Below are 204,126 nucleotides of genomic sequence, written 5' to 3' on the forward strand. Positions count from 1 at the left end.
AACGGCTTTCGTTTTGTCGATGGCAAGAAATACAGCGGTTGACTATAATATGGGAGTTGCATTTTTCTCATTAGAGATGTCAAGTGTTCAGCTCGTTAAACGTTTGATTTCTTCAGAAGCTCAAATTGATGCCGAAAAACTGAGAAAGGGAAATATTGAGGACCACGAATTTCAAATGATTCACACAAAAATTGCACGTTTATCTAAAGCACCAATTTATATTGATGATACGCCAGGAATTTCGATTTTCGAATTGCGTGCAAAGTGTCGTCGAATGAAACAAAAGCACAATATTGAATTGGTGATTATTGACTACCTTCAGTTAATGACTGCCGGAACAAATAAAGGTGGAGGAAACCGTGAACAAGAGATTTCACAAATTTCTCGATCAATTAAAGAGATTGCAAAAGAATTAAATATTCCAGTGATTGCCTTGTCTCAGCTGAGTCGTTCGGTTGAACAACGTGGTGGAGATAAAAGACCAATTCTTTCAGATTTACGTGAATCTGGAGCAATTGAGCAAGATGCCGATATCGTTTCCTTTATATACCGTGCAGAATATTACGGTTTATTAGAAGACGAAAAAGGGCCAACACAAGGAATGGGAGATATCATTATTGCGAAACACAGAAATGGTTCCACAGATACGGTACGACTGAGATTTATTGGTAAGTTCGCTAAATTCGACAACGTTGAATCATTTGGAATGGATGATGAAGTTCAACAACCAGGTGCATTGCCAGTCGGACGTGATTTTGACACTTCGGAAGTTGAAAATCGCATGGTTATTTCCAGTAGAATGGATGATATCGATGATGATGATTTTGATATGTCACATGATGAATCAGATGAAGCACCGTTTTAAATTGTTGAGTCAATAATTTTTTATTACTTTGTTCAAAACGAAATAATTATGCGGTATATATTTACAACATTAATAGCACTTTTATTAGGTTCGCAATTGTTTGCAGCTTCTATTTTAGTGCCTATGGATAAGGCACAAGCCAATCACTTAAAGGCTTACGGAATTGCCTATTTTGTATTGGAAAATGGTGTGACATTGGAATGGTTGTTAAATTATAGAGGAGGTTCATTTTTGATTCCACACCTCACAGCTATTGAAAACGAGTTGGTAATTCGTGGTGTAAGCTATGAAATTGTTGCCGATGGTCAAGTCAATACAATTAAAAGAAATATTTCTTCTCCTGAAGTAAATCAAGAAGTGGTGCAATTAGAAGTAGCGCCTAAGATTGCTGTTTATACGCCCGGTGGAAAACAACCTTGGGATGATGCGGTAACTTTAGTTATGGAATATGCCGAAATTCCTTACGATAAAATTTATGACAGTACCATAATTGCTGGAGGATTAAAAGAATACGATTGGCTGCATTTGCACCATGAAGATTTCACTGGTCAATACGGTAAATTTTATTCTGCTTATAGAAATGCACCTTGGTACCGCGAACAAGTTGCCACATTAGAAGCAAGCGCTCAAAGTTTAGGCTTCTCAAAAGTTTCCGACATGAAATTAGCTGTTGCCGAAACGATTAAAAGTTATGTTTTCTCGGGTGGATTTTTATTCACCATGTGCAGCGGAACAGATAGTTTTGATATTGCATTGGCAGCCCACGAAACCGATATTGTTGAACACATGTTTGACGGCGACGGAATGGATCCGAATTACAAATCAAAGTTAGATTTCAAGAAATCTTTGGCTTTTGAAAATTATGAAATCGTTGAGAATCCATTGGAATATGAATATTCAACTATCGATGGAACGAATAGACACAGAAGAATACCTGAAAAAGACGATATTTTCACTTTGTTTGAATTTTCTGCAAAATGGGATGTTGTGCCTACAATGTTAACCCAAAATCACACAACAATTCTTAAGAATTTCTACGGTCAGACAACAGATTTTGTTAAAGAATTTATTAAACCTTCTGTTACAATTATGGGAGAATCCAAAGCCATTGAAACAGTGAAATACCTGCATGGAGAATTAGGTCTCGGAACTTGGACTTTCTACGGTGGACATGATCCAGAAGATTATCAGCACAGGGTAGGAGATCCGCATACAGATTTAACTTTGCATCCTAACTCACCAGGTTACCGTTTGATTTTAAACAATGTTCTTTTTCCAGCAGCGAAGAAGAAAAAACGTAAAACATAGAAATTTTGGGCTTCCTCTTTAAAAAAGAATACCGTTTAGGGCTTTTACTCGTGCTTGTTTTTGGATTATTCCTCTACTACGCTGATCAAACTTCTGAGCAAATTATAACGTATTTCACTAATACGATGTTTCAATATGAAAAACCAGCCTATTTGAAATTGGTGTATTTGGTCTTACTAATCGTTACGATCGCCATGTTAGCGACATTAAATAGAAGTGAAATCTCAACCATTGAAGAAAAGAAAGATGCATTTAATTCTTTTGTAATTTCAAGTGTTTCATCCTTTTTTCCCGGTTGGATTGTGCATTTATATTTCGTTGTTCAAACAGTAGAAAACAGAGCGAGTTTTATGGAGTTAGAAGACCAATTCTGGATTTACCATTGTGCAGACTTGACATTTGTAGCAGGTTTTGCTTTTGCAGGATTTATGAAATTGAGACCAGCTATTCATAAATAATTACGAATTTTTTAATTACGAATTACGAATTGTTGGATTTGTGCTTTAATGAGTAAGTGTTTCTATATATAAAAAAATCCGCGTCATCAGCGTTCCGTCATCCACCTAGCCATAGCAAATCACGTTACATTGGGTCAAACAATTATCAATTATCAATTGTGAATTATCAATTAGATTAACTTTTTCTTCGAAGGCGTAACCACAAAATCTTTCAAATACTTCGGTTCAAAATACGCAACATCTTCGAACTGTTCATTTTTGAATTTCTCGAAAGCAATTTCCACTTGTCCAGCGGCACTTGAAACAATAGATTCATCAATAATTACATCACGGTTATTCCAAATTTCTTTGGTTTTACTTGCTCCATCTCCACAAACAACAATTGGCAAATATTTCTCATAAGATTCCTCTTCTAAAATGTCAGCAGAAAGACTTTTGATCACTTTAAAATCTGCATCAAATATCGTAGAAAAAACCTCCATTCTTCTGGCGTCGATCATTGCACAAATCGATGAATTTGGATGTTTTTTTCGTGCTAAATAGGCAATGCTTTCAAGTGTATTTACAGCAATCATCGGAATACTTAATGCATAACATAATCCTTTCGCTGTTGAGACTCCTATGCGCAATCCAGTGTAGGAGCCTGGTCCACTAGTGACAACAATTGCATCGAGTTCATTCAATTTCCAGTTGTTTTTCTTACAAATTTGGTCAATGAAAACTGTAAGTCGTTCGGAATGAATGTAAGCATCAGAACTTTCTTCCAATAAGTCAATTAATTGCCCATTTTCAGAAAGTGCAACGGAGCATACTTTTGTTGAAGTTTCAATGTGAAGAAATTTTGCCATATCTTATAATTCGTTTTGCAAGAATAAGGTTTTTTGCACTAATCACATTTAATTCTATTAAAATTAGGGCAGATTTGGTGAAGTATTGCTATTTTTGGAAGTTCTAATTTAGAAATATTCAAACATGTCATATTTATTCACATCCGAGTCAGTTTCGGAAGGACACCCAGATAAAGTAGCGGATCAAATATCCGACGACTTAATAGACCACTTTTTAGCTTTTGATAAAGATTCTAAAGTTGCTTGTGAAACTCTTGTAACAACAGGATTAGTAGTTTTAGCAGGAGAGGTAAATTCTAGCATTTATTTAGATGTTCAGAAAATAGCAAGAGACACAATCGAACGCATTGGTTATACCAAAAGTGAGTATCAATTTGATGCTAAATCTTGTGGTGTAATTTCAGCAATTCATGAGCAATCAGAAGATATTAACCGTGGTGTTGACCGTGGTAATCCTGAAGATCAAGGAGCTGGTGACCAAGGAATGATGTTTGGTTATGCAACTAACGAAACGGAAGATTATATGCCATTGGCACTTGATTTATCGCACCGTTTGTTGATGGAATTAGCAGAACTAAGAAGAGAAGAAAAAGAAATCACTTATTTACGTCCAGATGCGAAAGCTCAGGTGACAATCGAATACAGTGACGACAATAAGCCACAAAGAATTGATACAATTGTTCTTTCAACGCAGCATGATGATTTTGATGCAGACGAGAAAGTAATGTTGGATAAAATCAATAAGGACATCAAAGAGATTTTGATTCCAAGAATGATTAAAAAAATCAACACTCCTGCAATTGAAAAATTATTTGATGGTAATATTAAATACCACATTAATCCAACAGGGAAATTTGTTATTGGAGGTCCTCACGGAGATTCAGGATTGACAGGTAGAAAAATTATCGTTGATACTTACGGAGGGAAAGGCGCACATGGTGGTGGAGCGTTCTCAGGAAAAGATCCATCAAAAGTGGACCGTTCTGGAGCTTATGCAACACGTCACATCGCGAAAAACCTTGTAGCTGCAGGATTGTGTGAAGAAGTACTTGTACAAGTTTCTTACGCAATTGGTGTTGCAGAACCAATGGGATTATACGTAAACACATACGGAACGGCGAAAGTTGATATGACTGATGGTGATATCGCTCGTGAGATTTCAAAAATGTTTGACATGCGCCCAGCCGCTATCGAAAAACGTTTGAAATTAAGAAACCCAATCTATGGTCCAGCTGCGGCCTACGGACACATGGGAAGAAAACCAGAAATCAAAACTGTAACATTTGAAAACGCAGGTAGAAAAGAAACTCTAGAAGTTGAATTCTTTACTTGGGAGAAGTTGGATTTTGTAGATCAGATTAAGACTACTTTCAAATTGTAATAGTTAATTTGATGATATATTGAAAAGGTCGGCGATTGTGTCGGCCTTTTTTTTGTTGATTATGTTTTGATAACACGCGGTACCGGATTATGATTTTTAGATGTATTTCCGTTTTGATATGTTGAACGTTTAAATGTGGTAGTACGTTAATAAAAATTTGGATACGTTTAGATATGTTGATGTTTTGGAATATGATGTTACGTTAATAATGATTCTGGAACGTTTAGTTATGTTGATGTGTTTAAAATTATTGATGCGATTAAATGCGATGAACGTTTGATTACATTGATGTGTTTAAATGTGATGAACGTTTGAATGTATTGATGCGTTATTAATATTGTCGATACGTATTAATAATGTTGATACGTATTAATAATGTAGAGACACACGGCCGTGTGTCTCTACATTATTAAAATGGGTTTCAACATTATTAAAAAACGCGTCCCAATATTATTTATAAACGTATTTCTACATATTGAAAAAACCATCAATACGTTGAAAAACCATCCAATCGTTAATACGTCCAAAAACCGTATTCAATCGTTGAAAAATTAATTCTTCAACGTCTCATCCAACCATTTATAAAACTCTTTCTGCCAAATCATAGCATTTTGTGGGGCCAAAATCCAGTGGTTTTCAAGTGGGAAATAAATCATTTTTGACTTTATTCCTTTCAATTGTGCCACTTGAAAAGCTTCAAAACTTTGTCCTTCTGGTACACGGAAATCAATTCCTCCTTGGATAATAAGAATAGGCGTATCCCATTTATCTACCAGTTTGTGTGGACTAAACTCTTCATAAGATTTTTTGTTTTCTTTTTCCCAATATGGTCCACCTAAATCCCAATTCGCAAAGAACAATTCTTCTGTTGTTCCATACCAAGAAGTCATGTTAAATAATCCAGCGTGGGCAATCAATGATTTGAATCGTCCTTCATGAACTCCAGCTAAATAATAAACTGAATATCCGCCATAAGAAGCTCCAACTGCTCCAATCCTATCTTTATCAACATATTTTTCTTTACTTACATCATCGATTGCAGATAAATAATCACGAATCGATTGACCTCCCCAATCTTTTGAAATAGCATCGTTCCATTTTTGACCAAATCCAGGTAAACCTCTTCTGTTTGGTGCTACCACAACATATCCTTGAGAAGCCATTAATCTGAAATTCCAACGGAAAGAGAAAAATTGACTCACCGCAGACTGTGGTCCACCTTGACAATATAATAAAGTAGGATATTCTTTGTTCTCATCAAAGTTGGGTGGTAAAATAACCCATGTCAGCATTTTCTTATTGTCAGTTGTCGTTACCCATCTTTTTTCAATTTTTGGCGCATCAAATTGTTTTAAAGCTTCATCATTTGCATGTGTTAATTGTTTTGATTTCCCCGTTTTGATGTCCACTTCGAACATTTCATTTGGATGTAACATAGATTGACGCATGGTTATCAATTTACCATTTACCAAAGCTAAACTTCCATAATTGTGATCACCTGTCGTTATTTGTCTGTGTTTTTTCGTTTTTACATCCAATTCAAACAATTGATAGGTGGCTTCAATAACAGCTAAGAAATAGATTTTGTCTCCTTTTTCATTCCATATAAAATCACTCACTGTTAAATCAATACTTACTGTTAAATTTTGATCTTCTTGTGTCTTAATGTCTCTAACAATAATGTCATTTTTATCAGATTCAAAACCGTCGTTTGCCATGCTTAACCAAGCCAGTTTTTGGGTGATTTCATGAACATTCGGACTAGCATCATATCCATTGTAAGCTTCTGTCCAATTACTTGTTTCTTTTTTTTCAATATCATAAACGTACAATTCAGAATCTGTACTTGTAGCATACTCTTTTCCTACTTTCTTTTTTGAAGCGTAAATCACATGCTTTTCATTTAAAAAAGTCACGTTTTCTAATCCACTAAATGGCTTCATCACTCCATCATAAGGTGTGTCCGCCAATAAATTGATTCCTTTTGGATTCGCTTTACCGTCTTCCATCGTATATAAAAACAATTGTTCGCTGAATTCATCTTGCCAAGTATCCCAATGTTTATATAACAAATCATCATAAATCTGAACATTTGCTTCAGGATACTCCGGATACATGTCCAAAGTAGTTTTTCTTGTTTTCACACGTTCTAATGTAATAAGGTACTTTCCTTTTGGACTGATTTTAAAATCAATTAAATCCTTTGAAGGCTTACTTAAAACAGTTTGCAATTCAGCTTTATTAATTGAAGAAGTAACAATTTTCTTATTGTCTTTATCGCTAATCACACCAGCAACACCATCATTGGTCCAATGCATCCCTTGGATTTTCGCGTTTTCTCCAACAATTTTATCATGAGTTCCTTTCTTTAAGTCATAGATATAATAATCTCCTTTTCCAGCATTTTTATCCATTTCATAAACAGAAGACCTGTATAGAATGTTGGATTTGTCAGGAGAAACAGTTCCTCCACTTATTCGTTTCAATTCCCAAAGTTTTTCAGGAGTAAATGTCTGTTGTTGCCCAAAAACAAAAGGAGCAATCAGCAATAATAAACCGCTTGTAATTTTCTGTAAATTCATTTGTTGTTTCTTTATTAAAAAGTGAAAATATGAATAATTTGTCATGTATAGAAGGTAATTAGGGACAAAAGATGGAAAGGGAGTGTTTTTAATAAGGATCTAAGTAAAAAGAGATTTCTCAGGAATAAAAACGATGATGAATTTCTTTTTATTTCCTACTGTTTTTAGGGAAATTAAAATATCATCAAATCTCAATAGCTAAGGCACAAACAAAATTCGTATTTCGTAATTGACAATTCGTAATTCTTAATTTGTAATTGATTATAATTAGTATCTTTGCTAACCTAAAAAACATTAAATTATGTCACACTCAATAAAGCCCGGTGTTGCAACGGGAGACGAAGTTCAGAATATATTTAAGCATGCGAAGGAAAATAACTACGCATTGCCAGCTGTTAACGTTGTAAGTTCAAGTACAATTAATGCTTGTTTAGAAACTGCCGCAAAAGTTAATGGACCTATTATCATTCAATTTTCGAATGGTGGAGGAATATTTAATGCTGGAAAATCTCTTTCTAACGAGAATGAACAAGCTTCAATTGCAGGAAGTATTGCAGGAGCGCGTCACATTCATTTGATGGCAGAATTATATGGTGCTACCGTAATTTTACATACAGATCACGCTGCTAGAAAGGTGTTGCCTTGGATTGATGGTTTGTTGGATGCTAGTGAAGAAGAGTTCAAAAGAACTGGAAAACCTTTGTTTAGCTCACACATGATTGATTTATCTGATGAACCATTAGAGGAAAATATCGCAACATGTAAAAAGTACCTTGAGCGCATGAGCAAAATTGGTATGACGTTGGAGATTGAGTTGGGAATTACTGGAGGTGAGGAAGATGGTGTTGATAATAGCGACGTAGATGTTTCAAAATTATATACACAGCCTGAAGAAGTAGCTTATGCTTATGAAGAATTATTGAAAATCAGCGATAAATTTACAATTGCTGCTGCTTTTGGTAATGTTCATGGTGTTTACCGTCCAGGAAATGTAGTTTTGACGCCAAAAATTTTGAAAAATTCTCAAGAACATATTCAAGAGAAATTTAAAACAGGCCCTAACCCAGTAGATTTCGTTTTTCATGGTGGATCAGGTTCCTCAGTTGAAGAAATTCGTGAAGGGATTAACTACGGTGTAATTAAAATGAACTTGGATACAGATATGCAGTATGCATTCAACGAAGGTGTTCGTGATTACATGGTGAAATACAATGATTATTTGAATTCACAAATTGGCAATCCAGAAGGAGATAATTTACCAAATAAAAAGTATTACGACCCACGTAAATGGTTAAGAGAAGGAGAGACCGCTTTTGTTAAAAGATTGACGAAATCATTCGAAGATTTAAACAATATCGATACCTTATAAAGACTTATTTAAAAATATCACTAGCTTAGTGATGAAAAAATAGAAATTAATGGTTTGGTTTAAGAGAAAATTAGAAGGAATTCAGACATCAACAAAGGACAAGAAGGAAACCCCAGAAGGTTTGTGGTATAAATGTCCAAAGTGTCAAACTGTAGTTACAACAGAAGATCATATTGTGAACTTCTTTATTTGTGAGCGCTGTAGTTTCCATGAACGTATTGGTTCGGAGGAGTACTTTCAACTCTTTTTTGACGATGCGAAATACAAAGAAATCGATAAGAAATTAAAGTCTGGTGATCCACTAGAGTTTGAGGACACAAAAAAATATGTGGAACGCATAAAGCAAACACAGAAAAAGACAGGTCTATCTGATGCGATTCGTACAGCTTACGGAAAAATCGACGGGCAAGATTTCGTTATTGCAGCAATGGACTTTAGTTTTATTGGAGGTTCATTAGGATCTGTAATGGGAGAGAAAATCGCTAGAGCAATTGATCAAGCAATTAAAATGGAAGCACCATTTATGATTATTTCAAAGTCTGGTGGAGCAAGAATGATGGAAGCTGGACTTTCATTAATGCAAATGGCAAAAGTGAGTGCTAAACTGAACCAGTTGTCAGACGCTAAATTGCCTTATATTTCATTATTGACAGACCCAACAACAGGTGGTGTTACAGCATCTTTTGCAATGTTAGGAGATATCAATATCGCTGAACCTAATGCTTTAATTGCATTTGCTGGACCGCGTGTGGTAAAAGAAACAATTGGTAGAGAATTACCTTTAGGATTCCAACGTTCAGAATTCGTTTTAGAACATGGTTTCTTGGATTACATTGTAGACAGACATAACTTAAGAGAAGAAGTTTCTAAGTCTGTGAGGATGTTTATGAACTAGAAATAGAATATTTATATTTTTAAAAGCTCTCAGAAATGGGGGCTTTTTTTGGTTGATTAAAATTCATTAAATCAGAGTATAGATTTGATGTCAATGAAAATTATGTCTTTTAATTTCAATAAGATTATGTTTCGTTTAAATATTTAAGCCGATTATTTAATAACTTATTAACTAGAGTTTTACGTTGTGTTTTCCCAATATGTTGTAATTTGAAATAGTTTTTTTTAATCAAAAACACTTTTGTATATGCTTTTTTTTAAGTAAATTGTTAATCAATAAATTCTAAAATGGGTTTTTATTGAATGAATATATTTACAAATCTACAAAGTTATGAAACACACTATAGCTCATTTTTCAAATAATAAAAAGGGTTTTGACTCAGAATCCAAGAGATTATTTCCTGCAAATAAAAACACAATTCTATTCTTTTTAAGTGTTGTTTTTACTTTGTCAATTTCTTTTGATAATTCTTTTCATGCCCAAGCTTGTCAAAATAATATTAATTCAAACACTTACGGTAACAGTCAATGGTTAGGACACGTTTATAGGCATGATGGTAGTGGTAACCCTGTAAATAACCCTTTTGCAGATTATCGCGGTTCTTATTATGAAAACTCCATTGTATTTGATAGAATTTGGGGTAATTCAAGCCCTGATTGTGTAAATAATGACAGGTTTGCGGTTCGTTATAAAATGAGAGTAAATGTTAATTGCGGTTTATACAAATTTACAATTGGGGGTGATGACGGTATGCGCTTAAGTATTGATGGAGGAGCCACTTGGTTGTTTGGGATTTGGAGTAATCATGGATATTCTACAGTGACTTCACAATTGGTTCATCTTAATGGAACTGTAGATTTAGTTTTGGAATATTATGAAAACGCAGGAAGTGCACGTGTATCTTTTGATTATGCTGGTCAAACAGGATTCATAACAGCTGGAACAACACAGTTGTCATCTAATTCTGGAGCAATTAATTCTACAATAAACGGCTTAGTTACGAATGGAAGTGTTGGAACAGGTTTTAATTATCAATGGCGGTATTCCGATGATAATGGTTCGAGTTGGTCTGATATAGCTGGCCAAACATCTGAAAATTTAACTACTACAGCGCAAGGTAGTGTAGGTACTCGTTTATATCGAAGAGAAACTAAGTGCTCTGGTTCGGTATCCTATTCTGTAGGAGCTAGTTATACTACTGTAAGTCCATGTGCGTCCGCAGTGAATATGTCTTGTGGTACAAACTATTCAGCAACTTTAGGAACATCAGGGGTTTGGAATTCATATAACGGTTGTTCATGGACCGAACCTGGCGGTGAAAAGGTTTACACTTACACTCCTTCAAACTCTGGAAGTTATACTTTCTCAGCGAATACAACAGGTGGTGATCCGGATTTTTTCTTGATGAGTTCTTGTGGACCAAGCGGTACTAATCTCAATCCAGGTTGTTGGAATGATGGAAATCGAACTGTTAACTTGGTTGGTGGCACAACATATTATCTTATCGTAGATAATTACTCTGGTGCTAACCCAGCCTCTTTTACCGTTTCAGTTTCTTGCTATGTAAATCCAGCTTGGAAAAGTGCATGGATATCTATGGATACTGGTTCATCCAATTGGTGTCCAGGTGAAACAAGATCAATAAGTGTGAGGGTGAGAAATATTGGAAGTGCAACTTGGACAAATTCTTCACCGGATATTAACATTGGTGTGAAGTGGGATAATCAATCAAATGCAGCGGCAATTAAAACCAATGCAAATGGTTTAGCGTCTGGAGCAGTTCAAACCTATACTTTCAATGTTACAGCTCCTTTGACACAAGGAACAAATAGATTAACTTTTGATGTGGTTAATGAAGGTAATTTCTGGTTTGCAGATAATAACAATGGAGGAGGTCCAGGAAATGTGATTTATCAAAGTGCTCCAATTAATATCGAACAATTTGGTAATCCTGCGTTATTTGGAGATAATTTCTGGTATGTATATGGGTATGATGGCGATAATACAGATTTATCTTTAAATGATTACAAAGGCTTTTATAAACAACCCGATTTAGGGAGTGGAGATTACGGAGTATCCACAGAAAACTTTTGGTCAAATGGAAACTCTCCTTCCTTTGCGGGTGATGTTATAAATGATGGAAGCCTGTGGAATGGGTGTGGTGATGTTATTGATGATTATTTTAGTTTTACTCATAAAAGAAAGGGCTTTCCTTGTGGGAACTATACTTTTTCGATGGAGAATTGGGATGATGAGACAAGGGTGATAATTGACGGGGTAAATATTTGGTCTTGCGGTGTATGGGAGGGAGCTGTTAATTCAGGTAGTAATTACAATACGAATGCTTCGACCTACCAATGCGGGGCAACTACAACTTTTACTTATCCATTAGATGCAGATTCTAAAGTAGAGTTTCAAACCTTTGAGGGCAATGTGCTTGCGAATCTTGGTGTGAAAATCACTAAAAACAATCCTTCTTCTTTAACTATGGCCTCTAGTGCATCAAGAACATGTAGGGTAAAAGGAAATTCTTTCATTTATTTTTATGATACTGACAGTAGATTAATTGCCGCTATCAATCCTAATGGAGATGATTTAGGAGATGTTACAATAAAAAGTTTTATAGGGTCACCAGATGTTATGGAAGACTGTAGCATACCCGCAAATACTTCTTACCATACAGCATATATGGGGCGAAGATGGATTATGACATCAGATGTATATACCAATGGTAGTGATTTTAATAATAATGTGACAGTACAATTACCATATACTTTGACTGACTTATCAGCATTGAATTCAAGTGCTCAGAATATAACATTGGGAAATTCAATGGATGGTGGTAATATAGATCCGGCTCGAAGGGACAATCTAATGCTTACAAAAATAACTGGTTCAACAGAAAATGGTATTGCCAATCAGGCAGATTGTGCGAGTAACATACGTGCAATAACTAGCTCAACAAATGGTACTCAAATTGAGTCGATTCCCAGTACAGAATACGTGGTTTTCAATATCGGACAATTTTCAGAGTTCTTCTTGCATAAAAATAATGAAGGTTCTGCACTCCCAGTTAAATTGACCAATTTCTCAGCCTCTTGTGATGACATAGTTTCCATTAATTGGACAACAGCTACTGAGCAAAATTCAGATTACTTTGTTCTAGAAAAAAGTCGAGATGGACAAACTTGGACTTTCTTTGCAGAACAAAATGCAGCCGGAAATTCCAATTCTAGAATCAATTACAGTTCCTTAGATGAGAATAGTTCGAACGGAATTGTTTATTATCGTTTAAAACAAGTTGATTTTGATGGTGAAGAAGAAATCTACGGGCCCATTAGTGTTTTGTGTGACGGTGATAAAAGTAATATGAAAATTTATCCAAATCCAAATAATGGAACTTTCACAATTGAGGTTTCGAGTGGTGAAAGTTACTCAGATGTACAATTATTATTGACGGATATCACTGGGAAAATCGTTACTTCAAAAAAAGTAGATATTTCAAATGGAACAACTCAGGTTCTGATGAATGATTTAGATTTGCGAAAAGGATCATATTTAGTTTGGCTAAAAGGAACAGATGTAGCACTAAAACCTATAAAGGTGATTGTAAGTCAATAGTATTGATATTCGTTATTGTAAAATGATTTATAGAAAAGAAGATCCTTCAAAAATAAAGGCTTTTTCATCTTCTCTAATTAATAGGGGAATTTAATTCTGTTGTTTATGATTTCAAGTGGTTATGAGTAAGTGTCTTAAGTCTGTATCTTTAATGGAAAGAGCGGTAAAAAAAAGAAGTGATTCTCTTTTTCTTATACTGACATGATTACTAGTTGTTTAGAGGCGTATTTAGTCAGTGTGTTAACCCTCTCAACTTGTCAAGAAATTAATTATTCTCCTGGAAGTACCGATCCTAAAGAGATAATATGATTTTAATTTTAATTTTTTTTTAAACAATCTACTAACTATCAGAAACTTCTGTTTATTTTTGTATTAAGAATCTAATCCACTAAGTCATAATTAGAAAAACTAATTTGAAATTATGGGATATAAAGATTTTGCTACTAAACAACTGTTAAACAATCAAGAATTGATTTTTTCTAATTTTTCAAAAGTTAGAAGTGGTTTATCATTTAAGAAGTTTACCTTTTTATCTCATCTGATTTTAATCTTTTGTTTATCAAGTCTTAACTTTACTTTTGCTCAAACTCAAACATGTGATACAGGAGGTGATGAAACCACTTATGGAATTGATAAATGGATAGGATATGTTTATCAACATGTACCTGCGGATTTCCCGCTTTCAACTCCGGTTTCAAATGATTATCGAGGTTACGTTACCGAAAATGAATTGTTTGATAGAGATTGGGAATCAGCAAGTCCAAGTTGTTCAAATAATGACAATTTTGCGATTCGTTATAAGATGAATAAAACCTTTGCATGTGGTACTTATAGATTTATTTTAGGAGGAGATGATGGCGTGCGATTGAGTTTAGATGGCGGTGCAACCTGGTTGATTTCAAAATGGACAAATACAGCTTATACAACTGTTTCCTCTGCTCCAATAAGCATGAGCGGAAATACAAATTTGGTTTTGGAATATTATGAAAGAACAGGATTGGGAAGGGTTTCATTTGGGTATGCGACTTTACCTTTTGCAGCTGGTGTTAGCGCTGGTCCTGACAAGGAAGATTGTAATGGAGGAAATATTGTTTTAAATGGTAGTTTTAATACTAATGATCCAAGCCCAACTTATTTATGGTCAGGCGGTCCAATTGTGAGTGGTGAAAATACACTTACACCAACAGTTAACCCAACAAGTACCACAACTTACACTTTAACTGTAACATCCAAAAGTTGTACAGCAAGTGATGATGTTTTGGTCACTGTAGGCGCAGGTTTAACTGGTAATCCTGCAGATTTTGGAGACAATGTTTGGAACGTTTATGGCTATAACGGGAGCAGTACTACTTTGTCAAATAATACATACAGAGGTTTTTATGTTCAGCCTAGTTTAAGTACAACGAATTTCGGAGTAAATACACAAAATTTTTGGTCAAATATTAAATCCCCTTCTGATGCTGGCACAATAAAAGACAATAAGGATCTATGGCAAGGATGTGGCAGTGTAAACGTTAATAATCATACTTTTACAAGTAAAAGACAAGGATTTCCATGTGGTAACTATACATTTAAGTTTAATAATTGGGACGATGAAACCCGCTTGTATATTGATGGAGTGAGTATCTGGTCATGCGGTGCTTGGAGCGGAAGCAATTCAACAAATAACTCAAATAGCTCGCAATATGCCTGTGCGGGAGGTGGTACATTTACAGTAAAATTGGATGCCAACTCTAGAGTAGAGTTTCAAACTTTTGAAGTAGGCGGAGGGTCTAATTTAAGTGTTGATATTGTAGGAGTTACGCCAACTGCCTTGGCTGGTTCTGCAACAAGAACATGTGCTGTAAAAGGAAGTTCTTGGAATCATTTTTATAATGATCAAAATCAATTAATAGCATCTATCAATCCAAATGGAAGTGATTTAGGCAATGTTACAATGAGAAGTTTTTTAGGTTCACCTTTGGTTATGGAAGCTTGCACTACTTCTGATCCTTTATATCATACCGCATATATGGGAAGAAGATGGATAATGTCATCAAGTTTATATCCAAATGGAACAAACATAGGAAATAGTGTTGTCGTTCGGTTGCCTTATACCTTAAGTGAACTCACAGAATTGAATAACCATGCAGAAAATGTCACCTTATCAAATCCAGAAGATGGAGGAAACTCATTGCCGGCAACAAGGTCTAATATGATGTTGACGAAAATTAGTGGTGGAACTGAGGATGGAGTTGCAAATCAATCGGATTGTGTAAGCCAAATTCGAGGAGTAACAAATGGTGGAAGCCTTGTTAATGTATTCACTATACCCAACACTGAGGCTATCGATTTTAGTATAGCTCAATTCTCTGAATTTTTCCTGCATAAAAACAACGATGACTCCCCTTTGCCAGTTACTTTAACTAAGTTTTCAGCTTCTTGCAGTGATTTTATTTCAATTAATTGGACAACAGCATCAGAACAAAATTCAGACTACTTTGAAGTAGAGAAAAGCCGTGATGGTCAAAACTGGACTTTAGTTGATGAACAAAATGCCGCAGGGAATTCTAGTAACAATATCAATTATAGTTTGGTAGATAAAAATGGCTGGAAAGGATTAACTTATTATCGCTTAAAACAAGTTGATATTGATGGAAAAGAGGAAGTTTTTGGACCAATAAGTGCTTCTTGTGATGGTAATGAGAACAACATGATTGTTTATCCTAATCCAAATAATGGGAATTTCACTATTGAAATTTTTAGTGACAATAGTTATTCAGATGTCCAAATGTTAATGACTGATATGACTGGAAAAGTTATTAATTCAAAAAAAGTAGATATTGCTGAAGGAACAACTCAGATTTTAATAAATAACTTGGATTTGAAAAATGGCTCTTATTTGGTTTCTATTATTGGAGCACAAGTTTTGATTAATCCAATTAGGATTGTTGTGAATTAAAAGGAAAGAAGTATAATTTAAAATACGTCTTACCGTCAGGTCACGAAATCCTCCGTCTTTTTTATCAAGCACGTCTATAATGAAAAAAGCATCTGCCATGAGATCTGATATCGGATCTATTTCGTGGTCTGATTTTATCTTGTTTTGCTAAACTGGCTTTCTAAGTCAAAGTCGAATAAATTCTGTTATTTATAAGATTTACACTGACCAAATTTCTTCTTCAAAATAATTGTTGAAATGTTTAACACGAATAGAATAAAACTGCAAAAATTTAAAACTGCTTTTAGATTTAAATTAACCTAAAATTCTTTATGTTTTCAAATGAAATCTAACACAAGACGCCTGAACCTCGCTTTCCAAAAAGGATTCGTCTATAAATTCATTCGCTTGTAGTGGTTCTTGTAAGTTTAGAAGTCTCATTAACAATGATTAACAAATCCCGTTAAATTATTCGTCTAAAACCTAACTAGATTAAAGGAGTTCTTTGTCCGAAACCTTAAATTTATATAGTCAAACAGCTAATTTTCACCTATGTCGAGAATGTTTATTCATGAAATATTTTGGGTATGAAATATTATACACTGTTACGAAAATTTGACTACACAAGTTTAATAATCAAAAAAGTAAATAAGTGTTTATTTTTAAGTGTTGTTTTTTGTTTTATAGTCAATATCAGTATTTCACAGCAAGGATTTGGAGATGGCTATTGGAATGTCAATGTTTATGATATTAGAGGAGCATCAGGAAATATTAATACTTTGCCAATTAATTACAAAGGGTATTATACGCAGAAATTAGATGTAACTGGAAATTACGGAGTAAATACAACACTTTCATGGTTCGCAGCTGGTGGAACATCGAATTCAGCTTCAAATGCTGCTGCGTTTAATAACAGTAATGGAGAAGGTACTAAATACACGAATGTGAATGGAACAACTTCTGGAGAAGATTTTACATTTATTCATAAACGAAAAGGTTTTCCGAGTGGTAAATACAAAATTGTAGTTGACTTTTGGGATGATGAAACTTATATATTCATAGATGGTGTTCTTAAAACATTTGTAGGTAGTAATCTTGGAAGCTGAGGTACTTCAGCTGTTACTTTACTACATTGCGTGGATTTAGATGAAAACACTACAATTGAAATAAGAACCTCAAGCCAACAAAATCCATCAAATTTAGGAATGACCATTACCTCAACGGACTTAACTGTAGATGCGGGTGAACAAAAGCAAATTTGTGATGGAGATAATGTTGTGTTAGACGGAAGTCCAAACACGAATAATGCTACATACTCATGGACTGGAGGTTCTTTTGTGAGTGGTTCAACAACTTTAACTCCTACAGTAAGTCCTACTACAAACTCAACTTATACTATAACTGCCACTTTGGGTGAATGTACTGCATCTAGTGATGTCTTGGTTAACGTTGATATTCACTTAGGTCAAAGTGAATTTGGCAATCAAGTTTGGAACGTATATGGATACAATGGAAATAACAGGAATTTGAATAATGCTTACAGAGGGTTTTATGTACAGCCTAACCTTGCATCACCAAATTTGGGAATTAACACAGAACAATTCTGGACAAAGACTCTATCTCCATCCTCTTCTGGAACTACAAAAGATAATAGTGACTTATGGAATGGCTGTCCAGTCAATGTTAATAATCATACCTTTATTCATAAGCGAAAAGGTTTTCCTTGTGGGAATTATACTTTTACTATGAATAGATGGAATGATGAGGTTAGAGTTCTTATTGATGGAACAATCGTATGGAGTTGCACGACTAATAGCGGAGCTGCCAATTGCACAGATAGAACTTTTACTGTCCAGTTAGATGTTGATTCAGAAGTTGAAATTCAAGTCTTTGAAAATACAGGAACATCAAATTTGAATATAGAGCTTATACCTGTGCCGATATCTTCCCTTACCCCATTAGGAGTGTATACAAGAAAGTGTAAAGTAAGCGGAATTGAATGGGTTAGGTTTTTTGATGAAAATGACAAATTAATAGCTTCAATTAATCCAAATGGAAGTGATTTAGGTAATGTTACAATGACCAGTTATGTTAGTTCGCCAATGATTATGGAGGCTTGTAATACTCCACATCCACTTTATTATATTGCTTATATGGGACGAAGATGGGTGATGAGTTCCGATCTTTATCCTAACGGAGCAAACTTTAATAACAATGTGACGGTTCGCTTACCTTATGATGAAAATGATTTGTTTGGCTTGAATGCTCATGCTCAATTAGTAACAATTCAAAATATGTTTGATGGAGGCGATGTTGAACCTGTCGTGAAAGAGAACATAATGTTAACGAAAATTACTGGTGGAGTAGCAGATGGAACTGCCAATAGCCTGGATTGTGGAGCTACTTTTCTTGGAATTGATAACACAGGAAGAGGTCTGGAGATGGAGTCGATTTTGAATACCGAATATGTTGATTTTGAAATCCAACAATTCTCAGAGTTCTTTCTTCATAAAAACAATGGTGGTTCTGCTCTACCAGTAGAATTAACCAACTTTTCAGCATCATGTGAAAACAATGCTTCAATAAAATGGACAACGGCTTCAGAACTAAACTCAGATTATTTCTTAGTTGAAAAAAGCCGTGATGGTCATAACTGGACTTTGGTTGAAAAGCAAAATGCTGCTGGGAATTCAAATGCTGAAATCAACTACAGCTTTGTTGATGAAGATAGGTGGAATGGACTGTCTTATTACCGTTTAAGACAAGTTGATTTTGATGGAAAAGAAGAAGTTTTTGGTCCAATAAGTGTGTCTTGTACTGGAAATGAGAACAGCATGACAGTTTATCCTAATCCAAATAATGGAACTTTTATAATTGAAATTTCGAGTGACAATGGTTATTCAGATGTACAATTGTTTATGACAGATGCAACTGGTAAAATTGTTGTTTCAGAGGAAATAGATATTTCCAATGGAACAACACAATTTACAGTGAATAAGTTAGATTTATCAAAAGGAGTGTATTTGGTTTCTATTATTGGAGTTGATAATCAGCTGAAACCAGTAAAAGTTGTTTTGAATTAAAAGGAAATAAATAGAGTTATTGAAAAGTATTTAACAGTCAGCTGCCACAGATTGTATCCCAGCCAGTCCCGTATTTATCGGGAGGGTCGACTTTAACTTAGCAATCTAATTCCCAAAAACTATTTCTTTGGCTCATCAATATCTTCGTCGCTATCTGAATCGTTTTCTAAATCATTATCAGTTTCATTCAGTGGGGAATCTTCTTTTTCAATATTTTGAGATTCAACACTTTCTTCCTCCGTTTCGTTGACTACTGAGCCAATTTCTGAAGCAATTTTGTCTTTAACTATCTCCTCTGCTTGATGGGCGTTTTCTAATAGTTCATCTTGCTTTTTATCAGTTGCTACTTTGTCTGTTTTTTCTCCAGTAACTTCTCCATCAGAATCCAATGATATACTTGCGTCAGAAGACCCCATAGACATTTTTTCTTTTATTCTGGTGAAGAATGTTTCATCCTTTTCTTTGTTGAACATCAATCCAATCATCATTACGACTACTGAGAGTAATATCACTTGCGTTATTAAAGTCTCACTAACGATGTCAATATTGTCTTCTGGTGCAATGTATAAGAACAGTAAGATGGTAATTAATCCTCGAGGAGCAACGAACATCAATGGCATTACCGGAACTTTAGATATTTTCAATTGAACAAAACGAATTAAAAAGATTAGTCCAACAATTCCTAATGTCCAATAGAATGTATCTAGGTCTAATAATTCCTCTGTATTAATAAGGAATCCGAACAATAAAAAGAACATTACCCGAACTAAAAAAGTACCTTCTCTTAAGATTTCATGAAATTTTGTGACTTCATGTTCCAGTTTATTAAGCTTAAACTTCTGTATGAATTTGATGCGTTTTATTTCCTCTAAATTCCCTAAGAACAATCCAAACAACATAATAAATATCAAGGCAGGTAAATGATAGATTTTAGAGATTGTATAAATAAGAATGACTAAAATGATAATAGGAATAAACTTAATCTGGTGATTTATTCTTGCTAATAAGTAGGATAATCCGATAGTTGCAATGAATGAAACAACTGCGATAATTAACAATTGAAGAAGGAAAACCCATAAAGAATCAAAATCAATAACAGTATTTCTAAATACGAAATCAAAGAATAGAACACCTAAAATGTCAGATAAACTACTTTCATAAGTAACGAATTCTTTATTTTTCTTACCTAAATTAACGGCACTTGGAATAGCAATAGCGGAACTAATAACGGTTAAAGGGATTGCTCCGATTAATGCTTTTCTAAAGTCAGGATCTACATAACCAGAGCCATAATGTATTTGGTAGTAATAAAATGCTCCAGCGAGTATAAACCCAAGTACCATCATTGGAATAAGTGCAACAATAATGGACTTTTTAATCATGGGGAGCTTGGACTTGTTGAACTCCAATTCCAAAGAGCCTTCCAAAACAATCACAATAAGTCCAATGGTTCCTAAGAATGGCAATAAACCATCTAGATTAGGAACATTGATTTTAAAAACATCAGTAATCTGATGTAATCCCCAACCTAAAATAAGTAAAAGAATAACAGAAGGAATTTTAGTTTTTGAAGTCGTAAGATCAAATATATATGCCACTATGATCAACACACAAAAGGCAATGATGAAAGTATTTGTCATGAATTTGGTTTAAATGTTTTTCGACTAAACTCCCAATAAAAGAAGATGAAAAACATAAATTTTGTTTTCTAAATATAACAAGAAATAAAAAACCTGAAAGTAAAAAGCTATCAAATTTATTGGTTTGGCTATAACCAGTTTTACAAGTTAAATTATATCGTGTTCTTAATGGTTGTTAGTAAGGTGATTGAACAGATTCTTGAATGTTATTTTATTGAATTAAAACTTTGATTTGAAAACTTAAATTATAAGATCCTTAAAAGGGCAAATGATAGCGGATTCAATGTTTTGTTAGGTCAATCAGCAAAGATAATTCCCTATTTTAATTGACATTTAATAACAATCGAAATCTCTTCTCCTATTGTTATCGTACTTGTGTCTTCGCCGATTTTATAATCAAGTCGGTTCACTTTTATACGGCCTTCTAGCAATTTGTTTTCAAAATTCATTGGTATTTTTACCGATTTAGTTACCCCGTGCATGCTTAAATTCCCTTCTACTGAATATGTATTTGAACTTTTTGAAATCCGCGAAGATTTGAAACAAATTTCAGGATATTTTTCTACATGAAAGAAATCTGCCGTTCTTAAATGGTCATCTCTTTTTTGATTGTCAGTATTTACTGAAGAGGCATCAATACAAACATCAATTCTTGATTGATCCAAGTTTTTGATATCAAATTTCACTTCACCCGAAAAGCCAGAAAAAGTTCCTTCTACTGTATTGACATACATGTTGTCGACTTCGAATTCAACGATGGATTTTTTGCTATCTATTGTTTGTGCCTCAATTGACTGATTAAAAAAAGCTAAGAATAAAAATAAGCTGAGTATTTTAGACATTTTGACTGAAATAATGATTTTCATTAAAAATAAGGTAAAATTTGAAGCTTTTCCTTTTAATATTTCTTAAATTATCAATTTGTAATTAAATCATCAATGAGTAAGTTTGAATTAACACCAAGATATAAAGATGCTGCACATTTCAAATCCTACTGGGAAAAAGGAAATGGAAAAAACATAATTGAATGGAGTCATGCAGAAGTGAATTTTGAGAATTTTGCAAAGAAATCAGATTTGTATTATCAAGTAGATGACTTGGGAGATCAAGTAATTCAAGATTTTTATGTGAATCAACCTTTTCATGAAGTAAATCAAAAAATTGAAAACTATATACGAAATGGAATTCCCAAAGATGAAGATGTTCCTGAAAGTGTAAAATCTTTATTTGAATTCTCTGAACAAGTTCCAGAATGGCTAGATCATAATTTGTTGAAATTAGGTGCTGAAGCTTGCATGAAAACTGGAAGAGATGCTTTAATGTCTTTGCGAGATTATTCTTTAATGGGTGGATATGATTATGCATACCTCAATAAACCACTTGTTTTTACCGGAGCATTAAAGAAAGGAGCGCTCAAAAGACTATCTGAAACTTTAGATTTTTGGGTAAATGTGACCAGATCAAATGCTATGGAAGTTCATGCAAAAGGATATGAATTTGCCATAAAAACACGTTTAATTCACTCTTATGCTCGTTTTCATCTCAAAAAGTATGTTAAAGATTGGGATTATGAAAAGATGGGTGAGCCTATTAATTTGTGGGACATGACAGCGACTTCTAACGGATTCAGTTTGGTGTTACTCCATGGATTAAAAAAGTTAGGAAACACGTTTACAGAAGAAGAGGAGCTGGGAATGTTCCATTTGTGGAAATACATTTCATATTTAATGGGGGTTCCTTTAGAACACTTGCCCGACAATAAAAAAGAAGCGACAGAAAGCTTTTATTTGTGGACATCCATTCAACCGCCTTCAGATGAGGATTCTGTTTATTTGGCACAATCGCTAGTGAAAGAGTCTTTAGAAAATCCAATTCTGCGTTACCAATACCAAAGAAATTTCCTGAATTATATTCACATTAGTAGTTCTAAGTTTCTACTAGACTCAGCAGTATTTGAAAGACTAAAACTTCCCCAAGTTTGGAATGCGAACTTTATTCCCAAGACACTGAAATTAGGAAACCGAGTGATGCAGAAATACCTTTCAAGGGAAACTCAAATCAAACGAGGAAATAAATTACAGATGCATATTTTAAAACAATACATAGGAATTACGAATTAAATCAATTACGAATTTTTAAATTATGCTTTTTGTATAATTTTAAAGCGCTAACTAAACAGATTTTAGATTTATATTATCTCATTTTTGAAAGACGAAAAATCAATGAACTTTTTAAAATCGTAATTCGTAATTGACAATTCGTCATTCTAATGTTCCGAATTTCCCTTCGTTAAAATCTTGAAAAGCCTCCACCAATTCTTCTCTCGTATTCATTACAAATGGTCCATGCGCTGCAATCGGTTCATTGATTGGTTCTCCACTCAAGACCAAAACTATTGTATCTTCTGTAGCTTCGATTTCAAAATGTTCACCATCTCTGTCCATTAATGCTAAATGTTCTGTTGGGATTTCTTCTTTTCCATTTACTCGAATACTACCTTCAATTAAAAGTAAAGTTGTCGTATAATTCGCTGGGAAATTAAATTCAGCTTTTCCGCCTTTCTTCAGTTTTGCATTCATCATGTGAATAGGAGTGAAGGTAGAAGCGGTTCCTTTTACACCTTGATGTTCGCCAGCAATAACTTCTATTGTTCCTGCATTATTTGGTAATTCAACACGACTTATTTCATCGTATTGAACAGCTTGGTATTTTGGAGCTGTACTTTTGTCTTTTTTGGGAAGATTTACCCACAATTGAACCATTTGGAATATTCCACCAGTTTTACTCCATTCTTTTTCGTGAAATTCTTTATGTAAAACACCTTTTCCGGCCGTCATCCACTGAATTTCTCCTTCACCAATGATTCCACCTCCGCCACTGCTATCGTGGTGTTCAACTTTACCTTTATAGGCAATAGTCACCGTTTCGAAACCTTTGTGCGGATGAACACCAACTCCTTTTGGTTTGTCTGCTGGTGGAAAAACATGCTTTGAATTATAATCCATCATGATAAACGGATCCATACTTTGCATATCCATTCCTTGAACTCCAGGAATGAAATTATGAACCCTAAATCCATCCCCAACAAAGTGAGGTGGATTGGGAGTTACTATAAAATCTACGTTTTTCGTTTTCATACTTAAAATATAATTACTGTTTAACAGTGTTTAATTAATTGATAATTACGAATTATGAATTAGAGAAAATTCAATGATTTTTAGCTTTTCAGAAAATATAATTAGTAAGTCTCAAACTGAATAACCGAAGGTCTAAACTTTTCCATTCAGCAATCTAAAAATTCGTAATTCTTCAAAGCCCTATCGCGTTAAGCATTAATAATTAAACATTAAAAATTAAATGTAAAAATTAACAATCATCTTCCCGAGTATCTTCTTTAATTTTCTTTTTACCAGCTTTCAAAAGCTTAGTTTCTACCTCTTTTTTGCTTTTTTCATTCTCTAATAAGGCTTCATCTTCTATTTGTCTGGCTTTTGTCAAAGCACTCGCTACCAAACCAGCTGGAATTGTTACAATACCAACTCCTACCATCAACATGAAAAATGTAAATATTTTTCCACCAACAGTTATGGGGTAAACATCTCCATATCCTACAGTTGTTAGGGTAACTATCGCCCACCAACCACCATGGAAGATTGAAGTGAATTTGTCTGGTTGTGCTGCATTTTCGAAGTAATATATTCCTGCAGAGGCAAGGAAAATAAAAATACCCGTCACGATAAGGAAAAGAATTACTTCCTCTCGAATTAGCTTCCAAACAATTTCAAAACGGTTGAGTGCCTTGTTGTATCGAATTAATTTAAAAGCTCTAAATATTCTGAATATTCTGAAAGCACGTAAAGCCATCAAATCGTAAGTAGCAGTTAAGAAGAACGGAAATATAGCAAGGAAATCTATAATGCCATAAAAGCTAAAAATATATTTGAAAGGATTTTTCGCAATGTATATCCTTATAATGTATTCAATCGTAAATAAAATAATGCAAACAGTTTCAATCCAAAAAAGGATGGATTGAGTTAAAGGAGAAATATTTGGTAAAGTCTCAATAGCATAAGCCGTCAAAGAAATGAAAATCAAAATTTGAACTACATTGTCAAAAATCTTCCCCTTCTTAGTGGTATTGTCATCTACAATTTTGCGTAATACATCTTTATAAGCCATTGAGATTTCCCTTTAGTCACTTTGAAAAGTAAAATTATATTTTATTTGTTAATAAGCGGGTTTTTGAAGAGATAAATAGGAAAGCGAAAATAATCATCCATTCTCACCTCTGAAAATTCATAATTCATAATTCAACATTCATAATTAATTTCACCGCGTTAACAATTAATTAATAATTAACCATTGACAATTATAAGTTATCCTACTTTTATCTGATATTTATTCAACAACCCAACCACATTTTGTTGTGAAAACTGAGCGCCTTTCATTCTGTTTTTTTCTGGATCTATTGAAAGATTGATTGCTGTTCTAAAATCTGCTTTAGCCAAAGTACAGTTGGTAAAAGTGGCGCCAGTGATGTCACAATCATCAAAATCAGCAGAAGTTAAATTGCAGTCTGTGAAATCAACTTCTTGAAGTTTACATTGCAGGAAAGAAGTTTTAACTAGCTTATTTGAGAAGAACGAAGAATGATTTAATAGACAATTATCAAATGATACTTGAAATAGGAAGTCACTGCATTCATCAAATTGAATTCCCAACATTTTACAGTTGATGAAACGAACATCTTGAAGTCCTGTTCCTCCAAGTTTTGTAGCACTTAAATTACAATCTTGAAACTCACAGTCAACAAATCGGATGTTGGTTAAGTCAGAATTAGCGAAATTACAATTCACAAAAGTACAGACTTCGTAATCTCCTCTTTCTAAACTTTCTAATGTGAAATCTTCCTTTTCGAAAGTTGTTTCCTCTACAAAACTTGCCATTTCCTTTGTTCTTTTAAGTATTCAGCAAAGATAAACCGAGAATGTGATGGAACAAATTATAATGGCTAATTAAAAAGATTGAAGTAGAAGGAAAGACATTTGATGTGATTTGAGGATTTTTAAATCGAGATTGCTTTTAATATCCAAAAAAAAATACCCTCCACCCAAATTATGAGCGAAGGGCAACTAAAACCAAACAACTTAATAGTGTTGATTAAACTGTCTGGATTGATTCACATCTTTAATATTTTTATCTTATTTAGTGTCCGAAAGAAAACTAAAGATTTTTAAGTCTTTGATAAGAAAATTTCAAAGACAAGGCGTTTGAAGTTTTTAATTGTCAGAAGATTAATTTTATAAATACGATGCCCTGAGCTGTGCATAGCCTGTCGAATTAAGCCTGTCGATGGGATTGCAATTAAAAATAAGCATAACACAGTATTTGGAGTTTTCTTGCAAAGACTATTTATATCATTTTTAGTAGACGTAAAATAACATGCTTTAAGTAGACGTAAAAATCACGTTATTAAATCGGTTTTTCAGTTTTCACATTCACCACAGGAATATTCACAATTTCAAATGTAGCAGATGCGAATTCCACTTTTCCTTCCAAATTGTGAAAGCGATGTTTTATTTCTTCGTTGAGTATGCTTTTCGTTGCTCTTCTTTTTTTATAATCAACAATGTAGCGCAGGTCAAGTTCTATCCAATTATCTGTTAGTGTAACCGCTAAAGTTGGATTAATTTGCGCATCTTCGATATAATATTTATGGACTACAGATTTCCATTCTTCTTGGGCTTGCCTAGCGTATTCTGAAAGATGCTTTGTGGCAATTTCAATAATTATTGACTTAGCTAATTCTACATCAGAACTATAGCGAATTGGAATTCTCACTTCATCCCAAACAAATGGAAAGTTTTGAGAATAGTTGTAAACGGGGCCTTTAAAGACAAAAGCATTACTGATTTTCACAATTCTTCCGCTGTAATTATCACTATTTACCCATTCGCCAATTTCCATCATTGTAGTGTAAATACTGTCCACATCAATGACATCTCCTTTAATTCCGTTCAATTCTATTCTATCACCAGGTTTGTAAACTTTAGAAAGTACAATGAAAAAAGAGCCGGCAATACTCAATATAAGTTCTTGTAAAGTAATGGTAATTCCCGCAGTTAATAATCCAATGGCCAGTCCAAAGTCTTTAATACTTCCTGAAAAGAAAAAGACAGTGACAATAAGCATTAAAATATATCCCAGAACTTCAATTCCCTTTTGGGACCTGTATCGCATGCCAACATTAGGAAGCCTTTTTTTGAGAAAACGTCTTAAAACAGTTATTAATATAAAAATAGAACCCATCCAAAGAACGTACTTACCTATTTTGACAAGAACAGGGAATTCCGTTGAAAAGTGTTTTAGTGCTTCTATAAGATCCATTCGTTTACTATTTATCATTAAAGTAAATGATTTTTTTTAAATTTTAAGCAGATATTTTGATTAATCCATCATTTTTCGTCCATCCGTTCAAATTTTCAAAGATGTATGGAACTTTTGCATACGTCCGACTAATATGAAAACCATCTTTAAAAATTAACTATTTTCGTAAACGTTAATTCAAAGTAGAATATGGAAGTAGGCACAGTGATTCAGGAAATGAGAGAACTTTTGCGTTTGGAAGAAGAAGCGCAAGAAAAAAAGTGGTTTGAACAAGATGTTTCACTGAAAGATTTACGAAGAGAAGGGATCATTTTACATCCTGTAAATATTCAAAATAAAAGCTTTGGATACACTGACCAACCTGTGATTACCGTAACTTTTCATACACCGGGCGGAGTAAATAATTCATATTATAGTCAAGGAACTCCAGTGGCATTATTTCTTCCTTCTTCAAATGAAATTTGTAACGGACAATTGCTCTCTATTTCGGATAGAAAAGCAGAAGTTTTATTGTACACCGACGATTTTCCAGATTGGATAGATGAAAAGAATTTAGGAATTAAAAGATTGCCTGATAACCGAACTTTTCAAATGATGCACAGTGTTTTAAAGCGCATCGATAAAGGAGAGGATAAATCGATAAAAGATCTTTTTGAATATGTTCATGGAATAAAAAAGCAAGCTGAAATCCAACCTTCTGAAAAGAAAATTAATATTGGAGATCATCTGAATGAATTTCAATTAAAAGCTGTTGAAAATGGATTATGTGATTTGCCACTTCAGATCATTCACGGACCTCCAGGAACTGGAAAAACAACAACAATTGTTGCGTTAATTCAGTCTTTGCGCAAACAAGGATTAAGTATTATTGCTTCGGCTCCAAGTAATGCAGCTGTGGATCATTTGGCACAACAATTATTAAACAGCGGACTCAAAGTTTTGCGTTTGGGAAATACTGCTAAAGTGAATAAAACAGTTTGGGAACATACGCCTGAAGGAATTTTAAGTCAGGATAAATACAGCAAGCAAATAAAGAAACTAAAGATTCAAGCTGCTGAATACCGTAAAATGGCGCATCAATACAAACGAAGTTTTGGAAAGTCAGAACGTGAACAGCGCAAATTATTATTCAATGAAGTCTATGCGATTCGTGATCAAATAAAATCAATGTCAAAGCATTATTTGTCCCAATTTTTTGACGCTGCCGATGTTATTTTAGGAACACCCATTGGATTAATGGATTCGATGTTGAAAGAAAAGAAATTTGATGTGGCTTTTCTTGATGAAGCCGGACAATGCATAGAACCTTTGGCGTGGTTAGTTCTAGAAAAAGCAAATCGCGCCATTTTAAGTGGTGACCATTTACAACTTCCTCCAACAATCATAAGTGATGAAGCAGCAAGAAAAGGATTAGCTACTTCTGTTTTGGAAAGAGCAATTGATGCAGGAGTTCAAAGAGATTTGTTAGAAATTCAATACCGAATGACGCCAGAAATAGCAGGATTTTCATCAAGATATTTCTACGAAGGAAAATTACAATCGCACGCAGCCTCGATTCCAGAATCAATGATTTTTTACGATACTGCTGGAGCAGGTTTTGATGAAAAAAGATTAGAAAATAGCAGGAGTACAGCCAATCCTGAAGAACTGAGAATTGTTGTAGAAAATGCAGATAAATGGATTGAAGAAGGCCAGACTGCTGTATTTATTTCGCCGTATTCGAGTCAAGTGGAATTAGCAAAAGCAGAACTTAAAAACATTGAAGTAAGTACAATCGATGCCTTCCAAGGTCAAGAAGCTGATGTGATAATTTTAAGCCTAGTAAGAAGCAACACCGAAGGAAAAATCGGTTTCTTATCAGATTACCGAAGAATGAACGTTGCCTTAACAAGAGCAAAAAAGAAACTCATAGTCATTGGAGACTCCGCAACTTTAGCCAATGATAAATTCTACCGAGAATTTGTTGAATACGCCGAAGAAGTTGGAGGATATCGGAGTGTATTTGAAATAATTACGAATTAAATAATTACGAATTTTAACCGCGGAGACGCAAAGGGAAGGCGCAAAGTTCGCAAAGTTTTTAAGCTAAAAAAGTGGAGAATAAATCCTCCACTTCAATTATAATACTCTAACCTTTTTTTTCTTCTCTGCGACTTTAGCGAAAACCTCCGCGACCTGCGCGGTTAAATTTTAGTATTCTATCAATTCTCGAAGCGCCTCCCCAACCTTATCCGCATTCGGCAATAACGCAAACTCTAAATCACTATGCAAAGGAATAGCTGGCGTATCAATCGCTCCAACAATCGCAACTGGTGCATCTAAATACTCAAAACATTCACGCTGAATTCTTCCTGCTAATCCCAATGTGAAACTCGCTTCAATAGATTCTTCAGTCACCAATAAAACTTTACTGTGTTTTTTCGCAGCTCCATAAATCGCATCCGTATCCAATGGACTTAAAGTACGTAAATCAATGATTTCAACTGCTCCTGGATAGTTTTTCGCAGCTGCTGTAGCCCAATAAACTCCCATTCCGTAAGTAATCACAGTAACACTTTCACCACTGTCAATTTTATCCTGATCAGCTTCCTGAACTATTCTCGCTTTTCCAATAGGTATAACGTAATCACTATCTGGTTCAACAGACATTGCGCCTTCAGTTCCTTTTATTTTTGACCAATACAATCCTTTATGTTCTAAAATTAGCACTGGATTTGGGTCGTAATAAGCTGCTTTCATTAATCCTTTCAAGTCAGCTCCTGTGGAAGGATAAACCACTTTTATTCCACGAATGTTAGTCACAACGGACTCCACACTTGAAGAATGGTAAGGTCCTCCAGAACCATAAGCGCCAATTGGAACACGAATTACTGAACTCACAGGCCATTTACCATTTGAAAGATAGTTACTGCGGCTCAATTCTGTAAACAATTGATTCAATCCAGGCCAAATATAATCGGCAAACTGAACTTCAACGATTGGTTTTAATCCAACAGCTGACATTCCAACAGTACTTCCAATAATGAAAGCTTCCATAATTGGCGTATTGAAAACGCGGTTCTCACCAAACTTTTTACCCAAAGTAGCTGCTTCTCTAAAAACACCACCTAGTCTTGCTCCAACATCTTGTCCGTACAATAAAGCTTCTGGATGTTTTTCCATTAACTCACGCACCGCAAATAAAGCGCAATCTACCATCACAGTTTTTTGCTTTCCTTTTGGCTCACGCTCACCTTTTTCTTCAGTGATTGGTGTAGGAGCAAAATAATGGTCTAATAAACTTGCTGGGTCAGGATCTTCAGCGTTAAATGCATCTTCATAAACTTGATCAACTAATTTCTTAGTTTCCGCTTCAAAGTTGATTAAATCCGCTTCGTCAATTCCAACTGATCTAGCCAGTTCTTTGATTTTTGGATAAGGATCTCTTAAAGCATGTTCATCCAAATCATCACGGTAAAATTCCATTCGAACACCAGAAGTATGGTGACCCAATAAAGGAACTTTCGCATGAATCAAAAATGGACGACGTTCTGTTCTGATCAATTTTAATACCTTTTGAATGGTGTTGTAAGACTCTTCAAAGTCAGAACCATCGATAGAATAAACTTCAACTCCTTTAAAGCCACGGGCATAATAGGCCATGTCTTGTGCTCTGATTTCGTCTGCACTGGCTGAAATATCCCATTCGTTATCTTGTACTAAATACAAAATTGGCAATTGCTTTAAAGCGGCCATTTGAAGTGCTTCAGAAAACTCTCCTTCTGTACAAGCGGCATCACCGATTGAACAAACTGAAACTGGGTTTTCACCGTTTAAGTCTTCCGCTAATCCTTCAATTTCTTTGTATTGCATTCCCATCGCAACTCCCGTCATTGGAATGGCTTGCATTCCTGTTGCAGAAGATTGGTGTGGGATTTTTGGCATATCCGGACGATTCAATGAAGGGTGAGAATAATAGGTTCTTCCTCCAGAAAATGGTTCGTCTTTCTTTGCAAATATGTGGAGCATTAATTCGTATGGCGTAATTCCCATACCTAATAAAATGCTGTCGTCTCTATAATAAGGAGCTACAAAATCCTGTGGCTTCAATTGCATTCCTAATGCCAACTGTATTGCCTCGTGTCCACGCGATGTCGCATGAACGTATTTACTTGTTACTTCTTTATGCGCCTCATACTTTTCGGATAGAGTTTTTGCTGTACACATCAACTCAAATCCTTTACGCACTGTAGATTGATCAATTTTCACTGTCTTCGTTTTGGCTGTATCTGTATTTGGCATATTTCTATTTTGGATGGCTAAGATAGTGATATTTTTTTGTTTTTAAGGCATTAATTTGTGGGCATTATGTGGGGCGATATGTATGGGCGATTTGCAAATCGCCCCTACCTATACGCCCTCAACAAATGCCCAAAAAACATGTCCTTACCTGTAAAAGTCTTTTTCCACAACTCCGAAATCTCTACTTTTTTGAAATGCTTTTTCGCATAGTAATTGATTTCCTTCAATTTTACTTTTGGCGAATATGTATTGAGAATCAATAATCCACCAGGATGTAAAAGTTGTGATGCTACTTCAATTAAACCTTCGAGTTTTTGTTCTATTTTCCATTTTTCTTTGTTGGCACCAATTCCCCAAGCGGGTGGATCCATGACAATTAAATGGTATAAGTTTCCTCTTTTAAGTTCGCGTTCTGCATATTTTAAAGCATCTTCATGCATCCATCGAATGTCTTCTAATCCAGAAGCTTCCATGTTTGATTTTGCCCAAGAAATCAGTTGTTTGACAGAATCTACATGTGTAACTTCTGCTCCTTTTGATCTTGCAACAACAGAAGCTGCTCCCGTGTAGGCAAAAAGATTCAACATTTTCATTCCAGGCTTAGCAAGATGATTTGAAATCAATTTCCAGTTGGTTACTTGCTCTGGGAAAAGACCTACATGCTTAAATTTAGTTGTTTCTAAATTGAATGTCAAGTCCTTAAATTGAATTTTCCACTCTCCTTCAGGCAATGCCTGACGAGTAATCCAATTTCCAGCAGTGTTTCCTTTTGGAACGAATTCTAAATGTGCTCTTTTATTCCATTCTTCCTCTGACATTCCAGGCTTAAAATACGCTTGGCGCTCTGGACGAATAGTTACAATATTTCCCCAGCGTTCTAATTTCTTTTCATTTCCTGCATCGAGAAGTTCATACTCTGACCAACTTTCACTATATGTTTTTTCAACCATTATTGATCTTTCTCGTTTTGCTTTTCTAATTCTTTGTGCACTTGTTTCAATGATTCGTAAAATTCATCGCCATAAGCACGCGTAAGTGGTGCTTTTAGGAATTGGTAAACGGGAATGTTTAATTGCTCACCTAAAACGCATCCAGGTTTACAAATATCAATTTCTTCGTAATTAAGGGCTGTGAAACTTTCGTATTTCTTAGCACGAATAGGGTAAAGCTCACATGAAATTGGTTTTTTCCAATCCACATCACCGTTTCTGTAGGCTTGTTCAATCGTACATTTTGTGGTTCCATCAGGATCATAAGATACAAAAGCACATGCACCGCCTTCAACTAAACTTGTTACAGGTTCATTAAAACGGTCAAGATAGAAAACACCATCTTTTTCGACTTTCGCTATTCCTTCTTTTGTCATGTAAGGTTTCACTTTTGGAAAGATTTCCTCCATGATTTTGATCTCGTCATCTTCCAATGGTGCTCCATCGTCCCCTTCAACGCAGCAAGCGCCTTTACACTTCGATAAGTCACACACAAACTTGCGTGAAAAAATCTCATCGGTTACTATTTTATCGTCAATTTCTATTAACATGGGACAAATTTACCGAAAGGAAATGACCTTGCATAAAATAATGTGTGAATTGTTTGATTGTGGGTCTTTTTTTAGAATAATCAATAAAAACTCTGCCGATTAATAAACGCAAAATCCTTATAAATGTCACTTTTATTCAACCCTTGAAAAATTCCCTACCAATGGATTAGAAATTAGCCTCATTTCTTCCTATATTTATCAAAAATACGAGAGGTTATGATGAAAAATACAAAATTTTTATTTATCGCTTTGGCAGGTTTGATGATTTCAAGTTGTGCTGAAGGAACGGATGATACTGCTAGTGCAGATGTTGATAACAAAGAAACTTGTTTATACAGTTATTCGGCAGAAAATTCTGAGCTAAAATTCACGGCTTATAAATTTTTAGGTAAAACTGGAGTTGGTGGAACATTCAATGAAATCAATGTAAAAGGTGGTGAAGAAAATGAAAGCGCTATTGCAGTTCTTGAAAGCTTAAGTTTTGAAATTCCTGTTTCTAGCATCGCAACAAAAGATGAAGGGCGTGATGAGAAAATTAAAGAACATTTCTTTGGTCAAATTAACACTCCTACTTTAACCGGTAAAGTGGTAAGAATAAATGAAGAGGCAAATAGCGCTACTTTAATTATTACGATGAACGAAGTAAGTAATGAAGTGAGAGGAAAATATACATTAAACGATGGTGCTTTTACTTTTGATACAGAAATTAATGTTAACGATTGGCAAGCAAATGAAGGGATTGTTCGTTTGAATGAAGTGTGTAAAGATTTACATACGGATCATGCAAATGGAGATACTGAGTCAAAATTATGGCCAGATGTAACACTTTCTTTTGTAACACAATTGAAAAAGAATTGTAATTAGAATAAACGATATTATTAAAAAAAGCCAGGGTTTGCTCTGGCTTTTTTGTATTAAAGAAATAAATATCAAAATTTAATAATATTTTTGTCGGTTTTGAGTTAATTATACCAATTGGTAACAATAGGGAGTAGAAGAAATTTATGAAACGTATTAAAAACAAACGTACAACAATTGGGATTTTAGTAGCATTTTTTGCTCTGACTCTAATAATTGGCGCATGTTCGACAGAGAAAAATACCTTTATAACGCGTACTTATCACAGTACAACGGCAAAGTATAATGGGTATTTTAATGCTAAAGAACTTATTAGGATTGGATTAGAAGATTATAGAAAGAATTATAGAGAAGACTATAATAAAATCTTAGCTATCGAATTAATGCCGAATGAGGATGATGTTGTTGATTTTTACCCAGTTGTAGATACAGCAATTGCAAAATGTCAAACTGTGATTTCAAAACACAGTATGCCTACTTCATCAAAGCCTTCTAAAAAGAAAACCGAACATGCCAGATGGATAGATCAAAATTGGTTTATTATTGGTTATGCGAATTATATTAGAAGAGATTATGACCAAGCTTTAAAGAATTTCGAATATATCCGGAAATTTTATGTGGATCGTCCAAGTACCTACACAGGTCAATTATGGGAAGCCAAAACCTATATTAAAATGGGTGATTTGTCTGAGGCGACTAGAGCTATTCAAAAACTAGAGGTCAGAGCCAATAAGGTTGTTATGGCGGATATTGAAAAGCCTAAAAAGAAGAAAAGGTCTAAAGCGAAATATGCGAAAAGCAAAAGTTCAGACGAAGATGATATTCCTGAATTACCTAAGAATTTTGTCTATGAATTTGCGAAAGTTAAAGCAATGTTAGCTTTGGCTAAGGATGATTCGCAAATCGCAATTGAAGAATTAAGAAAAGCATTGGATAAAGCACCTAATAAAGTGGATAAAGCTAGATTAAGTTTCATTTTAGGTCAACTCCTTCAACGAGAAGGTGATCCCGGAGCTAGGGCGTTTTATACACAAAGTATAAAAAAGAATGCCTCTTTTGAAATGAGTTTTAATGCTAAAATCAATAGAGCTGTTGTGAGTGACCTCAATGATCAAGCAATGATTGAAGAGCTTGAAGACTTAGCAAAGGAGGAGCGTTACTTAGAGTTTAGAGATCAAATTTATTTTGCAATGGCAAAAGTAGAATTGGGAAGAAACGATAGGACAGTAGCGAAATATGACTTAACGAAATCTGTATTTTATTCTTTAAATAATCCACGTCAAAAAGGGGTGAGTTATGAAAAGCTTGGTGATTTGTCTTTTGAAGAAAAGAATTATGTTTTCGCTCAAAAGTATTATGACAGTTCAGCAAAAGTAATTCCTGAAACGTATTTTAATTTTGAAGTTATTAAAAACAAAGCCGATAAATTAGCCAATCTTGTAGAAGATATTGATTTAATCACCTTTGAGGATAGTGTTCAAAGAATTGCAAAAATGGGAGAGAAAGACCGTGAGCAATTCTTGAAAGATGTAATTAAACAGATTCAAAAAGAAGAGCAAGAAAAAAAGGAAAGAGAAGCTTTACGTGCTGAACAAATGCGTAAACTTCAACAAACCTACGCTGAACAAAATCAAAAAACAGGAAGTAAATGGTATTTTTCTAATCCAAAAGCATCAAAAGAAGGTTTAGAAGAATTTAGAAGAATTTGGGGGCAAAGAGAAAATGAAGATTATTGGAGATTGTCGAAAAAACCAGCAAGAATTGCATTTGACTTTGTAGAAAATGACACTATTCCGCAAGACTCTCTAAAAGGAGGAGCGGACGTTGCCGAGAAAGTTGCGGCTGATGAGCTGACTGTTGAAGGTTTGCTGACCGATATTCCACTTACCGATTCATTAATGGCATTGAGTAATGAACGACTTTTGGAAGCGCTTTATAGTTCGGGTATGATTTATAAAGAGCAATTGGACGAGAGCCAAATGGGAGCTGTTCAATTTCAGCGTGTTTTAGATCATAATATAGAAAATGAACACAATGTACTTTCCGCGTTCCAGTTGTATACTATAAATGAGAAAAGCAGTAAAGCGGGTCAATATGAAACATATATTTTAAACAACTATCCAAATTCTGATTACGCCAATTACTTGAGAGACCCTGATTATTTCATTAAGAAAAAGGAACGAGATGCTTTAGCGTTGAAAGATTATTTAAGATCAGTTACCCGATTCGAGCAAGGATTGTTTTATCCTGTAATTCTTAAAGCTGAAAAAGTAATTGATGAAGAGCCAGATAATGTCTTTAGAAAAGAATATTTCTTACTAAAAGCAATGGCAATGGGACAAATAAATCAAGATAAAACTTCTTTATTGCCTGTTTTGGAACAAGCTATTTTGGAATATCCTGAAACTGATGTCGCTATAAGATCTCAAGAATTAATTGATTTAATTAATAACGGTGTGCCTCCTTTCGAAGAGTTTACTGTCACTGATGCAGAGTTATTCTCTATGGATTCAAAAGAATACTATGTACTTGTCTTTTTGGAGGAAGGACAGAATGGCAATAGTTCAGCAAACAATGTTTCTAACTTTAACAGAGATTACTTTAGCCGACTTCGTTTGACTACTTCTTCGCAGATTTATGATAAAATCACTAGTTTTGTAATGATAAAGGATTTTATCTCAACATCAGATGCGAAAGATTATATTCGTGATTTTAGAAAGACAAAACGACATATAGGCAATTTAATGGAGAATGAACTGATGTTTATTTCGAGAGAAAACTTTAAAGTTATGCTACAGAAGCTAAAATTAGTTGAGTATAGAGAATTCTTTGAGAATACATACAAATAAAATTTTGATCAATGTTTAAAGGGGAGAAAGGTAAATCCAAACCAGAAAGTCCAGACAGGCTTAATAGATTGGTTGCAGGTACTAAGTTAACAGGAGATTTGACTGCCAATAGTAGTCTTCGAGTGGATGGAGAAATTGTTGGAAATATAGAATGTAAAGGCAAATTTGTTCTTGGACAAGACGGAGTTGTAGCGGGTAATATTAATGCAGCAGAAGTTGAAATAGACGGGAAAGTTGAAGGTCAAATTAATGCAGAAGTACTCTTGATTTTACATCAAACTGCAGTCGTTCATGGTGATATTCAAACGGGTAGAATTGTAATTGAAGACGGTGCTCAAATTGAAGGTAATATCCAAACAGGAGATGCTGGAAAGAACAGCAAAGGTATGTTTGGTAAGAGCATAAACAAACCTAACGGGAAGAAATTAGAGACTTCAGAAGCGGTCTACTAATGGAAGTCGAAGAAGGCGATAAAAAGCGCGTTAACAGCTATGTTAAGTTTTCTGGAATGGCGATTCAAATGGGAATTGTCATTACAGCTGGTGCACTTGGGGGGAATTGGCTAGATGAAAAACAAGAAAATGAGTTTCCTATTTGGACACTTGTGCTAACACTTTTAGCTATTTTCGGTTCACTTTATCAAATCATTAGAGCAGTAATAAAATTGGGTAAAGATGAAGATGATTCTAAAGGATAATTTGGTTTTTGCAACTTTCTTTGCAGGTATAGCATTAATCCATTATGGAATATATGAAATGTATCCTTCAATCTATTTTGGTGATGAGATTATTTTATCCTACGCTCTATTGTTTATCCTCAACAGTGTTGGGGCCACCATATTTTATTTAGGAAACAATGGAACATTCAAAATAGATTTTGCGCAATTGTATCTTGTATTCACCACTATTCAAATGTTGGGTTGCTTTTCCTTTGCTGCTTATGTGAAATTCAAATTTGAGGAAAATGCTAAGGTAGCGTTGATTCAATTTGTAATCCTGTTTTTTGTATCATTGGTTTTTCAAACCATTTATTTGGTAAAAACGAAAGTAAGAAAAACAATTACAGATTAATTAATTTTCAATTCCGAATTTCCGATGTATCTTACTCGAGAGAGAAGCCATAAAGTCTGTTGTAAATCTGTAAGCATTTTCTAATCCTTGAATTTTTCAATCCTTGAATCCTTGAATCAATATCGAAACGACAAAGTCCAATCAACACCCCGTTAATAATTAAACATTAATAATTAACCATTACAAATCAGCGTTCTAGTCGCGCAATTATCCCCGTAGTTGAAAAACCTTCTTCTAACTCAATTGTAGCTACTTTTCCGCCTAATGCTTTTATTTCTTTAGCACCAACAATGTATTTTGGATTACTTTCATCCGTTACTTCTGCGTCATAATCTGCACCTTTAACAAGGATCGATGGAGCTATTTTATTGATGAGTTCTTTAGGTGTGTCATTTTCGAAAATAACTACTAGATCAACCACTTTAAGTGACGCAATAATTAATGCACGTGATTCCTCATCGTTTACTGGTCTGCCAGGTGCTTTGTTTAGTCTTTTTACACTTTCATCAGCATTCACTCCTACAACTAAATAACTTCCTAATGAGGCTGCTTTAGCTAAGTAAGTAATGTGACCACGGTGTAAGATGTCAAAACATCCGTTTGTGAAAACAACTTTTTTATCATCATCCTTCCAAGAAGAAATAATCGCTTTAGCTTCTTCCTGAGAAACTAATTTATGCTTGATTTGCTCCCACTTTGTCATCGCTTTCTTTTTTATAGTTTCTTGGTAATAGTGCCAAAGATATTAATCCTAATAATATCATTAATATGGTTTGTGACAACCAAATAATCATTCCCAATGCTTTCCCGATTCCTTCTGCTTGTTCCTTTACTTCAAATTGATCTCCAATGAAATAGATGACTACAATTCCAACCAAATATGGGTATGCTCCAATTCCTCCACTGGTAAACATTAATCCAAGTGAACCTGCTATAAATCCTATTAAAACTCCGTTGACAGGGAAGTTTTCTGTTTGCTCGAAAGCCTTAAAGCATACTCCGAAAAAGAAGACATACATTGCCCAAATCAATACCGTATGAAAGATAAATTGAAAAGGTTTCTTCGATTTTAAAATACCAAGAACACCATTCATAACGTCTTTGACAAATTCAGTGATTTTTGTTCTAAATTTCTCAATTTTCACCCATAAAATAGCAAAAAGTAGTATTCCTCCAGCAACAACTGAAATGATGAGGTTCAAAATCCATTGTTTACTTTCTGGTTCTACACCATCTTCTGGAGCTCCTGCAACAATAATGTCTTTAACAGCAATTAAATCATCAAAACTAAGGACAACCGTTATTAATACAACGACTCCTAACATTACCAAATCGAACATTCTTTCGGCGATAATAGTTCCAAAACTCTTTGAAAATGGGATTCTATCTGTTTGATACAATAATGCAGGTCGTGTTACTTCGCCCGCTCTTGGAATAAGTAGATTGACTAAATAACCAACCATCATCGCATGATAACGGTGCCAGAATTTTGGGAAATAACCCAGTGGTTCCAATAAGAATTTCCATCGGTAAGCACGAATTAAGTGACTCACGAAACCCATAAACATAGAAAGTATTATCCAAAAGTAATTGGCTTCCTTTATTGCTTTGAAAAAGATGTCCTTGGTAGGCTCATCCATCGCATTGTAAAAATGCCAAGTCAAATAAAGACCAATTGCTAAAGGGAAAACAACCTTAATAATTGATATGATTTTTTTATTGGTGCTCTTCGCCATTATATAGATTCTGTTTTAGCCAACGAAGATAAAATTTTCTACCGATTTAACTTTAAAAAATCTTACGAATAGATATGGTAAAAAGGAACAGAAGCATTATGGACTGAAAGTACCATAGGTTCAAATGAGAATAAAATTCTATAACTATCAAAATATTTAGATATTAGATGTTAGACCATGGACTTTTAGTCTATTGTCTAACATCTAAAATCTATTGTTTGATATAAACTTGTTAGAAGCTAATTCCGATAACTATCGGAAGAGATGCACTAATCCCGATGGCTTATCGGGAGCATAGTTTTAACTCTTTCTGAGATCAATAAAATTGAGGTCTGTTGTTTTATCCACAACTAATCAGTGCTTCTAATAGCAATAAGGGGTTCAATATTGCGTTTAGTTGTGCCTATCTAGCTATCTGTACAAAACCATGTTCATTAATGGTTTTACCACTCAGGTCAGTAAGGTTTATTTTGTAAAAATAAGTTCCATCACTACAATCTGTTCCACTGTTATTTACCTGACCGTTCCATTCAAAATCAACTTTGTTACTTTCGAAAACCACATTTCCCCATCGGTTAAGAATAACCACTTCTAACGACTTAATATTTTCATTAAGGGTCAACTTAAAAAAGTCATTATCTCCATCGCTATTTGGTGTGAAAATATTTGGAATTTCAAGATTTACAATCGGATCTGTAACCGTGATGAAAGCATTTGTTGTGTCTGAACAATTGTTATCATCATAAGCAATTAAGGTTACGATATAAACTTCAGGTTCGCTATTTGGGAAAATATGAATTGGATTTATATCAAATGAATTCGCTGAATTATCTCCAAAATCCCATAAATAATTACTCGCATTTTGTGATGTATTTGTAAACTCAACTTCAGTGTTTTCTGTAGTCGTTGTGGTTGGACTAGCAGTGAAACTTGCAGTTGGGCCATTAATTTCTAAATCAATGGAAGCGCTTTCTTCACAAGGGCTCATGCCAACAGTATAAGTGTAAGTTCCGCTATTCATCGTTGTTGCATCAAAAGTTCCAAGATTCCCGCCAGTTAAGTTTGAAGGTCCAGTCCAAGAACCATTATTGTCTGGATTTCCTCCCAAAATATCAAATAAATCTATTGATGCAGCACCAGGACACAATTCTACTGAGTTGTTTGTTCCAGCATTATTGTCTGTAATTAAAACAGTAACACTAGCACTTTCTTGACAAGGCGCATTTCCTACGGTATAATTATATGTTCCTGGATTCATAGTCGCAGGATTGAAAGTTCCAAGATCTCCACCAGTTAAGTTGGATGGACCAGACCATGTTCCTCCATTTATTGGATTTCCTCCCAATTGATTGAATAAATTAGATATTCCAGAAGAGGCACAAACATCTAAATTTCCGTTTGTTCCTGCATCAGGTGAACCACAATTCACTGTAACGTCGTCAATTCTCCAGTATTCAGAGTTAGACCAACATTGTACAGAAATTCGTAATTGCAAACTATTTCCAACTGCAGGAATACAGCCAGTAGAATAAACAGTAGAATTGACATCATCAGAAGCGATAACATTAAAACCAGCGCAAAGACCTGAGCAGAAATATGAATTGTTTGGATCAACCCATCCAGTTCCATCAATATTATATTGAAAACGTACCCAGTCAACCGAGTTGCAGTCTGTTCCGCAACCTTCCATTGTTCCCAAGCTTTCCACATTGAAACTGATTTCTATATTACCACAATTTGAAATATCAATCGGATTATCCGTTTTCCAAACCGCTTCTCCATTCGTGTCTTGGCCTTCAAAAGCACCTGATTGTATTTCCCAATGATCGCCATTCAAACATGTAGGACAAGAAGATGACCAATTTACACCATTTGCCGTTCCAGAAGTTGTTCCGTCAGCGCCATTAAAGTTTTCTTGAAAAATGATTTGTGCATTGGTGTTGAAGCCAATAAAAAGAAAAATCACAATTACATTTAACGTATTCCAAATTTTAACTTTACTTAATTCAATCATTTTATATTTACGCTTGTAATCGATTAATATTGTAGTACAATTATATAGTGAGACTTCAAATTGGTAATATGTCTCAAAAAAAAACAGAATGCAAAGAAATGGTTTTTATTTCAAGTGTCTGTTACTAGAACATTAAATTTTTGAATTCTTGATGAATATCATTTTAAAGAGTGGGTTTAGAATTTTGGAGATTGAATGGTTGATTTGTTTGCGTTTCAAATTATAATATATCAATTAGAGTAAACCCAATGATAACGCTATGGGTTGAATACAGTATAAATGCCCAACGGTCTGAAGAAGCAGCTCATCAACTTTTTTTATTGGTTAAGTAGGATTCATAATTTTGAGATAAAATAACCTTGTCGTTATAAACGTAATTTATCAACCTTACTAACACCATCAAGCTTACAACTATTCTCAAAATCGGAAAATAGTACACAGATTCTTTATAATTTTACTCAATTAGCCAATTATTATCTTGAGTTATGAAATTACAAGAACCAAAAACATTAAAAGAAATAGCTGAATTCTTAAACTGTGAATTTTCAGGAGATCCAGCTCATTTGATAACAGGATTAAACGAAATTCATCGCGTTGTAGAAGGTGATGCAGTTTTTGTTGATCATCCAAAATACTATGACAAAGCGATAAAAAGTAAAGCAACCACTATTTTAATTGATAAAGAAGTGGATTGTCCAGACGGAAAAGGACTTTTAATTAGTAAACATCCTTTTGATGATTTTAATAAATTGACTAAGCATTTTAAACCAGTGCATTTTATGTCTGGCCCTATTGGAGAGGATTCTCAAATAGCGGATTCTGCAATGATTTATCCTAATGTAACGATTGGAAACAATGTAACAATTGGAGAAAATGTTCTGATTTATCCGGGAGTTGTAATTATGGACCGCACAATAATTGAAGACAATGTAATTATTGGAGCTAACACTGTAATTGGTCACAGTGCATTCTATTATAAAAAGAAAGAAACAGGTTATGACAGATTGCATACCTGTGGAAATGTTCACTTAAAAAAGAATGTTGAAATTGGTGCGTTGTGCACAATCGATGCTGGAGTAACAGATTCTACAATTATTGGAGAAGGTTCAAAACTAGATAATCAAGTTCAAATTGGACATGATACCGTGATTGGTAAAAATTGTTTAATTGCTGCAAATGTTGGTATTGCTGGTTGCACAGAAGTTCAAAATAATGTTACCATTTGGGGACAAGTGGGTTGTGCAAGTAATGTAGTGATTGGAGAAAATGCAGTGATTTTGGCTCAGTCTGGAATTTCTAAAAGTTTAGCACCAAATAAAACATACTTCGGAAGTCCAGCAAAAGATATTCGTTTGATGTACAGAGAAATGGCTGCTCTCCGTAAGTTGCCAGAAATCCTTGAGAATATGTAAAGTAATGAAGCGAAATTCTATCATTCAAGCACTGAAACAAGAGTTAAAGTTTAAAGACTTTGAGTTAAACTCCTTGCTTGAAATTACGAAAGGAATCAATTCAGATCAATCAATAGATTACCTTCTTTCTGTTTATGAGTTTATCCTTAAAGAACAATTAGGACTCCAACAGTTTGTGCTTTATAAAAAGCAAAAAGTTTGGACTCATTTAATAAAAACAGGAGTTAAAGGAAGAATCAAGGACATTAATATCGAGCGGGATTTACTTCGTTTTCAGGAAATCACTTTAATTGAATCTTCCAGCAATAAAGAATTGAATCAGTTTGATGTTGTTATTCCTGTTTATCATCAAGAAAAAGCCTTGGCCTTTCTTTTACTCAAAGAGCAACGTGGGAATCGGAAAAGCTATAATTTTTCGAGTTCTATTAATGAATTGTCTTTTATTGAAACATTGACCAACATCATTGTGGTAGCCATTGAGAATAAGAGAATGAATAAACAAGGCCTGATTCAAGAAAGAATTAAAAAGGAATTAGAAGTCGCCTCTGAAATGCAAAAACTACTTTTTCCAGATGATTTACCTTCTGATAAAAGATTGGATTTGGCAGCAACTTATACCGCTAGGCACGAAGTCGGTGGGGATTATTACGACTTTATTCGCATTAGTGAAGATGAATTTATAGTTTGTATTGCAGATGTTTCAGGAAAAGGTGTTGGAGCTGCAATGTTGATGGCTAATTTCCAAGCAACCATTCGAACTTTATTGAGCTTCGAACAATTTGATTTGGAATACTTGATTCGAGAACTCAATAAAAAGGTGATGAAAGCCGCAAAAGGGGAGAAGTTCATTACTTTTTTTATCGGAAAATATAATTCTAAAACGCGACTTTTTAAATACGTGAACGCAGGACATAATCATCCAATTTTGACCAATGGAAAAAGAGCTCAATTTTTAGATAGTGGATCAATTGGCTTGGGAATGTTAGATGAAATTCCATTTATAGAGCCAGATGAAGTAATCATTCAACCCAATTCTACTTTGATTCTATATACAGATGGAATTGTTGAACTACAGAACAAAGCTGGGGAATATTTCCAAACGGATCGATTGATTAAATTAATTCATAGTTTCTATCCATTAAAAATGGAAGATTTGAATAACCTTATTTTTTCGAAGCTAGATGAATTCAGAGAAACAGAAGAGCTTGTGGATGATACAGCAATATTCAGTTGTAGAATATTCTAAAATCCAATTTTAAAAACTATTGACGTACTATATTATAGCTTTCTACGTAAAAATTTGGAACAATTTTAGTCAAGACCCAATTGTTAATAGTTGAAGTGTTCTGACATGTTGGACATTCTGTAATGGTCACAGTATAATTTACTGTTTGTTGTGATTTGTTCGCTACCACAGCTCTATAATATCCTGAACTACAAGAAGCAGTAGTTTGTAATGACATTACGGAATATTTTGAGAAATCTACGGGTTTGTAATTTATTCCACCATCAAAACTAACCTCAATTAATTTATCAAAATCAGTAGATTCAGTGATGAAATTCTCACCTTCTTCATAACCTATAACACGTACAATTGCATCTTCAATTACAATTCCTCCAATGGCATTTGTAGGATCACACTTTTTACATGATGTGATTGAAAATATAAGTAATGAAATAAAAATAAGTTTCTTCATGGTGTATAAATTAGAATACAAATATACTATGTTTTTTTACGAAGTTCAAAATTTTGACCTAGATATACTTTTCTAACTTGTTCATCGGCAGCTAACTCTTCAGCGGTTCCAGCTTTAAGTATACTTCCTTCAAAAAGTAAGTATGCGCGATCAGTAATAGAGAGTGTTTCTTGTACATTGTGGTCTGTAATAAGAATACCAATATTACGATTTTTTAGATCAGCAACAATAGATTGAATGTCTTCAACTGCAATTGGATCAACTCCGGCAAAAGGTTCATCAAGTAATACGAATTTTGGATCTGTAGCTAAAGCACGAGCAATTTCAGTTCTTCTTTTCTCACCACCAGATAAGGCAGAACCTTTGTTTTTACGAACGTGATTCAAACCAAATTCAGAAATTAATTTTTCTAATTTAGCATGTCTTTCCTCCTTATTTAACTTGGTCATTTCTAAAATTGCCATGATGTTGTCTTCAACACTCAACTTTCTGAAAACGGAAACTTCTTGCGGTAAATAACCAACTCCAAGTTGCGATCTTTTGTACATCGGTAAACGCGTAATGTCTTTTCCGTCAAGATGAACAGTTCCTTTGTCTGGAGTTACCAAACCAACAATCATGTAAAAGGAAGTCGTTTTTCCAGCTCCGTTTGGTCCTAGAAGTCCAACGATTTCTCCTTGATTTACTTCAATAGAAATTCCTTTCACAACCTTTCGGCTTCGGTAAGACTTCGTTATATCTTTAGTATATAATTTCATTTTTCTTTCTCCAACTGACTAAATTAGCATTTATACTAATAGTGGTCATTAAAACAGATGAATATTTATGTTAGCATTTATTAAATGTACGTGCTTTAAATTAGTGAGATCCAATTCTTAGAATCTAATTCTGAATTTAGCACGAATTCCAATAGGAGAAACTCCCGGATCTAAATGCGTTATTCTCCAAATAGCATCTACTCTGAATACCTTAAATATGTTTTCAATTCCTATGGCACTTTCCAAATAAGGAATGTTTCCAAAAAGTTTTGTATTGTCAGGCAATAACATTCCTTCGCTTTGTTTTTCTGAAATATCACCCCAAACAGATTTTGCTGAAGCAACCAACCTCCATTTTAATTTTCTAACCAATGGAACACGATCAAAGAACAATCCATTAAAGTGTTGTTCAGCTGATACTCCAATATAACGGTCTGAAATAAATTCAAAATAATCCATTCTGTTGTGCGCTGAAGACTGGAACCAATAGGTTTGAGAGCCTTCATGAATTTTTAAGAACGGATATGCCGCTTCACCTAAAACTACACCTCCATAAATTTCGTAATACAATTTACCGAAAATCCCTAATTTTGGACTGTGACTCAGCTTTAATTCAAATTTTTGATATTCATAGTCAGAGCCTAAAATTCCTTTTATTCCAAGAATACCTTCTAAACTAATAGCAGGATATTTTGAACCCACAGAAATTCGGTCAAAAGTTCCAGATATGAACTCTTCATTTTTTGCATACCTTACTTTTAAAGAAGTTTCAAAAGTTGAAATATCATTTATATCATTGTAAGAAACGGATGAAGTTGGGATTCTGAATTTAGTAGCTCCCAATGCACCTAATTTCTTCCATTCCGCTCCAGCTGTCACAATAAAGTTTTTACCCATATCTTTCTCGATATTGGTTCCAAAAGCCTCCGTCAGAATTAACATATCTAAAGGTCGAGTTCTGAAAAGTGAACCCAAAGCTCCGTCAATAGCCTCAGCGCTTCCCGCCATTCCAAGTTGCGTTATATCATAATCATAATACAATTTGAGCATTCCTCGTTTTTTAGGAGATACATTGTACCTTATTCCTCCGCCGTATTTGAATTTTTCATCCAAATATCCATAAGCAATTTTCCCCGATAACTCAACTCGCCTGCTGAAATCGTTTGAAGTTCGCAGTTGAATCTGGTTTCTAAAACCTTCAACTGTATTGAAACTAATTAAGCTTTTGAGATTTCCCAATTCAATTTTCCCCATCGGATAAAACCCCGTAGTGACTAAAAATGAGAAGTTCTTAACTGCTTTAAAAAGCGGGACTTCATTCAGCGAGTCTATCATTACATCAATATCCTCCTCTTGTTTATTTAAAGGTGTATGACGGTTTGCCCTCCAATATTCCTTGGACCTATCACTAGCGCCATATTCAATAACTACGTTTTCGGAGGTACGATAAAAGTCAGGCTGCAAGGGAGTGTTGATAATAAAGTTCTTACGAGTGGTTAGTTTTCGACCGTAAAATCCTAACAATTTAGAGTTTTGTAAAGCTTTCAAATCCACAATAAGTTTGTCCGATGTCATCATCCAAACTTCCTTCTCCACTTGCTCAAATTCTTGCTCTAAATAAAAACCGTTTACATAGTTTATGTTTGCATTTTCCGCAACTGTTGCAGACCATTCCTTCACTGCATAAGTTGTATCGTGTATCCACATTTCACCAGTAAAGGTTAAATCTCCTTTTCTTTTGGGTTCAAACGTCAATAAGTAACACCATTGTTTGCCAATGAAGGCACTGTCCTTTAAATATAAGGTGTAATAAGCCCTTCCGAAATTCGCGATTGGACTAATGAAAGATTTATCGAAAATTCCGATGTAGTTTTCATAAACGTTAATGTCCTGATACATTTCACCTAAAAACTGGTTAACTTCAAGATTTTCAATCCCTGTTATACGAGAAGCTTTTACGACTTCTTTCTTCTTTGTTGGATTCGTTCTGTAGTAAAAATCAGATAATGATTCCGTTAAAATTAGCGGTAGATATTTGTCACCATTCATTGTGTCCAAATATTCCATTACCAGATTTAGATTTTGTACAATCTTTCTGTCTTCAAATTGATCACCAATATTATTCAAATCCAATTGGATTTTATTGTATGTTTCGTATTGATAAGCGCCTAGTTTTTCCTTATTGTTAATGGGTTTATTATTGACAACTCTTCGGTGTAAAACAGTAGAAGGTTTTTCATCAGGTGCAGTAATATACACCTCATCCGTGGTTTGAGTAATAGGTTCAACTCTAAAGTTAATCACTTGAGATTGATCTCTTTTTACGGAAACAGTTTGTGTTGCAAATCCTGATGCACGCACTATTAATGAGTCAGTAGCATAGTAGGATTCAATTGCGTATTTTCCATCAAAGTCGGTTTCTGTTCCAATTTTTGAATCTTGAAAAAACACACTTGCGAATGGAACAGGTTCTCCAGTTTCATCTTCAATAACAGTACCTGAAACACCTGTTTTTTGGGCGTTCAAGAAAGTACTTGTTAAGAGAAATATTATAAGAATCCACTTCATCGGATACTAAAATAGTGAAATTGTAGAGAATATTTTAAAGTAATATTTAATTTCATAGTTAAAAGTAGCGTTTGTTAGTGTAATTTATTTTCTTTTCTCAGCTTTTAATCTTTTGCGTTCAACTCGAGCACTTATTAAAATTCCTACTTCATAAAGAATGATGATTGGAATGGAAACAATTACTTGACTAATAAAATCTGGAGGTGTTATCAATGCTGAAAGAATTAATACACCCACAATTGAATGTTTTCTGTATTTTCTTAAAAAAGGTGCATTTAAAATTCCAATTTTCGTTAGAATATAAACCACAATTGGCAACAAAAATAATAGTCCAGTGAATATAACACTTGAGATAATCAAAGACATGAACGAAGCAATCATCCAAATATTTTCAAATTCTGAAGATAAAGAGAAAATACCGAAGAATTGAATACATAATGGAGCAACGACAAGGTATCCGAAGACTACACCCAATAAAAATAAGACAGAAACAAAAAATGTAATTCCACTGACTTCTTTCTTTTCATTGACTTTAAGTCCTGGTTTAACAAATCCCCAAAGTTGATGAAAAACAATAGGGAAAGCTATGATAAACCCTCCAACAAATGACATTAATAATGCCGTGGAGAATTGAGAACCAACTTTATTTGATTGAAATTTAATTGGAATCTCCTCAAGACAAATACCTAAGTATTCGCACATGAAACGAAAGGAAACAAAACTAGGCTTCGTCATCGAGATGAAGATGTTTTGAATTATCCACTCTTTAAAAAACCACATTACTATCGCAAAAACAAGTATTGCAATAACTGATTTAACTATTCTCCATCGCAACTCCTCTAGATGAGCAAGGAAGGACATTTGATTATCTACTTCATCCATAATTGAATGCGAAAATAGTGTTATTTCTTGTCATTTCCGATTAAATATAAAACATGTTATCTACAACAAATGAACAATTCCTTTTTGATGGATTTAAATCATGGCGTCGATACAGTTGCAATGCTGTAACCATGTTTTATTAATGCCTAAAATGAATATAGCTATTCGATGCTGGTGTTGTCTTCGACTTCGCTCAGGCAACGGATTGCTCTCTGAGCTTCATGGCATCGCTGCAGTTGCACTGCTGCGACCATGTACAAAAAATCATTTTACTTTACGATAATCCAACAAAGTAACATGGCCATGTCTGATCACTTGAATTCCATTGCCGTCTCTTAAGGATAATCTATAAATATAAACACCTTCATTCGCATAACGTGACTGCTCTCTTAACTGTCCGTTCCATCCTTCAGAAGGATTAGAAGTGGTGAATATTATTCTACCATAACGATCATAAATTTCAAAAAGATAATCATCGAATTGTCTGTGTCTGGTTTCTGGTTTAAATATTGGATTTTTACCACCAACAGTAAAAGCATTTGGAATAAAAATTAATGGTTCAATTACGCCGCAAGCAATATTACTAAAGCTCAATTCTTGAAGTCCAAATTTATTATTTGCTTCAACAGCTTGAACATAATAGCATACTTTCCCTTCGTCCGATTTTCCATAAGGAGTTACATTGTCAGTATATGTTCTTTTATTATAAGGTAAAATAGCAATAGGAGTAGTATCAAAAACGCCATCAATTGAACGGTAAATTTTATAACTAGATATTGTGCCAATAAACTCCTCATATTGTGTCCACTGTAAAGTATGATTTTCGGCTTCCTCCTCTGTAATTACATTTAAGAGTATGGAAGTTCCAAAATTTGAAATGTCAGAAATTTGGTTGCATGTGTCAATAGTAATCGTTTGGTAAGTATAAGATCGCTCATTCACTTCAACATCAGTATCAGTGAAAATGAATTCAGAACCCGTTCCGATTAAAGCTTCGTCAATCTTTACAAAACCTTGTGTTTTCTCGTCAAAACGTTCAAGTTGAATCGATTTTATTCCCTCTCCATTAGCAACCCTGTGTTTGATTACGATATTTTCTCCTTCAACAGTTGCTACGCTCAAATAGGAAACTCCAGGTCCATTGCCTGCCGTTAATTTAACAGTGTCTTTGTTCGAAAAAGAAGTTATTCCCTGAAGTGAAACTGTTTGAACAGCGATAATCATTTCGTCTCCAAAATTGATATTCGTACTGAATGTATTTACTTGAGATTGACCAACTTCTTGCCACGGGTTTCCATTTGTGCTAATAAAAATCTTGGCTTCAACAATACTGTCAAATCCTAAATATCCTGTCCAGCTCAAATTCAGCAAACGATTACATGCATCTATGGAAGAGCTGAGTTGATTGGTTGTATGTGGTTCTGCCTTTGCTGATGTTTGATAAGTTGGTGGAACATTTGTCGTGAAACAAGAATCAAATGCTGCTATAGAATATTGAAAAGGTCCATTTTCTAAATTTTCTGAATGTGTGAAAGTAGTATTTGGTCTTCCCCAAACAGTATCAATTTCTACTAAGTTTCCTGCTAAATCAGTTTGATAAACAACATATCCATAAGTGTCATTTTGATCATTTACATCCCAAGTAACAGTGATATCGTTTGTTAAGGTGTCAATGTTTACGTTTGTAATTACTGGTATATTGGGAACTATTCTGTCCTTAAATACATCTCCTGCAATATTACTTGTGAAGTCACAATTTGATGTCGGTAAAATGATTTGATAATTGATAAATTCATCACAAACAGTTATTGTATCTGAATAGTTTGTTGTATTGTAAAGAACTGAGTCAATTAAAGTCCATGTTCCAGCAGGAAACTCTCTATAAATATGAAAATAATCATTGAAAGAACCGAGTTGAGAAGGGAAGGGCTTGTTCCATTGAAGAATTGCTTCACCATTTCCTGGATTATTCAAGTCTAAATAAATATTCTGAAGTGTATCGGAGGATTCAGGGATACTTCCCAGTACATTTGAATTTGTTGTAATGTAATATCCATCAACTATTCCGGTTCCAGGATTAGTGATTGTTGCACTATTTGTATTGATGTTCGTGTAGTTATTATAAAAACCACCGTTTAGTCCAAACACATCATAACTGTCAAATTCACCGTTTGGATCTGTAATAGGAGTCCAATTAATCGTAATATCTCCATTTGCTTCCGTCTTAACGCAAGTAATTTCTGGAGCATTCAAAGCACTTACTGTTTGGATATTGAATCCGAACAATGAAATTAAAAATAAAAATGGAACGACTTTATGCATTGATGTTTAAACGTGTTTTAAATACTAATAGTATAACGTAAAGATAATGGTTTTCGTTGCCGAAAATCTTTCTAATCTTTAATTTACCCAGCACTCACCACCGTAAAATCTTCCCAGTTCAAATACAAATTAGCCAAATCCTTCACTTCTTTCGGAGTAATTTCATTTACTTCTTTAATAAACTTGTCATAATAAGAAAAGTCTAATCCGTAAGTTTCAACTGAAATAAATCTGTCCATCATGGCTTGTGCTCCATCAGATTGCTCCAAAATTTGACCAATAATGTAGTTTTTCACCAGCGACAATTCAGTTTCACTCACTTCCTCAGTTTGTAAAAGAGTGATTTCTGCTTTAATAGCTTCTAAAGTCAAGTCTTTGAATTCTTTTCCAACTTCTGTGCTGATAAAGAAATAGCCTGTTTCTAACAATTGTGCAACGCCAGAACCAATTCCATAAGTATATCCTTTGTCTTCACGAATTGATGTCATTAATCGACTTCCGAAATAACCACCCAAAATTGTATTGACAACACTAAATTTGATAAAATCTGTATGTTGTTTATTGAATAAAACTCTTCCAACGCGAATTGCCGTTTGAAGCGCTTGTTCTTTTTCTACGTGAATGTTATTTGGTGTATAGCTATAATCGTAATCTATTGTAGTGACTTCGTCTTTGCTGAATTGATTTCCTAATTCTTTGATAGCATTCAAATCTTCGTCATTCAATGCACCAACAATGCTGATGTATTGCAATCCTTTCAGGTATTTATGTTTGTGAAATTCAATTAAATCTTTTTGGTCAATTTCATCGTAATCTTCCAATTGCGTTAAATCTCCATAAGGTGAATTATTGAATAAATCGCTCAAAAAAGCACGTCTGGCTTGTGTAGAAACTTTCTCCAAACTAATTGCCATTTTCTTCTTTTTCGATTGTAGCAATTGGTTAATTTCCTTTGGATTGAAATTAACATTAATCATTGCATCTACAACTGTTTTTGCAATGGTAACAATGTGTTCTCTTAATCCAATAGCTGAAATAGTCGCTCTTTCAGTTGAAATTTCTACTCCCGTAAATCCTCCTAATCTGTCAATTGCTTCTTCAATTTCATCGCTTGATTTATCTGCTGAACCTGAGAATAAAAGCTCTCCTGTCAATTGAGCAATGATTTTTGATGTTTTTAAACTTCCAGCGTCAAAAACGAAATCTATTCGAACCGTTTCATCAGTTGTTTCACGCATACTGTAAACGTCCACTTTGTTTGCTAAAGTATCAATTTCCGGTGATTGAAAATCTATATGTGTAATCGTTGATGTTTCTGGTGCAAGTGTTCTATTCATCATTTTTCTTTGCTTTAATAATCAATTGTGTACAGTTTGTTTTCTGTAAAATTTCTTTTGCGTATTTCTGAATTCCTTCCACCGTAACTTTTTCATACAATTCAGTTTCGGTATTGATAAGATTAGCATCACCCATTAATTCATTCATTGCCAAAGCCATACTTTTATTCAAAACACCTTGTTCAGAAAATGCTTTTGTCGTTTTTACTTTATTGATGATTTTCTCCAATTCAGCTTCTTCAACTAAAGTCGATTTCATTTCATCAATAATTTTCCAAATCTCTGTATCAATTTGTTCTAAAGTTGCTCCATCACTTGGGTGGACAGAAAGCATCAGCATTCCTGTATCCGTTGAACCCATGACATACGCATTGATGTCTGTCACCAATTCTAATTCCTTTTTCAAACGCTTGTATAAACGAGAAGATTTCCCTCTCCCTAAAACATCGGAAATTAAATCAGCTTCGTAGAATCCATCTTCACCTTTTCCTACCATTTTAAATCCGTAGGTATAAACATCAGAAGGAACATCTCTTTCAATCGTTTTTGTTCTGAATTCTGTCTGTTTTGGCTCTTGTGGTAAGTTTCTAACTTTCTTTTCTTTCGAAGGAATGTCAGCATACCATTTCGTTACCAATCTTTTTACTTCTTCTAATTCAAGATTTCCAGCAATACATAAAATTGCATTTCCAGGGTGATAATGTGTTTTGAAAAAGTCTTTCACTTCATCCATTGTCGCTTCCTTGATGTGCTCAATGTTCTTTCCGATAGTTGCCCAACGGTAAGGGTGAGTTTCATAAGCCAATGGTCGAAATTCTAACCATAAATCTCCATAAGGTTGATTCAAATAACGTTGTTTGAATTCCTCAATTACAACACTGCGTTGAACTTCTAAACTTTTTTCTGTAAAAGCCAAAGACAACATTCTATCGCTTTCCAACCACAAAGCTGTTTCCAAGTTTTGCGCTGGAACAACATCGTAATAATTGGTGATGTCATTACTCGTAAAAGCATTGTTTGATCCACCCGCTTCTTGCAATGGTCCATCGAAATTTGGAATATTGACAGAGCCTCCAAACATTAAATGCTCAAATAAATGGGCGAATCCTGTCCTTTCTGGAGATTCATCTCTTGCTCCAACATCAAATAAAGTATTGACCACCGCCATTGGTGTCGTTACATCTTTATGGAAAATTACACGCAATCCATTGTCGAGTTCAAAACGCTCAAATTCTACCATTAAAACTTAAATTTTTCATTTGTATTTTGTGCTGCCAAAGCAGTCTTGAAATCATTAACAATCTCCTCAACGATTTGTGCGGCAGGAAGAATTTTGTGTATCAATCCTGAAACTTGTCCTATCTCTAATTCACCTTCTTCCAAATCACCTTCAAACATTCCTTTCTTCGCTCTTCCGCGACCCAATAAAGTCACTAAATCCTCAACGCTTTTACATTCGTTGTAAGCTTCAACTACTTGAGAATAAAAAGCATTTTTGATTAAACGGACAGGAGTAATTTCTTTTAGAGTCAAGACAGTATCACCTTCTTTAGATTCAACCACTGTATTCTTGAAATTGATATGTGCCGAAGATTCTTCCGAAGCTACAAAACGACTTCCAATTTGCACTGCGTCAGCACCAAGGTTCATGGCTGCTAACATTCCAGCACCATTTCCAATTCCACCAGCTGCAATTAATGGAATATCTAGAGCTTCAGCCACCATCGGAATCAAACAAAAAGTTGTTGTTTCATCTTTTCCGTTGTGTCCACCCGCTTCAAATCCTTCGGCAACAATGGCATCAACGCCAGCTTCTTGAGATTTTAATGCGAATTTCACACTAGAAACCACGTGAACAACTGTAATTCCTTGGTCTTTTAAATGTTTCGTCCAAGTTTTTGGATTTCCAGCAGATGTAAAAACGATAGGAACTTTGTGTTTGATAATTGTCGCAATGTGCTTGTCAATATCTGGATAAAGCATAGGTAAATTCACCGCAAAAGGTTTATCAGTCGCCGCCTTACATTTTTGAATTTGTTCATCCAAAATTTCAGGATACATACTTCCAGAACCAATAATTCCTAACCCACCAGCATTGGAAACAGCAGAAGCCAATTCCCAACCCGAACACCAAATCATTCCTGCCTGGATTAGCGGATATTCTATATTAAATAATGATGCTATTCTATTTTTCATAAAATGATTTTTTTATTTACGATTATTACGATGGTTTATATATGGCAAATTGTACGGACGGTTTGAAACCGTCCATAGGTGCAATCCGCCCGTGCAATTTATCAATCAATCATTTTTAGCATTCAACTTCTTCCCCCAAGCCAACAACATAATAATTATCCCTGCTAAAACAAATGGAATACTCAGCCATTGTCCAGTGTTGATTAATAATCCAGCATCGCGTTCAGCTTGACCAACTTTTACGAATTCGATAATGAATCTCCATCCGAAAATAAAGACAAGGAACAGTCCGAATAGGAATCCACTCTTTTCTTTTAGCTTCGTTTTCCAATGTAATCTCAATAAAATGAAGAAACTTAATAAATAGGCAAGTGCTTCATACAATTGAGCTGGGTGACGATAAACATGTTCCATTCTACCGTTGACTTCAACCAAATTATCTACACTTTCATGCATAAATTTGAATCCCCAAGGCATTGTCGTAGGATTTCCAATAATTTCGTGATTCACTAGATTTCCTAAACGAATGAAACAAGCAGCAATGGCAATAGGAGCAACGATGCGATCCAAAACCCACCAAATTGGTCTCTTCGATACAACTTTGCTGTAAATTATCAAGGCAATAAAAATTGCAATTGCTCCACCATGACTCGCTAATCCACCTTCCCAAACTTTGAAAATGTCGATTGGGTTTTCTCTGTAAATATGCCAATCATAAAAGAAAACATGTCCAAGACGCGCTCCCACAATTGTAGCAACTACGATGTAAATTAATAATTTATCCAACCATTCTTCTGGAATCCCTTCGGCTTTAAACATGCGCTTAGTCACGTAAAAACCAATGATTAAACCTGAAACAAAAAGTAATCCGTATAAGTTTGGAGTGCTCCAACCATCAATGAGTTGCGAGCTCATATTCCATTCAATTCCTAATATCACAATGTCTATTTTTATAATGTATGCGAAAGATACTTTTTTTGTGGTAAAGAACGGGTGGTTTTCAAGAAGAATTACGCAGAGTTAGGCAAAGGCGCAAAGATTCGCAGAGAATAAAAAGAAGAAAAGGGAGAAGAGGAGGGTTTGAATTTGAAAATCCCAGAGGGATGGTGTAATTCAAGCATAGGATACAATCCTATGCTTGAAAAAGTATGTGTCAAATGAATCCCAGAGGGATGGCGTAATAGAAACAATGCTTTCGCATTGTTTCCTGCTGCTCTATTGGAGCAGACAATATTAAGTGTGGATTGTGCTCTATGAACTTCCGCGTTTATCTTTTCTACGTCCTCACCTCTGCGAAACTCTGCGAAAACTCTCCGCAGCTCCGCATCATTTTTTCTAACGAATAAAATTCGAAGGGAAAACGTTAATCAATAATGCCAAAACCAAATTCAACGGGTCATCACGCATACAGCCTACAGCCTAAAGCTTATTGCTTATAGCTATCGCCTCCGCCACTCTAACCGGCTTCTTATTATTATCTTTAAACTTCAATTTATCAGACCTCCCTTTCTTGAAAATCTGATTGCTGTTCTCCAATCCTTTTCTTAGTTCTTTCTGCTCTTCAATCGGTAAATTATAAACGTCTTGACAATCTGTAGAACAACATCCTTGTAGTTTTTCCTTACAACTTTCACATTGAATAAATAGCAAATGACACGCGTCATTCACACAATTCGTATGCGTATCTGCTGCTTCTCCACATTGGTGACAAACAGAAATTATATCTTCAGTTATTCTTTCACCACGTCTTTCATCAAACACGAAGTTTTTCCCTATAAATTTATTCTCTATTCCGTTGTCTGTGCAATCGTTGGCGTATTTAATAATTCCACCTTCCAATTGATGTACATTCTTGAATCCTCTGTGTTTGTACCAAGCAGAAGCTTTTTCACAGCGGATTCCTCCTGTACAATACATCACGATATTCTTGTCTTCGTTTCCTGATAAAATTTCACTCTCTATAATAGGAAGAGATTCACGGAAAGTATCCACATCTGGAGTAATTGCCCCTTTGAAATGTCCAACTTCCGTCTCGTAATGATTACGCATGTCAATCAAAATCGTATTCGGATCATCGATTAACGCATTAAATTCAGTTGCTTTAAGGTGTTTTCCTTTATTTGTAACATCAAAAGTTGCGTCATTTAAACCATCGGCTAAAATCTTGTTACGGATTTTAATCTTTAGTTTTAAGAATGGAAATTCTGCTTCTTCCTCGTTTACAGCGATGTTTAGTCTGATGTTGTTTAAAAAAGAAATAGTGTACAATTCTTTTTTGAACTCTTCGAACTTGTCAGCTGGAACACCCATTTGTGCGTTAATTCCTTCAGTTGCGACATAAGTTCTTCCTACGACTCCTAGATTATCCCACATTTGAAAGAGGTGGTCTCTAAAAACTTGAGGGTTGGGAATAGAAGCATATTGATAAAAAGAAACGGTAACGAATTTTGTTCCGCGTTCTTTTAACTTTTCCACCAACTCCTCTTTACTCAATTTATTCCACAGTTGCATGCTATGTATTTTTTATATGATTAAAGATTTTACAAAGATACAGAAAATGAATAAAACCCAAAATTGAGAGCAATTGAATTTAATGACTTTTATCAGTTGAATCAAATTTTGTTATCTCTTCAAAATGATTTATGTTTGAATGCAATAACTTATGAATTTTTTACCCCGCTGTGTTTTATTATTAAAAACCAACACTATGAAGACTATGAAAATTACTATCGCTATGCTGCTCCTAACTTTTTTAATGAGCTGCAATAAAAATGAACAATATACGATTATAGGCCGTGTTTTGTATGGCTGTGATTCACTTATTGTGAATGACAATAGTTTTTTACTAACACAGGAATTTAAAGAGGCATCACTTATACCGAGTAAAAGAGACCCAATTTACAGAGGTTTCTTTACAGATGGGAATGGTCGCTTTAAAATTATATATAAAAGGAAAGAAGCTGTTAATACAGATCTAGAATTTTATTTCAATAATAACCATGTATATGAAGGAATTCCAGCCTACCAAGATGTTGATCTTGGTAATGTTTATGTTGGTAATACATTTGTAAGTTTCAAAATAAGACTTGATGTGGATAGCGCTTACACTGCGAGTGATACCCTAATTATTAAAACTCATAATCAACTTCAGATTCAAATTCCAGGACCTTTTCAAAATGGGGTTGTGGATACAGTTTATAACTTTTCTTATTTTAGATCTCATCACTACACAGAAGGCGTTGAAATTAATATTGTAAATTATAGAATTTTGAATTCAGGTGTAGTTCAACAAGGTAATGTTGATTTTATGATTCCTAAATTATGCACAAACGAGCTTTTTGAAGCAGTTATAAAAATAGAGTAGAAATTAATTGATGGTTTTAAAATAAAAAAAAAGCATCCAAAATTAATTTCTGGATGCTTTAATAAATTGAATATCAAAATTATTATGTTCGGGAGTCATCTCCGTTAACAATTAACCATTAAACATTATTTTACTAACTTTCAATCAGTTTTTCTAAAGCCGAATTGTAAGATTTTTTCGCTTCTTGGATAAATCCAAAATGATCATCATCCACAACCAATTTCCCTTGTGTTACGTGACCTAGCAATGTGAAGTTAATACCTGAGTTCATCATGAATTCGATAAATTCTTCTTCACTTACTTCGTTTACTCCAACAAGTACACGTCCTGTAGATTCTCCAAATAGGAAAGCATCTTCACGGATTTCAGCATCTGTTACAATGTCAAAACCTAATTCGTTTGGAATAGCCATTTCTGATAGGGTAATAAATATTCCACCAACAGAACAGTCATGTGCAGCATTCACTAAATCTTTTTTGATCAAAGATTTAATTACTTCTTGCAATTTATACTCTTTGTCCATATTAAAGTGTGGAGCAGGTGATGCTTTTACGCCATGATAAGCGTATAAATATTCTGAACTTGCAATGCATTCAACAGCTTCCCCAATGATGAAAATTAGATCTCCTTTGGTTTTAAAATCAAGTGACATTGCTTTCTTTTTATCTTCTAGCAATCCAACCATTCCAATGGTAGGAATTGGAGAAATAGAAACTTCCTCGCCGTCAATAATTGACTGATCTTGGAAAGAAACCTTTTTATTTATAACGGGAGTTTTGAATTTTTCACAAGCGGCTGACATTCCTCTAATGGAGTTTGTAAAGTGCCAACTTGTTTCTGGATTATTTGGATTGCCAAAGTTAAAACAAGTCGAAATTGCCTTTGGCTCACCTCCTGAACAAACAATGTTTCTCGCCGCTTCTGCAACCGCAATTGAAGTACCGATTTGTGGATCAGCTTTTATATATCTTGGGTTACCACCAACTGTAATTGCTAAACCACGATTTGTATCTTCAATATGAACCATTCCTGCATCCGATAGAGGTTTTCCAATATTTGCACCAGTTCTTTTCAAGGTGTTGAAATGATTGTTAATCCATCTTTTTGATGCAATATTAGGTTGTTTCAATAAGAAATCTGCGACTTCTTTAAGGTCTTCTGGTTCCTTAACATCATTAATATTAAACGCTTTGCTTTCTTGAAAATATGCTGGAGCGGTAATTTTTTCATCACCTACTATATCTTCATTGACCTTAATGAGTGAATCAATTGGTAGATTTGCAATTAGTACCTTATTATTATAGTAACGAATACTTTTTAAATCAGTTTCAACACTAAATTGATCCGCTTTTAAATCAAATTTAGCACATATATCTTTTATTACTTTTTCTGAGCAAAAATCAAGTGTTTGCAAATGGTTTTCAGTTCCTGAAGTGTCGCCTTTCTTTTTGGAATTAATAATTCCTACCGAAAATGTGTTTACAATTGAAGTACTATTAAATGAATTGTCAAAAAACACATCTCCTTCCAAAGAAGTTATTTTAGAAGTATTTGCAGAGTCACTAATTGCTTTAATTGCTTCTGTTAATGATTTTTTAGACGCATTATTTTCGATAGTTCCAAAACGAAATGAGTTGATTTGTGCTATTGTGTCAAAATTGAGTCCAGATTTATGATTTGTTTCAGAAGATTGCGATTGATTAAGTGTACTTGCATTTAAAACACAACCGATATCTTCACCCAAATCGATAATTCCGCCATCTTTATCTATGTTTGGTAGTGTTTTAATCCATTTTTCAATGTGTATTAAAGAAAATGAACCAGACCACATCGTTCCATAAATATTAGTTTCAGTAATATTTGGTGTTCTGCCTAAAGTCTTTTTGATCAGCTCAAAATCATCTTTTGTTAAGCCAAGCTCTTTAGCTTCTTCTAGTGTTGCTTCTTGTTGAATTGTACTTTCCATATCTTTAAATTGTTAGGCGAAAATAATGATTTTGAAGCTTCTTTTGAACCTTTTATAATTTGTTTTCCAGATTCGTGTTTTCCGATTATATTTAAACAGAGGGACGCCTTGGAAATCAAAGGATTTTAAAAATTAATGAAAATAATGTTTGGATGTAAGTTTAATTAGTAGTAATTTTTCTAACATTTTAAAACCAAGGCTATGCAAGAAATTATAAACGTTAAACCCCAAATAGTTCAGAAGGAAGTTATTCCTCAGTTAAAATTTCAAAGGGGAGTAAAAATTAAGCAACAGGATGGTTTGATGGAAAGCTTGATGGAAGCAACTAAATTGGGAAACTTGCATCATGGTAAAGTTGCTATCATTTTTGAAGATGATGAAGGGATTAAACAAGTTGAAACTACAATTTGGGCTACAGGTCTAAAATATATTTGTTTGAAAGGAGGAATGTGGTTACCCATTGGAAGTATCCACAGAATTGTGTTTATTTAACAAAAGTAATTAATTGTAGGAATACAAGAATGTTGTCATAAATCTAAGGTATTTCTAAAAGAGTTTGTTTAAATTTGAAGCACGACAAACGTCGTGCTTTTTTTGAAATGGATTAAAATGTGATTATAATTTTGCCAAAACTGCGTTTCTTAATTGAATGTGGTTTTAGTTTTTTTATTCAGTTCTAATTTGAAAAAGTTGTTGTTTTAGTTGAATTTATGGGGGATACCTCGAAAGAAAATTTTATATAACATGATAAGATCGATAAGCTTACTTTTAATGATTGTTTTCAGTTTCTATAGTTTCTCACAAGTTGAGTATCCTGAAGATAAAGTAAAATGGGAATTTAAAGTGAAACAATCTGGATGTGAAGCCGAAATAATTGGTGAATTCAAAGTAGATAAGCATTGGCACATTAATGCTTTAAATCTTCCAGCTGATAATTTTGGGATTCCAACGACTTTTAAATTACACAAATCTCCAAATTATAAAATTATTGGAAAGGTAATCGAACCTAAACCAGTAGAGAAATATGATGAAATTTCTGAAGAAAGTTTACGTTACCACGCAGGGAAATTCACGCTTAGACAAAAAATTAAGATTACAACAGACAAAGATTTCGAGTTAAAGCTTGATTTTGGATTCCAACCATGTGACTCTGTAAAGTGCTTATTCCCTTTCGAAGATGTTTTTACTGTTAAGGTAAAAGGTTGTGAAATTATAGTTGAAAAAAATAATCAGTCAAGTCCTACTAAACTGCAATCAGGTAGCGATGCTACAGATGCTGATCTCCAAGCCGATATTGAGGAGTCTGAAGACCAGTCAGTAGTCGTTGCAGATGAAATTGACGACAATGACGAAGAGGAAGCACTAGTTGTAGTTGATGCCAACGAAAAAAAGCAAAGTAAAAGTGATCCAACTGGAAGATCTTTGTGGTGGATTTTCGGAGTTTCATTTGGTAGTGGACTATTAGCACTTGTTACACCTTGTGTTTTCCCGATGATTCCAATGACCGTTAGTTTCTTTACTAAACAAAGTAAAACCAAGAAACAAGGAATAAATAACGCCATTAAATACGGAATTTCAATTATTGTAATTTACATTGTTTTAGGAACACTGGTCACCGCTTTATTTGGTGCCGAGTCCTTAAACAGTATGTCTACCGACCCGATATTTAACTTTGTATTCTTTATTCTCTTGGTCGTTTTCGCTATCTCTTTTATGGGAGCTTTCGAAATAAGTTTACCAAGTTCTTGGGCAAATAAAGCAGATTCAAAAGCAGACAAAGGAGGATTCGTTGGGATATTCTTTATGGCATTGGCTTTAGCATTGGTTTCCTTCTCTTGTACAGGACCAATTGTTGGAATTTTATTAGTTACAGCAGCATCAGAAGGTGGAATGGCTCCTTTTATAGGAATGTTCGGATTTTCATTAGCATTGGCTTTGCCGTTTGCATTGTTCGCAGCATTCCCGGGTTGGATGAATACTTTACCAAAATCAGGTGGATGGTTGAACTCAGTAAAAGTAGTTTTAGGATTCCTAGAATTAGCTCTTGCATTTAAGTTCTTATCAAATGCAGATTTAGCGCTACAGTGGCACTTCCTAGAAAGAGAAGTTTTCCTTGCAATTTGGATTGGGATTTTCTTGGTGCTGGCATTGTATCTGTTTGGAAAGTTGAGATTGCCGCACGATAGTCCAATCGAAAAATTATCTGTTGGAAGAACACTTTTTGGAACAACAGTTTTAATATTCGTAATTTATTTAATTCCAGGAATGTGGGGTGCGCCATTGAAATTGATTAGCGCCTTCCCTCCACCGATGAGTTATAGTGAAGCTCCGCTAGGTTTTGGCGGCAGTGGGTCAGCTCCTGTAAGTAAAGGAGATTTTATTGAAGGAACACATTTAGGACCTCAAAATATTATGGTTTTCCATGATTACGATAAAGCTTTAGCACATGCTGATAAAGTGAACAAACCTTTATTTGTTGATTTTACAGGCCATAATTGTGTGAATTGTCGAAGAATGGAACAAAGTGTTTGGGGAGAACCTGGGATTTTAGAAATTCTTAGAGATGAGGTGGTAATCGTTTCTTTATATGTTGATGAACGTATCGATCTTCCTAAAAAAGAACAGGTAACTGTTACTTATCCAAATGGAAGAGAAAAGAATTTGAAAACTACAGGAGATAAGAATTCTTTCTTGCAAGTTTCAGAATATCAAGTGACTGCTCAGCCTTATTACATTTTACAAAATGGTAAAGGAGAAGATTTAGATATCGGACCTGCCGATTATCAAAATCACAGCAATCCAGATGACTTTAAGAAGTGGCTTGAAGTGGGACTTAATGCTTACAATAGAGCAAAGTAATTAGAGGTTTCTAAAAGAAACTCATTAAATACTGAGGGGTTTCTTCAATTTAAAATAGCTAAAGCGTTTTAGATTGAGGAAACCCCTTTTTTTGTTGGTTTCACGAAAGTTAACTAAACGCATCAGTGCAACTGCAGCGCTGCTAAACTTTAAATAAAATAAAGCTAAATCCAAAAATATAATCATACCTAATCCTTAACATCCTTACGCTTGTATTTTTTTAAGAAATCCAAGAATGAAAGAATCATTTTCTCTGCCAAAATTCAAGGATTAATTGGTATAATGTATTACTTTTGTCAAAACTATATAGAGATGATTGAACGAGCAAATGCAGTTTTAGTTTTAGAAGACGGAACTACTTTTCACGGTAAAGCAATAGGGAAAATAGGTAAAGCGGCTGGAGAGTTAGCTTTTAATACAGGGATGACTGGATACCAAGAGGTTTTTACAGATCCGTCCTATCTCGGACAATTGGTGATAATGACTTCGCCACATATTGGTAACTACGGAACAACTGCTTCAGAATCTGAATCAGATCATATCCAGTGTGCAGGAATCATAGTTAAAAAGTTCTCAGAAGTTGCTTCTCGTGATATTTCTGATTTACCACTTCAAGATTTTTTAGTAAGAGACGAAAAAGTAGGTATTTCTGATATCGATACACGTGCTTTGGTGCGTTATATTCGTTCTAAAGGAGCAATGAATGCAATTATCTCTTCTAATGAAGATGATAAAATTGAAGATTTAGTTGAAGAATTGAAAAGCGTTCCTTCAATGGAAGGTCTTGAATTGGCAAGTAGGGTTTCTACAAAAGAAGCTTATGTGTCTCCTTCTACAACTGGAAAAAGTCACTATAAAGTAGCTTTATTGGATTTCGGAACTAAACGAAACATCGCAAAATGTTTGAATGAACGAGATTGTGAAGTGAAAGTTTTTCCAATGAACTCCACGCTAGATGAACTTTTAGCATACCAACCCAATGGATTTATGTTGTCGAACGGACCTGGTGATCCAGCGGTAATGACATCTTCTCATCAATTGGTCAAAGAAATTATAGACACAAATATTCCAGTTTTTGGAATTTGTATGGGACACCAAATCATTGCAGCAAGTCAAGGTTTGGAAACAGAAAAAATGCATCAAGGACACCGTGGTTTAAATCACCCGGTATTGAATCATAGAACAGGAAAAGGGGAGATCACAAGTCAGAATCATGGTTTTGTTGTTTCTAGAGTAAGCGCTGAGGACAATGAGAATATTGAAATCACACACTCGCATTTGAATGACAACACTGTTGCTGGAATTGCATTGAAAAATAAATTGGTTTTTTCAGTACAGTACCACCCAGAGTCTTCCGCTGGACCTCATGATTCAAGATATCTTTTTGATAATTTTGTTACTAATATGGATACTTATAAACAATCATAATCTAATCATAAACTTTTAAATCCAAATTCAATGAGTTATATTGCTAATGTTTTTGCGCGTCAGATTTTAGATTCAAGAGGAAACCCAACAATCGAGGTAGATGTATACTCTAGCCAAGGAAGATTGGGAAGAGCAGCAGTTCCTTCTGGAGCTTCAACAGGAGTTCATGAGGCTGTGGAATTAAGAGATGAAGATCCTAAAAGATACATGGGGAAAGGTGTTCAAAATGCCGTTGCCAATGTAAATACTGTAATTAACGAAGCTTTACAAGGAATGTATTTGTTCGATCAAAAAGCAATTGACCAAAAGTTAATTGAAATTGATGGTACAGAAAATAAAGGAAGAATTGGAGCGAATGCCATTTTAGGTGTTTCTCTAGCAGCGGCAAAAGCTGCAGCAGCGGATGTTGGAATGTCTTTCTTTAAATATGTTGGAGGTTTAGGCGCAAACACAATGCCTGTTCCAATGATGAATATTTTAAATGGAGGTTCTCACGCTGACAATAAAATTGACATTCAAGAATTTATGGTGATGCCTTTGGGAGCGAAATCTTTTTCTGAAGGATTACGCATGGGAACAGAGATTTTTCATAACCTAAAAAAGGTATTACAAGACAAAGGTCACTCTACAAACGTTGGAGACGAAGGAGGATTTGCTCCAAATTTAGGGTCTAACGAGGAAGCAATTGAAATCGTTTTAGAAGCGATTGAGAAAGCAGGATATAAACCAGGAGAAAATGTTTGGATTGCTTTAGATGCAGCGAGTTCAGAATTTTACAACAAAGAAACAGGAAAATATGTTTTTGAATCGACTGGAACAGAAATGACTTCAGAAGAATTTGTTCAATATTGGAAAGAATGGGTTGAGAAATATCCAATTATTTCAATCGAAGATGGATTAGATGAAGACGACTGGAAAGGTTGGAAATTATTGAACGAAGCAATTGGCGATAAAGTTCAATTGGTTGGAGATGATTTATTCGTTACCAACACCAAAAGATTAGCAAGAGGAATTAAAGAAGGTTCTGCCAATTCAATTTTGATTAAAGTGAACCAAATTGGAACACTTTCTGAAACAATTGAAGCAGTTCAAATGGCAACTCAGAATTCTATGACATCAGTAATGAGTCACAGAAGTGGAGAAACTGAAGATACTACAATTGCAGATTTAGCAGTTGCTTTAGGATGTGGGCAAATCAAAACGGGTTCAGCTTCTAGAAGTGACAGAACAGCAAAATACAATCAATTGATTAGAATTGAAGAAGAGCTTGGAGATAGCGCTTACTATCCAGGAATGGACTTTAAGTATATTTCAAAAAAGTAAACTTAATTCTCTTTAGAATTTAGGATTTCAAGAATAGGGTTAAATAAAGATTCTTTTACTTTTGTAAATAGGCAACTCAAATCACTTTCTTTTCGTTTTAATATTGAAACATAAAGAAAGTGATTATGAAACCTATAAATACACATCAATTAAAAAATATTAAAGTAAATTCATTCTTTGAATTGAAATCTATTTTGCTACTGCTATCATTCTTTATTCTTCAAGGAGCATCGAATGTTTTTGCTCAAATAACATTGACAAATCCTAACGTTACTCCAGCTTATGCTGTGACCGATGTATTATTAGGTCAAGGAGTAGTTGCTACTAATATAACTTTTAATGGAAGTCCATTTTTAATAAACAATCCACAGAATTCAGTCCGTGAATTTTCAAATACTTCGGCTGCCTTTCCATTGTCTGGAGGTGTATTAATGCAAACAAATGGAGGGAGTGTAGTCACTGATGCTGATTTAAGTGCGATTACACCCAATAATGTTACTAATGGTGCCATTTTAGAATTTGATTTTGTGCCAGATGGTGACACGCTCTCTTTTAGTTACATTTTCACTTCGGCAGAATATTCAAGTTTTACTTGTTCTAACTTTAATGATGTTTTTGGCTTCTTTATTTCAGGACCGGGTATAACTGGTCCATATTCTAATAATTCTCAAAATATTGCAATAGTTCCAGGATCAAATAATATTCCTGTAGGTATTAACACAGTTAATTCAGGTTCTGCTTCAGGTGGTTCAGGTACAAACTGTTCAAATATTGATCCTAACTGGGTAGCTAATTCAGTTTATTTTACTACAATTTATAACAGTATTTATAATAATTCACCAGCAATCACTACAGCTCCAAATTATAATGGAAGTACAGTAGAGTTAACTGCAAATGCGAGTGTTATTTGTGGTGAGGTTTATCATATTAAGCTTGCGATTTCTAATGTTAGTGACCAATCTTATAATTCTGCTGTATTCCTAAAAGCTGGATCTTTTGCTTCCGAGCCGAATATTGTGATAAGCAGTAATAATGTTACTTCTAACTATTTAGACACTGTGATTGTTGAAGGTTGTGATGTTGGGAGTTTCTGTTTTGAAAGAACCTTAGCTCAAAGTCTAGATACATCAATAGTTTATTACGAATTATCTGGTTTAGCAATTAGGGCTCTTGACTATACTTTTACAAACCTTCCGAATTCAGGTGATAGTATTGTACTTCCTCCTGGTGTAACTAACTTTTGCTTGAATTTTAATCCTACAGATGATGGGTTTTATGAGGGTCCACAGGATATTTTCCTTACGGCCTATACAATAAATTCGTGCGGTGATTCTACTTTTTCTTATGCCGATATTTGGATTGTGGATAAACCCCTCGATTTAATTACGGATGCAGGAGCAGATACTACAGTTTGTAGTGGTGGAACTGGGACTTTAAATGGAACCTTTACAATACCTACAAATCAAATAAAATGGACTTACACAGGACCCGGAAATGTGGTTTTTACCCCCGACGATGAAACCATAAATGCAGGTGTTGCTTTTGATACGCCCGGACAATATGAATTTTTCCTTACTGAAAAGAATGATTCTTGTGCCTTGCTGAAAGTTGATTCTATGATTGTAATTTATGAAGAACTTACATTTAATGTTTCTAGCGATACTACAATTTGTGAAAATGGAGAAGCAACTTTGTTTGCAAATGCAACAGGAGCAACTAATTTTGAATACCATTGGGGACACACGACGGATTTAAGTGCTAATCAGTCTATAATGCCTGCTTCACAAACAAACTTAACGGTTTTTGCAAGGTCTGATTCCGGATGTGTAACTCCAACTGAAACAATTGTTGTCGATGTTTTACCTCCATTAGGTTTGAGCAGTACTGCGTCACAAACCATTTGTCCTGGAGAGTCCATTAATGTTACATCCACTGTCTCAGGAGGAAATGGAGGTCCATATAATTATACTTGGACAGATCCAACAGGTGCGATTGTAGGTACTTCAAATATTATCAATGTATCACCAGCAGTAACAACAATCTATACGGTTTTTGTTTCGGACGATTGTGAAAGTACACCTAAAGTGAGTACTTCTGAAGTTGTTGTAGCTGAACTTCCTGCTGTTAAGTTTGGTGTCGTTGATGGTGAGATTTGTACACCGGCAGAGTTTGTTATATTCAATCAAACAGATCCACTTTTAGTTCAGGATACTTATTGGTATATTTCTGATGATCAAGTTTTCATGCAAAATGATACAATTAACGTACTTATCACAGAGGCTGGAGTATATGGTGTTCGAATGGTTATTGTAACTCCTGATGGTTGTGTAGATTCATTGTCTATAAATGAAATGTTAACTGTTTATCCTAAGCCGAAAGCAGATTTCACTTATTATCCAAAACCTGCAACTATTTTAAATGCAGAAGTTAATTTCCAAAACTATAGTGAAGATGCGGATACTTATTATTGGAGTTTTGAAGGTGGAAATCCGATATTCTCTACTTTAGAAGATCCTAAAACACAATACCCAGAAGGTGTGGCTGCTACTTATGAAGTAGAATTGATTTCAACCTCAATGTTTAATTGTAAGGATACAATAACGAAAATAGTTGCTGTAATCCCAGAGGTGTTGATTTTTGCGCCAAACTCATTTACTCCAGATGGTGATGAATTAAATCCAACTTGGAAGCCTGTTATAGAAGGAATTGATAAAATGAATGTTACTGTAGAAGTCTATAACCGTTGGGGTGAAAAAGTATGGGAATCACATAACCTTGATGTTGGTTGGGATGGAACTTACGGACAAGGAGGTTCTTTAGTGAAGGTAGGGGCCTATGTATGGAAAATACAAGCAACAAACCTTATCAACGACGATAAATATGTTTGGGATGGTGTCTTGACTGTTATTTATTAAGGAATTATAGAATTACGAATTACGAATTAAAAAAAAAAAGGCGAATCTCATTTGAGATTCGCCTTTTTTAATTTTATAGAAGGTCTAATTGATGTAATTTCTTACTTTAATGATTCATGTCTTAACTTGAGTTTAATGGGTTCTTCAAAATAACGCACTATTTAATCGTTAAGACATTATAGATAAGACCGAATTTAATGGTCTCAGAAATAGTTAAAACTATGTACTTTATTGCATCTAGCTTTAGCTTCTAAAAAACTTTATATCCAACATTCGATTTTGATGTTAGAAAAAAGACAAAAAGTCTAATGTCTAACATCTAAATATTTCGCTAGCTATTGAATTTTATTTTCAAATGAACCTATGGCACTTTTAGTCCATAGTGGTTCAGTAGTTTAATTGTCTCTTGAAATAAAAGTTACAGTCACGCTAGAACCAACATTCGTAATTCGTAATTATCTTAATTCGTAATTGATTTAATTCCCGGTAATTCTTTTCCTTCAAGATATTCTAGCATTGCACCACCACCAGTTGATACGTAGCTTACTTTATCTGCTAGGTTCAACATGTTGATCGCTGCAACAGAATCGCCTCCACCAATCAAAGTAAAAGCTCCATTTGATGTAGCATTCACTAATGAGTTGGCTATTGCAACTGTTCCATTCATAAAGTTTTCCATCTCAAAAACTCCCATTGGACCATTCCATAAAATGGTTTGAGAAGACTGAATTACCGTATTAAATTGTTGAATAGCATCTGTTCCAATATCTAAGCCCATCCAGCCATCAGGGATTTTTGAAATATCACAAGATTTTGCATTGGCATCATTCGCAAATTTATCTGCTATGATGGTGTCGCTTGGTAAATGGATTTGCACACCCTTTTCCTTGGCCATTTCAAGGACTTTTTTAGCGGTATCAATATAATCATCTTCAACTAATGAATCTCCAACTTGTCCGCCTTGTGCTTTTACAAATGTATAAGCCATTCCACCACCAATAATAATCTGGTCAACGGAATCCATCAATTTTTCAATAATCGTGATTTTGGAACTTACTTTTGCACCTCCAATTATAGCCGTAGTTGGTGGCTTTGGATCATGAAGTAAAACATCAATGTTCTTTATTTCTTTTTCAAGTAACAATCCAAAGTATTTGTCGTTTGGAAAGTTTTCTGCAATAATAGCAGTACTTGCGTGTGCTCTGTGCGCTGTTCCAAAAGCGTCATTAATATAAATATCACCATGCTTTGAAAGCTTTTTGGCAAACTCAGAATCCCCTGATTTTTCCTCTCCATAGAAACGGAGGTTTTCCAACATTACAACTTCACCTTTTTTGAGGTCTTTAGTGTAGTTAAAAGCTTCCTCACCAATACAATCACCAAGAAACTTAACTTTCCTACCTATTAATTGCTCCAATTCGCTAATTACATGCTTTAATGAGAACTTTTCTTCATATCCGCCTTTTGGCCTTCCTAGGTGTGACATTAAAATTACGCTTCCACCTTTCTCTAAGATGAGTTCTATGGTCGGAACAGCAGCTTTAATTCGAGTATTGTCAGTGATTTTATTGTCTGCATTTAAAGGTACATTGAAATCAACACGAATTAAAGCGCGCTTATTTTCAAAGTCAACATTAGAAATAGTTTTCATGGCTTGTTATATTTTCCAACAAATTTAATACAATCTTTAATAAGGGGATTTTTAATGATTGAAGATTTGTGTTTAGACGGTATAAGAAGTGTTAATTTGATTTTAAAACGTTTTTTAATTTATTTTTAATAATCTTTTACAGTCTTTTAATTGAATTAATAGATTTTCGAGAATTTCTTTAAAGCTTGATTGTAAAAGGGTTTGAGCCTGAATAAGGCCTGTTTTTTAAAAGTCACAAAGTATACAACAGTTCACTATTGGAAGTATTTAATTATTCCTTAAATTCGTATTACTTATTTTTTGTATATTTATAAGACAAAATTTCAATATATATGTCTGTTACAGAAGTTTCGGAGTTAAACCTTGCTTTACGCAAGTATTTTGGGTACGATCAGTTCCGTGGTGATCAAGAATCTATTATTAAAAGTATTCTAGATAAAAAGAATACATTTGTTATCATGCCAACAGGTGGTGGTAAATCGATGTGCTATCAACTTCCGGCTTTATTGTCAGAAGGAACAGCAATTATCGTTTCTCCGCTGATTGCATTGATGAAAAATCAAGTGGATGCTATTCGAAATGTGAGTGATGACGATTCTGTCGCTCATGTACTGAATAGTTCTTTATCAAAAACGGATGCTAATCGTGTTAAGGAAGATATTAAAGCAGGGAAAACAAAATTGCTTTATGTTGCTCCAGAATCACTGACTAAGCAATCGAATATTGATTTTTTCACTTCAGTGAAGATTTCATTCTTCGCAATTGATGAGGCACACTGTATTTCTGAATGGGGACATGATTTCCGTCCAGAATATCGTCGACTTCGTGAAATTTTCGAAGCTATTTCAGACGTTCCAATTATTGCATTAACAGCAACAGCAACTCCAAAAGTTCAACAAGATATTCAGAAAAACTTGAATATGTTGGATGCACACTTATATAAAGCGTCCTTTAATAGAGACAATCTTTATTATGAGGTACGACCAAAAAGAGATGTTGAAAAAGAGATCATAAAATACATTCGTAAACGGAAGGGTAAATCAGGAATTATCTATTGTCTTTCACGAAAGAAAGTAGAACAATTATCTGAAATTTTACGTGTAAATGGGATCAATGCCTTGGGTTACCATGCCGGAATGGATGCCGCAACAAGAGTAAAACATCAAGATGCATTCCTAATGGAAGAAGCCGATGTGATTGTTGCAACAATTGCTTTCGGAATGGGAATTGACAAGCCGGATGTTCGATTTGTTATCCACCATGATATTCCAAAATCTTTAGAGAGTTATTACCAAGAAACTGGTCGTGCCGGAAGAGATGGTGGAGTAGGAGAATGTGTTGCTTTCTATGCTTACAAAGACATTGAGAAATTAGAAAAATTCTTGCAAGGGAAACCGGTGGCAGAACAAGAAGTTGGAAGACAACTATTATTCGAAATTGTGTCTTATGCTGAAACTTCAATTTGTAGAAGAAAGTATTTATTGCATTATTTTGGAGAGGAATACGATGATTCGCGCTGTTCTGAAATGTGTGACAATTGTCGAAATCCAAAAGAGAAAACAGAAGGAAAAACAGAGGTTTTAAATCTTTTACATTCAGTTATTGAATTGAAAGAAATGCAACGTGCTCCTCATATATGCTCTTTCTTAAATGGAGAAAATACAACAGAAATTAATTCATATAAACATAATCTTTTACCTCATTTCGCATCTGGAAAAGAACATGATAAGATATTATGGAATGCTGTAATCCGTCAAGCTTTAGTGGCTGGATTGATCTCAAAAGATATTGAGACTTACGGTGTAATTAAAATGACGGAAAGAGGTCATGAGTTTATTGAAAAACCGCATTCATTTATTTTGGTTAAAGAACATGATTATACTTTAGATGAAGACAGTGGTGACGACACTATGGGCAATATGAAAGATGCTTTTGATGAAGAACTTTATCAAGCATTGTTAGATTTACGTAAGCAAATCTCTAGAGATAAAGATATTCCACCATTTGTTATTTTCCAAGAAGCTAGTTTGAGAGATATGTCATTCCAATATCCTATTAATAAGGAGGAATTGACAAATATTCAAGGTGTTGGATTAGGAAAAGCAAAAAGATATGGTGCTCCATTCTTGACATTAATTAAAGAATATGTTGAGACCAATGATATTGAGCGTCCACAAGATATGGTCGTTAAATCATTAGTCAACAAATCAGGATTAAAAGTCCAGTTGATTCAAAATATTGATAGAAAATTACCTTTAGAAGACATAAGTAATTCTCAAGGAAAATCAATGGATGAAATTATTGATGAAATCGAAATGATTGTCAACTCTGGAACAAGAGTGAACATTAATTATTATATCGATGAAATCTTAGATGAAGATAATCAAGAAGAAATTTATGATTATTTCTCAGAAGCGAAAACAGATTCACTTCAAGAGGCATATGATGAATTTGATGGAGATTATTCAGAAGAAGAATTGAGGTTGATGCGTATCAAGTTTATGTCAGAAATGGCCAATTAGTCTTTGCAAGAAACGTCAAATACTGCGTTAAGTACATTTTTAATTGCAGTTGTTTATAAAGATAAACGCCTGACAATTAAGAGTATAACATGCCTTGTCTTTGACATTTCTATTCAAAGACCTCTGATTATTTCAAATTGGTGATGATTGATTAAAGCAAAGGTTTTAATGCGAAGCATCCCTCTCCCGATTTTTATCGGGAAGGGAGATAAAGAGGGAGGACTAAATAATGGTTAATTGTAAAACCACGAATGGTCAAAAAGGTTGGTCAACTTACTTATGAAGAATGATATAAGAAAGTTGACAAAAACAATTTTACAAATAAACGAATCAGCAACTTTACGAATTAACAAATAAACGTCTTTACAAAATAAAAAATAAAAAAATGTCTACAATTCACGATAGTGTTAAAGATTATTACGGAAAGGAATTACAAAGTTCAACAGATTTAAAAACCAATGCTTGCTGTACAGCAGTTGCGCCGCCATTGGAAATCAAAGAAGCTTTGAAAAATATTCATTCGGAAGTGCTTGACAAATATTATGGTTGTGGATTGACTATACCTTCTGAAGTGAAAGGATTACGTATCTTGGATTTAGGTTCAGGAAGTGGACGTGATTGTTATATCGCTGCGCAATTGGTTGGTGAATCTGGTAAAGTTGTTGGTGTTGATATGACCGAAGAGCAATTAGATGTAGCTAGTAAACATTTAGAATACCACAGAGAGAAATTCGGTTATGTTAAATCAAATGTGGAATTTGTTAATGGCAATATCGAAAAATTGGACGAATTAAACTTTGCTCCAGAATCATTTGATTTAATAATCTCTAATTGTGTTATCAATTTAGCTTCTAACAAGGACAAAGTTTTGGCAGATGCTTTTAAACTCCTTAAGCCAGGAGGCGAAATGTATTTTTCTGATGTTTATTCTGACAGAAGGATATCAAAAGAATTGCAAAATGACCAAGTTCTTTGGGGAGAATGTCTAAGCGGTGCATTGTATTGGAATGATTTTATGAATGCAGCAAGAAAAGCTGGGTTTTCAGATCCAAGAGTAGCGGAAGACGAACCAATTACAATTGAAAATCAAGAATTAGAAGAGAAAGTAGGAAACATCAAATTCTTCTCTGTGACTTACCGCTTGTTTAAAATTGACGGTTTAGAACAATATTGCGAAGATTACGGTCAAGCAGTAAGATATAAAGGAACACTTTCATCAGAAAAAGAGAATTTCTATCTAGATGAACACCACGAATTTCCAAAAGGAAAAATCATGAGTGTTTGTGGAAATACTTACAGAATGTTGAACGATACAAGATATCAAAAACACTTCGATTTCTTCGGAGATTGGTCAACACATTATGGTATTTACGAAGGGTGTGGAACGGATATTCCATTTTCGATTAAGTTAGAGAGTGGCGAGAGTGTTGGAGGAGGTTGTTGTTAATTTTTTACCGAGGCGCAAAGTTTTCGCAGAGGTCGCAAAATTTTGTCACTTTTGGTGAATTGAGCAAACAACTTTTTCTCTTCTTTTACTTTGCGACCTTTGCGAAAACCTCAGCGCCATTGCGGTTAATTTTTTAATTATCAATTATCAATTGTCCATTATCAATTAAATACACGCCATCACCATCATCTGCATTCCTGTCTTCAAAGCTTCATGATCAATGTCAAACCTTGAATTATGAACTCCATGAACTATTCCTTTTTCTTCGTTTCTTACTCCAATTCTAAAGAAGCACGTTGGGATTTCTTGCGCATAAAAAGAGAAATCTTCTGCTGTTAAACGGATAGGTAAATCATGCACATTTTCTTCTCCCAACCATTTGTTTGCTTTACTCACAAATTTTCTAGTCAGTTCAACATCATTTTCTAAGAAAGGATAACCTTTACTTATTTCAACAATCGCTTTTGCTCCATGCGCTTCAGCGATAAGTTCCGCTTGTTTAACAATTTGTTTTAATGCTTTTGCTCGCCATTCTTCATTCATTGTTCTGAATGTTCCTTTAATATGGACTTTCTCTGGAACTACGTTTGTTGTTCCTAACCCTTCAAAATGACCAAAATTTAAAACACATGGAATTTTAGGGTCACATTTTCTACTCACAATTTGTTGGAGTGACAATACAATTTCGGCACCCACTAAAATACTGTCAATCGTTTCGTGAGGTGTAGCTCCGTGTCCACTTTTACCAATGATATCAATATAAACTTCATCACAAGAGGCCATGTATAAACCTTCTTTTGTTCCCACTTGTCCAACAGCGAAATCTGGAAACACATGCAAAGCATACATTTCTTTTACCTCAGGATTTTTTAAACAACCCGCTTTAATCATTAAACTTGCTCCACCAGGATTTTTTTCTTCTCCGGGTTGAAAAATTAACTTCACAGGATCTTTTAACTCATTTCGCATATTGAAAAGAATCTCAGCAGCTCCTAATAATACAGAGGAATGAACATCATGTCCACAAGCATGCATTACACCTGGGTTTTGAGAAATGTAAGGTACATTATTTTGCTCTGTAATTGGCAAAGCATCTATATCCGCTCGTAAACCAATACAAGCTTGATCTTTTGAGTGGTGATCTCCGCGAATAATTCCTACAATTCCAGTTTCTGCAACACCAGTTTCATGCGGAACTCCAATTTTTGTGAGTTGCTCCGAAATATATTTCATTGTCTCAAATTCTTGATAAGACAATTCAGGATTTTTATGAAGGTGTTGGCGGTAACCCACTACTTTTTCAAAAAGTTCCTCTGATTGCTGTATTATAGATTCGCGTATGTTTTGATCCATGATTTTTAAGTTCTTTTTGAGCTATTCGACTTCTGTCCTTTCGTTAACTAATAAAAGCCGAATGAAACTGATTTATGCTTTAATTCTACTTTTTTAAGGAATTATTTGCTCCAATCAATTACAAAGATGCTAATTTTGTCTTTGAATACCAATTACTAAAATTGCACATCAACATTTTTGTTGTCACTCATAATAATTCCAGATATGAAAATAGTTAAATTCACTTTCAATCCAATTCAAGAAAATACTTATTTAGCAATTGATGACGATAAAAACGTTGTTATTATTGATCCAGGATGTTATTTTGAAGAAGAACGTCAATTGTTAAGAGACTATATTTCTAAAAATGAGTTGACAGTAAAAGCATTGTTGAATACGCATGGTCACTTAGATCATATTATGGGTAATGCTTTTATTAAGCGTGAATACGATGTCGATTTATATTTGCATGAAAAGGATGTCATTACTTTGCAAATGGGAGAAAGAAGTGCTCAGATGTATGGTTTAGGTCAGTTTCAAGCTTCACCAATGCCAGATGTTTTCATAAAAGAAGGAGAAACTTTAACTTTTGGTGGAATTTCATTTGAAGTACTGTTTTGTCCTGGTCATGCGCCTGGCCATGTTGTGTTTTATAGCCCAAAAGATGAATTGGTCATCAATGGCGATGTTTTATTCAAAGGAAGCTATGGACGTGTTGACCTTCCGGGTGGAGATTTACAAACTTTGAAAGATTCTATCACTAAAAAAATGTTCACTTTGCCTGACAATACTTTAGTGTACACTGGTCACGGCCCTGAAACAACAATTGGTGAGGAGAAAAAAAGCAATCCTATTTTGTGGTAAGTTGTGGGATTTCGAATTGAATTTCGTCGCCTTCGACAAGCTAGTCACCGAAGACACCGAAGTCACCGAAGAGCAATCCGTTGACTGAGCTTGTCGAAGGCAATGATTCAAGGATTCAAAAATTCAAATGAATAAACATTTTACGAAAGTATAATGTAGGGACGATTTACAAATCGTCCGATTCCGTATGAATCAATCACGAATTCAACACCCTAGGCTATTTTCATCAAATAAGCTTCTCTTTTTATTTCTTGAAAAGATTTATTCTTCACTTTCGAAATAAGCCAAAGATGAAAATCAAAATATTCAAAGGCGACAGATTCGAATGGATCATTTTTTAAGGCTTTTATTTCTTCATCAACGTTTAAAAGTAAATCTTCAATTTCATATTTATTTTGAGCGTTGGAAATTTTCGTAATATTTTTCAAGAAAAGTGTTTCAAACTTAAAGGCTCTTTTACGTTTTGTTAAAAATCTTTTTGTATTCTTAATCGCATAAGGAAGTAAATTATCATTTTTTAATTCGAAATGAATAAGTAGATTAAGTAAATGAGCAAAAGACAATATATCCTCTTTTTGATCCAATTCTTTATTGTTGAGGATCATGTTTATCCATTTTAAACTTTGGTTGAAGTCTGCGTTGCCGAAAAAGGCGATAGACATATTAAAAGCAAGATAGGCTTTTCTAAATGGTGTAATTTCTCCATTGTATTTTTCAAAACCTTCTTTGATAACTTTCGATAGCAATGTTGCCTTTTCAAAACTACCTTCTTGATTGAGTACTTTCAGTTCAATGCTGTTTATACTAGAAAATAGTTTTATCGTTAAATCCTCAGTTAGGCTTGATTTTAATTGATGAGGAAACGATTTTAATTCGTTTAAATACGTGTGAATCGCCCTTGAATTTCCAAATTTGGACTCCAAATGAATAATGTTTGTCAAAATTGAAAAATATTGATTTGGGTTTTCATTGATTTTATCCGGATTCTTTTTAAAATGATTTAAATTATCTATTAGTGCATTTAAAGAATCTTCATTTCTCAAGATGCCAAAAAAGTATGCGCTTTTTAAATGATTGATCAAATATTGATTTTCAAAAGTGATCTTTTCTGGTGGTGTAATTTTTTTAAACTGTTCAAATAACTTTGTGTATTCAGTTACTTCCTCCGGAGATCTGGCTTGTCCATATTGATTCAGTTGAATAAACAGTTTGCTTTTAATACTCCACAATTCATTGTAGAAATTGTATTGACTTGTTAATTCATACGTTTCATTTTTATGTTTGTCAATACTTTTTGTATTTGCTTTTTGATATCCTTGTGTTTCTATAATTCTTTTTTCTTCATTCGCCAATTGAAGTAGTATTGCTATTTTATTGTGTTTTTTGGCTAATCTTTTGGCTTTTTTTAATTCGTTAATTGCGTGGTCATATAATCCTTTGCTGTATAAAATGTTAATACTGTGCAGCATCTTATATAATTGTGCATCTAAATTTTTTGAGGAATGAAAGGCATCTAATGCACTTATGATTTGCTCATATAATCTATTTTTTGTGATTGGAAATTGATTTAGAAAAGCTTCTCCTTCAAAGTTTGTGTAAATCTCCTCCTCATTAAACTCTTTTTGTTGATCGATAAAATCAAAAATGCGAACACCATTATTTTCTTCACCTATTGTGTGACGAGAAGCATAAATCTTAAAATATCGTTTTTCACTTTTAGTTAAGCTTTTAATTAACTCGAAAAGTGCAGGAGAAGCAGTTTTAGACATGTTGTTTTTTAATGGTGTTGCTCTAATATACTTCTATTTGAAACAAAGGAATGAAATAGTTTTTGAATTGTCTATTTCATTTATTGACCTGTTAATTTTTAGATGTGATCTGGGTTAGATCTGGGTTTTAGAATCATCAAAATGAGGCACAAAAAAAAGAGCTACAGATCTGCAGCTCTTTCTCAAATATTTTAAAGTGATTTTTATTTTCTTTTTACTCTTCTTTCATCGTCCTCATCACGATTTGGGTCAGTAATATTTCCTAACGTGTCAGAAGCAATATCGGTTCCAGTAAGATCATAATTGCCGCTTGATTTATTACATCCAAAATCATCATTTATGATATTTCTTTCAGCTTCTTCATGATTATGATTTGGCTTAATTTCTTCCTTCTGGCAACTACCAAATGAAAGTAAAAGTAATCCTGATATAGCAAATATTAATTTTTTCATGATGATGTATTTAAACTCATTGCAACCAAATTTATGAAAATAATCCTGTTATCCCAAATATTGTTTCATTATTTTGAAGGTAACAACAGTTCCATTGATTGAACTGTCGCTTTCTTTGATTTGAAAGGGGCCAACCATTTCGATTGAACGCGCAGAAATTTTTTGAAGAAGCTCAATTCTTCCTTTTGCTATCATCATTCCTTGTGATTGATGGAGAGCAGCATCATTTTTCTTGTTTTTACGTGAATTATCGATGCCCACACCGTTGTCTTTTATCTCTATTCTAATGTGGTCAAGGTGCTCTGTTATGTTGACTTCTATTTCACCCATTCTGTCTTTTATAGGAAGTACACCATGAATAATACTGTTTTCAACAAAAGGTTGCAGGAACATTGCAGGTACTTTTAACAATTCCGTTTCAACTTCATCTTCCACATTAATTGAATAATTAAAACGGTCTTTAAAACGCATTGTTTCGAGATCTAAATATAATTTTAGTCTTTCTATTTCATCAGAAAGTGCAACCATTCCATCTTCATGATAAGAACTGTCCAGGTTCTTGCGAATTAACTTAGCGAATCTTGATAAATATTTATTGGCAGATTTATTATCAGAGACATTAATATAATATTGAATTGAATTTAACGCATTGAAAATAAAATGTCTATTCATACTCGCGTTCAATGTTTGTTGTTCTAATTTAGATAATTTATTTTGGAATTCTAACTTGACTTGATAGTTTTTATTGTCACGCTTTTTTTGCCTCGCTCTATCTATCGTTAATATAAAGCCTGTTATAATTAATCCGATAATAAAGTAAAACCACCATGTGCGATAAAAAGGAGGTGTAACTTTTATGGGAATGGTGAAAGTATCTGAAAAGTTATTGTTTCCATTGTCTACTTTTAATTTAAAAACATATTCTCCGGGCGGTAAATTTGTAAAACTGGCTGTTGAATTATTATTTGGAGGTGTCCAATCAGTTGAAAAACCTTCTAAAAAGTAACTGTATCTCAAGCTTCCAGGATTTGTCATATAGATCCCGTCAAAATTGAAAGAAATGTTCTTGTCAACGAACTTCATGACCAGTGTTTCAGTTTCTTTTTCTGAATTGTAAATATCTACTTTGTTGCTGTTGAGTGATTTGTTGTTAATTATTATTCCTGTAAGTTGCAATTTAGGTTTCGCATTTTTCATTAAGGAACTCCTGTTGTTTAAGTCCATTTTCATTAAACCAGAAGCTGTTCCAAACCATAAGAATCTGTTTTTTTCTAAATAATTTGAATTTAGATTCGTCTCTAAATCAATGAGTCCAGAGGTAATTCCATAATGGTATTTGTGTTTCAAATCTGTTCCAATTTCATAGAGTCCATCATTCGTTCCTACAAACATCAAGGTGTCATATTGCTGTAAGAAATTAACGAATTCTAAGTCTTTTTCCTGTTCGAGAACCTGACGTTTATATTTACCTTTTTCTTTACTGTATAAACCATTTTCTGTTCCGATCCAAAGATTTCCTCTGTGATCGATTTCAATACAGTTTATTCCCGAATCGAAATACTCTTTATCGACACTAAAGTCTTTATTTATTGTGTATATTCCATTTGACGCTGCTGCATAAATGATCCCATTTTTCACTTCAAAATCTCGTGCTCCTTTTATTTCATCGAGAGATTTTTGACCTTTATAAATCTTTTTTGTTTGCTTATCAAAAAGAATACTTCCTTGTGTTGTGCTGATTAAAAAAGTACTGTCATTTATTGGATAAATTCCTTTTACACTGTTTGAAGGTAAATCATCTTCTTCTTTGTAATAGCTTTTAAATTGCTTATAATCATAAACAAAAAGTCCGAAATTTGAGGCAAACAAGACAATATCATCTGCACAAACGATTTGCCATACAGCACTTAAGATGAAATCTATCTTTGTTATATTTCCTGTTGAATCAATTTTGAAAACGCCTTGATCGATAGTGGAAATCCATTTATTCTTATATTTATCCATGTCCATAGCGATGATTAAATCACTTGGTAGTCCGCTGCTTTCATTGTAATAAGTAAATACTTCGTCTGTAAATCTAATGAGGCCTTTTCCATTTGTACCTATCCAGATATTGTCCTCTGAATCTTCATATATTTCATAAACGTCATCTGTTGGAAGTCCAGATTGTTCTGTGATTTCGATAGTGTCTGTTTCCTTAACAAGGAGAATTCCATTTCTAGAGCTTAACCAAAAGTTGCTTTTTCGATCAATTGTCACGTTTCTAAACATATGGTTTTCGCTGTACAAAGCTTCACTTATTTTTTGGCTTTTTATGTCTAAATGATAAAGCGCTCCATTGAATGAACTGGCATATATCACATCGCCTTCTCGTTTTATTCCGGAAAACGAGGTTTCACTTGAATTGTCGATTAATTGAAATGTTTTTCCATCAAATAAATGTAATCCTGTGCGAGTAGCTAAATAGATTTTCCCTTTGTAGGACACTATTTCTCTAATTCGTTTTGGACTACCACTGATTGGATCAATTGTTTGCTTTTCTTTATTGAGCACATACAATCCTCCTCCATTTGTTGCAATGTAAATTGTAGAATCTAAGGCTGAAAACCCGGAAACATCATTTAAAACGGTGTCTTTTGTATGTGATATTGAAGTGAAAGAATTGTTTGGATTCTTAATAGAAATTCCTTGTGGATGACCAATGTATAACGAACCCTCGATGACTTCAAGTTTTGTAATGCGATTATTTAGTAAGCCGTTATTTCTACCATAATTAGTGAAATTCTCACCATCAAAACGAGCTAATCCACCAAATGTACCCACCCAAATATAGCCTGCTTCATCTTGGGTGATGGTATTTACCTGCGATTGTGGTAAACCTTTGCTGGTATTGTACTGTATAAAAGAAAACTTTTGCGCTGTTAATTGGCTGTAAAAGCAAAGTATGAAAAGAAGAGGAGCAAGCAGTCTCATGCTTTTCCTTTAATCGTTTTTAGAAATGCACTCACCCTATTTCTAGCTACAGGAAGTTGAATTCCGTTTTTCAAAATAACGGTATATCCGTCTTCACTCACATATTCCTTAATCATATCTAAATTGATAATATAGGATTTGTGGATACGATAAAATTTGGCACTATTTAAAATTTCTTCGTAGATTTTTAATGTTCGTGTATCCAAGTAACGAGATCCATCTTTAAAGTAAATCATGGAACAATTTCCACTTGCTTCAAGGTGAGAAATGTCATCATCTTCCACTATTTTCACTCCTTTTGTGTGCGAAATAGCAATGCGATTATTTGTTTTGTTGTGCACCAATCGATCAGCTAAATTTTGTAAAGCATTAAAATAGTTGTCGTAATTTTCTGGATGTTTTGTGAAAGTTTCTTTGGTTGCAATTAATTTATCAACTGCAGTTCTTAAATCCTCATCATCGATTGGCTTCAAAATATAATGAACAGCATTGGTCTGAAAAGCACGAATTGCATAGTCTTTAAATGCAGTTACAAATACTACAAGGAAATTTCGGTCTTCCAATCGTTCCAATAAATCGAAACCTTCAGAGCCAGAAGGCATTCGAATATCTAAGAAAACAACATCTGGTTTTTCGCTTTTGATGAGACTTTCAGCTTCGTCGATATCACTGGCTTCGCCTATAACATCAATTTCAGGACAATAATTTTCTAACATTATCATTAGATTCTTCCTTGCCAATTCTTCGTCATCAACAATAATCGCGCGTAATTCCATTTTCTTTCTTTTGATCTAAATTAAGAATAATAATTTGGGTTTTGAAATTGGAAGGTGAGAAAAACTGAATTTTTGTAAAATGAATTGTATTAGAAAACGTTTTCAGAATTACCCATAAACAACTTACCGCCTAAAATCACCACTTAACTCAATGGTTCGGTGGATTCGCATTTTTAATTTTTCAACTAGAGAAATTGAGACTATATTGTTATTGAATTTAAAATTAAATGCCATGAAAAATTTATACACTTCAATAAGATTAACGGATATATGGGTTTTCAATGACAATGGAAATTGAATCTATTTATTCCTATCTCTACTTTTTTTCCGTGAAAGTCAATAACCTGATCACCTCTTTTTCATTCTCATGATGTCCCATGTGACCAATTGATTTAATAAGATGGAAAGTGTTTCCAATTTTCTCTGCTTGTTTTTGCAGCTTTTTGGCATCAATTAATGAATCAAATTCTCCTTGGATAATGTGAATTCTTTCTTTCCAAGTTTTTAGAACATTACTTTTATCTTCTCGATCTCGCATAGCAATTAAGGTTTGCGCAATTGCTTCTTCCGTCATTTCATAAGCCTCTTCTATCAAATGGTTGATCTTTGTTTCGAAGAATTCAGGTTTGTAATATAATTGTGGAATGGCATCCTTTAAAAAGAGCATTTTATTGTATTCTACAATTCTAACAACTCTTCCTCTGTCCACCTTTTTACTATCAGAATCTGCCCAAGGATGAGAATGTAATAAAGTAATTTGGTCAATTTTTAATTCATCATCTTCTGCCAAATGCAAAGCAACATATCCTCCAAGTGAATGTCCAACAATTGAAAATTGATCTTTGGTAACTTCTAAAATAGTCTCTTTTACAGCCTCAGTAATTCTTTCCAAACTTAAGCTTTCTTGTAGTAAACTAGATTCACCATGACCAGGCAATTCAATACAAATCGCCTGAATCTTAGGAAGATGTTTTAGCAGGTTTTCCCACATTTTATTGGACTCTAAAAATCCATGTAAAAAAACGACAGGATAGCCGTTGCCAACTATCCTGTAATTTAAAATTTGTTTTTTATTCATTTTTTAATCAATGATTTCTATCATTATTTGAAATAGAAAATTCAATAACTGAATTGGCGTTTCTAGACATATATAAATGTTTAATTAGAAAATTCACTAGTAAGGCGCCTGTAGTTTTAAAAATCAAGGCGCTGACATTGGTCAGTAACTGTTTTTAAAACTACTGGCAACGCAGATAGTGGACTTTATAATAAACATTACTTGTTCATGTATTCTTCGATTTCTTCAACCTCTAACGGAATTCCAGTCATCATATTTTTAGCTGGCTTTCCATCTTGAATAATCAAATCATCTTCTAAACGAATTCCTAAATTCTCTTCAGGAATATAGATTCCAGGTTCACAAGTGAATACCATTCCTGCTTCGATAGGTTTGTGGTACAATCCTGAATCATGCGTGTCTAAACCAATAAAGTGAGACGTTCCGTGCATAAAGTATCGCTTGTATGCTGGCCAATTTGGATCTTGATTTTTAATGTCTGTTTTATCAAGCAGTTTAATTTTAAGCAATTGCTCTTCCATTAATTTACCTACTTCTTTATGATATTCAGGAATTAAAGTTCCAGGGACAAGTAACTTTTCTGATTCATTTTTTACATGTAAAACAGCATTGTAAACTTCCTTCTGACGATCAGTATATCTTCCACTTACAGGAATCGCTCTTGTTTGGTCTGATGCATAATTTGCATATTTAGCTCCGAAATCCATCAAAATCACATCACCTTTCAAACATTGTTGATTGTTTTCAACGTAATGTAAGACACATGCATTTTTTCCTGATGCAATAATTGGTGTGTAAGCAAATCCGTCTGAACGCTTGCGAATAAATTCGTGAATAATTTCTGCTTCAATTTCATGTTCCCAAACGCCTGGTTTAGTAAATTCTAAAACACGTTTTACTGCTCCTTCGGTAATATCACAAGCTTTTTGCATCAAATCCAACTCAATATCTTCCTTTACACTTCTGATGCGGTGCAAAATCGGAGCACTTTTGTGAACTTGATGTGCTGGATATAACTTCTTGTATTTTTTAATGAAACGATCTTCTCTTGTTTGCGTTTCTGTATTTGCTCTTAAATGTTCGTTGGTGTTGAAGTAAATCCCTTCAGCTTCTGCCATCAATTGCTTGAAAATAGTATCAAATTCTTGTAGCCAATAAACAGTTTTTACTCCAGTGCTTTCAAAAGCAGCCTCTTTTGTCAATTTTTCACCTTCCCAGACAGCGATGTGATCATTTGTTTCTTTCAAGAATAAAATTTCACGGTGTTTAGGATCTGATGCGTCTGGAAACAAAACAAGAATACTTTCTTCTTGATCCACTCCTGATAAATAAAATATGTCTCTGTGCTGCTCAAATGGCATTGAACTGTCTGCACTAACTGGGTAAATATCGTTGGAATTGAAAGCCGCAACAGTATTTTCTTTCATCTGTTGTATGAATTTAGCTCTGTTTCTTTCAAATAATCTTTTGTCTATTCTATCGTATTTCATTGGTTTGAATTTTTTCTTTTTTGAATTTAATTACCGCCTTTTATTGCGTTGTGGCAAGATAGGAATTCTATAGGTTTTTATAAAGTAATTAACTGAATTTTATATTGAAGGATTCAATGATTCAAAAATTCAATGATTGAAAAATTCAATGATTGAAAAATCAGGATTGAAGTATTCAATGGATTATACCAGAAAGATAATACGGAGCCATAATATATGGACGATTTGTAAATCGTCCGCTACTATGACGAAATATGATCTTCTCCATAATTCCATAATCTACTCATTGAATTAAAAATTCACTACGTAAATAGATTACGTTATGCGAATCTATATTTGTATCGTAATTAAAAACAAGAGTTATGAAAAATGTATTTAACAAGATGACAATTCAGCATATTCAAATCGAGGAACGTACGCAATTAGCTGAAGTAGAGGTTCAATTTATCCAAGGAAAGATCCTTATTGAAACAGTATTAATGTTGGGGCCAACAGATTTGAATCAATTATTGGCAAAATTGAATGCGCAAGGGATTTCATTGTCATTAACGGAAGATTTTGAATATTATCCAACAGATGAAGGAATGTTGTATACTTTAAACTTCATTAAAAAAGGATGGGACAATGTAGAGATTAATGAATTTACGCCGATTCAGCGCATAAAGCAGATTCGAGCTTAATTGAATTAGCTAGAAAACGTCAAATACTGCATTAAACAGAGCGAGAATGAGAGCGAGGCGACATTCCTCAAGAGCAAATTTTCTTACTTAGTTATTTGCTATGGTGGACATTTTTAAACAATGGAAACTCAATTGGATTCCTTTCTGCCATTCATAGTCTGACTGCGTAAAAACGACTAGGATCAAAAGTGAAATATTTTACAAAGACTAATTATTTGTTCTTAGATTTAACCAATTCTAAAAGGTCTTTAAAGTGCAATAGTTTTAATAGAACCAATAGCGAGAAACCTATTCCGATAGTTGCGACTAAACTCCAAATTTCATTGAAGTTTTGATGCAACAGAAACGCTGTTGGAACATATATGATGATAAAAAGCACAAGTTTTGAAACGCTGTTCCAGTGAATAGAGAATTTGAATACCCGCATAACTAAAATCAATTGGAATAATGCCGTTACAGATTGTGTAATTACTGTTGCGATAGCTGCACCTTCTGCTTCCATTCTTGGGATAAGCAATAGATTTAACCCAATATTTAGTGCCACACCAAAAATCGCCATTTTATTTAGCAAACGTAAATTGTTATTGGCAGTGAGTAATGTTCCAAAAATGTGAGAAAACGAAAGCGGTATAAAACTTAAAATCAGCCAAAAGAATACTTGCGCTGAAATTTCAATATTATTTGTGTAAATAGTTGATATTGTGAGTTCTGAATTCATCGCTAATCCAATTCCGACAATAAAAGAAACACCAATTAAAAATTTCCCAGCGACTTGTAAAATAGGTTTTATTGTGCTTTTTTCTCCTAATAATCTAGAAAACATGGGTAATAACAATCCTGCAACTAAAAAAGCAAACATATTAACAGTATCCAATAATCTAAAACCTTGTGCGTAAATTCCAGCTTGTTCTTTTCCGTTGGGTAACATTCTTTCCAACATTACAGCATCCATTCTTGTGTACAACATCATCAATAAAATCAGAATTGCAAAAGGTGTACTTTTCCTCAAAATAGCAAGTGACAATACCTTATTTGCCCTGACTTTAATCTTTCCAATCTTGACTCTTGTTAATATCAATCCAACAATTAAAGTAGTTCCATAAGCAAATGTCTGCGCGTAAATAAACCATTCAATTTGGAAACTTTCTTGTGTCCAATGGCCATAAATAAGAAAGGCTGAAATGATAATAAGCAGTAATCTGTCCAGTACCGAAATAATCGCATCAATTTTAAACATATGCATTCCAGCAAAATTACTTCTAATGTAAAGAATTAATCCAACAAGTATTTGATTGAAAACAAAGAAACTAATCAAGTACATTTCTTTATCAGAATAACCTAAAATCAATGCAAATCCAATAGAAATAATCGCATAAAGAACACCTAACATGATTTTTAAACCAAAAAAGGATCCTATGTATTTCGTAAGTGTATTTGGATTTTGAGCTGTGTTTTTGGTGTTGTAATTGGTTACTCCAATATCCAAAAACATATTTAATAAAAAGGAGAAATTTAATAAGGAAAAGTACAATCCATAATCTTCAGCGCCAACAATATTCTGCACTTGTACATCAATACCAAAAATATACAATGGCTTGATGAGGAGATTGAGCAGAATTATAAAAAACAGATTACTGAAAAATTTCTTTTGCATGGAAAGACTCCTTAGTATAAGTGCGCAAATATAATAAAAGGAATGGTTTTGATTTTTAGGAATTACTTATCTCCACAACAATTCCTAAATCTGACTTGTTATTCAACTAATATTAATATTTTTAAGCATGGATAAGGAAAGTTTAAAGCAACTCTTGAAGGAACAAAATATGATGTTCAATACAAACTCAACAAAGGAGATTGTTTATAGAGTTCAAAAGTTGAAAAAATTAAAGTCTATTTTAAAATCTAAGGAAGACGAGTTGTATGATGCAATTTATAAGGATTTTAAAAAATCGAAATTTGATACTTTTACGACCGAATTAGCACTTTTATATACTGATATCGATGAAGCGGTTTCTAAAGTTCAGAAATGGTCGAAGCGAAAAAGGGTGGGCACGAATCTTTTAAATTTCCCAGCGAAAAGCTATATCTATCCAGAACCATTAGGGACTTGTTTGGTGATTGGTGCATGGAATTATCCAATTCAACTTTCTTTTGCTCCTGTTATTGCTGCAATTGCTGCTGGAAACACCGTTGTTTTAAAACCCAGTGAAGTTTCTTCTGCCGTGAGTCATGTTATTGCTGAAATTGTAAATTCTAATTTCGATAAATCATTTTTTCATGTTGTTGAAGGCGGAGTAGAAGTCACCACATCACTTTTAGAATTGAAATGGGATAAAATATTTTTTACTGGAAGTGTAAATGTTGGACGCATTGTTTACAAAGCAGCCGCTGAAAATTTAACGCCAGTAACACTGGAGCTAGGAGGGAAGAGTCCTGCTTTTGTAACGAAAAGTTGTAATCTAGATGTAACTGTTAACCGAATTGTTTGGGGGAAATTCCTCAACGCTGGACAAACGTGCATCGCGCCAGATTATGTGATGGTAGAATCTTCTATTAAAGATGAATTCCTTGAAAAATTAAAGGAACGAATCATTGAAATGGACTTTTCTTTTGCAAATGACAATTACGTTCAAATCATTAATGATAAAAATTATCAGCGCTTAAAAGGAATGATTTCAGAAAACAAGGTTTATTATTCTGGAGAATTTGATGAAGCTTCCCGTTATTTCCCGCCGGTTGTTATGAGCGATGTAAACTTCTCCGATAAAATAATGCAAGAGGAAATATTCGGACCAATTTTCCCGATTTTAACTTATGACAAATTATCCGAAGCAATTTCAGCAGTGAAAAAATTACCAAAACCATTGGCGTGCTATATTTTTACTGGAGAAAGTTCAGTAAAAACAAGAATTGTAGATGAAATTTCATTTGGTGGTGGAGCGGTAAATGACACGATTATGCACATTGCCAACAGTAGCCTGCCTTTTGGTGGAGTTGGGAACAGTGGAATGGGGAATTACCATGGAAAAGCTGGTTTCGATGCTTTTACGCATCAAAAAAGTGTTTTGGATAAAGCAACTTGGTTGGATCCGAGTATCAAATATCCACCTTATTCGTTGAAGAAGCTAAGGATTATTCGTTGGGTAATGGGAGCTTAGGTAGTTGTGAATTATGAGCGATGAATTATGCAGTGCGGATTTGGAATTCATTAAATGGGTTAGTGAACAAGAAAAGTTTATTTTTGGCTCTGTTCAGCGCTTGCTCTCGAATTTTCTATCCCAACAAAATGCTTTAACAATAAGTTCTAAGTATATCTGAATTCAAAAGAGAGCGGTGCGCTGAAGCGCAGAAAGAGAAAGAGAAGGAGAAAGAGAAAGGAGTTTACAGATAAGAGTTGTTTATCGCTCCATTTTGAAAATATTTTAGTCAATTCAAAATTAACTAATTCGTAATTCGTAATTGATTAATTCGAAATTATCTACTCCCATTCCTTCTCAGAAATATGAACAGTCCCATTGAAAATCGCCACTTTCTTATCCTCCTGATTAGTAACCACAACTTGATAAATTCCAATCGTTTTTCCGCGATTCATTTCTGTGCAGGTCGCCGTTAAAACATCGCCGATTTTTGCAGGTCGTGTGTGAGAAATAGAGGTTTCTATACTCACACATTGTTTTCCGTGTGCATTGGCAGCAAAAGCAAGTGCGGAGTCAGATAAACTGTAAGAAATTCCACCATGAGCAATGTTAAATCCATTGACCATCTCTGGGAGAACGGTGGCATTTAATATACAGAATCCTGCTTTTATCTCAAGCACTTCGATGTTCATCCACTGAGAAAAAGCATCCTTTTCCATCATTTTTTGAACAATCGCTTTTGCTTCCATGCTAATTTTTTTAATTCTAATCTCTAACTATCGCACGATTCATCAAAGCAATCAATGCTACACCAACGATAAATACGTGTGATGCTAAATCTTCTTCCATAACTGCTCCTGTTTCGTCTTCTCCAGTAATTTCATGCAATAGAAATGAAACCATCATTGGCTGATTACATAGACTTCCAATTAAATCTTCATCATCTGTCTCCATGTATTCGTCCAAAGTTTCGATGTATTCTTCTTGAAAATCGTCGATCATTGCTTCATCAATCTTATTCATTTTAACACCTTGTAAAGCCAAAGCTTCAGAGAAGATATTGAAGTAATAAATCATGTAATCTAGTAAAGAATCGTTTTCGTATTCAACAGCAGAAGATAGAATATAGCCTACAAAAACATCTTGTGCAAGTACATGCGCTTCAGATATTTTTTCTAAACTATCTTCCGTTAATCCGTCAATCTTAAGTGTTGCTTCGGTAATAAATTTCTCGGTAATTTGAGTCATGCTTTTTATTTAAAATTTTATTTGGTATAAATTGCTTTCAAGCTTAAATCCATTGATTTCACTGAATGCGTCAATGCGCCAGAGGAAATGAAATTAATTCCTGTTTCTGCGTATCCTACAATGTTGTCTTTTGTTATTCCACCAGAAGCTTCCGTTTCAATATGTGATGGAATCTTAGCTAAAACTTCTTTAATTTTCGCTGGAGTAAAGTTGTCTAACATTATTCTGTCGACTTTTCCAATGGCTAAAACTTCATCCAGTTCTTTTTCATCACGTACTTCGATTTCAATTTTGATATCTAAATTCTTTTCCTGTATGTATTTATTGGCTTTCAAAATAGAAGCTTCAATTCCACCAGAATAATCAATGTGATTGTCCTTAATCATGATCATGTCATACAATCCGAATCTATGATTATGCCCTCCACCAATTTTCACAGCCCATTTTTCAATAGCTCTAATTCCTGGAGTTGTTTTTCTAGTATCTAATAATTTAGCATTCGTATGACCAATGCTGTCAACGATTTTCCTGGTTTGCGTTGCAATTGCGCTCATTCTTTGCATAAAGTTGAGAACAATTCTTTCCGTCGCTAAAATAGAGCGAGATTTCCCTTCAATTTCGAAAGCAATATCTCCGACTTTGATTTTATCGCCATCTTTGAGGTATTTTGTTATTTTTAATTCTGAATCGTAGTACTTGAAAATGCGTTCTGCCAATTCAACTCCAGCAAGAATTCCACCTTCTTTAACAAGTAATTTGGCTTTACCCATTGCGTTTTCAGGAACACATGACAAGGAAGTATGATCTCCGCCTTGAATATCTTCCTCAAAAGCGAATTTTATTATTTTATCAATCATGATACAAAATTAATGAGAATTAAATGAAATATGGTTTGGTTTCCATTTTGGATTTATTTTTTCCAAGCGATATTAGTTAAAACTCTATATTCTGGTGAGCTGTTTCCACCAACAACTTCAAAAGCGATATTGACTGGCCTGAATTTATATTTGTCCAAATTATTTAACAAATCCTCTATGAAAGGAGTCATTTTATCTACACGTACAGCCGTTGTGTAGCGCACTTCTGTCTTAGGTTTTGCTTCTCCTAAAAGTAAGAACAGTTGATCTGTTTGAATTACACTTATAAAATGAGGTTGAAATTCTTCAACACCAGCAAGAATCTTGTTTACTTTATTTAAAGAATGGTGTTCTTGTCTGATGTTTTTCCATTTTACATCTTCAATTTGATCATAACTCTGAGCATGACGAGATTGTGAAACTACAGGTTCTGTATCATTGTAAACAGTTCTTTTTTCTGAATAATTGGTGGTAAGAGAGTCAACCCAATAGTCAGATTGTTCCACGAAAGCAATGAGTTTATTCTCTTCTAAATAATAGTGTCTTTGACCTTGTGGTTGAAAATTTCCATCTACATAATATTCCGTAATCTTCATCGGTAAACCATCATCATTCAGATAGGCTACAACTTGAGTAAATTCAGAACCATTTTTGGCTTGCTTTTCCCAATACAAAGATTCTACACGTTTTTCAGGATCAACTCGATCATCGATTTCTGTCATCTTTTTTGCATTCGGATAGTCTTCCAAGAATGAATTATTGTCAATGGATTCTTGAAAGATTTCCTCACTTTCTTCTGCCTCAACTTGCTTCTCTTTTTGATCACAAGAATTCAACAAAAGGCCCAAAATAATTACGCTTAAAAAGAATGATAGATTTTTCATTTTGAATGGAATGTTTGCTGATTATAATTTAGTCTTAAAACAGATGATTGACTTTGATATAATTGTATAAGTATACAAAGTCTTATCGTATTTATTGTAAGCCGAAAAAGATTGATTACGTCCTTCTTTTGGATATCCTTCTAATTCTTCACCTGTTTTCTGATAAGCATGAATCTTGTTTTGAAGATAATCTAAAACAGTACAAATAGATTTTTCTTCAATATAATTAAAGCTTCCAATTTCATTAAATGGCAATTGCTTACTGAAGATAATATCATGATTGTGATTCAAGACTTTGAATGAATTGTTTTGGGCAATTACAATGTGGTCAGCGTTAACACTGAATAATTTCCCATCATCAAGCATTTTTACATTGTCATTTGTTCCGCTGGATTTCAATAGCTGACTGTAAACTTTTCCGTCCTTTTCAAAGTAAGAAATTATTTTTCCATTGTGCTTTATTGAATATTGTGCACTTGTATTGCCTATTAAACTCGCTTTGGCAGGTGTTTCAAGATAACCCAAGATTTGTTGAAATTCTGAATTAATAGCCCAAACACGCAGGTTTCCTCTAATATTTAATCCATAAGGAGTGGAAACAATGGCTTCTTTTCCAAGCTGAATAATATTTAATTCCTGACCTGCGCTGTTCAGCATAATGATTTCGCCTTTCTCATTTCCGATTAAGAATCGTTTTGTTCCATTCCAAACAAAATCACTGATGTTAGATGTCAACGCATATTCGGATTGATAAGGGAATCCTCCAACCGTATTTCCATTTAAGTCCAATAAATGAATTTGTTTATTGGTTATAATAAGGAATTGATGCTTATTGTTATCAAAAACATCAATCACTTGAACTTTTCCTTTGATCGGCGTTTTTAAATCTCCTTTCCAAATTGAATTTCCGTTTGGACTGATGAGTTCATATTTTCCAGAACTACTGTAGCTCAAAACAGAAGTTCCTTTTCTTAAATGATCTGTAATTGGAGCTAAATTAAATGGTTCATGATCAACTGAAGCAGACCAAGTGGTTTTGTCCTGAACGCTTAACTGCTCGTTTGGTGGTTTTGTATTGACCTCAAACAAAAGTTTATCTTTCCATGTTAAACTCGCTTTTTTGTCTGTTGAGATATCTCGTAAATTTACATTGGAAGGTAAACCTCCAAAAAATTGTTCTAGTCTTTCCGGACTCAATGCAAGTGTTTTTCCCAATTGATAATCGACTAGGATTTTTCTAGCTGTACTTTTTGAATCTACAAATAATACCTTGTCTTCAATTTCAATAACATAAATACGAGAATTCTTCTTCGCTGGAAAATCTGCTGTCAATTGAAAACCTGTAAATGAATGCATGTCCTCCACAACTATCACAGAGTCTTCACTTTTAGATTGTTCAATTAAAATTAAACTAGGTTTTTGCTGCGATCGGTAATCACTTACAATAATGTGTTGACCTTCATAATCTAAACTTACAAATCCATTATCAACCCAAAGATTCATTGGGCTATTTTTAAAAACTGAATCCGTTGCTGCTGCATAAAAGCGTTCTTTAAATAAATAAGATGAGCTTGTATAAGGAATTACAGAGGCAAACATTGGAATATCTTGAATTGCTTCTCCATAAATTGATCTTGGATCACTAGATCTGTATTCGAAAAAACCTTTGTTTAAATTGTAAACATCTGTTCGTTTCCATTGTGTTTCTTCTTTAACCCAAAAGTTAGCCGAAGCTTTTTTATCTCCTTCAATTAAAAATTGAATTGGTTCTTTATGATTACACGGAACATAGTTTTGAGATATCATCAAATGGCCACCTTCATTTTTAAAATCTAGATTATTTAATTTGAAATGAGATTTAATTAAATCAACCTCTTCTTTTTTCCATTTAGAATCTTTTTCAAAAATAACGATTGGTCGATTTCCACTCACATAAACTTTTGCGTTTAAGTAATTCAAAGAATCTAAATGATTCAAAGACAGCGCTAAAGGGTTGGCCTTTACTGCGGTGAAGTAATTGGCGTCTTTTGTTTCACTGTATTTATTAATTAATAAAATAGACGCGTCCTCATCACAAAAAACTTGTTCAGGATTGATGGAATTATCGGTGTTAAGCCACAGCTCATAACTAGAATATCCAATCCAGAGAACAGCACCTAAAACAATGCAAATAAGAAGAAAACGTTTCATTCAGCTATTTTTTTCAAATCTAAAGTTTAAAAATAAACAATTGTAAGGCTTTGAAGCTTTTTATTAACGATTTATTGTTTTTATAGGTACAGAGTACAACAACGAGGAATCTCTTTTTTGTTATTTCGAAAGTGAAAAGACTTCTAAAGCACGAGTCATTATGATTTAATGTGGTGAATATCTAATTTCCTTAATCCAGATTCGGTAGAAGCTTAAAAGATTTCCTGTGGTATTTTGTAATCCCATTTTCAATCAAAGCTAATTTATGTTCTTTAGTAGGATAACCTTTATTTTTTTGCCAATTGTAAGCGGGTTCTTTTAAATGTAAATCTCTCATGAAATCGTCTCGTGCTTCTTTTGCTAAAATTGAAGCTGCTGCAATACTTTGGAATAATGTATCCCCTTTAATAATACATTCATGCTTAATTTCAGGATATGGGTTAAATCGATTTCCGTCTATTAGCAAGAGTTCTGGTCGAATTTTTAAAACATCTACCGCTTTATGCATAGCCAGAAAACTCGCATTAAGAATATTAATTTCATCGATTTTTTCTTGATCTACAAAAGCAATTCCATAAGCAAGTGCTTTCTCCTTAATTAATGGAACAAGTTCTTGGCGTTTCTTTTCCGTAAGTTGCTTGGAATCATTTAATGCATCTATTCCATGATTTTTTGGTAGAATTACTGCTGCAGCGACTACAGGTCCTGCAAGGCAGCCTCTTCCAGCCTCATCACAACCTGCTTCTATTTTATTTGGATCAAAAAATGGATTCATTTATTTCTATTTGCACAAAAATGGAGATTTTATTTGGCATGTGGTTTGCTTTTATCTTTCTAATTATAACTAAGAAATAAAAAAAAAGAAGACTAATTCATTGTAAAAGCAACTTTTTATCCGCAACTTTAGTCTTATTATTAAAATGTAGAACTATGAAAAAATTAATTATACTTTTCGCCATACTGATATTCGCTGGTGTAGGTTTCGCACAAACCGCTACGGTTAGTGGAACAGCAGTAACTTTAAAGAAAAATCTTTCAGAGGATTTTGTAGAATTTAAATTGCCTAGTGAAGTAACAAACGACGTAGTTGAAAAATCTGCGCAGTATTATACAGACTATTTTACAGTAGATTTTAATGATAAAACTAAAATTGCAAGAGTTAATCTTCTTAGTCAAGATGAACAAGCAAAAAGAGTAATTTCAAGATTCTTACTTTCTATAGGAGTTAGAACTGTATCTTTTGAAGCTAAAGATTATACGATTATGGAGTTTTATTCTAACTTCTTAGAATAAAAATCAACAAAATATTTAAAATGAAGCTCACCATTTGGTGGGCTTTTTTTATGGTTTAACTTGAAAATTTTGATTCAAGTAATCTTAAGCAAACTTTAAGATTACTTATTTCCTTATGACTTATTTTTATTCAATCTTTGTATTATGAGAATATTAATAGTAGAAGATGAAAAAGGTATAGCCGATTTTCTCCAACAAGGATTGGAAGAAGAGTCTTTTACTGTTGATGTCACTTATTCTGGAAATGAGGGATTATCGAAGGCTCTATCAGGTGAATATGATTTATTGATTTTGGACTGGATGCTACCTGAGCAAAGTGGAATTGAGATTTGCACCCAGTTTCGTAAAGAATTTAAAGAAACACCTGTTATATTTCTTACCGCAAAAGATACTGTGCAAGAAACTATAACTGGATTACAGGTTGGAGCTAATGATTATATTAAAAAACCGTTTGATTTTAAAGAGCTCTTAGAACGGGTTAGAGTGCAACTAAGAACAAATTCAAGTGATTTAAGTGAGTTGATACTTGGCTCTATTGTATTGAATTTAGATGCGCACACGGTTTTTAAGGGTGATGAGAAAATTGCATTGACCCAAAAAGAATTTTCATTATTAGAATTGCTCGTTAGGAATAAAGGAAAAGTATGTACAAGAACAAACATAATTGAAAGTGTTTGGGATATCCACTTCGATTATAACACGGGTGTTATAGATGTTTTTATCAATTCCTTACGTAAAAAATTAAAGATTACTGATGCAGAAAATTACATTCAAACCGTTAGGGGGATTGGATATATAGCCAACGATATATGAGTTTAAATTTTAAAAAACGAATTGCATTTCATTTTATAGTTGCTACTGCGATAGTAATTGCTGTAGTTTTTGGAATTGTATATTTGATTGTTCAACAAACTGTTTATCGGAATATTGATAATGATTTATCTTTTGAGGCCAACAAGCATACTAAAGAAATTTATCAAACAGAAGATGGGATAAAATTCATACATAAAGGCGAATGGGAAGAAACTGAACATAGAGAGGTTCAAGTAAATCCGGTTTTTATTCAATTAACAAATAAACTTGGAGAGGTTACGGATAAGTCTCCCAACCTTAAAGAAGATCAATTAATTTTTAAAAATGAGAATAAATATGGAGATCACTTCAATACCAAGTTAAAAGAAAGGTTTATTCGTCAAGCCCAAATACCCATTGAGAAAAATGGTAAAATTAACGGATACATAATCGCAGCAATGTCTTTAGATGGTTCGTTAATGGTGCTTGAAAATTTAAGGAACACACTTTTATTTCTTTTTCCAATAGTATTAATTGGTCTATTCTTTATTTCCTCTTTTCTAGCTGGAAAAAGTATTTCCCCAGTGGTATTGATAACAAATACTGCCAACCGAATAACGAAGAATAATTTAAACGAACGAATTGAACTCCCTCAGAATGAAGATGAATTATATGATTTATCTAGTTCCATAAACTCATTAATTGATCGATTAGGAAAAGCATTAGAGAGAGAAAAACAGTTTACATCAGATGCTTCGCATGAACTGAGGACGCCAATCTCCATAATTAAAGGAACATTAGAAGTGTTAATTCGAAAAGATCGTAATGTAGAGGAATACCGAGAAAAGATAAATTATAGTTTAAAAGAGTTAGATAGAATGGCAATTATGATAGAACAATTGCTGGTCTTGGCAAGGTTTGATTCAAATACAGAATTAGCTACCAATGCTACTTCTTCCATTGTTGATATCATGAATCAGATAATTATTCAAAGAACGCCTTCTATTTTAGATAAGAATATTGACTTAGTTATACATACGGAAGATGGAGAAGAAACGGAACTGAATACTTTTCATACGCATCTAATTTTGGATAACATTCTAAGCAATGCTATCAAATATTCTCATTTGAATGGAAAAATAGAAATTTCAATTCGAGGAAATTCAAATGCTGTTTCTTGCCAGATAAAAGATTATGGAATCGGTATTAAGAAGTCTGATATACAAAGTCTTTACACTCCATTTTTTAGATCAGATGCATTAAATCACAAAGATATAAAAGGGGTCGGATTAGGACTTTCTATTGTCCAGAAAGCTGCAGCGGTATGTAATGCAGAAATACTAATTCATAGTGATTTAGGTAAAGGAACAGCAGTAGATATAAGATTTTAGACATTAGACATTAGATGTTAGAAAAAAAGATAAGAAGTCTATTGTCTAACATCTACTGTCTAACATCTACTATCTAACATCTGTTGTCTAACATCTATTGTCTAACATCTACTGTCTAACATCTACTATCTAACATCTATTGTCTAACATCTATTGTCTAACATCTACTGTCTAACATCTATTTTTAATCCATAGTGGTTCAGTTTTCAAAATGATAATATCGAACCTAAAATCGTCTTCATTTTGTAAAATCTTAAGCTAATCTTAAGGGAAGTTCAACATACTCTCTAGGTATTAGTTACCATATTTGTATTCAGATTAATAACTCCATTCCAATGTTCGAAAAAATAATCAATTTTAGTCTACAAAATAAGTTAGTTGTATTACTCTTTACCGCTTTTATTATTGGTACAGGTACATATTCTTTAATGAATATTCCAATTGGAGCAGTTCCTGATATTACCAATAATCAAGTTCAGGTAATCACAACCTCTCGAAATTTAGCTACGCAAGATGTCGAGAAATTTTTGACCTATCCTGTAGAATTAGAAATGGCCAACTTACCTAACGTAAAAGAAATTCGTTCGGTATCAAAATTTGGTTTATCAGTAGTTACGATTGTATTTGATGATAAAATTGGAACCTATCTGCCGCGACAGTTAATTGCCGAAAAAATCAAGAACGCTGAAGAAAAAATCCCAAATGGATTTGGAACTCCTTTTATGGGGCCTATAACAACTGGTCTGGGGGAAATTTATCAATATGTTTTAGATGTTGATCCAGAACACAAAGGCGAGTATTCTATAACCGAGCTAAGAACAATTCAAGATTGGATTGTAAAAAGACAGTTGTCAGGAATACCAGGCGTAGTGGAAGTAAATACTTGGGGTGGCTTTTTAAAGCAATACGAAGTGGCTGTTGACCCAATGCGTCTTCGATCAATGGATATTTCTATCTCTGAAATCTTCACTGCTTTAGAAAATAACAACAGTGTTGCTGGTGGAGGTTATATTGAAAAAGGAAACGAAAGTTATTTCATTAGAGGAGAAGGATTGGCAAATTCTATTGAAGATATCGAAAATATAGTCGTAACAATAAGAGATAATCAACCTATTTACGTTAAGGATATTGCGAAAGTTGGATTTGGAGCTGCGAATCGTTTTGGAGCAATCACTGGAAATGGTGAAGGAGAAAAAGTATTGGGTCAAGTGATGATGCTAAAAGGAGCAGACTCTAAAAAAGTCATTGATGCTGTAAAAGCGAGGGTTGAAGAAATAGAAAGTTCGCTTCCAGAAGGGGTTCATATTAATGCGTTTTTGGAAAGAAGTGAATTAATTGCTAAAACTACTTTCACGGTGAGTGAAAACCTTATTCTTGGTTGTTTAATTGTGATTTTTGTAGTCGTACTTTTATTAGGTAATCTGCGCTCAGGATTAGTTGTTGCATCAGTTATTCCGTTGTGCTTAGCTTTCGCATTAACACTCATGTATATTTTTGGAGTAGATGCCAATTTAATGAGTTTGGGAGCGATAGATTTTGGTATAATCATAGATGGAGCTGTTATTATTGTAGAGTTTATTGCCTATAAAATAACCTCTGAACGTTTGGCGATAAATAAATTACCTAAAGGAGAAAGAAGAGCGTTTATTGACAAAGTAACCTTGGCAGGAACATCCAAAATGATGCGTTCGGCTGTGTTTGGTCAAATTATTATAATCATCGTTTTCATCCCTATTTTATCTTTAGTCAATGTAGAGGGGAAAATGTTTAGACCCATGGCGCTGGTATTTTGTTTTGCGCTTATTGGAGCTATGATACTTTGTTTTACATACGTTCCTGTAATGGCGTCATTGTTTTTAAAACCTACAAACCCTGATAAAAAGAATATTTCAACGCGATTGGTTGGTTTCTTAGGAAGAATTTATAAACCAATAATTATTTGGGCCCTTAGGAAAAAAGCAATTGTGCTTAGTGGTGCAGGAGTGTTATTGGTTATTGTGTATATTCTTTTTGGTCGAATGGGTGGAGAATTTGTGCCGACATTAGATGAAGGAGATCTTGTTATTCAACCGGTATTAAAAACAGGTACTTCACTCACAAAAACAGTTGAAACGACAACCCAAATTGAGAAAATTTTAATGACTTTTCCTGAAGTAAAGCAAGTCGTTTCAAGAATTGGTGCCGCAGAAGTGCCAACGGATCCTATGTCGATGGAAGAAAGTGATGTTATTGTTAGATTAATACCGAAAAAAGAATGGGTAACAGCACAATCCAAAGATGAATTAATAGATAAATTCAAAGAAGCTTTAACTGATATTGCGGGAATAGATTATGAATTCACGCAACCTATTGAGATGAGGTTTAATGAGTTAATTACTGGAGTGAGAGCTGACTTAGCGATAAAAATATTTGGAGAGGATTTGGATGTGTTATTTCAAACAGCTACTGAAATTGAAAAAGCCATACAGAATGTTGAAGGAGCTTCAGATATTATAGTGGAAAAAGTTGCCGGTTTACCACAAATGACGGTAACGTATGACCGCAAGAAAATTGGTAAGTATGGATTGAATATCGCAGAATTAAACAATGTACTTACGATGGGCTTTGCAGGAATCCCTTCAGGGACTATATTTGAAGGTGAAAAACAATTTGATTTAGTCGTTCGTTTTGATGAGGAAAATAGAAAAGACATTTCAAATATTGAAACTACTTCGATACAATTACCAAATGGAAACACCTTGCCTTTTTCAGAGTTTGCAACAATTAGCTACACTAAAGGGCCTGCGAAAATATCTAGAGACAATACAAAAAGAAGAATTGTAATTGGTGTGAATGTAAGAAATCGTGATTTGGAATCCGTAGTGAAGGATGTACAAAGCATAGTTGAAAATAAAATTCAGATCCCGAAAGGTTATACAGTTGAATATGGAGGGCAATTTGAAAATCTACGCTCAGCAAAAGATAGATTGATGGTGGCTGTTCCGATAGCCTTATTACTTATCTTTTTCTTACTTTATTTTGCTTTCAAATCAGTGAAGGAGGCGCTCATGATTTATAGTGCAATCCCTCTCTCAGCAGTAGGAGGAGTTTTATTTCTTTATATGAGAGATTTACCTTTTAGTATTTCTGCAGGAGTTGGATTTATTGCCTTATTTGGTATTGCAGTATTGAACGGAATTGTGCTTATTGAACAGTTTAAAGAGCTAAAAGCAGAAGGAGTGACCAACATCAATAAAAGAATAATTATGGGAACACAATTAAGATTAAGACCCGTTTTATTAACGGCTTCAGCCGCTGCCTTAGGGTTCCTTCCTATGGCTATATCTACCAATGCTGGTGCAGAAGTACAGCGACCTCTTGCTACTGTAGTTATCGGAGGATTAATCACTGCGACGCTACTTACGCTTGTTGTATTGCCTGTTCTTTACGCAATGTTTGATAAAAAAGTTAAAACGCCTAAAATAAGTATGAATAAAATTTCAATCGTAGTAATTTTTCTTAGTCTAGGCTCTTTTATACAAGCTCAACACGTTGAAGTTTCTCTTCAAGAGGCAATAGCTTTTGGAATTGAAAATAACAAAGGATTAAAGTCATCTAAGAAGCTAGTGAATATGAATCAAGAATTAGAAGGAACAGCTTATTCAATTGATAAAACAGACATATATTACAGTTTTGACGAAAATAATTTAGCGCCAAATAACTTACCTCTGAATGTATTTGGTGTAAGTCAAACAATAAGATTTCCAACATTTTATGCTTCACAAAAGAAAGTGTTTGAACAACAAACTGCTGTTGCTGAATCCAAATATCAAATGGATGAACAATTCTTAGAAAAAGGAATAGCTAAAGCTTATTATACTGCTTCACATTGGCAAAAAATGGTGGATAATTATACGTATTTGGATAGTATATATCAAAGATTTGCAGAAGCTGCTCTTCAAAAATATGAAGTGGGAGAATCGAATAATTTAGAACTATTGTTGGCCCAATCAAAATCAAAAGAATTTGGCGTCACATTATTTCAAAGTCAAATGAATTATGAAAAGTCACTTGTGCAATTGAATAAATGGATCCAATCCGATACGAACTATACGATTTCAAACGATTTGATTGGAAATGTTAGTCTAATGCCTCTGGATACTAATAACAACGCATTTCTTCAGTACTTAGACCAATCAAGGGTGTTAAGTGAAAAACAACTTACTGCAAATAAAAGAAACCTTATGCCAGATTTAAAAATAGGAGTGTATCAAGGAAGTAATAATGGTTTGTCTCCTAATCGATTTTATGGTGTTCAAGCAGGAATTGCAGTTCCTCTATTTTATGGTGCAGACAGAGCTAAAATTAAAGCGTCCAAGATGGAAATTATGGTTAAACAAAATGATTTTGAAAATTACTCCACCCAAATTCAAGCAAATTATCAAACACTAATTAATGAATTAAAGGCTTACAAAAGTGGTATAGATTACTACAATAATTTTGGAGAAAACTTATTTTCAGAAACGCTATTAAACGCAAACATCGCTTATAAAGCAGGAGAGATAGATTATTTACAATACATCACCTTGTTAGATCATGCCAATACAATTAAAATTAATTACTTACAGAATAATTTCTTCTATAATTTAACCGTGATTGAAGCAAATCATATACTTAATTAACAATACTTAATACGAATAGAAATGAAAATAATACAATATATAATTCCGATTTTGGTGCTACCCATTTTAATTTCATGCGGAGGGGAAGACACAAATATGAATAAAGAAATAGAGAACGAAGAAATTTCAAATTCCATAGTCATTACTCCTCCCCAATTTGAACTTGGTAAAATGGAGTTAGGGACTTTTAGCAATCAAACCTTTCATAAAATTGTAAAAGCAAATGGTATGTTGGATGTGCCACCAGAAAACAAATCTACAGTAAGTGCATATTTCGGAGGATATGTTAAAAACATCTCGTTATTGCAAGGGCAAAAAATCGCAAAAGGTCAGACACTTTTCACTTTAGAAAGTCCAGATTATATTCAAGTCCAACAAGATTTTTTAGAATCAAAAAGTCAATTGAGCTATTTGAAATCAGATTATGAAAGACAAAAAGAACTTTCATCAAGCAATGTGAGTTCTCAGAAAACTTTTCTTAAAGCAGAATCTGATTATAAAACAACTTTAGCAAGGTATGAGTCTTTAAAAATGAAACTTCAGCTAATGAATATTAATTCTAATAGTGTGACAGAACTTAATTTAAGTTCAACTATCGCTGTAAAAGCTCCAATCTCTGGATTTGTAACCTCTGTATTGGCAACAAAAGGAATGTTTCTTAATCCATCAGATATTGCACTAACAATTATGAATACAGATCACATGCATATCGAATTAAATATCTTTGAACAAGACTTAACAAGTGTGGCTATTGGTCAGGAGGTTTCTTTTAGTTTTGAGAATGGACGCACTCCATACGAAGCAGTAGTGCATTTAATTAATAAAGCGATAGACACAGAAAAACGCACGGTTAAAGTGCATTGTCACTTTAAAAATGAAAGTGATGCTCTTTCTTTAACTCCAGGGATGTTTGTTGAGGCAGAAATTTATGCTTCAACTGATTCATCTCTTGCGCTACCAATAAACTCAGTGGTGTCGATTGAAAATAAATCGTATGTATTGTTACAGAAGAAAAGCTCAAAAGATCAGCTAGAATTTGAAAAAGTAGAAGTAAAAGTAGGACAAACTAATCGGGATTATATTGAGATTTTAAATGCAGGTGACTTTGGGAAAAAGGCTCAGATTTTAACCTATGGTGCGTTTAATTTGATTCAAGAATAATGAAATAAACAAAAACAATATAGAGGTAAAGGCTTAAAGATTAAGACTTAAAAGTATACCTTAGTGACGCAGTCAAGTATTTATAGAGAATCAATATTTAACAATTAAAAATTATAATTATGAACGGAGCACATTTACATTTAATCACGAATCATTTACCAATCGTAGGAATTATTATAGGGACATTAGTATTGATTGTTGGTCTTCTGCTTAAAAAAGACCAAATAAAACAAACAGGACTTGGAATCAATGTCTTTTCAGCAATTACTTCCATATTTGCTTTCCTTTCTGGTGAAAAAGCAGAAGATGTTGTTGAGGAGATAAAAGGAATTAGTGAAACATTAATACACACTCATGAAGAAGTCGCAGAATTGTTTTTCACACTTTCATTAATTCTAGGCGCGCTCTCTTTAATCACATTATACCTTTCAGTTAAAGTTAATAAATACGCGAAGTTTGGATACTTTATCGTTTTAGCTTTATCATTGGTACTCATCGTTATCGGTAAGCAAGTAGGAACTAGTGGAGGAGAAATTAGACATACTGAAATTAGAGCTGAAAATACAGTTATTTCAGAAGAGGATCATTAGAAATAGCTAGGTTCGCTTAAACCTAGCTGTTTTTATTTTTAAGTTCTCAACCTCAAAAGCACTTCATCCAACGACTGAGTTGGGGCTTGACAACTAAAATTCTCACAAACATAAAATGTACTTTCTTTTGTGAATGATTTGTCATCCAAAAACGGAATATTCATTTTTTTTCCTCCAGCAAATAATGCATTAGGGACATAATTATTTCCTAATTCAAAACGCTTTTCTACAGCATCTTCTCCTGTAATGGCTACTTCATAAAACGATTCTGTAAATGAAAGTGCCAACATTCCCCAGTTTGAATAACCAGAACCATAGCTAGGCATTTGATCATATAAATTGGAGAGCATTTGTTTAGACATTTCCTTGTATTTCTCTAAATGGTAAAACTTGCTGAGTTGGAATAGATTTCTTGCCATTATACTGTTAGAAGCTGGAATAACATTATCATTTACTTCTAATTTTCTTGTCAATAAATCCGTGTCTTTATCTGTGAAGAAGAACATTTTCGATTTTTCATCAAAGAAATGTTGTATTGTGAAATCTGTTAATTGTGCAGCTTTATCAATCCAAATCTCTTCAAATGTTGCTTCGTAAAGTGCAATAAAAGCATCAATCACGTTGGCATAATCCTCTAGAAAGCCATTAATTTTTGAAATACCATCTTTTCTGGTGCGGTACAATTGTCCTGTTTTCTCATTGAATTGATGATCAAGAATCCAAGTAGATGTTTTCTTAGCATCTTGAATATAAGTATCATTTTGTAGCGCCAACCCTGAATCAACTAAGCCCTTTATTGCCATAGCATTCCAAGAAGTCAGTTGTTTGTCATCTAATCCCGGACGAATTCTTTTATTGCGGACTTTATTTAAAATATGATGCACTTTTTCCAATTGCTTTTCAAAATCAGTGATTTCAATATTCTTTAATTCACACCATTCTTTTTTGGTATAAGTTCGCAGTAAAATATAAACGCCATCTTCCCAATATCCTTTTGGATTTACGTTATAGAATTCAGCAAACCATTCATAATTTTCAGCTAAAATTTCTTTTAATTCTTCTTTCGTCCAAGTGTAATATTTTCCTTCTACACCTTCTGAATCTGCATCAAGAGCAGAGTAGAAACCATTGTCAGCATCTCTCATTTCGCGCAATAACCAATTTATAGTTTGATCTATTACGTCTTTATAAAGTGCATCATTCGAATGTTGATAGCCTTTCGCATAAAGTGATAAGAGTTGACCATTGTCATAAAGCATTTTCTCAAAGTGAGGTGCTTTCCATAAATCGTCGACAGAATAACGGGAGAATCCACCGCCTAACTGATCATAAATTCCACCCAAAGCCATTTTTCTTAATGTTTTGTGTGAATGATTGATTACAGTTAGGTCATTCTTCTGAACTCCATACCTCAGTAAAAATTCATAATTATTGGGCAATGGAAATTTAGGAGCTCTGTTATTTCCTCCTTCATCAAAATCGAAATTCTGTTTCCATTTTTGAACCATTTCTTTAATGCGAATCGGGTCAAATTCATTAATTGTTGGAACAGCTTCTATCAACTCAGAATTGATTACACCTTCCGTTAGTTTTTCAGCATATTCAAGAACACGTTTTTTATCTTTCGTAAAAGTATTCCAAAGCTGGTGAATGATATCCATCCATTGTTCTTTCTTAAAATATGTTCCGCCAAAAAAAGGCCTTCCATCAGGAAGTGCAAAACAATTTAAAGGCCAACCACCTTGTTGGGTCATGAGCTGAACTGCATTCATGTAGATTTGATCAACATCTGGACGTTCTTCTCTGTCTACTTTTATGCAGATTAGATGTTTATTCATTAACTCTGCAACTTCTTCATTTTCGAAACTTTCACGTTCCATGACATGACACCAATGACAAGCAGAATAACCCACACTAATTAAAACCAGTTTGTTTTCTTTCTTTGCTTTATCAAAAGCAGCCTCACTCCATTCAACCCAATTTACAGGGTTGTGTGCATGTTGCAATAAATAAGGACTGCTCGAATTAATTAATTCATTGGTGTGCTTTGCCATTTTATTTTATGTTAATCTACATTTTATGGGTCTTAGAAATAGATAGAACCATGCTCCCGATTTGCCATCGGAATTAGCTTCTAAAAAACCTTTATACCAGAGATTAGAAAAGACAAAATGTATAACCTCTAAAGTCTAACCTCTAATGTCTTAAAGTCTAACATCTAATCTCTAACATCCCAAGAATATTCACTCAAAACCCTAACAATTGTCTAAAATTGATATTCAAATCTTTTAAATCGAGATCTTTAGTTTGATCAATTTTCTTACTCACTGGAATTCCCAAAGCTGAAGCTTTTAGTGTTCCTTCTAATCTCAATTTTACCGTTCCACCCATCGCAATTTTCATGAGCTTCATCATTATTCCTGGCTCAAGTAAAACCTCCACTGGTACGTTCTCCAAAGTGGTAGTTTTTCTTTTCATTTTGTACTTTTTCAACAAATATGCTTGACCAACGTATTGATCATTAAGGTATAAGTTGAAAGTAGATTTTCTTACCTTTAATTTATAACCATTTGGATTATAAGCTGAAACATCTACGTTAAAGGACAATTTTTCTCTATTAATATTGTCAATCTTAAAGTTTGATATCCCTTTAAATTCAGGGTTTTTAACACAACTCGTTACAATAAATAACAGTGAGAAAATAGCGAAAATGAGTTTGAATCCTCTCATTATGATTTACTTAATTTTGTAAATTCTTCATAGAAATAAGGAATAGTTTCAATTCCTTTATAGAAATTGAAAAGACCGTAATGTTCATTTGGCGAGTGAATTGCATCACTGTTCAAACCGAATCCCATCAATACGGTTTTTAAACCAAGCACTTGTTCAAAAAGCGCAACAATTGGAATACTTCCACCACTTCTCATTGGAACAGGTTTTTTACCAAAAGTCTTTTCCATTGCATTGCTAGCTGCCAAATATCCATCAGAATCGATAGGTGTAACAGCTGGTAATCCGCCGTGATGTGGTTTTACTTTAACAGTTACCGAATCTGGCGCAATACTTTCAAAATAGTCTGTGAATAGTGCCGTAATCTCTTCTGGTTCTTGATGAGGTACTAAACGCATTGAGATTTTAGCAAACGCTTTTGATGGCAGTACAGTTTTCGCTCCTTCACCAATATAACCTCCCCAAATTCCATTTACATCTAAAGTTGGTCGAATTGAGCCTCTTTCACGTGTTGTATATTCAGCTTCACCTTGAACGTTTTTGATGTTAATTGAAGACTTATATTCCTCCTCATCATAAGGTGCTTTTGCCATTTCAGCTCTTTCTTCTTCTGAAATAACTTCAACTTTATCGTAAAAACCAGGAATTGTAATTTTATGTTTATCGTCTTGTAATTGAGCAATCATATCCGAAAGCACATTGATTGGATTGGCAACCGCTCCACCATAAAGTCCCGAGTGTAAATCTCGGTTTGGTCCAGTAACTTCTACTTCAACATAGCTTAAGCCACGCAATCCTGTAGTAATGGAAGGATTGTCATTTGAAATAATTCCAGTATCAGAAACTAGAATAATGTCTGCTGCTAATCTTTCTGTATGTTCTTTAATAAAAACACCAAGATTCTCACTTCCAACTTCTTCTTCACCTTCAATCATGAATTTTACGTTACAGGGCAATTCACCACTTTTGCTCATTGCTTCAAAAGCTTTGATGTGCATGAATACTTGTCCTTTATCGTCACATGCTCCACGTGCGAAAATTGCTCCATCAGGATGGATATCAGTTTTCTTAATAACGGGTTCAAAAGCAGGAGTATCCCATAATTCAATTGGATCTGCTGGTTGAACATCATAATGTCCATAAACCAAAACAGTTGGCAGTTTTGAATCCATAATTTTCTCACCGTAAACGATTGGGTGACCTGCAGTAGCGCAAATTTCAACTTTGTCTGCTCCAGCTTCTGTTAAATGTTGTGCAACCAATTCAGCTCCTTTTCTAACATCTCCATTGTGTGCTGGATCTGCTGAAACTGATGGGATTCTTAATAATTCAAAAAGTTCGTCTAAAAACCTTTGTTGATTGTTTTTTATAAAATCTTGTGTCTTTTTCATGAAAATTCGTTTTTCGTAAAGTTATAAAATTCTGCCGATTTTGCTGAATCAAGTAGGGTTTGATTTGATGAAAAAATGGTGTTTTGACTGCTTTTTTTGATTTAATAACAAGAAAAGCCATTTTATTTCCAAGCTATTTAATTGTTGTAAATGAAGAATTTTGAAGTTTGATGAAATTTCATGCATGAGAATAATTTCAATATTGTATTGAAATCAAGATTTAAGAAACCAATTTTGGAGGAATATTGTGCTGATGTTTATTGAGGTTAAAGAATTCAAAAGCAACTTTTTTTTAGATATTTGCGTCTTTTCAATATAATACCCAAAAAACATCGTATGAAAAATTGGATACTTCTTTTATTATCGGCCTTTGCATTTTCTTCTGCTGGAACTTTTGCTCAGCAACTGAACTTGGTACAACCAACAATGACACCATTGCAAGCAGTTGAAAACGTGCTTTTAGGAGCAGGGATAAATGCTTTTAATATTACCTATAATGGTTCTGCCGCATTAGCAAATCAAGTTCAACAAGGAGTGAAGCGTTTTAAGAATACAGATCCAAATTTCCCGATTTCTGGAGGAGTATTAATGCATACATCAGGAGCTCCAAATATTTCTGATCCGGATTTGGCTATGATTACACCAAACCCGATTACAAACGGTTCTATCATAGAATTCGACTTTGTGCCATCAGGAGACACGCTTTCTTTTAATTATATTTTCTCATCAACTGAATATAGTGGTTTTACTTGTTCTAACTATAATGATGTTTTTGGATTCTTTATTTCCGGACCTGGAATTAATGGACCATTTTCTAATAATGGAATCAACATTGCGACAGTTCCAGGATCAAATAATATTCCTGTAGGAATTAATTCGGTGAATTCAGGTTCGCCAACAGGAGGTGGGAGTGCATCAAACTGTGCTGCTATTGATCCAAACTGGCAAGCTAATTCAGTATTTTTCACCTTGACCCATAATACAATTTATACAGCTGCAGGTCAACCAATGAGTTCTTACAATGGAAGTACGGTTTTGTTGCCAGCCAACTCTAATTTGTCATGTAGCGATACTTTTCATATTAAGTTAGCTATTTCTAACTGTTTTGATACAGGTTTAGACTCAGGTGTATTTCTTGAAGCCAATTCATTTTCTTCTAATCTTATTGATATTTCAATTCAAACAAGTGCTGATTATTCTGATACATTATTAATTGAAGGTTGTATGGAGGCAACTGTCGCTTTTACACGTCCTTCTACTAATTTGAATGATACTTTAGTAATCGATATTCAGGTTGGAGGTACAGCAGATACATTAACAGATTATCCTGTTTTTGCTCCTGGAGATTCATTGATTTTTCTTCCTGGTGTAGATACAATTTTTGTGACCATTAGTCCAATTGACGATGGTGTTGCTGAAGGGCCGGAAAGTATAATTATTTCTGCATACTCGATCACTGTCTGTGGAGATACCGTCTATTCCTATGGAACTATATGGATTGATGACAAGCCCAATACGACCACAATTGCTTCTGATACAACCATACTCTGTGCAAACGACAGTGTACCTGTTTGGGCAACCACAGAAAATGGTTTTCCTCCCTATACCTATAATTGGAGTAATGGAACAACAGGAGCCAATTCATTTGCCGCAGCAACAAGTAATGGTCCAACAACTTATATAGTTACAGCTACAGATGATTGTGGGTTTGAGAGTTCCGATACCACAACAATTATTTTGAATCAGACATTGAAGATTGATTCATTGATTCAGAATCCTGCAGATTGCGGTGTAGATAATGGATATGTAGTTGGTTTTGGACACGTGCCTGGATATACAGGAACACCAAAATTCAAATGGACTGGCCCAGGAACAGGGGGTACTGCTTTTACAAATGCATCTGTATGGTCTGATAAACCAACCGGTTGGTATTATTTTAGCATCACTGATGATGTTTGTAGTGTTTTAGACAGTATTTTCTTAGAACAAGATCCGCCACCAACAGCAGATTTTGATGCTGATCCAGCATTTGGATTTGCTCCGCTTGATGTTACGTTTACAAATAATTCAGATCCTGCGACAACATATTATTGGGATTTTGGAAATGGCGAAACTGCAACAGTTGGGAGTTTAAATGATCAAAACACAACTTATTTTGAAGAAGGTGTGTACACTGTTACATTGGTTACTGAAAAAGGTGAATGTACAGATGAAACAGCTAGAAAGATAATAGTTACTCTTCCTTTAGGATACGAAATGCCAAACGTATTTACTCCAAATGGAGATGGACAAAATGACTTTTTTACTTTGAATGCAGAGAATGCCCAAAGTTTGGAAATTGTAATTCTTAACCGTTGGGGAAATAAAGTTTTCGAAAGTACTGATGTAAACTTCATGTGGAATGGAAAAGTGAATAACTCTGGTGCAGAATGCTCTGATGGAACATACTTCTATAAGTTTGAGATTGTTGACTTATCAGGAGTGAAAAAAGAAGAACATGGTTTTGTTCAATTGGTCAATGATTAAAAGTTATATAACTTAAGTGAACAAAAAAAGAGGAGCTAATTGCTCCTCTTTTTTTGTTAAATGAATATTTTTACACGTCTTTCGGGTCAGTTTCAAAAGTTGGGGATTAAGTTTTTCTTTTTACTAAGAATCCCCAAAAAAAAAGTTCTACATCGACAAGCCACAAGAAAACCACTTTTTACTAAAAGTCGCGCTTAATTTGAAATGCAGTATAGATTGAAAAAAAAATCGACTTAATTTAGCTTGTTTAAAACAATATTCATCTCCGTAAATATAATATGCTCCAGTATTTCCTATACCTCACTCAACAAACAATTCCCTGTCATTTCTGCTGGCTTTGTTATTCCCATTCTACTCAAAATAGTAGGAGCAACGTCAGCAAGAATTCCATCATCTAAAACTAGTTTGTCTTCCGTTACATAAACCACAGGAACAGGATTAAGTGAATGAGCTGTATTTGGAGAGCCATCGGGATTAATTGCCATATCCGCATTTCCGTGATCTGCTATTACAATAAATTCATATCCTTTTGATTTTCCTGCTTCAATAACTTTTCCTAAACAAGTGTCTACTGTTTCAACCGCTTTGACAATTGCTTCGTAAATTCCAGTATGACCAACCATGTCTGGATTAGCAAAGTTTAAACAAAAGAAATCTGGTGAATTTTGAAGTAAATCCTCTGTAATTTTAGCGGTTATCTTTGGCGCACTCATTTCTGGTTGTAAGTCATAAGTAGCCACTTTTGGTGAATTAACTAAAATTCTTTTCTCCCCAGAAAAAGGTATTTCTCTTCCACCAGAAAAGAAGAAAGTTACGTGAGGATATTTTTCTGTTTCTGCAATGCGCACTTGCGTCTTATGATTAGAAGCTAAAACTTCTCCCAATGTATTTTGTAAATTGTCTTTATTGAAAATCACATTAACATCTTTAAAAGTATCATCATAAGAAGTCATTGTGAGTAGATCAATTGACAATGGTTTCATGGCATAACCTTCAATCTCTTGTTGATTAAGCACCGTGATGATTTCTCGTGGACGGTCTGTTCTAAAATTGAAACTGATCACTAAATCACCATTCTCAATTGCCGTATTTTCTTCACCATGATTAATAACAGAAGCTTTAATAAACTCATCTGTTATTCCTTCTGAATACCAATAATCGAAAACATGATCAGCGGAATTAAAACGTTTTCCTTTTAGATGAGTCATCAAATTATATGATTCTTCAACTCTTTCCCAACGTTTATCTCTGTCCATTGCATAATATCTACCAATGATACTGGCTATTTTTACTGGACTATCAGCAATGTGCTTTTCTAAATTGTTATAAAATAGCTTTCCACTTTTCGGATCACAATCTCTTCCGTCGGTGAAACCATGGATGTATACTTTTTCTAATTTATGATGATTTACTAAATCACAAAGTGCGTGTAAATGCTGCTGTGAACTGTGCACGCCTCCTTCAGAAATAAGGCCCATAAAATGAACTTTCTGATTGTTGGCTTTTGCTTTTTGAAATGCTGATGTTAAAATATCTAATTTAAAGAATTCTCCATCTCGAATAGATTTATTGATGCGTGTCAATTCTTGATAAACAATTCTTCCTGCGCCAATATTTAAGTGACCCACTTCAGAATTACCCATTTGTCCTTTCGGTAAGCCCACTTGTTCTCCAAAAGTAGTGAGTCTGGCATTGGGGTAGTTTTTTAGTAAATTGTCCATAACCGGCGTTTTAGCGTTATGAATCGCATCTGATTTACTTTTGTCACCAATTCCCCAACCATCAAGAATTATTAATCCAACTTTTCTATTTTCTTTCATTTCTAGTGATTTTAAAATGAGCTCCTTTTGGTTTATTCGGAAGATAAACAATAGTGTCACAATGGAATTTAAGCAAGTTTTTAACGATATATAATCCTAATCCTGTGCCTTTTTGAGCTCTGGTTTCTTCATTTCCTATGCGAACAAATTTACTAAAAACATCTCCTATATGTTCTTGTGGAATTCCATTTCCATCATCCTTAACTCCCCAAGTGATTGTATTCTTTTTTCTAAATAAATACACCTCGATTTTTGCATCTTGTCCTGCGTACTTTAGCGCATTTTCAAGGAGGTTATGCAAAACAGTTTCTATTACAAATAAATCAACTTTTGTGATAATGTGCTCTTCGATTGAGATTTGAACAGGAATTCTCGTTTTTGACCATTTTTCAACCATTTGAGTCATTTGCTCACTCAAATTATATTCTTCAATGTTTAATTGTAATCGGTGATTTTCGATACGTGTAGCGGTCAAGATATTTTCAATCATTTCCTCTAATCGCTTGTTTTCAATAATGGCTTGTTTCAGCATATCTTCCTGCTGATCTCTGTCCAAATTCTTTCTTTTTAATAAAGTTTGAAGATAAAGCTTGTTTGAAGTTAATGGTGTTTTTAATTCATGCGTTACAGAAAGAAGAAAGTTATTCTGACGGCTTGATAATTTCATCTCTTTTTGAATGGAATTTCTAATTTTCCATAAGCCAAGCATAAGAATCAAGAAAAAGACGAGTCCTTCCCCAATAATCATAAACATGCGTTTATTGGCGGAGTCACCAGAATTGATTTCAGAAGAAAGATCAATAATATGATAGCCCCACCATACAAACTGCATGACAACATAAACTCCTAGAATGTAGAAAAATATGGCTGTTTGCTTTTTCATAATTATTACTTAATAAGCACGTCCACCAATCCCTTCAATGTAATTCATAAATGCTCTATTCACTACTTTGTTTCCTCCTGGTGTTGGATAATTACCCGTAAAGTACCAGTCACCTTTATTGTCAGGACAGGCTTTATGAAGATTTTCAATTGTTTGATAAACAATAACAACCTCAGATTTCATATCAACAGGAGTAAGTAGCTCAGCAATTTTTGCTGAAACTTCATTCGCTGTAAATGGTTCGTAAATTTCTTTTACGTAGTTTTTAATTTGCTCTTTAGGATAGTTTTGTTGCTCTACACATTTCTTGTAAACTTCATCAATAATGTATCCTTTTCCTTTTTCCTTTAAGAGTTCAATCGCTGCTTCAAAAGCAATGAAGTCACTCATTTTCGCCATGTCTATACCATAACAATCTGGATAACGGATTTGTGGAGCAGAAGAAACAACCACGATTTTTTTAGGTTCTAAACGGTCTAAAATTCGAAGAATACTTTGCTTTAACGTTGTTCCACGAACAATTGAATCATCTATTACAACAAGGTTGTCGACATTTCTTTCTACAGTTCCATACGTGATATCGTAAACGTGAGCCACCATTTCATCTCTCGCATCTTCCTGCGTAATGAATGTTCTTAGTTTGGCATCTTTTATGGCGATTTTTTCAAAGCGAGTTTTCCTATTCAAAATAGCACTCAATTTCTCATCCGTCATATCGCTTCCTAAAGCTTTTATCGCCTCCATTTTTTCGATATTCAAGAAGTCTTCCAGACCTTTCATCATTCCATAAAATGACATTTCAGCCGTATTTGGAATAAATGAAAATACTGCGTTGTCTAATTCATTATTTATACTTTCAATAATTTGAGGAATAAGGAATTGACCTAGTAATTTTCTTTCTCTGTAAATATCATAATCATTTCCTCTAGAGAAATAAATACGTTCAAAAGAACAAGCTGCTCTCTCTGTAGGTTCGTTAATTTTAACCTCGCTTAATTCACCTGATTTTTTAATGATTAATGCATGTCCAGGGGTAAGCTCTTTTATATCGTCTTTCTTTAAATTGAAAGCCGTTTGAATAACTGGTCTTTCAGAAGCGACAACACAAATTTCGTCATCTTCATACCAAAATGCTGGACGAATTCCTGCTGGATCTCTTAAAACAAAAGCGTCTCCATGACCAAAAAGTCCTGACATTGTATATCCACCATCCCAATCTTCTGAAGCGCGTTTTAATATTTTTTGAATATCTAAATGCTCAGCAATTTTAGAAGTGATTTCTTTATTGTTATATCCTTGTGTTTTGTATTGTTTGAATAATCCTTCATTTTCAACATCCAAGAAATGTCCAATTTTCTCAAGTACGGTTACCGTATCTGATTTTTCTTTTGGATGCTGACCTAAATTTAAAAGAACTTCAAATAATTCATCAACATTGGTTAAGTTGAAATTTCCTGCAATAACAAGGTTTCTTGTCATCCAGTTGTTTTGACGTAAAAATGGGTGACAACTTTCAATTCCGTTTTTTCCAGAAGTTCCGTAACGCAAATGACCTAAGAACAATTCTCCAGTAAAGCCAACATTCTTTTTTAAGAAGTCAACATCTTTCAATTTTTCTGGACTGTGTTCAGCGATTTCTTCAAAACGCTTATTGATTGTCGTGAAAATATCTTGAATTGGTTTTGGATCAACAGATCGACTACGAGAAATGTAGCGTTCTCCTGGACTCATGTCTAGTTTGATATTTGCTAATCCAGCACCATCTTGACCACGATTGTGTTGTTTTTCCATCAATAAATACATCTTGTTCAAGCCATAAAAGGCTGTCCCGTATTTATCTATGTAGTATTCTAAAGGTTTTTTTAAACGAAGAAGTGCTATTCCGCACTCATGCTTGATTGCATCACTCATGGACTTGATATTTTTCTTTTACAAAAATAGTTTTAATATCTCTTTTATCCTTATAAAAATGGAAGAGTGTTATTAATTCAATTTTAAAAGCAACGAAACCGCTTTGAAATGAGTCATATTACTGATTGAATGACTGATATTTAGATATGGTCTTATTATTGATAAAATTACATTTTGTATATTTGAATGATGACGCGATTGATACTTCTGTTTTTACTGCTTTTTTCGTTTGCTCCAATTGGTTTTGGGCAAGACGGAGAATCGTGGTTTGAACCCAATCGAGGTCAATGGGACAGTCAGATTCTATACAAATTAGGACTGCAAAAAGGAGATTTCTTTATTGAAAAAGATAAATTTACTTATGCTTTAAGCGACTTAGGAGATGTTTATCATGCAGCTCACGAAGGAGAAGAAGTAGATGAAGTGAAACACCACACCATTCACAGTCATTTTATAAATTCATCGTGGAAAGGAAAAGTTGTTGAATCAGACAGCTCAACATTCTATCAAAACTATTTTTTAGGAAATGATAAATCTAAATGGCAATCAAAGGTGGCTTCTTTTAAATCTTTGCGTTTTATCGATTTCTATCCTGGAATTGATATGATACTAGAAGTTTTACCAGAAAATCTAAAATATTCTTTTGAAATAAAAGCAGGAGTTGATCCTTCAATTATTCAGATTTTTCATGAAGGAATGGAAGGTTTGAAAGTAGAAGAAGGTAGAGTTGAAATTCAAACCCGTTTTGGACCGATTATCGAAGATGGATTGCATGTTTGGAATGTATCTGATGAAAATAAACGCAGAACAGTGAATACTGAATTTAGAAGAAATCAAGATACAGTCAGTTTTTATTTTCCAGAAGGCTATGATACAACTTCAACATTAATTATTGATCCAAGTTTAACATTTTCCACATTTACAGGTTCAACAGCAGATAATTGGGGTTTTACAGCTGCTCCGGATTTGGCGGCTAATCTTTATGCAGGAGGAATTGTTTTCGGAACTGGATATCCAATATCGACTGGAGCTTATGATGGGACTTTTAATGGTGGAAATGGATTTTATCAAATTGACATAGGAATTAGTAAATTCTCAAGCGATGGAACAAATTTAATGTATTCTACTTATATAGGTGGAAACGGTAATGAAACACCTAATTCTATAATAACGAATGACCAAGGAGAACTTTATATTTTAGGCACAACTGCTTCAACAAATTTTCCATTGTCGGCAAATGCTTATCAAACGAGTCATAACGGAGGGTCAACAACAACACAGATTTCAATTTCATTTAACGGAACAGACATTGTGTTGGCTAGGTTGAGTTCAGATGGATCGGCATTAATAGCCAGTACTTTACTCGGTGGATCAAGTAATGATGGAATAAATGTGAGTGGTCTAAATTATAACTACGGAGATGTATTCAGAGGAGAAATTATTTTGGATCAAAATGGAGATGTTTTAATAACAAGCACAACGCAATCCAATGATTTCCCTATTGTGAATGGTTTTGATAATACAATTGGAGGCAATCAAGATGCAATTGTGGCTAAGTTTAATCCAAATTTAACGACTTTAATTTGGTCAACTTATCTTGGCGGTTCTGCTGATGATGCGGGATATTCAATTCAAGTTTCTTCTGGCAATACCATTTATGTAAGTGGAGGAACAAGATCAGTAAATTTTCCTGCGACAGGTGGTCATCAAACAAGTTACCAAGGAGGCGCTGCAGATGGGTTTTTAGTTGAATTGAATGCAACTACCTCAAATTTAATAAGCGGAACATATATAGGGACTAGTCAATACGACCAATCGTTTTTTGTACAATTAGATCTATTAGACCGTGTTTATGTATTTGGCCAAACGGCAGGAGCGATGACCATTAGTCCAGGTGTTTATAGTAATCCAAATTCAGGACAATTCATAAGACAATATTCAACAGATTTATCCACCTTAAATTGGTCTACCCTAGTAGGGGGAGGGAATGGTGTAGTTGAAATTTCGCCCACAGCATTTTTGGTTTCCAACTGTAATGAAATATATTACACAGGTTGGGGTGGTGAAACCAACCAATCTATTCAAGCAACAGGGAGTACATCTCAAGGTTTTCCTACCACTGCGAATGCATATCAGACGGTAACAAACGGAAACAATTTTTATATAGGTGTTTTATCTGAAAATGCAGTTGCTTTGAATTACGGAACTTTTATGGGAGGAGTGGCGAGTAGTTCAAATCATGTAGATGGCGGTACTAGTCGTTTCGATAAACAAGGAAGAATTTATCACGCTGTTTGTGCTGCTTGTCAAGGAAATGCCAGTGGATTTACAACAACTCCTGGTGCTTATTCTGAAACCAATAACAGTTCAAATTGTAACCTTGCTGCTTGGAAATTTGACTTAGGTTCGATGTTTTCAGCAATGACTTTCCCCGATGTACCCTATTGTCCAGATGATACGGTGTTTTTTGTCAACAATTCTGAAAATGGAGATTCCTATTATTGGGATTTTGGTGATGGAAATTCAAGTACAGCAACAACTCCATACAATATTTATACTTCAGGTGGGATTTATGATGTAATGCTTGTGGTGATTGATGATGATGCTTGTTTTGATTCGGACACAAGCTATTTATCTATTGAAGTGGGAGATTTTAGTGGGGCAGTTGTAATACCGCCAAATCAAATTTGTCCTGGAGAAGATTATCAATTTCAATCCTCAGGTGGTACGACTTATGAATGGTCGCCAGCTTCATTTTTAGATGATCCAAATATTTCAAATCCTACAGCAACAATTAATACGACTACAACTTTTACAGTTATCATTACTGATTCATGTGGTGCAGATACGTTATCCGTAACTTTAGAAATCTTTCAAAACAATTCGAGCGCCGTTTCAGACATAGAAATATGTATAGGCGATACGGTAGTTATTTGGGCAGAAGGAGGAGTGGACTATAATTGGACAAGTACTGATCCTTCCTCTATTGTAGGCCCTTCAAATGAAGATTCTTTGCGCATATCTCCTAACTCAAATATGACTTATACTGTGGATATAATTACGGTTCAAGGTTGTTCACTAACAGAACAAGTAGATGTCTTTGTTTTTCAAGGCCCACCTCAACCGATAGTTAGAGATACTGCTTTTGTTTGTGAAGGTGATGTTGTTAATCTAACAGTTACTGATGCGCCTTCAATTGTTTGGTCGCCAAATATTGATATTAATACGACCATCGGACAAAGTGTGATTATTTCAACAACAGTAAATAGATGGTATTATATTGATTTTACAAATCCGTGTGGAACAGTAAGGGATAGTGTTTACATTAGTATAATTGGGACTTTTCCTAATGCAGGAAATGATACAATAGTATGTCCAAAAGATACCGTAAATCTTTGGGCTAGTGGAGGAGTAGCTTATGAATGGAAGCCTGCGGGTAGTGTGATTTCTCCAAACTCAGCTATCACCACTGCAGCACCAAACAATCCAACGGTTTACACTGTGTATATTACCGATGAGTACGGATGTGGTTCAAGCGCGACTGTAAAAATTGATCATTTCCCGATTCCATACGTTAGTGCAAGTGCAGATTATTATGGATTTGTTGGAGATGAAGTACAATTAAACGCTAACAGCAATAATCCTGGGAATGATTATTTGTGGTCGCCAGCTCAATATCTTTCATGCGTAGATTGTAAGAACACAATAGCCAAACCAAATGAGTCCATCACTTATACTGTCGTTTTTACTGACGAGAATGGTTGTTTAGCAACTGATGAGGTAAGCATTCATTTCGAAGGAATAATTTATGTACCCAATACATTCACTCCTGACGGCGACGGTATAAATGACTATTTCTCTATTGAAGGAGGGAATATTACAGAATTTCATTTACAGATCTTTGACCGATGGGGAGAATTAATCTTTGAGAGCTACGATTTGAATGGCGTTTGGAATGGAACCTACGGAAATAAGATTTGCCAAGACGGAACCTACGTTTGGAAAATCGTATATGAAGATGTCGCAAACAATAAGAAGGAATTGGTTGGTCATGTTAACTTGTTGAGGTAGGTGAAGTTTTGGATTCTACCTTGATTTTAATGGATTAAAACCTTCAAATTAATTGAATAATCTATTCGTCTCCAAAAAAAACATTCATTTGCAAAACCTTAGGAGTATATATTGATAAATTCACTCCGACAAGCACTGTGCAAGTCATTGCAAGACTTTTTCTCGGATTTTAATGTTAAAAATGTAAACGGTTGATTAGTAGATTGGTGTTCAGCTGGTGAGCTGCACTTTCAGCGCGTAGAAAACATCCTTAAATTTAGCAGGACGCGTTGCATCCTGCTGAATTGAGTTGGACTTTCAGCCCGAATAATCAACAATTTCTTTAGTCTGAAAATTCAGAAATACGCTGTAAAAAAGCAATTTAGCCCTCCTCTCCAAAAAGATTCCTCAATCATAAAAGCTTAGATCTTAGTGATTTTCAATATGAAAACCTCTGGGGTTATAGGGTCAAAAAGTGGATAAAGGGTTTATACGGAGGATTTTTGTAGCATATAGTGACCATTTATAAATAGAGACAAGCATTTTTATAAATCAGCAATTCTCCAGCCTGAAAGGCTAAATTATTTCAACCCAAGGCATCGCCATGGGTTTGAAATAACATAAAAAAATCCAACGCCTTGAAAAGGCAACTCAACAACCTTCATAATCCTTAACTCATAAAAGTTAGATAACTATTCTCAAATTTGCTTAACCTACTTCCAACTTCATTTATCCACCATTTCCCATTCAATTATGGCTAAAATGTTTAGCTTTGTTAGAAAATAAAATAAAGCAGATGTACGGAAATTTAAAAGATCATTTAGCAAAAGAATTAGAGCAAATTAAGGCCGATGGCGTTTACAAAAGAGAACGTGTAATTACTTCTCCACAAGGAGCGGAAGTAACTGTGAAAAGTGGAGATGAGGTAGTTATTATGTGTGCTAACAACTATTTAGGTTTGTCCTCGCATCCAGATGTTATTCAAGCTTCAAAAGATGCTTTGGATTCGCATGGTTTTGGAATGTCATCAGTACGTTTTATATGCGGAACTCAGGATATTCACAAAGAATTAGAGAAGAAGATTTCAGATTTCTACGGAAAAGAAGATACAATATTATATGCTGCAGCTTTTGATGCAAATGGTGGAGTTTTTGAACCATTGTTTGGTGCGGAGGATGCAATTATTTCTGATGAATTAAATCATGCTTCTATTATTGATGGAGTGCGTTTGTGTAAGGCACAACGTTACCGTTACAAACACAGCGACATGGCTGATTTAGAAGCGCAATTAATTGCAGCACAAGACCAACGCCACAGAATTATCGTTACAGACGGAGTATTCTCAATGGATGGTGACTTTGCAAAAATGAATGAAATTTGTGATTTAGCAGATAAATATGATGCACTTGTAATGAGCGATGAATGTCACTCTGCAGGATTTGTTGGAAAAACTGGACGTGGAGTTCCAGAATATTACAATTGTATGGACCGCGTTGATATTATCACAGGAACATTAGGAAAAGCATTAGGAGGAGCAATGGGAGGTTATACTGTGGCCAATCAAGAAGTGATTGATATGTTACGTCAACGCTCTCGTCCATATTTATTCTCCAACTCACTAGCTCCTTCATTGGTAGGTGCTTCAATAAAAGTATTTGATATTTTGAGTACGAATACTGACTTAAGAGATAAGTTAGAAGAAAACACACTTTATTTTAAAGAAGCAATTTTAAAAGCTGGTTTTGATATTGTAAAAGGAGATTCTCCAATCGTTCCAATTATGCTGTATGACGCAGCATTATCGCAAGAATTTGCTGATAAATTATTAGAAGAAGGAGTTTATGCTATTGGATTCTTCTTTCCGGTGGTTCCAAAAGGAAAAGCGAGAATTCGTACGCAAATTTCAGCTGGACATACTAAAGCTCATTTAGATAAAGCTATTGCAGCCTTTATTAAAGTTGGGAAAGAGTTAAAAGTTATTGATTAACATATTCTAATTACTGAGATTTGTGTTGTTTTAATGCAAATCTCAGTACTTTTATATCATGAATAGAAGAACCATAAATGCTGTAATTATAATCGGTGTATTGTCGATTGTTAGTATTTTAATGGTACAAGTTTTTTGGATTAACAGAACAATTAAGGCTCAGAAAGATGCAGTAATTATTCAAGAACGCCAAGACAGCTTAAATGTCCGACAATTTGAGGAATCTGTTCGTGTTGCATTGAGAAATACAGTTGAAGAAATAGGAAATCATCATGTGGATAGTTCTTATCTATATGGAGCAGTAAAGCAAAAAAGCTCTAATTACTTTTTAGTCGACATCAACGAAAATTTACATCCTTATTATCTAGAGCAATTATTAAAACGAACGTTTTATGAGCACAACATTACGCAAGATTTCCAATATGGTATTTATGACTGTTTTAACGACAGTATAGTTTACGGAAATTTAATACGTTTTTCTAGAGATTCAATGTATGCTCCTGCTACAGATGCCAAGATAGGAGTGACTTCTCCCCAATTAAGATGGAAGAGGGATGGACATTATTTTACGGTTTACTTTCCAGAAATAATATCACAATCGAGTAATGAAATAGTTGTTTCTAATTCACCTTGGTTATACTTTTCTTTCATTATTATAGTGCTTTTAATTTTCTTTGCTTTCTCTGTTTCTGTGATTATTAAGCAAAAGAGAATGTCGGAAGTAAAAGCTGATTTTGTAAACAACATGACACATGAGTTGAAGACGCCAATATCTACAATTGGTTTATCTAGTGAATTATTGATGCAGAATGATTTTTCTAAAGATCCAGAAAGATTAAAAAAATACGCAGAAGTAATTTATAAAGAAAACAAACGTTTAGAGGAGCAAGTTGAACGCGTTTTGAACATGGCTAAACTGGATAGAAATGAGTTAGATTTTCAAGTCGAGCCAGTTGATATGCATGCTTTAATCGAAGAAACTGCAGAAAACTTCAGGTTTAATCAGACTTTAACTGGTGGAGAAATTGTGCTTGAATTGAATGCCGAAAGGACAATTATTAGTGCAGACTTGGTGCATATCACTAATGTAATTCTCAATTTATTAGATAATGCAGTTAAATATTCTGAAGATCCTACACAGGTCAAAGTGAGTACTAAGAACAAGAATAAAGGAATTGAAATAAGTATCCAAGACAATGGGATTGGAATAGAGAAAGAACAATTTAAGCAAGTGTTTGATAAATTTTATCGTGTGCCAACAGGCGATAGACACGATGTAAAAGGATTTGGATTGGGCTTGTATTATGTGAAATTAATTATTGACAAACACGGTGGGAAAATGAGTGTGAAAAGTAAGCTCGATCAGGGAAGTACTTTTACTTTTTGGATTCCCACAACATTAAATTAAAAGAAGATGAAACCTAAGATATTACTAGTTGAAGATGATACAAATTTGGGATTTATTGTTTCCGATCAATTAAAAATGGAAGGCTATGATGTAGCACTTGCTTCTAATGGAATGGAAGGATTTAAGCGCTTCAATGAAGAGTCATTTGATTTGTGCATTTTTGATGTTATGATGCCAAAAAAAGATGGATTTAGTTTGGCTGTAGATGTTAGGAAAATCAATAAAACTATTCCTATATTATTTCTTACAGCCAAAGCTATGACAGAGGATAAAGTCAAAGGTTTTAATGTGGGTGGAGACGATTACCTGACCAAGCCATTTAGTTCCGAAGAATTAAAGGTTAGGGTTCGTGCATTGATGAAGCGTGTAGATATTCATGTTGGAAAGGAAAATGAAGATCTAATTGAATTTGGACGTTTTGTTTTTGATGTTTCCAATTATACTTTAACGAGCTCAGATTTTGAGAAAAAACTCACTAAAAAAGAAGCTCAAATATTAAAGATTTTAACGAAGTTTGAAAATCAAGTGGTAGCACGAGAAATGGTGCTTAATGCGGTGTGGGGAAAAGATGATTATTTCGTTGGACGTTCCTTAGATGTTTTTATTACCAAGCTTAGGAAATATTTAGTTGGAGACTCCAATGTAACAATTGAAAATATTCATGGAATTGGATTTAAATTAATAGTGGAAGAAGTTACTGAATAAAGTAGGATTTATTGGTCTTAGAAATAGTTAGAACTATGCCCTTTAGTCCACTTTGCTTTAGCTTATAAAAGCCTTTATATCAGTCATTAGATTTTGATGTTAGAAGAAAAAAGGCCTAATGTCTACTCTCTTAATATTTTGATAGTTAGTGTATTTTAATCTTTTATGATCCGATGGTGCTTTTTGACTTTGGTGGTTCACTTTCAGTTTGCTTTTTCTTTCTTTTCATTCTCCTCTTTAATGTAGCTTATGAAAACGGAAGGTGTAATACCAGTTATCTTTTTGAAATTAATGGAAAATCTACTGTGTGATGCAAATCCGCATCGTTCAGCCAAATAACTGATTTTATACAACAAGAATTTTGGATCATTTTTTAGGCAATCCACAATGTAGTTGATGCGCAATGAATTGATGTAAGTTGGAAAATCTGATTCATTATGTTTTTTAATTACATAAGTGAGATATCTTTGATTGGTACCTATTTTAGTCGATAATGAGCTCAGTGAAATTTCTTCATCTAAATAGAATTTAGTCTTTTCAATTTTAGTCAACTGTTGGAGAATAGCTTGTTCTTTTTCCTCTGACATGTAGTTTTTGTCCTCTTTCAATTCGGGTGCAATAGCTTTTTTGTCTGTTGAAATAACCTGCTTTTCTTCCTTTGCTAAATTCTTTTCTTCAATAAATGCCAGGAACTTCTTCTTATTTTGTCTCTTATTATAGATATACCAGCTCAATAAACCCATTAGTATAAAAACAGAAATAATTAATAAGGTAATGATTTGTGAATTTTGACGTTGCTCATTTTTTGAGTTAACTCCTTGCTGGTACAAACTTTCAATTAGCTTATTTGAAACTAGCTTTCTTGCTTCTTGGTCATCGTTAATTAACTTCAAGTACTGCTCATTGAATTCAATGTACCTATCATTTTGTTTAGTTTCTTTATAGAAATTGCTCATCATGAAATAAACCTCTTTTTTCAACTCAAAATAATTTGACTCGTCAGCAATATTTTTAGCTTTTAAGAAATACTCTTCTGCTTTTTCATAAGATCCAATTGCCATATATGTTTGAGCAAATCCATTGAAAATAAAACCTTTCTTGGGACTATTAGCAGATTGAGATTTAGACAATTGTTCGTGCGATTTTTCTAAATAATAAAAGGCTGAATCTGTTTGGTTAAGCAATAAGTAAATCTTAGCTATTTCCCCATAGTTATTGGCTAAGTGATAGGGAATGTCAGCTTTTGTTCCTGTCATCAAGAAGTATTCATTAGATTTCTGAAGGTGTTCAATTGCTTTAGGATTGTTCTTTTTCTCTAATTCAATTTGAGCACTTTCTTGTTCAATATTACCTCGAAATCTATTTTTTAAATTTTCGTCCTCTATTTTTTCAATTGCTTCTTTTGCTTTTTTGAAATATATAGCTCCTGTTGAGCTTAGGTTTGACTCTCTATATATTGTTGAGATTAATCCATAGATCCTTGTTAATGAGACATTATCCTTCTCAAGGGTTGCAATACTGTCTGTTTTTATAAGGATACTTAAAGCTTCATTGTTTATTCCATAAGTTCTAAGTAATGCTGCTTTTAAGAGTAGTGCTCTTAGCTTTTCGGCATTATTTTCTGAAATAGAATTTAGAAGATCAACATTTTTAAGTGCTTGTTCAGGATCTGATCCAATTAACTCTTGGGCTGTTATTCTGTAGGTACTATCAAAATAAATGTTTTGAGAAAAACCATGTAAACTTGAGAATAGTATGAGTATAAAAGTGATTATTAGTTTCATGGTATAGTGTTATTAACGGAGCTCTCGGCTGTCTTACAAAAGTATCTATTATTTTAGTTAATTATATGATATTTATTAATGATTTAATAGATTGATTAGAGTATGATTGGTGAATTTTAATTAGATCAGAAGGCTAGTTTTATCAACCTGGAAATCCTCAATTGAAATAACTGCTGTTATATCTTACTAAGATTAACTCTCCTTCTTCATCTTTTCATTCTCTTCTTTTACATAATTAATGAAAGCTGAAGGAGTTGTTCCTGTTATTTTTTTAAAATTAATTGAGAATCTACTGTGAGATGCGAATCCACAATATTGAGCTAAATAGCTGATTTTATACAACAAAAATTTCGGGTCAGATTTAATACAATGCACAATGTAATTGATTCTGAGTTCATTGATGTAAGTAGCGAAATCAGGCGCTAAATGTTGTTTTATCACATAAGTTAGGTAGCGTTGATTAACGCCTATTTTACTGGATAATCCAGTGAGCGAGATATTTTCATCCAAGTAGAATTGTGCATTTTCTAGATCTTTCAAACTCTGCATAATGCTTTTCTCTTTCTCCTCAGAGATGTACCTTTTACTATTGTCAGCTTCCGATGTATCAACCTTATCAATTGTTTTATTGTTTAAGTCATGAATAAAAGCCTCAAACTTTTTCTGATTTTGTTTTTTATTGTAGATGTACCAAATTAATATAATGACCAATGAAAGAGAAAATGCAATTAACCAGGCAATGATTTGCGAATTTTTTTGTTCCGTTACTTCTGATTCTAATTGTTTGTCGTATAGCGAATTGAGTAATTTGTCGGCAACTACTTTTCGGGACCTTTCGTCTTGGTCAACGAGCGTAACGTAATCCTCATTAAGAGCTATGAATTTTTCGTCTTGATTCGTTTCCTTGTATAAATCACACATCAATTTATAGATGTCTTTCTTTAAATCAAAGAATTTTGCTTCATCGGCTATTTCTTTTGCTTTTAAGAAATACTCCTCTGCTTTTTCATAAGATTTTTCTGCAAAGTACACTTGAGCAATACCGCTGAATATTGAGCCTTCCAAAGGGCTACTTTTAAAATCAGTTTTATTTAAATGATCTTGTGCTTTTGCTAAATAATGAAAAGAAGAATCTAATTCATTTAGGTTTAAGAAATCTTCTGATATAATTCCATTACTGATTATTTGCTGATAATTAATATCTACTGTGGTTTTTGACTTTACCTTTAAGAAACGCTGAATTGATTTCCTAGCATGTGCTATTGATTTATGATAGTTTCCGTTGTCGAGTTCAATATTTGCTTTTTCTTGCTCAATATTCCCTTTAAATCTCCACTTCATATCTTCGTCCTCAATCTTCTCAATTTCGATGGCGGCTTTATCTAGGTATTTTAAACTTGAAGAGTAGAGTTCAGATTCTCGGTACAGGGATGATATATATCCATAAATTCTTGTGAGTGAAATATAGTCTTCATTTTTTCGTGCGAGTGCTTCTGATTTAAAAAGGATTATTTGAGCTTCATCATTCAGCCCGTAATACATCAAAAAATCAGCTTTTAAGACTAAAGCCCTTATCCTTTCCGCATCATCTTTTGAAACTTCGTATAAATAGTCTACATTATTGAGCGATTTTTCAGGTTCATTTACCATTATGTCCTGCATTGTTCTCATATACAGATTATCAAAGTCTAGCTCTTGCGAAGTAGCAAAAGAAGAAATGAAAAATGTGATCAATATTAGCGTTAGGAGCTTCATTATTATTTTTTAATCTTTTTAAGACCATAACCCAAACAGGAAAGATTTTAATTAAGATAAATGATTATAAATTATTTAATCTATTTTCATTTACCGACTAAATCTGTGTTTAAGAATGAGGGCGAATTGCGCCTTTTAATCTTGTTTTGGAAGTAAATATAATGATTTTGTGAAATTCCAATCATTTTATTTCACATTGTAATGAATAGTGCCGTAAAATGCATGGATGGAATGATTCCGATTTTCTGTCAATGGTCTAAATTCCAATTGCCTTATATGAAAGTAAAGTAATTAGGAATCTTTTAGTTTAAATGACCGTCGGCTGCTTTATGAGGTCTGAGTAAAAGAAATTTCAGGATTCTCTTTTGGTGGTTTTGCTGTGATTCTAGTAGGAAACAATCATTGTAAAGCAAAATATTAAATTTTAATGCAGTAACTTTTCCTTTTACCAAATATTCATAGTTTCAGAAATAGCCATTAAATTCTTCGGAGGATCTCGTCAGTTGACGGAGGCCTCTTTTTTCTATTAAAACCAAAGCTAATTTGTAACTTTAAAATGATTGTCTTTCATTAATATCAAGGTAGAAACAAATAAATTAATTCAGAGGCTGGAATATTCTAGAAGTCTTCATCTAAATAGAAGCCTTTATTACTTTCATCTCCATCTACCATTTCTTTGACGTCGATTCCTGCTTCTTTCCTTGCTTCTTTATAAACTTCTTCATAATCTTTTGTATAAAGACCTTCAGGAACAACGTTGACATCAAATACAAGCGTTATTTTCTCATCTTCTTTTAAGTTTCCGTAGATATCAATGTGGTGTTCTACAAATCCAATATTTTTATTGCTGTTATAAATTAAGTGTAATTTCCCCTCTCTTCCTGCTGGAATAGACCGGATAGAGGATTTTTTAGGAACGATACAGCCACAGGTAATTAACATGTCATTAAGCACGAATGGTTTTGTTCCTGTGTTTTTTAACGTGAAAATGACATTTAATTCTTGTCCTCTTAAAACTGGATAGTAATGTCTATTGTTGTCTATTATCTCCAGTGTTGTATTACTTTCTGATAAGTCATCACAACCACTCAGTGATCCTATCAACGCAATTCCAAAAATGATATAAATAAGATTTTTCATAATAATTAATTTAGAATACGTATTTCGTCCAATGCAATTTTACTTTTTTTATGTGGTTCTAGTGAAAATAACAATTCAATGTTCTTTACGTTGGATAAATCTAAAGTTAAGTTAAATTCTACAGCTTCCAAAGCCATTTCATTTTCAATATTATCAATAGTCTTGATTAACTTATTGTCTCCCCAAACTTCTATTTTTTCTGGTGGATAAAACCCATGTCTTTTGTTATTTAAGAAACGGAATTGCATGTTCTTTAATCCCTCTATTTTCTCGGTTGAGACTTGAACTTTAAGATCTTTACTACTGATATACCAACCTTGGTGATAGTCCATTGAAAACCCAGGTAATCCATCAATTAAATATTTTGGGTTTTTCGACCCTTCATCAGGGACCGATAAAATTTTAATATTCTCATTAAGAATCAAGTTTTCAAATCGTTTATTTAGAATTTCATTTCTCCATATATTAATGTAAGTATCCAAATCACCGTTCGCTTCTTTGTAACTATTCAAATTAGAGTAATTAACGTAATTCGCTAATTTGTCTACTAATTGATTCATTTCTGGTTTTATAATCAATTCATTTCCATTGATGTCGGCACAACCATTTTCTCCGCTTACTTTATTATATGCAATCTGAAGTTTGGTATATGATAAAGCAGTGTATAATTTAGTGAGTTTTTCTTTTTCATCATTGGATGAATGAACAATGGCATTTTCTAGGGCTCCATAGAATTTTAAAAAATCATTGGGATTTAAATAGGTGGACAAAATCTCATCTATTCCATCATATAAACTGTAGGTTTTGTTTTTTTGAGCGAATGATTTTTCTAATGAAAGATAATAATCAGTTAAAAGCTGGTGATTTTTTGGGTAATACTTTTTAAAGAATGAGGTGCATAATTGATCTATGTTTTCGTTCGTGTTTTTCAATAATGCTCCAGCAACAAAAGTCTTTAAATCTCCAAAAGCCGCATAGTCATAACCACTTCCATTAATAAATACTCCTTCAACGCCTTGACTTTTATAAAATTTCAGTTGTTTCTGTAAGCTATAAAGTGTTGGAATAGGCGTTAGATAATCATCGAAATTAGCCGAATAATCCCAAATGTAAATCTTTGGTGTGAGTACATTCCAAGACTTTAATTCACTTACAAACTTTGCTGTTTTGGGTTGATTCAAGTGCAGATCAACTCCTTTTTTTAATTGTATTGTACTCAGAAAAACTCCTGTATTATCATTCATTTTCTCTTTTGGGAGCGTTCTTGTTGTAAGATAGGATGAAGTAAAAAACTGATGCTTAGGAAATTGATTGCCCATTTTACTTATGAAATTGCTGACTGCAGGAGTAGCGTTTTTTGCAGTATTGCCCATTTCCTTACATTCATCGCACATACAAACAAGATTATTGTCTTGCGGCATAATCATAAAGTGGTACCCTTTCTCTTCACCATCCCCAAAATTGTTTAAAATATATTGCACGAGGTAGGAGAATAGTTCCGGCGAACCAAAAGAGAATTGGTCTTTATTGCGCACATTATTTACCAGAGCATAAATATTGGTATCACTAATTTCTTTCATGACTTTAGCCAAGTTGTGTCCCCAAATACCCCAATCAAGATCTACATTATTGTTTCCTAAAATCAAAGAATTCCCAGGAATCAAGTTATCTACAAAATGTGGGTCGCGGTAGGAGAAATCAAAATTCGCACAATTGGTAGTAAAGTCAATTGTTGATGGAGGCAGGTTTGAAGCTTCAAATCTATCATCTACTTTACTTAACGCTTCCACAAGCTGACTAACTATCCATGTTGCATTATTCTTATTTTTAATAGTGATAGTTAATTTTTGTGTAGTAAGAAGAATGCAATACTCTTTTTCTGAATTTGGATTAACTTCGAAATGAATGGTTTTAAGCTCTTCATTTTCTATCCAGTTTTCTTGAATTAATGATATAATATCTTCTTCGTCTGTATGTTTTTGTAATTCATTATATGCTAGATTAGAAAGAGAAATACTTTCTAAATCTGGTTCTGTTGAAATAACATATCCATTCGCTTTTAGACCAATATGATTCTTGGCAGAACAACTTATTATAGTCATAATTAAGATTAAGAATAGACTGAAATATTTGTTAAAACGCGACATTTAAATTCAGGAATATATTGTGAAAATTTCTGTAATCATTGTCATTTGTTTTATAATTATACCAGGTTCCTAATATTCCAAAGGAGACATTTTTGGCTAACATATAAGTGAATCCAGCTCCAACCATTGTATTTACGGCTGAGAATCCATTGTATATCTGATAGTCTAAAAGTTCAATATCTGGAGAGGAACCAAACCCTGCCATTGCGGTAACATAATGTTTTGGCGACCATAGCGTGTATCGACCATTTACTGTTACGTTGTAGAGGTATTTGAAATCCAATAAGAAGCTATTGAATCGTGCATTTATTCTAAAATCATCAATCACTTTAGTTGCGCCTAATACAATGTTAAACATACTTGTACTTCCAAGGTTTGCATTTGAGCCAATAGTATCCAAAAATCTATAACCAACTCCTAACTCTAGGTTGACTTCCTTGAGTTTATCAATATCTCTATATATAGAAGCGTTAACACTAATTTTAGGGAAAAATTGATTGGCCACTGCGGCATCAATTAATGTTGACGTTTTTCTGTTCCATTCTCTCAACCATGCCGCTTGTACTTGAAATCCTTTCCCTGGTGGTCTACCTGCATAATTTACTCTTCCAGTGTAAGTATTGCGTCGCTTGGTGTGACTGTAACTAAATGAAGACAATGGACTTATTACATCCGCTTCACCTGGACGACTGCGCAAGTGATACAATCCAATCTGATCATCTAAACTTTTGTAATATAAATAGTATAAATAATGATTGAATTGGCGCAACTCCTGTGGTGAGGGCACATAAAATGATTGATAATAATATGCTGAATCGTAATTCTTTATTTTTTCGTAAGCTATTCCTTTGGTGTACTTAAGTGTATTGTTATTCGGAGAATAACGCAAAGCATTGTTCAAGTTCATAATGGCATCAGGACTTTTATTTCCTCTAATCAATTGATGACTATATAACTCTGTGATTTGACTGTAAGCATTAATCAATTCCTGATTGTAAGGATCTGCAGTTACTTTTTCCAGCAATAAATAATATACTTCTTGATAATTTTCAGGATTTTCAGAATCTATTTCAGCCATTTTTATAAGGAAAAAAATATCATCAGGATATGCTGTGTTTCCTCTATCAGCATATTGATAAGCCTTCTCTGGATTATTGGTTTGATATGATAAATTTATAGCATATCGCAATGCTAATTTATTCTTAGGATCTTGTTCCAACCATCTTTCTGTATATTGAAGCGCTTCGTTTAATCTATAAGCTTCAATTAAATCCTTAACGATAAGTGTTGAAATGTTTCCGTATCCTGAAAGATATCTGGTCTTTTGATTGCCGGAAGATTTGTCTAGAATATTTTCATAAGAAGTGAGCGCCATATTATAATTATTCTGTTTATAATAAAGGTCTGCTCTCTTTAAATACAACTCATTGTTTGTTGGTTCAAGCGCAATAAGTTCGTTCAGTACATTTAAAGCATCCAAATATTCCTCTAATTCTATGTGCGCGTTGAAAATTGAATTTTGTGCGACATAAATCAACTCATCATCGCCATATTGAATTACTTTATACCATTCATCTATTGCCTCAGCATATCTTTTTTCAGACATTTTATATTTAGCATCTTCAAAAACAACCATAACATAAGCATATTGGACATCAGCGTCATTTGGATAGCGCTCAAATAAACTTTTCGTCAAAGCAATACTCTTAGATTCATTGCCCATCAATTTATAAGTAGTAAGTTCTTTTAAATATAAATTTTTGGTATTCCCAGTAGCATTGCGTTGAACTTTAATTAATCTTAAAGCTTCTCCATACTGTCCTGCAGAAAGATTATAATTAAAAACATTTTCAAATGCTTCTTCATTCCCAGGCTCTGCTTCAAAAATTTTCCCGTATAAAATATGCGTTTCTTGGTTTTTTGCATAGCGCGCAGCTTCCATCAAGTAATAACTGTACTGCTGGGAATATCCTTTTTTCTGTAAAAAGGGGAGGAGCTCATCATACTTTTTCTGTTCAGCTAAAATTCCTGCCTTTTTGTTAATGAGTTCACTGTTATTGGGAAAAGTATTTAATCCACGATCAATGTAACTTAGAGCAGTATTTAGGTCGCCTGCTTTTAGATAATCATTAGACATGAGAATGTAGTTTTCTACTTTATCCGGATTCTCCTTGAGTAATTTCTTACTTACTTCAATTGCTCCGTCGATATTTCCATCTTTCCTTTTGGCTGCTGCTTCTAGTTCAAGTGCGTATATATAATCATTTCTTATTTCTTTATCATCAGGATAGATTTGGCTAATTCTCTCTTGTAATCTATTTGCCTCAATGTAGTTCCCTTGTAACTTGTACAATTGAATTTTCTTACGCCATAAACCTCTCCAATATGGATTGACCTCAAGTAGTTCATTGACATAACAAATAGCACTCGAGTAACGCTTCGTTTCTAATTCTACGTTAACGAGTATCTGTTTTGCATCAACGTTGTCGGGATTTATTTGTAAGGCTTTTACAAGATCATATCGGGCTTTCTCATTTTGACCTTTATGGTGATGATACTTCCCTGACAGCATTTTAAGATCCGAATCGAAAGGATATTTTTTTAACCCTAAATCAATCGTTTTTTTACCTTCTTCCCATTTACCAAGATCAAACTGACTCATAGTTTTTTCAATGTATGAATCTCTTTCATCCAGATTTATCTCTGTCTGAGCAAATGATATTTGGTAAGTAAACAAAATAATCAAGATAAATGAAATATTCCGTATACACGAGATTATTGTATTCATTTGGATTGTAATATTAAGATTGTATAAATCATTTCTTATTTACTGCTGTTGTTAAAATTTCCGTCTCACTTTCAGATTGTTTAAATCCTTGTCTAGTCATTGCACCCCAACTGAAATCTTTTCGAGTTAAGAATTGAATATAGCCATTTAAACTAAATATAACAATCAATGGGTGATAGATTACAGCTTCTAAAGAAGAGAAAATGACGAGCCTAATGTACTCTCTATAGCTGTTGTAATGTTTTTTCGTCAAAATATCAAAGGAAATTGCAACCAATGAAATAGTTACTCCAAGCAGATAAACAAAGAATAACATCAACCAAAAAGTATTGAAATTTACTTGATCAGTGAATAAAAGGAATATCATAAATAGTAAACCAAAGAATTCGATAATAGGAGCCATGAACTCAAAAACTAAAGCATAAGGCATTACCCAAAATCCCATTCTACCGTATTTCCTATTGAATAAAAGCTTTCTGTGTACAACGAAAATTTGAAGTAATCCACGACCCCATCTCGATCTCTGTCTTTGAAGCACTTTTATATTTGGAGGTCCTTCTGTCCAGCAACAAGTATCTGGAATTTGAACAATTCTATATTTTTGTTTATTGTCCCTCATGTTGGCTACCATTCTCAAAGTCATGTCCATATCTTCAGCGTGAGATAATGGATCATACCCTCCAGCATCAATAGTTACGGGCTTATAGAAAAGTCCGAATCCACCGGAAACGTTAGGAATAAGGTTGAACATTGACCATCCCATTTTCGCCAAAAGATAAGAGCGCAAATATTCTGTTTCTTGAAAGGTAGGAATAAATGCTTTTGGAGGTCTAACCCTTGTTATAACACCATCCTTCACCTCACAGTTGTTTACCATTCTCATGGTTGCGCCAACAGCAATAACTCTACGTTTGGAATCCAGAACAGGCAGAATACATTTAGTTAGTGTATCACGCGCTAAAAGGCAATCTACATCCGTATTAATAAAATAGTCATACTTGGCTACATTAATACCTGCGTTCATAGCATCGGCCTTTGTACCCCCATTTTCTTTATCTACAATTGTTAAACGCCTAAATTTTTCATTTTTTGAACGAAATATCTTTTTAACAGGTTGACAAATTACTTTTTGAATATATGGGAAAGGAATTTCTATTAATTCAAACTCCTCTATTAAAAGCTCTAATGTTTTGTCTTTACTCCCGTCGTTTACAATTACAACTTCAAAATTCGGATAATCTAAATTAAGTAGAGATCTTACGTTTTCAATAATAATAACTTCTTCATTAAATGCAGGGGCAACAACAGATATTCCTGGAGCAATTTCAGGAAGCATTTTTAAATCTTCTTCCTCTTTTTCTGTATACTTTCTTTTATTTCTAACAATGTTTATATACCCTAGAATAGCTAGGCTAATATAAATTACCGTCATTAAAAATGAATAGAAAAATATCAGATACTGATATACGAGGGCTACACCTTCCATTTACTTATTTTGTTACTTTGACAAGACAAAGGTTTATCTAACAGAAAACCCTTGATCTATGTAATTAAATATTGATTTTTCAAAGTCTGTGGTGCTAGTACTTTTTAATTTATTAAAAACTATTTTCGACTCATCTACTAGATAGATGTTCTGCAAAACTTTAATTAATGTTTCTTTATTATGCGTTTCATGGTATATTTTTTCTAAAAAGACTAAAGCATCTTGGCCTCCTAATTCTCCCATTGCGTGAATTACACTTTCTTGTACTTCTTGGGGGTTGGATTCATACCCTTCAATTAAATGAGGAATGGCTGCCTTGTAATCCATGACGCCCAAAGTTTTTGCAATTTGAGATTTAACCAGATTGTTTGAAAGAGGTTCTTTGAAAATCTCTATTAATTTTTCAGCACAATCTATTTGCTTAAAGTAACCAATTTCTTGGATTAAAAACGATTTAAAGAACTCATTTTTGGCTGTATTCACCCATCTAATAAGTGGAGGGAGTGTTCTAGATTTTGATTTTTCTTTTAAGGCGTCATGGATTCGAACTTCATCCAAGGAGTTAAAGTCTTTATCAAAATCGTCCTCTAGGAATTTAAATGCATCATTAGAGTCAAACTTCATGAAAATGCTCTTTGCATGCTTTCGAAGATTGTCATTTTGAGAACCCGTTTTATTTGAAATAGCATTACTTGAAGCGTCTTCACTCATGTCATCAAGAATTCTTAATGCCGTTCCCTCGTCTTTTACGTTTTTATTACGCAGTTGATCTTCCCAATAAGCGTGAAGTTCAAATACTTTTAGTGTTTGTTTGTAATTTCTAACGTTTAACTTCATGTCTTGATTAATTAAGGAAAGTATTAATTTGGATATGTAAGACTTACCCCATTCCTTGATGGGATCGCTATTGATGTTTAATTGTTTTTCTATTTCTTGTGATGAAAGATTCTTTTCTGAGAAAAGAACCTGATTCAATTTTGTTTCGTATTCCTCTTTTATTTGCTTTTTTCTGTTCTCAAATTGGTTCCTTTTTTTTGCAATGAAGAGGATTCTAACCATTGAACCTAAATAAATTAATACTAGAATTACTATTAAGAAAAGTGTTACTCTAATTACAAAAGGATACCCTATAAACTTTGACTCAAAATAGTATAAATAATATTTTATTGAATTCACTTATTGATTTTTATACAAACTTAATATTACTTTTCTGTCCTGATACATAATAAGGTAATAACAAAACTAAAATAACGCTATACAGAATGAAATTAAGTTGCTATTTTGCACTTACTTCAACCTTTTCATTTTGTTTAATAAGATTGATCATAAGTTTGGTAACATGAAACTTTTCCCATTCATTTAATGAGTCACTGTCTAAACCAAGTCTTCTTTTGATTTCATCTGTTGAAATATCCTCATCAGAAAAAAGTATAGTTTTTAATTTCTTTTCATATTTCTTTTGAATCTCTTTTTCGCGATTAGTCATTCTAGTTTGAGTACGGGCCAAAAAGAAAATTCTAATAAGTGATCCTATATATATTAAAGCTAAAATTGTAACTAGAAAAATTGTTACTCTAATTACTAACGGAAAACCTACAAATTGAGATTCTAAATAATATAGATTATACTTTAATGAGTTCATGGCGTTTTTTTTAGTTTATTATTCTCCAACAAATCTACTTATAAAGTTTTAAAGTACCATAAGTTGAAAGCCATGTTTAATGCCTGAACCCCCTATAATAGTGTTGGTTTTACGTAATTCGTAAAGGATTTCACTCCAAAAAGAAGATTTTTAGAACCAGTTTTTTAAATTTTATTTATTCGGATAATTGAATCTTTTAACAATAGATTTAAAGTAGTTTTCCAATAAAAACAGTGCATTGTGAATATAAATTCTATTTCCATCCTTAGTGAAAACCAATCACTTTATTATTTATTTTGATAAAAATCACATGAGTAAGAGTCAATTTTTTTTATGTTGAAAAAAAAATAAATTTTTTTTAAATAATTTTGATAAAAACCGTAATTTTTTAGTTTGATGCCTCAAAAAATGAGTTTTGTCGTTAGAAAAATACTGTTTGTCGGTTTAAATTAAATCCTTAGCAGGTCGTTTTTGGCACTTTATCCGATCGAAAATGTACATTAATCGAAAATGTTCTGACTATTTGCCTGAATTTATCTGCTGAATAACTTTAAATATTGGGTTGAATTTGAAAGAATATCCGCGGTTGTAAATCAATTAAAGTAAAATTTGGTGGTCAAACCTTGATAAGTGATTTTTTGAAATTGAACTTTTTCAGGTCTATATTCGTAAATAAGTGCTTAATAAATGACTTTTTTAAAAAGAAAGGAGATTGAAAATATTATAAATAGACTTTAAAAAAGTAAGTATATATATTAATAGTCATAGAAATCAACATAGTAGGCTATTACTTATATGATAACGCACTTAGTTCTGAAGAACCAGTCAATTTATCTTTGTGATTGTATGATTCAGATTTAACGACACCAAATCCTGTCAGAAACCATGAAATTGTAGAAGACTCTCTGCTCATCATACTGTTTTCCATTTTGGCTTTTTCAGTGATTTTTAAACATTCGAAGTTTCCTGCATCTGTTTTTACAGTCTCTATTCCTTCAATTTTCCTATCAAAGGTTGTTATTTTCATATTCATTATGGAAATACCTGATGTCGAAGCAGAAATAGTGATGGTCGCATCTTCTAGTTGCGTATTGACATCTTTTTCTGTTGGATAGTTAATGGAAGTTCCATCCATTTCAACTTCCATACTTTCTAAAGATTTCATTGTTTCCGCTGGTATCATTTGACTCATATCTATTTTATAGATCCCGTTTTCACAAATTACTTCAATTGTTCCATCATGAATGAACTCATCTTTTTCATCATACAATTGTGTTTTAATCTCCCACAGCGACTTATTACTGCTGTGACTCGCATTTAGGATTTCATGTTTTGTAAACCCTGTATTTTTGCCTTTCTTGTCAAAACTTGTGATTTCCCATTGCGTCCCTTTCTTTAAATATTCAGAATTCATGCATTCTTGAGAGAATAGAACCGTTGTAAATAGCGATAGAAAGAGTGTTGTGATGAAGTTTTTCATGTTTACGGTATTGATTAATAAGTAATTATAGCTAATATAGAATTTATTAAATTAAAATAATAACGATTGATTATTATTTTAATTTTGTACCACCTAATTCACACTTATTAAAATGGCCCCGTGGCGCAACTGAATATCATTTTATGATGTAGTTGCACCACGAGCCCAAGAAAAAATGGCCCCGTGGCGCAACTGAATAGCGCACTGGATTTCGGCTCCAGCGGTTGTGGGTTTGAATCCCTCCGGGGTCACTAAGAGTAAAAAGCTTTCCTATAGGGAAGGCTTTTTTTGGTTTTAAATTCTCTGAAAGCTCCTTAGAGTTTTCAAGGAATTTAAAACCAAAAAAGGCCTAACGTTCTGAAGGAACGTAAAGCTTTTATTCGGAATTCGGAGTTCAATGGGATATGTAATCCCTCTTTCATTAATTACAGAAAGTATTAGAAAGTTATTGCTTCTATTTACTCAATATTGAGTTCTATGATTCTTTAATAAGAATTAGGTCAGAGATTTGAAATATGCTGTGGTAAGTCAGTTAATGAAATTCAAGTGTACTCATCAAAACCTCAATATTAACTTCAAATTAAGCCTCCGCTGCGTCAAATAATTAGGAACAGCTAAGTAATTTCCCTGTGTATCTTGAACCCATTGTTGAGAAAGGACATTATCAATTCCTAATAAATTGAAAACTTCAAAGTTTAGGCGAATGTCAGTAAATGGTCTAAAAATCTTCTTTCGGTTCTCTGGTTTAGGCTTTTTATATAGAAAGTCGTAACCAAAACCAATATCTACTCTGAAATATGCTTTTTGACGAAGTGTATCTTTACGGCGTGCATCGTCTGGTGGACCATAAGGCAATCTAGAACCAAAGTTAAGTCCTAATTGTACTGTGAATTGCTCAAAACCGGGCATTCTATCTTGTATTAAAGTGGCAAATGTAAACCATTGATCAGTTGGTTTTGGAATATATCCTGGTGAAACGACTGAACTGTCAACGGGAGTATTGTTAAAAGTGAATCCAGGAATAATTTCTTCACCATCAGAGTTGGTGTAAACCATGTAATCATCATTTTTTAAATCTTCTATACTACGCAGTAATCCAATTTTAAAGAATGAATAAGAACCTTCAATAAACTCACCATGTAGGTTTAAATCTAGTCCGTAGGCGTGTCCAATTGCATTGTTTTCAGCTAAATATCGGGTACGCACATTGTCTATTCCATACGGATTTACGTCCCACATGTATTTATAGAAGACTTCTCCTGTAAGTTTGAATGGTGAATTACGTTCCCACATTTCAAATGCATAATCGACTCCAGTTACAAAATGGAAAGACTTCTGACTTTTCACATCGGTATTTACAGTTCCATCCATTCTGCGTAATTCTCTGTAAAATGGAGGTTGATAATATAATCCAGTACTTGCATGTAATCGAACAAAACGTTTTCTTAAAGTACCTTCACTGTTTATATAGTACCTTCTTGGGAAATAACTAACTGTTGCACGTGGTGTAACGTAGAATTCATTATTGAAAGCAGTATAACCCGCTCTTATTCCTGTGTTAAACGTTACTTGAGATCTTGATCTTTCGACTGTATCGTAATGAATCTCTTTTATTTTATTTCCGAATGAATCAAATGACTTTACTTTTATTTGAACGGGAAAGTTGTCTTTATACTTATCAAATGACTGACTATATTGAAAGAATCCGCTTGTTCTAAAAGTTTGGAGTACGTTATTGGCTTTAACTACTTCTTGCAATCCAACTTCATCTGGATTGTTCTGAGGCAAGCTAAATCCAGCAGAGTCTATCAAACTCCATTCGCTCATTACATCAAAAAAGTCTTCATATTGTGCTGACAATCCCCAACTCAATTTCCCTTTCTTGTCATAGCCTAAACCATCCTCGGTAAGTTGCATGAATTGATGATTTCCTTGATGTCTTAAAGAGTAAATTGTTGCCTGAAGCCTATTTCTTGAATGGTCTAAGAATGCGCCAACGCCAAGTGTATTTATTGAATCTCCAAATTCTTCTTTTGCTGGATCATTTTCTAATTCATTAATAAAGTACTCGCCAAGAATATCAAAAGTTTCCCTTTCATCTGTATTAAATATTTTAGCATAAACGGCTAAATCTGTTCTTTTGTTTACATCCCATTTTAAGGAAGTAGCTCCAGTTATTGTCTGAAAACGAGTTACTTCTTGACCTTCGAAATAGACTTTAAAACTCAATGGAGCACTGATTGTTCCCAGTTTAGTTTCTTGAGAAACAGGGGCAAAACGGTAATCGTTTGAAGAGAAATGTCCTAAAACACTCCAAACTAAGTTTTCCTTAATGTTGTAATTGGCTACGAGTTGAAGATCAAAAAATCTTGGTTTGTAAGCTCCTTGAACAGGAAGTGCATTCAAAAGATATCCTTGATCTTGGTAACGTCCTGCTACCATATAATTAAATCTTGGACTCACTTTGTCTTCTACATGAACAGAAACTCCTAAAAGTGATGCATCTACTGATCCTCTAAATTTAGTTGGTGTTCGGTAAGTAATATCCAAAACCGAACTCAATCTATCTCCATAATTTGCTGAAAAACCACCTGCGCTAAAAGCAATGTTGTCTACTAAATTTGGATTAATAAAACTCATTCCTTCCTGCTGACCACTTCGGGTAAGGAAAGGACGATAAATTTCAAAACCGTTCACATAAACAAGGTTTTCATCATAACTTCCACCTCGAACATTGTAATTGTTTGTCAATTCATTGTTTGAATTTGCTGCGGTAGTCAATGTTAAGTATTTTTCGATACTTCCATTTGGAGAAGGAATACTTCCCACATCTATTATTGGTAAATCGTCAATTGAGTTGTCTTTTGCTCTTCCAGTAACAACAATTCCAGTAAAGTATTGAACGTTCAATTTAACTTTGTCGATGGTTGTTATAGTGTTGGCAGTAACATCGACAGTACGTTCTTGTACTTCATCGTCAAATTGAATAATAATCGTTTGATTTCCAGTTGGGACTTCTAACTTATAGACTCCATCAAGATTTGTTTCTGTTCGCACTTTTACATCACCTTTTAGAGAAATACGAATTTCAGGAAATCCTTTGTTCGTTTTATCAACTACTTTTCCTGTGATGGTTCCAGTTTGCGAAAATCCCTGAATAGAGATGGATATAATTAATAGAAAAATGGAAAGAATCCTCATGAAATCACCGTGTTTAATGCAACTAACGAGTAGAAATTACAAATGGTATAATTACTTTAACTTTTATAGTAATTCATTTATAATTTTGTCCATTGAATAACCTTCAGCCTCAGCCTTATAGTTACGCACTAAACGGTGACGAAGAATAGGTTTTGCTACAGCTTTCACATCTTCGATATCTGGAGCATATTTCCCTTTCAAAACAGCATGACATTTTGCACCAATAATTAAATATTGAGAAGCTCTTGGTCCAGCTCCCCATGTGATAAAGTCTTTTGTTAACTGAGGTGCAGAAGTATCATTTAGTCTTGTTTTCCCAACTAATTTTACAGCGTATTCCAGTACATTCTCTGCAACGGGAATTTCACGGATTAACGCTTGGAAACGCATGATTTCTTCGCTGCTCATGATTTGCTGAATGTTAACTTCAGTATCTTGTGTAGTTGATCTAACAATGGCCATTTCTTCTTCAAAAGTTGGATAATCTACCCAAATATTGAACATAAAACGGTCTAATTGTGCTTCTGGTAGGGGGTAAGTTCCTTCTTGCTCGATTGGGTTTTGTGTTGCCAATACGAAAAAAGGTTTCGGTAACTGATAAGTTTGTCCTGCTGCAGTAACCGTTCTCTCTTGCATTGCTTCCAGTAATGCAGATTGTGTTTTGGGTGGAGTTCTGTTGATCTCATCCGCTAAAACCATATTGTTGAAAAGAGGTCCTTTTACAAATTCAAACTTGCGGTTCTCATTCAATATTTCTGCTCCTACAATATCAGAAGGCATTAAGTCAGGCGTAAATTGGATTCTGTTAAAACTCAATCCTAAAGATTGCGCAATAGTATTGACCAATAAAGTTTTGGCCAATCCTGGAACACCAACTAAGAGACAATGACCACGAGAAAACATAGAAATTAGCACTTGGTCAACAACTTCTTCTTGTCCAACAATAACTTTATGAATTTCTTTTTTTAGTACCTTGTATTTCTCAACAAGTTGGTCCAACTCTTTCACATTTGACATAATTGTAAGTGTTTTTTATAGGTTATTTCCAAGCGTAACGGAAATCACAAGATGCATATTTTTCATCAAAACGCACATAAGTTTTTCCAACTTTACTATTTACCCAGTCTTTTATTAACTCTTCTTTCTTATTGTTTTTCGCTGCCTTTTTTATGAAATTATAGTCATCTTTTAGGTTAGCTGTATGCGGCTCTGTTCTGTTATTTATACGGACAACACGAACACCTTCTTTACGTGATCTCATGTCGGTATATAAACCAGGACTTGAAACTTCACCTGTTTCTAAACCATTTACTAATCCGAAAATTTGTGGGTCAATTTGATTGATGTTTGAAACATCCCAATATTGCTCACCAGTGTAAGGATTTGATAAGTTCCCTTGGTTTTGACGTGTGTCATCATCTTCAGAATATTCTTTTACTGCTTGGTCCCAAGTAATTTCGTTTCTTTTCAATCTTGCAAAACATTCATCCATTAAAGTGGCTGCATCTCTTAATTCTTGTCGGCCAATTTCTGGTGTTAAAAGAATATGTCTTACTGTGTAGTCATCACCTTTTCTTGATTCCAATTGAATGATATGGTAACCATATTGTGTTTCTACAACATCAGAAATTTGTCCAACCTCAAGTGCAAAAGCAGCTGCTTCGAATGGTTTTACCATCATTCCACGAGTAGCTTCAATTTTACCACCTTCTTTTGCACTTCCTTGGTCTTCGGAGTGAATTGTGGCAACAGCAGAAAAAGAACGACTTCCAGATTTAAAATCCTCTTTCCATCCCTTTAATTTTTCAATTACAGCATTTCTACTGGCTTGCGTTATTTTGGGATAAATCACGATTTGTTGAATCGCAATTTTTTCGTTGATATAAGGTAAACTATCTTCTGGAATTGATTTATAGAAGGTTTTTACATCATTTGGACTAATTTCAAGATCTGCAACAATTTGTCGTTCCATTTCTTGAGAAAGTAGTCTGTCTCTAATGATTTCACGGAATTCTTCTTTAATCTGAGTATATGTTTTACCGTAGAATTGCTCTAGTTTTTCACGACTTCCAATTTGTTGTTCTAGTGTACGTAAACGATTTTCCATTTCAGCATTTACTTGTCCATCAGACATTTCTATACTGTCAATTTTCGCTTGATTCAACAAAAGGTTTTGATAGAGTAATTCTTCTAATAGAAAACAATTTGTTTTATCGTCAACTGGTTGGCCTTCGCTTTTAAGTTGAATACGTTGTGCTTCAACATCAGAAAGTAAGATTGGATTATCACCCACTTGAGCGATAATTTCATCTATGATTTTATCTGATGCAACACCTGATGAAACGATTTGTGAATTTCCAATGAAGGAGAAACCAAAACTAATAATAAGTGATAGGATACTTTTCTTTAACATTTTCTAAAATTGTTTCTTTTGCTTTGTTTCGTAAATTATTTACTCTCCTTTTAAGGATATGTCTTCGAATACCGGCCCTTTCAATCTCCATCGGTGAAGATATAGATTTTGTTCTGAAATCGAGTACGTTTATGTAATGCGTCTCACCGTTTTCTTTAAATATTGCTTTTCCGCGACTTTTAACCAATTCTTCTTTCTTGTTTGTGGAAATGGAAATCTCTCGCACTAAATCATCGAAATAAATCCATCTTTCTTCCTCAAAATAGAAATTGGTTGCGTAAAGATTTGCAATTTTTTTAATTTCCTTCAAGTCTTTATCATTCTTTAACAAGAAGTGTTTGTCAATGTTTAACATTGGCGCCAGTGTATCTGGAATCTTAATGTATAAAGCTCGAACAATAAAAGATTCAGCTTTATAATTTTCTCTGTGCGAATTGTAATATTTTTGAATTTCTTGATTACTAATTATTGAGTCTAAATTTTCCGTAATGAAAATATTCTCTAATTCAAAAAGGTTCAATTGCATTAATTCATCTTGAACCCTCATTTCATTTGCTGTTTTGACTTCGGGTGAAGATTTTTCGATTTCTAAGGCTACTTGCTGTTGATTAATCCATTCTTCAATTACCTTTTCTTTCGCTTCTTCATCAGAAAAATCACCAAGTAAAAGACTTATTCTATCATTTAATTCTGTTTCATATAATATCTGATCTCCAACTTTGCAGATCTTCGTATCTCTATTTTCGGCACAGGAAAATAAAAACAGAAGAAGGCTGCTCCATAGAACAACCTTCCCAATAGTATATGTTTTCAGCTTACTCACCAATAGAATATAATGCTTCTTTGTTTACAGTAATTGTATGTTTTTCACGCAATTCACTCAACCATTTACTTTCCAAATGTTCTTGATAAGATTGAATAACTGATCCTCTTGCTTCTCTTAAAGCTTTTGGTCCAGCAGGAAGTTTTTCCTCGACAACAATAAGGTAGAATTTGTCACCTTCCTTAAAGATGTCGTTCGCTCCAACTTTTAAATCTCTATTTGCAATTAATGGTTTTTCTGAAGAAATGTATTTCCCTGTTTCAGCTTCAAGATTCAATTGAGAATCTGCATTCACTTTATTCAAAATGTCATACATTGTTAAAGTATCTAAATCATCCAATAGTTTCGCCTCCATTAGCATTTCTTTCTTGCTTGAAGAATAGATTACTGCATGAGTTCTAGCTGGCCATTGATATTTATCTAGATTAGCTTCAAAGAATTTCTGTAATCCAACAGTATCTTTAATTGCTTTGTCCCAAACTTTATCTTTCATTATTTCGTACAACAAAACTCCATCATGGTATTCTTGTAATAATGCTTTGTAAGCTGGATATTTAATTACCAAACGACTTTTCTCGTCATTCATAATTTCGGCAGCTTGCCATTCGTTATATTTTTCATCTACAAATTTATGAACAGGCATTTGCTTTCCTTTTTTGCTTTCTGCAATAAAGTTCATAAAGCCAATCATATCATATTTTGTGTTGTTGTATTTAAACATCCACTTGTTTTTCTTCAAGCTAGGAGATTCCCAGTTCTTCTTGAATACTGTGCTGTCGATGTTTTCATAAAACCAAGAAAGTCTTTTGTCTCCTTTGTCTTTGAATGAGTTTTCTTCTTTCAACTTAGCAATAAAAGCTTTTTCTGATTGATTAGCTCTATCACCACGACTCAATTTTTGTTGAATTTGTGATCTCAATTCTTCTAAAGAACCAAGCGGCTTGTATTCAACTCTTTTTACGATGTGGTAACCATAATCTGTTTTGAAAGGCTGAGAGTAATCTCCATCATTTTTCAATGCAAAAGCAGCATCTTCAAATTCTGACACCATTCTTTGGTTTGTTCCAGATCCAAATGGAGGCAATTGACCACCTTTCGCTTTAGAACCTTGATCATCTGAATATAAACGCGCTAATTTATCAAAAGATTCTCCTCCGACTAATTCTGCATAAATTTCACCAATTTTCTTTTCAGCATTTGTGATTTCTGTTTTGTCTGCTTCATTATTTAATGCAACCATTATATGTGCAGCAGTAATAGTTCCTCTAGCTTCACGCTTGTCAACTATTTTTATTACGTGGTAACCAAAGCTTGATCTAATAGGCATTGAAACTTCTCCGACATTCAATTTATAAGCGGCAGTTTCGAAAGGATAAACCATTTGGAAAGCAGTAAAGTATCCAAGATCACCTTTATTCATTTTCGCCGAAGGATCTTCTGAACCTCCAGGAGAACTTGCTACAGTTCCAAAATCTTCACCTTTATCAATACGTTTCTTTAAATCTAAAGCTTTGTTGTAAGCTTTTAATGTATCTGCTGGAGAAGCATCTGGTTTAGCAGTGATTAGAATATGTGAAGCTTTAATTTCGTGCTTCATTCTGTCATAAGCTTCTTCTAATAATTCTCTAGTTTTACTAGAATCAATTAAATATGGATGCGCCAATTGCTCTTTGTATCCTTGTAATTCTCTTTTCAAAGAAGGGATTGTGTCATATCCTAAAGCTTCTGCTTCTGCAACTTTAAGCTTGAATTTTTTATAAAGCTCCATGTACTCATCCAAACTTTCTTTGTCATACTTTGGATTGTCATTGTTCTTTAAATAGACTTGGAGAAACTCACTTTTAGTTACTTTTTCACCGTTTACAGTCATTACGACTTCATTATCTCCTTTTTGACTTATACCACTAACGGCAAATGCGAAAAAAGCAGTAATTAACAATAGATACTTTTTCAAATACATAATTATAAATACTTTAATTTTTAAAACGGTTACGAAATTAATAATCTAATCAGATGTTAAACCTTAAACTTGAAAATATATTGTGTTACAATTTTATTTGAAGCTATAATTAGGAGCTTCTCTAGTAATTGCAACATCGTGTGGATGAGACTCAGTCATACCTGCATTGGTAATTCTTACGAACTCTGCACCTTGTAAATCATCAATTGTTTCAGCACCACAATATCCCATTCCAGCTCTCAATCCGCCCACAATTTGGTAAACTACTTCTTCGAGGTTTCCTTTATAAGGAACTCGACCTGCAATTCCCTCTGGAACTAATTTTTTACTGTCGTCTTCTGTGTCTTGGAAATAACGGTCTTTTGAGCCTTTTTCCATTGCCTCAATTGATCCCATTCCTCGGTAAGCTTTGAATTTTCTTCCTTGGTAAATGATTGTGTCTCCAGGAGATTCCTCTGTTCCTGCGAACATTGAACCTACCATTACGGTGTCAGCTCCAGCAGCAATTGCTTTAACGATATCACCCGTATAACGAATTCCACCATCTGCAATTACAGGAACTCCTGTTCCTTCAAGTGCTCTTGCAACATCATTTATAGCTGTGATTTGTGGAACTCCAACACCAGCAATAATTCTTGTTGTACAAATTGAACCTGGTCCAATACCAACTTTTACGGCATCTGCGCCAGCTTCAACTAAATATTTAGCAGCTTCTGCAGTCGCGATGTTTCCTACGATAACATCAATTCCTTTGTGTTTTGCTTTTACGGCTTTTAATTTTTCAACAACACCTAAAGTGTGTCCGTGAGCTGTATCAATTACAATTGCATCAACTCCAGCTTTCACTAAAGCGTCAACTCTTTCCATTGTGTCATCTGTAACACCCACAGCAGCAGCAACACGCAAACGACCAAATTGATCCTTACAAGAATTCGGATATTCTTTTACCTTAATAATATCACGGTAAGTAATCAATCCGATTAATTTGTAATCTTTATCTACAACAGGAAGTTTTTCAATTTTATGTTCTTGTAAAATTCCTTCTGCAGTTGTTAAGTCTGTCATTTCATTTGTAACCACCAAATTATCTTTGGTCATTACATCTATAATAGGACGGTCTTTTATCTTTTCGAATCGCAAGTCACGATTGGTAACAATTCCTTTTAAAACCTTGTTTTCATCCACTACTGGAATTCCACCGATTTTATTTTCTTTCATTAAAGCAAGTGCATCTCTAACCAAAGCTTTTTCACCTAAAATAATAGGGTCAATGATCATTCCGCTTTCCGAACGCTTCACTTTACGTACTTCAAGTGCTTGAAGTTCGATACTCATGTTTTTATGAATCACACCAATACCACCCGATTGAGCCATAGCAATTGCCATGCTCGATTCAGTTACAGTGTCCATTGCAGCAGATACGACAGGCGTATTCACAGAAATGTTTCTTGTGATTTTACTTTTAAGAATTACGTTGCGGGGAAGCACTTCTGAAAATGCTGGAACGAGAAGAATGTCATCAAATGTTAACGCCTCTCTTACGTTATTTATATCTCGAATTGCCATGTGAACTTACATTTAAATAAATTCACGCAAATGTACTAAAAATTAAAAAAGAACTGAATTTTTTGATGTTTTTATGTTGATAAAATCTGTTAAACCGTCATTATTGTTATATTCGGAGACTAAATTCAAAACACACATGCTTAGAAAGATCGTTACAATTCTTTTTATCACATTTTTATTTGCTGGGCAAATTGCTTTCAGTCAAAATGTAATTTTCCCCGAAGTAGTATTGAAAAATGTACCTACAGATATTCAGGTACACTCTGAAACTGAAATCGATTATTTGATTTTAAATAAAGATACTTTACAACTCAATAAAGCAGGTGACAAGTATGTAATGAATGTGACTTTGGAGAATGACAATATCCAATTTGAAAATACAGCCATAGAATATGAGAAACCTTTGGTTATTCCGGGTTGGTTGTCTTTATTGCCTCCTTTAATTGCCATTATTTTAGCATTGATTTTTAAAGAGGTTCTTTCTTCCTTATTTATAGGGATATTTATTGGTGCAGCAACTATAGGGTTTTATGGAGGAGGAATCTCAGGAATATTTGCCGCGTTCTTTACCGTTTTAGATCATTATATTTTAGATGCACTGCTGGATCCTGGTCATGCTTCGGTGATTTTATTCTCTGTAATTATAGGTTCCATCGTCGCCATAATTTCTAAGAATGGAGGAATGCAGGGAGTGGTAAATCGCTTAATTAAATATGCAACGAACCGAAAATCTGGAATGTTGACCGCTTACTTTTTGGGATTAGCCATCTTTTTTGATGACTACGCCAATACACTTGTAGTTGGAAATACGATGCGACCAATTACAGACCGTTTGAAAATTTCAAGAGAAAAGCTGGCTTATATTGTTGATTCCACAGCTGCTCCAATTGCTGCAATAGCATTTATAACCACTTGGATTGGTGCGGAGTTGACATACATAACTGATGGGATTTCGAAAATTGAAATGCAACAAGGAGTCGTTATTACAGAAAGTGCTTACGGTATTTTTATTAATTCTTTAGCGTATTCATTTTATCCTATTTTCACTTTATTCTTTGTTTTCTTCTTGCTTTATAAACAACGTGATTTTGGTCCGATGTACAAGGCCGAAATTAAAACTTTAAAAGAAGGAAATACCGCAGATACAGTTACAAATCGTGAATTGGAAGAATTTAATCCAGTGAAAAACGCTAAAATTAAAGCCTACAATGCCATTATTCCAATATTTATTGTGATTTCAGGAACATTCCTAGGATTACTAGTAACTGGAATTTCAGCTTCTAATTCCTTTTTACTTGAAAACGGAATTGATTTAAGTAACGGAACTTGGGCGGCGATTGGAACTGAAGGAGGAGATCAAGTTGGATTTTTTAGAAAATTAGGAATCGTAATTGGTAACGCAGATTCTTATGTTGCTTTACTATGGTCATCCATGGCTGGTTTGGCAGCAGCAATTGTTATGACAGTTTCTCAAAGAATTATGTCTTTGAAAGAAGCAATGGATGCCATGATTGTTGGAATAAATACGATGATGCCAGCAGTTGTGATTTTAATTCTAGCGTGGTCATTGGCCGGAGTAACTGAAAGTTTAAGTACTGCAGAATACCTTAAGGCATTTTTTGGATCAGACTTTTCACATGTTTGGGTTATTCCAGCATTGACATTTGTTTTATCTGCATTCATAGCCTTTTCAACGGGTTCTTCATGGAGCACAATGGCGTTAATGTATCCGCTTGTAATTCCATTATCGTTCGCAGTAGCAGCAGGAGATCCAAATTTCTCAGAAATGGCAATTTTGTACAATACAATTGCTTCGGTATTGGCTGGTTCCGTGCTTGGAGACCATTGTTCACCGATTTCTGACACTACAATATTGAGTAGTTTAGCCACTTCATGTGATCATATTCAGCACGTTAGAACACAAATGCCTTATGCTTTAAGTGTTGGAGCTGTTGCGTTATTTATTGGAGTAATTCCTACAGCTTTTGGAGTGCCGAGTTTGGTGGCTTTCGGAGTTGGGATACTGGTGCTGTACTTGATTGTGCATTTTGTGGGGAAAAAGGTTTAGGACAGTTTTGATTTGGAACTATTTTCGGATTCAAAGAGTTTTGCAGGTGATAGGCTGAATAGGTTGTCTATGTATTGCACTGTATTGGCACGCGGATGACACGGATCTTCGAACGCGGATTTTTAAGGATTTATTTTGTATTGCAAAAACTGAAATGATTTTATTAAAAAGTTATGGTTAATTCCATAAATCCTCAGTCTTAATTACTTTGTCTTCTCCACGGATATGTTGAAGTTTACTGCGTTTTGTTTTCTCAACAAATTCAGGATTATATTCTTTCTTCTGAGTTATTTCGAATTTCATCTTCAAGCCTTTACAAAAGCTTTTAATGCATTTGCTTGTTCTTTGTTTTCAGGAAATACAATGTAGGTTTCTACTTCTTTCATAATCAAACGAAAATAATAATTTTAGCTTGAAAAAATTTGTACATTTATTGCAAATCAAAATGGATCTTCACCCAAAAACTAAATTCACTCTTTTTCCTAGACCTACTTCGAAAATTCTATAAAGTGTGGAGAGTTGAATATCACATTTTCCATTTTCAAGACGAGAAATATAGCTTTTTTTAGTTCCGATTTTTTCAGCCAATTGTTCTTGTGTCATGTTTGCTTCTTTTCTAGCTTCTTTTAACATTGTGCTAATAACAAAATATTGCGCTTTTTCTTCAAATTCGTCGCGCTTTTCGTTACCAACTTTACCATATTTGGCATCTAATAACTCGTCGAAGTTTTTAGCATTTTGGATGTTTTCTTTCTTCATTATTTCTTGTTTTTTGAATTGAAATATTCGTTTTTTAATTCTATCGCCTTATTAATTTCTTTTCTAGGGTTTTTTGAGTTTTCTTTTGAAATCCATTAAATAAGACCACTAAGTTGCCTTCACCAAACAGCAGAAAATTCTATAAATATTACTTCCGTATTCAACTCGTGTCTCATAAAGTCCATAAGTTCCTGACATGTGAGTAAGAAATTTTTTAGGAACGTTTTGGATTGTTCTAATAACCATAAATACATATTCAATTTTTTCTTGTACTTTTTCATTTTGCTCCATGTAGAACTCAGTAAAATGGTGTTCGTAAAAAATAATTTTCCGTTGAGAACTCATGTCACAAAGTTAACTATAAAGTTATCATTTGTCAAATTCAATTGATTTTATCTTCGATGATTTCATGTCAAATGTAATTCTTCCCCTTTCTCTCCCTTCTTTCTTCTCTGCGTCCCGACAGCTGTACGGGACTCTGCACCTTTGCGAATCTCCGCGTAATTCTTTTTTTTCTCTATTTCCAACTCCATAACTCCCATATTAATATTAAGTTTGTTCATCAAATTTTAGAAGTTAAAAATATACCATGGAAACGTTAACCAAACGACACATTGAATACGACCGTTCCAAGTTCTCTGACAGCGAGCTTGTTGATATTTATCAACGCATTTTGAAACCAAGACTTATTGAAGAGAAGATGTTGATTCTACTGCGTCAAGGGAAGATTTCTAAGTGGTTCTCAGGCTGGGGGCAAGAGGCAATTAGTGTCGGAACAACCTTGGCGATGCAAAATGATGAAGTAATTCTACCAATGCACAGAAACCTTGGTGTATTTACCACACGTGATATTCCTTTGGCTAGACTTTTTGCTCAATTTCAAGGGAAAATGTCTGGTTTTACAAAAGGACGTGACCGCTCTTTCCACTTTGGAACAATGGATTATAATATCGTTGGAATGATTTCTCACTTAGGTCCACAATTGGGAATTGCTGATGGAATTGCACTTGCTTCAATTATTAAAAAGGAGAAAAAAGCAACATTGGTATTTTCTGGAGACGGTGGAGCAAGTGAAGGAGATTTTCATGAAGCTTTAAACGTTGCTGCAGTTTGGCAATTGCCTACGATTTTCACAATTGAGAATAACCAATGGGGATTATCAACGCCAAGTAACGAGCAATTCCGATGCAAGCAATTTATCGATAAAGGAATTGGTTACGGAATGGATGCTTTTCAAATTGATGGAAACAATATTTTGGAAGTAATCACTTCGGTAAAGCAAATCGCTGAATCTATTCGTGAACGTCCAAGACCATTTTTATTGGAATGTTTGACATTTAGAATGAGAGGTCATGAAGAAGCTTCTGGAACGAAATATTATCCAGAAGGAATCCAAGATGAATGGAATGAAAAAGATCCTGTTGTTAATTATGAGCTTTTCTTGAAAGAAGAAGGATTATTAACAGATGAAATGATCGAAGGTTTTAAGAAAGAAATTAAGGCTGAAATTCAAAATGGATTAGATGTCGCTGGAGCAGAACCTAAAATTGTTGCAAATACAGAAACTGAAATAAAAGATTTATTCAAGGAGCACAACCAAGTTGTTGTAGTGCCTGAAACAGAAAATAAAAGTGAAAAACGATTGGTAGATGCGATTTCTGATGGATTGAGACAATCTATGGAACGTTATCCAGAATTGGTTTTGATGGGACAAGATATCGCCGATTATGGTGGTGTTTTTAAAGTTACAGAAGGATTTGTTGAGCAGTTCGGAAAAGAACGTGTAAGAAATACACCTTTGTGTGAGTCAGCAATTTTAGGAGCAGGGTTAGGTTTGTCCATTGCTGGAATGAAAGCAATGGTAGAAATGCAATTCTCTGATTTCGTAACAGTTGGGTTTAATCAAATCGTGAATAATTTAGCGAAACTACATTGGAGATGGGGACAAAATGCTGATGTTGTGGTAAGAATGCCAACGGGTGCTGGAGTAGCAGCTGGGCCATTCCATTCACAAAGTACAGAGGCTTGGTTTTTCCATGTTCCTGGATTGAAAATCGTTTATCCAGCATTTCCTGGAGATGCAAAAGGATTGTTGGCAGCAGCTATCGAAGATCCGAATCCTGTATTATTTTTTGAACACAAATTCCTTTACCGTAGTTTGAGAGAAGACATTTATGATGATTATTATACAACTGAAATTGGAAAAGCAGCGGTCTTGAAAAAAGGATCTGATGTAACGATTGTCACTTATGGTTTAGGGGTTCACTGGGCTTTGGAAACATTAGAAAAAGATACTTCAATTTCTGCAGATTTAATTGACTTGAGAACTTTAGCGCCATTAGACATGGCAACTGTTATTGAATCGGTTAAAAAGACTGGAAGAGTTATCGTTTTGCATGAAGATGTTGAGATTGGTGGAATAGGAGCGGAGTTGGTGACACAAATCAATGAAGCTTGTTTTGAATATTTAGACGCACCAATTCGCAGAGTGGCTTCATTAAATACACCGATTCCTTTTGAAGCAGATTTAGAGAAAAACTTCTTGCCAAATAAGCGTTTCGAAACAGTTTTAACTGAATTATTGAATTACTAAAACTAGCCGATGGAAAAGGGAAATAAGCGCGTAGTAAAAGGATGGATCTTTTATGACTGGGCAAATTCAGTTTATAACTTGGTGATATCCTCCGCAATATTTCCAGTTTTCTATGCGAATGTTACAGAAAGCCACTATTTAAAGACTGTAGGAAGAGATAAATTATTACCAGGCGAAAACGTGATGGTCGAGTTTTTTGGATTCACATTGTCCAACTCGGTTTTGTTTTCTTATGTTTTGGCAGCGTCCTTTTTATTGGTGAGTATTTTATCGCCATTGTTATCTGGAGTTGCCGATGTTACAGGAAGCAAGAAACGCTTTATGCAGTTTTTCTGTTACCTCGGATCATTCGCAAGTATTTCCTTATTTTGGTTTAGTCCCGATCACATTGAATGGGGAATGTTATCCATTTTCTTAGCCAGTATGGGTTTTTGGAACAGTTTGGTATTCTACAATGCCTTTTTACCTGAGATAGCAGAACCAAAAGATCACGACAATATTTCAGCCCGAGGATTCTCTATGGGATACTTTGGAAGTATGATTTTATTGGTAATTTGTTTATCAATTATCATGTTGGGAGACCCTGCATATACCAAATACAGCTTTGTTTTGGTTGGATTGTGGTGGATGGGATTTGCACAAGTGACTTTTCGAAGATTGCCACACAACGTAAATAAGAAAGCGGTAAAATCAGGTCGTATATTTAAAGGAGTTGTTGAATTAAAACGTGTTTTCAATGAATTTCGTCAGACCAAAAGACTGAAACGCTATTTACTTTCCTTCTTCTTTTTCAATACCGGAGTTCAAACGGTAATGTTAATGGCGGTAGTTTTTGCCAAAAAAGAAATCGATTGGGGAGAAGCCGGAGGAGATGCAGGGCTAATTGTAGCGATTTTATTGATCCAGATTTTAGGAGCTGGAGGAGCATATTTGATGTCTTACATCTCTAGTTTGATTGGAAATTTAAGAACGTTAATCTTCGTTGTCATTGGCTGGATGATCTTGTGTATTTGGGCGTATTGGCTGCAATCACCAACAGAATTCTATTTCTTAGCTGCAGGTATTGGACTCGTTATGGGAGGTGTTCAAGCACTATCTCGTTCTACGTATTCTAAGTTTTTACCTACAACAGATAATCATGCTTCGTATTTCTCCTTTTATGATGTAGCAGAGAAAATTGGAATTGTTTTAGGATTGTTCTTCTTCGGATTGATGGAATACTTGACAGGGAATTTAAGAGCTTCAGTGCTTTCAATAGTTGCGTTTTTCGCGATTGGATTGGTCTTGTTGATTTTTGTTCCGAGGAAAGAAAGTGCTAAGGGGAGAAAGGTTTTGATTGCTAGTCGATTGGCTGCTTTGAAGGCCAAGGAAGGGTTGGGAGAATGACGCAGAGATGCGCAGGAGGCGCAGAGATTCGCAAAGAAAAGAAGAAGCGGATGAAGGAGTTTAAGGATTAATGTTTAATTGTGAATGTTTAATGCTTAAGGATGAACGTTTATGCCATCAATGAAGTTGATTTTTGGAGTCTGGTTTAGAGGAGAACAGGCTTTTGGGTGTAATTTGTTTGAAATGATTTATTGAATTTTTGAGATTATTCTAGAAATGATGGAACAAACAAAATTGAAAATTTTCACCTTAATTTTATTTCTGTTCTCATTTCTTTTGTGTCGAGCAGGAAATATTGAGACAATTTATTTTCTTCCTGGTCAAGGTTCGGATAAGCGAATTTTTGATTCTTTGGAAATAGATTCAAAATTCAAACTTAAGTATTTAGAATACGACACTATCTCGAAAAAGGTGTCTTTATATGAATTAGCCAAGCAACTTTCTACTTCGATTGATACTACTGAAAATTTTGCCCTTATTGGAGTTTCATTAGGCGGAATGTTAAGTGTGGAATTAAGCAGAATTGTAAATCCAAAGAAAGTAATTATCATTTCTAGTGCTAAGAATAGAAAGGAACTTCCGTTTAGATATAGATTTCAAAGAGTAATTCCGTTATTTGAGATTTTTCCTGCGAAGGTTATTTATTGGGGAGCAAAAACTTTACAGCCTATTGTTGAACCTGATAGAAATACAAATGAAGATACCTTTAAAAGCATGCTGGAAAGAAAGAATCCAAAATATTTAAAGCGAACTGCTAGAATGATTATTAGATGGAAAAGAAAAACTAATTCTACTAAAATCATTCATGTCCATGGAAATAATGATCACACTATTCCTATTAGAAATGTTGTAAATCTTGATTACATAATTGAAGATGGTTCTCACATGATGGCTTTAACAAGGTCAAAAGAGATCAGTTTGATTTTGAATAGGGAGCTTTGATGTTTTGAATTTGTCCAATTAAAATTAATATTCAAACCCAATAGATTTATAATCGTCAAATAAAGTTGGAATAAATTATCACTATAAATAAAACTAAATTAAAACCACATTCGATATAATTACCCTTAAATTTAGAATCTATGAATAATATTGATAGAAAAAATTTTCATTCCCAAGTTGTTGATTTATTGAAATCTGCAAGGAATAAGGTTGTTCGTTCAGTTAATCAAACTATGGTTATTACTTACTTTGAAATAGGTAGAATGATAGTTGATAAAGAGCAGGACGGAAAAGAGAGGGCTGCTTATGGAGAAAATGTTATCAAAAACTTGTCTAAAGTTCTGAGCGTCGAGTTTGGTAAAGGTTTTTCTGAGAGGAATATTGAACAAATGAGACAATTTTATTTGGCATATTCAATACCGCAGACACTGTCTGCGGTTTTCAATTCTGGAAATCCTTCTGAGAATTCCGAAAATAAAATGATAATATTAAGTTGGTCGCATTATTTAAAACTTATGCGAATTGAAGACCTTAACGAGCGCAACTTCTATGAAATAGAATCTTATAAAAATAATTGGAGTCTAAGGCAGTTGCAGCGACAGTTTGATTCAGCATTATATACAAGACTAGTTTTAAGAAGAAACAAAGCTAAGGTAAATGAACTTTCAGAGAAAGGGCTAATTATTGAGAAACCCATAGACGCAATAAAAGATCCATATATTTTAGAATTTATTGGACTCCGTGAACACACCATCTATTCAGAAAATGAACTTGAACAAGAAATAATTGATAAACTAGAGCATTTTTTACTCGAATTAGGTAATGGTTTTACTTTCGTTGCTAGACAGAAAAGAATTTCTTTTGATGAGAAGCACTTTAGAATTGACTTGGTTTTCTATAATAGATTACTAAAGTGTTTTGTGCTTATTGATTTGAAAATCGGAGAATTAAAACACCAAGATTTAGGGCAGATGCAAATGTACGTCAATTATTATGACCGAGAAATTAAATTAAATGATGAGAATAAAACAATTGGTATAGTATTGTGCAGAGATAAAAGTGAATCAGTAGTGGAATATACTTTGCCCGAAAATAATGAGCAAATCTTTGCGAGTAAATACGAGACTGTCCTTCCAAGTAAAGAAGACTTAAAGTCTCTGATAAACTACAAATAAATGAAAGTTAAGCGATAATTTATAAGAAATACGGTTTTTCAGTGACAGAATGAAGAGCATGATGAAAATTAAATGAATCAAAACCAAATAAATGAAAGCACTAGGAATATCATTAGAAGGAAGCACGGCAATATTTAGTGGATTAGAAAAGACGGAATCAGGAATTTATGAGATTTCGGATAAACTCAAGAAAATTCAATTAAAAGATCACCTAGATTCCAAAGAAGTTCAATCTTTAAATGAAACTATTCAATCTTTTTTGGAAAGAAATGACTTTGATGAAATCGCAATTATTAAAAGAGGAACGAAAGGAACTTTTGCTGCTTCACCTATTTCATTTAAGATTGAAGGTCTCATTCAAATGTATAAAAGTAAAGACGTAGAATTTATTGCCCCACCAACTTTGAGGGCATTTTATAAAAAGAATGAGAATAGTTTTACTCCAAAATATGCTTATCAAAAGGCTTCAAATGATTTGGCTTTTTATTTGTTGAAAAGAGAATAAAAATAATTACGAATGGTGTGACTCGGGTGGGATGACGGAACGCGGATGACGCGGATCTGCGAGCGCGGATTAGGGCGGATTTTAGTTTTTAGCAATGGTAAAAAAATCCGCGAAGATCTGCGTTGCTTCTTGAAGCATCCGCGTCATCCGCGTTCCATTGCAGCGCAACTTTGAAAAATGAGTGAGCTTATTTTTTTTAATTCGTAATTCGTAATTCCCCTAATTCGTAATTGATTCTACTATTTGTATCTTTGCACCCAAATTTATTTCATCCATGGATATTCATGACCTCGTAATCAGAGACAAAGAAATTGTTTCTTTAGAAGACGTTTTTCTTAACCAAGAGAACCAGATAAAAATTCAACAACTTATCAGGGAATATAAGTATGTTGATGAACTCACTGAATACAATTTGCCTGTAAACAATAAGGTTTTGTTACAGGGGAGTTCGGGATGTGGGAAGACGACAACTGCTAAGGCTATTGCAAATGCTTTAGGAAAACCTATTTTAATTCTGAACTTGAGTAATATTGTTTGTTCTAGAATAGGAGAGACTTCTCAAAACATAAAACTTGTTTTTGACAAAGCGGGTAGAGATAAATCTGTGCTTTTCCTAGATGAATTTGATCAAATCGGAAAAGCACGAGAAGACAGTGATAAAGATGTTGGAGAAATGCGCCGATTGGTAAATACTATTATTCAACTCATCGATTATTATCCTAAAAATGCGGTGTTAATTTGCGCTACGAATCACCCTGAAATAATCGACTCCGCATTAATGAGAAGATTTCAATTGCGGATTGATTTCGAATTGCCGTCTACTGAAGTTTTGGATACTTTCTATGATAAATTACTATCTGCGTTTCCAATTCATATGCAAAATATTGAGCGGAAGTATGATTTGTCATTTGCAGAAGTGAAGGATTATGTGAATACGGAAGTGAAGTCTATTTTGATAGAGAAGTTAGAAAGAGATAATTAGGAATTACGAATTGAAAAAGGATTAAGTCAATATAGAATTGTTTGATTCATAAAGTAATGTTCATATTCAAATCGTGAATTACAAATGAAAGTAGTATTATTTCTTAACAAGGATCTTGAGGCGAATATTTCCTATAATCTGCTTAAATCCGAACTTCTAAATCATGATGTACGCATATACTATTCTGACACTGTTGGGAATCCTAACAACAGAGCTGAAGATTTAGTTAAGTTAGATTATTATGAAAAGGAATTCTTTTCTAATGAACTTCCTGGTTTGATTAATGAAAACAAAATTGAAAGTTCATTTGAGTTTTTTGATTCAGATTTCAATACTTTTCCAATTGAAAAAAGTCCGAACGTTAATTCCACAGCATTTATTAATGAAATGAAAGATTTTAATCCAGATCTATTTATTTCTATTCGTTTTGGTAAGATCTTTAAAGATGAGATTATTAAAGTTCCAAAGTTTGGCTTAATCAATTTACATTCTGCAATATTACCAGATTATAGAGGAATCATGGGGACACTGCATGCAATTAAGGATAAGAATAACAAAATTGGATGTACACTTCATACGATTCCAAATAGTGGAATTGATACAGGTGAAATAATTGAGATTGCTGAAGTTGATGTGAATTGGAAAAGATCACTTTTTTGGAATATTGTACAACTTTATCCAATAGGTGCAAAGCTTATAGTTAAAGCGCTGAAGAATATTGAAAGCGGTGAAGTTCTAATAAGCGAAAAGCAAAATCTTCAAGAAGAAGTACTTTTCGGTCCCAATAAAAGAAGATTTTGACCAAGTTCGAAACTTAGGAATGGAAGTTATTTCTATTAAAGATTATCAAGATGTTTTGAATAAATTTATAGTCGATAATCTAGTGGAGCTTAAAAAAGATAATTTTTCTATAAAACCTCAAAAACCGTTTTAGTAATATAAATTAATGATTCGGGAATAATATACAATTTTTCAGGAGAAACATATAATTTTAAGAATCATGTGTCTGTGTAGTTTTGTAGTGTTCAAAAGAACATAACATTTAAATAAATACAAAACATATATTATGAGCACATTTAATGTCCCAAAAAGAGAAGAAGTTTCAGCTAAAAATCAAGCGATATTTGATAACCTGGAAAAACAAGTTGGTTTTGTTCCTAACCTTTATGCTTCTTATGCCTATTCAGAAAATGCTTTGAAAAACTATATGGATTTTTCCAGTGGAGCGTCATCTTTGAAAGCCAAAGAAAAAGAGGTGATTAATTTAGCGGTTAGTCAAGTTAACAACTGTGAATATTGTTTGGCTGCGCACACTGCTATCGGAAAAATGAATGGATTTAATGAGGAGCAAATTATTGAACTTCGTCAAGGTAAAGCAACTTTTGATATCAAGTTGGATGCATTGGCTAAATTAGCTAAAAACACAACTGAGAATCGTGGAAAAACCGATGCTGATGTATTGGAACACTTTTTTAATGCAGGTTGGACAAAAGAAAATCTTATTGACACGATGTTGATTGTAGGAGATAAAACAATTTCAAATTATATCAACAATACAGTGAAAACGCCAATAGATTTCCCAGAAGTTAAAGCAATCTAATTCAAGTAAATATTTCACTAAAAACCGTCTGAATTTAATTTGGACGGTTTTTTAATTTTAAATGATTTGTTTTGAATTCTAATGGAGGTAAACCACAATGTGATTTAAAGAATTTTGAAAAGTGTCCTCCTTCTTTGTAACCTAACTCGTAAGAAATCTGCTCTGCTGTTTTGTCTGAAAATAACAATAACCGTTTTGCTTCTAAAATTATTCTATCATTTATTATCGTTAAAGGAGAAGAATATCCTGCTTTTTTAAAAACATTTGAAATGGTCTTCGGTGATTTAAATAAAAGCCCTGCATAATCCGAAACTTGATGCATTTCTCTAAAATTCTGTTCTATCAAAATATGAAACTTTCTTATCGTCTCCATTTGTGAATGTGGCACTTCCGCTATTCCTTTTGAATCTATTACCAATCTGGTAGACTTTATGAGCAACCGTTTTAACATTACCCTCAATATCTCACCTTGAATGTGATCTCGTGTTTCAAATTCTTCTTTAAATATGGAAAACATAGTTTCAAAACTGATCGCTTCTTTTTCTGAAAGAGTAACAATAGGTGGTTTTGACGAACCGAAAAACAAGATTCCGTTACAAGACACTTCATAATCATGATCTCTAATACAGTAAAATTCTCTATTGAATACTATGGCAATTATTCCAGATTCTTTCGGGATTTCTAATACATTTATTGTTGTGCTAAACAGTATTTGATTCTTCTTCAATGAAACGTTATATCCATCAACCATAATTTTACAATTGTCTTCTTTTGCCCAAAGTATTTTGTATAATCCTTTGTCTTGTAGTAAATGTTGGGCTGGTGAACAATTAAAATTGGTCAAAATAAAAGTACTGTCTTCAATGGTGCTGTGGTAATCTAATCTCATATTGTAAATAAACGAATAAATTTTTAATTAAAAGGAATTATCTACAATATGATAGGAGTAATGTGTAGGGAATCTGGAATGAACGTGATATATCTTTGTAATGAACAAATAAATACAAAATATTATGAAAACAGGTACAGGTAATTTAGTGATGAGAATAGGGTTTGCACTTCTTTTTATTTGGGGTGGATTAGAAAAGTTTTTCGAAGGATTTTTAGGTGGAGTTGGTCTTCAAAACATGGCTGATTTTTTAAAACAAAGTGGATTAAGTTTTTTAGGGGATACAGGGACTTATGCTTTAGGAGCACTATTAGCATTGTTAGAACTCGTGGCAGGAATTTTATTGATAATGAATAAACAAACCATTTATGCTTATGCGTTTTTGGCTTTCATCATGGTAATGGCATTAGTTTTAGTTTATATTCCTTCGGGGAATTGGATGAATATAATGATTCATGTCGCGTTAATTACTTCTTTAGCTGGACTTGCAATTGAAGAGAAATCAAAACCAATCGTTTAATTATTAGCGCTAAATCTCAATAAAAAAGCCAACTTTAATAAGTTGGCTTTTTTATTCTCACTAAATTCAAACGTGAACATATACTCAATTCATCAGTTATCCATATTCGAAGCTTTCCCTAAACCAGAAATATTGGTTTTGATATCTTCTGGATTTCCATAATATTTCACGCTTCCTATTCCTGAAATTGAAATATCGATGCTGTTTGAAGCATGCACAGAAATATTTCCAATTCCTTTACATTCAACAACTGTATTTTTTGTCTTTAGCTTTCTACTGTCAATTTCTCCTACTCCTTTTGAACTTATAAAAGCATTTACTGCTGTTCCTTTCGCTTCAATAGTTCCAACAGCTTTCGAAATTAAGTTCATTGTTGTTACATGAGCATCATTGATTTTTATTTTACCGACACCATTGTTTTCAACGCTTAACTCGTCTCCTTTGAAGTTTTTTTCAATGTAGAAAGTTCCTACACTATTGAAATTAACTTTCGAAAGATGAGGTGAACCTACACGAATAATCAACTCATTTTTCTTATTGGTATATTTATCCTTGTTTTTTAATTCTATTGAAAGTTCATCATCATCGTTTGAAACTTTTAAGTTTTCAATTAAATTAGTACCTCCAGAAACATGCATATAAAAGCTATCAGCTTGCTCATAATATACTTCACCGATTACTTCTAATTCCAAAATTGAAAATTCAGAAACAGTAAATGTTTTAGAAATTTTTGGACCTGAATCGTAATTTCCGCACGATGCCAATATTAAACTTGTTAGTAAACTGATAAAGAAGATAGAATTTTTCATGCCATGAAGATAGTAAGAAGATTTGACTTTCGTAGAATTGAATTCAATCAAATTGTTATTGTTTTTGAAGTGTTTAGACTATGTTAAAATCCTTTTGTTTAGTTATGATCACTTACTATTGAATACTCTAAGAAAATTCAACTTTCATTTTATGCAAGAATTTAGAAAGACCTTTGATTCAAAATATCCCCTGATTTTTGCTATTTTTACTATTCATAAGAATTAATTATTTTAATTCTTATGTGAAACTTTAAACTCTATTATGAAAACAGCTACTCGTATTTTTACACTTTTAATTTTCACAATTACAATTAATTCCTGCGCCTTCCATTCTGGCGTAATGACAGGAAGTGCAGCATTGAGTGATGCCAATTTTAAGGTCGTTGACTAAGCAATTGGAACATCAGAAACAATAAAGATATTTGGGTTGGGTGGAGTAGCAACTGATGCATTAGTTTTAGAAGCAAAACGGAATTTGTATAAAAACTATCCATTAGCACCTGGTCAAGCATTGGCAAATGTATCGGTGGATTTTAAACGTTCATTTTTTCCAATCATTTCTAAAGCTAAAGTTGTGATTTCTGCGGATATAATTGATTTTAATGAAGGAGCTGTTGTGAAATCGGAAGTTGAGAAATTCCCAATAGGCTTAGAGAATAAAAGGGAGAATGAACTTAATGTAGCCAGTGAAATGGTTTATTTTGAATACGAAAGTAAATTAAAGTTGGGAAAAATTGTTGGTTATGGTTTAACTAGAGTTAAAGTTATGTCCCTCAGTGAACGTGATCGTCTAAGAATTAAAAGAGTACCCGTAAGAAAATTGTTTTTCATGAATAAAAATGAAGCGATTTTGGAAACTAATTTTAATATAGGAGATGAAGTAACTTATGTTGATGAAATCGTTGATGAGAATGGAGCGTATAGGAATGTATTGCGCTCTGGTACTGTTTTCGGACTTGGACAAAAAGGAGCTGTGATAAAATATAATGTAGAAGACGTCCCTCTGTTCTTTGTTGTTGAATACGAAAAAATCAGTCTGAAAGAATAATTTTTTTCAAGATTGAAAGCTTTTGATTTTACTATATTAGAGACTTGATATTTTTAGAACTTAATTCTATTTAAAAATGCAAGAAGAAAATACGCCAGAAGAACAACCCAATAATCCACTTCACGGAGTAAAATTGGCAACAGTTGTTGAAACTTTAGTTGACCATTATGGATGGGAAGAGTTAGGTAAAAGGATTAATATCAATTGTTTTACCAGTAATCCTTCTGTTAATTCTAGTCTTAAATTTTTGAGAAAAACGCAATGGGCGAGAGATAAAGTGGAACAGCTTTATTTGAAGAATTTAAAGAGGTTTAAGTAATGATGAATTATGAATGTTGAACTATGAATTTTTGGAGTTGTTCAATAATCGTAATTTGTAATTTATTTTTTACTTTAGTGAAGGTGAGCTGTTTTTCAATAAAACTAAGATTCACATTGTCATAAATGAAAACTGAATTTGAAATTAAAGACAAGTCCAAAGCGACTGATGGAATAAAAATTGCTCCTTTTAGAAAGCACATTCGTAAAACTTCTCCGCACAAACACAATAGTTATTTCGAAATCATCTACCTTACAAGGGGAGAAGGTTCGCATACTATTGACACAAGAGAATACGAAATTAAAACTCCTATAATATTCACTATTCGTAAGGAGCAAGTTCATTTTTGGGACATCAAAACAGAACCAGAAGGCTTTGTTTTGATCATTAAAAAATCATTCATTGAAAACTGTTTAGATAAGGACATAAAAAGATTGATTTCTGATTTAAGTTTCCATACTTGTCTATTTCCACAAGACAATTCGGCTATAGATATTTATCAAATATTACTGAAAGAGCATTCCAAAAACAATATTTTCAAACAACCAATAGTCGATGGTTTGTTAAAAGCTTTATTAGCTAAATTACTAGAATCGGCTGTGCATAACTTGTCTAGCGTCGGAAACAATTCTATTTTCCAATCTTATATTGACTTATTGAATCAAGAAAATAAATTGACCAATAAAGTAAATCACTTTGCAGGAATTCTAAATACAACACCGCAAAATCTAAATGCAATTTGCAGAAAGGAAACAGGTCAATCAGCTTCTGAAATACTTTCTGAACATATTGTGAATGAAGCCAAGCGACTTTTACTTTATACTGATCTTACTGTGAGTGAGATTTCTACAAAGCTGGACTTTAAGGACAATTCCCATTTCTCTAAATACTTCAAACGTCACGTTGAGAAAACACCTATAGAATTCCGTAAAGAAAATAGCTGACTAAATACCATTTAATTTTCAAATAGACCATTTGTTGAGGGTTTTATTGTATAGTTTTGAAGTTTTAAAATATAAGCTTTAGAAGTTCAGAATGAATAGTCGATTAAAAGAAGTTGCAAAATTATTTTTCAAATTAGGAAGTATTGCTTTTGGTGGGCCAGCCGCTCATATTGCAATGATGGAGGATGAAGTTGTGAAAAAAAGAAAGTGGATGACACAACAACATTTTCTTGATATGGTTGGAGCGACAAACTTAATTCCAGGCCCAAATTCCACAGAAATGACAATGCATTGTGGTCATGAAAGAGCGGGATGGAAAGGCTTGATTGTGGCTGGAGTGAGTTTCGTATTTCCCGCAGTTGTAATTACAATGGTCTTCGCTTATTTGTATCAGCAGTATGGACAAATGCCTAAAGTTGAACCATTTATTTATGGAATAAAACCTGCAGTAATTGCCATTATTCTTGGAGCAGTTTATCGACTGGGTAAAAAAGCATTGAAAAATGTTGAATTGGGTATTTTAGGAGGTTTGACTTTGACCGCTTGTTTGTTCGGTGTACATGAAATAGTGGCTTTATTTGCTTGTGGATTTCTCGGTTTAGCTTTGTACTTTATTCGTAATTCGCAAAACAAATTGTACAGTGTCACTCCTCTCATTTTATTCCAAGTAGCGTTATCTGCTGGAACTTTTAAAATTCTATGGACATTCTTTAAAGTTGGTGCTTTGCTTTATGGTAGTGGTTATGTTTTGTTTGCTTTTTTAGATGCGGAGTTAGTGAATACAGGAATGCTCACCAGACAGCAATTGATTGATGCTGTTGCTGTGGGTCAGTTTACTCCAGGTCCAGTTTTATCTACCGCAACATTTATTGGTTGGCAATTGGGTGGTTTTTGGGGAGCGATTGCTGCAACTGTTGGAATCTTTCTTCCCTCGTTTATTTTTGTGAGTATTCTCAATCCATTTATTCCTAAAATGCGTAAATCTAAAATTATGGCCGCCTTTTTAGACGCTGTGAATATTGCTGCTGTTGCTGTAATAGTCGCTGTTTGTATTGAAATGGGGAAAGATACTTTAACAGATTGGAGAGCCATTTTAATTGCTGTAGTAAGTATCACAAGTGTTTTTGTTTTTAAGAAAGTGAACAGTGCATTTATTGTAATTGGTGGAGCATTGTTTGGATTCGTTTTAACATTATTCTAAAAGAATCTCTACTCAATTCAAAGTAATGCTGAGATTAAACAAAACATTTATAGATTTGTTAATCTTACATCAATAAATTCTTGAAAACAAAGTCAACATGAATATTTCCCCAGAAACTCCAGTTCAATTTAAATGTGGTGCAACAATGAAAAACAGATTTATGTTAGCACCAATGACCAATACGCAAAGTCACGAAGATGGAACGCTTTCTGAAGATGAATTCAAATGGTTAACGATGCGAGCGGAAGGTCAATTTGGATTAGTGATGACTTGCGCTGCTCATGTTCAAGAAAATGGAAAAGGATTTCCTGGACAATTGGGAATATTCTCAGATGAACATATCGAAGGTCACAAAAGATTAGCTGCAAAGATTCAGTCTTACGGTAGTTTAGCTGTTGTTCAATTGCATCATGCAGGAATGCGCTCACCAGCGGAATTAGTTCAAGGTTTGCCAGTTTGCCCATCAGATAATGAAAAATATGGTTGTCGAGGGTTGTCAATTGAAGAAGTGGAACAATTAAAACAAGACTTTATTGACGCCGCAATTCGCGCAAAAAAGTGTGGTTACGATGGAGTGGAAGTGCATGGAGCACATGGTTATATTTTAACGCAATTTTTGAGTTCAGAATTCAATAAACGAACTGATAAATATGGCGGAAGTTTAGAAAATAGAGCTCGACTTTTATTTGAAATCGTTGATGGAATAAGAACAACTTGCGGAAAAGAATTCTTGTTAAGTGTCAGACTTTCTCCTGAAAGATTTGGAATGGATTTGCTAGAAGTGAAAGAAGTTTGTCAACGATTTATTGATGAAGATAAAATTGATTTCCTCGATATTTCTTTGTGGGATATTTTCAAAATGCCAGAAGAGAAAGAGTATCAAGATAAATCATTATTAGATCACTTTACAGATCTCGATTACAAAAACATCAAACTTACAGTTGCAGGAAAAATTAAAAATGGGGAAGATGTGAAGAAAGCATTGAATTCAGGAATTGATTTCGTTTCGATTGGTCAATCCGCAATATTACACCACGATTTCCCAGCAAAAGTGATGGAGAATCCGAATTTCGAACCAACAAAAACTCCAGTTTCAGCAGAATACTTAAAGAAAGAAGGATTGGGTAAAGACTTTATCAATTACATGAGTAAATGGGAAGGTTTTGTCGAGAATTAGCAATTGACAATTTTCAATTACGAATTATTAAATCACGATTCTAAATTAAGACTTCTTTTAACTGATTTAGCTCTTCATTTTTTAATTCCTAATTCTCCAATTGTGAATTCGTAATTGTCTCCATTCGTAATTGTTTGTTTATGTTTTTTTCTCTTCTATTAATAGGAAATAAAACTGAATTAGTCTACTTTTGATTTGTACTAAATCTATTGGTTATCTGATATACAATGAATGTCTTTATGACAGAAAGAGTTTGTTGATACAGCAAGTAATTGATTCTTATGTGCACAGTCGAAGTTAAATAGTTTTAATTTAATATCTCACTTTATGAAAACACATGTCGCAATTTATGACTCTCACGAAAAAGCAATTAATGCTACCAAAGTATTAAATAGTAAAAACTTTCCCATGGAACACGTTTCAATACTCGGAAAGGCCGAAATAACAGACGATCATATCCATATTAAACAATTAGATACAACTAAAAACGCACCTGCATTAATAGGTTCTGGAGCTGGAGTAGTTATAGGATTACTCACGGGAATTGGTATTTTTACAATTCCAGGATTTGGTTTTTTATATGGTGCGGGTGCATTGGTAGGCGCTTTTGGTGGATTTGAAGTTGGACTCGTCACTGGAGGTATTGCAACGCTTCTGGCAACTATCGGAATAAAGAAAGACAGCGTAGTAAAACTCCATGAACATTTGAATGAAGGAAAATTCCTTGTAGTTGTAAAAGGTCCTTTGAAAGAAGTTGAAAAAGCTGAACATATCTTGCATACAGAGGGTACGCATCTTGAAATGCTTGATTAAACTTTTTATTTTTAATTCCAATATTTCAAAATTCGTAATCCCCTAATTGATAATAAACTTCAGTTCGACAAGCTAGCATCTACAAGCTCAGCGCATCGCTCTGGAATGCGTTAAGAGCTTCGCTGTTTGTAATTAAATAAATTCGTAATTCTCTAATTCGTAATTGACCATGACTATAGTATCAGAAAATGTGATTCCAGGAAATCACGGAAAAGTATTCGGGACAAACGCCGAAAACAGAACAAGTTTAAATAATATCAAAAAGGCTATTTTGAGGATAGATGGAATTAGAGATGTTTTAATAGATGAAAAGGTGTTTCCAATAGAGCTAACTGTTCATACAAATGATGTGGTGAGTATTAAAGAAATCCAAAAAGCTGCAATTTCTGTAGGTTTTCATTTAATTCCAAAAGGACTATTTCCACTTTAAAAAGAGAATTACTATCCGATAGATCGGATGGTAATTTTATATATTTGTAATTAACTTCGTTGAGGGCTTCGCTGTTCGTAATTAAATAAATATGGAAGATAAAGAAAATCTAGATTGGGATAAACAGACCGAAAATATTGAAAAAAAGAATAACATTTTGATAGACGGATTTTACGAACATCTTACTACCAAGTCCATAAATCCTAAAACTATTCAAAATCATATTAATAATGTTGATTTTTATGTGAATACCTTTTTACTTCGCTATGGGATAATTCCTGCAGAAGAAGGTTCAAATGAAATTGGTGAATTCTTAGGGGACTTTTTTATCAGAAAAGCTATGTGGTCAAATAAAGCTTCTGTTAAACAAAATACAGTGAGTTTGAAAAAGTTTTATACTTATCTAAATGAAATAGGAGAACTCCCAAAGAAAGATTTAATAGAATTGAAATTGACGATAAAAATCGAGGCCGATATTTGGATTGAAAGAGTTGAAAAATATAATAATACAGACGATGATTGGTATTGAAGTCAATATTCAATTACGAATTATTAAATTGGATTCCATATTGGAGTTTTCTTAATTGATTAAATTCTTCATTTATAACTACAATATTTTTTAATTGTTTTGTTCTTTAATTCGTAATTGCCTAATTCTTCATTAACTTCACTTCGACAGGCTCAGTGCATTGCGTTGAGGGCTTCACCGTTCGTAATTGTTTCTAATTCTTGAATTTTTTAATCTTTAAATTTGTCCACTTATTATGAAAAAAGTACTCCTAATTTTAGCAGAAGGATTTGAGGATTTAGAAGCCAGCGCTTTTATTGACGTAATTGGTTGGAATTTAATCGAAGGAGATGGATCAACTGAATTATTCACTTGTGGACTAAAAAAAGAAATCAAAAGCACTTTTAATCAGAAGTTTATTGTAGATTTTTTGATCGATGAAATTAATATCAATGATTATGACGCACTTGCAATTCCTGGTGGATTTGAACAATTTGGATTTTATGAAGATGCTTACAGTGAAAAGTTTTTAGATTTAATTCGCATTTTTAAAATCAAAAATAAAATCATCGCTTCAATTTGTGTTGGAGCATTGCCAGTTGGGAAAAGTGGAATTCTAAAAGGTAAAAATGGAACGACCTACAATAATCGAGTAAGAAGAATAGCGCTAGAAGAATTTGGAGTGAATGTGACTAACGAACAAATAGTAATAGACGATAATATAATTACATCCTGCGGGCCATCAACAGCTTTAGATGTCGCATTTTTACTTTTAGAAAATCTAACATCAAAGAAAAATACGGAAGAGGTTCAGAAACTCATGGGATTTTTATCAATTGACAATTGATAATTAACAATTGATAATTTTGGAATCCTTTAATTCACGTAATCCCCTCAATTCAGCTTGTCCGACTACCGGCGGATAATTCCCCTAATTCGTAATTAGCTGCGCTGAGGGCTAAAGCCGTTCGTAATTGTTTCTAATCCGTTAATCCGTTAATCCTCTAATTCGTAATTCGTAATTGTTTCATTCTTAATTGTTTTTCTTTTCCTGTTTCTTAAAATATCTCCTAAACAAAAAACTATGCTTCAAAGCTTCCATATTTTTATTCAACTTATCAGCTGATTCTTTAATATCAATCATTGTTGAATCTATCTCTCTTACTAAATCTTCATCTTGAGTAAGGTGATTTATTGCTCCTTTTCCATTTTTAATTTCAATAATGTACTCATTCAAGTTTTTAGTTACCTGATTTACATCTTTACTTGATTTTTCTAGACTAGTAAAAATACTTCTCATTTGATTTGCCGCAGCGGTATCACTTAAAATAACTGCAGCAGCGCTTTCATCGTAATTTATTTTCGAAATTATAGTATTTATTTTTGAAATTGCTAGACTTGTTGCTTCAGTTGTTTTCCTAAGTTCAACTACTGATAGTTGGATGTTCTGCGCCATAAGCGTGTCATTGATCAGTGTTCCTATAGTTCCTTCCCCCATCAAAACTTGCTTGGTTATTTCTAATAAATCGGCAGACAATAAAGCGACATTTTTATTCGTGATATTTAAAGTTTCCAGCATTTCATCTGTGCTAATATTATTTTGGGAATTAATTGTATCGCCAGAATTAACAGTCGCTGATTGCTGATTTTTTCCTGGGATGATGTTAACAACCATACTTCCAACCAATCCATCCGAGCCAATTGAAGCAATCGCATCTTTCTTAATGAATTTCGCTGTTTTTTCTTCTACGGAAATTAGGATGGTTATTTTGCCAACTTCTGTCATTTCGATTTTACTCACCGTTCCTACGTTAATTCCAGAATAGCGTACGTTATTGCCCAATTGCAAACCTTTTACATCATCAAAAACGGCATACAATTGAATGCCTTTGCTAAACATGTGTTTATCTTTTCCAATGAAATAAAGACCAGAAATAAGTAATACTGTTCCTACAATCACGAAGATTCCAACCTTTATTTTTTGTGAATTCGACTTTGCCATACTATTTAATTTTTAAAAAATGCCCTTGTTTGTGGATCGCTTGAAGTTGAAAGTTCATCATAAGTTCCTTCAGCATAATTGATTCCGTCAACCAGTAATATTATTCTATTTGAAATAACCCTCGCGCAATCCACGTCATGCGTGATGATTAATGAAGATGTATTGTATTCTTTTTGAATGGTTCGCATCAACTGAATAATCTCATTTGATGTAATCGGATCTAAACCCGCCGTAGGTTCGTCATACATTATAATTTCAGGCTTCAAAATCAACGCTCTTGCCAACGCAACTCTTCGCATCATTCCGCCAGAAAGTTCTGCTGGCATTAAATCAATAGCATGCAAAAGCCCTACGCTTTCTAAAGCTTGCGTTACAGACTTTTCTGTTCCTTCAAAATTTTTGACTTTATCCTTGTGACGACGCAATGGGAATTCTAAATTCTCACGAACAGTCATTGAATCATAAAGCGCACTTCCTTGAAAAAGAAATCCGATTTCAGTACGTAAAAAATCCAATTCCTCTTGTCCCATCGTAATGATATCATGATCTTTGATGGTAATGCTTCCGCTATCTGGTTGAATTAAACCAACGATAGATTTTACCATAACCGATTTTCCAGATCCAGATTTCCCCATAATTACGAGATTTTCACCTTCATAAAGTTTCAAATTGAATCCTTTAAGCACATGGTTTTTACCAAAGCTCTTGTGAATGTCTTTTAATTCTAGTACGATTTTTCTATCTTCTTTATTCATCTTGATTTCAAAAAAATATATCGGAAACAAATACTGCGATAAAGTCAATTATAAATAACAACATCGAAGAATAAACGACTGCTGAGTTCGAAGCTTCTCCAACACCAACAGTTCCTTTAGCACAATTATAACCTTTGTAAGTTCCTACAAGTCCAATCGCAAATCCGAATAAAACAGTTTTTACAGTTGCAGGAATAATGTCTGAAAAACTCAGTGAGCTAAATGCCATATTGAAGTAAAGTGTATAGGAAACTCCACCTTTTAAGTTTTCCACCATTGCTGAACCAATGAGTGCGACTGCATCTCCAATGATTACCAATAAAGGCAACATCAATGTGACTGCCAAAATTCTAGTGACAACTAAATATTTAAATGGATTTGTACCAGAAACTTCCATGGCGTCAATTTGCTCTGTTACTTTCATAGAACCCAATTCAGCTCCAATTCCAGAGCCAATTCTACCAGCACAAATTAAAGCAATAATTACGGGGCCTATTTCTCGAATTATAGAAACACTGATCATTGAAGGCATCCAAGAAACTGCACCAAACTCTTCCAAAGTGGGTCTGGATTGAAGCGTAAATACCAATCCAATAATGAATCCGGTGACCACAACTAAAAACAAAGAACGAATTCCAACATTATAGCACTGTCTAATTAATTCCTTAAACTCAAATGGTTTTCTGAATACTTCCTTAAAAAATCGCCCAGCAAAATAAGCCATTTCACCAATCTCGGCGAAAAATGACTTACTGCGTTTTAAAATGGAATTTTCTTTTGACATGTAGTGTGTAATAATTACGAATTTAATCAATTAAAATTACGAATCCAGAAACCCTCTAATTAACAATTCAGAGCATGTCTTGAGTTTAATAATTGACCTGTACGATATTTATATTGATCAGTATTATATCCAATTCTAAATATACGGATTTTTCCTCTTGTTATAATATGAAAAAAGTCATGTTTGATTTTAATCTTTAGTTAATCAGTGCTCTTAAGTCAATTCTTTTCAATGTAGTTAAACCAATGTTTTTTCAATTTACTTAGTGTCTGTTAGAAAATTCATTAACTTTAATTCTTTTGAAAAGTGTCACTACTATAAAATAGCAATTCGATATGATGAAAATAAAACTTGTCCTGATTTCGGTTTTTCTAATCTGTAATATTGTTGCGGCACAAAACGAATTAAATCTCAAGACTTCAATCTATGCAGGAGGAGCAAGACAAGGAGCTACTTATTTGAAATTTGAAAGGGCTTTATTCTCTAATAATTGGACTGAAACGATTGTTAATATCGGTGTTGGAAGTGTTTCTGGAGAAGGAAAGTATGGGATTTTCACGATGAATAAAATTATGCCTGGGGTAGCTCAACTTTTTGGTTATAAAAGATTTTTTCTTGAGCTTGGTGTAGAACCTTCAATAGTCTTTTATCGTAAAGTTGCTTTTATAGATTTAAACGCAATAGTTGGTTTACGCTATCAGAACAGAGCAAGTAAAGATCCCTCATTATTTTTTCAAATAGGGCTTAATCCTAAAATGTATTATTCACACAATAGCAATATTGATGTCCCTTTTTATTTTGGAATTGGGTTGAGTTTATAGGATTTGACTTCTTATATTTCTTGAAGTTTTATTTAATATGATATGTAATTTTGTGATAACCTTCTGTAATTTTACGCCTCGAAATGGATTATTTTTTCAATCAAATAAATCTTAAAATTAAACCTGAGTGTTTTTAGGTTTGAATAAAGAAAGATTGTTGAATTAAAATATAGAGATTTACATTCTGTCACATGCTAAAACTAGAAACATCTAGATAAAACACTATTATGATAAAATCTACAAACGCTAAATTTCACAAGAGTATTGTCTTATATATCTTGGGATTATTAGTGCTATTAAACAGATTCTTTATTCTTAAGGAATTTAATTTTCAATATACGGGAACAGACGATCTTGTATTTTGGCAAGCAGCTGTAGATTATTCGCAAGGGATATTTCACGAGCCCTATTTTTATGGTCAGGATTATAATTTCGCTTTGGAATCAATTCTTGCAGTGCCACTTTTACTCATTGGAATTCCTGCTTTTATTGCTCTGCCATTGGTTTCCTCCTTTGTTGGGATATTTCCGTTTTTTGTTTTTGCAATAGCTTTATTTAGAAAAGGCTTTACCAATGACGCATTTCTGTTTTTGTTAATACCACTAGCAATGCCAATCGAATATGATATTATTACTTCTGTATCAAGGGGTTTTACGAGTGGCTTATTCTTTTGTTCTTTTCTAATATTTCCTTTGCTATCTCCGACTAAAATCAAGTCATTTATTATTCTCGGTTTAGCAGTTTCTTTTGGATATATATTTAATGCGAATTCCTTAATTCTCTCTTTTCCAATATGCCTTTATCTTTTATTTAAAAATTATAAAAGTCCTTATTTTTATTTATTAGGTCTTGCCGCTACAATTCCCGCTTTTTTAATTTTATATTTTTCAAAAGAATTTTATGTAAATCATCCTGAATTTTTAACCCATTCAATGTGGGGACTTGATTTTAAATTTGCTAGAGTGGTTTATGGACTCTCGCATTTAGATGACTTTTTCCGTTATCTCACACCTGTTTTATGGTCAGGAAACTGGTTGGTTTTACTCATAATATTATTTCTAGCTATTGCAACGCTAAAGAAGAACTGGAAAAAAGGGGTGAGTCTATTACTAAATTTACTATTTATTGTTGTCCTTTTAGGCATTACAAAAATACATGATGATGCAGGCGTTATCTTTTTATCATCTACAAGAATGTTTTTGGCGATTCCTCTACTATTTGGCGTAGCGCTGTTTTGGACTAAGAAAGACTTTATAGACGAAAATAAATTAAGACTGATCATTTTTACTGTAGGGATCTCTGTTTTTTTGGTCAAGATAAGCTCTTATGAAACAGTAATAAAAGAACATACTGAAGAAACCAATTATGGAGCTATTGCAATCAAAAAAATCGACGATTTAAAAGTTGAATGTTCAGAAATAAATGAAATAGCGACGCATTACGATGTTGATTTGTTGGTTTTTATTCCCAATTATCGCTACAACACTCCCTATATGATATCCTATAATTTAGGATGTTCTATTATTGAAGAGCAAATGGCCTCCTCCGTTATGAGTACTTATGAAAGAAGAACTTGGGTTTTTGAAAAGGAGAAAAATACCGCAAGAAAGACTGTACTTCTTTACAATTTGAATATCGATGAAACCAAGGAATATGATAAATTTATTGAATATGAATTTATAAAAGGAAAGCCGAATATGGTATTAGTAAGAAACAATGATAAAACCCTATTTGAACTTTCGAAAGTTTTTGATTTCCGTTTGATGCGGAGTACTTATTGATTGGATTTTTCTGGCTGCTTATCTTCTTCTTCCATAAATGTGGTGTGTCGTGAAGACGTATGGACTAATTTAAGGTTTTTTGTAAAATAGTCGTTTCATAGTTTCTTAAAATATGCGAAGAAGGTTGCTGCAAACAAAAAAAAGCTGACCATTACAGTCAGCTTCCTTAAATATAATTAATTAACCTAATTTCTATTTCTTAAATTCAGTAATCGTCTTCTCAATAATCCCAACACATTCCATCAATTGCTCTTCATTAATTACCAATGGTGGCGCGAAACGAATGATGTTTCCGTGCGTTGGTTTTGCTATTAAACCATTTTCTTTCATTGCCATACAAAGATCCCACGCTGTTGTGCTGTCTTCTGTGTCGTTGATTAAAATTGCATTCAATAAACCTCTACCACGTACTTTATTAACTAAATCGCTACCTTCAATAATTCGGTCCATTTCCTTACGGAACAATTTCCCCATTTTATCAGCATTTGCAGCTAAATTTTCATTTTCGATAACTTCTAAAGCTGCAACAGCAACCGCAGCAGCTAACGGGTTTCCACCAAAAGTGGAACCATGTTGACCTGGTTGAATAACACCCATAATATGGTCATCTGCTAAAACAGCTGAAACTGGATAAACTCCACCAGAAATTGCTTTTCCTAAAACAACCATATCTGGACGAACATAAGTTGGTGCTTTTTGCTCACATTTAGAACCACATGAACAATCTCCACAAACTGCTAAAAGACTACCTGTTCTTGCAATACCTGTTTGAACTTCGTCAGCAATAAACAAAACATCAGCTTCTGTACATAATCTTCTTACTTCAGCCAAATAACCTTCGTCTGGAACAAAAACTCCAGCTTCACCTTGAATTGGTTCAACCAAGAATCCAGCAACATTTTCTTGTTTTAATGCTTCTTCTAAAGCCGCTGTATCGTTATAAGGAATTCTGATAAATCCTGGTGTGTAAGGTCCAAAATTATCGCGGGCATTATCATCATTTGAGAATGAGATAATTGTCGTTGTTCTTCCGTGGAAGTTGTTTTCACAAACAATAATTTTCGCTTGGTTTTCTGGAATACCCTTTTTTTCGTAAGCGTATTTTCTACAGATTTTAATAGCTGTTTCTACTGCCTCAGCACCAGAGTTCATTGCTAAAATTTTATCAAAACCGAAAGTTTCAGTTGCATATTTCTCAAAAGGACCTAATACATCATTATAGAATGCACGAGAAGTAAGCGTCAATGTTTCAGCTTGTTTCTTTAATGCACCGATAATATGCGGGTGACAATGACCTTGGTTTACAGCAGAATAAGCAGAAAGAAAATCGTAATAATGTTTTCCTTCAACATCCCAAACGTGAACACCTTCACCTTTCGCCAAAACTACTGGCAACGGATGATAATTGTGCGCTCCGTACTTTTCTTCCATTTTGATTATGTCTTCTGAAGATAACTTTTCTGTTGTTGTATTCATAAAATTTGTTTTTTGTCGTTTATAAAATGTGTTATGTCGGTCAAAACACCAAGGCTCTTGCAAATATAGGGATTCAATAGGGAAATAAAAAATTCAGTAATTTCGTTTTTTTTTTACAGTAGCGTCGCACGGCCGTGCGACACTACTGTAAAAAACGAATGCTCCTAACGAACAAACACCCATTCATCCTCCGTTGACATCTCTTCATTATACCCATAACCATCCACGTTATATCCTTTCAAATCCTCCACATCTTTGTATTGATTTTGAATAATATCTCTTGTCATAGCACCACGCGCATGTTTTGCATACATCATAATAATCTTGAATTTGTCACCTTTTAAATCCTTAAAAACAGGGGTGATGATTCTCGGTTTCAGTACTTTTTTATCTACAGCTTTAAAATATTCATTAGAAGCCAAATTCACAATAATTTCATCTTCTTTTGTTTCCTTATTAATGAACTCCGCCAATTGACTTCCCCAATATGCATAAAGATTCTTCGTTTTTGGAGTTAAATTTAAACGTGTTCCCATTTCCAAACGGTAAGGATACATTAAATCTAAAGGTTTTAGAATTCCATACATTCCCGAGAGAATTATCAAATCTTTCTGTGCATTTTCAAAATCTTTCTTTGAGAAGGTTGAAACATCCAGTCCTTTATAAGCTTCACCAGTAAAAACTGTAACTGCTGGTTTTGCATTATCACTTAAAGTTTCAGGCTTTTCCCACTCTTGAAAACGTTTGTAATTTAAGTCACTCAAATTTTCTGAGATATGCATGAGCTCTCCCAATTGCTTTTTAGACATTTTTTGAAGTTTCTTAGCTAAATAATCAGCTTCCTTTAAAAAATGTGCTTTTTCAGTAAATGGAGTTTCAATTTTTTGATCGTAATCCAAAGATTTTGCTGGGGACAATAATATTTTCATAAAACTTTAATTTGAATCTCAAAAATACAAAATTAAAGACGCATAGCATTGTCGTATTCATTACTGAGTTTCAATTTTCTTTTATGATTCTAAAAGGTATCTGTTAATTCGATGATTTGTTAATTTGTTCAACGTATGAACGAAGATAAGATACTAATTCAAACACTACTCAAATAAGATTTAGCAAAACCCATTTGTCATGGTTTTTTGTCTGTATAAACTGACACTATTTCAACAAAACCCATGCTACTATGACACATTGTCCCGATAAGCACAATGGCAATGAATTTGCTCATGGGGTTTTGGTTTAAAATAGACAATAATGGGAAGACGAGATAGAGAAGAAGCTGCTGAGCAAGAAAAGCAAGCGGCAGAACAAGCAAATAATTCGGCAGAACAAGCTGGAGATACTCAAAATGAAACAACTGAAGAAGTTGAGCCGCAATTATCTGTGGAAGAACAATTAGAGAATAAAATCACTGGTTTAAACGATAAATATTTACGTTTATATTCTGATTTTGAAAACTTCAGAAAAAGAACAATCAAAGAAAAAGGAGACCTTATTTCAAATGCTAGTGAAGGCGTTGTAAAAGAAATGTTGGCTGTTTTGGATGATTTCGAAAGAGCAATAGATAACAATCAGAATTCTGATGATGCTGATTCTATTAAAGAAGGTTACCAATTAATATACAATAAATTCAACAACATTCTTTTAAATAAAGGATTGAAGGCGATGGAAAGCAAAGGGCAAACTTTTGACATTGATCACCATGAAGCAATTACAAATATTCCTGCAGACAAGAAAATGAAAGGAAAAGTAGTTGATGTAGTTGAGAAAGGATATTTTCTAAATGACAAAGTATTGCGATACGCGAAGGTCGTAGTAGGTCAATAAAAATAATTATGAGTCAAAAAAGAGATTATTATGAAGTATTAGGTGTTAGTCGTAACGCGACAGCTCCTGAAATTAAAAAAGCATACCGTAAACTCGCCTTAAAGTATCATCCCGACAAAAATCCTGATGATACAGCGGCAGAAGATAAGTTTAAAGAAGCTGCAGAGGCTTACGAAGTTTTAGCTAACGATCAGAAAAAACAACGTTATGATCAATTTGGTCATGCTGGTGTTGATGGATCTGGTGGAGGTGGCTTCGGTGGAGGAATGGATATGGATGACATATTCTCTCAATTTGGCGACATCTTCGGTGGAGGTGGCGGAGGTTTTGGAGGTAGAAGAGGCGGCGGAAGCACGCGTCAAAGAACTGCTAGAGGTACAAATCTTCGTGTGAAAATTAAGTTGACTTTGGATGAGGTAGCGGATGGCGTTAAAAAGAAAATTCGTGTCAATAAATTAGTTAATGCAACTGGAGTTACTTTCCAAGATTGTAGTACTTGTAAAGGTGCCGGAAGAGTAAATCGTGTTACACAGACTTTTTTAGGCGCAATGCAAACTGCAACGACTTGTCCTAATTGTCAAGGAACAGGTAAGATTATCGATAAAAAACCTTCTGGAGCAGATGCGCAAGGATTGGAACGAAAGGAAGAAGTTATCGAATTGGATATTCCTTCAGGAGTTGAAGATGGAATGCAACTTTCTGTAAGCGGAAAAGGAAATGCTGGACCGTTTGACGGAATTGCAGGAGACTTATTGGTTGTTATTGAAGTAAAAGAACACGATGAATTGCGCCGTGATGGACAAAATGTACATTATGAAGCTTTCATTAATTTTGCTGATGCTGCTTTAGGAGCTTCTATTGAAGTGCCAACTATTAAAAGTAGAGCACGTATAAAGGTTGAGCCAGGAACGCAAAGTGGTAAAATGCTGCGTTTGAAAGGAAAAGGATTACCAAGTGTTCAAAACTATGGAACAGGTGACCAGTTTATACATATTAATGTATGGACACCTCAAAATCTTTCAAAAGAAGAGCAAGAAGTTGTCGAGAAATTCCGTGACAGTGAAAACTTTCACCCTAACCCAGATGGGAAAGAGAAAGGATTCTTTCAACGTGTAAAAGATATGTTTAGTAATTAATTCTAAATTATTGTACTAAAAATATAAAGCACTCATTCTGATATCGGAATGGGTGCTTTTTTATTATTGGACTTTAACTTTTGAATTGTCTGATGTTTTTCTAAATTTATAAAAAATAGAAATCAAATGAAGGAGATACAGAAAGAGTATATGCGAAGAGCAATTGAGCTTTCCACGATTAGTGTAGCGAATGGCGGCGGTCCTTTTGGAGCAGTAATTGTGAAAGACGGAAAAATTATAGCCGAAAGTTCAAATAGTGTAACAATAGATAACGACCCAACTGCACATGCGGAAGTAAACACTATAAGAAAAGCTTGTAAAGCATTAAATTCATTTGAATTAGTGGGTTGTGAAATATATTCTTCATGCGAACCTTGTCCTATGTGCCTAGGCGCAATTTATTGGTCAAGACTAGATGAATTGTATTTTGCAAATACCAAAAAGGATGCTGCTGATATAGGTTTTGACGATTCATTTATTTATGACGAACTCAATGTTTCAGTAGAAAATAGACGTGTAAAAACAAGCCAGTTTATGAGAGAGGAAGCAATTGTTGCTTTTCAAAACTGGGAAAAGAAAATGGATAAAACAGAATATTAATTTCAGCTAAATAGTGTTTGGTTGAATAAGAGAGATTTTGATTAATCACATAATTTTTTAGAGATAATTTAGATTCCTTTATTGAAGAATGTGCCACATGATCGGAAAACTTATCAGACTTTAAGAAAAAGTAAATGAGAGGTAAAAGAATCTATATTTATTTTTTTTATATTTCCGCCAGACCCTATTTATAAAGAGATGAAGAATAAAAGTTAAAATAAATTAGTATTTAGAGACATCAAAATATTATATTTGATTAATAAATTTGAAAAAAAGTGGTGTCAAGATTAGTATGCCCCTTGAATCAAGCAAAAAAATAAAAATGGAGAACGCTAAAAACAAGAAAAAACCTAGTATGTACGATAACGTTATGAGACAGTTTAATCAAGCTGCTGATGTAATGGGTTTAGATGTTGGAGTCCGAAAGATTTTAGCTTCTACAAATAGTGAAATTAGTGTCCATTTCCCAGTGAAAATGGATGATGGTACAATTGAAGTTTTTAACGGTTACCGTGTTCAACATAACAATGCGCTAGGTCCTTATAAAGGAGGTTTGCGTTTTCATCCTACTGTTGATATTACTCAAGCAAGAGCATTAGCGATTTGGATGACTTGGAAATCAGCATTAGCTGGTTTGCCGTATGGTGGAGGAAAAGGAGGTGTTACAATTGATCCAAGTCTCTATTCAAAAGGAGAATTAGAAAGGATTACAAGACGTTTTACCTATTCTTTAGGAGAAAATATCGGACCTGATGTAGATATTCCTGCACCAGATGTGAATACCAATCCGCAAATTATGGCTTGGATTGCAGATACCTTTGCTTCTACAAAATCTCCTTCAACGAGAATGCTTAATCTTCACGTTGTAACAGGGAAACCTGTTGGATCCGGTGGATTAAATGGAAGAGATCGTGCAACAGGATACGGAGTTGTTGCTTCTATTAAATCATGGGCAAAACTAAAAGGAGTAGAGTTATCTGGAAAGAAATTCATCGTTCAAGGTTTTGGTAATGTTGGTTATTGGGCTTCTTATTTCATGTTAGAATTAGGAGCGAAACTTATCGCTGTGCAAGATGCAAGTGGAACTATTTTTAATGATAGCGGAATTGATACTGAAAAACTACATAATCACGTTGGAAACAATAGTGGATTAATTAGTGGATACGAGCACGCAGAAAAAATGGATAACGACAAATTCTTTTTATTGGATTGTGATATTATTATTCCAGCTGCTCTAGGAAATCAAATTACAGAGGCCAATGCACATTTAATTAAAGCAAGTTTAATTGCTGAAGGAGCAAATGGACCAACTGATGTTGACGGAGAAAAAATACTTCTTTCTAGAGGAATAGATGTTATTCCTGATATTCTTTGTAACGCTGGAGGAGTGACAGGAAGTTACTACGAATGGTTGCAGAATAAAAGAAGTGAAAACTACCATATCGATACTGTTTTGAAAATGATTAGTGAAAAACTAAGTGAAGCATTTGAAAGAACTGTAAATACAGCAAAAAAATACAATACAGATTGGAGAACAGGTGCGTATATTGCAGCACTTGAAAGAATTCAACAAACTTATATGGAGCGTGGGGTATTCCCATAAATCTCTAAATAAAACTATGAATTATGAATAATATTGGAATAGTAAAAGGAGATGTTTGCAGTACCGTTGCGATGCCTTCACCAGAGGATATTCGTGCAATAAGTAAATTTGTTGATGTTTTTATTCAATCAAATGCTGGAACTGAATGTGGTTATAGCGATAATGAATATGCTTTAGAAGGATGTTTCATAAGAGATAATAGCGATGATGTTATACAATCTTCGGACTTAATTCTTTTTCAAAACCCAATATCTGCACCTTTACATCCAATGGGATCGAAAGTAATTATTGCCAATATTGATTTTGTGAATGACAGAGAGCAATTAAAGTTTTTTATGCACAAGAACATTGACTTATATAGTTTTGAAGCTATCAATGACAGTGAAAACACAGGAGTATTCAAAGATAAATTCGTCAATTTTGTACGTTTCCATTTAGGTGATCCTGTACAGTCAGAATTTATCTCACTTTTTTCTAGATCAAAAATTCTGACCAAAGGTGAAATTGTACATAAGGACCTATTGTAAAATTGCTTAAACGAATTTAGAAATTACAAAGACATATATTAAAGAACGCAGCATGATTTCATGTTGCGTTTTTTATGACTTGAACTTTTGATTGTTGTATTTATGCGTTTAATAGGAGGCAGACTATTGGGAGATGTCAATCACTCTTCTGTAACAATCACAAAAATATCCTCATTATCGCGTTTAAAAAGCTTTTCTTCTCTAGCAAAACGCTCTAAAGCATCTGTATGATGGAGTTGATCAAGTGTAGATTTTGTTTCAGTGAATTTTTCCAAAAGCATTTCTCTTTCGTCCTCTAATTTGTTGAGTTTTATTTCCTGCCTGGCAATATTGAAAACATCAACATCATCGAGAAATAACATATACACCACAAACACAAGGCCTGTAATGACATATTTATTCTTAAAGTGCTTTAATCGTTTCATTGTCTACAAATGTAAAGATAAATTGAAGATGTTGTGATGAAGAGATTAAGTTTTATAAATGTTTAGATGTTAATAATAAAAAAAGTCCAGAACTTTCATCCTGGACTTTTCTAAAATATATCATTTATCAATTATCCCATGAAAGGATATTTGTAATCCGTTGCCGGAACAAATGTTTCTTTAATTGTACGTGCAGAAACCCAACGTAAAAGGTTAAGTTTCGCTCCAGCTTTATCATTCGTTCCAGAACCACGCGCTCCACCAAATGGTTGTTGACCTACAACAGCTCCAGTTGGTTTGTCGTTAATGTAGAAATTACCTGCAGCATTTTCTAATTTACGCAATGCATGACTAATCGCATAACGATCTTGACTGATAATAGAACCTGTCAAAGCATATTCTGAAGTCTCATCCAATAAAGTTAATGTCTCATCGAATTTGTTTTCGTCGTAAACATAAATTGTAATTACAGGGCCAAAGATCTCTTCAACCATTGATTTGAATTTAGGATCTGTTGTTACGATAATCGTTGGACTAACAAAATATCCTTTAGATTTATCATAAGTTCCACCTACAATGATTTCAGCATCCTTACTTTCTTTTGCATAATCGATATACTCAGCGATATTGTCAAATGATTTCTCATTAATTACTGCTGTAACAAAGTTTTTTGTGTCTTCAGGAGAACCCATTTTAAATGAACTCACTTGTTTAATAACGTTTTCTTTAACAGCTTCCCATAAGTTACTTGGAACATAAGCACGAGAGGCAGCAGAACATTTTTGACCTTGGAATTCGAAAGCTCCACGAGCAATTGCCGTAGCAACCATATCTGCTTTAGAAGATGGGTGAACCATAATAAAGTCTTTCCCACCTGTTTCACCAACAATTCTAGGATAAGATTTATAGTTTTCAATATTGTTTGCAATTGTTTTCCATAGTGTACGGAAAACTCCTGTTGAACCTGTAAAGTGTAATCCAGCGAAATCTTTGTGCTTAAATACAACATCACTAATATTTGCTCCTCCAGTTGTAACCATATTGATTACTCCATCAGGAACTCCAGCTTCTTTGAAAATCTCCATTAATACATTAGCAGAATAAATTTGTGTTTCTGCTGGTTTCCATACTACCACGTTTCCTAACATTGCCGGAGCAGATGGAAGATTTGCCGCAATTGCAGTAAAGTTAAAAGGTGTAATCGCTAAAACGAAACCTTCTAAAGAACGCCATTCTAATCTGTTCCAAACTCCTGGAGAAGATGCTGGTTGTTCTGCATATATTTCAGACATGTATTGAACATTGAATCTGAAAAAGTCAGCTGTTTCACATGCCGCGTCAATTTCTGTTTGGTAAACGTTTTTCGATTGACCCAACATTGTTGCAGCATTCAACTTATCACGGTAAGGTCCAGATATTAAATCTGCAGCTTTCAAGAAAATACTCGCTCTTTCTTCCCATGGAAGGTTAGACCATTTTTCTTTTGCAGCCATTGCCGCTTCAATTGCTTGAGATACGTGCTCTTTTTCACCATAGTTATAGTGACCTAAAACCTTTTGGTGATCGTGTGGAGATGTTAAAACTCTTTTGTTCGAAGTTGTTACTTCTTTATCACCTATATACATTGGAACGTCAATTGGCTCCTGTTCATTCATCTCTTTATATTTACCAAGTAAAGATTTTACCTCTTTAGAATTTGGTTCGTATGAATTAACTGGTTCATTGATTGCTTCCGGTACTTTGAAATGTGCATTTGCCATAATTAGATTCTTTTTTTATATCACAAAAATAGCCATTCATAAACTGAAATCAAAACAAATCACTTGCACTTATTACTTGTTCTGCTAGTGATTAACAATTCTTTAAAAGTTGATGGCTTGTTCCTTAACATTTGTTGCTCGTTTCACGATATCAGTCCATTTTTTTCTATTTTTGTAGGAACACTTTACTTTCTTTTATGAAACAGGTCAAATTATTTATATCGGTTGTTTTCTTGATTAGTTTCAATTTCTCTTTTGCACAAGAAAGTGTAAGCGATAAATTAAAAGAATATGAAACTGCTTCTCTAAATAAGAAGATGGAGCTGTTCTTTTATTTCTTCCAAAAATTTGAATCTGATCAGCAAGACAGTGTCCTTTATTATGTAAATGATTTATTAAGTGAAGGAATTAAAAATAAAAATCACGATGCAATTGCATTAGCAAATTATGGAATTGGACCTTATTTATTGAATCATTCACTCTTTGAAGAAGCAGAAACTAAATTAGAAAAAGCTAAAAAACATTACCACAAAGTAGAAAATGATACAATGTTGGCTGATGTTTATAATTGTATTGGAAATTCAGCTTTTCTACAAGGAAAATTGGCACAAGCAGAATTACTTTATAATAAATCATCAGAGTTTGCTATCGCTTCAGGAGAAGAACGGTTTAAAATGCTTTCGGTTTTTAACTTGAGTCGTATTTACTTGAATCAAGGAAAGGTTGAAGAAGCTAAAGACATGATTCAAGATTACATTGACTTTAATTTAGCGAATGGAGCAATGAGAAGATTGGCAGCTGCTTATGGATTGATGGGGCAATTGTACCTTAATCAAAATGATAATAAGCTAGCCATAGATTTTTTTACGCGCAGCATGGAAAGTGGATTGACAGCAGGGAATATGACAGCTGTTGCAAATGGGTATACCAATCTTGCCATTGCGGAGTATTTATCTGGAGAGATGCAGAAATCTGAGCAATATTTTCAATTGGCACTTGCCTACCGCCAAAAAGCAGGAGATAAGTATTTCATTGTAGAAGGATATTATAATTTGGGTGACTTTTATTATGCAGCTGCTAAATTTGATTCTGCAATTGTAAATTATGCCTACTCCTTAAAAATTGCCGAGGAGGCGAATAATCTAAAAGGCCAAAAGGAAGCATTAATGCAATTAAGTTATGTTTATGACACTTTAGATCAGAAAAACAATCAGATTGCAGTACTTATAAAAGTCATCTCAACGCAAGAGAAACTAGCTAAACAACAAAGTTACAAAGAGATAAATGCGCTTAAACTGAGTCATGCTCAATCTGAAAAAGAAGCTATCAATACAGGAGGAATTCGTGAGGATCAACTCTATGGTCAGGTCGCTGAATATCAATCTATTTTTAGTAATTGGGTTTGGATAGTATTTACTTGTATGCTCGTATTACTGGTGTTCATCTACTTTTTTAGAAGATCATCAAAGAAATAACTCTCTAAAAAAGATCATAAATCAACAAAGTTAACTTCAAATTTTTACACAAAAAAGAATCAATAATGACTGAAAAACAAGCAACATTTGGCGCTGGATGTTTTTGGTGTATCGAAGCAATTTTTATTCAGTTAAAAGGAGTGAAAGAAGTGAAACCTGGTTTTGCAGGTGGACATATTAAAAATCCGGCATATCGTGAAGTTTGTGAAGGCAGAACTGGGCATGCAGAGGTAATTAGAATTGTTTTTGACGCTGATGTGATTAGCTATTCAGAGCTATTAGAAATTTTCTGGTACGTTCATAATCCTACAACATTAAATCGACAAGGAAATGATGTTGGAAGCCAATACCGTTCTGTTATTTTTTATCATGATGAAGAGCAAAGAGATCTGGCTGAAGCATACAAAAAAAAGTTAGACTCAATTGGAGCGTATGATGATCCAGTTGTGTCTGAAATCAAACCGCTAACCACATATTTCGATGCTGAAAGTGATCACAAAGATTACTATGAAAGAAACCCAGAACAAGGATATTGTTTGGCTGTTGTGAGACCGAAAGTAGAAAAGTTTAAGGCAGCTTTCTCTGAAATGTTGAAATAAGTATTGCTGGTCTGAAGGAGGGTAAAAACTTTCAGGAGGTAAGCTAATCTTTTAATTATCAATTGTCAATCATCAATCTTTATTTTTACCCAAAACTCCCATAAACATCAACAAATCATAAGAAAAGTGAGCTGCAACGCAAAACCACAAACCAAAGACTTCATAAGCATAGGAAAGGATTAAAATGAATGGAAAAAGTAACACTCCCAACATACTTTTTTTCCAAGATTTGGGATTAAAATAACCATGAATTGCAATAAATAAAAAAGTGGTTAACCAAGGTCCAAGCCACGTTTGTAGTCCAGCTCGAAATAAAATCTCCTCACCAAATCCAGCACAAAAAGACATGAAAAGTATATCCGCCCAATTCAGTTTTAGGTTTTTCAACATGCGCATTTGAGGGCCTGACATTTCTTCAAAAATCGGAAATTGTGAAATTCCTAAAACAAGAAATCCATAAATAAAACCAAATTCCAATCCGATTAAAGTTAAAGGACTAAAAAAGCGATCTAGTTCTAATACAGAAATAATTTCAACATCTTCAAAAAACCACAATAAGGATAATCCAATCAATGGAAATACAAGGAGTGTAAGCCAGCTTAATATGTGGAATTGTACCTTCGGACGCATAGTTTTATTACTTTTGCTTAAAAATAATTAAAACCATGAAAGAGTTAATTTTTAATTGGATTAAAACCTTTTATTCCATCGATAAATCAGCCCCGATTGAAGAATTGCTAAATAATTCTGCTTACAAAAGTCATGAAGTTTTATGGATGCTGGCCTTACTTGTTGGGATGGCTGTTCTTTCTATTTTGATATGGTTCCTTACAAAACAGGTACTTCTTGCGATTATCAAAACTATTGCGCTAAGAAGTAAAACGAAACTTGATGATTTATTGGTTCAAAAGAAATTTTTTAATTCTATTGCCCACATTCTTCCATTGGTTTTTATGGATTATTTATTTTCCATTGTTTTCTTTTCTTATCCTAAAGTGCTGGAATTCGTTATTCGAATCAATGATTTCTTAATTGTTCTGGTAATCCTAATTAGTATTCGACGTTTCTTAAATGCAGTTAGAGTAGTTTTAGAAGATAAACCCTACTTTTCTGATAAACCAATTGGAGCTTATATTCAAACAGTAAAACTGATTATATCAATTGTATTTGTAATCATTTTACTTTCTGTTATTACAAATCAATCTCCATTGTTTTTCCTGACTTCCTTAGGAGCAATGACCGCAATTTTATTGTTGGTTTTTAAAGATACCATCTTAGGATTTGTTGGAAGTATTCAAATCTCAGCCAACGATATGCTGAGAATAGGGGATTGGGTGACAATGGAAAGATATGGTGCAGATGGAGATGTAATTGAAATCAATTTAACGACTGTAAAAGTTCAAAATTTTGATAAAACGATTACAACGATTCCGACCTATAGTTTTATTTCAGATAGTTTTAAAAACTGGCGAGGAATGTCAGATTCTGGAGGACGTCGTATAAAACGTTCTTTAAATGTGAAAATTGAAACTATAAAATTTGCTGATGATGCGCTGTTGGCTCGTTTGTCAAAAACTAAATTACTTACAGCTTTTATTCTAGAACAAGAAGAAGCAGTTGAGCAATACAACAAAGAACATGGTTTGATGGATGAATATCAAATCAATGCTAGACGTCCTACAAATGTTGGTTTATTTCGTCGCTACGTTGAGTATTATTTAAAGAACAACACTGATTTAAATCAAGAAATGTCTTTAATGGTGCGTCAATTACAACCCGATTCTAAAGGACTTCCAATTGAATTATACTGTTTCTCAAACACAAAAGTTTGGGCAGAATACGAAGTCGTTATGGCTGATATTTTTGATCATCTATTTGCTGTTGTAGATCGCTTTGAACTTCAAGTTCACCAAGAGGTAACAGGTTCAGATTTGAGAATGTTGGTTGCTGATAAGAGTTTATAAATGAGATTTTTATTTAATGCTTGTCCGCTTGTTTACCCGAGTTAGTTTTTTTTAAATGTTTCCACGAGTTTTTTCAAAGTGTTAGCGCGAGATTATATCTCTTGCTAACACTTAATTATTTCTTATTTCAATTCTTCAGTAACCCTACATTTTCTCAATTACAAAATCTGTTCTACGATTCTTGCGTTTATTCTCCGCACTTGAATTAGGAACTTTCGGTTGTGTTTGCCCATAACCTTGCGCAGATAAACGTGACTTGTCAATTCCATTTTGGATTAAGAAATTCTTAACTCCCAAAGCTCTTCGTTCAGAAAGTTTAAGGTTTTTGTCAGCAATTCCTTCATCATCAGTATGACCTTGAATTAGAATGGTAAAGTCTTTATTGTCATTTAAGAAACGAGCAAATTGCTTTAGAATAAATTGAGCTCTTTCAGATAATTCTTCCGATGCTGTGTTGTAAAGAATGTCATTAATCGTGTAAGGTTCACCAACCTTGATCTCTCTAACTTCCATGTCTTTTGATCGAATGGTTTCTCCTTTTGCTAATTCTTCTTTAGTGATAATCTGTGAATCAAAAGCATGTCCTTCTTTTTTTACATTAATCATGACATCACCTTTGTCTTCTAATTTTACGACAGCAGCATATTTTCCATCATTTCCATTGACTCTTATCTTGTCTACTTTATCTGAATTGGAATAAGCTATTTCTATTTCAACATCCTCAATAGGGGTATTGTCCTCATTATTCAATTCACCTTTTACAATTACAACAGCTTTGGGTCTGGCTTCTTCATATAATTCAAATGAATAAATATCCCAAACACCTTTTTGACGTGAAGAGAAATAGGCGTCTTTTCCATCAATTGAAACAAATAATCCGATTTCATCCTCATCTGTATTTATAGGATAACCAATGTTTTTTGGCTTAGACCACGTTCCGTCATCTTGTTTTCTGATGTAAAAAATATCCGTTCCGCCAAGTCCTTTTCTTTGAGCACTAACACTTGATACAAAGTAGAATGTTTCACTGTCTTGATGGAAAAATGGACTCTTGTCTTTTCCTGGTGTATTGATTTCTGTAAATGGTTGTGCTGGTCCCCATGAACCATCTGCTAATCTTTTAGAATAAAAAATATCATCGTTTTGTGTCGTAGGACGAATAGCTGCAAAGTACAATGTGTTTCCATCTGCCGACATAGTTGGTTGACCTTCCCAACCGTCAATTGTGTTGATTCCATCGCCCAGATTTTTTAATTCTGACCAAACATAATCATTTCCACCTTTCCCTGTTCGTTCATAGAAAGCTCCATATAAATCACAATTTCTATAGGTTTGGCCTCTCACATTTTCATCTCGACATGCACAAATTATCATTTCCTTGTTGTCTACAGATAAAGTAGCTGCGCCATAACTATCAAAATGTCCGTCATTAAATGGTGCGTTTAATGGTTTTCCACCGTCGAAATAGGTTCTGTTATCTTTTCTTTTAGACCATGTAAACTCTTCCTTTATTGAAGAAATAATATCGCCTTTAGCAGTTCTGTCAACCCTTCGTGTATAGAAAATCAGCTCATTATCAGGCGAAATCATTGGAAAATATTCATCTTGACCTGTACTTACATTTTTTACTTTATTTGGAGAAAACGGGACTTCTGTTTCATAGAAAGATTGCTCTTCCTTAAATTTCCCTAATACTTCAGCTACATCTTTTAATCTTTTTTCATGATCATTTGAAAAACGATCCATTTCCTTACTATCAAAGCTTTGAAATTGCTTAAAATATTTCATTGCCTCCTTTGGGTTATCAAAAGTGTAATTAATTATTCCTAAATAATAATAGCAATTCGAATGGTAATCAGAACATCTTTCAATTGTTTGAATGAAAAGTTTTTCAGCAACTTTCATGTAGTTATCACCACGCTTAGGATCAGGATCTGATTCATAAATTTTTAATGCGTTTTCATAAGCATATATGGCAAATTCATAATAAGCCATTGCATTGTCTGGTTCTTCTCCGATCGCTTCTCTAAAAAGTGTGGAAGCTTCAGGTGGTGCCTCTTTTTTTGCTTTTTCAATAATTTTAAGAGTTTTCTTACCTGGTTCCATACAAGATTCATCCTCAACTTGAGAGAAAAGAACTGTTGGCATCAATAGAAGAAAAGTAAAAAGAGGATAAAGTTTAATCATATTATTAGCGTAAAAAATGTCAATACATAAATATAGCTTTTATAACGTTTTCAGAGGCTAAATGTTACAGTTTTAAACAAAAAAAGCACCAATTTTTAATGGTGCTAAATTTCATTCGATTAAAAATGAATGATTTTAAAATATTTCAACAAAACATTATTGAACTACAATGCGTTTGCTTTTTACTTTATCTGCACTTTGAACATGTATAAAGTAAACTCCTTTTGGTAGCTCAAAAATTAAGGTTTCTGTGGAATTTAAAACTGATATTTGCTCAACTTGTTTACCTAAACTGTTATAAATGCTCAATGATTTCACCTCCTTATCATTAAAATCTATATTGATAATTCCTTTACTAGGATTTGGGTAAACATTGAAACTAATTTCTTCAGTTGAAAGTCCTACAACGTATTGATGGATTACTCCAACTGCATTCAAGTCAAATCCTCCAGATGCAAATGGAGTAGGGTAAGGATCGTTTATTTTGTTTCCATACGCGTCCATTGTTCCACTTCCATCAAGTGCTCCAACGACATCAATGATTTTAACATGGGAAATATGAGTAATGTCTAAAGCTAAACTGTCTTTTAATTCCTCCAAATCGAAAGGTGTTCCGAAACCTACTTTGTATTTTCCTGCTAGGTTGTGCAAATAAGTTGGCTCAAGCATTCCAAAACTCCCTATTGGAGTATTGGTTTGTGTTTCAGAATGGGAAGGGAATCTTACGTAATTGATTCCGTCAGAACTTACCTCAACATGTCCTAATTCTAAAAACGTATTTGATAATCCATTTTCAAAAACAGCGAAATCTGGTCCTGAACCATTAAATATTGGTGAATCAAAAGTTACTATTGCTATTCCACTGTCTCCTAAAGAAACACAATCTGTCGTAATATTTGATGCTGATCCAATGGCGTTTGCTGGACTTCCGAAAGTAGCTTTGTTTGAACCATCATAATAAACTGTCGTGTCGCTAATGTCTATAAATCCTCTCTCGATTTCAACATTCGTTGCCCAACCTACAAATATTGGATTGTTATATTCTATTGCTGTGGATCCGGGTTCTCCAGCAGCTGGTGCATAAGATTGTCCGAAAGTCAAACTAGAGCAAGTGCTCAATAAAATAAAAATATACTTATTCATAATGTATTATTGAATTGGGATTTAATCCGACTTTGATACTTTGTGTCAGATTTCCTGATTGATTAAAAAAGCGTAAATATCCTGTATTTGTAAAACTCATGGCATCCAAACAAATAATTTCATCCGATTTGAATGGTAAAACTCCATACAATGTTGTGATGTCTTGGTTATTTATGAAATTTGGATTGATTAATGTTTGTGAAGCGCAATCAAATATTGAAATTGTAGAAGAGGATGTACTGTGATTGAAATGACTCAAATAAAGTAAGTTTCCTCTTTTTGAAAGTGTAGTGACTTCTAAACCTAAATTCGTTACAGATTTATCAACGGTATTTATACGAATCAGTTCTGATGGAGTAGAGGTATAATCACCTCTTTTAACCACATAAATATTATTGAAATCATCCGCTATTATTGAGCCAGGGTTTTCACCAACTACAAAAGTATCGACAACGCTCATTGTATTCAAGTTGATTTCAAAAACGGTTGTGTCAGGATTTTGAAAATCTAATCCGCCAGAGTTAGCAACAAAAAGTGATTCATTAGCAACACAAACACCTTCTGGATTTCTTCCCACTTTTATTCTTTTAGTGATTTGTAAAGAGACAGTGTCAATTGCGCTAACATATCCATCAAAACTTGACACGAAAACCTTTCCGTTATGAAAAGCTAATTTCCTCGGCTCTTGAGACTGATTGTTATAATTGAAATTAATCTGTTTTACACTTTTTAAAGTCTTTTTGTCTAACACTTCAACAGTGCTCGATCCAGTTACAGCGATATAAATCTTACCTCCATAAACAATGATGTCATTTCCTGTATCACCTAATGGACGACTGTTTTTATCAAGAAAAACATCATTTCGCACCGTATTTGTAGATAAATCTATCCATGTCAAAGTACTGTTGTTATGCTGAAACAATCCTTCGTTTAATACCAAAAGACCATTCTTTAAATTGTCGCTCATTGGAATGTCCTCAATCTTATCTTTTTTACAAGAAGATAGAACTAACAGCACAATGAAAAAGTATTTAATTGAATTCATAACTTAATTTTATAAAAAGGTTTCTTCCTGGCATCACATAATATTTGATGAAATTATAAGAAGTATCTCCAAGATTTTTAATTCCTACATGAAGCTTTAATTGTTGTTTTTCTTTCAGCTTAAATGAATAATTCGCTGAAACATCAAATACCATATATGGATCTAATCGATTTCCTGAAACGTTTTCATTTAAACTGTAACGTTCTCCAATGTATAAACCTGTAAAATGTAATCCCGCTTTTTTATAGAAAACACTCGCCATTGCATTTCCTGTTAAAGCAGGTGTGTATGCAATTTGATGACTATAAGTCGGAGAATCTTCGTCACTTACATCGATTGCTTTTTGGTAACTTACTCCACTTTGAATGTTAAATTTCCAATTTTTATTCAACTTCATGTTTACATTAAAATGAATATCTCCACCTAGGACATCTACTTTTCCAATATTTTGAATAGACCAAACAAATAAGTTTTGAGTGGGTAAAGCGATGATTTTATTACTCACTAAGTTTTTAAATATATTTCCCTGTATCGAAAATTCAACCTTTTTGAATGTTTTGATGTAACGTGATCCTATATTCAATTGAGAAGATTCTTCTGGAACCAAAGATTTATTTCCTACTTGAGAATAATACAATTCATTAAAGGAAGGAGCACGAGAAGAAGGTTTGTACCAAACAAACAATTGAAGATTCTTAAAAAGTGAATCAGAAGTTGAGAAAGACAACTGTGGATGAATTTTGTGATAAACTTCTCTATGTGTTTGAGTTGAGTTTCTATCTTCAAAAGTCTGAGAAAACAAATTGGACTCAATATTGAAATATTTGGCTTGATATCCAACTTTTAGCATCGCCGTATTAGAGTTTCTTACTGGTTTACCTAGGTTTCTGGAACTTTCTAAAGCGTCATAGCCAAAATCATTTCCTGCATGAAAGGTAAATTTATTCCAGTTATATCTCACATGAAAACCAGAAATGAATGAATTTGTGGTGTATTGATTGTCTAAAAAACCTGCTGTATTCAAATAAGTTGGGTCGTTATAATGAATGAATCGTTTTGAATATTGAGCGAAGGCTTTTAATGCAAACTTCTTATTGATGATTCCATAATTAAGTCCCGCACTCGTGTTTTCTGATTTTAAAGTTTCCTGTGCCATATTGTTATACAGAATGACAGCGCCCGGCAACTCTTGATCTATAGCACTTCTCTTTCCTGAAAATTTCAATTGGTGACTGGTTTTATCTTTTCTCCATTTTAAACCCGCTCCTAACGAAAGATTATAATCTTGCAAAGCATTATTTCTACGGAAAACTTTTTGAGTTTCATTTCCGAATTTTAATTCATAAGGATAATCTCCATCATAAGTTCTGTAACCTCCTGTAAAACTCACAAATGTTTTTTGACCTCCTTTTTTTAAACCAATAGAACCTTCTTTCTGACCAAAACTACCCATTGTAAGACTACTGCGAACTGATAAGTGATGAGGTGAAAATTGTTGGTCGAATGTCTTTAGTTGAACTGAACTTCCTTTTACTAAGCCTGAAACAGGAATAAGCTGATCTGTATTTTGATGACTCAGACCTACTTCCTCAACATTATTCAATTGAATGTTAGCCAAGTTTGTTTGACCATTTTGAGGATTACTAATTGGTAATCCGTCAATTATTAGTTGGGTGTGTTCTCCACCAAGTCCACGATGAGAGAGTGTTTTCATTCCACCAATTCCACCATAGTTTTTTATGGTTATTCCATTAATGTACTGCAGTAAACTACCTAAATCATGTGGTGCCAATTGATCAATTTGATTCTCATTCAAAGTTGTATGTTGTTCAACCTTCAAATGATTTGCTTTGATTGTTACTTCATTAAATACGGTCGTGTCTTTTTGACTGAATAAAAAATAAGGCATAAATAGCAAGCAACACGTTAAAATAACATGTGAAACCTTACTATTTATGCCTGTAGAGTTCATATAAATAAATTATCTAACGATTAACTTTCTTGTAGCGAAAGCCGAACCTGTGGAAACTTTAACGATATAAATACCAGGTGTTAATGCAGAAATATCAATAGTCGTAATGTCAAAGTTTTTAAATGCTGAAACCATTAAACCATTTGTATTGTAAATTTTGAAATCTCCAGCAATACCTTCAATGTTTAAAGTCGATTCAGCAGGATTTGGATACATTGCGAAATCTGCTTTCTCAATTGTATTTAAACCTAAAGTACTTTCATAAACTAGATTGTCCAGAGCAAAGTATTTAGGAGTATTCATTCCGAATCCTCCTACATCAGAAGAATGATAGGAGAAAGTCAGAAAACTTACATTGGTAAATGAAGAAAGGTCAACTGTTGTCCAAGAATCAATAATGTAATCATCATTATTGTCTGGAAAACGATAATCTGCTAAATAGAAATTGATTGAGTCGACTTTACTTCCCGTTGCGTCATGATTGAAAATTGTTACATAAAAGAAGTCTTCTCCGTTTGTTCCATCATCATCTCCATTTGCATCATTTGAAGAGCCAAACTGTTTTCCATAAGCATCACCATCACGCATTGAAAGATAAGCGTATGTTGTATTTGTTAAGTCTAAGCTCAGCAAATTAGCACCAGGAGCTTGGAAACGAAGCGTATCTGAATTGGTGTTGATAGCATAAATTTCAGAGTTATTTGAACCACTTGCTGGATAAGCACTGTATTGATTCATAGCACCAGAAGTTGTGTTATCTGTTGTGTTTGAATATGCAAAACCAGACCAAGAACCCCAAGCTACGTTGTAATCGTTTCCGAAAGTTACATCACCAGATAGAAAACCACCAGCTTCATCATCTCCATTGTAATAAGACTCTGCTGGAAGTGTTAAGTCTTCGAAATCTACAGTTGTTTGCGCTTTTAGAGTTGTTACAGCAAGTAGCGCACTTGCTAGAAAGTAAAATTTCTTCATTTTTTAAGTTTTAAAATAAATTAAACAATTAATAAAATGAAGACAACAAATTGAGCAAATGCTCGAAAAGAATAGAAATATCGAAACTATGAAGTCAATAAACATAGCTTATGTGATAAGTCCGACTTTATTCTGAAGTCTCCTTAAACGCATTTTAGCCAAGTCTTCTGACTCACTTCTTATTCTTTTCTACCTTCCCAACTGTCGAGAGACATGTCAGTGGTTTCATGAAAAAAACTTACAAAGCTTACAGCTGCAGATACAGTTCTTGATTTTAACAAGATTCCTTATTGTATGATTTTCACATACATTTCTAAAATGTAACGCAAAGTTAGATTGATTTTTGGATTAAACAAACTATCTTTTTTTGGGAACAAAAAAGTCCGCAAAAACAATTTAGTTTTTGCGGACTTTATAATATTTTCTCCTTTAGAGAATTACCAATTTCTAGAAGCTATCAAGAAGAATTATTCTACAAGAATCTGTGTCTAAAGTAATAAGCTCTTCCCAAAGCTTTACTCCTTCTTTATCAACAATTTTGCAATAAAAAGGCTCTGAATTTGATTTAGTAAGTTCCTTCGAAAACTTTATAGTTCCTGCAGTTTCACATTCAGGAGCTTCTTCCCAGAATTTATCAGTTCCAGATTTCCCCAAAGGTTCACCATTAAGCGAATAATTAAGTTCTTTAATTTCTGCATTCTGTAATGCTATTGAAAGATTTTCCTTAAACCAGAAAACAACTTCCGCAGTATATATACATGAGCCATCACTTGTCTTAGCTTTTGCGTCGTAATTGTTAGCTGTAGGATTTGTGCATCCTTCTTTTTTACAACTTGAAAATAACATAGCACCTGCTACGAATAGCCCAAGAGATAGTAGTTTTATTGTTTTCATAGAGTTTAATTATTTGAAATTATCAGTCTTTTTAATAGAATCAACTTTAAATAAGTAGAATTCTTATTCCTATAACTTTGTAAATATCCATAATTTTTTCGTTTTATGAAATTTTTTTGAGGTGTTATGTGTTTTTAATCTTATTTATTTGAATTAAAATAGACTGAAATTATTTTTAAAACCAATCATAAGGGTTGCTAATGCAGATTTTTATAATTTCTCGCGCTTGTGTAAAGTACAACTATTTACCGATCAATAATTTTTTGAAATGGTTATAATTCAATGTGCTTATTTGGAGTAATAGTGTTTTTTAACGAATTATAGTAATGTGTATACTTTATTCGTTCTATTTTTGCTAACTCAAATCATCAATATTTTAAACTATATTTAACTGCTTTTATGAATAATCTATCGCTTGTTGGTAAATACCTTTTAATGGGTATTTTGGTTCTTATTACATTTTCTGCTTGTCAAACGGATCAAAAGAAAGATTTTGCCGTAGTTGATGCGACATTGACAACTGATACCCTAGAAAATGAATTTGCAAAAGCTTTTCAAATCATTCATCACCACACATTCTTAGAAATAAATATTATAGATCCCGACTCAAAAGTTGTGCTTAATTCCTACAAAGTTGCCAAAACCGATGAACCTATTAACGGCATGTTTCCAAATAATATGGAAAGTGTTGTAGCAATGTCAGCAACACAAGTTGGAATGTTGCGAAAATTAAACTTAGAAGAAAAAATCACTGGAGTATCCAATTATAAATACTTATGTAATCCTGTGAGTAATTCAATGGTAGCTGAAGTTGGTGATTTCGGAATGTCAGATCCAGAAGCTTTTGTAGCTGTTAATCCCGACATTATTCTTTACTCAGGATTTAATGATGAAGCTCCAATTTTAAGTAAACTCGCTCAAGCTAATTTGAAAACTTTCAAAATTTTTGAATGGAAAGAAACTCATCCAATGGGAAGAGCAGAGTGGATCATGGTTTATGGTGCACTTTTTCATAAAGAGAAAGAAGCTAAAGCTATTTTTGAGGAAATCAAATCTAATTATTATGCCATCACGGATAAACTAAAATTGACTAAGAAAGGGCCAAGTGTTTTTGCTGGGACTTATTTTGGAGATGTTTTTAATGTACCCGCGGGGGAAAGCTATATGGCGCAACTTTTTAAAGATGCCAATATCAATTATGTGTATGCCAAAACGAAAGGTACTGGAAGCTTGAGTCTGAGCTTAGAGGAAGTAATCACTAATAATAAAGAATCAGAATATTGGTTGAATGCTGGAGTTTCTTCAAAAAATGATTTGTTAAAACAAAGTCAGAAGTTTGAATTACTTGAATCCGTAAGATTGGGAAAACTCTATACTTACTTTAATAACACCAATTGTTTTTGGGAGAACTCTCCAGTTGAGCCACACAAAATATTAGAAGATTTGGGTAAAATATTTCACCCAGATTTATTCGAAGAGAGCGAATTGACATTTTATGAATTATTGCCATAATAGTTCTTCTGTTTTTGACTTTAAAAAAAGAGAGTAAGTTTTAAACGCAAATTTCATTTTTTGAGATATGAAATTATTTAATCTGGTAATAGTGATTTTTAAAATAAAAAATCATCTTCAAAACCATTGAATTTAAATTGCGCTTGATACCTTTGGCAAATAATGAATACCCTTAATAGAAATTATTGGAGAACAAGTGCAATGCTCTTTGTTCTGCTCATCAGCTTGGTGCTTTTTGATCTAACTTTGGGTAGCTTCTCAATTGGGTTTTCTGATATTTTTAATGGGATTTTTAATTATGATTCTTCTTCAACTGCCGAATTAACAGTACGCGTATTTCGTTTCCCTCGTGTAATTACTGCTGTTTTAGCAGGTGGAGCACTCTCAATAGCAGGTCTATTGATGCAAACGCTTTTTCAAAATCCATTGGCAGGACCTTATGTTTTAGGAATCAATTCAGGATCTTCTCTTTTAGTCGCAATTAGCACAATGTCCTCCTTTTATGTCTTCGGAAGCGATTTAGGAATTGTTGCTGCAGCGATGATTGGAGCATTTGGAGCAGGTCTTTTTATCCTCTTTTGTTCTATTTATGTAAAGAGTAAAGTTTCGCTCTTACTAATTGGAATTATGTTTGGAAGCTTTGCAGGTGCTTTGGTCAGTGTAATTCAAGCCTACGCGGACCCAAATAATCTAAAAACATTTATGCTCTGGAGTTTTGGCTCATTACAAGGCGTTGAATTCAATCAACTAGGAATTCTTACAATCGTTGTCGTATTTGGAGCTTTACTTTCTGTAGTATTGGTAAAACCTCTAAATTTGCTTTTGCTTGGAGATAAAAGTGCGGCTTTATTAGGAGTTAATGTAAAAACTATTCGATTTTTAATAATTTGTGCAACCGCTATCCTTACAGGAGTCGTAACCGCATTTTGTGGACCAATTGCCTTTGTAGGTTTAGTTGTTCCAAACATGGTTAAAATGATTTATAAAACCACCAATCACTATCATTTATTAATAGGAAGTTTATTAGGTGGAGCGCTTCTTATTGTGATTTGTGACATCACCATGCAATTGATTGCGCCATTTATGAATTTACCACTAAATGCATTGACAGCGCTAGTTGGTGCGCCAGTTGTAATGTGGATAATAATGAAAAAGTTCTGATGCTCAAATTTCAAGATTTACATATCGGATTTAGTAAGGCGAAACGTAAAGAAGAACGAATTTTATTCACTTGTGAAAACCTCACATTCAATCCTGGAGAATTTGTTGCTGTCATTGGGCCAAACGGATCTGGTAAAACCACGTTATTCAATACCATTTTAGGTGAACAGAATCCGCTTGCAGGTGAAATTAGCATTGAAGATAAAAATTGGAAGAACCTAACGAGAACAGAAAAAGCAAAACATCTGAGCTTCGTTCCTTCAAAGTTTAGTGGAGTAGATCATTTGTCTGTCTATGACCTAGTTTCAATGGGAAGAGCGCCTTATACCAATATGTTGAATAAGTTAACGGAAGAAGATGAATCTATTGTCCAAAAAGTCATAAATCAGCTTGGATTATCCGATTTTATTAATGAAAATACGATAAGCTTAAGTGATGGTGAACGGCAAATTGCAATGATTGGAAAAGCCTTAGCACAAGAAGCTGGAATCATGATTCTCGATGAACCAACAGCATTTCTTGACTACAACAACAGAAGAAAAGTATTGCAACTCCTGAAAGAGATTGCCGAAAAAAATAATCAAATAATCTTCATCTCTTCCCACGATTTAGATTTATGCTTCGAATATTGCAGTAGAGTAGTAGCCATCGACACCAGCTCAAACCAATTATTGAACTTCTATTCACCTTTCAAGAAAGAAGAAATCATTAATAAAGTTTTTTAAGCTACCGCGAGATTGTTTTTTTGGTTGTTACTTCAAGATTGCATCTCATGGTTCCCAACCAAACCACCCTCTTCTTCGTTAATAACTGTAAATCACAATTTCAAATTAATTATGAAAACCGTAATTTCAATAATCTTTGTTTTTTTATTTTCATTTTTAGCATTCAATCAAAAGACTATTGACGTTAAGATAGAGACAATCTCACCAGCTGAAAACGACACACTTGAAAACCATGGTTTTTCATTTCCTTACATTTCTGAAATTCGATTAATTAATGTTGGAAACGAAAATATTTCCATTACTGACACCTTGTTCATTTATTTTACAATTAATGGAGATACTATGTCTCAATCTTCACCTTTGGATTGGTTTAGAGATTATGTAAGTTTATCTATCGAAGAAATACTAATTGGCGATACAGTTATTGTTAAGCCAGCAGTATTAATGAGTGGTGGACTTCCAAATGGTTATTTCGAACAATGTTTTAGTGTACAGCCTAAGAATAATTCAAATCCAATAACAGACAGTAATTTAGGTAATAATTCTGATTGTGTCACAAGATATTGTCAAAGTTCACTGGGGATTGAGTCAGAACAAAATCTTAATTTCGAATTTTGGCCAAACCCTGTAACGAATACTATTCATTATAATCTCCCAATTCAAGACATTCAATTATTTTCGCTTAACGGAAAGGCAATAGCAGGGATTAAATCCATGGACTACTTAATTGATGTCAGTAATATTCCCACCGGGTTATATTTTTTAAAATTCAATTATGAAGATAAACTATATTCAAAAAAAATTGTAATCAAATAGCATTCCCGCGAGATTTCCCCTCCAACCGTGCTACTGTGAGTTTGCACCTCGTGCTAACGCTATTTATCAAATACTATTCTGTTTTTACTTTCTTACTGACAATATTCATAATATCTTTGTTGTCGGATTTAAATTTGGAGAAAATGAAATATAATTTAAGTGAAGTAACCGAGTTGATGAAAGACAGAAGGACAATTTATCCTGAATTCTTTAGTGATCGAAAAGTACACAAAGAACAAATTGAATTGCTTTTAAACAATGCGATTTGGGCACCTTCTCACGGGTTAACACAACCTTGGAGGTTTAAAGTATTCATGGAAGAAGGAAAAACACGCTTAGGTGAATTCATGCATGATCTTTATATTAAAACCACACCAGAAGAAAAACAAAAATCAAAGAAACTAGATAGAATGACAAACCGTCCAGCTAAAGCATCTGCGGTTATTGCTATTTGTATGGAAAGACAGGCTTCAGAAAAAATTCCAGAGATTGAAGAAATTGCAGCTGTTGCTTGTGCAGTTCAAAATATACACCTTACTTGCACAGCTTATGGTTTAGGAGGTTTTTGGGCGACACCAAAACTTGTTTATACCGATGAAATGAAAGAATTCTTAGATATTGGACCAAAAGACCTTTGTTTAGGACTTTTTTATGTTGGATATCCAGGACAAGAATGGCCAAAAGGTCAACGTAAACCAATAGAATATGTAACCGAATGGATTCAAAAGTAGAGAATATAATAGATTTAGGTTTGGTGAATTATGTTCGCCATCCTTCCAATCCTAACTACATAGTTTTTCGTTTTGCCAATAAAATCAAAGCTGATGACTTCGAAAAGACTTTAACAGTCAGTAAAATTTGGTTCGAAAAAGGGCAGGAGGATACCCGAGGTAAAACCTACTTCTTATACGGAATTCATAACAGAGACTACTCTAAAGTTGAAAGAATCAATTATGATGTTGAAGGAAGAAATAGAACCTTCCTAATTAGCAATAAATTCTTCCGTTGGGCGTTAGTTTTGTTTTCTATGGGAGTTATGATACTCGCTACAGTTGGTTATTGTTCAAGACCCGACTTGCTAGGAGAAAAATCAGAAATACATCAAATTGAAGAATGAAAATAAAAAACTCACTTTTTTTACTTTTAGTATTGACATTTTGCAGTACTTCATTAATTGCTCAAAAATACCGCAATAAACCAGAGAATTTCTTTGGAATTCAAGTAAAGCCATTAATCCCAATCAGCCTTGTTGGGGATATAGCTTTTGATATGAAAGAAGATGGTTTTGAAACGACAATTTCTCCAATGCTAGGATACTCTTATGGTGGAGTTGTTAGAATTGGAATAACAGAACTGTTAGCAATTGAAACAGGCATTAATTATACGAGACGAAATTACAAAGCAAGTTACGCTGTGCCAGATTCTAACCTTTATGCGGAAGATGAATTAGGGTATGTAAGTTTTGATATTCCCTTAAATTTCCTCGTTTATATTAAATTAGGAAAACAGTTCTTTATGAACGTAAGCATAGGGGCTTCAGGAAATTTTAACGCCTCCAATATTCGTTCACTTATAAATCCAGAAGGCAAGCATCTATTTATCTTCGAAGGACGCAGATTAGGCTTTTTTGACTTTAATGCCAATGCAAACGTTGGATTTGAGTACAGATCCCGAAATAACGGAACCATATATTTAGGACTCTCCGGACGTGTTCCTTTCTCGCCAACATTAGCCATCGCCACCGAATACAGATACGGAACCAATAAAACAATAGCCTACGGAACAGTTGAAGGATCTACTTTCTCCTTAAATCTTAAGTATTTCTTCCACAACCAAAAGACGAAAAAAGGAATTCAATTCGAAGGAGGTCCAATAGAACAATAGTTTTTCTAATACTACACTACCGCGAGTTTTTCTATCGCGAGGTTACAACTCGTGGTAGTAGTTCTTTTAGTTTCGATAGTACTATAAGTACCATCGCAAGTTTACAAGGCTACCGCGAGTTTATAAGCCTACCGCGATTTTGCAACTCGTGGTATTGACGTCTAATATCTCAGAAAACATCATCCCATCAGTATCAATAGCCAAATATTTAACTGTCTCAATTTTATTTTCCAGACTTTCATCGTAAGGGTGCTTTACCTTTATATAGTTCTCAGTAAATCCATTGATATATCCATTGTCATTTGAACTTTCCCAAAGTACAACTCCCGTTTTCCCTACTTGTGATTCGTAAAATGCTCTTTTCTTCTTCTCAGAAAGAATGCGCAACATCTTACTTCTTTCTTTTCGCGTATGCATTGGAATTACATCATCCATTTTATTAGCAGTTGTGTTTGCTCTTTCTGAATAAGTAAAGACATGCAAGTAGGAAATATTCAAATCATTCAAGTAATTATAGGTTTCCATGAATGCTTCTTCCGTTTCTCCTGGAAAACCAACAATTACGTCAACCCCTATACATGCGTTAGGAGCGATTCTCTTGATTTGCTCAACTCTATCAGTATATGTTGCTCTTAAATACTTCCTGCGCATTTTTATAAGTAATTCATCAGATCCCGATTGTAAAGGAATATGGAAATGAGGAACAAAATGCTTTGCGTCATTTAAGCAAAAATCAATAATCTCGTTGCTTAATAAGTTGGGTTCGATAGACGAAATTCTAAAACGGTCAATTCCAGAAATCTGATCTAACCCTTTAATTAATCCAAAGAAATCTTCATCACCTCCTTGACCAAAGTCCCCAATGTTGACTCCTGTAAGTACAATCTCTTTAACTTCTGTGGCAGCAACTTTCTTAGCTTCTTCTAAAGTTTCTGCAATCGTTGCATTTCTACTTTTACCTCTAGCGAGCGGAATTGTACAGAAAGTGCAGAAATAATCACATCCATCCTGTATCTTAAGGAATGATCTTGTTCTATCTCCATAAGAGAAAGAAGGTTCGAAATCCTGAACATCTTTGATTTTACCATATTCTATGGTAACCCCTTCTGAATATTCGTTGCTCTCAATATGTTTTACGATGTCAAACTTCTCATTTGCACCCAATACCATATTCACACCGTATATCTTAGCGATTTTCTCAGGTTTTAACTGAGCATAACAACCTATGATGACAACAAAGCTCTCAGGATTAACCTTTTTGGCCTTTTTTACCAATTGAATACATTTTTTATCCGCATTCTCTGTAACCGAGCAAGTGTTCACCACGAATATGTCTGGTGTATCATCAAAATCTACCTTTGCATACCCTGCTTCCTCAAAACTTCTGGCTATGGTACTAGTCTCTGAAAAATTCAGTTTGCACCCTAATGTATAAAACGCGACTTTCTTGTATTGGATCATATTATTTTAACTTAATTATTTAATCATAGCGTTACAATACGTTACTATTGAAAAACTAGATTTAAATATAATACCTGGACAAAGTTTAAGTATTCTGTCAATTGACGGAAGGCATTTGAACTATTATCGGTAGATCTGCAAAATTAAGGAAAAGAATTTGAAATAGAATGGCTCTTTATTGTGTATAGTAGTAATAAGATGTTCGACGTGCGCTGTAGTGGATATTTACATACAACTTTTGTGTGAATTAACGATTCTTACAAAGGTGTTAAACCATATTCTTTGTTTTGTACCCCATAAAATCTCTTGTCAGCGTCTGTGACACGCACTGTTTGCAACAGTCCACACTAATGAAGACTATCTTCCATTGGGCAATCCCCACTTCTCAACTATCACGTATCTTATCATTATTACTCTAAACCTACTACTGCGAGACTTTATATAAGGGTATAAAACTTTATACCTTATATATAGGTCAGTATTTTTCTATACTCTAACTATTAAAGTCTATTCTCAATAAATCCAAAAATAATGAAAGATTCAAAGAGTAGGTTTTAAGAGACTTAAGAATTAATTTAAAAATAG

The 204,126-nt window shown here is 33.8% G+C and carries 159 protein-coding genes, 1 tRNA gene and 1 riboswitch (1 of these 161 running past the window's edge); of the genes, 79 read left to right on the plus strand and 81 right to left on the minus strand.

Going from position 1 to position 204,126, the window contains the following annotated elements:
* The 3 genes in view from dnaB to ERX46_RS02985 are tightly spaced (at most 48 nt apart) and all read left to right on the plus strand, a layout consistent with a single transcriptional unit that may run on beyond the window.
* On the plus strand, positions 1–865 hold the 3' portion of the coding sequence (dnaB, locus tag ERX46_RS02975) for a replicative DNA helicase (RefSeq protein ID WP_242494529.1). The gene continues 641 nt to the left of window position 1, outside the view; 865 of the gene's 1,506 nt are visible here — the last part of the coding sequence; its start codon lies beyond the left edge, outside the window; it ends in the stop codon at positions 863–865.
* A 48-nt stretch (positions 866–913) separates the two neighbouring features.
* Positions 914–2,173: an asparagine synthetase B gene (locus ERX46_RS02980; RefSeq protein WP_130092342.1), complete on the plus strand. Its 1,260-nt coding sequence runs from the start codon at positions 914–916 to the stop codon at positions 2,171–2,173.
* A gap of 5 nt (positions 2,174–2,178) precedes the next feature.
* Positions 2,179–2,631: a hypothetical protein gene (locus ERX46_RS02985; RefSeq protein ID WP_130092343.1), complete on the plus strand. Its 453-nt coding sequence runs from the start codon at positions 2,179–2,181 to the stop codon at positions 2,629–2,631.
* A 170-nt stretch (positions 2,632–2,801) separates the two neighbouring features.
* Here the strand turns inward: ERX46_RS02985 and tsaB are convergent, their stop codons facing one another.
* Positions 2,802–3,479 (minus strand): tRNA (adenosine(37)-N6)-threonylcarbamoyltransferase complex dimerization subunit type 1 TsaB, encoded by a 678-nt coding sequence (gene tsaB, locus ERX46_RS02990; RefSeq protein ID WP_130092344.1) that lies wholly within the window; start codon positions 3,477–3,479, stop codon positions 2,802–2,804.
* A 124-nt stretch (positions 3,480–3,603) separates the two neighbouring features.
* Here tsaB and metK point away from each other — a divergent pair, with 124 nt between their 5' ends.
* Positions 3,604–4,860, plus strand: a complete 1,257-nt coding sequence (gene metK / locus ERX46_RS02995) for a methionine adenosyltransferase (protein ID WP_130092345.1) — start codon at positions 3,604–3,606, stop codon at positions 4,858–4,860.
* A 551-nt stretch (positions 4,861–5,411) separates the two neighbouring features.
* Here the strand turns inward: metK and ERX46_RS03000 are convergent.
* Positions 5,412–7,442 carry a S9 family peptidase gene (locus ERX46_RS03000; RefSeq protein WP_130092346.1) on the minus strand — a complete coding sequence of 677 codons (2,031 nt, stop codon included), beginning with the start codon at positions 7,440–7,442 and terminating at the stop codon, positions 5,412–5,414.
* A gap of 301 nt (positions 7,443–7,743) precedes the next feature.
* Here ERX46_RS03000 and fbaA point away from each other — a divergent pair, with 301 nt between their 5' ends.
* From fbaA to ERX46_RS03030, 6 genes are all read left to right on the plus strand, one after another.
* Complete coding sequence (gene fbaA, locus ERX46_RS03005; protein WP_130092347.1) at positions 7,744–8,811, plus strand: class II fructose-bisphosphate aldolase; 1,068 nt, start codon at positions 7,744–7,746, stop codon at positions 8,809–8,811.
* A 49-nt stretch (positions 8,812–8,860) separates the two neighbouring features.
* On the plus strand, positions 8,861–9,706 hold the full coding sequence (accD, locus tag ERX46_RS03010; RefSeq protein ID WP_130092348.1) for an acetyl-CoA carboxylase, carboxyltransferase subunit beta: 846 nt from the start codon (positions 8,861–8,863) through the stop codon (positions 9,704–9,706).
* A 330-nt stretch (positions 9,707–10,036) separates the two neighbouring features.
* Positions 10,037–13,327: a T9SS type A sorting domain-containing protein gene (locus tag ERX46_RS03015; protein ID WP_130092349.1), complete on the plus strand. Its 3,291-nt coding sequence runs from the start codon at positions 10,037–10,039 to the stop codon at positions 13,325–13,327.
* A 421-nt stretch (positions 13,328–13,748) separates the two neighbouring features.
* Positions 13,749–16,268 carry a T9SS type A sorting domain-containing protein gene (locus tag ERX46_RS03020; RefSeq protein ID WP_130092350.1) on the plus strand — a complete coding sequence of 840 codons (2,520 nt, stop codon included), beginning with the start codon at positions 13,749–13,751 and terminating at the stop codon, positions 16,266–16,268.
* A 566-nt stretch (positions 16,269–16,834) separates the two neighbouring features.
* On the plus strand, positions 16,835–17,353 hold the full coding sequence (locus ERX46_RS03025; protein ID WP_130092351.1) for a hypothetical protein: 519 nt from the start codon (positions 16,835–16,837) through the stop codon (positions 17,351–17,353).
* A gap of 30 nt (positions 17,354–17,383) precedes the next feature.
* Positions 17,384–19,330: a T9SS type A sorting domain-containing protein gene (locus ERX46_RS03030; protein ID WP_130092352.1), complete on the plus strand. Its 1,947-nt coding sequence runs from the start codon at positions 17,384–17,386 to the stop codon at positions 19,328–19,330.
* A gap of 119 nt (positions 19,331–19,449) precedes the next feature.
* Here the strand turns inward: ERX46_RS03030 and ERX46_RS03035 are convergent, their stop codons facing one another.
* On the minus strand, positions 19,450–20,970 hold the full coding sequence (locus tag ERX46_RS03035) for a cation:proton antiporter (RefSeq protein ID WP_207214105.1): 1,521 nt from the start codon (positions 20,968–20,970) through the stop codon (positions 19,450–19,452).
* Between the two features lie 317 nt (positions 20,971–21,287).
* The gene (locus ERX46_RS03040; protein ID WP_130092505.1) at positions 21,288–21,812 is read right to left on the minus strand and encodes a YceI family protein; all 525 of its coding nucleotides are present in this window, start codon (positions 21,810–21,812) and stop codon (positions 21,288–21,290) included.
* Positions 21,813–21,908: 96 nt separating this feature from the next.
* On the opposite strand from ERX46_RS03040, the gene ERX46_RS03045 reads away from it, so the two are divergent.
* A complete protein-coding gene (locus ERX46_RS03045) occupies positions 21,909–23,090 on the plus strand; it encodes an oxygenase MpaB family protein (protein ID WP_130092353.1) in 1,182 nt (393 codons plus the stop codon).
* A gap of 141 nt (positions 23,091–23,231) precedes the next feature.
* On the opposite strand, the gene ERX46_RS03050 is transcribed toward ERX46_RS03045, so the two are convergent.
* The 4 genes from ERX46_RS03050 to ERX46_RS03065 form a co-directional block, all read right to left on the minus strand.
* Positions 23,232–24,107 (minus strand): pirin family protein, encoded by an 876-nt coding sequence (locus ERX46_RS03050; protein ID WP_130092354.1) that lies wholly within the window; start codon positions 24,105–24,107, stop codon positions 23,232–23,234.
* Positions 24,108–24,336: 229 nt separating this feature from the next.
* A complete protein-coding gene (locus ERX46_RS03055) occupies positions 24,337–25,149 on the minus strand; it encodes an ion transporter (protein ID WP_130092355.1) in 813 nt (270 codons plus the stop codon).
* A 197-nt stretch (positions 25,150–25,346) separates the two neighbouring features.
* Positions 25,347–25,916, minus strand: coding sequence for a pentapeptide repeat-containing protein (locus tag ERX46_RS03060; RefSeq protein WP_130092356.1), 570 nt, complete (start codon positions 25,914–25,916; stop codon positions 25,347–25,349).
* Positions 25,917–26,442: 526 nt separating this feature from the next.
* Complete coding sequence (locus tag ERX46_RS03065; RefSeq protein ID WP_130092357.1) at positions 26,443–27,357, minus strand: mechanosensitive ion channel family protein; 915 nt, start codon at positions 27,355–27,357, stop codon at positions 26,443–26,445.
* A gap of 189 nt (positions 27,358–27,546) precedes the next feature.
* On the opposite strand from ERX46_RS03065, the gene ERX46_RS03070 reads away from it, so the two are divergent.
* Positions 27,547–29,379 carry an AAA domain-containing protein gene (locus tag ERX46_RS03070; RefSeq protein ID WP_130092358.1) on the plus strand — a complete coding sequence of 611 codons (1,833 nt, stop codon included), beginning with the start codon at positions 27,547–27,549 and terminating at the stop codon, positions 29,377–29,379.
* Between the two features lie 168 nt (positions 29,380–29,547).
* Here ERX46_RS03070 and ERX46_RS03075 read toward each other — a convergent pair whose 3' ends face one another.
* From ERX46_RS03075 to ERX46_RS03085, 3 genes are all read right to left on the minus strand, one after another.
* Complete coding sequence (locus ERX46_RS03075; RefSeq protein ID WP_207214106.1) at positions 29,548–31,638, minus strand: alpha-ketoacid dehydrogenase subunit alpha/beta; 2,091 nt, start codon at positions 31,636–31,638, stop codon at positions 29,548–29,550.
* A gap of 104 nt (positions 31,639–31,742) precedes the next feature.
* On the minus strand, positions 31,743–32,588 hold the full coding sequence (locus ERX46_RS03080) for a class I SAM-dependent methyltransferase (protein ID WP_130092359.1): 846 nt from the start codon (positions 32,586–32,588) through the stop codon (positions 31,743–31,745).
* The gene (locus tag ERX46_RS03085; RefSeq protein WP_130092360.1) at positions 32,588–33,178 is read right to left on the minus strand and encodes a DUF3109 family protein; all 591 of its coding nucleotides are present in this window, start codon (positions 33,176–33,178) and stop codon (positions 32,588–32,590) included. The genes ERX46_RS03080 and ERX46_RS03085 overlap by 1 nt, the downstream gene beginning before the upstream one ends.
* A gap of 216 nt (positions 33,179–33,394) precedes the next feature.
* Here ERX46_RS03085 and ERX46_RS03090 point away from each other — a divergent pair, with 216 nt between their 5' ends.
* The 5 genes from ERX46_RS03090 to ERX46_RS03110 all read left to right on the plus strand — a co-directional run bounded on the left by ERX46_RS03090 (position 33,395) and on the right by ERX46_RS03110 (position 37,955).
* Entirely contained in the window at positions 33,395–34,042 is a 648-nt protein-coding gene (locus tag ERX46_RS03090; RefSeq protein ID WP_130092361.1) for a YceI family protein, read from the plus strand.
* 140 nt (positions 34,043–34,182) lie between these two features.
* Positions 34,183–36,885, plus strand: coding sequence for a type IX secretion system periplasmic lipoprotein PorW/SprE (porW, locus tag ERX46_RS03095; protein ID WP_130092362.1), 2,703 nt, complete (start codon positions 34,183–34,185; stop codon positions 36,883–36,885).
* An 11-nt stretch (positions 36,886–36,896) separates the two neighbouring features.
* Positions 36,897–37,337: a bactofilin family protein gene (locus tag ERX46_RS03100; RefSeq protein WP_130092363.1), complete on the plus strand. Its 441-nt coding sequence runs from the start codon at positions 36,897–36,899 to the stop codon at positions 37,335–37,337.
* Positions 37,337–37,582, plus strand: coding sequence for an AtpZ/AtpI family protein (locus ERX46_RS03105; RefSeq protein ID WP_130092364.1), 246 nt, complete (start codon positions 37,337–37,339; stop codon positions 37,580–37,582). The genes ERX46_RS03100 and ERX46_RS03105 overlap by 1 nt, the downstream gene beginning before the upstream one ends.
* Positions 37,560–37,955, plus strand: a complete 396-nt coding sequence (locus ERX46_RS03110; RefSeq protein ID WP_130092365.1) for a hypothetical protein — start codon at positions 37,560–37,562, stop codon at positions 37,953–37,955. Before ERX46_RS03105 ends, ERX46_RS03110 begins: the two co-directional genes overlap by 23 nt.
* A gap of 187 nt (positions 37,956–38,142) precedes the next feature.
* On the opposite strand, the gene ERX46_RS03115 is transcribed toward ERX46_RS03110, so the two are convergent.
* The 3 genes from ERX46_RS03115 to ERX46_RS03125 all read right to left on the minus strand — a co-directional run bounded on the left by ERX46_RS03115 (position 38,143) and on the right by ERX46_RS03125 (position 41,705).
* Positions 38,143–38,658, minus strand: a complete 516-nt coding sequence (locus ERX46_RS03115; protein WP_130092366.1) for an adenylyltransferase/cytidyltransferase family protein — start codon at positions 38,656–38,658, stop codon at positions 38,143–38,145.
* Positions 38,630–39,691 (minus strand): lysylphosphatidylglycerol synthase transmembrane domain-containing protein, encoded by a 1,062-nt coding sequence (locus ERX46_RS03120; RefSeq protein ID WP_130092367.1) that lies wholly within the window; start codon positions 39,689–39,691, stop codon positions 38,630–38,632. The genes ERX46_RS03115 and ERX46_RS03120 overlap by 29 nt, the downstream gene beginning before the upstream one ends.
* Positions 39,692–40,094: 403 nt before the next feature.
* Entirely contained in the window at positions 40,095–41,705 is a 1,611-nt protein-coding gene (locus ERX46_RS03125) for a T9SS type B sorting domain-containing protein (RefSeq protein WP_130092368.1), read from the minus strand.
* A gap of 485 nt (positions 41,706–42,190) precedes the next feature.
* Here ERX46_RS03125 and ERX46_RS03130 point away from each other — a divergent pair, with 485 nt between their 5' ends.
* Complete coding sequence (locus ERX46_RS03130; protein ID WP_130092369.1) at positions 42,191–43,117, plus strand: UDP-3-O-(3-hydroxymyristoyl)glucosamine N-acyltransferase; 927 nt, start codon at positions 42,191–42,193, stop codon at positions 43,115–43,117.
* A gap of 4 nt (positions 43,118–43,121) precedes the next feature.
* Positions 43,122–44,363 (plus strand): PP2C family protein-serine/threonine phosphatase, encoded by a 1,242-nt coding sequence (locus ERX46_RS03135; RefSeq protein WP_130092370.1) that lies wholly within the window; start codon positions 43,122–43,124, stop codon positions 44,361–44,363.
* Positions 44,364–44,379: 16 nt separating this feature from the next.
* On the opposite strand, the gene ERX46_RS03140 is transcribed toward ERX46_RS03135, so the two are convergent.
* From ERX46_RS03140 to trhO, 10 genes are all read right to left on the minus strand, one after another.
* Entirely contained in the window at positions 44,380–44,814 is a 435-nt protein-coding gene (locus tag ERX46_RS03140) for a hypothetical protein (protein ID WP_130092371.1), read from the minus strand.
* Between the two features lie 26 nt (positions 44,815–44,840).
* A complete protein-coding gene (lptB, locus tag ERX46_RS03145) occupies positions 44,841–45,572 on the minus strand; it encodes an LPS export ABC transporter ATP-binding protein (protein ID WP_130092372.1) in 732 nt (243 codons plus the stop codon).
* A 117-nt stretch (positions 45,573–45,689) separates the two neighbouring features.
* Positions 45,690–48,140, minus strand: a complete 2,451-nt coding sequence (locus tag ERX46_RS03150; protein ID WP_130092373.1) for a DUF5686 and carboxypeptidase-like regulatory domain-containing protein — start codon at positions 48,138–48,140, stop codon at positions 45,690–45,692.
* An 84-nt stretch (positions 48,141–48,224) separates the two neighbouring features.
* Entirely contained in the window at positions 48,225–49,022 is a 798-nt protein-coding gene (tatC, locus tag ERX46_RS03155; protein WP_130092374.1) for a twin-arginine translocase subunit TatC, read from the minus strand.
* 264 nt (positions 49,023–49,286) lie between these two features.
* Positions 49,287–51,344 (minus strand): T9SS type B sorting domain-containing protein, encoded by a 2,058-nt coding sequence (locus ERX46_RS03160; RefSeq protein WP_130092375.1) that lies wholly within the window; start codon positions 51,342–51,344, stop codon positions 49,287–49,289.
* Between the two features lie 83 nt (positions 51,345–51,427).
* On the minus strand, positions 51,428–52,684 hold the full coding sequence (locus tag ERX46_RS03165; RefSeq protein WP_130092376.1) for a M16 family metallopeptidase: 1,257 nt from the start codon (positions 52,682–52,684) through the stop codon (positions 51,428–51,430).
* Positions 52,674–53,921 (minus strand): M16 family metallopeptidase, encoded by a 1,248-nt coding sequence (locus ERX46_RS03170; protein WP_130092377.1) that lies wholly within the window; start codon positions 53,919–53,921, stop codon positions 52,674–52,676. The genes ERX46_RS03165 and ERX46_RS03170 overlap by 11 nt, the downstream gene beginning before the upstream one ends.
* The gene (locus tag ERX46_RS03175; protein ID WP_130092378.1) at positions 53,921–54,877 is read right to left on the minus strand and encodes an NAD(P)H-dependent flavin oxidoreductase; all 957 of its coding nucleotides are present in this window, start codon (positions 54,875–54,877) and stop codon (positions 53,921–53,923) included. The genes ERX46_RS03170 and ERX46_RS03175 overlap by 1 nt, the downstream gene beginning before the upstream one ends.
* A gap of 105 nt (positions 54,878–54,982) precedes the next feature.
* The gene (lgt, locus tag ERX46_RS03180) at positions 54,983–55,816 is read right to left on the minus strand and encodes a prolipoprotein diacylglyceryl transferase (protein WP_130092379.1); all 834 of its coding nucleotides are present in this window, start codon (positions 55,814–55,816) and stop codon (positions 54,983–54,985) included.
* Positions 55,817–56,296: 480 nt separating this feature from the next.
* On the minus strand, positions 56,297–57,388 hold the full coding sequence (gene trhO / locus ERX46_RS03185) for an oxygen-dependent tRNA uridine(34) hydroxylase TrhO (protein ID WP_130092380.1): 1,092 nt from the start codon (positions 57,386–57,388) through the stop codon (positions 56,297–56,299).
* 196 nt (positions 57,389–57,584) lie between these two features.
* Here trhO and ERX46_RS03190 point away from each other — a divergent pair, with 196 nt between their 5' ends.
* Positions 57,585–58,241: a hypothetical protein gene (locus tag ERX46_RS03190; protein WP_130092381.1), complete on the plus strand. Its 657-nt coding sequence runs from the start codon at positions 57,585–57,587 to the stop codon at positions 58,239–58,241.
* Positions 58,242–58,374: 133 nt separating this feature from the next.
* On the opposite strand, the gene ERX46_RS03195 is transcribed toward ERX46_RS03190, so the two are convergent.
* Complete coding sequence (locus ERX46_RS03195) at positions 58,375–60,207, minus strand: AIR synthase related protein (protein ID WP_130092382.1); 1,833 nt, start codon at positions 60,205–60,207, stop codon at positions 58,375–58,377.
* A gap of 201 nt (positions 60,208–60,408) precedes the next feature.
* On the opposite strand from ERX46_RS03195, the gene ERX46_RS03200 reads away from it, so the two are divergent.
* The 5 genes from ERX46_RS03200 (at position 60,409) to ERX46_RS03220 (ending at position 68,732) form a co-directional block, all read left to right on the plus strand.
* On the plus strand, positions 60,409–60,699 hold the full coding sequence (locus ERX46_RS03200; RefSeq protein ID WP_130092383.1) for a hypothetical protein: 291 nt from the start codon (positions 60,409–60,411) through the stop codon (positions 60,697–60,699).
* 252 nt (positions 60,700–60,951) lie between these two features.
* Positions 60,952–63,066 carry a protein-disulfide reductase DsbD family protein gene (locus ERX46_RS03205; protein ID WP_165366130.1) on the plus strand — a complete coding sequence of 705 codons (2,115 nt, stop codon included), beginning with the start codon at positions 60,952–60,954 and terminating at the stop codon, positions 63,064–63,066.
* A 312-nt stretch (positions 63,067–63,378) separates the two neighbouring features.
* Positions 63,379–64,494 (plus strand): glutamine-hydrolyzing carbamoyl-phosphate synthase small subunit, encoded by a 1,116-nt coding sequence (gene carA / locus ERX46_RS03210; protein WP_207214107.1) that lies wholly within the window; start codon positions 63,379–63,381, stop codon positions 64,492–64,494.
* A 30-nt stretch (positions 64,495–64,524) separates the two neighbouring features.
* Complete coding sequence (eno, locus tag ERX46_RS03215) at positions 64,525–65,817, plus strand: phosphopyruvate hydratase (protein ID WP_130092384.1); 1,293 nt, start codon at positions 64,525–64,527, stop codon at positions 65,815–65,817.
* 125 nt (positions 65,818–65,942) lie between these two features.
* Entirely contained in the window at positions 65,943–68,732 is a 2,790-nt protein-coding gene (locus ERX46_RS03220; protein ID WP_130092385.1) for a choice-of-anchor L domain-containing protein, read from the plus strand.
* 460 nt (positions 68,733–69,192) lie between these two features.
* Here the strand turns inward: ERX46_RS03220 and ERX46_RS03225 are convergent, their stop codons facing one another.
* Positions 69,193–70,383, minus strand: coding sequence for a phosphoglycerate kinase (locus ERX46_RS03225; protein ID WP_130092386.1), 1,191 nt, complete (start codon positions 70,381–70,383; stop codon positions 69,193–69,195).
* A 332-nt stretch (positions 70,384–70,715) separates the two neighbouring features.
* Between ERX46_RS03225 and recQ the strand changes: the two genes are divergently transcribed.
* On the plus strand, positions 70,716–72,905 hold the full coding sequence (recQ, locus tag ERX46_RS03230; protein ID WP_130092387.1) for a DNA helicase RecQ: 2,190 nt from the start codon (positions 70,716–70,718) through the stop codon (positions 72,903–72,905).
* 385 nt (positions 72,906–73,290) lie between these two features.
* Complete coding sequence (locus tag ERX46_RS03235; RefSeq protein WP_207214108.1) at positions 73,291–74,352, plus strand: methyltransferase domain-containing protein; 1,062 nt, start codon at positions 73,291–73,293, stop codon at positions 74,350–74,352.
* Positions 74,353–74,517: 165 nt separating this feature from the next.
* Here the strand turns inward: ERX46_RS03235 and ERX46_RS03240 are convergent, their stop codons facing one another.
* Positions 74,518–75,705 carry a M20 metallopeptidase family protein gene (locus ERX46_RS03240; RefSeq protein ID WP_130092388.1) on the minus strand — a complete coding sequence of 396 codons (1,188 nt, stop codon included), beginning with the start codon at positions 75,703–75,705 and terminating at the stop codon, positions 74,518–74,520.
* Positions 75,706–75,909: 204 nt separating this feature from the next.
* Here ERX46_RS03240 and ERX46_RS03245 point away from each other — a divergent pair, with 204 nt between their 5' ends.
* On the plus strand, positions 75,910–76,548 hold the full coding sequence (locus ERX46_RS03245) for an MBL fold metallo-hydrolase (protein ID WP_130092389.1): 639 nt from the start codon (positions 75,910–75,912) through the stop codon (positions 76,546–76,548).
* A 212-nt stretch (positions 76,549–76,760) separates the two neighbouring features.
* Here ERX46_RS03245 and ERX46_RS03250 read toward each other — a convergent pair whose 3' ends face one another.
* From ERX46_RS03250 to ERX46_RS03275, 6 genes are all read right to left on the minus strand, one after another.
* Entirely contained in the window at positions 76,761–78,317 is a 1,557-nt protein-coding gene (locus ERX46_RS03250; RefSeq protein ID WP_130092390.1) for a hypothetical protein, read from the minus strand.
* A 203-nt stretch (positions 78,318–78,520) separates the two neighbouring features.
* On the minus strand, positions 78,521–78,769 hold the full coding sequence (locus ERX46_RS03255) for a hypothetical protein (RefSeq protein ID WP_130092391.1): 249 nt from the start codon (positions 78,767–78,769) through the stop codon (positions 78,521–78,523).
* 48 nt (positions 78,770–78,817) lie between these two features.
* Positions 78,818–81,742: a ligand-binding sensor domain-containing protein gene (locus tag ERX46_RS03260; RefSeq protein ID WP_130092392.1), complete on the minus strand. Its 2,925-nt coding sequence runs from the start codon at positions 81,740–81,742 to the stop codon at positions 78,818–78,820.
* Complete coding sequence (locus tag ERX46_RS03265; RefSeq protein ID WP_130092393.1) at positions 81,739–82,518, minus strand: LytR/AlgR family response regulator transcription factor; 780 nt, start codon at positions 82,516–82,518, stop codon at positions 81,739–81,741. The genes ERX46_RS03260 and ERX46_RS03265 overlap by 4 nt, the downstream gene beginning before the upstream one ends.
* A gap of 316 nt (positions 82,519–82,834) precedes the next feature.
* The gene (locus ERX46_RS03270; protein WP_130092394.1) at positions 82,835–83,596 is read right to left on the minus strand and encodes an alpha/beta fold hydrolase; all 762 of its coding nucleotides are present in this window, start codon (positions 83,594–83,596) and stop codon (positions 82,835–82,837) included.
* Between the two features lie 197 nt (positions 83,597–83,793).
* The gene (locus ERX46_RS03275) at positions 83,794–85,086 is read right to left on the minus strand and encodes an aminopeptidase P N-terminal domain-containing protein (RefSeq protein WP_130092395.1); all 1,293 of its coding nucleotides are present in this window, start codon (positions 85,084–85,086) and stop codon (positions 83,794–83,796) included.
* 362 nt (positions 85,087–85,448) lie between these two features.
* Here ERX46_RS03275 and ERX46_RS03280 point away from each other — a divergent pair, with 362 nt between their 5' ends.
* The gene (locus ERX46_RS03280; RefSeq protein ID WP_130092396.1) at positions 85,449–85,766 is read left to right on the plus strand and encodes a hypothetical protein; all 318 of its coding nucleotides are present in this window, start codon (positions 85,449–85,451) and stop codon (positions 85,764–85,766) included.
* 211 nt (positions 85,767–85,977) lie between these two features.
* Here the strand turns inward: ERX46_RS03280 and ERX46_RS03285 are convergent, their stop codons facing one another.
* Complete coding sequence (locus ERX46_RS03285; protein ID WP_130092397.1) at positions 85,978–87,420, minus strand: oligosaccharide flippase family protein; 1,443 nt, start codon at positions 87,418–87,420, stop codon at positions 85,978–85,980.
* 127 nt (positions 87,421–87,547) lie between these two features.
* Here ERX46_RS03285 and ERX46_RS03290 point away from each other — a divergent pair, with 127 nt between their 5' ends.
* Positions 87,548–88,924 (plus strand): aldehyde dehydrogenase, encoded by a 1,377-nt coding sequence (locus tag ERX46_RS03290; protein ID WP_130092398.1) that lies wholly within the window; start codon positions 87,548–87,550, stop codon positions 88,922–88,924.
* Between the two features lie 320 nt (positions 88,925–89,244).
* On the opposite strand, the gene ERX46_RS03295 is transcribed toward ERX46_RS03290, so the two are convergent.
* From ERX46_RS03295 to ERX46_RS03320, 6 genes are all read right to left on the minus strand, one after another.
* Positions 89,245–89,652, minus strand: coding sequence for a PaaI family thioesterase (locus ERX46_RS03295; protein WP_207214109.1), 408 nt, complete (start codon positions 89,650–89,652; stop codon positions 89,245–89,247).
* 16 nt (positions 89,653–89,668) lie between these two features.
* On the minus strand, positions 89,669–90,151 hold the full coding sequence (locus ERX46_RS03300; RefSeq protein WP_130092400.1) for a hypothetical protein: 483 nt from the start codon (positions 90,149–90,151) through the stop codon (positions 89,669–89,671).
* Positions 90,152–90,168: 17 nt separating this feature from the next.
* A complete protein-coding gene (gene nadC, locus ERX46_RS03305; RefSeq protein ID WP_130092401.1) occupies positions 90,169–91,008 on the minus strand; it encodes a carboxylating nicotinate-nucleotide diphosphorylase in 840 nt (279 codons plus the stop codon).
* Positions 91,009–91,061: 53 nt separating this feature from the next.
* Entirely contained in the window at positions 91,062–91,892 is an 831-nt protein-coding gene (locus ERX46_RS03310; RefSeq protein WP_130092402.1) for a hypothetical protein, read from the minus strand.
* 21 nt (positions 91,893–91,913) lie between these two features.
* Positions 91,914–94,082, minus strand: coding sequence for a hypothetical protein (locus ERX46_RS03315; protein ID WP_130092403.1), 2,169 nt, complete (start codon positions 94,080–94,082; stop codon positions 91,914–91,916).
* Between the two features lie 190 nt (positions 94,083–94,272).
* Positions 94,273–94,857: a ribonuclease HII gene (locus ERX46_RS03320; RefSeq protein ID WP_130092404.1), complete on the minus strand. Its 585-nt coding sequence runs from the start codon at positions 94,855–94,857 to the stop codon at positions 94,273–94,275.
* Positions 94,858–95,012: 155 nt separating this feature from the next.
* Here ERX46_RS03320 and ERX46_RS03325 point away from each other — a divergent pair, with 155 nt between their 5' ends.
* The 6 genes from ERX46_RS03325 (at position 95,013) to ERX46_RS03350 (ending at position 103,970) form a co-directional block, all read left to right on the plus strand.
* Complete coding sequence (locus ERX46_RS03325) at positions 95,013–95,375, plus strand: hypothetical protein (protein WP_130092405.1); 363 nt, start codon at positions 95,013–95,015, stop codon at positions 95,373–95,375.
* Between the two features lie 144 nt (positions 95,376–95,519).
* Complete coding sequence (locus tag ERX46_RS03330) at positions 95,520–96,188, plus strand: response regulator transcription factor (RefSeq protein WP_130092406.1); 669 nt, start codon at positions 95,520–95,522, stop codon at positions 96,186–96,188.
* Positions 96,185–97,558 (plus strand): sensor histidine kinase, encoded by a 1,374-nt coding sequence (locus tag ERX46_RS03335; RefSeq protein ID WP_130092407.1) that lies wholly within the window; start codon positions 96,185–96,187, stop codon positions 97,556–97,558. The genes ERX46_RS03330 and ERX46_RS03335 overlap by 4 nt, the downstream gene beginning before the upstream one ends.
* 335 nt (positions 97,559–97,893) lie before the next feature.
* A complete protein-coding gene (locus tag ERX46_RS03340) occupies positions 97,894–102,219 on the plus strand; it encodes a CusA/CzcA family heavy metal efflux RND transporter (RefSeq protein WP_130092408.1) in 4,326 nt (1,441 codons plus the stop codon).
* Positions 102,220–102,240: 21 nt separating this feature from the next.
* Positions 102,241–103,380, plus strand: a complete 1,140-nt coding sequence (locus ERX46_RS03345; RefSeq protein ID WP_130092409.1) for an efflux RND transporter periplasmic adaptor subunit — start codon at positions 102,241–102,243, stop codon at positions 103,378–103,380.
* A 119-nt stretch (positions 103,381–103,499) separates the two neighbouring features.
* Positions 103,500–103,970 (plus strand): DUF2231 domain-containing protein, encoded by a 471-nt coding sequence (locus ERX46_RS03350; RefSeq protein WP_130092410.1) that lies wholly within the window; start codon positions 103,500–103,502, stop codon positions 103,968–103,970.
* A 38-nt stretch (positions 103,971–104,008) separates the two neighbouring features.
* On the opposite strand, the gene ERX46_RS03355 is transcribed toward ERX46_RS03350, so the two are convergent.
* The 3 genes from ERX46_RS03355 to ERX46_RS03365 all read right to left on the minus strand — a co-directional run bounded on the left by ERX46_RS03355 (position 104,009) and on the right by ERX46_RS03365 (position 108,091).
* Entirely contained in the window at positions 104,009–106,024 is a 2,016-nt protein-coding gene (locus ERX46_RS03355) for a thioredoxin domain-containing protein (protein WP_130092411.1), read from the minus strand.
* 193 nt (positions 106,025–106,217) lie between these two features.
* Entirely contained in the window at positions 106,218–106,700 is a 483-nt protein-coding gene (locus tag ERX46_RS03360) for an LEA type 2 family protein (RefSeq protein WP_130092412.1), read from the minus strand.
* On the minus strand, positions 106,700–108,091 hold the full coding sequence (locus ERX46_RS03365; RefSeq protein ID WP_130092413.1) for a dipeptidase: 1,392 nt from the start codon (positions 108,089–108,091) through the stop codon (positions 106,700–106,702). The genes ERX46_RS03360 and ERX46_RS03365 overlap by 1 nt, the downstream gene beginning before the upstream one ends.
* 336 nt (positions 108,092–108,427) lie before the next feature.
* On the opposite strand from ERX46_RS03365, the gene ERX46_RS03370 reads away from it, so the two are divergent.
* The gene (locus tag ERX46_RS03370) at positions 108,428–110,617 is read left to right on the plus strand and encodes a choice-of-anchor L domain-containing protein (protein WP_130092414.1); all 2,190 of its coding nucleotides are present in this window, start codon (positions 108,428–108,430) and stop codon (positions 110,615–110,617) included.
* 293 nt (positions 110,618–110,910) lie between these two features.
* On the opposite strand, the gene gpmI is transcribed toward ERX46_RS03370, so the two are convergent.
* Genes gpmI through ERX46_RS03385 form a run of 3 tightly spaced genes read right to left on the minus strand, consistent with a single transcriptional unit; the run spans position 110,911 to position 115,231 of the window.
* The gene (gene gpmI / locus ERX46_RS03375) at positions 110,911–112,437 is read right to left on the minus strand and encodes a 2,3-bisphosphoglycerate-independent phosphoglycerate mutase (protein ID WP_130092415.1); all 1,527 of its coding nucleotides are present in this window, start codon (positions 112,435–112,437) and stop codon (positions 110,911–110,913) included.
* A complete protein-coding gene (locus ERX46_RS03380) occupies positions 112,424–113,320 on the minus strand; it encodes a sensor histidine kinase (protein ID WP_130092416.1) in 897 nt (298 codons plus the stop codon). The genes gpmI and ERX46_RS03380 overlap by 14 nt, the downstream gene beginning before the upstream one ends.
* A 9-nt stretch (positions 113,321–113,329) precedes the next feature.
* Complete coding sequence (locus tag ERX46_RS03385) at positions 113,330–115,231, minus strand: amidophosphoribosyltransferase (protein WP_130092417.1); 1,902 nt, start codon at positions 115,229–115,231, stop codon at positions 113,330–113,332.
* Positions 115,232–115,417: 186 nt separating this feature from the next.
* On the opposite strand from ERX46_RS03385, the gene ERX46_RS03390 reads away from it, so the two are divergent.
* From ERX46_RS03390 to ERX46_RS03405, 4 genes are all read left to right on the plus strand, one after another.
* Positions 115,418–119,302 (plus strand): DUF7948 domain-containing protein, encoded by a 3,885-nt coding sequence (locus ERX46_RS03390; protein ID WP_130092418.1) that lies wholly within the window; start codon positions 115,418–115,420, stop codon positions 119,300–119,302.
* Positions 119,303–120,077: 775 nt separating this feature from the next.
* Positions 120,078–121,268 carry a glycine C-acetyltransferase gene (kbl, locus tag ERX46_RS03395; RefSeq protein ID WP_130092419.1) on the plus strand — a complete coding sequence of 397 codons (1,191 nt, stop codon included), beginning with the start codon at positions 120,078–120,080 and terminating at the stop codon, positions 121,266–121,268.
* Between the two features lie 58 nt (positions 121,269–121,326).
* The gene (locus ERX46_RS03400) at positions 121,327–122,676 is read left to right on the plus strand and encodes a sensor histidine kinase (protein WP_130092420.1); all 1,350 of its coding nucleotides are present in this window, start codon (positions 121,327–121,329) and stop codon (positions 122,674–122,676) included.
* A gap of 6 nt (positions 122,677–122,682) precedes the next feature.
* The gene (locus tag ERX46_RS03405) at positions 122,683–123,381 is read left to right on the plus strand and encodes a response regulator transcription factor (RefSeq protein WP_130092421.1); all 699 of its coding nucleotides are present in this window, start codon (positions 122,683–122,685) and stop codon (positions 123,379–123,381) included.
* Positions 123,382–123,584: 203 nt separating this feature from the next.
* Here the strand turns inward: ERX46_RS03405 and ERX46_RS03410 are convergent, their stop codons facing one another.
* The 9 genes from ERX46_RS03410 to ERX46_RS03450 form a co-directional block, all read right to left on the minus strand.
* On the minus strand, positions 123,585–125,165 hold the full coding sequence (locus ERX46_RS03410; protein WP_130092422.1) for a helix-turn-helix domain-containing protein: 1,581 nt from the start codon (positions 125,163–125,165) through the stop codon (positions 123,585–123,587).
* 192 nt (positions 125,166–125,357) lie between these two features.
* Positions 125,358–126,920, minus strand: a complete 1,563-nt coding sequence (locus ERX46_RS17640) for a helix-turn-helix domain-containing protein (RefSeq protein WP_242494524.1) — start codon at positions 126,918–126,920, stop codon at positions 125,358–125,360.
* Positions 126,921–127,538: 618 nt separating this feature from the next.
* A complete protein-coding gene (locus ERX46_RS03420) occupies positions 127,539–128,060 on the minus strand; it encodes a DUF1573 domain-containing protein (protein WP_130092423.1) in 522 nt (173 codons plus the stop codon).
* Between the two features lie 5 nt (positions 128,061–128,065).
* On the minus strand, positions 128,066–130,162 hold the full coding sequence (locus ERX46_RS03425) for a DUF4838 domain-containing protein (RefSeq protein ID WP_165366131.1): 2,097 nt from the start codon (positions 130,160–130,162) through the stop codon (positions 128,066–128,068).
* 31 nt (positions 130,163–130,193) lie between these two features.
* Positions 130,194–132,869 (minus strand): tetratricopeptide repeat protein, encoded by a 2,676-nt coding sequence (locus ERX46_RS03430; protein WP_165366132.1) that lies wholly within the window; start codon positions 132,867–132,869, stop codon positions 130,194–130,196.
* A 154-nt stretch (positions 132,870–133,023) separates the two neighbouring features.
* Entirely contained in the window at positions 133,024–134,481 is a 1,458-nt protein-coding gene (locus tag ERX46_RS03435; RefSeq protein WP_130092426.1) for a glycosyltransferase family 2 protein, read from the minus strand.
* A gap of 33 nt (positions 134,482–134,514) precedes the next feature.
* Positions 134,515–135,657 carry a HEAT repeat domain-containing protein gene (locus ERX46_RS03440; protein ID WP_130092427.1) on the minus strand — a complete coding sequence of 381 codons (1,143 nt, stop codon included), beginning with the start codon at positions 135,655–135,657 and terminating at the stop codon, positions 134,515–134,517.
* A 100-nt stretch (positions 135,658–135,757) separates the two neighbouring features.
* Positions 135,758–136,123 (minus strand): hypothetical protein, encoded by a 366-nt coding sequence (locus tag ERX46_RS03445; RefSeq protein ID WP_130092428.1) that lies wholly within the window; start codon positions 136,121–136,123, stop codon positions 135,758–135,760.
* Between the two features lie 787 nt (positions 136,124–136,910).
* Positions 136,911–137,603 carry a TapB family protein gene (locus ERX46_RS03450; RefSeq protein WP_130092429.1) on the minus strand — a complete coding sequence of 231 codons (693 nt, stop codon included), beginning with the start codon at positions 137,601–137,603 and terminating at the stop codon, positions 136,911–136,913.
* Between the two features lie 177 nt (positions 137,604–137,780).
* On the opposite strand from ERX46_RS03450, the gene ERX46_RS03455 reads away from it, so the two are divergent.
* Positions 137,781–137,854, plus strand: a tRNA-Arg gene (locus ERX46_RS03455).
* Between the two features lie 304 nt (positions 137,855–138,158).
* On the opposite strand, the gene ERX46_RS03460 is transcribed toward ERX46_RS03455, so the two are convergent.
* From ERX46_RS03460 to guaB, 6 genes are all read right to left on the minus strand, one after another.
* Positions 138,159–140,804 carry a TonB-dependent receptor gene (locus ERX46_RS03460; RefSeq protein ID WP_130092430.1) on the minus strand — a complete coding sequence of 882 codons (2,646 nt, stop codon included), beginning with the start codon at positions 140,802–140,804 and terminating at the stop codon, positions 138,159–138,161.
* 63 nt (positions 140,805–140,867) lie between these two features.
* Complete coding sequence (locus ERX46_RS03465; protein ID WP_130092431.1) at positions 140,868–141,821, minus strand: AAA family ATPase; 954 nt, start codon at positions 141,819–141,821, stop codon at positions 140,868–140,870.
* Positions 141,822–141,843: 22 nt separating this feature from the next.
* A complete protein-coding gene (locus ERX46_RS03470; RefSeq protein ID WP_130092432.1) occupies positions 141,844–143,217 on the minus strand; it encodes a peptidylprolyl isomerase in 1,374 nt (457 codons plus the stop codon).
* Positions 143,183–144,040, minus strand: coding sequence for a hypothetical protein (locus tag ERX46_RS03475; protein ID WP_130092433.1), 858 nt, complete (start codon positions 144,038–144,040; stop codon positions 143,183–143,185). The genes ERX46_RS03470 and ERX46_RS03475 overlap by 35 nt, the downstream gene beginning before the upstream one ends.
* Positions 144,033–145,994: a peptidylprolyl isomerase gene (locus ERX46_RS03480; protein ID WP_165366133.1), complete on the minus strand. Its 1,962-nt coding sequence runs from the start codon at positions 145,992–145,994 to the stop codon at positions 144,033–144,035. The genes ERX46_RS03475 and ERX46_RS03480 overlap by 8 nt, the downstream gene beginning before the upstream one ends.
* A gap of 99 nt (positions 145,995–146,093) precedes the next feature.
* The gene (gene guaB, locus ERX46_RS03485; protein WP_130092435.1) at positions 146,094–147,566 is read right to left on the minus strand and encodes an IMP dehydrogenase; all 1,473 of its coding nucleotides are present in this window, start codon (positions 147,564–147,566) and stop codon (positions 146,094–146,096) included.
* Positions 147,567–147,702: 136 nt separating this feature from the next.
* Here guaB and ERX46_RS03490 point away from each other — a divergent pair, with 136 nt between their 5' ends.
* Positions 147,703–149,634 carry a Na+/H+ antiporter NhaC family protein gene (locus ERX46_RS03490; RefSeq protein ID WP_165366134.1) on the plus strand — a complete coding sequence of 644 codons (1,932 nt, stop codon included), beginning with the start codon at positions 147,703–147,705 and terminating at the stop codon, positions 149,632–149,634.
* Between the two features lie 177 nt (positions 149,635–149,811).
* On the opposite strand, the gene ERX46_RS17750 is transcribed toward ERX46_RS03490, so the two are convergent.
* The 3 genes from ERX46_RS17750 to ERX46_RS03500 all read right to left on the minus strand — a co-directional run bounded on the left by ERX46_RS17750 (position 149,812) and on the right by ERX46_RS03500 (position 150,738).
* Positions 149,812–149,964: a DUF2683 family protein gene (locus tag ERX46_RS17750; RefSeq protein WP_394345102.1), complete on the minus strand. Its 153-nt coding sequence runs from the start codon at positions 149,962–149,964 to the stop codon at positions 149,812–149,814.
* Positions 149,965–150,087: 123 nt separating this feature from the next.
* Complete coding sequence (locus ERX46_RS03495; protein WP_130092437.1) at positions 150,088–150,393, minus strand: helix-turn-helix transcriptional regulator; 306 nt, start codon at positions 150,391–150,393, stop codon at positions 150,088–150,090.
* Between the two features lie 108 nt (positions 150,394–150,501).
* On the minus strand, positions 150,502–150,738 hold the full coding sequence (locus ERX46_RS03500) for a type II toxin-antitoxin system RelE/ParE family toxin (RefSeq protein WP_242494525.1): 237 nt from the start codon (positions 150,736–150,738) through the stop codon (positions 150,502–150,504).
* 244 nt (positions 150,739–150,982) lie between these two features.
* Here ERX46_RS03500 and ERX46_RS03505 point away from each other — a divergent pair, with 244 nt between their 5' ends.
* From ERX46_RS03505 to ERX46_RS03540, 8 genes are all read left to right on the plus strand, one after another.
* Positions 150,983–152,986 (plus strand): alpha-ketoacid dehydrogenase subunit alpha/beta, encoded by a 2,004-nt coding sequence (locus tag ERX46_RS03505; RefSeq protein ID WP_130092438.1) that lies wholly within the window; start codon positions 150,983–150,985, stop codon positions 152,984–152,986.
* A gap of 9 nt (positions 152,987–152,995) precedes the next feature.
* A complete protein-coding gene (locus ERX46_RS03510) occupies positions 152,996–154,372 on the plus strand; it encodes an MFS transporter (protein ID WP_130092439.1) in 1,377 nt (458 codons plus the stop codon).
* Between the two features lie 219 nt (positions 154,373–154,591).
* Positions 154,592–155,314 (plus strand): alpha/beta hydrolase, encoded by a 723-nt coding sequence (locus ERX46_RS03515; RefSeq protein ID WP_130092440.1) that lies wholly within the window; start codon positions 154,592–154,594, stop codon positions 155,312–155,314.
* A gap of 140 nt (positions 155,315–155,454) precedes the next feature.
* Entirely contained in the window at positions 155,455–156,489 is a 1,035-nt protein-coding gene (locus ERX46_RS03520; RefSeq protein WP_130092441.1) for a PDDEXK nuclease domain-containing protein, read from the plus strand.
* A gap of 91 nt (positions 156,490–156,580) precedes the next feature.
* The gene (locus tag ERX46_RS03525) at positions 156,581–156,994 is read left to right on the plus strand and encodes a DUF3010 family protein (RefSeq protein ID WP_130092442.1); all 414 of its coding nucleotides are present in this window, start codon (positions 156,581–156,583) and stop codon (positions 156,992–156,994) included.
* 274 nt (positions 156,995–157,268) lie between these two features.
* Positions 157,269–157,976, plus strand: coding sequence for an AAA family ATPase (locus ERX46_RS03530; protein ID WP_130092443.1), 708 nt, complete (start codon positions 157,269–157,271; stop codon positions 157,974–157,976).
* An 84-nt stretch (positions 157,977–158,060) separates the two neighbouring features.
* Positions 158,061–158,777 carry a formyltransferase family protein gene (locus ERX46_RS03535; protein WP_130092444.1) on the plus strand — a complete coding sequence of 239 codons (717 nt, stop codon included), beginning with the start codon at positions 158,061–158,063 and terminating at the stop codon, positions 158,775–158,777.
* 265 nt (positions 158,778–159,042) lie between these two features.
* Positions 159,043–159,576: a carboxymuconolactone decarboxylase family protein gene (locus ERX46_RS03540; protein WP_130092445.1), complete on the plus strand. Its 534-nt coding sequence runs from the start codon at positions 159,043–159,045 to the stop codon at positions 159,574–159,576.
* A 34-nt stretch (positions 159,577–159,610) separates the two neighbouring features.
* Here the strand turns inward: ERX46_RS03540 and ERX46_RS03545 are convergent, their stop codons facing one another.
* Positions 159,611–160,465, minus strand: coding sequence for a helix-turn-helix domain-containing protein (locus ERX46_RS03545; protein WP_130092446.1), 855 nt, complete (start codon positions 160,463–160,465; stop codon positions 159,611–159,613).
* A 124-nt stretch (positions 160,466–160,589) separates the two neighbouring features.
* Here ERX46_RS03545 and ERX46_RS03550 point away from each other — a divergent pair, with 124 nt between their 5' ends.
* Entirely contained in the window at positions 160,590–160,985 is a 396-nt protein-coding gene (locus ERX46_RS03550; protein ID WP_130092447.1) for a DoxX family membrane protein, read from the plus strand.
* A gap of 92 nt (positions 160,986–161,077) precedes the next feature.
* Here ERX46_RS03550 and ERX46_RS03555 read toward each other — a convergent pair whose 3' ends face one another.
* Positions 161,078–161,794 (minus strand): head GIN domain-containing protein, encoded by a 717-nt coding sequence (locus tag ERX46_RS03555; protein ID WP_130092448.1) that lies wholly within the window; start codon positions 161,792–161,794, stop codon positions 161,078–161,080.
* A 262-nt stretch (positions 161,795–162,056) separates the two neighbouring features.
* On the opposite strand from ERX46_RS03555, the gene ERX46_RS17755 reads away from it, so the two are divergent.
* From ERX46_RS17755 to ERX46_RS03600, 10 genes are all read left to right on the plus strand, one after another.
* Positions 162,057–162,185: a hypothetical protein gene (locus ERX46_RS17755; protein ID WP_262708072.1), complete on the plus strand. Its 129-nt coding sequence runs from the start codon at positions 162,057–162,059 to the stop codon at positions 162,183–162,185.
* A 3-nt stretch (positions 162,186–162,188) separates the two neighbouring features.
* Entirely contained in the window at positions 162,189–162,842 is a 654-nt protein-coding gene (locus ERX46_RS03560) for a DUF6567 family protein (RefSeq protein ID WP_317127173.1), read from the plus strand.
* A 76-nt stretch (positions 162,843–162,918) separates the two neighbouring features.
* Positions 162,919–163,161 (plus strand): VF530 family protein, encoded by a 243-nt coding sequence (locus tag ERX46_RS03565; protein ID WP_130092450.1) that lies wholly within the window; start codon positions 162,919–162,921, stop codon positions 163,159–163,161.
* Between the two features lie 125 nt (positions 163,162–163,286).
* A complete protein-coding gene (locus ERX46_RS03570; RefSeq protein WP_130092451.1) occupies positions 163,287–164,105 on the plus strand; it encodes an AraC family transcriptional regulator in 819 nt (272 codons plus the stop codon).
* Between the two features lie 91 nt (positions 164,106–164,196).
* Positions 164,197–165,306 carry a chromate efflux transporter gene (chrA, locus tag ERX46_RS03575; protein WP_130092452.1) on the plus strand — a complete coding sequence of 370 codons (1,110 nt, stop codon included), beginning with the start codon at positions 164,197–164,199 and terminating at the stop codon, positions 165,304–165,306.
* A 97-nt stretch (positions 165,307–165,403) separates the two neighbouring features.
* Complete coding sequence (locus ERX46_RS03580; RefSeq protein ID WP_130092453.1) at positions 165,404–166,483, plus strand: NADH:flavin oxidoreductase; 1,080 nt, start codon at positions 165,404–165,406, stop codon at positions 166,481–166,483.
* A 327-nt stretch (positions 166,484–166,810) separates the two neighbouring features.
* Complete coding sequence (locus tag ERX46_RS03585) at positions 166,811–167,296, plus strand: hypothetical protein (protein ID WP_130092454.1); 486 nt, start codon at positions 166,811–166,813, stop codon at positions 167,294–167,296.
* A gap of 169 nt (positions 167,297–167,465) precedes the next feature.
* On the plus strand, positions 167,466–167,726 hold the full coding sequence (locus ERX46_RS03590) for a heavy-metal-associated domain-containing protein (RefSeq protein ID WP_130092455.1): 261 nt from the start codon (positions 167,466–167,468) through the stop codon (positions 167,724–167,726).
* Positions 167,727–167,817: 91 nt separating this feature from the next.
* A complete protein-coding gene (locus ERX46_RS03595; protein ID WP_130092456.1) occupies positions 167,818–168,255 on the plus strand; it encodes a recombinase in 438 nt (145 codons plus the stop codon).
* A 235-nt stretch (positions 168,256–168,490) separates the two neighbouring features.
* Entirely contained in the window at positions 168,491–169,081 is a 591-nt protein-coding gene (locus ERX46_RS03600) for a DJ-1/PfpI family protein (RefSeq protein ID WP_130092457.1), read from the plus strand.
* Positions 169,082–169,267: 186 nt separating this feature from the next.
* Here ERX46_RS03600 and ERX46_RS03605 read toward each other — a convergent pair whose 3' ends face one another.
* Genes ERX46_RS03605 through ERX46_RS03615 form a run of 3 tightly spaced genes read right to left on the minus strand, consistent with a single transcriptional unit; the run spans position 169,268 to position 171,775 of the window.
* Positions 169,268–170,236, minus strand: coding sequence for an MlaD family protein (locus ERX46_RS03605; RefSeq protein WP_130092458.1), 969 nt, complete (start codon positions 170,234–170,236; stop codon positions 169,268–169,270).
* A 5-nt stretch (positions 170,237–170,241) separates the two neighbouring features.
* On the minus strand, positions 170,242–170,991 hold the full coding sequence (locus ERX46_RS03610) for an ABC transporter ATP-binding protein (RefSeq protein ID WP_130092459.1): 750 nt from the start codon (positions 170,989–170,991) through the stop codon (positions 170,242–170,244).
* A 7-nt stretch (positions 170,992–170,998) separates the two neighbouring features.
* Positions 170,999–171,775 carry an MlaE family ABC transporter permease gene (locus tag ERX46_RS03615; RefSeq protein ID WP_130092460.1) on the minus strand — a complete coding sequence of 259 codons (777 nt, stop codon included), beginning with the start codon at positions 171,773–171,775 and terminating at the stop codon, positions 170,999–171,001.
* Positions 171,776–172,110: 335 nt separating this feature from the next.
* On the opposite strand from ERX46_RS03615, the gene ERX46_RS03620 reads away from it, so the two are divergent.
* Together ERX46_RS03620 and ERX46_RS03625 are read left to right on the plus strand one after the other, a co-directional pair.
* Positions 172,111–172,596: a hypothetical protein gene (locus tag ERX46_RS03620; protein WP_130092461.1), complete on the plus strand. Its 486-nt coding sequence runs from the start codon at positions 172,111–172,113 to the stop codon at positions 172,594–172,596.
* A 227-nt stretch (positions 172,597–172,823) separates the two neighbouring features.
* Positions 172,824–174,377 carry a hypothetical protein gene (locus ERX46_RS03625; RefSeq protein WP_130092462.1) on the plus strand — a complete coding sequence of 518 codons (1,554 nt, stop codon included), beginning with the start codon at positions 172,824–172,826 and terminating at the stop codon, positions 174,375–174,377.
* 192 nt (positions 174,378–174,569) lie between these two features.
* Here ERX46_RS03625 and rocD read toward each other — a convergent pair whose 3' ends face one another.
* Together rocD and yaaA are read right to left on the minus strand one after the other, a co-directional pair.
* On the minus strand, positions 174,570–175,853 hold the full coding sequence (gene rocD, locus ERX46_RS03630) for an ornithine--oxo-acid transaminase (protein WP_130092463.1): 1,284 nt from the start codon (positions 175,851–175,853) through the stop codon (positions 174,570–174,572).
* A 164-nt stretch (positions 175,854–176,017) separates the two neighbouring features.
* The gene (gene yaaA, locus ERX46_RS03635) at positions 176,018–176,782 is read right to left on the minus strand and encodes a peroxide stress protein YaaA (RefSeq protein ID WP_130092464.1); all 765 of its coding nucleotides are present in this window, start codon (positions 176,780–176,782) and stop codon (positions 176,018–176,020) included.
* A gap of 322 nt (positions 176,783–177,104) precedes the next feature.
* On the opposite strand from yaaA, the gene ERX46_RS03640 reads away from it, so the two are divergent.
* The 5 genes from ERX46_RS03640 to ERX46_RS03660 all read left to right on the plus strand — a co-directional run bounded on the left by ERX46_RS03640 (position 177,105) and on the right by ERX46_RS03660 (position 181,543).
* Positions 177,105–177,677 (plus strand): nucleotide exchange factor GrpE, encoded by a 573-nt coding sequence (locus ERX46_RS03640; RefSeq protein ID WP_130092465.1) that lies wholly within the window; start codon positions 177,105–177,107, stop codon positions 177,675–177,677.
* An 8-nt stretch (positions 177,678–177,685) separates the two neighbouring features.
* The gene (dnaJ, locus tag ERX46_RS03645; protein WP_130092466.1) at positions 177,686–178,813 is read left to right on the plus strand and encodes a molecular chaperone DnaJ; all 1,128 of its coding nucleotides are present in this window, start codon (positions 177,686–177,688) and stop codon (positions 178,811–178,813) included.
* Positions 178,814–178,939: 126 nt separating this feature from the next.
* Complete coding sequence (locus ERX46_RS03650; protein ID WP_130092467.1) at positions 178,940–179,413, plus strand: nucleoside deaminase; 474 nt, start codon at positions 178,940–178,942, stop codon at positions 179,411–179,413.
* A 322-nt stretch (positions 179,414–179,735) separates the two neighbouring features.
* Positions 179,736–181,016, plus strand: a complete 1,281-nt coding sequence (locus tag ERX46_RS03655; protein WP_242494526.1) for a Glu/Leu/Phe/Val family dehydrogenase — start codon at positions 179,736–179,738, stop codon at positions 181,014–181,016.
* A gap of 23 nt (positions 181,017–181,039) precedes the next feature.
* Positions 181,040–181,543, plus strand: coding sequence for a hypothetical protein (locus ERX46_RS03660; RefSeq protein WP_130092468.1), 504 nt, complete (start codon positions 181,040–181,042; stop codon positions 181,541–181,543).
* Between the two features lie 140 nt (positions 181,544–181,683).
* On the opposite strand, the gene ERX46_RS03665 is transcribed toward ERX46_RS03660, so the two are convergent.
* Both ERX46_RS03665 and pruA read right to left on the minus strand, forming a co-directional pair.
* On the minus strand, positions 181,684–181,968 hold the full coding sequence (locus tag ERX46_RS03665) for an FtsB family cell division protein (RefSeq protein ID WP_130092469.1): 285 nt from the start codon (positions 181,966–181,968) through the stop codon (positions 181,684–181,686).
* Between the two features lie 131 nt (positions 181,969–182,099).
* Positions 182,100–183,728, minus strand: a complete 1,629-nt coding sequence (gene pruA, locus ERX46_RS03670; protein WP_130092470.1) for an L-glutamate gamma-semialdehyde dehydrogenase — start codon at positions 183,726–183,728, stop codon at positions 182,100–182,102.
* 197 nt (positions 183,729–183,925) lie between these two features.
* Here pruA and ERX46_RS03675 point away from each other — a divergent pair, with 197 nt between their 5' ends.
* Positions 183,926–185,203: a tetratricopeptide repeat protein gene (locus tag ERX46_RS03675; protein ID WP_130092471.1), complete on the plus strand. Its 1,278-nt coding sequence runs from the start codon at positions 183,926–183,928 to the stop codon at positions 185,201–185,203.
* Positions 185,204–185,268: 65 nt separating this feature from the next.
* Entirely contained in the window at positions 185,269–185,802 is a 534-nt protein-coding gene (gene msrA, locus ERX46_RS03680; RefSeq protein WP_130092472.1) for a peptide-methionine (S)-S-oxide reductase MsrA, read from the plus strand.
* Positions 185,803–185,874: 72 nt separating this feature from the next.
* On the opposite strand, the gene ERX46_RS03685 is transcribed toward msrA, so the two are convergent.
* A complete protein-coding gene (locus ERX46_RS03685; protein WP_130092473.1) occupies positions 185,875–186,432 on the minus strand; it encodes a CPBP family intramembrane glutamic endopeptidase in 558 nt (185 codons plus the stop codon).
* 35 nt (positions 186,433–186,467) lie between these two features.
* Between ERX46_RS03685 and ERX46_RS03690 the strand changes: the two genes are divergently transcribed.
* Positions 186,468–187,766 (plus strand): mechanosensitive ion channel family protein, encoded by a 1,299-nt coding sequence (locus tag ERX46_RS03690; protein ID WP_130092474.1) that lies wholly within the window; start codon positions 186,468–186,470, stop codon positions 187,764–187,766.
* Positions 187,767–187,910: 144 nt separating this feature from the next.
* Here ERX46_RS03690 and ERX46_RS03695 read toward each other — a convergent pair whose 3' ends face one another.
* The 6 genes from ERX46_RS03695 to ERX46_RS03720 form a co-directional block, all read right to left on the minus strand.
* Complete coding sequence (locus tag ERX46_RS03695) at positions 187,911–189,953, minus strand: OmpA family protein (protein WP_130092475.1); 2,043 nt, start codon at positions 189,951–189,953, stop codon at positions 187,911–187,913.
* A gap of 156 nt (positions 189,954–190,109) precedes the next feature.
* On the minus strand, positions 190,110–191,096 hold the full coding sequence (locus ERX46_RS03700) for a T9SS type A sorting domain-containing protein (protein WP_130092476.1): 987 nt from the start codon (positions 191,094–191,096) through the stop codon (positions 190,110–190,112).
* Positions 191,089–192,141 (minus strand): YncE family protein, encoded by a 1,053-nt coding sequence (locus tag ERX46_RS03705; protein WP_130092477.1) that lies wholly within the window; start codon positions 192,139–192,141, stop codon positions 191,089–191,091. Before ERX46_RS03705 ends, ERX46_RS03700 begins: the two co-directional genes overlap by 8 nt.
* Positions 192,128–194,113, minus strand: coding sequence for a TonB-dependent receptor (locus tag ERX46_RS03710; RefSeq protein WP_130092478.1), 1,986 nt, complete (start codon positions 194,111–194,113; stop codon positions 192,128–192,130). Before ERX46_RS03710 ends, ERX46_RS03705 begins: the two co-directional genes overlap by 14 nt.
* A gap of 9 nt (positions 194,114–194,122) precedes the next feature.
* The gene (locus ERX46_RS03715; protein WP_130092479.1) at positions 194,123–195,088 is read right to left on the minus strand and encodes a DUF4465 domain-containing protein; all 966 of its coding nucleotides are present in this window, start codon (positions 195,086–195,088) and stop codon (positions 194,123–194,125) included.
* A gap of 140 nt (positions 195,089–195,228) precedes the next feature.
* A riboswitch (cobalamin riboswitch) is annotated at positions 195,229–195,420 on the minus strand.
* A 115-nt stretch (positions 195,421–195,535) separates the two neighbouring features.
* The gene (locus ERX46_RS03720; RefSeq protein WP_130092480.1) at positions 195,536–195,982 is read right to left on the minus strand and encodes a hypothetical protein; all 447 of its coding nucleotides are present in this window, start codon (positions 195,980–195,982) and stop codon (positions 195,536–195,538) included.
* Positions 195,983–196,381: 399 nt separating this feature from the next.
* On the opposite strand from ERX46_RS03720, the gene ERX46_RS03725 reads away from it, so the two are divergent.
* From ERX46_RS03725 to ERX46_RS03755, 7 genes are all read left to right on the plus strand, one after another.
* Entirely contained in the window at positions 196,382–197,494 is a 1,113-nt protein-coding gene (locus tag ERX46_RS03725) for an ABC transporter substrate-binding protein (RefSeq protein ID WP_130092481.1), read from the plus strand.
* 162 nt (positions 197,495–197,656) lie between these two features.
* Positions 197,657–198,655, plus strand: coding sequence for a FecCD family ABC transporter permease (locus tag ERX46_RS03730; protein ID WP_130092482.1), 999 nt, complete (start codon positions 197,657–197,659; stop codon positions 198,653–198,655).
* On the plus strand, positions 198,655–199,380 hold the full coding sequence (locus tag ERX46_RS03735; RefSeq protein ID WP_130092483.1) for an ABC transporter ATP-binding protein: 726 nt from the start codon (positions 198,655–198,657) through the stop codon (positions 199,378–199,380). Before ERX46_RS03730 ends, ERX46_RS03735 begins: the two co-directional genes overlap by 1 nt.
* Before the next feature lie 111 nt (positions 199,381–199,491).
* A complete protein-coding gene (locus tag ERX46_RS03740; protein WP_130092484.1) occupies positions 199,492–200,196 on the plus strand; it encodes a T9SS type A sorting domain-containing protein in 705 nt (234 codons plus the stop codon).
* Positions 200,197–200,339: 143 nt separating this feature from the next.
* The gene (locus ERX46_RS03745) at positions 200,340–200,927 is read left to right on the plus strand and encodes a nitroreductase family protein (RefSeq protein WP_130092485.1); all 588 of its coding nucleotides are present in this window, start codon (positions 200,340–200,342) and stop codon (positions 200,925–200,927) included.
* Positions 200,912–201,313 carry a hypothetical protein gene (locus ERX46_RS03750; protein WP_130092486.1) on the plus strand — a complete coding sequence of 134 codons (402 nt, stop codon included), beginning with the start codon at positions 200,912–200,914 and terminating at the stop codon, positions 201,311–201,313. The genes ERX46_RS03745 and ERX46_RS03750 overlap by 16 nt, the downstream gene beginning before the upstream one ends.
* Positions 201,310–202,080, plus strand: coding sequence for an outer membrane beta-barrel protein (locus tag ERX46_RS03755; RefSeq protein ID WP_130092487.1), 771 nt, complete (start codon positions 201,310–201,312; stop codon positions 202,078–202,080). Before ERX46_RS03750 ends, ERX46_RS03755 begins: the two co-directional genes overlap by 4 nt.
* A gap of 120 nt (positions 202,081–202,200) precedes the next feature.
* On the opposite strand, the gene mtaB is transcribed toward ERX46_RS03755, so the two are convergent.
* Positions 202,201–203,541: a tRNA (N(6)-L-threonylcarbamoyladenosine(37)-C(2))-methylthiotransferase MtaB gene (gene mtaB, locus ERX46_RS03760; protein ID WP_130092488.1), complete on the minus strand. Its 1,341-nt coding sequence runs from the start codon at positions 203,539–203,541 to the stop codon at positions 202,201–202,203.
* Positions 203,542–204,126: the final 585 nt, after the last annotated feature.

This window comes from Brumimicrobium glaciale, from assembly GCF_004152935.1.
Lineage (GTDB): Bacteria > Bacteroidota > Bacteroidia > Flavobacteriales_D > Crocinitomicaceae > Brumimicrobium > Brumimicrobium glaciale.

Coding starts and splice junctions, on each gene's coding strand:
- ERX46_RS03290 (WP_130092398.1), top strand. CDS start 87,548: ATGGATAAGGAAAGTTTAAAGCAACTCTTGAAGGAACAAAATATGATG.
- ERX46_RS03100 (WP_130092363.1), top strand. CDS start 36,897: ATGTTTAAAGGGGAGAAAGGTAAATCCAAACCAGAAAGTCCAGACAGG.
- guaB (WP_130092435.1), bottom strand. CDS start 147,566: ATGGCAATTCGAGATATAAATAACGTAAGAGAGGCGTTAACATTTGAT.
- ERX46_RS03545 (WP_130092446.1), bottom strand. CDS start 160,465: ATGAGATTAGATTACCACAGCACCATTGAAGACAGTACTTTTATTTTG.
- ERX46_RS03425 (WP_165366131.1), bottom strand. CDS start 130,162: ATGACTATAATAAGTTGTTCTGCCAAGAATCATATTGGTCTAAAAGCG.
- ERX46_RS03365 (WP_130092413.1), bottom strand. CDS start 108,091: ATGAAAAAGACACAAGATTTTATAAAAAACAATCAACAAAGGTTTTTA.
- ERX46_RS03650 (WP_130092467.1), top strand. CDS start 178,940: ATGAAGGAGATACAGAAAGAGTATATGCGAAGAGCAATTGAGCTTTCC.
- ERX46_RS03015 (WP_130092349.1), top strand. CDS start 10,037: ATGAAACACACTATAGCTCATTTTTCAAATAATAAAAAGGGTTTTGAC.
- ERX46_RS03550 (WP_130092447.1), top strand. CDS start 160,590: ATGAAAACAGGTACAGGTAATTTAGTGATGAGAATAGGGTTTGCACTT.
- ERX46_RS03695 (WP_130092475.1), bottom strand. CDS start 189,953: ATGATTAAACTTTATCCTCTTTTTACTTTTCTTCTATTGATGCCAACA.
- ERX46_RS03280 (WP_130092396.1), top strand. CDS start 85,449: ATGAAAAATGTATTTAACAAGATGACAATTCAGCATATTCAAATCGAG.
- ERX46_RS03350 (WP_130092410.1), top strand. CDS start 103,500: ATGAACGGAGCACATTTACATTTAATCACGAATCATTTACCAATCGTA.
- ERX46_RS03465 (WP_130092431.1), bottom strand. CDS start 141,821: ATGTCAAATGTGAAAGAGTTGGACCAACTTGTTGAGAAATACAAGGTA.
- ERX46_RS03065 (WP_130092357.1), bottom strand. CDS start 27,357: ATGGATCTTATAGAAGCACTAAAACACTTTTCAACGGAATTCCCTGTT.
- ERX46_RS03460 (WP_130092430.1), bottom strand. CDS start 140,804: ATGAGGATTCTTTCCATTTTTCTATTAATTATATCCATCTCTATTCAG.
- ERX46_RS03120 (WP_130092367.1), bottom strand. CDS start 39,691: ATGGCGAAGAGCACCAATAAAAAAATCATATCAATTATTAAGGTTGTT.
- eno (WP_130092384.1), top strand. CDS start 64,525: ATGAGTTATATTGCTAATGTTTTTGCGCGTCAGATTTTAGATTCAAGA.
- ERX46_RS03595 (WP_130092456.1), top strand. CDS start 167,818: ATGGAAGATAAAGAAAATCTAGATTGGGATAAACAGACCGAAAATATT.
- carA (WP_207214107.1), top strand. CDS start 63,379: ATGATTGAACGAGCAAATGCAGTTTTAGTTTTAGAAGACGGAACTACT.
- ERX46_RS03525 (WP_130092442.1), top strand. CDS start 156,581: ATGAAAGCACTAGGAATATCATTAGAAGGAAGCACGGCAATATTTAGT.
- lptB (WP_130092372.1), bottom strand. CDS start 45,572: ATGAAATTATATACTAAAGATATAACGAAGTCTTACCGAAGCCGAAAG.
- ERX46_RS03115 (WP_130092366.1), bottom strand. CDS start 38,658: ATGACAAAGTGGGAGCAAATCAAGCATAAATTAGTTTCTCAGGAAGAA.
- ERX46_RS03700 (WP_130092476.1), bottom strand. CDS start 191,096: ATGAATAAGTATATTTTTATTTTATTGAGCACTTGCTCTAGTTTGACT.
- ERX46_RS03720 (WP_130092480.1), bottom strand. CDS start 195,982: ATGAAAACAATAAAACTACTATCTCTTGGGCTATTCGTAGCAGGTGCT.
- metK (WP_130092345.1), top strand. CDS start 3,604: ATGTCATATTTATTCACATCCGAGTCAGTTTCGGAAGGACACCCAGAT.
- ERX46_RS03000 (WP_130092346.1), bottom strand. CDS start 7,442: ATGAATTTACAGAAAATTACAAGCGGTTTATTATTGCTGATTGCTCCT.
- ERX46_RS03325 (WP_130092405.1), top strand. CDS start 95,013: ATGAAAAAATTAATTATACTTTTCGCCATACTGATATTCGCTGGTGTA.
- ERX46_RS03535 (WP_130092444.1), top strand. CDS start 158,061: ATGAAAGTAGTATTATTTCTTAACAAGGATCTTGAGGCGAATATTTCC.
- ERX46_RS03725 (WP_130092481.1), top strand. CDS start 196,382: ATGAATAATCTATCGCTTGTTGGTAAATACCTTTTAATGGGTATTTTG.
- ERX46_RS03255 (WP_130092391.1), bottom strand. CDS start 78,769: ATGAAAAAATTAATATTTGCTATATCAGGATTACTTTTACTTTCATTT.
- ERX46_RS03335 (WP_130092407.1), top strand. CDS start 96,185: ATGAGTTTAAATTTTAAAAAACGAATTGCATTTCATTTTATAGTTGCT.
- ERX46_RS03275 (WP_130092395.1), bottom strand. CDS start 85,086: ATGAAATACGATAGAATAGACAAAAGATTATTTGAAAGAAACAGAGCT.
- ERX46_RS03570 (WP_130092451.1), top strand. CDS start 163,287: ATGAAAACTGAATTTGAAATTAAAGACAAGTCCAAAGCGACTGATGGA.
- ERX46_RS03200 (WP_130092383.1), top strand. CDS start 60,409: ATGCAAGAAATTATAAACGTTAAACCCCAAATAGTTCAGAAGGAAGTT.
- ERX46_RS03025 (WP_130092351.1), top strand. CDS start 16,835: ATGAAATATTATACACTGTTACGAAAATTTGACTACACAAGTTTAATA.
- ERX46_RS03530 (WP_130092443.1), top strand. CDS start 157,269: ATGGATATTCATGACCTCGTAATCAGAGACAAAGAAATTGTTTCTTTA.
- ERX46_RS03240 (WP_130092388.1), bottom strand. CDS start 75,705: ATGGATCAAAACATACGCGAATCTATAATACAGCAATCAGAGGAACTT.
- tsaB (WP_130092344.1), bottom strand. CDS start 3,479: ATGGCAAAATTTCTTCACATTGAAACTTCAACAAAAGTATGCTCCGTT.
- ERX46_RS03405 (WP_130092421.1), top strand. CDS start 122,683: ATGAAACCTAAGATATTACTAGTTGAAGATGATACAAATTTGGGATTT.
- ERX46_RS03390 (WP_130092418.1), top strand. CDS start 115,418: ATGATGACGCGATTGATACTTCTGTTTTTACTGCTTTTTTCGTTTGCT.
- ERX46_RS03070 (WP_130092358.1), top strand. CDS start 27,547: ATGGAAGTAGGCACAGTGATTCAGGAAATGAGAGAACTTTTGCGTTTG.
- ERX46_RS03360 (WP_130092412.1), bottom strand. CDS start 106,700: ATGAGAGGATTCAAACTCATTTTCGCTATTTTCTCACTGTTATTTATT.
- ERX46_RS03205 (WP_165366130.1), top strand. CDS start 60,952: ATGATAAGATCGATAAGCTTACTTTTAATGATTGTTTTCAGTTTCTAT.
- kbl (WP_130092419.1), top strand. CDS start 120,078: ATGTACGGAAATTTAAAAGATCATTTAGCAAAAGAATTAGAGCAAATT.
- ERX46_RS03190 (WP_130092381.1), top strand. CDS start 57,585: ATGAAGACTATGAAAATTACTATCGCTATGCTGCTCCTAACTTTTTTA.
- ERX46_RS03140 (WP_130092371.1), bottom strand. CDS start 44,814: ATGAAGAAACTTATTTTTATTTCATTACTTATATTTTCAATCACATCA.
- ERX46_RS03380 (WP_130092416.1), bottom strand. CDS start 113,320: ATGAAAAAGCAAACAGCCATATTTTTCTACATTCTAGGAGTTTATGTT.
- ERX46_RS03590 (WP_130092455.1), top strand. CDS start 167,466: ATGACTATAGTATCAGAAAATGTGATTCCAGGAAATCACGGAAAAGTA.
- ERX46_RS03580 (WP_130092453.1), top strand. CDS start 165,404: ATGAATATTTCCCCAGAAACTCCAGTTCAATTTAAATGTGGTGCAACA.
- ERX46_RS03260 (WP_130092392.1), bottom strand. CDS start 81,742: ATGAGACTGCTTGCTCCTCTTCTTTTCATACTTTGCTTTTACAGCCAA.
- ERX46_RS03125 (WP_130092368.1), bottom strand. CDS start 41,705: ATGATTGAATTAAGTAAAGTTAAAATTTGGAATACGTTAAATGTAATT.
- ERX46_RS03310 (WP_130092402.1), bottom strand. CDS start 91,892: ATGAAAAATCTATCATTCTTTTTAAGCGTAATTATTTTGGGCCTTTTG.
- ERX46_RS17640 (WP_242494524.1), bottom strand. CDS start 126,920: ATGAAGCTCCTAACGCTAATATTGATCACATTTTTCATTTCTTCTTTT.
- ERX46_RS03705 (WP_130092477.1), bottom strand. CDS start 192,141: ATGAATTCAATTAAATACTTTTTCATTGTGCTGTTAGTTCTATCTTCT.
- ERX46_RS03620 (WP_130092461.1), top strand. CDS start 172,111: ATGATGAAAATAAAACTTGTCCTGATTTCGGTTTTTCTAATCTGTAAT.
- ERX46_RS03675 (WP_130092471.1), top strand. CDS start 183,926: ATGAAACAGGTCAAATTATTTATATCGGTTGTTTTCTTGATTAGTTTC.
- ERX46_RS03130 (WP_130092369.1), top strand. CDS start 42,191: ATGAAATTACAAGAACCAAAAACATTAAAAGAAATAGCTGAATTCTTA.
- ERX46_RS03160 (WP_130092375.1), bottom strand. CDS start 51,344: ATGCATAAAGTCGTTCCATTTTTATTTTTAATTTCATTGTTCGGATTC.
- ERX46_RS03600 (WP_130092457.1), top strand. CDS start 168,491: ATGAAAAAAGTACTCCTAATTTTAGCAGAAGGATTTGAGGATTTAGAA.
- ERX46_RS03730 (WP_130092482.1), top strand. CDS start 197,657: ATGAATACCCTTAATAGAAATTATTGGAGAACAAGTGCAATGCTCTTT.
- ERX46_RS03690 (WP_130092474.1), top strand. CDS start 186,468: ATGAAAGAGTTAATTTTTAATTGGATTAAAACCTTTTATTCCATCGAT.
- ERX46_RS03220 (WP_130092385.1), top strand. CDS start 65,943: ATGAAACCTATAAATACACATCAATTAAAAAATATTAAAGTAAATTCA.
- ERX46_RS03020 (WP_130092350.1), top strand. CDS start 13,749: ATGGGATATAAAGATTTTGCTACTAAACAACTGTTAAACAATCAAGAA.
- ERX46_RS03410 (WP_130092422.1), bottom strand. CDS start 125,165: ATGAAACTAATAATCACTTTTATACTCATACTATTCTCAAGTTTACAT.
- ERX46_RS03510 (WP_130092439.1), top strand. CDS start 152,996: ATGGAAAAGGGAAATAAGCGCGTAGTAAAAGGATGGATCTTTTATGAC.
- ERX46_RS03500 (WP_242494525.1), bottom strand. CDS start 150,738: ATGAGTTCTCAACGGAAAATTATTTTTTACGAACACCATTTTACTGAG.
- ERX46_RS03170 (WP_130092377.1), bottom strand. CDS start 53,921: ATGGTAGAATTTGAGCGTTTTGAACTCGACAATGGATTGCGTGTAATT.
- ERX46_RS03625 (WP_130092462.1), top strand. CDS start 172,824: ATGATAAAATCTACAAACGCTAAATTTCACAAGAGTATTGTCTTATAT.
- ERX46_RS03585 (WP_130092454.1), top strand. CDS start 166,811: ATGAAAACACATGTCGCAATTTATGACTCTCACGAAAAAGCAATTAAT.
- ERX46_RS03135 (WP_130092370.1), top strand. CDS start 43,122: ATGAAGCGAAATTCTATCATTCAAGCACTGAAACAAGAGTTAAAGTTT.
- ERX46_RS03330 (WP_130092406.1), top strand. CDS start 95,520: ATGAGAATATTAATAGTAGAAGATGAAAAAGGTATAGCCGATTTTCTC.
- ERX46_RS03060 (WP_130092356.1), bottom strand. CDS start 25,916: ATGGCAAGTTTTGTAGAGGAAACAACTTTCGAAAAGGAAGATTTCACA.
- ERX46_RS03080 (WP_130092359.1), bottom strand. CDS start 32,588: ATGGTTGAAAAAACATATAGTGAAAGTTGGTCAGAGTATGAACTTCTC.
- ERX46_RS03105 (WP_130092364.1), top strand. CDS start 37,337: ATGGAAGTCGAAGAAGGCGATAAAAAGCGCGTTAACAGCTATGTTAAG.
- ERX46_RS03555 (WP_130092448.1), bottom strand. CDS start 161,794: ATGAAAAATTCTATCTTCTTTATCAGTTTACTAACAAGTTTAATATTG.
- ERX46_RS03110 (WP_130092365.1), top strand. CDS start 37,560: ATGAAGATGATTCTAAAGGATAATTTGGTTTTTGCAACTTTCTTTGCA.
- mtaB (WP_130092488.1), bottom strand. CDS start 203,541: ATGATCCAATACAAGAAAGTCGCGTTTTATACATTAGGGTGCAAACTG.
- ERX46_RS03050 (WP_130092354.1), bottom strand. CDS start 24,107: ATGAAAACGAAAAACGTAGATTTTATAGTAACTCCCAATCCACCTCAC.
- ERX46_RS03270 (WP_130092394.1), bottom strand. CDS start 83,596: ATGAATAAAAAACAAATTTTAAATTACAGGATAGTTGGCAACGGCTAT.
- ERX46_RS03430 (WP_165366132.1), bottom strand. CDS start 132,869: ATGAGTCAGTTTGATCTTGGTAAATGGGAAGAAGGTAAAAAAACGATT.
- ERX46_RS03250 (WP_130092390.1), bottom strand. CDS start 78,317: ATGTCTAAAACTGCTTCTCCTGCACTTTTCGAGTTAATTAAAAGCTTA.
- ERX46_RS03150 (WP_130092373.1), bottom strand. CDS start 48,140: ATGAAGTGGATTCTTATAATATTTCTCTTAACAAGTACTTTCTTGAAC.
- ERX46_RS03750 (WP_130092486.1), top strand. CDS start 200,912: ATGGATTCAAAAGTAGAGAATATAATAGATTTAGGTTTGGTGAATTAT.
- ERX46_RS03285 (WP_130092397.1), bottom strand. CDS start 87,420: ATGCAAAAGAAATTTTTCAGTAATCTGTTTTTTATAATTCTGCTCAAT.
- ERX46_RS03340 (WP_130092408.1), top strand. CDS start 97,894: ATGTTCGAAAAAATAATCAATTTTAGTCTACAAAATAAGTTAGTTGTA.
- ERX46_RS03435 (WP_130092426.1), bottom strand. CDS start 134,481: ATGGAAGGTGTAGCCCTCGTATATCAGTATCTGATATTTTTCTATTCA.
- ERX46_RS03445 (WP_130092428.1), bottom strand. CDS start 136,123: ATGAACTCATTAAAGTATAATCTATATTATTTAGAATCTCAATTTGTA.
- trhO (WP_130092380.1), bottom strand. CDS start 57,388: ATGCAACTGTGGAATAAATTGAGTAAAGAGGAGTTGGTGGAAAAGTTA.
- ERX46_RS03505 (WP_130092438.1), top strand. CDS start 150,983: ATGGAAACGTTAACCAAACGACACATTGAATACGACCGTTCCAAGTTC.
- recQ (WP_130092387.1), top strand. CDS start 70,716: ATGTCTGTTACAGAAGTTTCGGAGTTAAACCTTGCTTTACGCAAGTAT.
- ERX46_RS03075 (WP_207214106.1), bottom strand. CDS start 31,638: ATGCCAAATACAGATACAGCCAAAACGAAGACAGTGAAAATTGATCAA.
- ERX46_RS03320 (WP_130092404.1), bottom strand. CDS start 94,857: ATGAATCCATTTTTTGATCCAAATAAAATAGAAGCAGGTTGTGATGAG.
- ERX46_RS03515 (WP_130092440.1), top strand. CDS start 154,592: ATGGAACAAACAAAATTGAAAATTTTCACCTTAATTTTATTTCTGTTC.
- ERX46_RS03265 (WP_130092393.1), bottom strand. CDS start 82,518: ATGGAATTACGCGCGATTATTGTTGATGACGAAGAATTGGCAAGGAAG.
- ERX46_RS03055 (WP_130092355.1), bottom strand. CDS start 25,149: ATGGCTTATAAAGATGTATTACGCAAAATTGTAGATGACAATACCACT.
- ERX46_RS03755 (WP_130092487.1), top strand. CDS start 201,310: ATGAAAATAAAAAACTCACTTTTTTTACTTTTAGTATTGACATTTTGC.
- ERX46_RS03345 (WP_130092409.1), top strand. CDS start 102,241: ATGAAAATAATACAATATATAATTCCGATTTTGGTGCTACCCATTTTA.
- ERX46_RS03610 (WP_130092459.1), bottom strand. CDS start 170,991: ATGAATAAAGAAGATAGAAAAATCGTACTAGAATTAAAAGACATTCAC.
- ERX46_RS03225 (WP_130092386.1), bottom strand. CDS start 70,383: ATGAAAACTATTTCTAATGTTGACTTTGAAAATAAGCGCGCTTTAATT.
- ERX46_RS03655 (WP_242494526.1), top strand. CDS start 179,736: ATGGAGAACGCTAAAAACAAGAAAAAACCTAGTATGTACGATAACGTT.
- ERX46_RS03235 (WP_207214108.1), top strand. CDS start 73,291: ATGTCTACAATTCACGATAGTGTTAAAGATTATTACGGAAAGGAATTA.
- ERX46_RS03490 (WP_165366134.1), top strand. CDS start 147,703: ATGCTTAGAAAGATCGTTACAATTCTTTTTATCACATTTTTATTTGCT.
- tatC (WP_130092374.1), bottom strand. CDS start 49,022: ATGGATGAAGTAGATAATCAAATGTCCTTCCTTGCTCATCTAGAGGAG.
- ERX46_RS03165 (WP_130092376.1), bottom strand. CDS start 52,684: ATGATGAATAGAACACTTGCACCAGAAACATCAACGATTACACATATA.
- ERX46_RS03735 (WP_130092483.1), top strand. CDS start 198,655: ATGCTCAAATTTCAAGATTTACATATCGGATTTAGTAAGGCGAAACGT.
- porW (WP_130092362.1), top strand. CDS start 34,183: ATGAAACGTATTAAAAACAAACGTACAACAATTGGGATTTTAGTAGCA.
- ERX46_RS03195 (WP_130092382.1), bottom strand. CDS start 60,207: ATGGAAAGTACAATTCAACAAGAAGCAACACTAGAAGAAGCTAAAGAG.
- msrA (WP_130092472.1), top strand. CDS start 185,269: ATGACTGAAAAACAAGCAACATTTGGCGCTGGATGTTTTTGGTGTATC.
- ERX46_RS03605 (WP_130092458.1), bottom strand. CDS start 170,236: ATGGCAAAGTCGAATTCACAAAAAATAAAGGTTGGAATCTTCGTGATT.
- ERX46_RS03450 (WP_130092429.1), bottom strand. CDS start 137,603: ATGAAAAACTTCATCACAACACTCTTTCTATCGCTATTTACAACGGTT.
- ERX46_RS02980 (WP_130092342.1), top strand. CDS start 914: ATGCGGTATATATTTACAACATTAATAGCACTTTTATTAGGTTCGCAA.
- ERX46_RS03295 (WP_207214109.1), bottom strand. CDS start 89,652: ATGGAAGCAAAAGCGATTGTTCAAAAAATGATGGAAAAGGATGCTTTT.
- ERX46_RS03495 (WP_130092437.1), bottom strand. CDS start 150,393: ATGAAGAAAGAAAACATCCAAAATGCTAAAAACTTCGACGAGTTATTA.
- ERX46_RS03520 (WP_130092441.1), top strand. CDS start 155,455: ATGAATAATATTGATAGAAAAAATTTTCATTCCCAAGTTGTTGATTTA.
- ERX46_RS03370 (WP_130092414.1), top strand. CDS start 108,428: ATGAAAAATTGGATACTTCTTTTATTATCGGCCTTTGCATTTTCTTCT.
- ERX46_RS03090 (WP_130092361.1), top strand. CDS start 33,395: ATGATGAAAAATACAAAATTTTTATTTATCGCTTTGGCAGGTTTGATG.
- ERX46_RS03685 (WP_130092473.1), bottom strand. CDS start 186,432: ATGCGTCCGAAGGTACAATTCCACATATTAAGCTGGCTTACACTCCTT.
- rocD (WP_130092463.1), bottom strand. CDS start 175,853: ATGAATACAACAACAGAAAAGTTATCTTCAGAAGACATAATCAAAATG.
- ERX46_RS03615 (WP_130092460.1), bottom strand. CDS start 171,775: ATGTCAAAAGAAAATTCCATTTTAAAACGCAGTAAGTCATTTTTCGCC.
- ERX46_RS03045 (WP_130092353.1), top strand. CDS start 21,909: ATGAGTAAGTTTGAATTAACACCAAGATATAAAGATGCTGCACATTTC.
- ERX46_RS17755 (WP_262708072.1), top strand. CDS start 162,057: ATGAAAACAGCTACTCGTATTTTTACACTTTTAATTTTCACAATTACA.
- fbaA (WP_130092347.1), top strand. CDS start 7,744: ATGTCACACTCAATAAAGCCCGGTGTTGCAACGGGAGACGAAGTTCAG.
- ERX46_RS03470 (WP_130092432.1), bottom strand. CDS start 143,217: ATGTTAAAGAAAAGTATCCTATCACTTATTATTAGTTTTGGTTTCTCC.
- nadC (WP_130092401.1), bottom strand. CDS start 91,008: ATGATTGATAAAATAATAAAATTCGCTTTTGAGGAAGATATTCAAGGC.
- pruA (WP_130092470.1), bottom strand. CDS start 183,728: ATGGCAAATGCACATTTCAAAGTACCGGAAGCAATCAATGAACCAGTT.
- gpmI (WP_130092415.1), bottom strand. CDS start 112,437: ATGAAAGAAAATAGAAAAGTTGGATTAATAATTCTTGATGGTTGGGGA.
- dnaJ (WP_130092466.1), top strand. CDS start 177,686: ATGAGTCAAAAAAGAGATTATTATGAAGTATTAGGTGTTAGTCGTAAC.
- ERX46_RS03175 (WP_130092378.1), bottom strand. CDS start 54,877: ATGAAAAATAGAATAGCATCATTATTTAATATAGAATATCCGCTAATC.
- ERX46_RS03565 (WP_130092450.1), top strand. CDS start 162,919: ATGCAAGAAGAAAATACGCCAGAAGAACAACCCAATAATCCACTTCAC.
- chrA (WP_130092452.1), top strand. CDS start 164,197: ATGAATAGTCGATTAAAAGAAGTTGCAAAATTATTTTTCAAATTAGGA.
- ERX46_RS03640 (WP_130092465.1), top strand. CDS start 177,105: ATGGGAAGACGAGATAGAGAAGAAGCTGCTGAGCAAGAAAAGCAAGCG.
- ERX46_RS03660 (WP_130092468.1), top strand. CDS start 181,040: ATGAATAATATTGGAATAGTAAAAGGAGATGTTTGCAGTACCGTTGCG.
- ERX46_RS03035 (WP_207214105.1), bottom strand. CDS start 20,970: ATGACAAATACTTTCATCATTGCCTTTTGTGTGTTGATCATAGTGGCA.
- ERX46_RS03740 (WP_130092484.1), top strand. CDS start 199,492: ATGAAAACCGTAATTTCAATAATCTTTGTTTTTTTATTTTCATTTTTA.
- ERX46_RS03400 (WP_130092420.1), top strand. CDS start 121,327: ATGAATAGAAGAACCATAAATGCTGTAATTATAATCGGTGTATTGTCG.
- accD (WP_130092348.1), top strand. CDS start 8,861: ATGGTTTGGTTTAAGAGAAAATTAGAAGGAATTCAGACATCAACAAAG.
- yaaA (WP_130092464.1), bottom strand. CDS start 176,782: ATGAAAATATTATTGTCCCCAGCAAAATCTTTGGATTACGATCAAAAA.
- ERX46_RS03710 (WP_130092478.1), bottom strand. CDS start 194,113: ATGAACTCTACAGGCATAAATAGTAAGGTTTCACATGTTATTTTAACG.
- ERX46_RS03715 (WP_130092479.1), bottom strand. CDS start 195,088: ATGAAGAAATTTTACTTTCTAGCAAGTGCGCTACTTGCTGTAACAACT.
- ERX46_RS03315 (WP_130092403.1), bottom strand. CDS start 94,082: ATGAAACGTTTTCTTCTTATTTGCATTGTTTTAGGTGCTGTTCTCTGG.
- ERX46_RS03355 (WP_130092411.1), bottom strand. CDS start 106,024: ATGGCAAAGCACACCAATGAATTAATTAATTCGAGCAGTCCTTATTTA.
- ERX46_RS03245 (WP_130092389.1), top strand. CDS start 75,910: ATGAAAATAGTTAAATTCACTTTCAATCCAATTCAAGAAAATACTTAT.
- ERX46_RS03300 (WP_130092400.1), bottom strand. CDS start 90,151: ATGACTCAAATTACCGAGAAATTTATTACCGAAGCAACACTTAAGATT.
- ERX46_RS03540 (WP_130092445.1), top strand. CDS start 159,043: ATGAGCACATTTAATGTCCCAAAAAGAGAAGAAGTTTCAGCTAAAAAT.
- ERX46_RS03665 (WP_130092469.1), bottom strand. CDS start 181,968: ATGAAACGATTAAAGCACTTTAAGAATAAATATGTCATTACAGGCCTT.
- ERX46_RS03420 (WP_130092423.1), bottom strand. CDS start 128,060: ATGAAAAATCTTATTTATATCATTTTTGGAATTGCGTTGATAGGATCA.
- ERX46_RS03085 (WP_130092360.1), bottom strand. CDS start 33,178: ATGTTAATAGAAATTGACGATAAAATAGTAACCGATGAGATTTTTTCA.
- ERX46_RS03745 (WP_130092485.1), top strand. CDS start 200,340: ATGAAATATAATTTAAGTGAAGTAACCGAGTTGATGAAAGACAGAAGG.
- ERX46_RS03385 (WP_130092417.1), bottom strand. CDS start 115,231: ATGAGTGATGCAATCAAGCATGAGTGCGGAATAGCACTTCTTCGTTTA.
- ERX46_RS03040 (WP_130092505.1), bottom strand. CDS start 21,812: ATGTCTAAAATACTCAGCTTATTTTTATTCTTAGCTTTTTTTAATCAG.